The organism is Snodgrassella sp. W6238H11, from assembly GCF_016100525.1.
Taxonomy (GTDB): domain Bacteria; phylum Pseudomonadota; class Gammaproteobacteria; order Burkholderiales; family Neisseriaceae; genus Snodgrassella; species Snodgrassella alvi.
Genome location: NZ_JACFSH010000003.1, coordinates 218,066 through 379,820 on the forward strand (window position 1 = coordinate 218,066; position 161,755 = coordinate 379,820).

At 41.7% G+C, this 161,755-nt stretch carries 125 protein-coding genes, 2 tRNA genes and 1 riboswitch (1 of these 128 only partly in view); of the genes, 66 read left to right on the forward strand and 61 right to left on the reverse strand.

The features are described 5' to 3' along the window. Positions 1–358, forward strand: partial view of an MFS transporter gene (locus H3V00_RS07470; protein WP_198207355.1) — the 3' portion only. Its footprint begins 953 nt before the window's first position; 358 of the gene's 1,311 nt are visible here — the last part of the coding sequence; its start codon lies off the left edge, out of view; its stop codon occupies positions 356–358. A gap of 171 nt (positions 359–529) precedes the next feature. On the opposite strand, the gene H3V00_RS07475 is transcribed toward H3V00_RS07470, so the two are convergent. The 3 genes from H3V00_RS07475 to H3V00_RS07485 all read right to left on the reverse strand — a co-directional run bounded on the left by H3V00_RS07475 (position 530) and on the right by H3V00_RS07485 (position 4,711). Next, positions 530–1,666 (reverse strand): acyltransferase, encoded by a 1,137-nt coding sequence (locus H3V00_RS07475; protein ID WP_198207357.1) that lies wholly within the window; start codon positions 1,664–1,666, stop codon positions 530–532. Between the two features lie 90 nt (positions 1,667–1,756). Next, positions 1,757–3,541: an assimilatory sulfite reductase (NADPH) flavoprotein subunit gene (locus tag H3V00_RS07480; protein WP_198207359.1), complete on the reverse strand. Its 1,785-nt coding sequence runs from the start codon at positions 3,539–3,541 to the stop codon at positions 1,757–1,759. 192 nt (positions 3,542–3,733) lie between these two features. After that, positions 3,734–4,711, reverse strand: a complete 978-nt coding sequence (locus tag H3V00_RS07485) for an L-lactate dehydrogenase (RefSeq protein ID WP_198207361.1) — start codon at positions 4,709–4,711, stop codon at positions 3,734–3,736. Between the two features lie 682 nt (positions 4,712–5,393). Between H3V00_RS07485 and tehB the strand changes: the two genes are divergently transcribed. Next, positions 5,394–6,254, forward strand: coding sequence for an SAM-dependent methyltransferase TehB (gene tehB, locus H3V00_RS07490; RefSeq protein ID WP_232335958.1), 861 nt, complete (start codon positions 5,394–5,396; stop codon positions 6,252–6,254). Positions 6,255–6,485: 231 nt separating this feature from the next. Here tehB and H3V00_RS07495 read toward each other — a convergent pair whose 3' ends face one another. The 5 genes from H3V00_RS07495 to H3V00_RS07515 form a co-directional block, all read right to left on the reverse strand. Continuing rightward, on the reverse strand, positions 6,486–7,148 hold the full coding sequence (locus H3V00_RS07495; protein ID WP_025331751.1) for a S24 family peptidase: 663 nt from the start codon (positions 7,146–7,148) through the stop codon (positions 6,486–6,488). Between the two features lie 503 nt (positions 7,149–7,651). Then, positions 7,652–8,947, reverse strand: coding sequence for a sulfate adenylyltransferase subunit 1 (locus H3V00_RS07500; RefSeq protein WP_084551659.1), 1,296 nt, complete (start codon positions 8,945–8,947; stop codon positions 7,652–7,654). 7 nt (positions 8,948–8,954) lie between these two features. After that, positions 8,955–9,557, reverse strand: coding sequence for an alpha/beta hydrolase (locus H3V00_RS07505; RefSeq protein WP_084551660.1), 603 nt, complete (start codon positions 9,555–9,557; stop codon positions 8,955–8,957). Then, positions 9,557–10,471: a sulfate adenylyltransferase subunit CysD gene (gene cysD, locus H3V00_RS07510; RefSeq protein ID WP_025331754.1), complete on the reverse strand. Its 915-nt coding sequence runs from the start codon at positions 10,469–10,471 to the stop codon at positions 9,557–9,559. The genes H3V00_RS07505 and cysD overlap by 1 nt, the downstream gene beginning before the upstream one ends. Positions 10,472–10,527: 56 nt before the next feature. Continuing rightward, entirely contained in the window at positions 10,528–11,256 is a 729-nt protein-coding gene (locus tag H3V00_RS07515; protein WP_198207498.1) for a phosphoadenylyl-sulfate reductase, read from the reverse strand. Between the two features lie 253 nt (positions 11,257–11,509). On the opposite strand from H3V00_RS07515, the gene cysG reads away from it, so the two are divergent. Continuing rightward, on the forward strand, positions 11,510–12,922 hold the full coding sequence (cysG, locus tag H3V00_RS07520) for a siroheme synthase CysG (protein ID WP_198207363.1): 1,413 nt from the start codon (positions 11,510–11,512) through the stop codon (positions 12,920–12,922). A gap of 70 nt (positions 12,923–12,992) precedes the next feature. On the opposite strand, the gene bfr (H3V00_RS07525) is transcribed toward cysG, so the two are convergent. The 4 genes from bfr (H3V00_RS07525) to H3V00_RS07540 form a co-directional block, all read right to left on the reverse strand. After that, positions 12,993–13,466, reverse strand: a complete 474-nt coding sequence (bfr, locus tag H3V00_RS07525) for a bacterioferritin (RefSeq protein ID WP_025331757.1) — start codon at positions 13,464–13,466, stop codon at positions 12,993–12,995. A gap of 10 nt (positions 13,467–13,476) precedes the next feature. Next, a complete protein-coding gene (gene bfr, locus H3V00_RS07530) occupies positions 13,477–13,941 on the reverse strand; it encodes a bacterioferritin (RefSeq protein WP_025331758.1) in 465 nt (154 codons plus the stop codon). 1,014 nt (positions 13,942–14,955) lie between these two features. Then, positions 14,956–15,849 (reverse strand): SDR family oxidoreductase, encoded by an 894-nt coding sequence (locus H3V00_RS07535; protein WP_084551662.1) that lies wholly within the window; start codon positions 15,847–15,849, stop codon positions 14,956–14,958. A 187-nt stretch (positions 15,850–16,036) separates the two neighbouring features. Next, complete coding sequence (locus H3V00_RS07540) at positions 16,037–17,437, reverse strand: OmpP1/FadL family transporter (protein ID WP_172396997.1); 1,401 nt, start codon at positions 17,435–17,437, stop codon at positions 16,037–16,039. 670 nt (positions 17,438–18,107) lie between these two features. On the opposite strand from H3V00_RS07540, the gene H3V00_RS07545 reads away from it, so the two are divergent. The 10 genes from H3V00_RS07545 (at position 18,108) to H3V00_RS07590 (ending at position 29,298) form a co-directional block, all read left to right on the forward strand. Next, positions 18,108–18,632, forward strand: coding sequence for a hypothetical protein (locus H3V00_RS07545; RefSeq protein ID WP_025331761.1), 525 nt, complete (start codon positions 18,108–18,110; stop codon positions 18,630–18,632). An 87-nt stretch (positions 18,633–18,719) separates the two neighbouring features. Then, positions 18,720–19,799 carry an iron-sulfur cluster carrier protein ApbC gene (gene apbC, locus H3V00_RS07550; protein WP_037393749.1) on the forward strand — a complete coding sequence of 360 codons (1,080 nt, stop codon included), beginning with the start codon at positions 18,720–18,722 and terminating at the stop codon, positions 19,797–19,799. Positions 19,800–19,961: 162 nt separating this feature from the next. After that, entirely contained in the window at positions 19,962–21,689 is a 1,728-nt protein-coding gene (locus tag H3V00_RS07555; protein ID WP_198207365.1) for a biotin--[acetyl-CoA-carboxylase] ligase, read from the forward strand. Beyond that, the gene (locus H3V00_RS07560; protein WP_198207367.1) at positions 21,686–22,495 is read left to right on the forward strand and encodes a hypothetical protein; all 810 of its coding nucleotides are present in this window, start codon (positions 21,686–21,688) and stop codon (positions 22,493–22,495) included. Before H3V00_RS07555 ends, H3V00_RS07560 begins: the two co-directional genes overlap by 4 nt. Positions 22,496–22,521: 26 nt before the next feature. Then, on the forward strand, positions 22,522–23,997 hold the full coding sequence (locus H3V00_RS07565) for a lipopolysaccharide biosynthesis protein (RefSeq protein ID WP_198207369.1): 1,476 nt from the start codon (positions 22,522–22,524) through the stop codon (positions 23,995–23,997). Beyond that, a complete protein-coding gene (locus H3V00_RS07570; RefSeq protein WP_084551670.1) occupies positions 23,994–24,749 on the forward strand; it encodes a glycosyltransferase family 32 protein in 756 nt (251 codons plus the stop codon). Before H3V00_RS07565 ends, H3V00_RS07570 begins: the two co-directional genes overlap by 4 nt. Then, positions 24,746–25,837 (forward strand): stealth family protein, encoded by a 1,092-nt coding sequence (locus tag H3V00_RS07575; protein ID WP_198207371.1) that lies wholly within the window; start codon positions 24,746–24,748, stop codon positions 25,835–25,837. Before H3V00_RS07570 ends, H3V00_RS07575 begins: the two co-directional genes overlap by 4 nt. Positions 25,838–25,981: 144 nt before the next feature. Beyond that, entirely contained in the window at positions 25,982–26,803 is an 822-nt protein-coding gene (locus H3V00_RS07580; protein WP_198207373.1) for a glycosyltransferase, read from the forward strand. A gap of 9 nt (positions 26,804–26,812) precedes the next feature. Beyond that, positions 26,813–28,051 (forward strand): sugar transferase, encoded by a 1,239-nt coding sequence (locus tag H3V00_RS07585; RefSeq protein WP_051506515.1) that lies wholly within the window; start codon positions 26,813–26,815, stop codon positions 28,049–28,051. Between the two features lie 380 nt (positions 28,052–28,431). Then, positions 28,432–29,298, forward strand: a complete 867-nt coding sequence (locus H3V00_RS07590; protein WP_198207375.1) for a permease — start codon at positions 28,432–28,434, stop codon at positions 29,296–29,298. 230 nt (positions 29,299–29,528) lie between these two features. Here the strand turns inward: H3V00_RS07590 and H3V00_RS07595 are convergent, their stop codons facing one another. The 6 genes from H3V00_RS07595 to H3V00_RS07620 form a co-directional block, all read right to left on the reverse strand. Next, a complete protein-coding gene (locus tag H3V00_RS07595) occupies positions 29,529–32,393 on the reverse strand; it encodes a hypothetical protein (protein ID WP_198207377.1) in 2,865 nt (954 codons plus the stop codon). Positions 32,394–32,791: 398 nt separating this feature from the next. Further along, positions 32,792–33,400 carry a YdcF family protein gene (locus H3V00_RS07600; RefSeq protein WP_084548570.1) on the reverse strand — a complete coding sequence of 203 codons (609 nt, stop codon included), beginning with the start codon at positions 33,398–33,400 and terminating at the stop codon, positions 32,792–32,794. A gap of 208 nt (positions 33,401–33,608) precedes the next feature. Beyond that, positions 33,609–35,435: a hypothetical protein gene (locus tag H3V00_RS07605; RefSeq protein WP_198207379.1), complete on the reverse strand. Its 1,827-nt coding sequence runs from the start codon at positions 35,433–35,435 to the stop codon at positions 33,609–33,611. 187 nt (positions 35,436–35,622) lie between these two features. Beyond that, a complete protein-coding gene (locus H3V00_RS07610) occupies positions 35,623–37,335 on the reverse strand; it encodes a hypothetical protein (protein WP_198207381.1) in 1,713 nt (570 codons plus the stop codon). 202 nt (positions 37,336–37,537) lie between these two features. After that, positions 37,538–39,316 (reverse strand): hypothetical protein, encoded by a 1,779-nt coding sequence (locus H3V00_RS07615; RefSeq protein ID WP_198207383.1) that lies wholly within the window; start codon positions 39,314–39,316, stop codon positions 37,538–37,540. 418 nt (positions 39,317–39,734) lie between these two features. Then, entirely contained in the window at positions 39,735–41,201 is a 1,467-nt protein-coding gene (locus H3V00_RS07620) for a hypothetical protein (protein WP_198207385.1), read from the reverse strand. A gap of 1,047 nt (positions 41,202–42,248) precedes the next feature. Between H3V00_RS07620 and galE the strand changes: the two genes are divergently transcribed. From galE to H3V00_RS07635, 3 genes are all read left to right on the forward strand, one after another. After that, on the forward strand, positions 42,249–43,277 hold the full coding sequence (galE, locus tag H3V00_RS07625) for a UDP-glucose 4-epimerase GalE (protein ID WP_198207387.1): 1,029 nt from the start codon (positions 42,249–42,251) through the stop codon (positions 43,275–43,277). A 400-nt stretch (positions 43,278–43,677) separates the two neighbouring features. After that, positions 43,678–45,129: a metalloprotease TldD gene (gene tldD / locus H3V00_RS07630; RefSeq protein ID WP_084554522.1), complete on the forward strand. Its 1,452-nt coding sequence runs from the start codon at positions 43,678–43,680 to the stop codon at positions 45,127–45,129. 469 nt (positions 45,130–45,598) lie between these two features. Then, positions 45,599–46,195, forward strand: coding sequence for a hypothetical protein (locus tag H3V00_RS07635; RefSeq protein ID WP_084554519.1), 597 nt, complete (start codon positions 45,599–45,601; stop codon positions 46,193–46,195). 685 nt (positions 46,196–46,880) lie between these two features. On the opposite strand, the gene H3V00_RS11560 is transcribed toward H3V00_RS07635, so the two are convergent. The 3 genes from H3V00_RS11560 to H3V00_RS07640 form a co-directional block, all read right to left on the reverse strand. Next, positions 46,881–47,006, reverse strand: a complete 126-nt coding sequence (locus tag H3V00_RS11560; RefSeq protein WP_255454304.1) for a hypothetical protein — start codon at positions 47,004–47,006, stop codon at positions 46,881–46,883. A 185-nt stretch (positions 47,007–47,191) separates the two neighbouring features. Next, positions 47,192–47,326 (reverse strand): hypothetical protein, encoded by a 135-nt coding sequence (locus tag H3V00_RS11565; protein ID WP_255516815.1) that lies wholly within the window; start codon positions 47,324–47,326, stop codon positions 47,192–47,194. Positions 47,327–47,368: 42 nt separating this feature from the next. Then, positions 47,369–47,896, reverse strand: coding sequence for a gamma carbonic anhydrase family protein (locus H3V00_RS07640; protein ID WP_198207389.1), 528 nt, complete (start codon positions 47,894–47,896; stop codon positions 47,369–47,371). A gap of 129 nt (positions 47,897–48,025) precedes the next feature. On the opposite strand from H3V00_RS07640, the gene H3V00_RS07645 reads away from it, so the two are divergent. From H3V00_RS07645 to H3V00_RS07655, 3 genes are all read left to right on the forward strand, one after another. After that, positions 48,026–50,125 carry a M3 family metallopeptidase gene (locus H3V00_RS07645; RefSeq protein ID WP_198207391.1) on the forward strand — a complete coding sequence of 700 codons (2,100 nt, stop codon included), beginning with the start codon at positions 48,026–48,028 and terminating at the stop codon, positions 50,123–50,125. A 306-nt stretch (positions 50,126–50,431) separates the two neighbouring features. Then, positions 50,432–52,132 carry an AAA family ATPase gene (locus H3V00_RS07650; RefSeq protein ID WP_198207392.1) on the forward strand — a complete coding sequence of 567 codons (1,701 nt, stop codon included), beginning with the start codon at positions 50,432–50,434 and terminating at the stop codon, positions 52,130–52,132. Between the two features lie 15 nt (positions 52,133–52,147). Continuing rightward, positions 52,148–53,263 (forward strand): hypothetical protein, encoded by a 1,116-nt coding sequence (locus tag H3V00_RS07655; RefSeq protein ID WP_198207394.1) that lies wholly within the window; start codon positions 52,148–52,150, stop codon positions 53,261–53,263. A 34-nt stretch (positions 53,264–53,297) separates the two neighbouring features. On the opposite strand, the gene H3V00_RS07660 is transcribed toward H3V00_RS07655, so the two are convergent. From H3V00_RS07660 to H3V00_RS11435, 7 genes are all read right to left on the reverse strand, one after another. Beyond that, positions 53,298–53,831 carry a hypothetical protein gene (locus H3V00_RS07660; RefSeq protein ID WP_198207396.1) on the reverse strand — a complete coding sequence of 178 codons (534 nt, stop codon included), beginning with the start codon at positions 53,829–53,831 and terminating at the stop codon, positions 53,298–53,300. A gap of 220 nt (positions 53,832–54,051) precedes the next feature. Beyond that, a complete protein-coding gene (ftsY, locus tag H3V00_RS07665; RefSeq protein WP_198207398.1) occupies positions 54,052–55,347 on the reverse strand; it encodes a signal recognition particle-docking protein FtsY in 1,296 nt (431 codons plus the stop codon). Between the two features lie 215 nt (positions 55,348–55,562). Further along, positions 55,563–56,177 carry a Type 1 glutamine amidotransferase-like domain-containing protein gene (locus H3V00_RS07670; RefSeq protein ID WP_198190362.1) on the reverse strand — a complete coding sequence of 205 codons (615 nt, stop codon included), beginning with the start codon at positions 56,175–56,177 and terminating at the stop codon, positions 55,563–55,565. A gap of 44 nt (positions 56,178–56,221) precedes the next feature. Next, a complete protein-coding gene (locus H3V00_RS07675) occupies positions 56,222–56,773 on the reverse strand; it encodes a 5'-3'-deoxyribonucleotidase (protein WP_198207400.1) in 552 nt (183 codons plus the stop codon). Between the two features lie 43 nt (positions 56,774–56,816). Beyond that, positions 56,817–57,398 (reverse strand): Holliday junction branch migration protein RuvA, encoded by a 582-nt coding sequence (gene ruvA, locus H3V00_RS07680; RefSeq protein WP_025331789.1) that lies wholly within the window; start codon positions 57,396–57,398, stop codon positions 56,817–56,819. 77 nt (positions 57,399–57,475) lie between these two features. Continuing rightward, positions 57,476–58,225 (reverse strand): septal ring lytic transglycosylase RlpA family protein, encoded by a 750-nt coding sequence (locus H3V00_RS07685; protein ID WP_269146745.1) that lies wholly within the window; start codon positions 58,223–58,225, stop codon positions 57,476–57,478. A gap of 327 nt (positions 58,226–58,552) precedes the next feature. Continuing rightward, positions 58,553–59,263: a ComF family protein gene (locus H3V00_RS11435; RefSeq protein ID WP_232335960.1), complete on the reverse strand. Its 711-nt coding sequence runs from the start codon at positions 59,261–59,263 to the stop codon at positions 58,553–58,555. On the opposite strand from H3V00_RS11435, the gene bioH reads away from it, so the two are divergent. The 3 genes from bioH to H3V00_RS07705 are packed head-to-tail and all read left to right on the forward strand — an operon-like array spanning position 59,262 to position 61,725. After that, positions 59,262–60,014: a pimeloyl-ACP methyl ester esterase BioH gene (gene bioH, locus H3V00_RS07695; protein WP_025331791.1), complete on the forward strand. Its 753-nt coding sequence runs from the start codon at positions 59,262–59,264 to the stop codon at positions 60,012–60,014. The two genes, H3V00_RS11435 and bioH, sit on opposite strands and share 2 nt — an antisense overlap. Further along, positions 60,011–60,811, forward strand: a complete 801-nt coding sequence (locus H3V00_RS07700; protein WP_174832507.1) for a methyltransferase domain-containing protein — start codon at positions 60,011–60,013, stop codon at positions 60,809–60,811. The genes bioH and H3V00_RS07700 overlap by 4 nt, the downstream gene beginning before the upstream one ends. A gap of 23 nt (positions 60,812–60,834) precedes the next feature. Then, complete coding sequence (locus tag H3V00_RS07705) at positions 60,835–61,725, forward strand: patatin-like phospholipase family protein (protein WP_078475239.1); 891 nt, start codon at positions 60,835–60,837, stop codon at positions 61,723–61,725. Positions 61,726–62,017: 292 nt separating this feature from the next. Here H3V00_RS07705 and H3V00_RS07710 read toward each other — a convergent pair whose 3' ends face one another. After that, positions 62,018–62,677: an NADPH-dependent F420 reductase gene (locus tag H3V00_RS07710; protein WP_198207402.1), complete on the reverse strand. Its 660-nt coding sequence runs from the start codon at positions 62,675–62,677 to the stop codon at positions 62,018–62,020. Positions 62,678–62,797: 120 nt separating this feature from the next. Between H3V00_RS07710 and H3V00_RS07715 the strand changes: the two genes are divergently transcribed. Continuing rightward, positions 62,798–63,670 carry a LysR family transcriptional regulator gene (locus H3V00_RS07715; protein ID WP_198207404.1) on the forward strand — a complete coding sequence of 291 codons (873 nt, stop codon included), beginning with the start codon at positions 62,798–62,800 and terminating at the stop codon, positions 63,668–63,670. 255 nt (positions 63,671–63,925) lie between these two features. On the opposite strand, the gene H3V00_RS07720 is transcribed toward H3V00_RS07715, so the two are convergent. The 9 genes from H3V00_RS07720 to metE form a co-directional block, all read right to left on the reverse strand. Continuing rightward, positions 63,926–64,333, reverse strand: coding sequence for a DUF6201 family protein (locus H3V00_RS07720; protein ID WP_025331796.1), 408 nt, complete (start codon positions 64,331–64,333; stop codon positions 63,926–63,928). Between the two features lie 67 nt (positions 64,334–64,400). Further along, complete coding sequence (locus H3V00_RS07725; RefSeq protein WP_025331797.1) at positions 64,401–64,814, reverse strand: DUF6201 family protein; 414 nt, start codon at positions 64,812–64,814, stop codon at positions 64,401–64,403. 324 nt (positions 64,815–65,138) lie between these two features. After that, a complete protein-coding gene (locus tag H3V00_RS07730) occupies positions 65,139–65,546 on the reverse strand; it encodes a DUF6201 family protein (protein WP_198231797.1) in 408 nt (135 codons plus the stop codon). 80 nt (positions 65,547–65,626) lie between these two features. After that, positions 65,627–66,031: a DUF6201 family protein gene (locus H3V00_RS07735; protein WP_255516790.1), complete on the reverse strand. Its 405-nt coding sequence runs from the start codon at positions 66,029–66,031 to the stop codon at positions 65,627–65,629. Positions 66,032–66,355: 324 nt separating this feature from the next. Beyond that, entirely contained in the window at positions 66,356–66,766 is a 411-nt protein-coding gene (locus tag H3V00_RS07740; protein ID WP_198207410.1) for a DUF6201 family protein, read from the reverse strand. A 42-nt stretch (positions 66,767–66,808) separates the two neighbouring features. Beyond that, complete coding sequence (locus H3V00_RS07745; RefSeq protein WP_255516791.1) at positions 66,809–67,252, reverse strand: DUF6201 family protein; 444 nt, start codon at positions 67,250–67,252, stop codon at positions 66,809–66,811. Positions 67,253–67,472: 220 nt separating this feature from the next. Next, positions 67,473–68,408, reverse strand: coding sequence for a DUF6402 family protein (locus H3V00_RS07750; protein ID WP_198207413.1), 936 nt, complete (start codon positions 68,406–68,408; stop codon positions 67,473–67,475). A 2-nt stretch (positions 68,409–68,410) separates the two neighbouring features. Further along, positions 68,411–68,905 (reverse strand): PAAR domain-containing protein, encoded by a 495-nt coding sequence (locus H3V00_RS07755; protein ID WP_198207415.1) that lies wholly within the window; start codon positions 68,903–68,905, stop codon positions 68,411–68,413. Positions 68,906–69,310: 405 nt separating this feature from the next. Beyond that, positions 69,311–71,584, reverse strand: coding sequence for a 5-methyltetrahydropteroyltriglutamate--homocysteine S-methyltransferase (gene metE / locus H3V00_RS07760; RefSeq protein WP_198207417.1), 2,274 nt, complete (start codon positions 71,582–71,584; stop codon positions 69,311–69,313). Between the two features lie 300 nt (positions 71,585–71,884). On the opposite strand from metE, the gene H3V00_RS07765 reads away from it, so the two are divergent. From H3V00_RS07765 to H3V00_RS07775, 3 genes are all read left to right on the forward strand, one after another. Beyond that, complete coding sequence (locus H3V00_RS07765) at positions 71,885–72,817, forward strand: LysR family transcriptional regulator (RefSeq protein WP_084585708.1); 933 nt, start codon at positions 71,885–71,887, stop codon at positions 72,815–72,817. A gap of 242 nt (positions 72,818–73,059) precedes the next feature. Then, entirely contained in the window at positions 73,060–75,279 is a 2,220-nt protein-coding gene (locus H3V00_RS07770; protein WP_198207419.1) for a UvrD-helicase domain-containing protein, read from the forward strand. A gap of 50 nt (positions 75,280–75,329) precedes the next feature. Beyond that, a complete protein-coding gene (locus tag H3V00_RS07775) occupies positions 75,330–75,749 on the forward strand; it encodes an HIT family protein (RefSeq protein ID WP_025331807.1) in 420 nt (139 codons plus the stop codon). Positions 75,750–76,285: 536 nt separating this feature from the next. On the opposite strand, the gene dnaJ is transcribed toward H3V00_RS07775, so the two are convergent. Both dnaJ and H3V00_RS07785 read right to left on the reverse strand, forming a co-directional pair. Further along, positions 76,286–77,398, reverse strand: a complete 1,113-nt coding sequence (gene dnaJ / locus H3V00_RS07780; RefSeq protein WP_037392221.1) for a molecular chaperone DnaJ — start codon at positions 77,396–77,398, stop codon at positions 76,286–76,288. A 280-nt stretch (positions 77,399–77,678) separates the two neighbouring features. Then, the gene (locus tag H3V00_RS07785; RefSeq protein WP_198207421.1) at positions 77,679–79,568 is read right to left on the reverse strand and encodes a ribonuclease catalytic domain-containing protein; all 1,890 of its coding nucleotides are present in this window, start codon (positions 79,566–79,568) and stop codon (positions 77,679–77,681) included. 906 nt (positions 79,569–80,474) lie between these two features. Between H3V00_RS07785 and H3V00_RS07790 the strand changes: the two genes are divergently transcribed. Together H3V00_RS07790 and H3V00_RS07795 are read left to right on the forward strand one after the other, a co-directional pair. After that, positions 80,475–80,702, forward strand: coding sequence for an exodeoxyribonuclease VII small subunit (locus H3V00_RS07790; RefSeq protein WP_025331809.1), 228 nt, complete (start codon positions 80,475–80,477; stop codon positions 80,700–80,702). Next, positions 80,686–81,582, forward strand: a complete 897-nt coding sequence (locus tag H3V00_RS07795; protein WP_232335961.1) for a polyprenyl synthetase family protein — start codon at positions 80,686–80,688, stop codon at positions 81,580–81,582. Before H3V00_RS07790 ends, H3V00_RS07795 begins: the two co-directional genes overlap by 17 nt. 107 nt (positions 81,583–81,689) lie before the next feature. Here the strand turns inward: H3V00_RS07795 and H3V00_RS07800 are convergent, their stop codons facing one another. Then, positions 81,690–82,259: an L-threonylcarbamoyladenylate synthase gene (locus H3V00_RS07800; RefSeq protein WP_037392227.1), complete on the reverse strand. Its 570-nt coding sequence runs from the start codon at positions 82,257–82,259 to the stop codon at positions 81,690–81,692. A 100-nt stretch (positions 82,260–82,359) separates the two neighbouring features. Here H3V00_RS07800 and H3V00_RS07805 point away from each other — a divergent pair, with 100 nt between their 5' ends. Continuing rightward, positions 82,360–83,133 (forward strand): HesA/MoeB/ThiF family protein, encoded by a 774-nt coding sequence (locus H3V00_RS07805; protein ID WP_198207423.1) that lies wholly within the window; start codon positions 82,360–82,362, stop codon positions 83,131–83,133. A 14-nt stretch (positions 83,134–83,147) separates the two neighbouring features. Here the strand turns inward: H3V00_RS07805 and H3V00_RS07810 are convergent, their stop codons facing one another. The 6 genes from H3V00_RS07810 to tsaA all read right to left on the reverse strand — a co-directional run bounded on the left by H3V00_RS07810 (position 83,148) and on the right by tsaA (position 99,804). Next, positions 83,148–84,353, reverse strand: coding sequence for an MFS transporter (locus H3V00_RS07810; protein WP_084548547.1), 1,206 nt, complete (start codon positions 84,351–84,353; stop codon positions 83,148–83,150). Positions 84,354–84,395: 42 nt separating this feature from the next. Next, the gene (locus tag H3V00_RS07815) at positions 84,396–85,262 is read right to left on the reverse strand and encodes a patatin family protein (protein ID WP_084562205.1); all 867 of its coding nucleotides are present in this window, start codon (positions 85,260–85,262) and stop codon (positions 84,396–84,398) included. A gap of 730 nt (positions 85,263–85,992) precedes the next feature. Then, on the reverse strand, positions 85,993–96,636 hold the full coding sequence (locus H3V00_RS07820) for an ESPR-type extended signal peptide-containing protein (protein ID WP_198207425.1): 10,644 nt from the start codon (positions 96,634–96,636) through the stop codon (positions 85,993–85,995). 766 nt (positions 96,637–97,402) lie between these two features. Then, positions 97,403–97,762, reverse strand: coding sequence for a hypothetical protein (locus tag H3V00_RS07825; RefSeq protein ID WP_025331816.1), 360 nt, complete (start codon positions 97,760–97,762; stop codon positions 97,403–97,405). A gap of 102 nt (positions 97,763–97,864) precedes the next feature. Further along, positions 97,865–98,782, reverse strand: a complete 918-nt coding sequence (lpxC, locus tag H3V00_RS07830) for a UDP-3-O-acyl-N-acetylglucosamine deacetylase (RefSeq protein WP_198207427.1) — start codon at positions 98,780–98,782, stop codon at positions 97,865–97,867. A 302-nt stretch (positions 98,783–99,084) separates the two neighbouring features. Continuing rightward, positions 99,085–99,804, reverse strand: a complete 720-nt coding sequence (gene tsaA, locus H3V00_RS07835; protein ID WP_084586830.1) for a tRNA (N6-threonylcarbamoyladenosine(37)-N6)-methyltransferase TrmO — start codon at positions 99,802–99,804, stop codon at positions 99,085–99,087. 908 nt (positions 99,805–100,712) lie between these two features. Between tsaA and H3V00_RS07840 the strand changes: the two genes are divergently transcribed. From H3V00_RS07840 to H3V00_RS07885, 10 genes are all read left to right on the forward strand, one after another. Then, the gene (locus H3V00_RS07840; protein ID WP_025329661.1) at positions 100,713–101,462 is read left to right on the forward strand and encodes an electron transfer flavoprotein subunit beta/FixA family protein; all 750 of its coding nucleotides are present in this window, start codon (positions 100,713–100,715) and stop codon (positions 101,460–101,462) included. Positions 101,463–101,473: 11 nt separating this feature from the next. Continuing rightward, positions 101,474–102,418 (forward strand): electron transfer flavoprotein subunit alpha/FixB family protein, encoded by a 945-nt coding sequence (locus tag H3V00_RS07845; protein ID WP_198207429.1) that lies wholly within the window; start codon positions 101,474–101,476, stop codon positions 102,416–102,418. Between the two features lie 177 nt (positions 102,419–102,595). Beyond that, positions 102,596–103,648, forward strand: a complete 1,053-nt coding sequence (locus H3V00_RS07850; protein ID WP_198207431.1) for a low specificity L-threonine aldolase — start codon at positions 102,596–102,598, stop codon at positions 103,646–103,648. Then, positions 103,645–104,253: a YigZ family protein gene (locus tag H3V00_RS07855; protein ID WP_084548537.1), complete on the forward strand. Its 609-nt coding sequence runs from the start codon at positions 103,645–103,647 to the stop codon at positions 104,251–104,253. Before H3V00_RS07850 ends, H3V00_RS07855 begins: the two co-directional genes overlap by 4 nt. Positions 104,254–104,323: 70 nt before the next feature. Continuing rightward, positions 104,324–105,604 (forward strand): phosphoribosylamine--glycine ligase, encoded by a 1,281-nt coding sequence (purD, locus tag H3V00_RS07860; RefSeq protein WP_198207433.1) that lies wholly within the window; start codon positions 104,324–104,326, stop codon positions 105,602–105,604. 877 nt (positions 105,605–106,481) lie between these two features. After that, positions 106,482–106,555, forward strand: a tRNA-Gly gene (locus tag H3V00_RS07865). A gap of 951 nt (positions 106,556–107,506) precedes the next feature. Beyond that, positions 107,507–118,288, forward strand: coding sequence for an ESPR-type extended signal peptide-containing protein (locus H3V00_RS07870; RefSeq protein WP_198207435.1), 10,782 nt, complete (start codon positions 107,507–107,509; stop codon positions 118,286–118,288). 96 nt (positions 118,289–118,384) lie between these two features. Next, positions 118,385–119,530: a DUF2827 domain-containing protein gene (locus tag H3V00_RS07875; protein WP_084562375.1), complete on the forward strand. Its 1,146-nt coding sequence runs from the start codon at positions 118,385–118,387 to the stop codon at positions 119,528–119,530. Positions 119,531–119,533: 3 nt separating this feature from the next. Beyond that, the gene (locus H3V00_RS07880) at positions 119,534–120,664 is read left to right on the forward strand and encodes a DUF2827 domain-containing protein (RefSeq protein ID WP_096766006.1); all 1,131 of its coding nucleotides are present in this window, start codon (positions 119,534–119,536) and stop codon (positions 120,662–120,664) included. Between the two features lie 77 nt (positions 120,665–120,741). After that, positions 120,742–121,929: a DUF2827 domain-containing protein gene (locus tag H3V00_RS07885; RefSeq protein WP_025329669.1), complete on the forward strand. Its 1,188-nt coding sequence runs from the start codon at positions 120,742–120,744 to the stop codon at positions 121,927–121,929. 3 nt (positions 121,930–121,932) lie between these two features. On the opposite strand, the gene H3V00_RS07890 is transcribed toward H3V00_RS07885, so the two are convergent. Beyond that, the gene (locus tag H3V00_RS07890) at positions 121,933–122,871 is read right to left on the reverse strand and encodes a D-2-hydroxyacid dehydrogenase (RefSeq protein WP_198207437.1); all 939 of its coding nucleotides are present in this window, start codon (positions 122,869–122,871) and stop codon (positions 121,933–121,935) included. A 103-nt stretch (positions 122,872–122,974) separates the two neighbouring features. Between H3V00_RS07890 and H3V00_RS07895 the strand changes: the two genes are divergently transcribed. Further along, entirely contained in the window at positions 122,975–123,301 is a 327-nt protein-coding gene (locus H3V00_RS07895) for an FKBP-type peptidyl-prolyl cis-trans isomerase (protein ID WP_198207439.1), read from the forward strand. A 72-nt stretch (positions 123,302–123,373) separates the two neighbouring features. After that, positions 123,374–124,750 (forward strand): tRNA uridine-5-carboxymethylaminomethyl(34) synthesis GTPase MnmE, encoded by a 1,377-nt coding sequence (mnmE, locus tag H3V00_RS07900; protein ID WP_037392421.1) that lies wholly within the window; start codon positions 123,374–123,376, stop codon positions 124,748–124,750. 80 nt (positions 124,751–124,830) lie between these two features. Here mnmE and H3V00_RS07905 read toward each other — a convergent pair whose 3' ends face one another. Then, positions 124,831–125,040, reverse strand: coding sequence for a DUF1653 domain-containing protein (locus H3V00_RS07905; RefSeq protein ID WP_370524714.1), 210 nt, complete (start codon positions 125,038–125,040; stop codon positions 124,831–124,833). Between the two features lie 166 nt (positions 125,041–125,206). Between H3V00_RS07905 and cysI the strand changes: the two genes are divergently transcribed. Next, positions 125,207–126,976, forward strand: coding sequence for an assimilatory sulfite reductase (NADPH) hemoprotein subunit (cysI, locus tag H3V00_RS07910; protein ID WP_198207450.1), 1,770 nt, complete (start codon positions 125,207–125,209; stop codon positions 126,974–126,976). A gap of 94 nt (positions 126,977–127,070) precedes the next feature. Here cysI and H3V00_RS07915 read toward each other — a convergent pair whose 3' ends face one another. Then, positions 127,071–128,090, reverse strand: a complete 1,020-nt coding sequence (locus tag H3V00_RS07915) for a sulfate ABC transporter substrate-binding protein (RefSeq protein ID WP_198207452.1) — start codon at positions 128,088–128,090, stop codon at positions 127,071–127,073. Positions 128,091–128,301: 211 nt separating this feature from the next. Here H3V00_RS07915 and H3V00_RS07920 point away from each other — a divergent pair, with 211 nt between their 5' ends. After that, on the forward strand, positions 128,302–129,594 hold the full coding sequence (locus tag H3V00_RS07920; RefSeq protein WP_025329676.1) for an MFS transporter: 1,293 nt from the start codon (positions 128,302–128,304) through the stop codon (positions 129,592–129,594). A gap of 95 nt (positions 129,595–129,689) precedes the next feature. Here the strand turns inward: H3V00_RS07920 and secB are convergent, their stop codons facing one another. Together secB and grxC are read right to left on the reverse strand one after the other, a co-directional pair. After that, positions 129,690–130,154, reverse strand: a complete 465-nt coding sequence (gene secB / locus H3V00_RS07925) for a protein-export chaperone SecB (protein WP_025329677.1) — start codon at positions 130,152–130,154, stop codon at positions 129,690–129,692. Positions 130,155–130,240: 86 nt separating this feature from the next. After that, positions 130,241–130,498, reverse strand: coding sequence for a glutaredoxin 3 (grxC, locus tag H3V00_RS07930; protein ID WP_025329678.1), 258 nt, complete (start codon positions 130,496–130,498; stop codon positions 130,241–130,243). Positions 130,499–130,641: 143 nt separating this feature from the next. Here grxC and ftsE point away from each other — a divergent pair, with 143 nt between their 5' ends. Beyond that, positions 130,642–131,295 carry a cell division ATP-binding protein FtsE gene (ftsE, locus tag H3V00_RS07935; RefSeq protein ID WP_198207454.1) on the forward strand — a complete coding sequence of 218 codons (654 nt, stop codon included), beginning with the start codon at positions 130,642–130,644 and terminating at the stop codon, positions 131,293–131,295. Beyond that, positions 131,286–132,203 (forward strand): permease-like cell division protein FtsX, encoded by a 918-nt coding sequence (ftsX, locus tag H3V00_RS07940; RefSeq protein ID WP_025329680.1) that lies wholly within the window; start codon positions 131,286–131,288, stop codon positions 132,201–132,203. Before ftsE ends, ftsX begins: the two co-directional genes overlap by 10 nt. A 62-nt stretch (positions 132,204–132,265) precedes the next feature. Here the strand turns inward: ftsX and aroG are convergent, their stop codons facing one another. Then, complete coding sequence (gene aroG, locus H3V00_RS07945; protein ID WP_084563994.1) at positions 132,266–133,321, reverse strand: 3-deoxy-7-phosphoheptulonate synthase AroG; 1,056 nt, start codon at positions 133,319–133,321, stop codon at positions 132,266–132,268. Positions 133,322–133,591: 270 nt separating this feature from the next. Then, positions 133,592–133,636: riboswitch (PreQ1 riboswitch) on the forward strand. Between the two features lie 6 nt (positions 133,637–133,642). Between aroG and queF the strand changes: the two genes are divergently transcribed. The 5 genes from queF (at position 133,643) to purB (ending at position 138,419) form a co-directional block, all read left to right on the forward strand. Next, a complete protein-coding gene (queF, locus tag H3V00_RS07950) occupies positions 133,643–134,113 on the forward strand; it encodes a preQ(1) synthase (protein WP_025329682.1) in 471 nt (156 codons plus the stop codon). A gap of 100 nt (positions 134,114–134,213) precedes the next feature. Next, positions 134,214–134,873: a 7-cyano-7-deazaguanine/7-aminomethyl-7-deazaguanine transporter gene (locus H3V00_RS07955; protein WP_025329683.1), complete on the forward strand. Its 660-nt coding sequence runs from the start codon at positions 134,214–134,216 to the stop codon at positions 134,871–134,873. Positions 134,874–135,003: 130 nt separating this feature from the next. Next, a protein-coding gene (prfB, locus tag H3V00_RS07960) for a peptide chain release factor 2 (protein ID WP_198207456.1) occupies positions 135,004–136,108 on the forward strand; the annotation gives its coding sequence in 2 pieces (ribosomal slippage) (positions 135,004–135,084 and positions 135,086–136,108; 1,104 coding nt in all). A gap of 59 nt (positions 136,109–136,167) precedes the next feature. After that, positions 136,168–136,989: a glycosyltransferase family A protein gene (locus H3V00_RS07965; protein ID WP_198207458.1), complete on the forward strand. Its 822-nt coding sequence runs from the start codon at positions 136,168–136,170 to the stop codon at positions 136,987–136,989. Positions 136,990–137,048: 59 nt separating this feature from the next. After that, positions 137,049–138,419 carry an adenylosuccinate lyase gene (purB, locus tag H3V00_RS07970; protein ID WP_198207460.1) on the forward strand — a complete coding sequence of 457 codons (1,371 nt, stop codon included), beginning with the start codon at positions 137,049–137,051 and terminating at the stop codon, positions 138,417–138,419. A gap of 513 nt (positions 138,420–138,932) precedes the next feature. Here purB and H3V00_RS07975 read toward each other — a convergent pair. The 6 genes from H3V00_RS07975 to H3V00_RS08000 all read right to left on the reverse strand — a co-directional run bounded on the left by H3V00_RS07975 (position 138,933) and on the right by H3V00_RS08000 (position 144,393). Further along, the gene (locus H3V00_RS07975) at positions 138,933–139,103 is read right to left on the reverse strand and encodes a hypothetical protein (RefSeq protein ID WP_198207462.1); all 171 of its coding nucleotides are present in this window, start codon (positions 139,101–139,103) and stop codon (positions 138,933–138,935) included. A gap of 260 nt (positions 139,104–139,363) precedes the next feature. Then, a complete protein-coding gene (locus H3V00_RS07980) occupies positions 139,364–139,750 on the reverse strand; it encodes a VOC family protein (protein WP_198207464.1) in 387 nt (128 codons plus the stop codon). 378 nt (positions 139,751–140,128) lie between these two features. Then, complete coding sequence (hisD, locus tag H3V00_RS07985; protein ID WP_198207466.1) at positions 140,129–141,418, reverse strand: histidinol dehydrogenase; 1,290 nt, start codon at positions 141,416–141,418, stop codon at positions 140,129–140,131. A 48-nt stretch (positions 141,419–141,466) separates the two neighbouring features. Further along, a complete protein-coding gene (locus H3V00_RS11665) occupies positions 141,467–142,954 on the reverse strand; it encodes an NYN domain-containing protein (RefSeq protein WP_198207468.1) in 1,488 nt (495 codons plus the stop codon). A 25-nt stretch (positions 142,955–142,979) separates the two neighbouring features. Continuing rightward, positions 142,980–143,633, reverse strand: a complete 654-nt coding sequence (hisG, locus tag H3V00_RS07995; protein ID WP_025329689.1) for an ATP phosphoribosyltransferase — start codon at positions 143,631–143,633, stop codon at positions 142,980–142,982. A 109-nt stretch (positions 143,634–143,742) separates the two neighbouring features. Next, positions 143,743–144,393 carry an SCO family protein gene (locus H3V00_RS08000; protein ID WP_037391812.1) on the reverse strand — a complete coding sequence of 217 codons (651 nt, stop codon included), beginning with the start codon at positions 144,391–144,393 and terminating at the stop codon, positions 143,743–143,745. A gap of 201 nt (positions 144,394–144,594) precedes the next feature. Here H3V00_RS08000 and H3V00_RS08005 point away from each other — a divergent pair. The 3 genes from H3V00_RS08005 (at position 144,595) to nfsB (ending at position 146,849) form a co-directional block, all read left to right on the forward strand. After that, a tRNA-Leu gene (locus tag H3V00_RS08005) sits at positions 144,595–144,679 on the forward strand. Positions 144,680–144,958: 279 nt separating this feature from the next. Beyond that, positions 144,959–145,885 carry a nuclease-related domain-containing protein gene (locus H3V00_RS08010; protein WP_198207470.1) on the forward strand — a complete coding sequence of 309 codons (927 nt, stop codon included), beginning with the start codon at positions 144,959–144,961 and terminating at the stop codon, positions 145,883–145,885. Positions 145,886–146,204: 319 nt separating this feature from the next. After that, positions 146,205–146,849: an oxygen-insensitive NAD(P)H nitroreductase gene (gene nfsB, locus H3V00_RS08015; RefSeq protein WP_198207472.1), complete on the forward strand. Its 645-nt coding sequence runs from the start codon at positions 146,205–146,207 to the stop codon at positions 146,847–146,849. Between the two features lie 850 nt (positions 146,850–147,699). Here the strand turns inward: nfsB and H3V00_RS08020 are convergent. After that, positions 147,700–148,329, reverse strand: a complete 630-nt coding sequence (locus H3V00_RS08020; RefSeq protein ID WP_174830830.1) for a 5-formyltetrahydrofolate cyclo-ligase — start codon at positions 148,327–148,329, stop codon at positions 147,700–147,702. A gap of 193 nt (positions 148,330–148,522) precedes the next feature. Here H3V00_RS08020 and rpsB point away from each other — a divergent pair, with 193 nt between their 5' ends. The 13 genes from rpsB to lpxA all read left to right on the forward strand — a co-directional run bounded on the left by rpsB (position 148,523) and on the right by lpxA (position 161,274). Next, complete coding sequence (rpsB, locus tag H3V00_RS08025) at positions 148,523–149,272, forward strand: 30S ribosomal protein S2 (protein WP_025329694.1); 750 nt, start codon at positions 148,523–148,525, stop codon at positions 149,270–149,272. A gap of 113 nt (positions 149,273–149,385) precedes the next feature. Beyond that, a complete protein-coding gene (gene tsf, locus H3V00_RS08030; protein ID WP_025329695.1) occupies positions 149,386–150,258 on the forward strand; it encodes a translation elongation factor Ts in 873 nt (290 codons plus the stop codon). A 167-nt stretch (positions 150,259–150,425) separates the two neighbouring features. Further along, positions 150,426–151,145 carry a UMP kinase gene (gene pyrH, locus H3V00_RS08035; RefSeq protein WP_198186737.1) on the forward strand — a complete coding sequence of 240 codons (720 nt, stop codon included), beginning with the start codon at positions 150,426–150,428 and terminating at the stop codon, positions 151,143–151,145. Positions 151,146–151,272: 127 nt separating this feature from the next. Further along, positions 151,273–151,830: a ribosome recycling factor gene (frr, locus tag H3V00_RS08040; RefSeq protein WP_025329697.1), complete on the forward strand. Its 558-nt coding sequence runs from the start codon at positions 151,273–151,275 to the stop codon at positions 151,828–151,830. Between the two features lie 28 nt (positions 151,831–151,858). Continuing rightward, positions 151,859–152,608: an isoprenyl transferase gene (locus tag H3V00_RS08045; protein WP_143555308.1), complete on the forward strand. Its 750-nt coding sequence runs from the start codon at positions 151,859–151,861 to the stop codon at positions 152,606–152,608. An 8-nt stretch (positions 152,609–152,616) separates the two neighbouring features. Further along, positions 152,617–153,426 (forward strand): phosphatidate cytidylyltransferase, encoded by an 810-nt coding sequence (locus H3V00_RS08050; protein WP_198207474.1) that lies wholly within the window; start codon positions 152,617–152,619, stop codon positions 153,424–153,426. A 7-nt stretch (positions 153,427–153,433) separates the two neighbouring features. Further along, on the forward strand, positions 153,434–154,636 hold the full coding sequence (gene ispC / locus H3V00_RS08055; RefSeq protein WP_198207476.1) for a 1-deoxy-D-xylulose-5-phosphate reductoisomerase: 1,203 nt from the start codon (positions 153,434–153,436) through the stop codon (positions 154,634–154,636). 14 nt (positions 154,637–154,650) lie between these two features. Next, positions 154,651–155,991: an RIP metalloprotease RseP gene (rseP, locus tag H3V00_RS08060; RefSeq protein ID WP_198207478.1), complete on the forward strand. Its 1,341-nt coding sequence runs from the start codon at positions 154,651–154,653 to the stop codon at positions 155,989–155,991. A 3-nt stretch (positions 155,992–155,994) separates the two neighbouring features. Further along, entirely contained in the window at positions 155,995–158,370 is a 2,376-nt protein-coding gene (gene bamA, locus H3V00_RS08065; protein WP_198207500.1) for an outer membrane protein assembly factor BamA, read from the forward strand. A gap of 24 nt (positions 158,371–158,394) precedes the next feature. After that, the gene (locus tag H3V00_RS08070) at positions 158,395–158,892 is read left to right on the forward strand and encodes an OmpH family outer membrane protein (protein ID WP_025329703.1); all 498 of its coding nucleotides are present in this window, start codon (positions 158,395–158,397) and stop codon (positions 158,890–158,892) included. A 9-nt stretch (positions 158,893–158,901) separates the two neighbouring features. Further along, entirely contained in the window at positions 158,902–159,963 is a 1,062-nt protein-coding gene (gene lpxD / locus H3V00_RS08075; protein ID WP_198207480.1) for a UDP-3-O-(3-hydroxymyristoyl)glucosamine N-acyltransferase, read from the forward strand. 4 nt (positions 159,964–159,967) lie between these two features. After that, positions 159,968–160,426, forward strand: a complete 459-nt coding sequence (gene fabZ / locus H3V00_RS08080) for a 3-hydroxyacyl-ACP dehydratase FabZ (RefSeq protein ID WP_025329705.1) — start codon at positions 159,968–159,970, stop codon at positions 160,424–160,426. Between the two features lie 71 nt (positions 160,427–160,497). Further along, positions 160,498–161,274: an acyl-ACP--UDP-N-acetylglucosamine O-acyltransferase gene (lpxA, locus tag H3V00_RS08085; RefSeq protein ID WP_198207482.1), complete on the forward strand. Its 777-nt coding sequence runs from the start codon at positions 160,498–160,500 to the stop codon at positions 161,272–161,274. 362 nt (positions 161,275–161,636) lie between these two features. Here the strand turns inward: lpxA and H3V00_RS08090 are convergent. Beyond that, positions 161,637–161,755: integrase core domain-containing protein (locus tag H3V00_RS08090; protein ID WP_144340592.1), on the reverse strand; the 119-nt coding region annotated here is incomplete at its 5' end.

A 161,755-nucleotide genomic window follows, 5' to 3' on the forward strand; every position in this document is an offset into this window, starting at 1 on the left:
TGCCAATATGAATACAGTGGAAGTAAATCGCTGTCTGCTGTTTGTTTATGGTTTGGGCTCACTGGTGGCACCACTGATTCTGGGTTCAGTTATGCAGCTGTTCAATCATTTCGGCTTCTATAGTGTATATGCGATTATCGCAACCATTCTGGCAGTATATGCGTATATGCAGCCGGCTGTCCCTGTTTCAGAACGCAGTGTTTATGTACCGGTATCCGGTAATGTTGGACAGATGACTGCCGAGCTTGACCCGCGCAACAATAATGCTACTGATACTCCGTATGATGCCCAAAGTGCAGAACAGCATATTCATGAAACTTTGCAGAATACTGATACTCAGGATCAGCTGGATAAATAACTATTTGCAAAGCAAGCAATATATTGCAAACCATACTGTCCGGATCACTGAATTGTTCCGGGCAGAATTATGGTGGTATTAAATCCTGAATTATCTGTATCTGTACTAAGCATTAGTTTTCTGAACGTGATACAACCATTTGCCGCACTCTAGAAAAATTTGTTTGAACGTTTATTCTTTCAGCCATGAAAATTTACGCCGGCCTAAAGCAATAAATGGTTTTTCAATATACTGAAAAGTCAGGGTACAGATAGTCAGTAAAATCAACAATACTGCTGTAGATACTAATGTGTATTGTGTGCAGTTCAAAATTAAATGATGGGAAACTATATATTTATTCATACAGAACCAGCCAATACCATGTAATAAATAAATACTGTAGCTGGCATCACCGAGCCGTATAAAAGCTTTGAGCCGTAACAGCCCGAATATATCGCCACCGAGCGCAATCAGACCAAACAGCATTGCAAACAGTGGTAAAAAATTAATGTCATAGTTACCATTAGTAATACAAAAAATCAGTACCAGTAACAGCACGATACCGATATCACAGAATTTTTTAGATATCTGTACAGTTTCTGACAATATTCTGGCCAGTGCGCCTATGGCAAAACAGGCAATAAAGTAAGCTTTTTGCTGATTAAATGGGGCAATCAGATAAACGGCAATAAATATTACGATTATTGCCAGAGGCAGTAAACCGGTTTTCGGGCGCAGAATACATATCAGTGGCAGGGAAAAATAAAATGCCCATTCCCAGTATAGCGTCCAATATACACCTGCATTAATCAATCGGGCGTCCTGCATACCGAATAATCCTGGTTTAATGCCAGTAATACCGGCATCAAACCAGTAATACAGATTAAGCAGCATATCACGTGTAACCAGTGTATGTCTTTGAAAATACAGTGCAAGTAATATACAGCAGGCAGAAGATAAACAAAATACCGGTGCAATGCGCAGCAGACGCTTCTGATAAAACTGTATCCACGAAACGGGGCCAGAATGCGCAAACAGATAACCTGAAAGCATGAAAAACAAAGTAACAGCGAATGCACCAAGACGCAGATTGAGCAGATTATGGACAAATACGGCCGGTGTCCATGGCTGACCGTGCAAATAATAATAGCTGTAAACATAATGATGCATGGCTACACTGAAAGCTAATATAAAGCGCAGACCATCCAGTCGCTCTATCCGCCGGCTACCGGGATTATCCATAAATGCAAACAGTCTGGTTCGAAATACTGCCCAGCACAGTATTAATAATCCCAGCATCCAGCCAAACATTTGATATGAAAAAAGCATAAAAATATTAACAATCAGTAGTAAACACAACCTGATATTAATGTTTTTTTACGGTATCTGTGAATCCGGTTTTAAGAATCAGGCCTGCTGTTAGTATACGTCACGCTGATAGCGTTGCTGCTGACGCAGTTCACTCAGATATTCATCAGCATCTTCAGAGCTGAGTTTACCCTGCTCAGTAACAATATCCAGCAGTGCCTGCTCAACGTCACGAGCCATTTTGCCGGCATCGCCGCAAACATAAATATGCGCTCCGCGCTGTAACCATTCCCAGATATCCTGTGCACGCTCCCGCAATTTATGCTGTACATAAACCTTTTCGTTTTCCTGACGGCTCCAGGCAAAATCGTAACGTGTTAGTAAACCGCTTTTGCGGTATTGCAGCCATTCGGCCTGATAAAGAAAATCATCAGTAAATTTCTGATTACCGAAAAACAGCCAGTTTTCACCTGCGTCACCATTGGCATCACGCTGTTGCATGAATGCGCGAAACGGTGCAATACCTGTACCGGCACCAATCATGATAATGGGGGTATTACCATCTTCAGGTAAGCGGAAACGGTGATTTTCTTCAATAAATACGCGTACTGCTTCCCCTTCCGGCAAACGTTCACCGAGAAAACCGGACGCACCCCCTGTATATTGCCGTTCACGCTGAATAAAACGCACCACACCCACGGTCAGATGAACTTCCTCGCCAACTTCATCCTGACTTGAAGCAATTGAATACAGGCGCGGTGTAAGCGGACGAAATAAATCATGTAATGCCTGTGCATCAATTAAATGCGGATAGGCTGCCAGCACACTGACTGGCGCAGTGGTGGCAATAAACTGTTTCAAGGCTGTACTGTCAGCTACGATTTCATCCAGTTCGGCATTTTGTATCTGCCGGGCATAGTTTTGCACCAGAGCAGGTGTATTCTGAGTAATATCCAGCTCATTCTGTAAAGCTTCTCCGATGCTTATTTCACGTCCGTCAGCCAGTCGAACCAGTGCATCCCGGTCTACCTGAGTATGCTGCAAAATTTCTTCTACCAATGTGGCTGCATTCTGATAAAACACACCCAGTGCATCCCCGGGCTGATAACGGATACCAGAACCGGTTAAATCGATTTCGATGTGTTCGACATCTTTGTTGGCTTCAGGTGTGGTGATCCGCTGGCGCAAACTTAAGGTAGCGCTGAATGGTGCTGCTTTGGTAAATACCGCAGTTTGTGCAGCGACTACACTTTGCTGAACCTCATTACTTATGTTTGCGCTATTAGTGTTATTCAGCTCACTGATAAGAGCAATAATTTTATCTTGCCATGCTGCGGCACTGCTCTGATAGTCGACATCACAGTCTGTTCGTTCAGCAAGGCGCTGCGCCCCCAGATGAGCCAGTTGATTATCAAAATCCTTAGCACACTGACAAAATTGCGGATAACTGCTGTCTCCCAGTCCCAGTACCGCAAAGTGAAGCTGATTAAGAGCCGGTGCTTTTTTACCAAACAGATATTTATATAGTGGTAAAGCTTCTTCCGGGGGTTCGCCTTCGCCCTGCGTTGAAGTTACCAGCAAAAGAATATCTTCACTGGAGAGCTGCTTGATTTTATAGTCGCCGCTGGCGATTAAAGCTGCATTAATACCGGCAGCTTCAAGTTTCAGTTGCAGACTTTCTGCCACACGACGTGCGTTACCGGTTTGTGAAGCAGATAAAACCAGTACCTTGCGTGCTGCAACCGGTTCTGCAACACCAGATACCGGCAACGCTGCCGGAGAAACCGTATTTTGCTGCTGACTGTTTGCCCATGCATAGCCGGACAGCCAGGCCAGTTGTGTTGGTGAAAGGCTGGCAAGCGATTGCAGCAATTCATGGGAAATGGGTATGCTCATGGCTTGTGCTCGATAAAGTTATGATTAATGTAATTTTCAGACTGAAATAGATAGTCAGCCATACTAGCAAGCACAAAGTTTTTTGAGAAAGAAATGACGCTTATTTAGATAGAAGCAGTAAGAATATATAAAAAGGCAACCCTTCGGATTGCCTTGAATCGGATGGTCTGGCTTGCCTCCAGACTGTCCGGATTAGCGTTTAATACCGATTTCCGGAAAAGATTTACGCATTACTTCATCCAGATGGCGGGCTGAAGCACGCATTAAACCCTGCTCTTTTTCATTCAGCGGAATTTCAATTACCTGACGTATACCATGCCGGTCTAACACTGCCGGTGTACCAATATACATATCATTAACACCATACTGACCGTTCAAATAAGCAGAAACCGGTAAAATGGTATTTTCATCATCCAATAATGCGCGGCAGATACGTGCCAGAGCAGCACCGACACCATAGTAAGTAGCACCTTTAAGGCGAATAATATCGTAAGCGGCATTGACCACACGATCAGCAATAATATCCAGATCTGCTTCGGTAAAGCGCGGGTCACCTTTAATCCATTCTTCTATGGTCAGCCCGCCTACACTCAGGTGAGACCAGGCCGGAAACTCGGTGTCTCCGTGTTCACCCAGAATATATCCGCTTACTGTGCGCGGATCGACATTCAGTAAATACCCTACATATTTACACAAACGGGCGGAATCCAAAGATGTACCGGAACCGATTACCCGTTCTGCCGGAAAACCGGAAATTTTCCATGTAGCATAAGTCAGAATGTCAACCGGATTCGAAGCCACCAGAAAGATACCGTTAAAGCCAGACTCTACTATATGAGTGACAATGCTTTTAATGATATGCAGATTACGATTAACCAAATCCAGACGTGATTCACCGGGTTTTTGAGCAGCACCGGCAGTAATGACTACGATATCAGCATCAGCAGCGTCACTGTAATCACCGGCGTAAATGTTTTTCGGATAAGTAAACAGTAATGCATCAGCAATATCTTTAGCATCACCATGTGCTTTATCACGGGCAACATCGACGATAACCAGTTCCTGACCGATACCTTGCAGGGTAGCAGCATAGGCAAAAGTGGAACCAACTGCACCGGCGCCGACCAGAACAATTTTCTGGTGATTTTTGGCATTAGTAGGCTGTAACATAAATCAACCTCGTTTCTATGGATAAATACAAAACTATATGAATTTATGCATAAATTGTAACAGATTATCATATACCATTTTTTTTATTTATTTATATTCATTATTCATTACAAATTTTGGTATATTAGACCTATAAATATAATTTTATGTATATTTTTTGCCAGTTATATTGATATTTTCGTGAATTTAACATAATTATATTTAATTTTGAATAATATCTTTACGCTGGCAAATTCTATTTTATACCTGACTAAAAACCAAAATATTGATCTTTATTTATAGACTTTATTGATTATTGATATAGTTAGTTATAAAAAGTGGTTTCGAATTACTACTCGTAAGAACTATGTCAAATATTCATTTATTGTATTTATAATCTGCCTTTTTCTCTTAATGTTATCGCCATTCTAAAATAGAATAAATTATGGCCTTGCGAATACCAGGCTAGAGGCATCATAAAATTTTGCATTAAAGGTAAATTGAATAAATATCTATTTTTATGATCAAAGGAAGATTTATTCTTGATATTCGGAATATAAATACGGGTTATTTTAAAGATAAAGATGCTATGTTATCTGTAAGGTAACAATAGCAAATTAAATTAATTTTGAGTCATCTCTTTAACTAATAAAAAAAGCCATATACTATGGTATCAATAAGTTATTTTATTAATAGTGATGTGATGAAAAATTTAATTTGCTATAAAACGTTGCCAGTCTGGAATGCACAAACCTTACCGAAACAGTTTCGTGAACAGCATAATACACAAACAGGTACCTGGGCAAAATTAAATATTATTAAAGGTTATGTGAATTTCGATATATTAACTGAACAGGGAGACATCATTTCTGAGCATGTTTTCAATACTCAGCAGCAACCACCGTTGATTTTACCGCAGCAATGGCACCGGATAGCTCAGATATCGGATGATTTGCAATGCCAGCTGGCTTTTTATTGTCTGCCGGAAGACTACACTCAGAAAAAATATCAAATGACCAAAACGCACTCTGAAGTACTGGCAGTTAGTCAGCTCATTTCAGCAGGGAAAGTTTTGGATTTAGGTTGTGGTTCCGGTCGTAACTCACTCTATTTACAGCAACTGGGTTTTGATGTTGATTCCGTTGATAAATCAGAGGTGAGTATTAATAATTTACAAAGCATTATTGCTAATGAACATTTATCCCATATTAATGCATCTGTTTATGATATAAATCAGGCTGATTTAACAGGTAATTACGATTTAATTATTTCAACAGTGGTAATGATGTTTCTACAGGCAGACAGAATTCCCGATATCATTCGCAATATGCAAATGATAACAAAACCGGGGGGATATAATTTAATTGTCAGTGCAATGTCCACTGACGATTTCCCTTGTACAGTCGGGTTTTCGTTTACTTTTAAAGAGAATGAATTGCGTAATTATTATCAGGACTGGAATATTCTGAAATACAATGAAGATGTTGGTGAACTGCATAAAACCGATAGTGATGGTAATCGAATAAAACTGCGATTTGCCACTTTACTGGCACAAAAAAAGTAATATCTCAGGATGTAGTTTAGTACAATTGAAAACATGCAATGATTAAATAGAAAATTCAATAATAACTATATAAGATTAAAAAACGATAATGCCAGTTTCAGACTAAGTAACACTTATTTGGAAACAGTCAGATCTGCTTCCCTGGAACCAGCAGAGCATTAGTAAACAATTTACTGAATTAAAAGTAAAAGTATCCGGCTTAATTAAAAAATAACATGATAATGACACCAATTACAACTCTACAGCGTAATAAAATATCCGGCCAATGATAATAATGTGATTAGCTGGTATACAGACATCACTATATTCCTTTGTATTAAAGGCATGCAAACGTATTTCTTCGTAGGGCATTGAATATAGTTTCCTGATGCGATACTGGTGATTTTGTTTAATCAGATATAAATTACCATCAATAATATTGGTGCGGTTTAAATCTACTGCAAAAATAGTCCCGTAAGGAATAATAGGTTCCATACTATTATCATTTACCGAAAAGCACACCACCATTTGCGGATTGATTTTTTTACGCTCCAGAAGCTCAGTTCTTAAACTGATTCTTTTACCGTGCTGAATATGCAGTTGTTTTGACTGCACACTGCCGGCCTGTTCTATTGAAGAATAAAATGGAACGAGTGTTTGATCCTGATTTTCTGCAATAATATTTACTTCCGCAGCCAATGTTGTGGTTGTAGCCGGAAAAGGACTACCACGGCCTTCACGTAACCAGGATAAACTGACACCCAGTATATTGGCCAGTATATCCAGATTTTTCGGTTCGTAATGACCATTCTCCCATTTAAATACGGCAGTTTTAGAAACCCCCATTCTATCAGCCACCTGTTGCTGTGACAGAGCCACATGCTTGCGCGCCTGTTTAATCCGATCGCTTAACATCAGTTATCTCCTGACTCAAATACAGAATGATGTTAACGTAAATCGTGTTATGTTTTGTTTATACGAATAATCATTTTTAATATATAAAATATGGAAATTTATCCAAAAAAAGTTAATATTATTTACCCTATATAAATTATCCAATAATATTAATATGATAATTCATCATAAACTTTAATTAATATCATATTACATTAACAATTTGACTTTTTAAACTTTCAGTTTAACGTCATTTTTACATATTTTTTACACAAAAGTTTGATATAAATCTTATTCTGACATTGTATGTTTGCATTCAAAGCATCAGATATTTACCTATTAGATATTAAATATATCTGAATTTTGCCGGATAAATAATTTGAAACGACGAATAAATTTAATAAATATTATCTACAAGTTAATATATGCCAAAACAATACCAGCCTGAGTATCAGGCTGGTACCAGACAGAATATTAATTCTGTCTGCTTATTTTCAATAGATTAACTATTATTGAATGCGGTTTTAAGCAACAGAAACAATCATACCGGCTGCAACAGTATGGTTGGTGGCTTCATCAATCAGAATAAAGGCTCCGGCAGCGGGATTATCCTCATAAGTCGTTGCTACCACGGGTTTCTGAATACTAAGCTGTACACGGCCAATATCGTTTAGCTGCAGGCTGTCGCTGTCTTCGCGATGGTTCAGGCTTTGTACATCCAGCAGATAATCAACCTGTTTGATTTTGGCGTATACCGTCTGAGTAGTATGCTTGAACCAGTAGCGGCGGGCTGAGTTTAAGGGTTTGCTGTCGAACCAGCACACGGAAGCACTGATGGTTTTTACTGGCTGTAATGCACTATCTGCTGCCACCAAACTGTCGCCCCGGGAAACATCAACATCATCTGCTAGTACCACAGTCAGCACAGCTCCTGACTGTGCCTGCTCCACCTGACCATCAGGCGTATAAATGGCCGCTATGGTACTGGTCTGCCCTGCCGGTTCAATGCGTATACGGTCGCCCACTTTCAGGGTACCTTGTTCCAGACGCCCCTGATAACCGCGAAAATCATCTGCGCTGCTGCCATCCAGCCGGGCAACCCGCTGAACAGGGAATAATGCAGGAGCAGACAGTAACTGGCTGCTGCGGTTGGCAGCGGGCAGGCTTTCCAGCAAAGGCAACAGAGGCTGCCCCTGATACCATGGCATATGCGCGCTGGCAGTCACTATATTGTCACCATTCAAAGCTGATATGGGTACGTAGCTGATATTGTGCAAATCCAGAGCAACAGCCAGTTCAGCATAGGCACGCTTAATGGCATTAAATTTTTCTTCACTGTAATCCAGTAAATCCAGTTTGTTTACTGCCACAATAATATGCGGCGTACCCAGCAGTTTCAGTATTGCGCTATGGCGGCGGGTTTGCGGCAGTAAGGCTGGTGTATGTTCAGTGTAATCCAGCCGGGTGGCATCTATGAGAATAATGGCAGCATCAGCAGTAGATGCACCTGTAACCATATTGCGTGTGTACTGCTCATGTCCCGGCGTGTCAGCAATAATAAATTTACGCGCCGGCGTGGCAAAATAACGATAGGCTACATCTATAGTAATACCCTGCTCACGCTCAGCGGCAAGTCCGTCAGTTAGCTGAGCAAAATCAGGAATGCCGTCGGCGGTACGCTTGTGCTTGCCGTGATACAGCGAAGCAACCTGATCAGCCAGTAAGGACTGACTGTCAAACAGCAGTCGTCCTATCAGCGTGGATTTACCATCATCTACGCTGCCGGCAGTAATAAAACGCAATACAGAATCAGTACTCATCGGTGTCTCACTTTTTTAAGGTTGCCGCCTGTGCCAGCATCTGTTGCAGGCTGTCCCGGGCAGGTTCCAGTTTTCTGAAGCCGTCTTCTGCCATCAGATGGCCGCCATCAGGGATATACTGAATACTGCTATGCAAGGCATGGGCAATATGGTTACTGGCTGCTTCGGGAACATATTGGTCATTAGTTGAAATAATGCTGTGAACCGGCATACTGATTTGCTGCAATACTGCAAAATCCGGCTGACTGGCATCGATATAACCATCCAGTATTTGTAGCCTGGGCAGGTGTGCGGCAAAGCCAGCAACCAGAATCAGACCGCCCAGCCGTGCAGGTTTATGCCGGCTGAGAAATTGCAGCAATGTAATAACGCCAAGACTATGACCAATCAGAAAAGTCTGTTCATCCGGCTGCCCGATAAGCTTATCCAGTGTCTGCTGCCATTGCGCTGCCTGCGGATAATCCGGCTGAGGCATAAGCGGTACGGTTACTTCTGCACCGGTTGGCCGGATCTGTGCAGCCAGCCAGTCGAACCAGTTATCCTGCGGACTGCTCTGAAAACCATGCACAATAAATATTCTGGCCGGTAATACCGTTTGTTTTTCTGTCATCAGAAATAACCTGCTTTCTTGCGCTCTTCCATCGCTGCTTCCGATACCTGATCATCCATACGGGTAGCATTACGTTCGGAAATCGTGGTTTGTGCAGTTTCAGCAATAATTTCTGCTGCTGTACTGGCTGTGCTGGCTACCGGACAGGTGCAGGAAATATCACCAACAGTCCGGAAACGCACACTGCGCACAATACTGACTTCACCTTCTTTTTTCGGTGTCAGCTCTGTTACCGGTACCAGCATAGCGTTGCGCTCAACGACTTCTCGCTGATGTGCATAGTAAATCTCCGGCAAAGCAAGCTGTTCACGCGCGATATATTGCCAGATATCCAGTTCTGTCCAGTTGGAAATCGGAAAAACCCGCATATTTTCACCCGGATGCAGACGTGTATTGTACAAATCCCATAATTCGGGACGCTGGTTTTTCGGATCCCACTGACCAAATTCATCCCGAAAAGAAAAAATCCGTTCTTTAGCCCGGGCTTTTTCCTCATCCCGTCTGGCACCGCCCATTAATGCATCAAAGCCATTGGCTTCAATTGTTTCCAGCAGAGTGACAGCCTGTGCGGCATTCCGTGAATCTGTAGCCCGGCGCAGAGTCACACTGCCGCGGCGGATCGACTCTTCTACACTGCCAACGACCAGACGTGCACCAAGGCGACGTACGACTTCATCACGAAAAGCAATAACCTCCGGGTAGTTGTGTCCGGTATCTATATGCACCAGTGTCAATGGCAGTTGCAGGCTGTGTCCCGGAATCTGAAAAGCCTTTACGGCCAGAGACAGCAGCACCACTGAATCCTTGCCGCCGGAAAACAGTAATGCCGGATTGCGTGCTTCGGCCACTACTTCGCGGATAATATAAATAGATTCAGCTTCCAGCCAGTCCAGATGTTTGTCTTGAATACTCATGATATTCCCGTTACGGGCACAGACCATTCTGTCTGCAACCCTGAGTTGATTTCAGCTTATTTATGTAAACCACATTCTTTACTGTCCTGACTTTCCCACCACCAGCGTCCGGCACGAATGTCTTCGCCTGCTTTCACAGGGCGGGTACAGGGCTCACAGCCGATACTGGGATAACCTTGCTGATAAAGGGCATTAACCGGTAACTGCTGCTGCCGGGCATATGCCCATATTTCAGTTTCCAGCCATTCAGCCAGAGGATTATATTTAGCCATGCCGTGCACCTGATCCTGCTCTGCCAGAGCCAGAGCAGTACGTGTTGCCGACTGCTCACGCCTTTGTCCGGTTATCCATGCATCGGCCTGACTCAGGGCACGGCCAAGCGGTTCGATTTTGCGGATATGACAGCACTCACGTCTCAGTGCAACACTGTCATAAAAAGCCAGCTTGCCGTGAGCGGCGATATATGCATTAATAGCGTGTTCATCCGGCCGGTATTCCGCAATACAAATACCCCAGTGCTGCCGCACAGCCCCCAGCAAGCTCAGTGTTTCACTGTTCAATGCACCAGTATTAAGCGTAAATACTTCAATAGGCAGCTGTTCGCGGGCAATCACATCAGTAATGACCATGTCTTCAACCGCCAGACTGGAAGCAAATTTAACATGGTGATGCTGCTGTGCAATCTGCTGCAAGCGTGTTGTCAGCTCGGCTGTCAGAGCCGACAGGCGGCCGGTGGCAGCCGCATCATGCGGAGGAGTCCACAAACGGGGACGCAACATGGTTATCACTATCCTGAATGCACAAATTATTAATGACAGTAATTGTTTAACCGGATTACTGTCTGAATAGCACAAATAGTAACAAGTGCAGCCGGCATGGCGGAAAGAATAAAAATTTCTTTCTTTATAACCAAACTTCCGGTCACTGATGCTGCTGTTACAGATATAACTGCCAACGCTTTGGTTAGAAAAATTGCTTCTTTTTCATCCGGGCACCGGCGCTTATAAGATAGCGTATAAACAACAACGACAAGTCAGCATGAATCACTACCCGATTTTTACCCAACTACACCAGCGTAAGGTATTACTGGTGGGTGGCGGCCACGTAGCCGAACGCAAAGCCGGTGCTTTGTTAGAGGCTGGTGCGCATCTGCTGGTGGTCGCACAGCAGACTACAGCCAGATTTAAAGAATGGTTTGACCGGCAACAGGCTGAGCATATCGGTACCGAATTCAGCCCTGATTTATTAAACGGTATTTTTCTGGTGATTGCCGCAACCAGCGATCATGCGCTTAACCGGCGTATTTTTCAGGCAGCCGAAGCAGCTGCCACTTTCTGCAACTGCGTAGACCAGCCAGATTGCTGCTCATTTATTGTCCCGGCACTGATTGACCGCAATCCGATACAGGTAGCGGTAAGCAGCGGCGGTCATGCACCTGTGCTGGCACGGCTGATTCGTAAGCAAATTGAATTATTACTGCCCTTTTCTATCGGACGGGCAGCGGCGATAGCCGGACGCTGGCGTAAACGAGTCAAAGCCACACTGCACAACATGAGCGAACGCAGGCGTTTCTGGGAATATCTGTTTGAACACAGCCGTTTTAACCAGTATATTGCCCGTGGCAATGAATCAGCAGCAGAAACACTGCTGCAACAACAACTGACGCAGCATCAGCCTTTGCCACAGGGCGAAGTTACTCTGGTCGGAGCCGGCCCGGGCGATGCCGGTCTGCTGACCCTGCATGCTTTACAGGCGATACAGGCAGCAGATGTGGTGTTATATGATGCACTGGTTTCAGCAGAAGTACTGGATTTGGTCAGGCGTGATGCATTAAAAATCAGTGTAGGCAAACGTTGCGGACACCATCAGGTACAGCAACAGCAAACCAATGAATTACTGGTACAGTGGGCGCAGCAGGGAAAACGCGTTGTGCGTCTGAAAGGCGGTGATCCGTTTATATTCGGTCGTGGTGGAGAAGAATGTGCCATATTGCAGGCTGCTGAGATTCCGTTTCGGATTATTCCGGGTATCAGTGCCGGTCTGGGAGCAACTGCCTATGCCGGTATTCCGCTAACCCATCGTGATTATGCTCAGAGTGTATTATTTATTACCGGCCATCAGCAGCTGGCCGACCAGCCTTATGGCTGGCAGACACTCGCCCGTAACCGGCAGACACTGGTCATTTACATGGGTACGCTGAAAGCGGCTGAAATCAGCAGACAACTCATTAACCACGGACGTGCCGCCGATACACCGGTTGCGATTATCTCTCATGGTACGCTGTCCAGCCAGAGTGTCTTAACCGGCAGGCTGCATCAGCTGGCCGATCTGGCTCAACAGGCTGATACACCGGCTCTGATGGTTATCGGTGAAGTAGTACAGTTACGGGAGCAACTGGCATGGTTTAACCAGACGGATAACCAACCTGTTGTCAGTGAAGCTGCTGCTTAGAAATTAATCATTTCTCCGGCTGAAAAAACAACACGTTTGCAAACGTGTTGTTTTTTCATTCAGGCAAGTATCAGTCTGCCTGCGCTGCGGTCTGGGCATAATTAGCCAGACCAACTTCTTCAATCAGGTCTAGCTGTGTTCCCAGCCAGTCCAGATATTCTTCATTTACTGCTTTTTGCTGTTCAAGCAAATCACGGGAGACAAAATCCAGCTGGCTTTCACATACTGCAATGGCATCAGCCAGTGCCACATGTTTTGCCTGTTCTGCCTGCTGGTCACATTGCAGAATTTCGATGATATTTTCGCCAACCAGAATTTTGCCGTATTCCTGTAAATTAGGCAGTCCCTCCAGCAGCAGAATGCGTTCAATCAGTGCATCCGCACTTTTCATATCGCGAATCGAATGTTTGTATAATGCCTCACCCAGTTCGGCAAAACCCCAGTTACGTAATATCCGTGCATGTAAAAAATACTGATTGATGGATACCAGCAACAGACCCAGATTTTTATTCAATGCCTGTAAGGCCAGACGATCACCCTGCATATCATTCTCCTTACAGCTGGCTTTGCAGATAATTCGGCAAACCCATTATTTCAATCTGGCGTAACTGTTGCTCCAGCCAGTGAGCATGGTCTTCTTCAGTATCTTTCAGCTGTGTCACCAGAAACTGCCGGGTGACATAGTCCTGTTCCTGCTCACACAGCTTAATTGCATCTTTCAGATTCTGGCGTACACAAAGCTCTGTTGCCAGATCATTTTCAAGCATACTAATCACATCAGTACCGACATTAATTGCATCCGGTACCATTTCCGGTTTGCCATTGAGCATCAGAATACGGTGAATAAACTGGTGAGCATGATCGGTTTCTTCCTGCATCTCATGGTCTATACGCTGAAAAAGCTTCATATAGCCCATATCTTCATACATGCGTGAATGCGCAAAATACTGGTCACGTGCGGCCAGCTCTCCTGCCAGTAACCGGTTTAAACAATCCAGTACAACTTTTTTGCCTTCCATGTCTGTTTCCTTTTTACTCAAAACTCTTCTGCTAATTCGTCCAGACAGGCATGCTCAATCACTAAACAGTCGTCAACAAACCGCCCTGACTCATTTGCCGTCATAGCCTGAACGTCATTCATAGAATTTTATTTATTAATTTATCGTTGCCGGTATCATCAGCAGATTAGGCGATGCACTGACATCGCGCAGTCATTTATACGGGGAAAAATATTCTAAAATAATATCTTTACAGTCTTGGGTTGCAGACTATCACTAGCCCGCAACCCGACTCCCCTCTAAATAGTTGTATTAACAAAGCAATAAATTCTGCATAATCATCAATACAACCATTCAGGGTTATCATAACATTAAATTAAATAACTATTTTTAATCTAAATAAAACTAATTTTCATAATAATTTGATAAAATATTCTCAATTTAACAAAATATTAAATAAAAACATAGCTTTATAACAATAATAGTTATCACCATCTATTAAGCTGTTGTAAACAACCTGAAATAGCCATTTAATTTATAAAATATTTATAAAATTTAACTTATTTTCACTATTTATTTTTATTTTTACAGCTACATACCCATAATTTTATCAGTTAGTTATCCATGTAAAACATAACTATTCGCATTTATTATCGGAGCAGAATATACCAATAAAATAAATACTGCTTAGTATCAAAATTTATGAAAATAAAATAGTTTACCTGAAAGATAGGCAATGTCCGGAACTTCAATATTGAAGCAATTTGTTTAATACAAGGCTAATACAGTCAATTAGTAGTTATTTACAGATACAGGGTAATACTCCTGACCAGAATACAAGAATCATACCGGATGACTTTTGAAAATGATGACTACAGCCTGTCAAATAAATACTGGCTGGTCAGAAGAAAGCAGAAAATCCGTCTGTAATTAACAAAAATCCGTACCGGAATTTAAGCTCTCCGGCTGATAAACAATCAGAGCGGAAAAAAATTTCGGTACGGATTAATACAGATTACAGTTTAAAGTACTGGCTTACAGCACAATACCACCAGTTACTCCGTATACCTGTGCTGTCACATAGCTGGATTCTTCAGACATTAAGAAAACATAGGTAGATGCAAGTTCGGCAGGCTGTCCGGCACGACCAAGTACTGATTCACTCTGACCGAATTTCGGAATAGCTTCAGGAGGCTGACCACCGGTAATTTCCAGTGCAGTCCAGATTGGACCCGGAGCCACAGAATTAACCCGGATACCTTTGGCGGCAACCTGTTTAGCCAACGCCTGAGTAAAAGCCACAATTCCGGCTTTAGTAGTGGCATAGTCGACCAGATTCGGGCTAGGCTGATATGCCTGTACAGAGCTGGTCGTCACAATAGTGGCACCGGCTGGCAAGTGCGGCATAGCAGCCTGAATCACCCAGAACAGGGAAAAAATATTCACTTCAAAAGTCTTTTTCAACTGTTCAGTGCTGATATCACAGAAACGCTCTACCGCAGTCTGCTTACCAGCCACTAAAGTCAAACCATCAAGGCCGCCCAGCTCAGTATGAGCTTTTTCAACCAGCTGTTTGCAAAAATGCTCGTCACTCAAATCACCGGGTATGCACACCACCTTACGGCCGGCTTCCTGTGCCAGAGCAGCAACCTGTTTGGCATCCTCTTCTTCAGCTGGCAAATAATTAATGGCCAGATCGGCACCTTCGCGTGCATAAGCGATAGCAGCAGCACGACCAATACCTGAATCGGCACCAGTTACCAGAATTTTACGGCCGTGCAAACGACCATGACCTTCATAGCTTCTTTCACCGCAATCCGGCACCGGATCCATTCTGCTCTGCAAGCCCGGTGCAGGCTGATGCTGTTTAGAAAAATCCTGATGGTAGTACTTGGTTCTTGGATCTTGTAAACCTTCTTGATGCTTCATAATACATCTCCTTGTTTAACAATGCTTTATCCAAAATGGAACAGCTGAACCATCATACGACAGATTAGTACACAACAAAGAAAAGTATCTGTAATTTATGTCAATATTCTAGTTAAAGTTTATTAATCTCAATGGCTTAAAAAAACAATAATCAAACAATGACATCAAGCAGCCATCCGGACAGATTTCAGAACCGGTAAGTATACGAAACACCGGCAATATGCGCATTCGAACGATAATCGGCTTCACCGCGCACATTGCTTGATACATGTGTTCCTTCATCCTGCTGATTCATATGTGTATGCTGAATATGCAGATAAGCATACGATACCGCTACCGTATTCTTTTTATCCACATCATACTTAAATCCGGCACCAAACAGCCAGCGGTTACCATCAGGAATAGTAGACAGACGCGAAGAAGCACTGCGTACTGGCGACTGGTCATAATTCACGCCGAAACGCCACTGCAAATGCGGATTCTGCTGATAGGAAGCACCCACGCCAACCGCATAAGTATCACGCCAGTTTGTGGCAATATGAGTGGTATTCGAAGTAGCACCATGTACCGGATCAATTGCCTTATCATTCTCAAATTTAATATCCAGAGCATGCAGACGTGAAGAACGCGTCCAGCTCACATTACTGAAAACATTCCACTGCGGATTGACCTTCCACATACCGTGTACAGATACTACTTCCGGCGTAGTAATCTGTACCTGTGCACCTTCCAGAGCCTTAAAGCCAAACTGCTCAAACAGCGGAGCATAGTTTTCTGCAAATTTGCCCATAGGTTTCCAGCGCGCAGTACCGTGCAAATGCTGATTAATCTTCGAACGATAGCTCACACCTACCCGGACATCATCATTAATGTCCCATAACCAGCCGGCATTAAAACCATAGCCCCAGTCATTACCCTTGACTGTTGCGCGTGCATCAAATGCGCCCGGAGCTTTCTGATGTAATACAGATTGCGGTATTCCCGACTGTGCACTGCCTACCGGCGTAAAATCCGCATATTTCTGTACTTCTGCATGCAGGTATTGCGCAATCAGCCCCACACCCAGTGAATGTCTGTCATTAATTTTATAGGCAACAGCCGGATTAATATTCAATGCCTTTACGTTGGTTTTATTCACGTTATAGCGCAATACTGAATCAGAACTGTCATTGGTTCTGGCCGCATACGGAATATATACCCCAAGTCCCATACCCCATCTGTCGTTCAGGCGATGGGAAAAATACAGCTGCGGCACCAGTTGCGCAGTATTGGCAATATTGCCATGCTCAGGTCCCTGTACAGCCGCACCGTCTGAAAATGTCCCACGGGCATTACTGTATTTAATATCGGGCTTAATCACAAACAGATTAGTATCAAGCTGGGTGCCATCCAGATACGTCAATCCGGCAGGATTATTGACAATTGTTGCCGCATCGGCCGCTTCAGCAGCAGCTGCATTACCGGTTCCAACAGCTGTTACCGACTGTAATCCCAAATGATATCCTGAAGCATATACAGGAGAAACAACTACCGCAGTACTGATTAACACCGCACTTATTTTCATCACAACTGGCAAATGTCTTGTCATTGTGTTTTTTCTCAAACGCATAAAATAAAAAAGACCTTAATTAAAGGTCAGAAAATAAATAAAAATATTCAGTAAAATTTCAAATTAGCAAAATTTGAGTGTTTATTCTAACTTAAAAAGATAAATAATGCTGATAGATAATCTTTACAATTATTCAAATAGATTAAATTTTTTTATAATTGAATACAATTAATCTTCATCCAAATTGCATAAAAAATGCAAATAAAAATTATTATTTTTCAAAGATATAATATTACCGATATCAGAGATATGCACTGATAAAAACCGGACAGACAAACAAGAGAACTAAACGCATAATAAATTAAATAACAACAAAATTGTATTATTCAGAATGAATTTGAAACATGTTTGCCCGATATCATGTTCAGTTTGCTTATACATGACTGACCATTATTTCTGGCTGGTAAGCAAACCACAGATAAACAGATAACTAATGATTACCTGAAAATGAATACCATCCATTCCGCTGTGCCTCACACCAGCGTTTCATTATTCTGCCGTCAAAATTTGCCCGATTTTGCAATTATTAATTATTTTTTATATAGCAGATTCAGCATTTATTAGCAAAAATATCCGGCTGCCAGCCATTTACAGTAACCAGTGCCAGTGGTTACACTGTCGTATTATTGATTTCCACGGCAGCATAACAATGTTTCAACGTTTGAAACGTACCTGGCCACTATTACTGTTATGGCTGGATCTGATTTACAGTTTCATACTGAATATTGTTGCCAGTATTTCAATGGAACAGACGCCAGTACCGCGCAACAGTTTACCGGTATCACCGGATATTGCCTTTAGCTGGTTACAGGTAATCGCCAACGGCGGTATGGTATTCATTCTCAGTCTGGCTTTCCGTACCCTGCTACAGTTAAACCGCGCAGTACAGCAACAGCAGATATGGCCTCTGACATTGCTCAGAACAGCTGCGCTGCTGATTGTACTGGCATTTAGTTTACCTGCATGGTGGCAATGGTCATGGGCATTATGGTCACTTGCACACGGACAGCTGGTTATAGACTGGCATAATCTGCATTATCTCATCGTTTCCATACTGTTACTTTATCCTGCTCCGCTGTGTCTGCGTTTACTCTGGATCCGCAGCAGGCAGCAGCACAGCAAAGCTGACTCCGGCAGCTCTGCTGAATCTGAAAACACCCAGCCGCCAACCTGATTATTCACTACCGTCTTAAGCAAATACTGGCTGCAGACCAAATAGGGTAAAATATGCGCCGGAAATACAGTTGCGGACTTAATTTGCATGAACACACAATCCATTACCGCCTTACTTAACACAATATCCATTCCGGACAGTAACCGTACACTGGGCAGTGAAAAAGCCCTGAGTAATGTTACCGTCGCCAGTGACGGCATTCATCTGGATCTTACTTTTCCCTATCCGGTTGCCCATCTGATTGACGAACTGCAACAGCGTATTGATCAGGCCATTACCACTGAATTCGGTGACACACCATTATTTGTTCAGGTACAACTGGCGATAGGCAAACATAAAGTGCAGCCCGGTGTGCAAACCATTGCCGGCGTCAAAAATATTATTGCGGTTGCCTCAGGTAAAGGCGGTGTGGGCAAATCGACTACCAGTGCTAATCTGGCAATTGCCCTGAGCCGCATGGGTGCCCGTGTCGGCGTCCTTGATGCTGATATTTACGGCCCCAGCCAGCCTACCATGCTCGGTGTCGCCGGCCTTGAACCACGTCAGCATCAAGATAAACTGATTCCGGTCATGGCTGCCGGTGAAATTCAAGTGATGTCCGTTGGTTTTCTGGTTGATACTGATCAGGCAGTTATCTGGCGCGGCCCGATGGTTAGTCAGGCTTTACAGCAGCTTCTGTTTCAGAGCCAGTGGGATGATGTCGATTATCTGATTATCGACTTACCCCCCGGTACAGGCGATATCCAGCTGACACTGGCACAGAAAATTCCGGTTACCGGTGCGGTTGTAGTGACCACACCGCAGGATATAGCACTGATTGATGCGCGCAAAGCAGTCAATATGTTCCAGAAAGTCAATATTCCCATTTTCGGCGTACTTGAAAACATGTCGGTGCATATCTGCTCTAACTGCGGCCATACCGAATCTATTTTCGGACAGAATGGCGGTAAACAGCTTGCTGATAAACTCGGTGTTCCCCTGCTGGGTCAGCTACCGTTAACAATGGCTGTACGTGAGGCCATGGATAACGGTACCGCCGGCATACTGGCAGAGCAGCAGCCGCAAATAGCCGGCTTGTATGAACAGGCTGCATGGCAGCTGGTGCAGGCACTGGCAGATCAGGGTAAAGACTATAGCCGGCGTTTCCCCAAAATTGTGGTCGAATAAACCTGCACAGCCAAATACATTTACCGAACCATGCGATAATATTCACAACGGTTGTGACTGCACGGCCGTTTTAACAGCCTGTCTGCATCCGGCGCAGCCGTCAGACACAGCAAATTGAATTTAACCTGTTGTAACCAATGACACCCTTGGTGATGCCATTTTATGAACACACCGTTTTGGCCGTTACTGGCCTTGCTTGCCGATGGTCTGGCACATGAAGTCCAGACACTGGCAGGCATTCTGAATAAAAAAATACCGCAGCTCAATGCAGCATGGCAGGATATGCCTGCCCATATCCAGAATCTGCTGCGTCAGCGCAATGGTGTCTGGCAGCTAACTAAAACTCTGGCATTAATACCGGAACACATCTTCAATACCAGTGCCCGTCAGTACGGGTTTAATCCGCAGCTGCTGGAGCAGACCACATCGACCAATAGCGTCCTGCTGGAGCAATTGCGCTATGCACCGGTAAATACAGTGCCGCAAATCTGTCTGGCTTATGAGCAGACTGCCGGACGCGGACGTCAGGGCAAATCATGGCAAAACCGTATCGGTGACTGCCTTATGTTCAGCCTGAGCTGGTCATTTAAGCGGCCTCAGGCAGAGCTTGGCGGTCTGGCGCTGGTAGTAGCGCTGGCTGTCGCACAAACTTTACGCGAACTCGGTGTAGCGGCACAAATTAAATGGCCGAATGATCTGATGCTGGATAAAAACAAACTTGGCGGCATCCTGATTGAAACCATAGCGCAACAGAATCAGACCACTGCTGTTATCGGTATCGGCATCAATTTCAGCCTGCCCGATCAGGTAGGCACAGCCGCAGCTATTCTGTCTCTTCTGCCACATGCACAGGTAACACAGATTTTTCAGGGTGTTCTGGCCAAACTGGCACAATATCTGCCTCTGTTTGACCAGACCGGGCTAGATCCGTTTCTTAATGATTACAACCAGCTGCATCGGGATCAGGGTCAAATAGTCCATCTCTTGGCCAACGGCAAGACCATTGCCGAAGGTACCGTTAACGGGATTGCAGCATCGGGGGCTTTATTGCTGCAAACTGCCGACGGAGAACGCAGTTTTGTCACCGGTGAAATCAGCCTGCGCCCGGGGACTGCACAGAATCAGGTACAAGCCAATAATAGAAAACGTTACCTGTTGCTGGATGCCGGCAACAGCAAACTCAAATGGGCATGGGTAGAAAACGGCTGCATACTGGGTTATGGCAAAGCAGCCTACTACGACCTGAAGCCCCTGATACAGGACTGGACCAGACAAGGAGCCGGCGTACAGCGCATTATCGGCTGTGCTGTCTGCGGAGAAGCCCGCCAGCAGCAAATCGCTGGTATTCTGCCTCTGCCAGTACAGTGGCTGCCTTCCATGCCGGAAGCACTCGGCATCTCCAATCATTACCGCAATCCGGCCGAACATGGTGCCGACCGCTGGTTTAACCTCATTGGCAGCCGGCGCTACAGCCGTCAGGCCTGTGTCGTAGTCAGCTGTGGTACAGCCGTCACAGTAGATGCCCTTACCGACACCAACCATTATCTTGGTGGCAGTATCCTGCCGGGTTTTTATTTAATGAAAGAGGCATTATCCCGGCGCACTGCTAACCTTAACCGGCCGCTGGGCAAACCATACGCTTTTGCCACCACCACCCCGAATGCCATGGCCAGCGGCATTATGGACGCAGTCTGCGGGGCTATTGTGCTGATGCATGCGCGCCTGCAACAGAAAATCGGTGCCGGCAAACCTGTCGACATTATTATTACCGGCGGTGGTGCCAATAAAGTGGCTCAGGCACTCCCTAATACATTTGTCTTAGACAACCGCATTGAAATTGTGGATAATTTAGTGATTTACGGTTTACTAAACTGGGTTGAATACGCATGAAATGGCTGTTTGCAATTTTGGTAGCGCTCAATATCATTGTTTTTGGCAGCATGATAGCAGGGAAACTGGTACATAGTAATTCTGGTGCACCTGCTGCAGCCAGTGCGGCCAGCCCTGAAACAGAAGCTGTTGCACCAGCCAGTCCGGACATCAGTGTACGGCAGGCAACAGAAACTGAAACTGTTGCCAGCAGCAATACAACAGCGGCTAAAGCTGCCAGCAAAACAGAAACCACTGCTGCGCCCAAAACAACTACTGCCGCTACTACTAATGCTTCCGACAACACTGACAAACAGCCTGCTGCTCCGGCCAATACCTGTACTGCCACTGTTACCCTGCCGGAAGACGATTTTCATCGTATCAAAGGCCTGCTTACTCACTGGCCGTTTACCACCAGCCGCTTTATAGAACAGGTCAGCGCTCCGGTCAAAACCCGTCAGACAGCTGCTCCTACCCGCTACATGGTTGCCCTCTCTTCCGGTAATGACAGCAGTATACGTGCCCGTCTGCAGGAACAGGGATTTGACTACGGTGTTAATCAGGGTAAAGTCAGCCTTGGCGTATTTAACCGCCGGGAAGATGCAGAAGGCCTGATGGCACGTGCCAAAATGCAGGGATTCAGTGACGCCTTTATCACCACATTGGGCGGTAGCAGCGACAGTGACAGCCAGTCATCCGGCAGTTCCGCTACCAGCATTGCCAAAATGCGCGTTGTATTCAGTGGTGTAGACAACTCAGCTATGCAGGACATCAACGCCATTACCGGTCGTTACGGCCGGATGCAGCGTAGTGGTAAATGTCATTAAGCCGGCACCTATCCGCTTAAATATTCATGAGTACCCGTGCAGTTATCCTGAAAAACATATCCGCTAATCTGCTGCTGCAACTGATAACTGCACTGGGCGGATTTATCCTGCCGCCGTTAATTGTTGTAACCTATGGTTCAGCAACCAACGGTATGCTGGCCTCTATCAAACAGTTTATTGCCTACCTGACTTTACTGGAGGCTGGCATCGGTGCAGCTGCCGTCGTAGCCCTTTATCAGGCGCTGACTGCACAGGATAACCAGCTGCGTAACCGCATTCTTGCAGCCGCCCATCACTTTTACCGCATCTCCGGCTGGCTGTTTGCCGTCGCATTACTGATACTGGCTATCCTGTTTGCCTGGCTTACCCACACCGAAATCAGTGCCAGCCTTACCTTTTACATGGTACTGATAATGGGTGCCGTGAATATTCTGGATTTTTTCTTTTTCGGCAGCTACCGTGCCTTACTTACTGCCGACCAGAAAACCTATATCATCTCCGCCATTCAGGCAGGCAGCATCTTCGTTAACATCGTCGTATGCTACTGGCTGATTCGTAACGGCTATAGTATTCTGACTGTTCAGTTTATCTCTACCCTGATACAGGCGAGTAAATTTCTGTTGTACCGTCACTATGTAAAACACTACTATCACAATCTGAACCAGCATTACGACAAACATAACGCGTATAAGCTGCAACAAACATGGGATGCCCTTACCCATCAGCTAACCGGTCTGCTGATATTCAGCTCACCGCTGGTACTGATTACTTTTTTCCTGTCCCTGAAAGACGCCAGCATCTATGCCGTTTATGCGTTGATTTTCGGCGCCATCAAAATGGCCTTGCAATCACTGTCACAAGGCATGCAGGCTATTTTCGGTCATAGCCTTACTACAGATATCCAGCGTACCCGTCAGAATTTCTGCCGCTATAATCGTCTCTTTATGTGCTTTCTGGGCTGGGTCTATACATGCACCGGCCTGTTGCTGGCACCCTTTATTCAGCTTTATACCCGTAATATGACCGATGCCAACTACCATCAGCCCGTGCTGGCTGCCCTGTTTTTACTGGTGGGCATTATTGAAAACAGCCGTATTCCGAGTATGACCATGATCATGGCAGCCGGTCGCTACAAAGACACCAAACCACAGGCACTGATCGAAGCTGCTCTGAACATTACCTGCTCAGTATGCTTTATACAGATATGGGGCAGTGCCGGCATTTTACTTGCAGCACTGATATCATTTCTTTACCGCAGCAGTGAAATGGTGCATTACACCAGCAAACACATTCTGTCCCTGCCCTGCACCCGTACCTATCTGCTGTGGCTGACAGTTTTTGCTACCATCGCCATTATCCTCACTATTGGCTGGCATCCGGTAAATAGTATCAGTGTACATACCTTTATCGATTGGATTAAACTTGGCTTTATTACCGGTCTGAGCACCGCCATACCCTTTGGCATCCTGTTAATTCTGATTTATCGCCGGCCTGCCCAATGATACCCAAACTGATTCACTATTGCTGGTTCGGACCTCAGCCACTGCCTGCCGCCACCCAACAATATATTGCCAGCTGGCGCCAGTTTCTGCCCGATTACCAAATTCAGCTGTGGAACGAACACAATTTTGACTATCAGGCTAACGCTTACACCCGTTCAGCCTATGCTGCCGGTAAATATGCCTTTGTAGCCGATGTCTGCCGTATTCAGGCACTTTATCAGCATGGCGGCATCTATCTGGATACCGATGTACAGATGATTGCCTCATTCGACCCGTTTCTGCACCATCACTGCTTCACCGGTTTCGAACAGGGTATGAATCCCTATACCCGCGAGCTTACCTGTAACCCTCAGGCCGGCGTAATGGGTTGTGAAGCCGGAAGCATTCTTATGCATGATATCTGGCAACAGTATCAGAATCTTGAATTCAACCCGCAGCAGCTTATTACCATCAACCAGTTATTTAAACAAATATACCAAAAGCATGGAATTATCCTTAACGATCAGCGGCAGGAAATTCCCGGCTATGTCTGCGTTTATCCAAGTGATTACTTTATGGCCAAAAATGCCTATACCCATGAACTGAACCGTACTGCTAATACTGTCTGCATTCATCACTACGACGGTACATGGCTTAATGACAGTAAAGGCGTCAACCGACTCAAACGCAGAATCCTGAATACTCTGCGTACTACACTTGGCGCCCGTAACAGTCAGAAACTGATAGCGCTGCTCAAACGGAAAAACCGATGAACACCAGTACTGACAATACCCCGATTGATTTTGTTCTGCCATGGGTAGACAACAGCGATCCGGACTGGCTGGCTGCAAAAAACCACTATCAGCCACAACATCAGGGACACAGTGACGCGACCAGTAATAACCGTTATCAGGATTTCGGCACCCTGCGTTATGTACTGCGCTCCATTGAAAAAAACTGCCCGTGGTATCACAAAATTTACCTGATAACCGCCGATCAGCATCCGCCATGGCTGAAAACCAGTAATCCGAAAATAGAAATTGTCAGCCACCGGCAACTGTTTATCCACCCGCAGAATCTGCCAGTATTCAATTCCTCAGCTATCGAAATGAATTTGGTTAACCTTAAAGGCCTGAGTGAACAATTTGTTTATCTTAACGACGACACCGTTATTCTGCGTCCTGTCCTGCGTGAGCGGCTGTTTCAGCACGGGCTACCGGTAGACTTTCTCTGTCATGGCTGGCTAAAGCGCGGCAGCCTGTTTCGCCGTCTGCGCGGCCGCAACAGCTGGGTAGATGCACTGAATAACAATATTGCCCTGATTAACCGCCTGTATCAGCCGGCCTCACTGAATAAACAGCAATTATTTGCCCATAGCTACAGTGTGCGTGAAAAATTCAGCAATTTCCTGCTCAAATACCTTTACCGCCATTATTTCTGGTTTGCTCACTGGCATCTGCCCCAGCCTTACACCCGCAGTACCCTGCAACAGGTTTATCAGCACTTCGAACCGGAAATACTTGCCAGCACCGCAAACCGCTTCCGCGCCAGTAACGATCTCACCATCTACCTCAATCGCTACTGGCAACTCGCCAGCGGTGCATTCATACCCCAAAAACACAACGACGGCTTCGTGCGCAACATCAGCAACATCACCGAGCTGAATAACGCTATCCATTATCTGCATCACCACCCGGAAATCCGTTTTGTCTGTCTCAACGATACCTGCACCAGCAACAACAGCACCGAACTGGCACAACTGCACGCTGCTCAAAGTGCATTTTACGAGCACTACCTGCCCGATCCGGCCTCATTTGAGCAAAACAGCCAGCAGCCATCATCACAGTATAAATCGATATAAATGTAAAAAAATCAGCAACTATCTTTGATGTAACAGCATAAACCTGCACCCGCTGTCATCCGGGAGGCACCTGCCTGCATTGTTGCGATATAATAAACAAATCTTGACAAACTATTAGCATAGGCATCCATCACTGCCACAACCATGAAAACGCGCCCTTTTTCCGTTCTGCTTTCCTTATATGCACAGGAACATCCCGACTGGCTCAGCGCCTGTCTGGAAAGCCTGTGTACGCATAGCATACAGGCCGACGAAATCATCATGGTACTGGATGGTGCCGTAGGTACTGAACTGCATAGCGTACTGAACAGCTATCAGACCCGGCTGCCTCTGAAAATCGTCCCCCTGCCGCAGCACGTCGGTCTCGGACATGCCCTTAATGCCGGACTGGAACACTGCCGGCATGAATGGATATTGCGCATGGATACTGACGACATCTGCGCACCCGGCCGGTTTGAATACCAGTGGGCATATATCCTGGAAAACCCCGATATCGCCCTGTTCAGCGGGCAGATAGCTGAATTCAGCACAACCCCTGAACTAAGCGGCACAGTCAGGCAGGTACCTCTTACAGACACTGCTATCCGCCATTATGCTCAGTGGCGCAACCCGATTAATCACATGGCTGCGGCCTACCGTAAAAGTGCGGTACAGGCAGTAGGCGGCTATCAGCATCACCAGTGGATGGAAGATTACAACCTGTGGCTGCGACTGCTGGCGGCCGGCTATCAGGCAGCAAACCTACCGGAAACCCTCGTATATGCCCGTGCCGGTCACAACATGCATGCCCGCCGGCGCGGGCTGCGCTACCTTCGCAGCGAATGGCAGCTGCTGCGTCTTAAACACCGCCTCAAAAGCCAACCATTACTGCCGGCACTAAGCTGTTTTGCCCTGCGCGGCAGCAGCCGTCTGCTGCCCACCAGCCTACTGGGCAACCTCTACCAACATTTGCGCCTGAACAAATAAAAAACAATTATGCGAAGTTTACTGTCCTATAAAAGCCGTCTTTTCTTTGGAACCCTGCTGGTAATGCTACTGCCACTGGCCATCATGGAGCCTATTAAAGGCTTTGCCCAGGGACGTGCTGCTTTCATCACCAGCATAATTCTTGCCGGTATTGCCCATATTCTGACAACCAAATCTTTATCCGTATTCAGCAACTTTCCCGGCAGAAAATCCGCAGTGATTGCTCTGCCGCATGCTTTCTTCTGGTTTTTTGGTATGTGGATGACGGCCAAATTCTTTAACCTGCCCTATACCGTATGGTTTTTATTCATGGCAGGCTGTCTGTCCCTGTTTCTGTGTATTTCTTATATCTATTACCGCAACAAATTCATAACAACCTACGCATACCTACCCTACGGACGTGCCAGCAACGCCGACCAGCTTCCCAATGTCAACTGGATAAAATTAACCAGCCCATGCCTGCCTGAGACCTCTGTCATTAACGGCATTGTTGCCGACCTGCACGAACCTGAGCTCGACAACCACTGGCAGAAATTTCTTGCCCGGCAAACCCTCAATGGCATGCCTGTCTACAATATTCGTCAGGTAGAAGAATTTCTTACCGGACGGGTTAAAATTCATCACCTATATGAAAATGATCTTGGTTCTTTGCTGCCTTCACCAACCTATGTATTGATTAAACGCGTATTCGACATCGTTCTTATCCTGCTATCCGCCCCTGTTACCCTGCCTGTAATGCTTATTACTGCCATTGCCATCAAACTTGAAAGCCCGGGTAACATCCTGTTCCGGCAAAACCGTGTAGGACGCAGCGGCAAAGAATTCTGTATTTATAAATTTCGCAGCATGTGCAGCGATTCAGAGAAAAACGGTGCCCGCATGGCGCAACTTGGGGATGCCCGCGTCACCCGTATCGGACACATCATCCGCAAAACCCGCATCGACGAACTGCCGCAGTTCTGGAACATCCTGAAAGGTGACATGAGCCTGATTGGTCCCCGCCCCGAGCAAAAAGTATTTGTCGACCAGTTTATTCAGGAAATTCCCTTTTATGACTACCGCCACATTGTCAAACCCGGTATTTCCGGCTGGGCACAAGTTACTCAGGGCTACGCTGCCGACACCGAACAAACCCAGATAAAAATCGAACATGATTTTTACTACATCAAACATTTTTCCTTCTCACTCGATATACTCATATTCTTCAAAACCCTCAAAACCATGCTCACCGGCTTCGGCGCACGCTAACCCAGCCATCCCCATACAAAACGCTACCAGTAAAATCTTACCGGTAGCGTTGCAAAACACTAACAAAAACCACATAGCACAACTGCCGATAAACAGAAATCTTTACACCTGACCAAAAGCAATAAAACACATAACAGATATCAAAATAGTGATAAATGATTGCTGAATTTATCTCCCCATTCCACGGCTGCACCAGTAACGCTGATTATCTGGCTCTAGAAAAAACTCAAATACCAAAATTTATCAGACACGGATAAAAATGATTAAACGTATTGTAAATATATAAATACCTTATCGAATAAATGCAGATGACTAATGATCTGAAAAAAGATAAGCTACAATGAACTATCACAAACCGATGCAATGCTCAGGGAGCCGGCATGACCCTGTTTCTACCCTTGATTTACCTGCTCTGTGGTCTGATCGCCGGCAAATTAACCCGGGATACAAAACCTGTTTTGTCTCTGCTACTGACAAAATTTATTATCCCTGTCGTAATTATCTATAATATAGCGACCAATTTCAGCAATATGGGCGCGGTATTAATTACCACTATTGTCGTTATGAGCATAATGCTGCTTGCCGGTAAATTTCTCCGGATCAATCCGGTAAGCACCCTGTGTTTCAGCTATCTGAATATTGGCTGGCTCGGTCTTCCCATAGCAGCTTCACTCTTTGGTAATCAGGCTGCCGCAATATTTATATCTGCCTATATCGGCAGTTCTATTGTCGGTAACTCACTTGGGGCATGGCTGCTTACCGGCATCCGGTTCAATATCAGAAAACTGATTCAGATGCCTCCCGTCATTGCCCTTATTATTGGCTGCTTACTATTACCACTGGGTAAACAAATCCGCGAGCTGGATATAATTTATTCCCTCGCCAAATTTTTGATGAGCTTTCTTGGCATGGCTATTCTTGGTATGTGGCTGGCTAAAAGCAGAATTACACTGACCGACATCAGAAACACCATTCAGACCTTCCTGAAAAAAGCTGCGGCTTATTTCTGTATCCTATCCGCCCTGCTTGGCCTTGCCTGTCTGTGCCGGCAGAACCTTATTCTGGAAAATAGTGCCGCACTTTACTTATTTTGCCTACTTCCTCCGGCAGCCAATATCATTGTTCTTGAAACCCACTATCTGGGTACCGGTTACTCCGTTAAACCCATTTCCTGTGGTACTTGTATCAGCATTATAGCTATCGGCATCTATGCTACAGGTATTATGGCAATAAAATTAACTAATTAGTTTGAAATTGTTCAACCAACATACTTTCAGCCATTTCTTTTAGTAATTTGATAATATTTCTTTGTATTTATTATCATTTATTTTTTGATTCTTTATTATTACATCAAAGAGTTCACCTTTATATCTTTGTGTTTGTCATTAGAAACTCTTTTAAATCTTTAAATCTAACAGTTTTTCATTACTATGAATAGATTTAATCAGATACTCATTTATAGATTCATCCGTTTCTTTTATATGTCGTTATTTAGCAATTGACTAGAAAGCTGAATTCTCATCCGTATATAATTACTCTCAACCTTATCTAAATCTAAGTTAGTAATAGGGAATTGTAAATATCTTATATACTCATCCTTATGAGCATCAGAAATATCGTCATGATTTAACAAACACAGCACTTCTTTTTCGTTATCAGTTATTTTTTTATCACAACTGGCCAAGATTTGATGCAGGTAAACATTTATATCTCGTGCAATATAATTTGCCAAGGGAGAGTTACGTTCACCTTGAACACAAGTATAATTTTTATGAATAATATCCTGCTCATCTAAGGGAGGGTATTGTGTCGTTAACATCAGTTTAATGTTAGCAAAATTCAGCTGATATAATGATTTTTTATAAACTTCATTGAACAAGTCTTTATTTGCAGTTTCATAATTGATTTCTATAAATTTAATATCAAGAAATTTAAATTGTTCTATTAATTGTTCTACATCAGGGTCTACTATATTTAAATAATTACTGTTATTAGCAATATAATTATTGAGACAATTATCATATTCATTTATTTTTTTAATAGCTTCCTGAGATAAGCAATATAAAATCTTTAAAGACAAATCATAGAGTATATAATTAGGAACTAATTGACTAAATAACGCAATCTTAAAAAAATTTGGTGAATATTTACTTAAAAAATTTACAAATTTTTGTAAATTTTTTTCACTTAATTCGGGCCACAATACATTAATGAATTTTATATTACTTTTCATCGAGAATTGACATAAGATAGCTTTTAATTCTTCTGTATAGTTTTCTGAATAAGTTAATAGATAGTTAACTAAATCAACATTCATTATCTCCGGCTGTGAAAAATAATTTATCTGATGCTGAAGTTTTTCAATAATTAATTCAGGATTATTCAGTTTATATTCATACTCCTTCGCGCTTTCATCAGTAATACTACGCAGATAAGTTTTATCAGCTTTAGTCAAACTATTAGGATAAAAGTAAGATATATAATCAGCATAAGTTTCATCAATGTAGCCATTGCGAATTAGATATTTTAATAGTGAAAAATATAAACTATTTTTTATTTCTAAAGCTGTTTTATTATTTTCTATATTATTAGAATTACTCAAATATTTAAATGTTTTGTCAATATTGTTCTCCTTAAGGATATATTTAGCCTTTCTGCTTGTTAGTTTTAAGATTTCTTTCTGAATATTTTCTTTTTCTTTGTTTATTAATTCTATTTTCTTTTCATATTCTGATTGACAACCATTAAGTTCTAATTGCTCCTGCTTATCTAATTCTTCAACTTTTTCATTTGTTTTTTCTGAATCAGGAAAGTTAGATCTATCTTCTCGTTTCCTTCTATATTCATCTTTTATTTTTTTTGTAGATTTATGATAGTTATCCTGAACATTTTTAAGCTCTGATTTTTTCTTTATTTTATTTTCTAATAACTCATTTTTTGTTTTCTCAATCATTGAAAAAAAATTAGTAATAAATGAGCTATGATTAAATAAATAAAACACAAATCCCTGATTCTTCTGCAATAATGTAAAATCTAAAGGAAATATATTTTTATAAACAATCATTGCAAACATTTTATTAGCATTTAGCTCAGTATTGTTTATATTTGAATAATACATATGAAACTCATTACAGATGTTTTTTAGCAATCTCATATCATCAATATATAAAGATACTCCTTCTAAAAAACCATTTTCTATTTTATTACCATCAATATAGTTTTTTAAAAATGTTGTCAGTTTATTGTAGGAATTGAAACCATCTATAACAGGAACAACGGGAATCATAAAATCAAAAAATTTTGTTCTGTCTTTGGTGCAAAATATATCATCACGTAACAAATAGAAAAACCTTAATATTTTTGTTTCCTTTTTTTGATACTGTTTTAATTGATTATTCGTTAGCTTATTGATTTCCTGTAATCGTTCAAAAATAAGCACGTTATCAAACCGGTCAATATCCTCAAAAACAATTACATCTACATTAGCATTAACAAAAATATAGACAACCTCACTTAGATATTTATCAAAAAAAGACTCACTGGACTCTGTAAAAATTTCTATTTCATTACCCTGAAATTTCAGTTTTCTGAATATATTTTTATATTTTTGAATCTTAATAATATAGTAAAGGAATATTGCAAACAGACCCAGATTCCAGATAGCACTGCCCAGAAGAAATATCTTAGTTGTAAATCCCAGTAATAAATCTTTTAAGCCACTATACTCCAGGGACAAAACAAATTCTTTCCATGTTGCAGAAAATATAATATCCAGCATAAAGAGCAAGAAAATAATACTGCTTACTGTAATTGCCAATAAATCTCTTTTACTAGTAATTCTTTTAACAGCAAAATTGCTTTGTGGTATTTGTTCTGACGAAATCTGATAAATCAGCTGATTCAGAATTTTAGCTTCGAGGATTGATAATTCATTATTTTCATTTTTGGAATTTGCTTCTTTGTTCAAAACTTCAGATAAATGATTATTTTCTGTACGAAAATGAGCCAGTGATATATGCAGAAATTTTCTAACTGGTTTTCTATTCGTATTTGTAGTTTGAATAGAATTTTTATATGATTCAATCAGGCTGCTTTTACCTGAACCATATGCACCTGAAATTGCAATATTTCTAACATCATCATGTTGAAAAACATAATCAAAAGCTTTTTCACTTTCCTTTAAATCAATCTCGGTGTAGGGTGTTAACTTTTGATACTCATATTCTGCTTTTTCATTTTGTTCTGGCGATGACTTTGACTCATTACTTTTATTTTTATATTTAGCCTTGGGCAACCATCCATATATCTTTTTACACCATAATTTATACTTAACGTCAGACATATTGAATTATTTATACAGTTATACATTAATTTACATTTTAACAATTTAATACTGAAAATCAATATACTAAAAGATTTTTTTTACATACAATCCCATTTTGACAAAGAATCAATTCCGATATATTTCCAGTTAAGCTACGAAATTTTAAATTTAATATATATCAGCTACTGATTCTAATTCGAAAATTACTAAAAAGTAATTATGTCAAACTGCATAAATAGATTCACTTTCATAGACACAAGTTTCTTGCACGGAATACTTCAACAGTATTTCCGTTTATATTATCCCTAAGACAGCTGATGGTTATACCGGTTAATAATAACCGTATCTATTCTAATTCAATACTATAAACTGACTATCATCCACCCAGTATTCTCAATATTTTAATTATCTGTATTCTAATTATCATTATTCAGGGGATGATCAAACAACCATGAATTAATCAGAGCTAATGGTTCTCTAATAAGAGAAATATAGTTCCTGTAATTTCTGAAACTTAAAGGTGCGGATAACCCAGATACATCTTTTATTCCTGATCTTTTAGCCAACATAATAGAACGCAATAAATGAAAATCATTGGTAACTACCACAGTCTTACCTAATGGTAATACTTTATTCGCATAAACAAACTGCTGAGCAGTACGTGTTGATTTATCTTCAAGATAAACCCTTGAGGCATCAATCCCGTTATCAATTAAATAACCAGCCATAACACTTGCTTCTGTTGCCGGTTCCCCTTCTCCTTGTCCTCCGCAAACAACTACTTTGGTATTAGGGTTATTTTTCAAATAAACCAGAGCTTTATCTAAACGCCCTTTTAAAACAGGATGAGGTACTGCAGGATTACCCATTACCTGAGCACCTAAGATAACCATAGTATCAGCATTGTCTGCTGCTTTTTGCCGGGCGTAGAGATGAATAATGACATTACAGATAATAAAATAAGCTAAAACAATTATTACAAACCAATGAACCAATTTATAAATATTCATAATGCTTTTATTCATAACTATCCGTAAAATAATTGTTAATCAGTTCTATAAATTGAAAACAAATAACGCTATAACGTAAAATATGCCAGGAACTATAGCAACTAATCAGCATTTTATCCACAATAACAGCTACGATTTTATTACTCAAAATTTTGCAATGAATATCCAAACATAATTCCTGTCTTCCGCTATTAATTGATAACCGCTGATAAAACTGCCATGATTATTCAAGAGACAGCTTTTGCTTCAATTGCGCTGCGCAATCTCTGGCCATCTGTTTAAACTCATCAGCTTCAGCTTTTAAAAATAGTTTATTTGTAAATTGTTCAAATTCTTCCAAATTACCTATCAGACTCCCATTGTAAACAAGTTTTATTTCTCCCTGTAAATAAACTGTAAAAATAAAGGCTTTTATTGAATGGCATTTTTTATAAACTATATTTTTTATTTTTTTTATATCCAGTTCAATTGAGCCAAACATTAAATCTTCCGGCAATACACTGATTTTAGTATTCCTGATAGATAACTGCCTTTTTACAAATAAATTTTTTGGTAATTGCTTAATATTAGTGTCTTGCAAGTATAAATCGCCATTTAATTTTAAATTGTCTGGCAATTTTTTAATTGAGGAAGAACTCAGCCAGAGATCTCCTTCTACTTTTAAACCAGAAGGTAATGTTTTAACTCTGGTATTACTCAAAAACAACTCATTTTTTACAAATAAATTTTTTGGAAGCTTCTTAATCTTCGTTCTGAATAAATCTAAAGTTCCATTCACATTTAAATTATCCGGAATTTTTTTAATCTTTGTATTATGTAAGTCTAAATCACCGCCAATATGTAAATTTTTCGGTAATTTTTTTAGTTTTGAAGAACTTAAATTAAGGTTACCGGCAACTTTTAAATTCTCAGGCAATGTTTCGATTCTGGTACAGCTCAGATCAAGATATCCGCCAACAGTCAAATTATCCGGCAACTTTTTTATAGGGACATAACGTAAAGTCAGATCACCTTTTAATTCAAGATTATCCGGTAGCTGTTTTATTTCGGTATAACTCAAATATAAACTGTTTTTTACTTCTATATTGGCAGGCAGTTGCTTTATCTTGGCACCATCTAAACCCAGACTTGTGCATTGTACATTTGAATGCTTTAATAATTTTTTGACTTTAATAGCGCGCAATCCCAGATATCCGTTTACAATCAGATTATCCGGCAACTTTTTGATTTTTGTAAAACCCAAATCCAAATAATCGTTAACAGTTAAATTATCGGGTAACTTTCTAATTTTAGAGCCTCCTAAAGCAATGCCACCAGTTACTGTTAAATCTTTTGGTATTTTCTTTATTCTGGTACCGTATAAATCCAACTTACCCCCAACCTTTAAATTTACAGGCAATTTTTTAATCCGTGTATCACTTAAATCTAAATCACCCGTAACGTCAAGATTATCTGGTAATATTTTAACTTTTGTTCTGCTTAAATGGAGATCTCCGCTTACAGATAAATTTTCAGGTAATTTTTTAATTTTGGTACGGGCAATGTTCAGATCACCCTGTATATTCAGATTATCAGGTAATCTGTCAATTTTCGTATCTGACAAATTTAAAGAACCAGCTACATCGAATCTTTCCGGTATATTGCAAAAATGCGACCCCCGCAAAGCCAAATTTCCTTTTACTTTCAGATTAGCAGGTAATGATTTAACAGGTGTTTGTTCTAAATTCAAATCTCCATTTACTGTTAAATTATCTGGTAATGATGCAATTCTGGTACGTAATAAATCTATAGAACCTTTTACATTTAAATTTTTCGGCCACGCTTTAATCTTAGTTGCGCGCGCACATAAATCACCATTTACGGTTAAATTATCCGGCAATTTTTTTATTGTTGTTAATCGCAAATTGAGATCACCGTTAATAATAAGATTATCCGGTAAATGTTTGATTCTTACTTCAGCCAGATTAAGAGATTCCAATATTGTGATTGAATTATCCCCAATACTGTATTTAATCTGTTGTGTATTTAAATATATGATAAATTGTTCCATAACTTATTTCTCTGTGTTTTTAGCTTAAGTCACTTAATACAAATCAATTGGATGGAGTTGAATTAAAAACAGTACAAAATATGTTTATGCTATTTTTAATAAATTACTGCCGGCCAAATATATCTGAGTCACGTACTGGCAAATTCAGCATTTTTTGCAGCTGTCGGCCAGTACTTTGTACATTAAGTTAATTAATTCTGATTTTTTTCTGCAATTCCTCTACGCAATCTCTGGCTGCCTGTTTAAGCTTACCTGCCTGCGGGTCAATGAATCTCTGGTTAACAAATCGCTCATACTCTTTCAGATTACCAATCAGGGATTTATCCTGAAAAATTTTATATTCACCATTCAAATAAGCTGCAAAGATAGTTTCTCTTTTAGCTGTACAATTTTTCCGGTAAGCAATATTTTTAATCCTTTTAAGATCAAGACTTAACCATTTGAGCTCCAGATTTTCCGGCAGATATCTGATTTGAGTTTTTTTCAGGTTGATGCCTTCTTCAAGTTTCAGATTTTCGGGTAATTTTTTAATTTTGGTATCATTTAACAGCAGTTTTTTACCGACCTGCAAATTTTTGGGTAACTTTTTAATTTTGCTGCTACACAATACGAGATTCTCCCAAACATGGAGATTATCAGGCAAGCGAGAAATTTTTGTTATGTTAATATATAAATTTTTTATCTCAGTAAAATTCGAGGGTAGCTTTTTTACTGGTGTACAGGCTAAATTTATTCCATTCGCTATATTAAAATGACTGGAAATTTTTTTAATTTTGGTACCCGATAAGTTTAGCTCACCTCCCACTGAAAGATTTTTAGGTAATTGTTTAATTGACGCCCCTTCAATAGATAATTGTCCGCCAACAGTCAGCTTTGCAGGCAATTTTTTGATTTTTGCGTCCTCCAGATTCAGATTTTCATTTACAGTCAGCTTTGCAGGCAGTTTTTTGATTTTTGCTTCCAATAAATCCAGATTCCCTTTTACAGTCAGCTCTGCAGGAAATTTTTTGATTTTACAGCTATTCAGGTCCAGACTGGATTGTATTTTTAAATTCTCTGGTACTTTCTTAATTTTATTACAACTTAGATCCAGACTAATGCAAGTAGCTTTAAAATTTTTAAGTAACTGATTGATTGTACTGCACCCTCTCAATGCTAAACATCCATTGACTCTTAGATTAGCAGGTAATTTTTTGATTTTTGTTCCAGACAAATCCAGATTACCGTTCACCGTCAGATTATCCGGTAATTTTCTGATTTCCGTATAGCGTAAATCCAGATCAGCTTTTACCTGTACATCCTTTGGAAATTTCTTAATTTTGGAGGAAGCCAGAATCAGACTACCATCTACTTTCAGATTTTCAGGTAACTTTGTGATATCAGTACGACCCAAATTAAGACTACCCTTGATAGTAAACTTTTCCGGTAGTCGGGTAATTCTGGTTGAAGAAATATCTAAGTCTCCGGCAACTATCAAAGTTTCCGGTAATTCCAGTATATAAGTATTTTGTAAAGATAAATTGCCGTTTATTGTCAAATTTTCTGGTAGCGACTGCACATAGCTGAAGGATAAATCTAATGCACCGCCTATTATAAGCTTTTCCGGCAACGTAATTATTTTGGTATAAGAGGCGTTTAGTTCTCCATGAACCACCAGATTGTCCGGTAATATACTGATTTCTGTACCGGATAGATTCAGATTCCCATAGACAATGAGATTATCCGGTAAATTTCTGATTTTTGTTTGAGAAATATCCAGATTGCCTTTAATAATTAAATTGTCAGGCAGTGATTTTAGACAGGGTTGATAAAAGCACAGATTATCCAGTACCCGGATAACATCATTCTTAACCTTATATTTAATGTTTTTTTGATTTAATATTTCGATAAATTTTTTCATTGATTTAGTATGTTAGCATACTGGTAAAATTTAAGGGAAGGTAACTTAGTTGCATACATTTCCAGAAAGCTGGTATTAATATCATGCAGTTTCAGTATATATTTTCAGTATAAATATCTATTTCTAATTAAAAAGTTACAAAGTTGAATAAGTACTTTGACTTTATCCGGTCTGGTTTTATTGTCAGCCAGTATTCAATATATTAAGTTTTATGAGTACTGAGTTTTCTCTGCAATTGCTCTACGCAATCCTTGGCTGCCTGTTTAAGCTTACCAGCCTGCGGATCAATAAATCTCTGGTTAACAAATTGCTCATACTCTTGCAGGTTACCAACCAGGTATTCATTCTGAAAAATTTTATATTCGCCATTCAAATAAGCTGCAAAGATAGTTTTTCTTTTAGCTGTACAATTTTTCCGGTAAGCAATATTTTTAATCTTTTTAAGATCAAGACTTAACCATTTGAGCTCCAGATTTTCCGGCAAATATCTGATTGAAGTTTTTTTCAGGTTTATACCATGATTAAGTTTCAGGTTATTCGGTAGCTTTTTTATCCGGGTATTACTTAACAGCAATGTACTACCAACCTGTATTTTTTTAGGTAATTTTTTAATTCGGCTATTTCTCAGATCCAGATAATCCTCAACATTGAGCTTATCTGGCAAACGGTTAATTTTAGTTTCCTCTATTGCCAGTTTTTTTATCTTGGTAAGATTCTGAGGTAATTTTTTTACTTTAGTCAAAGTTAAGTCCAGCCCATTGACTACATTAACATGACTGGGAATTTTTTTAACTCGGCAACCCCATAAATACAGCTCACCTCCTACTGAAAGTTTTTTAGGTAGTTTTTTAATCGGTACCAGCAAAAGAGATAAATCGCCACCAACATGCAAAATTTCAGGCAATTTTTTTATTTTTGCGTCATCCAGGTTCAACTTTCCGTTTATATTCATTTTTTTGGGAAATTTTTTGATTTTGCATTCATTCAAATACAGATTGGATTGGATTTTTAAATTCTCTGGTATTTTTTTGATTTTATTAAAGCACAAATCCAGACTAGTGCATATAGCCCTAAAATTTTTAAGTAATTTATTGATTTTTCGACAGCTTTCCAGACCTAAACATCCATTGACTCTTAGATTAGCAGGTAATTTTTTAATTTTTGTTCCTGATAAATCCAGATCACCGTTCACCGTCAGATTATCCGGTAATTTTCTGATTTCTGTAAAACGTAAGTTTAAATTATTTTTTACCTGAATATTCTTTGGTAATTTCTTAATTTTGGAGGCAGCCAGAATCAGGCTACCATCTACTTTCAGATTTTCAGGTAACTTTGTGATACGGGTATTACTCAAATCAAGATCGTCGGTTATATGCAGATTAGCAGGCAGAGTATTGATACCGCTTTTTTCCAGACAAAGACTGCCTTTTATCGTAAATTTTTCCGGTAATCGGGTTATTCTGGTTGAAGAGGCATCCAGGTCTCCGGCAACAACCAAATTCTCCGGTAATTCCAGTATATAACTATTCTGTAAATATAAATTACCGTTTATTGTCAGATTTTCTGGTAGCGACTGAATATAGCTATAGGATAAATCCAGCGAACCACCAACAATTAGCGTTTCCGGTAAAACTTGTATTTTGGTACGAGAGGCAATAAGTTTGCCCTGAACCACCAAATTTTCCGGTAGCACTCTGATTTGTGTACCGGATATATTCAGCCCCCCGCGAAAAATCATATTTTCCGGCAGTTTACTGATTTTAGTATAGGACATATTCAGATTACCGCAGACAATCAGGTTATCCGGTAACTGGCTGATTTTTGTTTGAGAGATATCCAGATCACCTTCAATAATTAAATTATCCGGCAGTGATTTAAGTGGATTTTGATAAAAGCGCAGATTATCCGCTATGCGGATAATCTCATTTTCAACTGTATATTTAATATCTTTTTGGTTTAATATTTCGATAAAATTTTTCATTGATTTAGTATGTTAATCATACTGGTAAGGTTTATTGAACATAACTTAGCGGCAAATATTCAGATTCAATTTATTTAGATCAGCATCATCTGATAAATAATTGAAATTAACATTACATACAGTTTCAGTATACATTGTTTTAATGATTTTTTCAGCACATATGTTTTTTAATAAAAATTAATAAAACGAATACAAATATTCTGACCGGAACCAGAGCTGTTTTTGTGGTTAAAATAAAAGTAATAAAAAATTAAATAAGACTATATTATAAAATTAATTAATCATCTCCAGTAGGGTAAGTAATTTACTAATATATTAATTTATCAGCCTAATCAAACTGTAACCTGAATCGTAATATTCATTAAATTTTGATGAAATACCCATATATTTACTTTATTTGTATTAATATGCAGCTATATTAGCGTTGTTTCGAGTTTTCTTTATTGATGATTTTTTTGTATTGCTCAAATTCTTGCATTAAATCTTCTTTTGGCATTGTCATCAATCTTTTCATATGATCTATTTCCTTCATACATGCTTGTGCTAAGTCTTGATTTTCAAGTATGAGTTGATCACGAAATTCTTTATCCGAATTTTTATAAAATACAGGAATTTGTCTCAAGCTATAGTCAAAGGATTCTTTTTTTCGCTGCTTTGTTTTTTCAAAGAAGTTCAAATTTTCTTGTGATATATAAGTTTTATTAGAAAATATTGTAAACTTTTTATTATTTGATTCAGACCTTTTATATGAGTGTAAAATATATCTTCTAGGTTGATTATCTTTTTCAAAAACTATTCGATAATCAAATTCACAACCTTTTTTATCCACATGAGAACCATATTTTTGGTCAATATATACCATATCCCCTTTTTGCTTAACCCATTTTCCACGTCGTCCGTCGTAATAACCCTTTTTTGAATACTTTGAAAGTTGTCCCTTAAGTTGTAAAACTTCAAATGTTTTGCCTTTAACATAAGAACCATATATATCTTCAGCATCAGACCAACTTAATTTTGAGTCAGGAATAACTATATGTTCATATTTTTGCCCATCCATGGAGATAGTCATTTCATCAAATAAATCACCTTTTTCTTCATTACTTAATACTTTCTTTTTAATTGGTTTATCATTTGAAAACCAAACACTGGTATTTAAGACAATATTTCTGGCTAAATAGTCTTTATTAGTTAACTGTGTTCTATCATAATCATAAGTAAAGTCAAAAAACTTATCGGTTATTATATCAAGATTTAATAGTTCCACGTTCATAAATCTATTTACAGAACCTTTCAATTTATTGATATCGATTTGATTTTTAAAAATCGGTAAATAATAATCTGATCCGTTTCGAAAATAATAAGGTTTAGGATTTTTGGAAAATTGAAAATCTGGATAATAAAGATAAATACCTTCAAGAACATATTCATGCTTGTTATTCTTAGTAGGTTTAGGAATATCAAAGTTTATAATTTGATTATCTTTATTAACTTTTAAATTTGTCGCAAATGCATATTGATTTATTTTGTTATACACAATCTCTATATCATCAATTCCCAAAATATCCTTTAACGATAAAAATTGTGGTGGACTATTTTTTGTCGTTTTTTTGATGATGGAGCCTGTTTTATCAGTTATAGGCTCATAATTTGCTATTATTTTAATATTCTTTTTCGGAAATTTTTGTTTAATATCTTCATTTTCTGCATGAGTTAAATAAGGATTATAAAAATCATCAATTTGTAAACTGACATGTAAAGATTCCTTGGCGTCAGAACTATTTATTAACTGGTAGTCAGCTGTACTTACCCTTTTGTAGTGTTTAGCACAAGAACTTAGTAAAAAAGTCATCAACAACGAGATTATTAAAAATATTATTCTTTTCATATACATCTGCATAATTAAATACTCCATATTATTAAGTAGATGACTAAATACAAAATGCTAATTTAATAATCACAAGCTGATATTTGGTTTTCATAATATTTGCATACTATACTGTTAAACTAGTTTAAATACAACATTGATATAAAAATCGGTCAAATAATATAGACCGATCCTGCTATTTACAAATTGCTTAATTTATCCGAAGTGTATAAATGGTGCCGAATCTGGTTTAAAGCTATCTTTAAATTCATCTAATACAACAGACGCAGGCGGGCTATAATCGCCTTGTACCACAATTTCTGTATATCTTTAAAAGCACTAGTGTTGATTTCGCAAGCTGTAATCTAAAAAACTGATTCTGCAGATTTAAATTGAGACAGACATTTTGCCGGTCTTTAAATAAAGGCTGTTTACAATCATAGTTATTTTCACTTTGTGTATCTTTTTCAGAATAATGATGAGTATTAAGAGTTAACCGATAGAAAAATGACTTATCCTTAACTTGCTTATTAACAGCCGCAATATCATGCACAAATATTAAAGTCTCAATCTTCCGATTATGAAGAACATTGTTAAAATCAAAAAAGTTATTTTAGTTTTTAAAATGTATATTATTAAATAATAAATATAAACTTTCAATTTATTAATTAGTTATATATTTATCAGTAGCCGGTTTTCAGCAAATATTCAATCTGATTTTTTATCTGCTATATCTGCATAATGGTTTATATGGTTTTATTTGCCGCTGTATTTCAAGTCATATTTCTATCAGATTTCTGTTTTATCACTCCTGTCCAGTTCAGTTATTGCCGTTTGAACAGAAATAACTTTTGTCAGAGGTACCGAATATTTTTTGTTGTGTCACCTCATCTGAGCGGCTCAGCACTTTACTGTTGTAAAGATACAGCAGATACCGGTTCTTTTAGTGTATCTTCTACCCCGCATCAACTTAACTATGATTATAAACAAGATATACTTATGGATTTCTGGTTATTTACATACCGGTTATTTGTTGTATTTCGATGAAAAAATTATTACGGATAATTTATGGCTATTCTGGTAACAGGTGGTGCCGGCTTTATTGGCTCTCACACGACTGTACAATTACTTAATGCCGGCTACAATGTAATTATTATTGATAATCTGTGTAATGCATCGCCAGTGGTACTCAAGCGTTTAAAACAGATTACCGGTAAAGAGGTAACTTTTTATCAGGGCGATATTCGCGACCGTACGCTGCTGCAACAGGTATTTAAACAGCACAGTATTGAGCATGTGCTGCATTTTGCCGGCTTAAAAGCAGTCGGTGAAAGTGTACGGGAGCCGCTGAAATATTATGATAATAATGTTAGTGGCAGCCTGATTCTGGTTGAAGAAATGGCCAAAGCAGGTATTTTCAATCTGGTTTTCAGTTCTTCAGCTACAGTTTACGGTACACCGGCTTCGGTTCCGATTGATGAAAACGCGGCTACCGGCGGAACCACCAATCCGTACGGAACATCCAAATATATGGTAGAGCGGATGTTAACGGATATACAGGCAGCAGATGCGCGCTGGAGTATGACATTACTGCGTTATTTCAATCCGGTGGGCGCGCATGAATCCGGATTGATTGGTGAAGATCCGAATGGCATTCCGAATAATTTATTACCGTATATCTGTCAGGTAGCTGTTGGCAAGCTGGTACAGCTATCGGTATTTGGTAACGATTATCCTACTACTGATGGTACCGGTGTCCGTGATTATATTCATGTAATGGATCTGGCTGACGGCCACTTAAGTGCCATGCGCATTACAAATAATCAACCCGGTGTACATATTTATAATCTGGGTACAGGGCGGGGTTATTCGGTACTGGAAATCATACATGCCTTTGAACAGGCCAGCGGCAAAAAAATTCCTTATCAGATTGTCCCGCGCCGGGCAGGAGATATTGCTGTGTGCTATGCCAATCCTGAACGCGCAGCCGAACAACTGGGCTGGACAGCTCAGCGCAGTCTGACCAGTATGATGACCGATGCATGGCACTGGCAACAGCTCAATCCGCAGGGCTACAACAGCCACAATGAAATCTGATTACTGAATATCAGCTTATTATAAACACTTAACCCACTGATGTTTCAGTGGGTTAAGTGTTTTCGGTTTTTGAGTTTTGATGCAAAAATTTAACGCTAATCGTTACGCCGCTCCTGAAAGTAGATTTAGATAAAAGATGTTTGAGGTCATTACCGGTTAACTATCTCTAACTAACTGGTGAGTCACATTATAATATAATGAGAATTATTATCAATAACAATTTGGTAATTTTTACAATTTGTTTTTCCGGTCTCTATTCCTACACCTGATCTGCGTATAATAAGTATTCCTGCATTCGCGCGGACAAAGCTTGTTTTCGGTATAATTGCCCACAATTTGCTTTTCTGATTAAATCTTTCTCTGTCTGTGCTTTTTGTCACAACCTAATTTTTGACAGCTCATGCCTATCTCAACTCAAACCGCGCAACTTGTTCATCAACAGCTACTGGCCGACAACGAACTGGCTGTAGCCGATTTTACCCGTGCACTCTCCCTGATGGGAGCACACCATATTGATTATGCTGATATTTACTGCCAGCGCAGTACCTATGAAAGCTGGCATCTGGAAGAAGGCATGGTCAAATCAGGCAGCTTTCAGATTGAGCAGGGCGTCGGTGTCCGAGCGGTAAGTGGTGAAAAAACAGCATTTGCTTACGCCGACAATCTGAATGTGCAGGCATTAACAGATGCAGCACAGGCTGTACGGGCAATTGGTCAGGCCGGTCAGCAGCGCTCAGTGGGACTGACTTCTCTGCCGTCAGTCAAACCGCTGTATGCAATGGCTAATCCGATGCTCAGTCTGGATGCCGGAGAGAAAGTGGCTTTATTACAGCGTGTGGAGGCACTGGCAAAAGCTGCTGATCCGCGTATTGTGCAGGTAATGGCCGGGCTAGTCTGCGAGCATGAACTGATTTATCTGGCGCGACTGGACGGCCGGATACACACTGATGTCCGCCCGCTTGTCCGTTTATCTGTTACTGTGATTGCTAAACAGGGAGAAAGGCGTGAGCAAGGCAGCAGTGGCGGTGGCGGCCGCTTTGATCTGGGTTATTTTGATGAAGCCATGCTCAAATCATATGTAGATACAGCCGTTGCTCAGGCACTGACCAATCTGGAAGCCCGTCCGGCACCTGCCGGTCAGATGACGGTGGTACTGGGCAATGGCTGGCCGGGTGTATTGTTACATGAAGCTGTAGGTCATGGTCTGGAAGGTGATTTTAACCGCAAAGGAACCAGTGCGTTTGCCGGCCGTTTAGGTGAACGCGTAGCGGCTAAAGGTGTGACTGTTGTTGATCAGGGTAATATTGCAGAACGCCGTGGTTCGCTGAACATTGATGATGAGGGCAATGCTACACAGCGTACGGTACTGATTGAAGATGGTATTTTATGCGGCTATTTGCAGGATGAAACCAATGCACGTTTAATGGGCGTCCCTGTGACCGGTAATGGCCGGCGTGAAAATTATGCCTCAGCACCGATGCCGCGCATGACCAATACTTATATGGAAAACGGCCGGCTTAATCCGGAAGAGATTATTGCTTCTGTCGATAAGGGCTTGTATGCGGTTAATTTTGGCGGCGGACAGGTCGATATTACCAGTGGTAAATTTGTATTCAGTGCTTCGGAAGCCTGGTGGGTTGAAAACGGTAAGCTACAATATCCGGTAAAAGGAGCCACCATTATTGGCAGTGGTCCGGAAGTATTAAAACACGTTAGTATGATAGGCAATAACAGTAGTCTGGACAGTGGTGTAGGTATCTGCGGTAAAGATGGGCAAAGCGTGCCGGTAGGTGTGGGACAGCCTACGCTGCGTATTGATGCCGGTCTGACTGTGGGCGGCAGCCAGACATAATTCACCTGAACAGCAAACAGCATAACGGGCACAAATTACTGTGCCCGTTATGCTGTTTATTTATACGGATAAATATGTATTTATTATAAATTACATCTGAATTTCCCGATATTAATATGCATATTCTCTTTGCACTTATTGAAATCAAATCTGCTTTTTTCAGGTATCAGTTATTGATTACAATGATCCGCCAGTGCTGCGCAGCAAATAACCGGAAAACAGCAATCCGGTTGGTATCAGATTTATATTATTATGCTATTGGTATTAATACCAATCTGCATTATAATTTATTACACATTTCATAACACTAATCTGAATCACACTTTCAGGCTGAGCCGTTTCAGCTATAAAAAAATTATGCAGATAAATAATATTTATTTATGTGAATATAGAGTAATATCAGTTAATTATTCTGATACATCACTTTATTATTAACTTTTCTACCCTCATTTATTTAGAAAGTACTCATATGTTTTTTATCAAAAAAAACAAATCCAGACTCAGCCTGAAAAAATTCCTGATAATCAGTTTTTTCTTAAGTTTCAATGTTAATTTGGCCATGGCACAGGATGCTTCAGATGATAGTGCACAACAGGCACGGATACGCATCTTCGGGCAGAATGGCAAACCGACTAATATGAAATACAGTTTTCAGGGACATGAGGTAAAAGAATCAACCGGTGGTACCTTAGGTGGGGCATTTGCTTCATCATTAGGTCTGGCTCGTAACAGCACCATTGGTATACCGGCAACGGCTACTTTGGATACAATGAAACGACATAATCATAATTTGTCTAAGCTGTACTACCGTGAATTCACCATTCCAGCTAATGTACCGATTACCATATCCAATGCCATTATTGGTCTGACCAATGTTAATAATACTCATAACGATGGCAAAATCATTTCCTATCAGCCCTCCTGCCAGAGTAACAAACTTACTTTTGTAGCCGAACCGGGTAAAGATTACGAGGCCATCGCGGCATCTGCATCAGCCCAATGCGGGGTTATTCTGCAAGAAGTGCATCCGGACGGCACAACTACATCACTCATTAAGGGTGATTAAGCGATCTGCTAAAATCGCCAATCAGTATAAAAGGCAGTCTGACTGCCTTTTATCAGTTCCGGAATACAACAGGCTAATCATGCTCTGCTCCAGCCTTGCAAGCATTTTGCTTAAAGCTGGAAAAATTTTTATTTGCTGATATTAAATTCAACATTATTCAAGTAATTTAATTGTCTGTATCAGTACAACCAATAGAGTATTGGGATATTTTTCTGTTTACTATCAGATTATTGATGAGACCAATATCAAAAATTCTGTTGATTAAACTGCGTATGTTTATCAGCCTATGTTTTGAAAGTTAAAGGTGATAGTCTGAATTGATATACGCTGTAGATCTTCCGCCAATATGAATAATATATTTATTGCATTCAGGCTATTTCTGAACAGCTTATATTTAGCCAAATCAGGCCGGCAAAAATCATTAACTTTAAAATAAAAAATTATTTCTGAACAGATTTTGAGTGTCGCAGACACTCAAACATGCAAATCTATAATATGCCTCATTTAGAGCTAACCGGCACTACTCTGAGTGCCGATATCTCTTTATTCAATCCTATTTCGTTTCTAATGATATCTGTCAATTTTTTTATACCGGCATTTGTCCGCTTACTTTATACAAAAAAGTGGCTGGATTTGCTGGAATTATTTATCCAGCGAATCCAACCACTTATTTAATCACTACTGCTTAGTTAGATTCTACGGCAGCCTGTACATCACTGTACGGAGCAGCTTTAGTATCAGAATTTGTAGTAGCGCAGGCAGTTAGTAACAGAGCAGCCAGTACGGCACCAATTCCCAATAGCTTTTTCATCATTGTGTCCTTTAACGGTTGGTTTGAAAAACTATTTTCACAATCTAGCTTAACTTCATTAATATAACAATTGTTCCGTGCAAATTTTGCATTTTCCAACTGCATATAATACCCATTTTACGACACTCATCTATTTTAGTATTACTCTGCTACTCATTTACATCAAATTAACTTGACCAAATAAATTAATGACTGGTATGTGACGTTTCCACACCGGTGGTGACCTCTCCGTACACCTGGGTTTGCCCTTTCCCTTTAGCTGCGCCATCGCTGACACAGCCTGTCAACGCCAGCAGGCTGCATAATAAACCTAAAGACAAGAATTTTTTCATTTTTTATAGTCCTTTAATTAGAGGGTTAACTTAATAACTCTTCATGAGTCTAACATAATGCGATGCTGAATATAATAAAAATTTTCGCTCCTTTTCCGTTAACGGGCGGATTTGCTGTACCGGAGCACCCAGATACAGATAACCGCTCGCCAGACGTTTGCGCGGGGGTACCAGACTGCCGGCACCAATCATCACATCATCCTCAATAATCGCATCATCCAGAACAATCGAATTAATCCCCACCAGCACCCGGTTACCAATCGTACAGCCATGCAGATTAACATGATGACCTACAGTAACATCCTCACCAATCACCAATGGTGAGCCATCCGGTTTGGCTGCTGTTTTGTGGCTGACATGCAGCATACAGTGATCCTGAATATTGCTTCTGGCACCAATACGCATACTGTTCACATCTGCGCGAATCACCGCAAACGGCCACACAGATACTTCTTCCTGCAAAATTACATCCCCGATAACCACAGCCATATCATCTATATAACAACTATCGGCAATTTGTGGTTGCGTATCTAAATAAGAACGAATATTGTTTTTCATGTTTTTGACCTTATCCTGTTACATTATGCAATATTATTTATAGCAGAAGATAAATATAAGCTCCTGCTCTTTCCACCCGATTTACCTGAAAAACCGCAAATTTACAGGTATTTTTCTGTTGAGAATACTATGTCTGAAAATGTTTTGTTGAATCTGGATAGTGAACCCAGTTTCGATGCCATTAAGGCTGCAGATATTGAGCCGGCAATGACCGAAGCGATGCAGCAGGCTGCTGCCGCTATCACCGCCTTGAAAGCTGAGCCTGATGCCAGCTGGAATAACACCGTAGAAGCTTTAACCAGTATTACTGAACGTGTCGGTCGTATCTGGAGTGTTGTTGCCCATCTAAACAGCGTGGCAGATACACCTGAATTACGTGCGGCCTATAATGCACTGATGCCTAAAGTAAGCGAATTCTTTACTGCGATCAGTCAGGATATTGCCTTATATGAGCGCTTTAAAAGCATCAAAGCCAGTGCAGAATATGCACAGTTGAGCCCGGCACAGCAAACCAAACTGAACCATGATTTAAGAGATTTTGTTCTCAGCGGTGCCGAGCTGCCGGAACAGGAACAGGCGGAGTTTGCAGCCTTACAGGCAGAAGGTGCGCAGCTTTCCGCAGCCTTTAGTCAGAATGTTCTGGACGCCACTGATGCATTTGCATTGTATTTTGCTAATGGCGCAGAACTGGCTGGTCAGGAAAATACATCCGGTCAGACCAGCACAGATGCCGACTTTGCACGGGATAGCGAAATCAGCGGATTAACAGAAGAGGCACTGGCCATGTTTGCCGCAGCGGCACAGGCAGAAGGTAAAACCGGCTATAAAATCGGGCTGCAAATGCCGCATTATCTGGCAGTAATGCAATATGCCCACAATCGCGAACTGCGCCGGCAGCTGTATCATGCCTATTCAACCCGGGCCAGTGAGCTTGGCGAGGCTAAATGGAATAATACCGCCAATATCAACCGGATTCTGCAGATTGCCGCACGTGAAGCTCAGTTACTGGGTTTCCAAAACTATGCAGAATTATCGCTGGCAACCAAAATGGCTGATACACCCCAACAGGTGATGACCTTTCTTCAGGATCTGGCGAGCAGAGCCAAACCTTTTGCTGAAAAAGATCTGGCTGAAGTTAAAACATACGCACGAGTACATCTCAGTCTGGATGATTTACAGCCATGGGATATGACCTATGCCAGTGAAAAACTGCGTCAGGCTAAATATGCATTCAGCCAGACTGAAGTAAAAAAATATTTTCCGGCTGATCGCGTTCTCGCAGGTCTGTTTGCCCAGATTGATAAATTGTATGGCGTTCATTTCATCGAAAAACAGGTACCGGTATGGCATCCTGATGTTCGCTATTATGAGCTTGAACAGGGCGGGGCCATCATCGGTGGCGTCTACATGGATCTGTATGCACGAGCCGGTAAGCGCGGCGGTGCATGGATGAATGATTACCGCGGCCGCCGTCGTTTTATAACAGGCGATCATGCCGGCCAGCTGCAAACACCTATTGCGTATCTGGTGTGTAATTTCACGCCGCCTGTAGCCGGCAATACCGCACGCCTGAGCCACGAAGAAATCCTGACTCTGTTCCACGAAACCGGTCATGGTCTGCATCATCTGCTGACTCAGGTAGATGAACTGGGAGTTTCCGGTATCAATGGCGTGGAATGGGATGCAGTGGAAATGCCCAGCCAGTTTATGGAAAACTTTGTCTGGGAATATGATGTGCTTGCCGGCATGAGCTGCCATCAGGATACCGGCGCGGTACTGCCTGAGGAGCTTTATAAGAAAATGCTGGCTGCAAAAAACTTCCAGAGCGGGCTTTGGATGCTGCGCCAGATGGAGTTTGCTCAGTTTGATATGGAAATCTACAGCCATCCGGGTTGTGACTGGCAGCAAACCTTGCAGGAAGTACGCCGTCGGGTAGCCGTGATGCCTCAGCCAGATTTTAACCGCTTTGCTCATTCTTTCAGCCATATCTTTGCCGGTGGTTATTCTGCCGGTTATTACAGCTATAGCTGGGCAGAAGTGCTTTCTGCGGATATTTATGCCGCTTTTGAAGAAGAAGCGGATGCAGCGGCAACAGGCAAACGTTTCTGGCATGAAGTACTTGCTGTCGGCGGCTCCCGGCCGGCTATGGAATCCTTTAAAGCATTCCGCGGCCGTGAACCGCAAATCGATGCACTGTTACGTCACTGCGGCTTTCATGAGGCTGCCTGAGTTTCAGTAAAGAATAAAAAACGCGATGATTACATCGCGTTTTTTATGGCAATTTCTTGAACTAAAATATAATAAAACATTCAGATTAAAAGATAACTTATCGGCATCTGCGTATATCACAGCTAATTATTTTATCGGCAGCTGTTTGTTATTGTCTATAAATGTTATTTTCAAAAAAGTTTGTATTTAAACTTTATTGTGATTAACATTAATCATATCTAATGTCATTTAAAGTTAATATTAATTAATTTAATTGCTGTGCTATGATTCATCAGCAACCGGTAATCATTTACAAAGATGGGGAAAATGAATAATACAAAGCAAAACTACTGGTTTTTAGAGGCAAATAATAACCGGAGTGATATTTTTATTCGTAATAATGAATGGATATATGCTGGCAATAATAAGAAGGATATTGAGCAAATTCATTTGATAGCTGCCGGCGATCAGGTAGCAATGAAATCCGTCTCACCTCAGATATCTGATCTGCCTTTCGAAAACAAAGGCTATCCTGTACCGGTAACACAAATTAAAGCCATCGGTACTGTTATTGAAAATCCGGGTGATGGTAAATCTCTGAAAGTCAGCTGGCAAAGATCTACTCCTGAAAAAAAATGGTATTTTTATACCAGTCTGAAAACCATCTGGCCGGTAAATAAAGATACCAACTGGCAATCGGAGCAATTGATTAATTTCACCTTTGATGATCAGCCTCAGGATATTGATCAATTTTGTCAGATGCCTTATTGGCAGGAACGTTTTAATAATACAAATTATGACTCAGATATGAATAATCAAAGTCAGCAGAAGCTTAATAATAATGCCAGATGGCAAACAACAGTACATTATTTGATTCAGGAATTATGTGAAAAAAATAATAGTAGTATTTTTACCCGTCAACAATTCCTGCAAGAGTATGAACAACTACTGCAAGAACGATTTCCGAAAAATAACACAATAAAATACAGTATCAGTCGCACTTTTCAAGAGTTACGTGATGAAGATATTTTGATTTTTTTGAATAATAATGGTCAATATAAATTAGCAAGTTATGATTCAGATATATCAAATAAAAATAATATTAGTAGTGAGGAAAATCCAGACCAAAAAAATATAGCCAGAAAACCTTATCTTCTGGATGATTTAATAGAAGAAGGCTGTTTCATCAGCAAAGATGAATTGGAAAGTATTCAGACAAAATTAAAAGAAAAGAAAAATATAATTTTACAAGGACCGCCCGGTACCGGTAAAACCTGGCTGGCAAAACGATTGGCCAGTGTAATCGTTGGCTATCGTAATTCTGACAATATTAAAGCAATCCAGTTTCATCCGAATACATCCTATGAGGATTTCATCCGGGGCTATCGCCCTTCCAGCGACGGCAAACTTGAATTAGTTGACGGCCCTTTTCTTAATATAGCCAATCAGGCAAAAAATGATCCTGACGCAAACTATGTGATTGTTATTGAAGAAATCAATCGCGGAAATCCGGCACAGATTTTTGGAGAAATGTTAACACTGCTCGAAGCCAGTAAACGTAATCCTCAGGAAGCATTGGAGTTAACCTATGGAAATGAAAAAGGCTTTTATATTCCGGATAATCTGTATGTCATTGGCACCATGAATATCGCTGACCGCTCTCTGGCTATGGTTGACTTTGCATTGCGGCGCCGCTTTGCATTTTTTGATCTAAAACCAAATTTTGATGATGAGTGGCTGGAATATATGAAAGACAAATCAGGAATTTCAGAGGAAAAATTACAGAAATGGCAAAATTGTATGATTAAACTGAATAAAAAAATTAGCGATGACCAAACACTTGGTCCTGCATTTACCATTGGACACAGCTACCTGACCACCAGTCAAAGCATAAAAGATGATCAAGCTGATAAATGGTTTACTACTATCGTAAAAACTGAAATTATGCCTTTATTGAAAGAATACTGGTTTGATAAACCCAATCAATTTGAGAAAGCTGAGAAAATATTATTATTGCAAAACAACTAACTAAAAAAAATATATATGTCTAATAAACAGGAAACCAGTACTACAGTAGCCAAGATACCGATTAAAAATATTTGGTTACTGTTACTTTATGCTTCTGATTTATACCAGACTTTGGGTAAACAGCAACGAGTTCAATTGGAAAATAATCCTGAAGATCTGATTAAGCTGGCTGCCGAATTGTATTGTAAGGCTACCGAAAAACTCATGCGATCATTATCCTGCGGATATACACAACAGACGCAAATACTGAATCGTGTCAGAGGAAAAATAGATATTCTTGCTACAGTACGACAGCATTTACTGGAAAAGGGCAGAATACAATGTCAGTTTGAGGTTTTAACTATTGATACACCAAAAAACCGCTATATTCATGCAGCCGCTCACACTTTATTGCCTCTGATAGAGGATGAAAAATTAAAAATCCGATGTCAGAAAATTATCAGTCACTTTAATACACTGAAAATAGGCCAGTCAACTCACTATGATTTCAGAGCCGACTATTTTGATCGGTCCGGCACACAAGATAGATATTTACTCACCTTATGCCGTCTTATTTTTAAGCTGGCTATTCCGACAGAACAGGCCGGCGTGCAATCGGCCGAACAAATTAATAAAACTGATACTTGGTTACGGCAATTATTTGAAAAGGCTACAATAGGCTTTGCCCGGGTTAATCTGCCAGCCAGCAGATGGAAAATCAGTTCCGGTGAAAAGTTATTCTGGCAGCAGAAGTCTGCAAGTAACAATATAAATAAATTTCTGCCCCAAATGCGAACAGATTTAATTATTGAACACTCAGCCTGCCAGCATCGTATGATTATCGATACAAAATGTACCTCTATTGTTCGGCAATCAGGTTCTAATAATAGCAAAAAGTTTAAAAGTGCACATATTTATCAGCTTTATGCCTACCTGAGAAGTCAGGAAAACACTACTGATGCCCCATCTTGTCATGCAACCGGGATGTTACTGTATCCGGCTATTGATGAGAACATAAATGAACATGTCATTATTCAAAACCACACAATCAGATTTTCTACCATCAATTTACAGGAAGATTCCAGACTAATCAGAAAAAATCTTCTGCGTTTATTAAGCCAGTGTAATTGTATACCTACCAATAATAAATAATTTAGATTATCTACCCTGATTACCTATCCGCCAATCACGTATTTTTTGGATATACCTGAATAAGAGCAGCCAGTTTTTCTACTAATTCTTTCCAGTTACTATCTTTTACCAGTAAAAAACCTTCTTTATTAACCTTTTCACCTTGTTTCAACATTTTTTTCTGATTAATTACCCATGCTCTATAATCAGAAGGAATCTGTACCAAGTCCAGATGTGCTGCTAACACTTCTCTTGACTCAGGATTAACCGGCTTGGCCAGATACCAGGTAAATCTGTCTTCAATACAAACCAGTCTGGTTAAGTCCAACTCTAAAATATAATCACCGCGTGAGTTAAATAAAATAACGTAAAACGGCTGTCCATTATTCCAGGAAGTATAACGAATAGAAGACTGATCAGGAAAAGTTAGTTGCTGATAACAACCATCTACACTGTCTACGGCCTGCTCATCAACTTCTTCTAACTCCGCTTTTTCAAAAAAATCAGCCAGATACTCCATGATATCGAAACCAAACTTCTGATGTTGTTTGAATAAGTTGCTGTTTAATCTAGTTTCATTTTCGGCCATTTGTATCTCCACTTTAATAATTAGCTTCTTTATTAATTTATTTTACTATCAATAAATTTGTATGGTAAGACTAATTGAGTCTTATAGTATTTTTGATGCATTCTGCTCAATGTTCCGGCTGCTATTTCTATAATTATACTTTCTCGAAAACATCAGTTTATACTGAAACAGTGAAAAGCCGTCTATTCATTTTTATAGCCGGCTTTTATCTGACATTTTATTATTCATCCTCAATTAATGCATCTACAAATGCCCGGGCATCAAACGGGCGTAAATCATCAATACCTTCGCCCACACCGATAAAGCGTACCGGAACCGGTCGCTTGGCTGCCAGCGCCGCGAGAATACCGCCTTTGGCCGTACCATCCAGTTTGGAAACAATCAGACCGGTTAATCCGAGCGCATCATCAAAGGCTACAACCTGATTGATAGCATTCTGACCCACATTGGCATCCAGTACCAGCATGACTTCATGCGGAGCGTCAGGCAAGGATTTTTGCAGGACGCGTTTTACTTTTTTGATTTCTTCCATCAGATGCAGCTGAGTAGGCAGGCGACCGGCAGTGTCTGCCAGTACCACATCAATACCGCGTGCTTTGGCCGCCTCCAGAGCATCATAACAGACTGCTGCTGAGTCGCCGGAAGCCTGAGCAATCACGGTGACATTATTGCGTTCACCCCATTGCTGCAATTGTTCGCGGGCTGCTGCACGAAAGGTATCGCCGGCAGCCAGCAGCACGCTTTTACCCTGACTTTGAAAATATTTCGCCAGTTTACCGATACTGGTAGTTTTACCGGCACCATTCACACCGGCCATCATAATCACAAAGGGCTTTTTATCATCCGGTAAAATCAGTGGCTGATCCAGCGGCAACAGTAATTCATACAGAGCATCTTTCAGAGCACTGCGCAGCTCATCTCCGTTTTTCAGCCCTTTCAGGGTAACCCGCTGGCGCACCTGCGCCAGCAGTTTTTCTGTGGCTTCAATTCCCATATCACTGGTAAGCAATACGGTTTCCAGTTCTTCATACAAATCTTCGTCGATTTTACCGCCGCCAAATACAGAAGCCAGAGATTTGGCCATTTGATTGCGGGATTTGCTCAGCCCCTGTTTTAGCCGTGCAGTCCAGCTCAGTTTAGCCGGTTTTTCTGTCTGCTCACTCACTGTATCCGGCTCAGCAGCTATCACAACTGTGTTTTCACTAGCGACAGGTGTCTGAACTGGTGAAGCAGTATCGTCTGTTACAGCAATGGCTGCCGGTTCATCTACTGCTGTGGGTACAATAATATCTTTTTCCGTTTCGGCCTGTGGTTGAACGGAAGCGGTGTCTGCCTGCTCAGGTTTTTCTGCAACAGGATCACTGATAGCCGGTTCAGGCTGCGGTATTACTTCAGTCTGAGCAGAATCATCAGCTATATTCTGTAATTGTTCTGAGTTTTCCTGCTGGTGAGGGGCCGGTACGGGCTTTTCAGCAACTGGCTCAGTATTTTTTTTTCGTTTAAAAAATCCAAACATGGGCTTTCCTGAATACGATATGAGGCCAAAGCTGAATCACAACCGATCTTTGGCATTGGAATAATTGTGCTATTGTAGCTTACAGAGGTTTATTTGATAATGTGCTGCGATACTATTATTTATTTTATTCAGATAGTTTTGCCTTAAAATACTTCTGTACAGGTTAAAAATCAGACAGAACAAACTGGGTTGGCTGCGTATTTACAGCTCTGAATTTACACCACCACATAGTTATGATTAATAACAACAATAGCCTGAGAGTTATTAAAAGTTACCAAATTCAAACGTTTACTATATTCTGCATAGGTTTGCCGGGCTGACTGGACAAAAGGTTCATCAATATAATGCGGCAGAGGATAAAAATCGATGCAATTTAAACCTGTATAATTGTTTAGTTCCGGAGCCAGGCTGCTGTCATCCATTATTTTATTATATTCTATGTCTGCTGCCAGAATAATTGCACCGGCAGATTCGCCAATATAAACGCAGCCTCCAGCAATTCTTTGAGCAAGCAGCCGGTCAAGATTTTTTCTTTTCAGTTCCTGCAATAAATAAAATGTATTACCGCCGGTTATGCAAATGATTTCTGCTGCCGAAAAAGCAGTATGGCTCTGGCGGATATCCGCTGTGGCAATATCCAGTAAATCAAGTTTCAATCCAAGCTGTGTTAATACTGATTTACCTTCATCTATATATTTTGTGTAGCCTTCAACATTACCGGCTGTAGGGATAAACAGGACACGTTTGCTGTTAATTTTATTGTTCTGCATAAAATCGGCAAGCTTCTGACCGGTTCCGGCAATGTAAGATGTTAAAAAAATCGTTTGCATTGTAGTTTCCAGCCTCTCTGTTTTATATAGTCAGGTCACCGAACTTAATTATTTAGTAATTCAGACCATGTTTCCGGTTGTTCCCAGTTTATCCGATACAATTCAGTCTGATGCCGATTATAGGGCTGATCATAAATCCAGTGTTGCCATTGCGGCACCAGACTGCCGCTTATCTGAGGTTTATCATCAATCAGAATATCGCCGCGCACCCAGGTTTTATCTTTGGTCAGAATTATGCGCTGCATCCAGTCTTCACCCAGATGCTGGCATACCCAATCAAATTTTTCGGATACACAATAGTGATAATCCTGTATAGGCGAGGTACAAATACGCACATCATGGCCGGCCTCCAGCAGGCACTTAGCTGCTGAAATACCATGCTGCATAGGCGGTAATGAAGCAAAAAAACCTTTACTGCTATAAATTTGCGCCAGTTGGCGGTGAAACTCGGAAGCCATATCATCACGCAGGTAAAAATGTCTGCGTTCTTTCAGAGGCAGCGGTTGCTGATAGGTTTGCTGCCATAGTTGTCTTACTCCCTGCTCAAAGTCGGCCAGAACACCATCCTGATCCAGCAAAATCAATTTAGATGCCATACAAATTCCCGTGGTGGCGTATATGATTATAAAGCAAATTAATTTATAGCATGTTTTTTAAAGCCAGCCGTACACCTTCACTGACGTCTGTACCTGCCGGTATATTTTTACAGGCAGTACGGGCTTCTTTATCGGTATAGCCTAAAGCAAGCAATGTATTAATAATATCTTCGTTATTGCCGGCTGTATTCTGTGTAAATAAACCGGTAGCATCATCACTGGCGGCGGCAAGTTTGCCACGCAATTCCAGTACCATGCGTTCTGCGGTTTTTTTACCGATGCCTGGTGCAGCTGTCAGGCGTTTAATATCTTCAGTAGCAATAGCGGCAGCCAGCTCCTCACTGGTCAGTGCGGATAAAATACCCAGAGCACTTTTGGCTCCGATACCGCTTACCTTTACTAATGCACGGAATGTTTCCCGTTCTTCGCGGGAACCGAAACCAAATAGCAGATGAGCGTCTTCACGCACGACCAGCTGCGTATACAGTGCAGTTTCTTCACCTGCGGCCGGTAAAGTATAAAAGGTTTGCATGGAAACCTGAGCTTCATAGCCTACGCCATGAACATCCAGTACCACTACCGGCGGATTTTTTTCCAATATGATTCCGCGTAAACGGCTAATCATGATATTCCCTTCCCAACAGCCAGATATATAAAAGCCCGTGCATCATATCACGGGCTTTTTTCTGAGCTTGAGCAATTTTACAATACAGTCAGCATTGATTTTTTGGCCTCATCGGCACGCTGCTGCTGTTTAAACGGACCCATGCGGACAACATAGCTGTTCTGAACTTTCACAAGCTTAGCCTGCTGTTCGCTTCCTGCACTCTGTAAATGACGTGAAGTGGTTTTCAGATATTTCTGAGCCTGCTCCTTACTGTCAAATTTCTGCAGATCCACGTAAATATTACCACTGGTACCTGCCGGTTGCAGACGCTCTCCGGGCAGAATCTGCTCTACCCGTACCTGAGCAGTACCGGCACGTACAAACCCTAACTGCTGTGCGGCAGCATAGGATACATCCATTACCCGGTTAGCATGAAAGGGACCGCGATCATTAATACGTACAACCACTGTCTTTCCATTGGACAGATTGGTTACCCGTGCATAACTGGGGATAGGTAAAGTCGGATGGGCGGCGGTCAGCATCTGGCTGTCAAAGCGCTCACCTGATGAAGTTTTACGGCCATGAAAATTTTTGCCATAGTAGGAAGCTTTACCTACCTGACTGAAACTGGCCACTTTTTGTAGCGGATAATAACGTTTGCCCGCTACCTGATAGCTAAGATTAGCTGTTTTATGCAGATGCTCTGCAGGTACTACTGTAAGATTAGATACTGATTTTTTGGGATGATAAACTGGTGCAGACAAATTACCTGATGGTCCGGCATATGCCGCACTCAATCCAAGTACCATGGCAACACTAATAAATAACAATTTAATTCTGATCAAACCGTATTTCCGTTTCTTTGAGTAAAAGACGCAAAAACCAGACACGCAATTACCATTTGCGGGTAAACAATACATAGTCCGGTAAAGACTGAATTTCTACTAAGACAGCAAAAAACAGTGGCAGCCACTTTAAAATGTGGCAGAAGAGGCTGGTGCCTCAATTGGCAAGAACAAACACCGGCTGTGATTAAAACAGCACACTGGCGGGTTCTGAAAATCGCTTACTAACCGGCAAAATCGCCTTGGTTGTAATGCAGTTAACAATTGAATCAGGTATTTAACTGGGCGACACTATGCCAAACAGACTTCAGTCTGTCAAAGATTTTTTCATTCCGGATGTGCGAGTGTCCAGACATAAACCTGCGCAACACCTGATTTCTTAAGGGTCTGAGCCAATTCAAAAATTGTTGCGCCGGTGGTCACAACATCATCTATTAACAACAAGTTACGTTTTTTAACTGCGCTATTAAGGCGAAATACACCGCGTACATTATGCAAACGTGCTGATTTTTTTAAAGTTGATTGCGGTGGCCGGTGACAACGCTCTATCCAGTCTGGTGTCACTACCGGCAAGGTATAGTGTCTGGCAATGATTGCAGCCAGTAACTGGCTCTGATTGAAACCACGCTCAAACAGGCGCCTGCGGCTCAGCGGCATAGCCAGTACAGCATCTATTTTTACCTTCTCCAGCCACTGCGGCGGCTGTGCCAGCATCAGTGCTGCCAGCGTATCCAGTAAAGCAAGCTGCCGCTGATGCTTAAATGCACGCAGCATTTGCTGTAATGGTGCAGCATAACGGTAACTGGCATATAAAGTTGTAAAAGGCCACTTCTGGCCGCACTGTTCACACACTCCGGCTGTCAGCCCGCCGGCACGGCAACGCAGACAGATATCAGTATCAGAACGCCGCAAAGCAGCCATATCCTGCCTGCATGACCGGCACAAACCTGAGACATCCGCACAATCGTGGCATAATAAACAGTGCGGTGCGCCGATGCAGGCGTGCCAGAATGAAGTAAGCAATGAAGTTATACTCATGATCACACCTTCGCAAACGTTATTGATACATGGCTGGGGCGCTAACCACCATATATTCGACCTTTTACAAGCATATCTGCCAGCCCCATGGCAACAAAACTGGTATACCCCGGACCTGCCCGGGCATGGCTGTGCACCGTTTAACGGCAATTTCAGTATAGACAGTATTGCAGACCAGCTGGCCGCACAGCTTATGGCTCCTGCACATCTGCTTGGCTGGTCACTGGGCGGGATGGTGGCACTGACTCTGGCTGCCCGCTATCCGGAGAAAGTAGCCACACTGTGTCTGACTGCCAGTCTGGTCAGACTATTGGCCGACAGCGATTATCCGCAAGGGCTGAAACGTACCAGCCTCAATATTATGGCCGATAAATTTCGTGAAGATTATCCCAAATACATGCAGCAGTTTCTACAATTACAGATGCTGTATGCAGACACTTCAGCACAAGCCAGTGTTAACAGCCTGATACCGGCTATCTGTCAGTATGGACCGCCTGCTGCTCTTAACGCGGCTTTGCATGCGTTAGAACAGGCTGATTTACGCCCTTTACTCAGTAGCATAAACTGTCCGGTATTACTGGTTTATGGTGATCGCGATGCCATTACCCCGCCACGTATGGGTGAATACATTCATCAGCGGCTGCCGCAAAGCGAATGGTGCCTCCTGCCACAGGCTGCACATACACCGTTTTTAAGCCATCCTGATCAATTTGCCCGTGCACTGTGCCAATTTTGGGAGCGACACACATGACAACTCTGCCACACAAGCCAGACTGGTTTCTCCATGCACATCTGGCCGCTACGCTGGATGAACGTCTGTGTATTCTGAAACAACCGCCGGAACAGATTATCCTCGCAGCAGCAGACGGTGATGAAAGTTACCGTTTGCTCAGCATGCGTTATCCGCATGCGCATTTTCAGGAGTATGACAGTCGTGAGGCTTATTTACAGGCAGCACAGATTATTCGCAAAGCCAAGCAAAACTGGTGGCAAAAACTCCACAGCAATCTGCCAGCACAAACCGTTTCCGACCGGCTTCCCGGTAACCAGTCTGCTGATATGGTCTGGAGTAACCTTGGTCTGATTCACCAGAATGATCCCGTGGCTGTTATCAGAAACTGGGCCGGAGCTTTAAAACCGGATGGTTTGCTTTTTTTCAGCCACTTTGGTCCGGATACCCTGAAAGAAGTCATGACACTTTGGCGTACAGAGGGTATAGTAGTGAAAACACCGAATCTGATCGATATGCACGATCTTGGGGACATGTTGTTTCAGCACGGTTTTTATGATCCGGTAACAGACATGGATATGCTGACTCTGCAATACACCAATGCAGAGCGCTTTATTGATGACATGCGCACAGCCGGACTATGGCAAAGTCTGCAATTTAACAGTGAAATCGATGCAGTTCGTATTCTGGCTAATGCATGGCAGAGCAATGATATTCAAAATGTTACACTTGAGCTGGTGTACGGACACGGTGTTAAAAAACAGGTACTGCCCGACAATACAGCACCAGTACAATTTTATCCCTCATCTACAATTTAGAATCCGAACATTATTAATATAATATGAAATTCTCGGCATTATTGCGTAATAGCATTCTTATTATTACTACATTCGTTACCATCACTGCCTGTAAAAACACCACACCGGTTACCCCTCCTGCTCCGGCCAAACCACGCGCTGTTATCGGGCTGGCACTTGGTGGCGGAGTTTCTAAAGGCTTTGCGCATATAGGGGTAATTAAAGTCTTACAGGAAAACCATATTCCGGTAAGGGTTGTTACCGGTACCAGTGCCGGTGCACTGGTTGGCAGCATGTATGCTTCCGGTATGAGCCCGGACAGGCTGGAGCTTGAGGCTGAAATACTGAATAAAACCGATTTAGTTGATCCGGTACTGTCTACATCCGGCTTTATCAAAGGACAAAAACTGCAGGATTACATCAACAACAAAGTTCGCAATAAACCGATTCAGCAGTTTCCTATCCGTTTCGGCGCAGTGGCTACTGAATTCGGTACCGGCCGCATGGCTGTTTTCAACAGTGGTAATGCCGGACAGGCAGTACGTGCATCAGCCAGTATACCCAATGTTTTTCAGCCCACAGTAATCGGCAATAAAAGTTTTGTCGATGGCGGTCTGGTTGCTCCGGTACCGGTCACAGCAGCCAAACAGCTGGGTGCCAATGTAGTTATCGCGGTAGATATATCTGCTAAACCGGCACGTCTGACCAGTCAGGGATTCTTTTCGTATCTTGACCAGAGCCTGAATATCATGAGCGCATCAGCCCTGAACAGCGAACTGAGCAAAGCTCAGGTCGTAATCCGTCCTCAGGTACAGAAACTGGGTACAGTAGGCGGTTTTGACCAGAAAACTCAGGCTATCCGGCTGGGTGAACAGGCTGCCAGAGCAGCCTTACCGCAAATTCGTGCGGCACTGGCGAAATATCAGGTTAACTAAACCATATAAAACAGCGAACAACCTGTGCAGACTGCCTGTGTGGCAGTCTGCGTTTTTATTCTGGTTAATACTAATTAAAATATTGCAAACTGAATAACCGCTGATTTAATGAATTTTAACCATAGAACAGATTACTGGCTGATAGCAAAAAGCTTACCGAATACTATTTCTGAATTAAATATAACTTATAAAAAGCCCGATGATTACGGTTTTTTTAATTTGTTTAATTACCAAATTCAATCAGAATAGCAGAATAATGAAACCTGTTTATATCTTAGTAACATTCAGTTTTTTATTTCCATGAATTTTCAGGTAAATCAATATTTCTTTGGGCTTGCTCCAGTGCCTCTTGTAATTGCCGGATATTTAACGGAACACAATAAGCAGGTTTAGCCCGCTCAAATCGCCAGCTATCAGACAGCAGACCGGCATCAACAAAATCATAACCAACCTGATCCAATATTTTAAATACAGTTTGTTTAGCAGTTAAATCATTGCCTGCCACAGGAATGGCTCTTCTGTTTAATTTATCGTTCGGTCTGGCATCTTTAATAACATCGCTTGCCAGAATCGCATTAAAAACTTTAACCACTTTGGATTTCGAAAAATGCTGAGCAACCAATTCACTGGTTGTGAGTTCACGCTTATCTAATTGCGGCCAGTGCCCGTCGCGATCGGGATAATAGTTCATGGTATCTAATACTATTTTATTACTCATTGATTCAGCAGGTAGTTGCAGATAATTATTAAATGGAATAGCAATCAGAATAATTTCTGCAAACTCAATAGCTTCTTCCTGGCTTCCAGTTTCACAGCCTATGCTGCTGGCCACACTGAACAATGTATTTTTCCCTCTGGAATTACTCACCATCACTTGATAGCCTGCCTGCATAAATAGCTTTGCCCAGGCCTGACCGATAAATCCTGCTCCGATAATGCCAATCTTTTTCATCGTAATATTTCCTTTTCTAAATAGTGCGCTGTATTATCAGTACAAATTAAAAGGCAATAAATACAAATAAAATTGATTGATTAACAACTGAGAGTTGGCAATATGAATTTATTCCGATGTATGCAAGCATTTATTCTGACCGTAAAAACCGGTTCTTTTGCCGCAGCGTCCGTTTCATTAAATACATCACCGCAAATGATTGCTAAATACATAGCATTTTTAGAAAATTATTTAGGATTAAAACTGCTTAACCGAACCACACGATCACAGAATCTGACTGAATTCGGCAAACAATATTACCCGAAATGCTTATTTATTTTAGCGGAAATCCAGGCAACTAAAGTACTTGCACAACAATTCAGTGAAGAGCCAAAAGGCAATTTAAGAATTAGTGCTCCCGTAAGCTATGGTTATTACAATTTAATACCGGTAATCAGCGATTTTATGAAACGCTATCCAAAAGTAGAAGTTGATATTCAATTAAGTGATCGCTATGTAGATTTGGTTCAGGACAATTTTGATGTTGTGTTCCGTATTGGCCAGTTAGCTGATTCAGGTTTAATTGCGCGAAAATTAAAACCCTATCAACTCACTTTTGCCGCTTCTCCCAGTTATCTGGTTCAGCATGGTGTTCCTTCTGTACCAAAGGATTTAGAGAAGCACAATTGTCTTATTTATCAGTACATGAATCCAAATAAAAATGATTACCTTTGGCCATTTATGATAAATGGAAAAAAAGTTAACGTTTCTATATCAGGTTCATTACAAAGCAATGAGACTCTGGTATTAGCAAAAGCCGCAATTGAAGGACTGGGTATTACTATGTTGCCCGAATCCATGCTTAGCGATGCCATCAGACAAAATAAATTACTCCCCATATTACAAGATTTTTTACCACCGGCAAAAGAAGTACATTTGCTTTATACAGCCGACAGACAACGGCCGTCAAAACACAATATTTTTATTGAATTTGTGATTAATGCTATGTCTTAGTTGCTGCTATTTGTTATATCAGTGATATCAAAATGAATATATCTAACTTCACAATTTACAAATTGGTTTTATCGGTATTTTAATGATTGATTCATCTGGTATTGCTTTATTGATACCTGTATATCTTCTATATCAGTTAAACCAGATTTTTATATTTATTGCCCTGCATTTAAGAAATTTCTTAAGCTAAGATGATTTTTTATAAGTGAAACAAAAATAAATAATCATCCAAGAATCTTGCTAATCCAGTTTAAATTACTTGATTGACACTACTTTATGATTACGTATGGTTGTAGAAAAATCGTGTCCTTCTAAACCATGATTTGTCGCACAAATAAAATCATTATTTGTTTTATCAGGAAAAGATATCATTTCATACATTACTTGTTCACTAATATATTCAAAATAAGATACTCTCCATAACTCTTCTCCCTTTTTATTATATAGGACAATAAAATATTTATTACCGCCTAATATTTGCATAATTGAAATTGGTGAAGTGGGCAGATGTTTGTATATATTGGCATAGTACTCACCATCTTCACTTTTTATGGTTGTATAAAGATTAAAATTTCCGTAAAAACTGGATGACGAAAACAGACACAGCCAATAGAAAAAAGCAAATAAACCTATTATTTTTATCCATTTTATACTTTTTTTCATAATCCGTCGCTCCATACTTTTATTATATCCATTTTTAATGCTGATTGTGCACTATACTACCGTATACTTAATTTATTTTATTTGTTATATCAACTATTTTTCTGCCTTCATCAAAATATTTTAATAAATTACTTTTTTTAGTCGGTAGCATAAAAGAATGTATACCACCATCGCTTAGATAAGCATAATGAGGTGAACGCCATATTTTCTTACCCTGTTTGTTATATAAAACATAAAAATATCGCTTCCCCTGTATCAATTCATAGACTGCCAGCGGGGTTGTTGGCAGATGCTGATACATATTTATGTAATACTCACCATCCACTCCTTCTACTGTGTCGGACAAATTAAAATCACCATAAAAACTGGAGGACGAGAAAAACCACCACCACATCACCATAATTAGCACTAATATAATTTTTATAAATACAGCATTTTTGCGTAGTATATTTTTAAAAAATATATGGATATTATGTTTCATAATATTTCCTATGGTTTTGTTTAATTTGATATTGATATTAATACCATCATAACCATCACTTTTTCTAACAGCTAAATATTTTTCATTACTCCCGGAAGATTTAAATCCGGTATCAATATCTATTCAGGAAAAAGCCAAACTGAATAACTTCCAACTACCTACAAATATTTATCGTATAAAATAAATTTTTGTCATTTGTTATGATATGAAATATGCAAGCAAAAAAGGGGGCTTTTATTATTCAATATTTTATTTCGTTTGATTTTTGAGTTAAATCGACTTAATCCTATCCTGCATCCAAATATTTTGCTAACCCGGTTTAAATTACTTGATTGACACTACTTTATGATTACGTATGGTTGTAGAAAAATCGTGTCCGTCGAAACCATGATTTGTCGGGCAAATAAAATCATTATTTGTTTTATCAGGAAAAGACATCATATTATACAATGCTTCTTCACTAATATATTCAAAATAAGATACTCTCCATAGCTCTTCTCCCTTTTTATTATATAGGACAATGAAATATTTATCACCGCCTAATATTTGCATAATTGAAATTGGTGAAGTGGGCAGATGTTTGTATATATTGGCATAGTACTCACCATCTTCACTTTTTACTGTTGAATCAAGATTAAAATTTCCGTAAAAACTGGATGACGAAAACAGACACAGCCAATAGAAAAATGCAAAATAACCTATCATTTTTATCCATTTTATGATTTTTTTCATAATCCGTCGCTCCATACTTTTATTATAGACTGGCTTCCATCTTTAATACTGTTTGTGTTCTATATTACTGTATACTTAATTTATTTTATTGTTATATTAACTGTTTTCCATTCTTTATCATAATATTCGAATGAATTACTTTTTTTAGTCGGTATCGAAAAACTATCTACATTATCGTATAGATAAGCATAATGGGGTGAACGCCAAATTTTTTTACCTTGTTTGTTATATAAAACATAAAAATATCGATCCCCCTGTATCAATTCATAGACCGCCAGCGGGGTTGTTGGCAGATGCTCATATACATTTATGTAATACTCACGATCCTCTCCGTTTATTGTCTCGCACAGATTAAAATCACCATAAAAACTGGAGGACGAGAAAAACCACCACCACATCACCATAATTAACACTAATATAATTTTTATAAATACAGCATTTTTGCGTAGTATATTTTTAAAAAATATATGGATATTATGTTTCATTTAATTTCCTATGGTTTTGTTTAATTTTATATTGATATTAATATCATCATAACCATCACTTTTTCTAAAAGCTAAATATTTTTCATTACATCCGGAAGATTTAAATCCGACATCGATATCTATTCAGGAAACAGCCAAACTGAATAACTTCCAACTACCTACAAATATTTATCGTATAAAATAAATTTTTGTCATTTGTTATGATATGAAATATGCAAGCAAAAAAGGGGGCTTTTATTATTTAATATTTTATCTCGTTTAATTTTTGAGTTAAATTAACTTAATTCTATCCTGCATCCAAAAATTTTGCTAACCCGGTTTAAATTACTTGATTGGTACTACTTTATGATTACGTATGATTGTAGAAAAATCGTGTCCCTCTATACCATGATCTGTAAAAAATAGAAAATTATTTCCTGTTTTATTAGGAAAAAAAATTTCTTGATATAATATCGTCTCTTTACTAAGATATTCAAAAAAAGAGCATCTCCATAGTTCTTCTCCCTTTTTATTGTATAAAACGACGAAGTATTTATTACCGCCTAATATTTGCACAATTGAAATTGGTGAAGTGGGCAGATGTTTGTATATATTGACATAGTACTCACCATCTTCACTTTTTATAGTTGTATAAAGATTAAAATTTCCGTAAAAACTGGATGACGAAAACAGACACAGCCAATAGAAAAAAGCAAAATAACCTATTATTTTTATCATTTTTATGCTTTTTTTCATAATCCGTCGCTCCATACTTTTATTATAGACTGGTTTTCATCTTTAAGGCTGATTATGCTCTATATCACCGTATACTTCCTTGATTTTATTCCTTATATCAGCATCGCTCCAGTCTTCTTCTGAATATCTTAATAATTTACTGTCTTTAGTAGGAATAAACAAAGGATTTACATTGTCATATAAATAAGCATAATAAGGTGAATGCCATATTTTCTTACCCTGTTTGTTATATAAAACATAAAAATACCGATCCCCCTTTATCAATTCATAGACTGCCAGCGGGGTTGTTGGCAGATGCTCATACATATTTATGTAATACTCACCATCCACTCCTTCTACTGTACCGTACAGATTAAAATCACCATAAAAACTGGAGGACGAGAAAAACCACCACCACATCACCATAATTAGCACTAATATAATTTTTATAAATACAGCATTTTTGCGTAGTATATTTTTAAAAAATATATGGATATTATGTTTCATTTAATTTCCTATGGTTTTGTTTAATTTTATATTGATATTAATATCATCATAACCATCACTTTTTCTAAAAGCTAAATATTTTTCATTACGCCCGGAAAATTTTAATCCGGCATCAATATCTATTCAGGAAATAGTCAAACCAAATAATTTCCAACTTTGCGGAAATGGTTATAAATAATCAATAGAAATCAAACCAGACAAAGCTGAAAAAATTTCTAAATTATTTTATAGCATCTAATTGAGTTACTCTATGATCATCTAAAGGGTCATCCCAGTAAACATCCGAAAAAACTACAAAATCAATACCGGTATTTTTCACTTGCTGCCATTTTCTGAAATCACTATTCCAAACCATTGCATAATTTTGCATAGCCAAATCATATATTCGCTTCCAACTTTTCGATTCAAAAAGGTTTAGATATTCTTTTGCCTTTGCAGCACCAAGCATTTCATTTTTATTCCAGACACCCAGAAATTGCGTACCGAGAAAATCATAGGTATCTTTTATATAAAAACCGATTTTTTCAGTGATAAAGACATTTTTTCCGTCACGTACCGTTTGATAACCACATGGCACAATTTTTAATGTTGACAAGCCTATCGCGCCCATAAAATCATTAATGGACATTCCAGATCCGTAGTAACTATAGTAGCTGTAGCCAGAGCCGGAGGCACCGGAAATACCGGAAAAACTGTAAGAGCCGAAAGGGTCATAATCAGCTTTTCCAATTGTAGTTTTATTTACATATAAATATGTATCAAGCATTTTAACATCATTTAGTTTTTTAAGCTCACCTTTATTTTTAATAAGCCTTTCTTTTAGCAGTTTTAATCCCTGGTAACTTTGCCAGTCTTTCTTTAATTGTTTAATCGCTTTCTGTACAGGTTCAAATTTCATTGCCCATTGCATTTTTACAATAGAATCATTTACATGTTCTGGCGGTATATTTATTGCCGGTCCTGTTACATAAAGATTTTTTGTCTTGTCATTGAAAGGTTTAGCTGGCTTTCCGTTAAACCAGTGCCGCATCAGCTGTGCTGCAACTACCCAGCCCATTTTATCCATAGCAGCAGGAATCTGGTCTAAGGTAAAAATATCTGCATTCAGAGTAGTCTTGGGTGCTGATTTCATAGTGTGGGTTTTTAATTCTGCCATAATTACATCCCTATCTCAGTTTGAACTAAATAGCTTACTTCTATCTGCTCAGGCTGCGAAGTTTGTACGGTATGCATATGTCCATCGCGGTTTGATTCTCCCGTTATGATACCTGAAGCCGTTTTGATAGCATAAGCCACACCATAAGTATTAACGTTTTCCGGGGTTTTAATATGAAAGCTGCGGGAATACGGCATACTGCTAACAGATTTAGATAGTCTGTCTTCAATATAGCTGTCAGTTATGGAAGGAATTAAGCGTGCTTTACATGGACAAGTACTGATACTGCTGATTGAACCAGCTAATTTTTTTGATGGATTAAACATATTGCCGACTCCTCCGGTAATACGGTAGGTTCCGCTATGTCTTCCACAGGTAACCCAATCGCCCTCCCATGCGGCAGCACTACCATGCCATAAGATCATACTGTCACCACTGATAATTTTACCGCCACAAGTCGTACGATCCCCAACTCTTAAAAAATATCCTTTAGCCAACTTTATCTCCCAAGTAATTAAAAAATTTTCATTAGATAAATGACAATTAAAATTCTATTAATAAATAAAATTTACAACAATAGTAAACTATTATTATTTTATATTAATTGAGTTAGATTAATTTTTTTTTTACCCATTGTAAATAATAATGAATAGGGTTTGTCTGATATTGGATAAATATTTTATCGGATATCAGTAATATTTAATTATATATGCATATATTATGTATTTATATAATGAACTGAGTATTTACTCAGATATATTCCAATTTATAAGCACATACAGATGCCTGATTATCTTGTTTGATTAAAAGTAAAATTAACTTAATATTATTGGTATATTCTACCAATCGAGCATACAAAACCGCCCCGGCAAACCGGGGCGGTGTGTTAAGCTAAATCTGAATTATGCAGTTAATTCTGCACGCAGTTTTTTGGTTACATTAACCATAACTTCCAGCGCTGCTTTGGTTTCCGGCCATCCGCGTGTTTTCAGTCCGCAATCTGGATTTACCCACAACCGACGCTGATCAATGACTTTCAGTGCTTTACGCAACAGATGTTCGACTTCGGCTTCAGTAGGCACACGCGGGCTGTGGATATCATATACGCCGGGGCCGATATCATTCGGATAGCTGAATTTAACAAAAGCATCCAGTAATTCCATATCAGAACGGGAAGTTTCAATGGTAATTACATCAGCATCCATGCTGGCAATAGCCGGCAGAATATCATTAAATTCAGAATAGCACATATGTGTATGAATCTGAGTGCTGTCATCCGCATCAGTGGAAGTGAGGCGGAATGATTCACATGCCCAGACCAGATATTCATCCCATTGCGCACGTTTCAGCGGCAAGGCTTCACGAATGGCCGGCTCATCAATCTGAATAACGCGAATACCGGCTTTTTCCAGATCCAGTACTTCGTCGTTCAGTGCCAGCGCAATCTGTTTGCACACCAGACTTAATGGTACATCGTTGCGTACAAAACTCCATTTCATCATGGTTACCGGTCCGGTAAGCATACCTTTCATCGGACGTTTGGTCAGAGATTGTGCATAAGAAGACCAGGCAACAGTCATGGCTTTCGGGCGTGCCACATCACCAAAAATAATCGGTGGTTTAACACAGCGGGAACCATAGCTCTGTACCCAGCCATACTGAGTAAAGCAGTAACCATCCAGCTGTTCACCAAAGTATTCAACCATATCATTGCGCTCAGCTTCACCATGTACCAGTACATCGATATCCAGCTGTTCCTGCTGCTCAACACAGTAGGCAATGTCTTTTTTCATAGCCGCTTCGTAATCGGCAGCGCTCAGTTCACCCTTTTTAAAGGCGGCGCGTGCCTGACGAATTTCCTGTGTCTGTGGAAATGAACCGATAGTGGTGGTTGGTAGCAGAGGCAGATTCATCCATTGCTGTTGTTTTTCAATCCGTTGTGCAAACGGGCTATGGCGTTGGTCGGCATGTTCGCGCAGGCTGGCTACGCGCTGTGCAACCTTATCATTATGAATCAGTTTACTGGTTTTGCGTCCGGCAGCCGCAGCATCAGAAGCCGCAAGAGCCTCCTGTACGGAATCTTTACCGTGTGCCAGTGCCTGTTTGATGATACCCAGTTCCTGTAGTTTCTGGGCAGCAAAGGCAAGCCAGTTTTTGATTTCAGGGTTAAGTTTCTCCTCTGCACTTAAATCCTGCGGACTGTGCAACAGTGAACAGCTCGGCGCAATCCATAAATTATTACCCAGCTGAGTAGCTACCGGCGCCAGCAGTTCTATCACTTCACGCAGATTGGCGCGCCATACGTTACGTCCGTCGATCAGACCAACCGACAATACTTTATTTTCCGGCCATGCATTGGCAAATTCAGCCAGTTGCTCAGGTGCCCGCACACAATCAATATGTACGCCGTTAACCGGCAGGTTTTTGAGCAGATTAATATGTTCGGCAACGCTGCCAAAATAGGTGCCGATAATAATACGGGTACCGGTAATCGCCAGCTCCTGATAAGTGGGAGCAAAGGCATCCAGCCACTCACGGGCAATATCTACGGCAAGAATCGGTTCGTCAATCTGTATCCAGTCAACACCGACATTGGCCAGTTCACGTAACAGTTTCTGATATTCAGGCAGCAGACGCGGCAATAATTCCAGACGATTATGACCGGCATCTTTTTCTTTACCCAGCCACAACAGAGTAAGCGGACCCACCAGTGTAGGTTTAATATCATGTCTGGTGGCTTTGGCTTCTTCTATCTGGGCAATCAGACTGGCTGCATTGGCCTTAAAACTGGTGTTCTGATGCCATTCAGGTACGATATAGTGGTAGTTGGTATCAAACCATTTGGTCATTTCCATTGCTACCTGACTGGCATTACCGCGTGCCAGTTCAAAATACTGAGACAGGGTCAGTTTATCTGCGTCAAAACCAAAACGTGCCGGAATGGCGCCCAGTGCACACAGCGTATCCAGTACGTGGTCGTAATATGAAAAATCACCTACCGGCAGCAGATCGGCACCAGCGGCAATCTGGGTTGCCCAGTTTTTCTGGCGGATATCTGCCGCTGTCTGGCGCAGCTCGGCTTCGCTTTTTGCGCCTTTCCAGAATGCTTCAACGGCAAATTTTAATTCACGCTTAGCACCAACACGCGGATAACCAGACAGATGGAATGTATTCATATTTGTTTCTCCCTATTACGAATGATGGATTTCAATAACGGCCAGTGTGCGTGAGTTATGACATTACGACAAGCGATAAATTTTGCAGTTCTGTATGAATTTTTTTAATACTATATTTCAGACTAGTGTAATCCAAGAGTATGATATGGTATACAGGTGTTAAGTTTGTAAATAGATAACTGGCTATCAGTAAGGTAATTATTGTTCTATTCATATAAATGATATTTATAAGCAGTCTGGCTGTTTATGAATTTTTTAACTTGAATTTGTAGTTAAAAATACTCATCAAAGGCGGAATACATGGAGTCGATTATTGAACTGCGCCATCTGCGCACTTTGCTGGCTCTGGAAGAAACCGGCAGCGTATCGATGGCGGCAAAAAGGGTTTTTCTGACCCAGTCTGCTCTGTCACACCAGATTCGTGTTCTGGAACATTTCTATGGTACCCCCCTGTTTGAACGTAAATCCAACCCGATTCACTTTACTCCGGTAGGTATGCGGCTGTTACAGCTGGCACGAGAAATCACGCCGCTGGTCACAGTAGCAGAGCTGGATATGGCGCAGATAATTGAAGGTGAGGCAGGGGAGCTGAGGGTAGCGGTAGAGTGCCATACCTGCTTTGACTGGCTGATGCCGGCCATGGATGCTTTCCGGGCGCTGTGGCCTAAAGTAGAGCTGGATATTGTTTCCGGCTTTCAGGCCGATCCGGTTGGGTTATTGCTGACTCACCGTGCTGATCTGGCAATCGTATCCGAATATGCTCCGCAGCCGGGGATTATTTTTCAGCCATTGTTTGCCTATGAAATGGTCGGCATTTGCGCGAAGGATCACCCGCTGGCGGCTAAAAGTGTGTGGCAGGCTCAGGATTTTGAGAATGAAACACTGATCACCTATCCGGTACCGGATGATATGCTGGATTTACTGCGTAAGGTTTTAAAACCGGCCGGGGTACAGCCGGCACGGCGTAACAGTGAACTGACGATAGCCATTATTCAGCTGGTTTCCAGCCGGCGCGGCATTGCTGCTTTGCCTTACTGGACGGTTATGCCGTATCTGGAAAAAGGCTATGTAGTAGCACGGCAGATTGGCGATATACCGCTGCAAAGTGAATTGTATGCCGCCATGCGCGAAACAGACAGTAATAAAAGCTATCTGGATAATTTCTGCCAGATTGTGCGCGAACGCAGCTTTGCCGACTTACCCGGACTCAGCCCGCTCAGCACGCCGGACTAGTCTGCAACCGGCAATCTGATTTATTAAAGGAGCAGGGCAGATATTCGGCAAAGCGCTGATATTTTGCTCTGCTCTTGTTTGGTATCGTCAGCCAGAATTTTACGCAACATCCATTGTCCTGCTTAAGCTCAGTTTGTGCAGATGTCAGATAAATCTTCTTGTGCTGCATAAATACCATAAAATAATCCATAAGCATATTTTTCAAAGCGATTTTTCAGGCTTAATCAGCTACAATAAGCACTATGGAAATTTTATCTTCTGCCGGTCTGCTGACCGGTCTTAATAGTGAACAATTAGCCGCCGTTACCTGGCCTGCGCAACCGGCACTGGTACTGGCGGGTGCAGGAAGTGGTAAAACCAGAGTACTGACCACACGTATTGCCTGGTTATTGCAGACTGGTCAGGCCAGTGTACACAGCATTCTGGCCGTTACCTTTACCAATAAGGCGGCTAAAGAAATGCAATTGCGCCTGAGCACGCTGTTACCGGTTTCGGTACGGGCGATGTGGCTGGGGACATTTCACGGGCTGTGCCATCGGTTTTTACGACTGCACCATCAGGAAGCAGCACTGCCCAAGACATTTCAGATTCTGGATATGGGTGATCAGCTTTCCGTAGTCAAGCGCTTGCTCAAACAACTGAATATTGCTGAAGAAATTATCTCACCGCGCAGTCTGCAAGGATTCATTAATGCACAAAAAGAAAACGGATTGCGTGCTTCGCGTTTATCGGCCCGCGACCCGCATGAACGGCAAATGATTGAATGTTATGCCGCCTATGACAGTTTGTGCCGGAATGAAGGGGTAGTGGATTTTGCGGAATTAATGTTACGCAGTTATGAAATTCTGCAGAGTAATGAAATATTGCGCAATCATTACCAGAACCGTTTTAATCATGTGCTGATTGATGAATTTCAGGATACAAATAAATTACAGTATGCATGGCTAAAATTACTGGCCGGAGAGCATGCAGCGGTTTTCGCCGTGGGAGATGACGACCAGAGTATTTATCGCTTTCGCGGTGCCGAAGTAGCCAATATGACCCGCTTTCTGAATGAATTTCATGTTGGCGAACCCATCCGGCTGGAACAAAATTACCGTTCGGTAGGCAATATTCTGACTGCAGCCAATGCGGTGATTGCACACAACGCCAGCCGTCTGGGTAAAAATCTGCGCACTCAGGCCGGCGATGGCGAAAAAATCCGTGTGCTTCAGGCAATTAATGATCTTGAAGAAGCGCAGTTTGTGGTTGATGAAGTTAAGGCTTTACACCGCGAAGGGCTGAATTATATGCAGATGGCTGTACTGTATCGCAGTAATGCCCAGTCGCGGGTTCTGGAACAGGCTCTGTTCCGCGCCGGTATACCTTACAAAATTTATGGCGGCCTGCGCTTTTATGAGCGTCAGGAAATCAAACATGCACTGGCTTACCTGCGTCTGGCGGTTAACCCCAATGATGATAATGCATTATTACGGGTAATCAATGTACCGGCACGCGGCATCGGCGCGCGGAGTGTTGAAAACATTCAGGCGGCAGCCAATGAAGCTCATACTTCGTTATGGCAGGCGGCCATCAGTTTATCAGAGAAAAACAGTAAAATTGCTGCTTTTATCCGCCTGATTGAAAATTTACAGCAACAGGCTGCGCAAGTTTCTCTGCAGGAACTGATGGCTGCTGCCATCTATGATAGCGGTCTGATGGAACACTACCGTACCCAGAAAGGTGAACAGCAGGAACGCATCAACAACCTGGAAGAATTACTGAATGCGGCAGTGGCATTTAAACCGCAGGAATCCGGTTTTGATATGGAACCTGAGTATGATGAAAACGATCCTTTATTTCCGGTACTGTCTTTTTTAAGTACTGCCTCGCTGGAAGCAGGAGAGCATCAGGCCGGTCAGGGTGAAGATGCCTTGCAGTTAATGACTGTGCATGCAGCCAAGGGGTTGGAATTTGATGGTGTATTTCTGACAGGGCTGGAAGAAGGTTTATTCCCCAGTGAATACAGCATGGCCGAACGCGACGGGCTGGAAGAAGAGCGGCGCCTGATGTATGTAGCCATCACCAGAGCACGAAAACGCCTGTATTTAACAATGGCAGAACAACGCCTGTTACACGGACAAACGCATTTTGCCCTGCCATCACGCTTTGTGGATGAAATACCGGAAGAGGTATTGCAATATCTGTCTGCTCACAGAAACTCTCTGATAGCCCGGCAACAGTCCACGCAGAGAACCAATCCGTTTCACAGCCGCAGCAAACTGGCAGAAACACAGGAGAGCTCGGATTTTGACGGCTTTCAGCTAGGACAGAATGTTTATCATGAACGTTTCGGCACAGGTGTCATCATAGATGCTACCCGGAAAGCTGAAGGGGCACGCCTGACCATCAATTTCGGTAAACAGGGGATTAAAGAGCTGGATACCGTATTTGCCAAAAGCAAGCTAAGTATTATTTCTTAAACAATTGCTCAGGTAACGGCTAGTAAGCAAAAGCCTGAGAGGAGACAGTCATGCAACAATACGACAGTAACAATATCTTTGCCCGAATTATCCGTGGTGAAATTCCTTGCCATAAAGTTTATGAGGATGAGCAGACACTGGCTTTTATGGATGTGATGCCACAGGCACGCGGCCATGTACTGGTGATTCCTAAATGTGAAGCAATAGAGTTAACTGACATGCCGCAAGATTACCTTGCTGCCGTATTCAGTGCAGCCAAAAAGATTATTAATGCGCAACGTAAAGTGTTACATCGTAATGGCGTTGTGCAATTACAGTTGTCCGGCGAACAGGCCGGTCAGTCTGTATTTCATTATCACATTCATCTGATTCCCGGACATATCCATGAACTGGGTAAACATGAAAGTGTGGCTGCTGATCAGGCAGAACTGGCGCAACTGGCTGCACAATTACGTGCAGAACTGGCCTGACCATTTTTTGATTCAATAATTATCCACAGAATTATCCACAGATAATCAGTAAAATAAATAGTATTTATTATGCTATAACCCTTGTTTTATAAGGAATTAAGCATAAAGACTGATTTTTATCCAGTTAAATACTACAAATTTGTCCACAATCATTCAGTTGTTGTACCAAATCTCCCTGTCGCTCCTGCACCTTTCGGTAAACGGAGCGATAATTTATTTCCTGGTCAATACAGATTAAATTGTTCAGTCAGTTTCAGCTTAAACGCCTTTGTGATTACAGACTAGCCATATCCTGCATATTTAGCGGAACTTAATTCACTAAAACGCCTGCTTACGCTTTTCATCAACAGGAAATGCGACAAATCATTTTTTTCTGCCGGTTTCAGCAGAAGCAAGCCTTAACCGGCCTGTATCTTTTCTTCTGATAACAAAAGCCCGCAGAAAAATTATGCTCTGCGGGCTTTTACACAGTATAACCAGTATTAATTATTCATACATCCGGAATAAACACTTCTGAACTGTGGTAGTTTCGTATTTTATTCAAATAAATCGCGCAGTTTGTCCATGAATGATTTTTGCCGCGGCGTCTGAGCCCGGTCCATACCGGTAGAGATTTTTTCAAACTCTTCCAGTAATTCACGCTGACGATCGGTCAGATTTACCGGTGTCTCTACCACGATATGACAATATAAATCACCCACAGCAGCCGAACGTACAGATTTAATTCCTTTACCACGTACCCGCATGCGACGACCGGTTTGTGTTTCTTTCGGAATATTCAGTTTAACTTTACCATCCAGCGTAGGCACCTCAACCTCCCCGCCAAGCGCTGCTATCGTAAAACTGATAGGCAATTCACAGTGCAGATCCATGCCGTCACGCTCAAAGACCGGATGCGGGCGCACGTTCACCATCACATATAAATCACCGGCAGGCGCACCATGCTTACCAGGTTCACCTTCACCGCTCAGGCGGATACGCTGACCGTCATCAATACCGGCCGGAATGGAAACCTCAACAGTCTTGCGGGTTTTTACCAGTCCGTCGCCATGACATTTAACACACGGATCCTTAATCTGTTTACCACTGCCGTGACAGGTCGGGCAGGTCTGCTGTAACTGGAAAATGGCCTGCCGTACCTGAACGACACCACTGCCGCCACACATGCTGCAGGTAGTGGCTGAAGTCCCGACTTTAGCACCACTGCCGTGACAGACATCACATTCTTCATGAGTAGGAATAGTGATTTTTTTCTTAATACCGCGCGCAGCCTCTTCCAGACTGATTTCAATATTATATTGTAAATCAGCGCCCTGATTATTCTGCTGCGACCGTCCGCCGGCTCCGCCGCCAAACATCTGGCTGAAAATATCACCAAAATCAAAACCGCCGGAAAAGCCGCCGGCTCCGGCACCCATATTGCCGTCTACACCGGCATGTCCAAACTGGTCATAGGCAGCACGTTTTTGAGAATCAGACAATACTTCATAAGCACGCTGTACTTCTTTAAATTTTTCTTCGGCGTTTTTATCGCCCTGATTACGGTCAGGATGGTATTTCATGGCCAGCTTACGATAAGCTTTTTTGATTTCCTCATCCCCTGCAGTACGGCTTATGCCCAGTACTTCATAAAAATCTACTTCAGTCATAATTTTATTCCAAAGGTTTGCAGGCAACCTGCTCTTAAACAGCAGGATGCCTGAACAGCAAAACCGGATAGATAATAGAAATGCAACCCATATATGGGCTGCATGTATAAAAACAAGGTTTTAAGTAAAAGTTATTTCTAACCGAAGCACAATATACGGCCTGAAAACAATCAGACAGACAAAGAATCAACGGTCACACCCGTATATTTATACTGTCAGCAAAGTAGCCAATCAAATCGTGTGCCATCCATCAGGTAACCTTCAAAGCACTTTAAATAATTCAGCCGGATATTTGGCTGGCATTATCTGCCGGCAACAAAACATTAATATAGTTTAGTCCGACACTTACCTGTATCGGATCGATTCCGGTTATCGATACCTTCATCCGGCATTTTGGCATGGCATCAACCGGTACACCGTTGACACGGCTTACCAGCGGCAGGCCTTCAATACGCACTAAATCATCACGTATTAACTGAGCAGTCAGCTCCTGCAACTGTTCCTGCTGAATATATATCAGACTCCAGTATGCTTCCATATGGCGCTGAAAATCATTGTAGGCTGCATAAGCCGACTCAAAATCACGCAATACCGCAAACAGCATGGCATCCTGCGGTTCAAAACGTGGCTCTGCGTCCGGATCCAGTAAACTAATTAGCTGCTTCTGGTTAATATAATCAGTAGCACGGCGCAGTGGTGAAGTAAACCAGGCATAATGTTTCAGCCCCAGACCAATATGCGGTTCAGACTGAGTACTCATCCGTACTCTGCCGGTAGGCTGTACACGGAATAATCCAGCCATTTCAGCCTCATCCAGCATCTGCGCCCAGGTGCTGTTGGCAAAAATCATCAGCTCACTGACCAGCGTATCAATTGGTGCTCCGCGTTCACGCACACTGATATGTACAGTATTATCTGTCCCAAGCTTAATTCCATAATCGTACTGCGGTAAACGTTCCGGATCATATTTACCCCGCGCCTGCATTCTGGCCACAGCAAAATCATATAACCAGTTCATTTCATGCTGATGTGCAAAAGCTTCAGTATCGCTGCGCGGCTGCAAAGGCTGAAATGCCTGCTCAATATTTTCAATACGTAAATTACAGTCTATATACACCGATTCAATTCGTGATTCATAACGTATCACCTCAAACTGCGGATTGATTTCAGCATACAGACTGACTGCCGGTCGTGCTGCTCCTTCATCCAGACTGAAAGCAGCTATCCAGTTATCCGGCAGCATAGTAATTTTACCGCCGGGATAATACACAGTACTTAAACGTTCAAATATCAGCTTTTCCAGCAAAGACTCAGCATCTATTGCCAGAGCCGGGGCAGCAATATGAATTCCGACCAGTTTGTTGCCATTGGGCAGGTCACGCACACTGAATGCATCATCTACCTCACTGGTTTCAATATCATCAATGGAAAATGCACGTACTGAGGTATCGGCATCTGGCAGATTGTGCATAACCGGTACAGGATAATGACCACAATCCGCACCTTTGGGAAACTGAGTAAGTAAAAAACCATCCAGAAAATATTCAGGCAGAGGCGGTACTGCACCAACACTCTGGAGCAGGGCAAACAGTGAGGTTTTTTTCTGATCAGCAGCTTTGACCACTGCTTTGTATTTCAGACTTTGTTTATCAGGTGCATGCAGAATCATTTTGGCTTCAGCAGCAATCTCATCCGGCAGGCGACCGGCCAGCAATTCCTGTATCCAGCTATTGACTTGTTCTTCCTGCTGTTTGCGCCGTTCAATGGCTGCCAGCGCCTGCTGTAATGTTTCTGCCGGCGCAGCTTTGAATACACCTTTATTTTTTTTGTAAAAATACATAGGCGCTGCATACAGAGCCATCAGTGTGGCTGCCAGCTCAATATTCCCGCTGCTATCGCCAAAATATTCACTGGCTGCACTGGCTGCGGTAAATTCATTTTCATTGCCTACCGCTTCCCAGAGCAGACTGATATCAATACCGGCAGCTGCTTCAGCAGCCTGTTGTAAAAATTGCGCAGCATCACCATCAAACACCAGAAAAACGTGGCTGGCCTTGATTTTTGCCCGCTTACCATGTTGTGTATTAACCAGAAAAGTAGCATCATTTTCCTGAACTATTTCCGCTACTTTAAACTGACCTGACTCCTCATAAAAAATTTGTTTACCCATAACGCCTACTTAAAACAAAGAAACTACTCAAGTAATCTGTAAAACAGATTCAGAAACCACTATTTATTCGATTATAAACGACAGTACTCAATCTTCGCTTCTATGCCTGCTCTGCTACTCTGTTCCAGACAACCGTATCTGTATAAATAGTTCACCATTATTCCTCCTCAGGCTTCCCTGTTTTGCATATATCCGATTGTCAAATCATACAAATTAAATAATTCTATGTTTTAATTTTCCATTAAAACAATTACTTAAAGTTAGCACAATATAATTATGCTTTGAACAACATTATGCTTTAAAACCAGATAAATAAACAGCAAAAAAATACCTGCTGACAAATAAAATCCATAACAATGAACTAATTTTAAAAAATTCCAAACGCATATTATGCTGAAAATATTTCGATATATAAAAAGTTATACACCGTACAACCGGCAACAGTAGTAAGTATTACCGAAAATTAAAACATATGCTAAAAAAATAATACAAAAAATCAAAATTTATTTGATTTTTTTACATAAAACTGTTTTCCGCCTGCTATTTCAAACATCAGCATCAGATAACAAGTTATATAATTAATATATAAATATATTAATTTTTACAAATAACTTTTTATTCTTACGGTTAAAAAACAATTTTTATATTTAGAGAGGCAGATATTGATTTAAATTTGCCCTTATCTGAATAAAATATCTGTATTATTATTCATTACATGAATAAATTCTGTTGCATATAAAAATATTATTACTGATTATATAAGCACATTACTTTTAATAACACAAACTGAAATATACTTCATCCGGTTATCAGCTAATTCTGACTAATTGTATGATACAGATATCCGCAGCAATAGCCATAGTGCGAGTGTTACAATAGCCATAAATTCATGTAAAGACCTATAATATGAAGAAAATAACCCCCAAAAGCTATGAAGAAGCTATCCAGCAACTGGAAAAAATAACTGAATCCATGCAAAACAATGATCTTCCGCTGGAAGAATCACTGGCTGCATATGAATATGGTCAGGAACTGGTGCAATACTGCCAGCAGAAGCTGGCTGAGGTAGAACAAAAACTACAGGTACTGGACAATGGTGAATTAAAGGAGCTGAAGCTTGAAACAGGGGAGTAACTTTGCCGGCTGGCAAAAACAGGTACAGACACATACAGAAGAGACATTAACCCGATTACTTCCCACGGCCGGACAACTTCCCGCACCACTGATTGAAGCCATGCGCTATGCGGCGCTGGATGGCGGTAAACGGTTGCGGCCGATGCTGGTTCTGGCGGCGGCGGAGCTGGGTAATGCGGTTACAGAAGCCGCAGATTATGCTCTGGCTGCAATCGAATGCATACATATCTATTCGCTTGTGCACGACGATATGCCGGAGATGGATAACGACAGTCTGCGTCACGGAAAACCTGCCTGTCACATACAATATACACCGGCAACAGCCTTACTGGTTGGTGATGCCCTGCAAAGTATGGCATTCAGCCTGCTGAGCCGGCCAACCGGTCTGGACGCTGCGCGTCAGCTGCAAATGATACAGACTCTGGCACAGGCTGCCGGCTGTCATGGCATGGCCGGCGGACAGGCTATCGATTTAGCCTGCGTAGGGGTAGGTCTGAATCAGGCCGAACTGGAACACATGCACCAGTTGAAAACCGGTGCGCTGATCAGAGCAGCAGTTACACTGGGCGGACTTTGCTGTCAGGATATCAGCCAGCAGGCATTAACCGCACTCGACCATTATGCCGCTCATCTGGGTCTGGCTTTTCAGGTTATTGATGATGTACTGGATTACGAGCAGGATAGCAGCACACTGGGTAAAACCGCCGGAAAAGATGCCCGGACTAATAAACCTACCTACGTTAGTCTGATGGGGCTGACTACAGCACGCCAGTATGCAGAAAATCTGGTACAACAGGCTATTGATGCTTTAAGCGATTTTGACCAGCGTGCATCTCATCTTCGCGCACTGGCGCAATTTGTCGTTGCCCGCAATCATTAAAAATGTGCTAAGCAACAGCAAACTACAAATATATAAACATTGTCTGCGCAGTAATTCAGTTAATGACAGATATAACTTATTTACAGATCAGCTTATTCATAAAATAACTAACGCAGCCGCTTACCGGAAGCCCAGTCAATAATCTGGCTGGGTTGCTTTCTTCCGCCGGTGCGCCCGCCCAGAATCATCACCTGTTTTCCAAACTGGCGTCTGACTTCACGCTCTGTACAACAAGCTTTTTTTCCTGCCCGGTTACAAGAAGTAGATACCAGCGCTGTACCTGCTGCTCTGCATAAAAACCGGGCAGTTGCCAGGTCTGGAACTCGTACGGCCAAAGTTTGCCGACCACGCCCGCGTAACACAGATGAAACCTGTTTGCGTACCGGTAACAGTAAAGTTCTGGGTGCCGGCCACTGCCGGCTGACAGCCGCTATATCGGTTGCGGACAAAGGTGCGAGCAAAGGCTGTAATTGAGTGAAATCAGCAGCAATAACAATCAGCCCTTTATGTTGCGGTCGCTTTTTCAATGCAATGACTTTACGCACCGCCGGCACACAATCTGGCAGACAACCCAGCCCATAACTGCCTTCTGCAGGATAGGCAATCAAACCGCCACGATGCAGATGGCTGCGCAGACGATATAAAAACCGACCGGACGGACGGGCAGGATGGCGCATAAATATTCTGAGAAACTAGACTAAACTATTATAATAGCAGGGCAGAATAAACCAGACTACACCTGTACCGGTCACAGCCACCCAACCACCAGAGACAATCATGATTACTGATGAACAACTATTGCGTTACAGCCGTCATATATTACTGGATAAGCTGGATATTGCCGGACAGGAAGCTATTCTTGCTGCCCGTGTTCTGGTAATCGGTGCCGGCGGTCTGGCACATCCGGCTCTGACTTATCTGGCTTCCAGCGGAATAGGGCATATTACCGTTGTGGATAACGACACTATCGAAATCAGTAATCTGCAACGCCAGTTCTGGTTTAATGATCAAGATATCGGACAGGCAAAAGCCGCGATATTGTGCCGGCAGCTACAGACACAATATCCGCAAACCGGATTAAAGCCCATTGTAGCCAGAGCAGATGCCAGCCTGTTAGAGCAACTGGTTCAGCATACCGATATCATTCTGGATTGTACCGACAATTTTCCCAGCCGCCGGCTGATTAATCAGGTCTGTTTCCGTGCACGCAAACCATTGGTTTCAGCCTCTGCACTGGTATTTGCCGGTCAGCTGGCAGTATATGATTTTCGTGATGGTCGCGGCCCCTGCTATCAATGCCTGTTTGAAGGAGAAATGAATGATGAAGGTGCCAGTTGTGCCAAAAACGGAGTTTTTGCACCTTTACTCGGTATTATGGGCGCGGCACAGGCCAGTGAAGCATTGCAGATAATTGCCGGTATTCACCCTGACGGCTGCTGGCTACACTGTTTTGACGCCTGTTCTTTTCAATGGCAGCGCCTGCAGCTGGCTGCCAATCCAGATTGTCCGGTATGCGGGCAGGCAGTTTTATCCACAGAAATTTGTGGATAAAACTGTGGATATTTTTACTCCTGAAAATCAGATAACTTGCGATCTTTACCGGCATTCCAGCCAGACACAGTAATAACGACCGCGGCAATAAACATCAGACACAATGCCGGAAACCAGGAATGCATCATGTCATGCAGAGCGCCCATCAGGACTGGACCCACAGCTGCAAACAGATAGCCACAGGTTTGTGCCATTCCGGATAACAGCACTCCTTCAGTAACACTGCTGCTGCGTAAACTGAAAAACATCATGCTCAGACAGAAAGCCCCACTGATACCCAGCCCCAGCAACAGCACTGCCGGAAAATAACAGCTGCGCCATGGCGACATCAGCAATAATACCGACAAGATTAAAGCCACGCCGCACATCGACCCTATCCAGTGCTGCTGCTTTAATCTGGCTGCATAAATCGGTATCAGCAAATTGGTTGGTATCATCACCAGCTGCATCAGCCCGAGCCAGCCACCGGCTTCCGTTGCTGATACACCGGCTTTGGCTACAATCTGCGGCAGCCAGCTAACTGTAGAATAAAACAGAAACGACTGAAATCCCATAAACAGCGTTACCTGCCAGGCCAGCGGATTACGCCACAGGTGTATCTTTACCTGACGTGCACGTACAGCCGCCTTGGGCACAGCATTGGCTGCTTTAAAAGGCAGCCACCAGATAACCATAGCCACCAGCGCCGGTAGTACCCAGATTACCAGAGCACCGCGCCAGCCCCATAGATTACTGTGAGCAAGCGGGGCACTTAAAGCAGAACCGGCCGCACCGCCCATATTCATCACCAGTGCATATAATGCGGTAACCAGTCCCATTTTAAACGGAAAATACTGCTTTACCATACTGGGAATCAGTACATTGCCAACAGCAATGGCACAGCTGAGCAAAGCCGTACCTGTCAGCAGCAGAAACAGCCCGGAACCACAGCGCAGCACCAGCCCCAGCGTTAATATCCACAAAGCAAAAAAGACCATCTGCTCCGAGCCCAGACGTGCTGCAAGCCTGGGGATAAAAATCGAAAACAGACCAAATGTCAGCAATGGTACCGTAGTCAGCATGCCGGCCAGCGTACTGCTTATCTGCAGCTGCGTCTGAATATTCTGTAACAGGGGACCCACACCAGTCAGCGGGCCGCGTAAAACAAATGCCAAAGCCAGAATAGCAACAAAAAGACTAAGCCGGTGCTGTGTTTTCGATACAGTCGAATCCGTTTTCATTACTTCACCAAATTACTCGTTTACCTTTAAGGCAAAAAACTATTAATTTACCGGCCATTGCTGCAATAATGCACGGCCGCATTCCAGACCGGCTGCATAACTGTAGCGTAAACGGCCGGCATCCCGGCACAGACGTCCGGCCATTTTGCCATCATCCGGAGGATTAATTTCAATAATATACCGGCAGTTTTCAGGCTGCCGCATCCATGTCAGGGTAGTATTATAATGCTTTACTCGCTGCCGTAATGCCTGAGCAAACCCGCTGACAGGCAAACGCCTTGCCAGCAGACTGTCACCCAGACTACCTTTCTTCACATAATTGTGCGCTCTGGTACGAATTACTATCACACAACCGATGCCCGGCTGAGACAGAGTCCACTGTACCGGCAAGGCATCAGCAACTCCGCCGTCAAAATAAAATCCTCCGCCAATTGCTACCGGTTTACGAATCATAAACGGAATTGAGCTGGAAGCACGCAGTACTTCCAGAAAAGAATCGGGCTGAGCCACAACATACTCCGGCTCACCGCTAACAGCATTACTTAAAACAACCCTGAAATCACGCTGTCGGGCAAACATACGTTCACAGTCCAGCGGATTTTCCTGTTGTACAACCTGCCATAACCAGTCAATATCCATCAGGTCGCCGCCACGGATAAAGCGTGACCAGCTGATAAATTCCGGCCGGCAGGACTGATCAAGCAGTATATCCAGATTACGCCCTTCCTGTCCGGCCAGATAACTGGCAATAGTACTGGCTCCGGAAGATACTCCGACTAGTAAACTAAACGGGTTAAAATCTGCCTGTAAGAAGGCATCAGTAACACCACTGCTGAATGCAGCACGCATTCCACCGCCTTCTACAACCAGTGCAGTTTGCTTTCCGGCTGTCTGCTGATCAGCATGCATGCTAGCATTCCTATGTTTATGTAATAATATTTTAATGTTATTAAATATATAATACTGACTATAGTAAATCAATAAAATTACTGGCAGGTAATACCTATTATTAATATCTTCTGCACTTGCAAACCAGTTTGCCAGTAAGCAGTACGACAACAGCTCACGAATATTCAATGGCCAGAGATATACCTGCAGAATTTATTAATTTTTAAATTACTGGATTAATCGGCAAATTTTTTGTACCAAATTAGTTTCAGGCAGTTACTTCGTATACCGCGAATGCGCACACAGACATAATTCATCACAAAAAAGCATTTACAGCAGCATCTGTGCCGCATCAAAGACCGGCATACTATGTAAAATCCAGTATTCTCAACCCGGAATACAATTTTTTTCAACCTGAACAGTACAGTAAAACGTTCTGATTACTTTTATAACCGGAAACTGCTTTGCCAGAATTAATATATTGAGCAAAACGTATTCCATTATCAACCGGAGCAATAGCTTATTCCGCAGTAGTGTACCTGAGTAAATGAACTGCTTATCAATTTATATTCTTGCAATCATCTGCAAAGATTAAATTTTATAATTGCCGGTCTGTAGCTCAATATCCGTACTCATCAGCCCAAATATTTCACAACAGTAATACTTCATACCTGTACATTTTTCAAACCATAAAAAAACTTCCGGATTTAGATAAATCCGGAAGTTAGTCTAGCTATTCAGCAAAGATAGTTTAGTTGTTGCTCCATTTGAAGCCGACACCAGCATTAAAGCCAACTTCCTTGCCTGTAGTAGAAACACCAGCACCCCAGCCGATATTACCGCTGTTACTGATGGCTTTATAGTTAGCACCGACTGCGGTATAGCCACGATAAGTACCTACACCCACACCGACAGCCTGTTCACCGGCATTCAGAGAAGGCAGATAAGCGCCGGATAAGGCCATGGCCAATGCAGTACCTGAATATGCACGGCGTTCTGTACGCTGAACACGTTCATTTACTTTGTTTACATACTTATTGACGTTAGTAATCTGATTATTAACACCTTTAAGCTGAGCCACGTTTACTGCATCAGTATCAGCCGTACCTGCTGCAACTCCGGTTATCTGACGATATACACCTTTCGATGCATCACCTACAGATACCGCACCTTCCGTACTCTTCGTTGCCCGGATCGCTGCTGCCTGCTGTGACGTTGCCGTTACCGGAATATAGCCTTCTTTTCCGGCTGCCGTATTCGCTACTGAACCCGCACCAAGTGCTACGCCTCCGGTCTGTGTTACCTTAGCCTGACTACCCAGTGCCACAGCATTGGCTGATGGAGCACTTGCAGAATCACCGATTGCAACTGCCGATGTTCCGCTGGCCATAGCTGCTCCGCCTACTGCGATAGAATCAGTACCCTGTGCAACTGAGGCAGCTTTTGCAGAATTGATCTTCGCAAACTTAGTACCATAATTCTGAACATTTTGCAGGGCATCAGCCACATTATCAGCAGATGCAATACCTCCTGTCGGAGTAGTGCTATCATATTTGGGTTTACTGAGACCTGTATTCGGGTCATATGAACTACCCAGACCGGCTGCTATGGAAGCAAGCTGGCTGGCTGTTCTGGCACTGATTGCTGTTGACAGGCTAGTCAATGCGTCACTAGAAATATTTCCGGTCGGCAGAGTATCTACTTTAGTTGACAGAGTACTCAGGCTGCTTTGTACCGTCCACAACTGACCGGCATTAACCGCATCAAGAGAACCTTGAGCTATATTACCGGCTGCAATATTGGTAATCCGCTGTGCAGTACCATTATGACTGGCATCATAAAAGCCTGTATTGTGACCTGTACCATCATCTTTCCATTGCAATGCATTTTTGGTCAGATTAGTGATATTAGTAATAATATTACTTGTCGAGATACCATTCACTTTTTCGTCTAATGAACTCAGTGATGATGATGTAGATGTTGCCAGAGCAGACAGATCGGATTTTATGTCGTAAAGCTGTCCACCGGTTACTGCTTCATGCGAACCCGCTGCAATCTCACCATCTTCCACGTTAAAGATCTTACCTAAACCTAGATCACGGGTCAGATTGTTTGGTCTTCCTGCATCAAATCCGCCTTTATCATCATTCCATTTCAGTGCTTTCTCTTTCAGATCTGACACATCTTTCTGAGTTGTACTTGTAACAGTTGATAAGCTGCTCAGACTGCTGCTGGTACTGTTTGTCAGCTGTTGCAGATTGTCTGTTGCCGTACTCAGGCTGTGTGACAGACTTTCATAGCCGGTAGACAGGGAGCTGCTTATACTGTTGATTCCATTAATAACAGTGGATGAAACTACTGTCGACAGACTGCTCAGCCCTGTTGATGTTGAGCCGGACAGGCTGAATAGCTGACCACCGTTTACTGCATCTGTAGAATCAGCTGCTATTCTGCCTGCTGCTACATTGGTAATCCGCTGCGCTATACCATTATGGCCGGCATCATAAGCAGTCAGTGTGCTGTTCCACTGCAATGCATTCTGCTGCAAGGTAGTCAGATTCTGATTCGCACTGCTCAGACTGGCTGACAGATTGTTCAGACCGGTAGTCGTAGACTGTGACAAACTGCTCAGACCGGTGCTGACACTGTTCAGTCCTGTATGAGTTTCTGTGGACAGTGACTCCAGACTTCTATTTACATTATTCAGAGCAGATGAGGTAACGCTGCTCAGGCTGCTCAGACCAGTACTGCTGCTGCTCAGACCTGTCTGAGTCAGCGTTGACAGACTGTACATCTGCGCACCGTTAACCGCATCACTTGATGTATCGCTGATGTCCCCGCCGGCAATTCCGGTCAGTGTCTGCGCACGACCGCCACGGGTTGCATCATAGGCACTAATTGTACTGTTCCATTGCAATGCATCTTTCTGCAGATTGCCTACATTAGTATTAGTATCATTCAGACTGGATGACAGACTGGACACGTTTTGATTCACAGTGTTCAGATTATCACCAATAATAGTAGACAGACTGCCTAACTGATTGTCGGTTACTTTACTCAGGTTGGTTGACAGACTGCTCAGTCCTGTTGATGTTGAGCTGGACAGACTGAATAGCTGACCACCGTTTACTGCATCTGTAGAATCCAATGCTATATTGCCTGCTGCTACATTGGTAATCCGCTGCGCTGTACCATTATGGCCGGCATCATAAGCAGTCAGTGTGCTGTTCCACTGCAATGCATTCTGCTGCAAGGTAGTCAGATTCTGATTCGCACTGCTCAGACTGGCTGACAAATTGTTCAGACCGGTAGTCGCAGACTCTGATAAACTGCTCAGACCGGTGCTGACACTGTTCAGTCCTGTATGAGTTTCTGTGGACAGTGACTCCAGACTTCTATTTACATTATCCAGAGAAGATGAGGTAACACTGCTCAGGCTGCTCAGACCAGTACTGATGCTGCCCAGACCTGTCTGAGTCAGCGTTGACAGACTGTACATCTGCGCACCGTTAACCGCATCACTTGATGTAGGGCTGATGTCCCCGCCGGCAATTCCGGTCAGTTTCTGCGCACGACCGCTACGAGTTGCATCATAGGCACTGCTTACACCATTCCACTGCAAAGCATTTTGCCGTAATTCAGCTACATTAGTATTAGTATCATTCAGACTGGATGACAGAGTGGACACGTTTTGATTCACAGTGCTCAGACTATTACTAATAATAGAAGATAGACTGCCTAACTGATTGTCGGTTACTTTACTCAGGTTGGTTGACAGACTGCTCAGCCCTGTTGATGTTGAGCCGGACAGACTGAATAGCTGGTCACCGTTTACTGCATCTGTAGAACCCAATGCTATATTGCCTGCTGCTACATTGGTAATCCGCTGCGCCGTACCATTATGGCCGGCATCATAGGCACTGCCTTTCCATTGCAATGTATTTGCCTGCAATGTAGTCAGAGTCTGATTTGTGCTGTTCAGGCTATTTGTCAGATTGTTCAGGCCGGTAGTTGTAGACTCTGACAAACTGCTCAGACCGGTGCTGATACTGTTCAGTCCTGCTACAGTTACCGTAGACAGACTGTGCAGCTGTCCGCCGTTAACCGCTTCTGTGGATTCTGCACTCACTGCTCCTGCTGCCACACCACTCAGAACTTTGGCACTGCCGTCTCGGCTGGCATCATAAACACCTTTGCCTGCGTTCCACTGCAAGGTATTAGCCTGCAATGTGGATACGCTGCTGCTGGTATCTTTCAGACCTTTGTCCAGAGCCTGCAGGCTGTTAGCTGTAGAAGTAGTCAGTGTGTCCAGACTGGTGCTAATGCTCTGTATACTGCCTGAAGTACTGGATGACAGCTGAGTTAGTCCATCGTTGGTGCTCTTCAAACTGTCTTTCAGATTTTTCAGGTCTGTGTTTGTTGCTGTGGACAGTGAACCTAAACCTAAATCGGTTTTATTCAGATTTTCAGTCAGTTTATTGACACTGTCAGCAGTACCGGTTGACAAACTGTACATCTGTGCACCGTTAACTGCATCGGTAGAATCTGCCATTATCGAGCCTGCTGCTACCTGTGTAATCTTCTGAGCCTTACCACCATGCTCAGCCTTGTAATTACCGGTTACTTTATCCCATTGCAGTGCATCAGCCTGCAATGCAGTAACCTTTTCAGTAACAGTATTCAGTCCGCTTGTCAGACTGGATACGTTTTGATTCACAGTGTTCAGATTATTATCAACAATAGTAGACAGACTGCCTAACTGATTATTGGTAATTGCACTCAGGTTGGTTGACAGACTGCTCAGCCCTGTTGATGTTGAGCTGGACAATTGGAAGAACTGGCTGCCATTAATAGCATCGCTTGATTCCGGTGCTACATTACCGGCAGCTACGTTGGTAATTTTTTGTGCCTTACCAGTTCCATGATTTGCACTATACGCACCGGCTTCTTCACTCCATTGCAGTGCATCTTTCTGTAATCCGGCAACATTACTGGCAGCAGTACTTACTGTATTGCCTAATTTCCCCAGTACTGTTGAAGTACTCGCAGACAGATTATTTAATCCTGAAGAAGTACTAGTAGACAAACTGGCAATTTGGTTTGAAGCACTGACAGATAAACTGCTCAACCCCGTAGAGGTACTGGTAGACAGACTGGCTACACTGCCTGAAGTACTTACAGACAGGCTGCTGATAGAAGTTGATACTATCGTAGACAGATTGCCTAATCCGGTAGAAGCACTATTAGACAGGCTATTAAATTTTTCCGGCCAGTCATTAGATAAACTGTTTAGTTTATCCTGAACAGAAGTTAAACCAGTAGATACTGATTTTGATACACTGTTCAAACCGGCAGAATATTCTGTATTAACTGCATACAGCTGCGAACCGGTAATGACATCACTTGAAGTATCGCTGATATTACCTTCAGCAACCCGGGTAATTTTTTGCGGTTTGCCAGTTGCTCGGCTGGCATCATAACCTCCCACTCCCGGTTCATTATTATATTGCAATGCATTTTGTTGCAACTGAGTTACCTTACTACTTACAGTTTCCGTAACAGTAGACAGGCTAGTGATACCGCCGGCTTTAGCAATAGTACTCAAAGATGTCGAAAGGTTATCAAAGCCGGAACTAACATTGGTGGAAAGACTGCTAATCGCGGTGTTGGTAGTATACAGCTGACCGGCAGTAGCTACATCACTGGAACCTTCTTTGATTAGTCCATCAGCTACATTGGTAATTTTACCAGGCATATTTGCTATGCCATGGCCGGCATTATACGCATCAATATCATCATTCCATAGCAATGCATTCTGCTGTAATGATTTTATTTTAGAACCAGTTACTTTCAGACTGCTGGACGTTGACTCAGACAGATCAGTCAGTCTGTTACGGGTTTCATTCAAACCAGTTGAAAGACTGGACAGATTATTATTACTGATTTCTGTCAACGATGAAGAAAGACTGCTTAGGCCATTTACAACACTATTAGAAACTGAGCCTATAGTATTGGAGAGGTTGCTGACTTTAGCATTGGTCGTAGACAATTGTCCGCCAGTAACTGCATCACTGGAACCTGGTGACAGATCAGCATCAGCAACATTGGTAATACGCTGGTAAATACCGTTGTGACTAGCATCATAGGCACCTTTACCATTATTCAGTTCATTATTCCATAATAGAGCATTTTGCTGCAATAAACCAAGATTGGTATTAGTACTTTTCAAAGAATCCGATGTTGTTGTACTCAGCTTACGAAGCTCATCATTAGTACTTTGCAGCTTTCCTGACAATTCAGTCAGCTTGTCGTTGTTTATATCACTCAGTGAATTTGATAAAGAACTGAATGTAGTACTTACACTACCAGACAAAGTACCGAGATTACTGTTGGTCGTAAATAACTGATCACCGGTAACCACATCACTGGAGCTGGCTTGTACACTTCCATTGAGTACATTTGTGATGCGCTGAGCCTGCCCGTTATGAGTGGCATCATAGGCACCTTTACCATTATTTAAATCATTATTCCACAACAGTGCATTTTGCTGCAGTGATGTAACACTGGCTTTAGCAACAGTCAATTGCTGATCAAAACTTGTAGACAGACTATTTATTTGTTTACCGGCAGCTTCATACAGAGCAGTAGAAAGACTGCTCACACCAGTTGATGTCGATAAAGAAAGCGAGTTTATACTACGGTCAACAGTTCCGGATAAATCACTCAACTGACTATTAGTACTAAACAGCTGACCGCCGGTTACCACATCGCTTGAATTTGATGACAAATCGGCATCAGCAACATTAGTAATTACTTCCTGTCCGCCCGTTACACCATGACTGGCATCATAAGCTTTACCATTCCATTGCAGAGCATTTTTCTGCAGTAATCTTATACTGGTATCTGCCTGATTAAGACCGTTATCTAAAGTCGATGAAAGTTCATTTATCTTTGATGACAGTGATTTATTCAGATTATCAGACAAAGCAGTTAAACGGGTATCAGTGCTTGTGGATATACTTTTTATCCCTCTATCCAGTGTGGTAGATAAGCTGCTGACAGTAGTATTGGTATTGTACAGCTGACCACCTGTTACCACATCAGAGGAACCTTCAAGCAATACAGCATCATCAACATTGGTAATTCTTTCTTTTCCGCCCTCTACACCATGACTGGCATCATAAGCTTTACCATTCCATTGCAGAGCATTTTTCTGTAATGTATTTAAGCTGGCATTAGTAGAAGTCAGACGGTTATCAACAGCAGAAGAAAGAGAGCCCAGACCGGAGTTCAGTGATTTATTTAAATCAGTTGAAAGTGCGTCCAGACTGCTGGAGGTTGAACTAGTCAAACTTTGCAATTTAGTAGTAAGACTGGAAGACAGATTGCTGACATCATTATTGGTATCGTATAACTGTTTACCGGTTACTACATCGCTGGAAGTAGCACTCAAATCGCCATCTTTAACATTGGTAATACGCTGCGTGCCATTTATAACACCGTGGCTCGCATCATATGCACCATCTTTCCATTGTAAAGCATCCTGTTTTAAACCACCGATGCTAGATCCGACACTACTTAAACCATTGCTGAGAGTTGTAGACAATTTATTCAGACCTGTTGCAGAGAGACCATCCAGCGAACTGGACAGGCTCTGCAGACTTAATTCTGTAGAGCTGGAAATACTATACAACTGTTTACCGGTTACTACATCAGTTGAGCTTTCTCCGAGATCTCCGTCTTTTACATTGGTAATACGCTGATTTTTAGCATCGTATGCATTAACATTGCTATTCCATTGCAGAGCATTATTTTTCAGTGCCGTAATATCATTTTGACTGCTTTGCACATCGCTATTAAACTTATCAAGCATTGATTTGGAAGTGCTGTCTAAAGCAGTACTAAGACTGTTCATATTGCCTAAAGTAGATGAAGAAAGTGAATTCAGAACAGAATTAGTTGTGTATAACTGCGCGCCGATAACCACATCAGAAGAGTTGGGTGCTGATATATCACCAGCTGCAACACCGGTAATTTTCTGTTCAGTACCATTTTGCTGGTTGCTGGCATCATAAGCTGTCTTACTTTGATTCCATAGCAATGCCTGTTTTCTTACGTCTTCTATTTGACTTTTACTGTTAGTCAGACCGGTATTAAGGCTATTCGTCACATCTTGCAGTTTGGTTTCAGTGGCTGTAGAAAGACTAAATAACTGACCACCGGTAATTACATCAGTTGATCCCTGAGCAATACTACCAGATAGTACATTGGTAATTCTTCCCGGATTACCACCATGAGAAGCATCATATGCACCTGTACTGTCATTCCACAGCAGTGCATTGTTTTGCAGACTGGTAACCTGAGTATTTATAGCTTTAGCCATATCAGACAGCTTACCAATTTCGTCAGAAGATGAAGCATTGATTTTATCTGACAGTTTACCCAATTCAGTATTAAAAGTAGTGGATAAATTAGTCAGATTTGAATTAGTAGTATATAGCTGGGAGCCATTAACTGCATCAGTAGAAGCACTGGATGTAATATCACCAGCCGCTACCTGAGTAATTTTTTGCGGGGTATTGCCACGTGAAGCACTAAAAGCGTTGTTTTCCCATTGCAGAGCATTACTTCTCAGATCTTTAATAGATGTTGAAGCAGAATTCTGCAAACTGGTCAGGTTTGTACTAACTGTATTCAGTTTGGCAGTAGTATCAGTTACTGTAGTATTGATATTGTCAGTAAGCTGTTTAGACACAGTCTTAATATTAGAGTCAATACCTGTTGATATGTTTGTTAACTCAGAACCCGCCTTTGATAATTGCTCTGCTGTTGTTGATGTTAAATTATCAAGATTTTTATTAGTTGTATATAACTGCCCACCAATAACCAGATCACTGGATGTAGCCTTACTTATATCAGCAGCCGCAACATTAGTTACTTTACGGTTCGTGCCAGCATAACTGGCATCATAAACATCGCCTTTCAGCTGTAAAGTTACGTCGCTGAGATGTGCAATAGAGTCACTGGTTGATATAGCCAGTGATGAAATAGCTTTATTAGTAATACCAATAGCATTTGATACAGACTGAGAAACAGCTATTCTCTTATTATCTGCGTCTTTCAGACTAGTACTAGTCATAGTAGACAGGCTGTTGATATCGGATTTAGTATTAAACAGTTGTCCGCCGTTAACCACATCCGTAGATGTGGCTGAACTAGTATCACCAGCAGCTATATTGGTAATTTTCTGCGCTTGTCCATCTCGGCTGGCATCATAGATACCATTTTTCAACTGCAATGCATCACGGTTTAACTGAGTAATGCTGGAAGCAGTAGCGGTAGACAACTGACTGAATTTTTCTGTCGTAGAAGACAGTACTGAGCTGACAGATCCGGAAACTGTTTCAAATTTTAAGATTGCACTACTAATAGAACCTATTGATGTACTAGATAAAGAACTTAATAACGAATTTGTAGTATATAACTGTCCGCCGTTAACAGCATCAGTTGATCCCGGCGCACTATCATCACCGGCCATAACATTTAGAATTTTTGCAGGTCCTTTTCCTAAATGAGATGCATCATAAGCCTGTGCCTTTGAATTCCACTGTAATGCATCTTCCTGCAAAATTGAAATATTAGTAGCAGTTGTCGTACTTAAATTATTGTAATTAGTATCAGCTATGGAAAACCGATTATCCACAGAAGTAGATAAAGTTTGGTAATTCTGTTCTGTGTTATTAATATATGTACTGGTAGAATTAGATAACTCTGTTAAACTGCTATTAAGGTTAAATATTGATTTGGATGTTGAGTCTGTCAGAGTAGATAAACTGCTTGATACAAAACTCTGCGCACTTTTTAACTGAGCCACATTAACTGCATCAGTATCTAAAGTACCGGCCGCCAGACCTGTAATTTGTCTAGTTACAGTTGAACCATTACCAACAGCGACAGAACCCGCTTTACTATTCCAAGCAGATGAAGTGACATCCTTTGCTTGTGTACCAGTAACAGGATCATATCCGGTTACTCCTTTTTTAGTAGAGGCAACAGAATCTTTACCTAAAGCTACACCATCATCAATACTGGCGTTGGCATTATAACCAATAGCTACACCATTGGCTCCGCTAATCTGGGTACTATTACCAAGTGCCAAGGCATTTGCAGCACTAACTTTAGCAGCATTACCCACTATCATAGCACCTGTACCATTTGCGGAAACAGTATTATTGTTACCCAGTATTCTTATATCATTGGCTTTATCAGAACCGGCAGGATCTGTCTCAATTGTATTCTGATTACCAAATATACCTGTATTATCAGCAGTAATCGTTCCATTCTGATTACCAAAAGAGTAGGTATTATCACCGGATACTATAGTAGCACCGCTAGCTGCTTTTGTCTGAGTACCATCTTTACTATTATACAAAGTAGTTGCTGCAGAACCGCCAATGGCACCTGAGGCTTTCCCGGTTACATTATTGGCTGAACCAATACTTATACCCTGTTGACCAGTTGCCTGAGCAGAATTACCAATAGCAATGGCAGAATGTCCTTTAGCCTGTGTCTGTACACCCAATGCTACAGTTCCGTCTGCACTGGCCTGAGACATCAGACCGGCAGCCACACTGCCTACTCCTTCAGATGAAGCTACTGAACCCAAAGCCACACTGGATACACCGGTAGCCTGTGCACTGACACCAAAAGCAATTGATGCGCGTCCCGAAGCCAGTGCTGCTGTGCCGATAGCCATCGCACCACCAGCTGTAGCTGTAGCATTAGTACCAAAAGCCGTTGAGTAGTTACCAGTTGTATATGAACCACAACCTGAAGCAAAAGAATAAACACCATAAGCAACAGGCAATTTATTTGGATTACCTCCTGTACTGGTACCTTGCTGTGCAGCCGCAGTTTGAGAAACACTGCCATTGGTTGTTCCGTAAGGATTTTTACCACTAAAAGGTTGATCTGTAGCAAAGCGCAAGTATTCTTCTAAAGCACTTACTTCCTCTCCGACTATAGTTCGACCAGGTTTCCCTCTGCCTGTAACTTCATCAGCTCCGCAAGCATCAGCTGAACCAGTAAAAATGACTGTACCATGGCTTGCTTCGCCAGGATAATTCGGTTGATCTGCGCCACCACTACCAACATTTTTACCACCAACCAAACCTGAATTCGAAGCATAAGAATTAGGTATTAATAAAGACATATTTAAAACTGAAGCTATAAGACTCAGTTTAAAAATAGAACTAAATCTGGATTTTCTGCTTACTATACCTTTAGCAGGTAAAGAAGAGACTGCATCAGACTTGGTTTTGCTTTTAGCTAGTTCGGAAGCTGCCACCCAAGTCTGGGTCGTTTCATTCCATATAGCACGATATATTTTATTCAATTGGTTACTCCTGATTTAGAAATCATGCCGTAAAACAAATTTTGGATAACTTAATAAAGTTAAGTTAAAAATTAAGATAAATCTTTAAGTAATATAACATAAATATTTGTTTGCATGTAGTAAACAACATAGAAAAACACTTAACAAAACTGTTGGCTTATGATTTTTTTTTATGAGTAAGCAATTGAATTTTTATCAGATTATTTTTTTTAATTTTATATATGTATGTTTATTAAATACTTTGTTTAGATATTATTATTGTCTTATTAACACCACAACAATAATAGTTGCAGTTTGTCTGAAAGAGCAAATATGAATTATTTTAAATAAAATTTTCTGAACAAAGAATAAATTTAATTAGAATAATACAAAAATTAGCATTTCATGTTTGAAACTTAAGTTAATAGTTATATTTTCTTTATCTGGTATCAGTTACTTTTTTATATTACTGAAACAGAAATTTTATTTACAATTATATGCAATGTACTTAAAAAATGATTTCATTTTTTATTTATCAAGTACACATTATTTTTTTGCTTATACTGGAAGTAAATAAAATATAGATTTTATTAACAACGTTCAGTTTGGCAAATGTATTTACTCTAAAAACAAAATGCAGTGTTAATATATTTGTAATTATAAACAATATAATAATTCTCAGCATAATGATATATCTGAGTTACAAAAAACACGCCATCAATAGTAAATAAACTAACAATTTTAATTATAATATTTTGATTTTCTAATTAAAATTATTAAAATAATTCTATTGTTCCATTTGTTTTTCAACATCAATCAGAGCCCGGCGGGATAAAGCCAGATTAGCCCTGCTGTTATCAAGTACAGAATACAAAAACAGGCTGCCAAGTTTTTTCAGCGGCCGGATCAGATGATACTGCTGCCCGAGCGTAATCAGTATATCCTCAATTTCGTCATTCAGCTCCAGCATCTGCATAGTTTTGATTTTAGAGCGGATAACTTCGGTACTGCTGGCAGCAGCAATTTCCAGATCAATTTTATTGATGGCATTGCCCGCCATCAGCATACCATTATCGTAATCAACCACTGCCGCCGCCAGTGCACCTTCTACGTTAAGTAATTGCGCTACAACAGCTTGATAGTCCATTCTTTTACATCCCGGAATAGTTAATTAAACCGGAGAATAATTGTCCGGTCGGTTAATCTGATAGTTTTGTCAAAATAGTATAACATAATCTGTACATAAATATCAGGCAGCCTGAGGCAGATGATGGAAGGCAGAGGGCAGCTGCCGGTCATGCGGAAATGTTACCCATTCATACGTTTCGGGCTGTGCCAGTAATTGCCGCAATAATGCATTATTAATCGCATGACCGGATTTATGACCTTCAAAAGCGCCGATAATCGGATGTCCGAGTGTATAAAGATCACCAATTGCATCCAGAATTTTATGGCGGACAAATTCATCAGGATAACGTAAGCCTTCAGGATTAAGCACATCTGTATCATCAATTACAATTGCATTGCTCAGATTTCCGCCCAGCCCCAGATTATGGCTGCGCATCAGTTCTACTTCCTGCATAAAACCAAATGTCCGTGCGCGGGAAATTTCATCAACATACGACTGTCCGGCAAAATCTATCGTGAAAGTCTGATTACTGCGATTGAATACCGGATGATCAAAATCTATGGTTAAAGTAACCTGAAACCCCTCATACGGAGTAAATTTTACCCATTTATCTTCTTGCGACAGCATTACCGGCTGTTTAATACGTAAGAATTTTTTTTCAGCAGGCTGATCAATAACACCCGCATCCTGCAAAAGATAAATAAAAGGCAGGCTGGAACCATCCATAATGGGGATTTCCGGAGCATTGAGCTCAACAATGATATTGTCGATTCCATAGGCAGCGAATGCCGACATAATATGCTCAATGGTGCCGATACGAATACCGTCCGGAGTAACAACTGTAGAAGATAAACGGGTATCGTTAATCAGTTCAGGAATCAGCGGCACAATACGGCCAAGTTCTCCGTTCAGATCAGTGCGGCGAAAACGGATACCGCTGTCAGATGCAGCCGGATGCAAACTCAGTCTTACCCGCTCTCCGGAATGCAAACCTACTCCGGTAACACTGATACTTTTTGCTAATGTGCGCTGCAGCATATTCTGTTCCTGATCAATCTGATAATCCAATAGTAACGAATTTAACCGGTAAAAGTAATGAATTTTGCCAAACAGTGGATAAATTATTGCTATCAGAATTTATTTCTGCCAATTATCCACAGAAAGTATTATCAGCAGAAAAGTTATCCACATAATCCACAAATCATACTCATCCGCAAATAATAAGTTATCTACAATTAAATAGGTGATTTTTTAATACTATTTTTACTTTTCCACAGGATGTATGGCTTCGTCTTTGTCTTCATCAATTTATTATTTATATTTTTATTTGAATAATAATTTTAAATTCCGACATGTTCACGTAATCCGGTTACTTCAACAGTTTTATCTCTGAATTGAAATAAAACATCAAAATTACCCAGATGCATAACAAAAACTTTGTCTGTATGGTGCTGATGCACCGGTCGCGGATCCTGGGCCAGACTTTGATTAACTAATTGAAAATATTCAGAATCTAATGAAAAAAATTGCATTTGATTTAATGCATGCTGTGACCAGTGAACTGTCAGTAATTCGCGTTCATGTGCAAAACTGCTATGTGCATAAGGTTTAGCCTCAACAAACGGAATATAGGGTTTGATATCAATTACCGGTGTCTGATCGAGAAAATCCACACCGCTTACATACAATCGAATCTGTTTATTACATTCAATTCGCTCTAGTTTTACCAGTGATAAACCTAAATGATTAGGTCGGTGCGGACTACGGGTTGCAAAAACCCCTTTTTTTTCTTTACCTCCTAATTTTGGCGGTCTGATCAGAGGTTGCCAGCCGTCTTTAATGGTGGCATGAAAAATAAACTGAACCCATATATATTCATAATCACTTAAACCGCGTACACATTCAGCAGTAAATTCTGTGGATAAATCGATATATGCCTGAGCTGCCGGTACCAGTCCGGGCTGCCGGGCAACTCCGAATTTTTGTTTATAGGGAGAATTAATGTAACCAATCGGGCGAATTGTCCAGTGCGGACCGGAATTTTCAGAAGATGCGGGCATAAAACGTACAAAATATGATTAATCAGAACAGGTATATTGTACGGTAATTAGTATATTTCTCTGTATATAAATTGTGGATAAAATAATTAATTTATTGTTTTTATTATGCTTAAATTAATCATTAAATGAGTTTCATTTGATATCCGATTACTTAAGTTATGCACGGAATCATAATATTCTCGTTTAAATTTTTGATAAATATATTTTTATTATTTACTGTTTTATACTGATTTCCGTATAAATTCGAAACAGCTTGTTTATCTGGCAGTATTACTGATTTATTAGCTGTTTAAAAGTATATTTTCTAATTAAAAATATTATTAATAACGATAAACAGACCATTATGATTGTGGATAATTTAATTTTTAGTGATAAGTGAATTTCTGTGGATTTTAATCTTGTATGGAAATGTCTGATTCATGATTTCAACCAGAATAAATTATTAACCCGGTATTCCGGACTCGTAGCCTGAAGACCTGCCTGTGGATAAATATAACAGAGTAGGGGAGTGGTTAACTATATGATTTTAATATTATAAAAAATAATTGTGTTGAATTGCGGATTTTAAGTTGCAATGGTTTTATTTCATACCGGAAATTAGACTGAATTGATCTGTTTATAGCTGTTGATTATTTTTTACAGAATTAAAAATTATTGTACACAGTGATTTTAAAACCGGCCGGATAAAGTTATCCACAAATCATATTTGAACAGTAAAATGATATTTCCAACTGAGTGTCGGCAGTTTATCTGTATTTCTGTTACTATATCCGGTTAAGTATAAATTGATAGTAGCAATTAAATTACACTGATTAGCTGATTTATCTGTATTGCGGTGGTTAATCTGCAATCAGAATACCGGTAATCACTGATGATTGCCGGTTATGATTAATCTAAGGGTGGTTCAGATGAAAATATTGGTAGCGGTAAAGCGTGTTGTCGATTACAACGTGAAAGTACGTGTTAAACCTGATGAATCAGATGTGGATATTGGCAATGTGAAAATGTCGATGAATCCGTTTGATGAAATAGCTGTGGAAGAAGCTGTACGTTTAAAGGAGGCCGGTAAAGCCACTGAGGTGGTGGTGGTATCTTTAGGTGTAAAACAGTGTGAAGAAACCTTGCGTACAGCTCTGGCAATGGGTGCTGATCGTGCCATTCATGTTGAAACAGATGAAAAGCTCGAGCCGCTGGCCGTGGCTAAGTTATTAAAAGCCGTGGCCGAAACCGAGCAGCCGCAGTTATTGTTGCTGGGTAAGCAGGCAATTGATGATGATGCCAATCAGACGGCACAAATGCTTGCCGCTTTAATGCAGTTTGCTCAGGGTACTTTTGCCAGCAAAATAGAGCTTAAAGCAGATGAAGTGCTGGTTACCCGTGAAATTGACGGCGGACAGGAACAGCTGGCGCTGAAATTACCAGCTGTAATCAGTACTGATTTGCGGCTGAATGAACCTCGTTATATCAAGCTGCCGAATATTATGCAGGCAAAAAAGAAACCGCTTGAGAAAAAAACAGTAGCTGAGCTGGGTGTGGATATCAGCCCGCGGTTAGTACAGTTAAAGGTAACTGAACCTGCTGAGCGGGCTGCCGGCATCCGAGTTGGAAATGTGGCCGAGCTGGTAGACAGATTGCATCACGAAGCAAAAGTCATTTAAAGGAGATATTAATGTCTGTATTGATTATTGCTGAGTATCAGCAATCCTGTCTGGATGAGGCCACTTTGCATGCTGTATCTGCGGCACAGCAACTGGGGGAAATTGATATTCTGATAGCCGGGCACAATGTAGCCGGTATCGCTGCCCAGGCACAGCAAATTAGCGGGGTACGAAAAGTATTACTGGCTGATGCTCCTGACTATGCTCAGGTATTGGCGGAAGCAGTAGCTCCACTGGTAGTGCAACTTGCTGATTCATATGATCATATTATTGCAGCAGCTACTTGTTTCGGTAAAAATTTGTTACCGCGTGTTGCGGCTTTACTTGATTGTGCTCCTGTTTCTGATGTTGTTGCCATTATCGACAGTCAGACATTTGTTCACCCGATTTATGCCGGAAATGCTTTGCAAACAGTGCGTAGTGAACAATCGAAACAGTTGCTGACAATCCGGACTACCGCATTTGCTCTGGCAGAATCTGCTGGCGGGCAAGCGGCAATTGAATCTGTTGCCGCTGTTCCTGTGCCTGAATTAAGCCGTTTTATTGAACGTAAACTGACCAAATCAGATCATCCTGAGCTGACTACTGCTAAAGTGGTAGTCAGTGGCGGACGTGGTTTGGGCAGTGCTGAAAATTTTGCTGCACTTCTCAACCCGCTTGCCGATACCCTGAATGCAGCTATCGGTGCTTCACGCGCGGCTGTGGATGCCGGTTATGCTCCGAACGATTATCAGGTAGGGCAGACAGGGAAGGTAGTCGCACCGGAGTTATATATTGCTATTGGTATTTCAGGAGCCATTCAGCATCTGGCCGGAATGAAAGACAGTAAAGTTATTGTGGCTATTAATAAAGATGCTGATGCTCCGATTTTTAACGTAGCTGATTATGCGCTGGTTGCTGATTTAAATACTGCTGTTCCAGAACTGCTTGAACAGTTGAAGGCTCTCGGACATTAAATTGCTGATGGTTGTTGAATAATGTTTCACGTGAAACATTATTCAACAGTTTAGCCTTGAAACAAACGGGTAGAAAGTATCCGGTTTGCTGTAACTGATTGCCGGTAAACTGCCTGAATATATCCAGTATTCAGGCAATTTTTATGATATCTTTTATAAAAAATTCAGCTTAAAACGATGAACCGATTACATGATAATCAGAGTTATGCTTTTGCATCAGATAATTATTCAGGTGTTCACCCGAAAATCATCGAGGCACTGACAATTGCTAATGGCGGACATCAGCCTGCTTATGGTGCTGATGTGTATACGTTTGCTCTGCAACAGAAAATCAAACAGTTATTTGGTGAGCAGGCTGAAGCTTTTCCGGTATTTAACGGAACCGGAGCCAATGTTACCGCTTTACAAGCATTGTTGCCGCGCTGGGGTGCGGTGATTTGTGCGGAGAGCGCACATATTCAGTGTGATGAAGGAGTGGCGCCTGAACATCTGGCCGGAGTAAAGCTCCTGACGGTTGCTACTGATGATGGTAAATTAACCCCACAGCTGGTAGCCCGGCAAGCCTGGGGTTTTGGAATGGAACATCGTGCTCAGCCGGCAGTTGTGTATATCAGCCAGACTACTGAGCTGGGCACTTGTTATAGTGTGGCTGAAATCCGTGATCTGGCCGAATATTGTCATAAACATAATATGCAGCTTTATCTGGATGGAGCACGGCTGGCGAATGCACTGGTAGCGGAAAATACTGATGCCAGAACCATGATTACCGATACGGGTGTGGATATGCTTAATCTGGGCGGTACTAAAAATGGTATGCTGCAGGGCGAATGTATCATCAGTATGCGCGCAGATACTCATGCTGCTATGCCGTATCTGCGTAAAATTAATGCTCAGCTTGGCGCAAAAATGCGTTTTATTTCAGCACAATTTCTGGCATGGCTGGAAGACGATCTGTGGCTGGATCTGGCCGCCGGCAGTAATCTGATGGCAAAGCGGCTGGCTGCATCACTGGCCGCAATTGAGCAGGTATCGGTTACTCAAAAAGTTCAGGCAAATGCTATATTTGCAATATTACCTGCTAATGCTCGTGCCCGTTTGCATCAGCAGTTTCATTTTTATGACTGGGATGAAAGCAAAGGAGAGGTACGCTGGATGACCAGTTTTGATACCACAACTGAACAAGTTGATGCATTTGCGGCCGCTATCAGGCAGGCTGTTGCAGAAAAATGAGTACAATTTATCAATACACAACGCTGGCAGCACCGGCGCAGGCTGAATTTAAAGATAAGGGCAGCCGTTTTCTGGCCTTTGCCTATCCGGTGCAGGATGAATCAGAAATTCGCCAGTATGTGCAAACTTTGCGGGAACAGCATCACAAGGCACGTCATTGCTGTTTTGCATGGCGTCTGGGCGTAGATGGTAACCGTTATCGTGCCAATGATGATGGAGAACCTGCCGGGAGTGCCGGCCGGCCGATTCTCGGACAGATTGATTCTGCGAATATCACTGACGTTGTAGTGATAGTGATACGTTATTTTGGTGGTACTTTGCTGGGAGTGCCCGGGCTGATCCATGCTTATAAATCTGCTACTGCGGCAGCGATAGAAGCTGCTGATAAAATTTGTCTGGATGTATGCCGGCAATTATGGCTTTATTGTGATTATGCTCATTTGAGTGAAGCAATGCGCTGGTGCCGGCAGCAGCAGGCACAGATAATACAGCAGGATCTGCAGCAGCAGTGCTGTCTGTCTGTCCGCCTGCCGCTTGCTCAGCTGGAAAGCGGGCTGTCATCTTTACGCAAGCTGCGGATGATTGATGTTAAACTGGATAACTGAATATTACTGGTTAATGCTATAAAACGCAGCCGGCTGGCTGCATACACACCTTATTTTGGAGAAGGGGTATATGAAATTACTGGTTATCGGCAGCGGCGGACGAGAACATGCTCTGGCCTGGCGTCTGGCACAGTCTCCCAAAGTAAATACGGTTTATGTTGCTCCGGGTAATGCCGGTACTGCAACAGAACCAAAGCTGCTCAACCTTGCTGTAACTGATCATCAGCAGTTGATTGCCTTCTGTCGTGAACAGCAAATAGCATTTACAGTAGTCGGACCGGAAGCACCACTGGCAGCCGGTATTGTGGATGATTTTACTGCCGCTGGTCTGGCTGTTTTTGGTCCGAGCCAATATTGTGCTCAGCTGGAAAGCTCAAAAGATTTTGCTAAGGCGTTTATGGCCAGAACGGGTATCCCCACAGCTGCCTATCAGACTTTTACTGATGCTGAAGCTGCTCATCAGTATATTAGTCAGAAAGGCGCACCAATTGTTATCAAGGCTGATGGTCTGGCAGCCGGTAAGGGAGTGATTGTTGCCATGACACTGGCCGAAGCTCATCAGGCTGTAGATGATATGTTGCGGGACAATACTATGGGTGCTGCCGGTAGCCGGGTGGTAATCGAAGATTTTTTACAGGGAGAAGAAGCCAGCTTTATTGTTATGGTGGATGGTGAGCATGTTTTACCCATGGCTACCAGTCAGGATCACAAACGCCTGCTTGATTTCGATAAAGGCCCGAATACCGGCGGAATGGGTGCTTATTCTCCTGCACCGGTAGTGACTGAAGCTATACATCAGCGGGTAATGGATGAAATTATTCTTCCTGTAGTAAAGGGAATGCAGGCTGACGGCCATCCTTATCGCGGCTTTCTGTATGCCGGTTTGATGATAGATGATAGCGGAGCACCGTATACCATAGAATTTAACTGCCGGTTTGGTGATCCGGAAACTCAGCCGATTATGTGCCGGTTACAAAGTGATCTGGTGGAGCTGATAGAAGCTGCTCTGGACAGCCGGCTTGATACGGTGACCGCTGAATGGCGAGATCAGGCTGCTGTTGGTGTGGTACTGGCGGCGGCTGGTTATCCACAGGATCCGCGTAAGGGAGATGTAATTTCCGGGATTACTGAGGCTAATCAAACTGGAAAAGTTTTCCATGCCGGTACAGCGTTTAATTCCCAGCATGAACTGGTTACCCATGGCGGCCGGGTATTATGTGTAGTCGGATTAGGAGCAGATATCAAAACTGCACAAACCAAAGCTTATACTGCTCTGGCATCGATAAAATTTGCCGGTATGCAATACCGGCATGATATTGGTGCAAAAGCATTGAAAGCTATGGATAACTAAGTCTGATTTTTATATTTTATCCTGTTTATCAACAGATATTTTAATTATGTATTCTGTTTAGTTTAGCCGAACAGAATACATAATTTTTTGGCTAAACCAGATAATTAGTATGTACTATCAAATAATTAAGATAAATTTTGATTATGGTGATATTCAAATTTAGCTTAGCACCGGCAAATGATAAGAATATAAAACTGTAACTGAATCGATTCTGTGGATAAATATAAAAATGATGCTATGGATAAGGCTGTTTGTAGATTGATTACATCCTCAACAGTTAAAATAAATCGGCATATTCATTAATGATTTTGAGGAATCAGTATAAAACTGTTTTATGCCGAAAATTTGAACTGGTTTCAATAAGAGGATTTAAGTATCAGAATATTCTTTATTAACTGTGTATTATCAGCAATTATAATCAAAATTGAATATGACTTATTCAGATATCGATTATTGATAACAGACATTATATAAAATGATGGTTGTCATCAATACTGGATTGTCTGCACATAGTCATTTATCCAGTATTTATCCACAGTCACCGGGTTTCCGGCTAAAAATAACTGTTTTTGTATTCCGGCTTGTTTATCATCTATTTTATTTAAAAATATGCTGAAATTTTTCCCGACAAAGATATTAACTATCTGTAATTAGTAAATTTTAAATCAGGCAAAAATTTAACAGCCAGAGAAAATAATTTGTTGCAATTCTCAGTAAATTAACCAGATATTGAATATGCAGTGCTAAGTATAGCTGTACTTAATCCTGAATTTCTAAACCGGATAGAAGTGATATCTGGTTGTTTGGGACTAATAAGATTATAATAAATAAAATAACTTCTCGGTAACATTACCTACTTACAATAAGCGTTTTTTGAGCGGATATGATGTAGTGGTAGCATAACTGCTTCCCAAGCAGTTCGGGCGGGTTCGAATCCCGTTATCCGCTCCAGTAGACTAACTGTTATTTTAACTAATTAAGATAAATAAAATACTTATTAACAGTTTAGTTTTTAAAGCTTATAGTTTGAAAAACTGAATTTTTTAATTACTTTTTTTTGTTCGGGATATTATTTTTGTTTGATTTGTAATAGTCATGCTTCCATAATCAGTTTCGATTTACAAAATGGCAATTTTTGTAACTGATATTTATTTTATCTGTTAAATGATATCCACAGACTTATACACAATTTATAAAATTGACACTTTTATTTGTCTGCATTTATAGTTTTTTATGCCTATAGAGATACGAACAAATTGGATATATAATTTAAACTTCTAAACTACTGCTATTAATACTTACTGATTTATTATTCATAATTTTAATGTAAATTTTTATTATTTTTAATAAATTTGATTCTTACTATTACAGAAAATATAAACGGAATATTTAAAATTCAGATATACCGCTATAATTCTACATTATGTAGTTAAATAATTTCATAAAATACCAATAGAATATTCAGTATCTGCAAAAATACTGATAAATGATACAAAATCTGTCAAAATTTAATTTAAGCTTTTTATCTTATTTTTCTAAACAAATTAAGCAATAATGCTCCAATCTTATTTACAAGAATTATCAATAAGTAAAATTTATTTTAATATCCTGTTGTGGCTTTTATAATACATTTAATAATAGGTAAATAAATAGTATTTATCCCTTATAATCGCAAAATTTTATAAAAAGATTATATATAATCTACTGTTTTTATAAAAAAAATTTTTAAAAATATTTTATTCAGCTTCAAATAATCTTCTTTGAAACGCCTGTTTGTTTTACCACATTTATACAAATATTTATGTTATATTACTTAATAATTTAACTTTAATTTTAACGTTTTTTAAATTTTTTTTGGTTTTTTGATAAACGCATGATTTTAAAAAATTAGGAGTTAACCAATTGAATAAAATATATCGTGCGATATGGAATGAATCCACGCAGACATGGGTGGCTGCTTCTGAATTAGCTAAAAGTAAAACTAAGGCAAATACTGTTTCCTGTGGAAATAATGAATCGCCTGTATTGGGTAAAATTTGTAGTAATGCGTTCAAAGCTGGTTTACTGACATCTCTAGTTAATTTTGCTTTACTGGCACCTAATAGCTATGCAGGCTCAGGGACTCACTCTTTAATGGGGGGAGCTACCATTAACTCTGCCTATGATGGTTATCAAAATGTCAACACTACAGCTATTGAGGGTGATGACTTTGACTATTGCGGTGCTGATAATGTAAGCGGCCGGGGTAGTACTCAGGGTAATTCAGCGGCTGCATCAAAATCTATTTCTGCTTTAGAAGAGTATTTACGCTTTGCAAAGAATACAGCGTTTTCAGATAATAAAACTTCTTACAACCCTTATGGTACAACCGAACGGGTTGAAAGCTGGACACAAGCTAGTGGTACAGGGCAAGTAACACAGGGTAAAGATCAGGATGGTAAGCTTACACCTGGTTCTGGATACCAGAACCGACTTACTGGTGGCTACACGATCACATATATAAAGGCTTTTGGTATAGGTTCTTTTGCTTATGGCTGTAATGCTTATACTACAGGAAATCAATCCTTAGCATTTAATGCTAATGCTACTGCTACGGCCGGTGGAGCTCAGGCATTTGGCGTAGCAGCATATGCTTCGGGTCGGGCATCTAACGCTATAGGTGTTTCTTCTCAGGCTGCAGGAGTATCCGGTGTCGCATTAGGTTCTGTAGCTAACTCTGCAGGAGTTGGAAGTGTTGCTTTCGGTTTACAGTCAAATGCTGTAGCCGATGGTACTGTTGCTGTAGGGGTTAATGCTCAGGCTTCTGTGGATTCTGCAGTTGCTATTGGTAATGACAGCTTTGCAGACGGGAAAGAAAGTATCAGTATTGGTTCAGGTAATAAAGTTTCAGGTGAAGGGTCAATTGCTATAGGCAATTCTGAAACCGCCTCTACTTATGCCGCTGTAGACGGTACTCAGAGTGGTAAGTCCGGCGGTAATACCATAATCACCGGTAACCGCACACTTTCTATAGGTAATAAAAATACCGGTACAACAGATACTGGTGGTATTTCTGCCGCCAATACATCATTATTTGGTAACAAAAATAAAATTTATGAAGCCCTTGATGGTGTTCATGTAATTGGTAATAGTAATCAGATTGGTGTTGCCAATGCAACTAAACCGCTTCCCGGTAACGGCGCTACGGTAATTGGTAATAATACTATTGTTACTGCTGATAATGCTATTGCTCTGGGTAACAGTACCTATGTCAGTGGTGAAAGTGCGATTGCTATTGGTAACAGTGCCAAAGCTACAGAAGCCGGAGCTGTTGCTCTGGGTAAAGATTCTTTTGCAAATACTGCAGGAAATGTTGCCGGTTACAATCCGAATGAAAATGCATCTGCTGATAGCGCATGGCAAAGCAAGGTTACTGGTGCAAATACATGGAAAAGCACTACCGGTGCAGTAGCAGTAGGAAATACCTCTAATACCTCTGATGATAAGAACATTACCCGGCAGATAACAGGTGTAGCCGCCGGTTCTGACTATACTGATGCAGTCAATGTTGCTCAGTTGAAGAGTTTACATTCTTATGCCTTAAGCAGTTTGAATACCGAATCAGAAACTTTTAATAATAATCTGGTTTCTGTTGGCAATTCAATCGATACCCTTTCAACTTCAGTAGATAGTAAACTAACGGATCTGAATTCAAAGATCAATTCTCTCTCGGTGACGGCATTAGGAGAGAATGGACAACTCAACAGACTGGATAAAAATATTGCTGATTTAAGTCTGTCAACTTCTGACGGTATCAAGTTATTACAGCAGAATACTTTACAGTATAAGAAAGATGATAATCTCGGAGGTTTTTATAATGTTGGTTCTGATGATGGGAGAACTCAAAATAAAATAATCAATGTGGAAGCAGATGATTCTGTAGTTACTGACGGATCTACATATTTGATTAATGGTGGTCTTTTAAACAAAACTAATTCTCAGATCAGTCTGTTATCGTCAAGTATAAGCGATGGTGTTACTAAACTTAACTCCGGAGCTGATGAAGTTTCATCGACTACAAGTGATAAAGCACCGAAAATAGATGCTCAGATGACTGTTTTTAATCAGTCTCTTTCTAAAGATATCAGCAATTTAAGATCGGTTATACTTGAGTGGACTGAAGAACCTGATAAAAGTAAAACTTTTAAATCTAAAGATGAAACAAAAATAACCGGTGTTGCCAGAGGTGATGCAGACAGTGCAAGTTCCTCAGATGCTGTAACCGGCGGACAATTAAGTGAAGTTAACTCATTAGTTACTAAAGTAACTAATGATGTGAAGGATAGTACTACCAATAATAATATTCAGGTTGACAAACTGGCATTAGATACAGATTTGGCAATATCGGACACTAATACTAAGCTGGATACTCTGACTACTTCTATTTCTACAGGTTTGAGCCGCATAACACGTAATGCTCTTTTGTTTAATGAGACCGCAGGTAAATATCAGGAAGATACTAACAAGACTCCGCAAAAAATCAGTAATGCAGAAGCAGGTGATATAAGTGAAAATTCTGACGATGCAATAACCGGAGGACAACTATATACTACAAATACTAAACTGATAAATCTGTCTTCATCTATTTCTGCCGGATGGAATACTCTTTCTGAACAGCGCAGCAGTATTTCGACTTCAGCCAGCAGTAGTCTTAGTACTTTATCCGGTATAATAAATGGAAAACTGGAATCATTATCAACAGTCACTACTAATAGTTTACAAACTTTAAGTAATAATCTGCAGGTATTATCTTCTTCTGCCTCTACTGCAATCAGTAATTTGCAGGAAAGTACAATATTATACGGCGCAGATGGTATGTACCATGCCACGCGTGATAATCTGGCTCAAAAAATAACCGGTGTTGCTCCGGCGGACCTGAGTCAGAAGAATTCAATGGATATGGTTAATGGTGGTCAGTTATATACCACCAATTCCAGGATTGACAGTCTGTCCACTGATGTTAACACTAATTTCAGCAGCTTATCCGGTTCAATATCTGTGTCAGTTAGTTCGAGCCTGAGTGACTTATCAGCAAGTCTTAATGTAAACAGAGATAAAGTTTCTTCTCTGCAGGCTAATGCACTGCAATGGGACGATATTGCTAAAGCTTACAGTGCAAAGCATGGTAATACAGATAGTACTACAGATGGCAGGCAGAAAATTACTAATGTTCTTGAAGGCAATATTACCAGTCCGGATTCAACCGATGCGGTAACCGGCGGACAGTATTATAATCTGGATACTGCTATAACTGACAAAGTAAGTACACTTTCGACAAATGCGCTGAGTTCTGTTGATGGGATTAATAAGAGTATCTCATTATTACAGCAACAGATGTTGACGCTTGACGGAAACAAATTTAATGCTGAACGTGCTGAAATAAAACAGAAAATTACCGGTGTGGCTGAAGCTGCGCTGAATAGCGCCTCAACAGATGCTGTTGTTGGAAAGCAGCTGTCTTCAACGAATTTTTCTCTGAGTAGCTTAATTACTTCAACTAATGCCGGATTTAAAGCATTTTCCAACTCGTTAGATCAGTACTCTGAAAATACCGAAAAAACAAGGACGGACTTGGTAAATGGTATTAATACAAGTATCAGTTCTTTGCAGAGTAATGCTTTACTGTGGGACAAAGATAATGGATACAGTGCTACCCATGATATTAAAGGAAATCAGAAAATTACCAACGTTTCTGCTCTTGATGGTAATCTTGCCCCGGGTTCAACTGATGCATTAACAGGTAGTCAGGTCAGCCGTTTCATTACTTCCAGAGATAAAAGTATTAATAAAGTATATGCAGACTTACAAGGCTTATCTGCAGATTCAATCAAAAAACTGGAAAGTGAAATTACGAATGGTCTGAATGGAGTTAATCAGGAAATAGCGGGATTAAAACAGAATCTGTTACTATGGAATGACAAAGCCGGAGCTTATGATGCCAGTCATAATACGTCTGCTGGAGCGGAAAAAATTACCAATGTTGCTGAGGGCAGATTGGTTTCCGGTTCAACGGATGCTGTAACCGGTAAACAGTTATTTACAACTAAATCTAATATCGCAACGCTGAGTACATCATCAGTTAATGATCTGGATAAGAAATCCAATAGCATTAACGATAATCTGAATAATCAAAAGACTATTCTGGGCAATTCTATTGCTACAGGTATCAATAAACTGGGCAGTGATATAAATTCTAATATACAGTCAGTAGATTCTGGTATTGAAGACTTGAAACAGACTGCGCTGCAATGGAACGGTAGTTCTTATGATGCCAGTCATGGTCAGGTAGGCGGTAAAAACAAAATCACCAATGTGGATCAGGGTAACTTATATGATAAATCAACCGATGCAGTAATAGGTGATCAGTTAGCCAGAACCAATACCAGTATTAAAACTTTATCTGACGGTCTTAGTACCAGTCTGCAGAAATTATCCGGTTCCATTTCTTCTATCGTGGATCAATATTCATCTGACTGGGAAAAAGACCTGATTACCCGGAAAGATTCTTTCTCTACAAGTATTAATTCCGGTTTAAATAATATTAATACCAGTCTTTCAAAGATAAAGCAAAATGCATTACTATGGAACGGTAGTGCTTATGATGCCTCTGTTGAAAATAGTAAAGGAGCCATTACTAATGTAGCAAAAGGTGATTTGCAGAAAAATTCACATGATGCAGTAGTTGGTGCTCAGTTGTTTACTACTAATACGAAGCTAAATTCGCTTTCTACATCATTTGACGATAAAGTAAAAGATTATCAAAGTGCAACTCAAAACAGTTTAAACAGCTTATCTACAGCTCTGGGCAATTCTTCTTTTTCCGGTCTTGAAAGTCTGTCTTCATCAGCTGCACTAGCTCTGGGTAATATAAATGATGGTATTTCAGATCTGAAACAGAATGCATTGCAGTGGAAAGGCAATGCCTATAATGCCGGCTATGGTGCTGAAAGTGAAAAGAAAAATATTACCAATGTTGCCGATGGTCTGCTTGCAAAAGGATCAAAAGATGCAGTCACAGGTAATCAGCTCTATAATACTAATGTAGCTATCAGTGATCTGAAAAAAGAAGTAGATGACGGTGTAACCCGTTTAACCAGTTCCCATGATATTTTTGATAAAAATATAGCTGCTTTAACTGAAAAACTTGAAAAAACTGCTGGCAGTCTGTCAAGTTTGTCTACAACTACTGAAACCGATCTGAACAGTATTAATACTGGTATTTCCAATTTGCAGGATAATGCTTTGCAATGGAAAGATAGTGCTTATAATGCCCATCATGGTACAAAAGATGATAAAAACATCATTACTCATGTGGCAGCAGGTAGTCTGAAAGAAGATTCATCAGACGCGGTAACGGGTGCACAGCTATTCGGTACCCAAAGTAATATTACCGTTCTGGAAAGCAAACTGACAGGTGTATCTGATAGTTTGAGTTCTGGTATCAGTAGTTTATCTGACTCACTGAATAATTTAACCACTTCCAATTTGTCTGCTCTGGAGCAGAGCAGAGACCGCATTGAAAGTGATATTACAAGTCTCTCTTCAATTACCTCTTCAGTACTAAGCTCGGCTGACAGTGATCTCGCTGTTCTCAGTGAAAATGCATTACAGTGGAAAGATGGTTCATATGATGCCAGCCATGGCAAAGAAAATGATAAAAATTTTATCAAGAATGCTGGTAAAGGTGATGTATATGCCGGTTCAACCGATGCCATTACCGGCGATCAGTTATATACAACCGGCAGCCATTTGGATGCACTGAGTTATAGTTTCAGTACTAGTTTTGATAGTTTTTCAACTACATTAAACAGTTTAATTGATAAAGGTGTTGGAAGCCTTTCTAGCAGTGTTGCCAGTATTGATGGAGAAGTAAGTAAATTACAACAGAATGCGTTACAATGGAACAAGAGTATTTCTGCATATGATGCAAGTTCTGTAACTGGCAAACCGGCAAAAATTACTCAGGTTGCCGATGGTCGGGTAGAATTAAATTCGTCAGATGCTATTACTGGTGCTCAACTGTTTAGCCTGTCCACGGTGTCTAAAGATAACCTGGTCAACGTAGCCTCCTCAATGAATTTAAGTTTAAGTACAATACAAGATTCAGTAGATAGTTCCTCTGCTTCACTTTCTAGTCAATATGATACGTTATCAAAAGATATTTCGAACAATTTCAATGAATTTTCCACTAGTACTTCGATAAGTTTAGACAGCTTGTCCACTGGTAATTCAACTACTGTGTCGAATCTGGCTGACGGTATAAATACAAGCCTGAGCGCTCAGTCTGACAGTATAGACAATAGTATCAATAAGCTGTCTACAGAATTTGATAATAATCTGAATAACCTGACTTCAAATATTGCAGAATCTGCTGAAGAATTAACTAATTCATTAAATACTGTTAACAAGGGTGTAAATACACTCAAGCAGAATGCACTGCAATGGAATGAAGAAGCCGGTGCGTATAGTGCAAATCATGGAACTGGTAATGCACAAAGAATTACCAACGTAGCTGCCGGTAATGTAGCGCCGGATTCAAGCGATGCTATTAATGGCAGCCAGTTCTTCCAACTGTCCGGCTCAGCATCAACAGGGCTGAACAATCTGTCAACCAGTCTGAGCACAGTAACCAACAATCAGTTAAACAGTCTGTCTACTATTATTAGTAATAGTCTGAGCACGGTGAATCAAAACGTATCCAGTTTGTCAACCGGACTGAATACTGTTACTGAAAAGGTTACTGCATTGCAGACTGATGCACTGCAATGGGATAAAGTAAACGGTAATTACAAGGCTGATCATGGTACCGGTAATGCTCAGAAGATTACACAGGTAGCAGCAGGTTCGATAGCGGCAAATTCTACAGATGCAGTTAACGGTGCGCAGATGTACAGTTTGTCAACCGGTACTGCTGACAGTGTCAATAAACTGACTGAAAACCTGAATAAAACCAATTTAGGTTTAGGTTCATTGTCCACAGCAACAAACACAGACCTGAAAAATCTGAAAGACAGCCTGAACAGCACCAGCGATAAACTGACTCAGCTAACATCCAGTACTTCAGGCAGTATACAGAGCATTAGCACCAGTCTGGACACACTGACTACTTCTACAGCTAACAGCCTGCAGTCTCTGGACAAAGGTCTGAAAGATACCAGCAGCAGCGTATCCGCATTGCAGACTAATGCCTTGCAGTGGAACGCAGACAAAGGTGTTTATGATGCCAGCCGAAACGGCAGTGCCAAAGTTCTGAGTGGTGTGGCAGCAGGAGCAGTGAGTGCAGTATCCACAGAAGCGGTTAACGGCGGACAGCTGTATAGTCTGTCTACGGTAACTGTAGCAGGACTGAACAGTGTCAGCACCGGTCTGAGCAGTTTGTCAGAGTCTGCGACTACCGGTCTGAACAATCTGTCAGCCAGTCTGAGCAGTGCGAATCAGAATCTGATTACCTTGCAGCAGAATGCATTGCAGTGGAACAGCACACTGACTGCTTATGATGCCGGTCATAATGGTACGGCGCAGCGGATTACCAATGTAGCAGCAGGCAATATAGCATTGGATTCTACAGATGCAGTAAACGGTGGTCAGCTATTCAGTCTGTCCAGCTCAGCATCAACAGGACTGAGCAGTCTGTCAACCAATCTGAGTAAAGTAACCGACAATCAGTTAGGCAGTCTGTCTACTATTATTGGTGATAATCTGAACACTGTGAATCAAAACGTGTCCAGTCTGTCATCCAGTCTGAATGATACTAATACTAATGTAGGCAATCTGCAGAAAGATGCATTGCAATGGAACAGTACAATTAGTGCCTATGATGCAACCCGTGGCGGTCGTGCGCAGACACTGACCGGAATTGCCGGCGGGGACATCAGCGATACATCAAGTGATGCGGTTAACGGTGCGCAGATGTACAGTCTGTCAACGCTGACTCAGACAGGTCTGAGCAGCAGCAGTACTGGTCTGAGCAGCCTGAGCAGTGTTACCTCATCTGCTCTGAATAATGTAAATAGAAGTCTGGAGTCACTGTCCACAGAAACTCATACAGGACTGAGCAGTGTCAGCACCGGTCTGAGCAGTTTGTCACAGTCTACGACTACCGGCCTGAACAATCTGACAGCCAGTCTGAGCAGTACGAATCAGAATCTGACTACCTTGCAGCAGAATGCATTGCAGTGGAATGGCACTGCGTATGATGCCGGTAGAAGTAATACTGTACAGAAAATTACTAACGTTGCGGCAGGCAGAATAGCAGTTGATTCTACTGATGCAGTGAACGGCAGCCAGTTCTTTAACCTGTCAGGTTCAACATCAACAGGGCTGAACAGTCTGTCAACCAGTCTGAGCACAGTAACCAACGATCAGTTAAGCAGTTTGTCTACTATTACTGGTGATAATCTGAACACTGTGAATAAAAATGTGACTAGTCTGTCAACCAGTCTGGATAAAACTAATATTAATGTAGGCAATCTGCAGAAAGATGCATTGCAAAGAAACCGGGTAAGCGGTGATTTTGATGCAAGACGCGAAGATAAAGAGCAGAAACTGACTGGTATAGCTGCTGGAGATATCAGTGCAACTTCATCTGATGTTATTAACGGTACGCAGATGTTCAGACTGTCAACGCTGACTCAGACAGGTCTGGGCAGCATCAGTACTGGTCTGAGCAGCCTGAGCAGTGTTACCTCATCTTCTCTGGATAATGTAAATAGAAGTCTGGAGTCACTGTCCACAGAAACTCAAACAGGACTGAACAGTATCAGCACCGGTCTGAGCAGTTTGTCAGAGTCTACGACTACCGGTCTGAACAATCTGACAGCCAGTCTGAACAGTACGAATCAGAATCTGACTACCTTGCAGCAGAATGCATTGCAGTGGAACAGCACACTGAACGCTTATGATGCCGTCCGTAATGGTACAGCGCAGCGGATTACCAATGTAGCAGCAGGCAGAATAGCAGCTGATTCTACAGAGGCAGTGAACGGCAGCCAGTTCTTTAACCTGTCCAGCTCAACATCAACAGGGCTGAGCAGTCTGTCGACAGTAGTTTCATCCACTGTTATTAATGGAATCAGCACTATAAGCAGCTCCCTGTCTACCGGCTATGAAAGTCTGTCACACAGCCTGAGTACGGCAACAGACAATCTGCAACAGCTGACAAACATCACCAGCAGCAGTCTGAGCAGCTTATCAACTGTTGCAAGTACAACTCAGAACGATGTGACAGATCTGAAAGAGAAAGTACTGAAATGGAATGATGATAAAGGCGGATTTGATGCAGGAAGACCAAACAATCTGACCCGTGATCCAGGTTTAGGTAAGATCTATAACGTGAAAGATGGTGAGATTGCAGCGGGTTCGCATGAAGCAGTAACCGGCGGACAGCTTTACACAGTGCAAACCGATCTGTCTGCTCTGTCAACATCTACATCGGATATAGTGAATTCATTAAACAAAACTCTGGATGAATTATCAACAAGTAATGTTATTACTAACGTAGCTAATCTGACCAAAAATGCATTGCAATGGAAAGATGATGGTACAGGTAACAATACAGGGTTTTATGATGCTGGTTATAATGGTACTGCACAGCGGATTACCAATATTGCAGCCGGTAATATAGCTCAAGGTTCTCTTGATGCGGTTAATGCCGGTCAGTTGTGGACGGTACAAAGCAGCCTGAGTACTCTGTCAACTAAAGTAGATGCTCTGCCGACGGGGAATGTTTCAGATGCTGAACTGGCCAGTCTGTCAACGGCAATCAGTACAGGTATAGCCAATCAGATTTCTACCGCAGCGTCTAGTCTGGGTACTTCCTACCAGCCGAGTGCAAACAGTATTGAGCCGCCAAAATACGATAGTATTACACCGACAGGAGGTGTGGTATCGGCAGATAATGTAGATGATGCACTGGCAAATTTGAGGAATTACGGTACTAAGTTTGTGAAAAGTAATTCTGCAAAAGCAACCTCAGTTGCACAGGGTGCTGATTCTATCGCAGTAGGCGGAGCAGCTATGGCCAGCGGAACATCGGCAGTTGCAATCGGTGATTCTGCAAGTGCTCCGTCAGCCAATGCTGTGGCACTGGGTAGTCAGGCTAAGGTAACACAGACCGGAGGCGTAGCACTTGGTGCGGGTTCAGTAGCGAATACGGCAGCCGGAATAGAAAGCTATATTCCGGTAACGGCAACGTCACAGCAGGCAGCAGCGATCCGGGCAACGAAGAGTACGGAGGGTGCGGTATCTGTAGGTGATGCATCGAAAGGTGTATATCGTCAGATAACCGGAGTTGCGGCAGGTACGGCTGATACTGATGCAGTAAACGTGGCTCAGCTTAAAGGTGTTGATAATCAGGTTAGCAGAATAAATGAATATGTTAACCAGATAAATGATAATGTTCACCGTGTTGAGCGCCGTGCATATTCAGGAACGGCAATGGCCATGGCCTTGTCCGGTGCTTATCTGCCTTCCCTGAATGGTGGTGAACAGACCGTTGGTGTTGGTGTCGGTGCATATCGTGGCTATGGTGCTATTGGTGTAAACTATAAGGCAGCAAGTAAAAACGGCAAAATAACATGGGGTGCAGGTGTTTCCACAACAGGTAAAGAGGTCGCAGTTAATTCTGTACTTGGCTTTAAGTGGTAAGAAAACCTGATTAAGCAGACTTCTGGTCTTCCCGTGGAAGTCCGGAAGTCTTATTTGTTTATCAGTAATTACATTTTTACTAAAATACGGATTAATATGCGCATCGGTATCTCTGTTATTACTCATGCCAACCAGAATATCTGGGAAAATGGTATGAGTCAGAATATTATATTTTTGGTTCAGAGCCTGAAGGCTATCCCGTTTGTTAAATCAGTCGATCTGATTAATGTGGGTGGGCAGCCGGGAATGGCCGAACAAATTGATTTAAGTCTGTTTGACTTGCGACTGTTGTCGGAACAGGAAGCTGAAGATGCTTTTGATGTCATTATAGAACTGGCCGGTGCATTAAATCCGCAATGGCTGGCTTTGCAGCGGGCACGTGGTAAAAAAGTGGTATTTTATTGTGTTGGTCAGCCTTATGTAGGTCTGGCAGAATTCAATGTTTTTGAAAAACCAACCAGTTTTCCGCCAGTAGACCGTTCTGATGAAGTATGGGTTTTACCTAAAGATAAGGACTATATTCCGATGTTGCGGACAATGTATCGTTGTCCGGTACATGTTACGCCCTATCTGTGGGATCCGATGTTTATATCCCGCCGCAAACAGGAAATTAGTGAGCACGGTTTCTATTTTGGCTGGCGCGGCAATCTGCAGGATGGTGTTAAAACACCGTTGAATGTGGCTATTTTCGAGCCCAATATTTCAGTTGTGAAAACTTCATCCATCCCGATGCTGGCCTGTGATGAGGCCTACCGGGCAGAGCCACAGTCAATAGGTATGATGCATGTGCTCAATACGCTGCACATGAAAGATCATCTGACGATGCTGTATCTGGCCAACTCACTGAATCTGGTAAAAGATCATAAAGCCTGTTTTTACGGCCGCCATGATATTGCCGGTTTTATGTCACAGCATGCTAATGCAGTGGTTTCGCATCAATGGTGCAATGATCAGAATTATTTGTATCTGGATGCACTGTATGGTGATTATCCATTGATTCATAATTCACCATGGTTAAAAGAGTTTGGTGCCGGCTATTATTATCCGGATTTTAATGCCGCAGAGGCGGGCAGACAGTTAATTTTTGCCTGGCAGCATCATGAAGAAAATCTGGGCAATCAGCGTCAGGCTTCTCAGGCATTATTTAAAGCTACTTCACCTCTCACTGAAGCCAATATCGCCGCTCATGTACAGTTGTTGTCTAATCTGTGTGCTGATCGTCCAGAATTATTAAGGAATTAACTCATGTCGTCGGTGTCTTCACTTCGTGTAGGTGTTTCGATTTATGTGCGTAAAGGAGCACAGTCGCTTTGGGAAAACGGCATATTTCAGAATTGTCTGTTTCTGGCAATGCTGTTACAGAAATCACCGGTTGTCAGTAATGTAGTACTGGTTGCCGGTTCCGGTGACGGTGATATGCAGGATGCGATGAATTTTCTGAAGGATTCACCAGTACCGGTAATTGACATGGCCAGTGCTCTGAACGAGCTGGACGTCATGATTGAAATGAGTGCTCAGCTGGCCAAGGAATGGATGATAAGTTTCAAGGCTCAGGGCGGCAGAGTAGTCAGTATGCGGGTAGGTAATGACTATGTAATTGATATTGAACGCATGCTGTTTGATAAGCCATCTGCATTACTGATTACAGGTGCCCCGTATGATGAGGTATGGACATTACCTGAGTACGAGAAAACCTGTATGCCCTATTTTGCCAGTACTTTCCGTACTCCGGTAAGAATTATGCCGCATTTGTGGAGTCCGGTTATTCTGAATAAGGCTTGTGAAAAACTGCCGGAAGGTGAGAAATTTGAGTATCAGCCCGGCCGCAGACGCTGGCGTATTGGTTTGTTTGAGCCAAATATGTGTATGGTAAAAACCAGTTATATACCTATGCTGGTCTGCGAAAATGCACATCGGCTGAATCCAGATTTTATTGAGCATATCTATGCCTGTAATACCATGAATCTGAAAGAGCAGAATGCTTTTAATCTGTTTGCCCAGAGTCTGAATATTATTCGTCACGGTCTGACATCGTTTGAAGGCCGTTATCCGATCTGGCAGGTTGTATCGCGCTATTGTGACGCAATTGTCTGCCATCAGTGGGAAAATGCACAGAACTATCTTTATTATGAAGCTTTGTATGGTGGTTACCCGCTAATCCACAATTCGCATCTGATTGGCGATTGCGGATACCGTTATCATGATTTTGATTGCGAAGAAGGCGGGCAGAAACTGGCAGAAGCATATAAAATGCATGATGAAATTCTTGTCGGTTACCGTGAACGTGCAAAAGCCTTTTTGGCAACACTTGATCCGGAAGCAGAAAACAATGTGCGCTGTTATACAGAGGCATTGGAATCTTTATTTAAGGCATAGATTACACTAAATTTGCTAACTCTTTAGTATAATGTATACATAAAACCAGCCAGCAATAAAACATTTCGATTGAAATTATGAACTTATCTAATAATCCAAATTTAATTACCAGCCATGGTCAGGATGCTGCACCCACACGCTTGCGTATCGGGATTACTATTGGTCTGAGTCATCCTAAGGAGACTCTGTGGAATAATGGTATTAAACAGAATGCTGTTTTTCTTGCTGATGCATTGAAGAATTGTCCTAATGTAGATTCTGTAGTACTGGTAAACACAACTGACGTACCGGTTACATCAAGCTTGCCATGGGATTTGGAGATATGGCCGACCAAAAGCTTTCTTGAGGCCAAGGATCAGATAGATGTATTGATCGAGCTGGGCGGGCAGATTAGCGCGGAGCAAACAGCCTATATCAAAGACCGGGGTGTGCGCCTGATTTCTTATTGCTGTGGTTTTGAATATATCCATATGATGGAATCGATTTTGTTTTCCCGTAATATGGGTGGCGCCAATCTGTTTATTAATCAGCGCTATGATGATATCTGGATGATTCCGCAGGTTGCAAACTGCAGTCAGGCATATTTTGAAGTATTCCGTCGCCATGACGCGCGTGTTGTACCCTTTGTGTGGAGTCCGGTATTTCTGATTCAGAAAACCGCCGCTATGCCTTTTCAGGGTTTATGGCAGGTTCCGACATCCCGTAAGGGCTGGCGTTTGTCGATAATGGAACCGAATATAGATGTGGTTAAATTCTGCCTGTATCCGATTCTGATTGCTGAAATGGCCTATCGTACTGAACCTGAAGCCATTAATATTCTTCAGGTTTGTAATACTTTACCGATGGCTCAGAAATCCATGGAATTCATTGCGCTGATGAATCAGCTGGATATTGTGAAAAATCGCAAGTCAGTATTTCTGGGTCGTTATGATACGCCGACATTTCTGGCAACCAATACGGATGCAGTGATATCGCACCAGTGGGAAAATCCGCTTAATTACTTCTATCTTGAAGTGTGCTGGCAGGGCTACCCTTTGATTCATAATGCTGAACTGATTTCAGATCTGGGCTATTATTATCAGGGTAATAACGTGGAAGAAGGTGCTAAACAGTTGTTTGCCGCCATGAGTGACCATGCCTATAATGCTGCTCATTACGTATATGACCAGCGACAGCAGATTGCCCGTTTCCTGCCGAATAATACTGATTTGGTGGCCAGCTATTCTGCCTTGCTGACAGAACTGATGGCCAGACCAATTCGCTAATACCTATGCATTTTCCTGCATAAACGTATTGATATTATCCTCCAGCATGCTACAGATACGCTGTATGGCTTCTTCGCTGCCCCATGCTATATGCGGGGTAATAATCAGGTTAGGCAGGTGAGCACGTAGTAACGGATTGCCATGTACCGGTGGTTCTTCGCTAAGTACATCTACGCCTGCTCCGCCTAACTGACCATATTTCAAAGCCGCAACCAGTGGCTGTTCTGCAACCAGACCACCTCGTCCGACATTAATCAGTACGGCTTGTGGCTTCATCATTTTTAATTCTGCTTCATCAATCATATTGCGGGTTTGTTCATTCAGCGGGCAATGCAGGGAAACTACATCAGCTTGTTGTAATAGCTGGGTAAATGGGGTATAGCCATCCCGGCAACTGCTGGCGTTTTTGTGTTCTCCCCAGAGAACATGCATTCCGAATGCCTGCGCCCGTGCAGCTAAAGCCTGTCCGATACCGCCCTTCCCGAAAATTCCCAGTGTTTTGCCGTTCAAATCATGTATAGGTGCACCGAAATGGCAGAAAAAAGGGCTGTTTTCCCATAAGCCGGCAGCGACATCGCGCTGATAAGCAGGTAACTGGCGCATCAGTGCCAGAATCAGCATCATGGCATGTTCGGCAACCGTATCGTTTCCATAACCGCGAACATTACGAATACCGACATTGTGTTGTTGTGCTGTCTGCCGGTCAATGTGATCCAGACCGGTAGCCGGAACCGCAATTAATTGTAATTGTGGACTATTGCGAATAGCTTCAGCATTAATTCGCACTTTATTGGATATAACAATATTTGCCTGAGCAATCCGGCCGGCTACTTCATCCGGGTTGGTATGGCTATAGCTGGTAATGTGATGAGGAAATTTGAAGTTAAACGGATATTCAGGCAGGGTTGCACGGTCCAGAAAAACGATTTCGCTGGTAGTCATATTATCTCCTGTTAATTGAAAAGCCTGCTATGGACAATAACATGCATGGGTTGAATGTCTGTGTTACAGTGTACGCTAATTTATTAATCAAGGATGAATGAATATGGATCTGGTGATTGAAGATTTGCAGCAGGGTACGGGTACGGAAGCTCAAAAGGGTAAGGAAATTACTGTACATTATACTGGTATGCTGGAAGACGGTACGGTGTTTGATTCCAGTGTTACCCGTCAGCAGCCGTTAACATTTACTCTGGGTGCGGGTATGGTTATTGCCGGCTGGGATGAAGGATTTAATGGTATGAAGGTAGGCGGTAAACGCAAGCTGACTATTCCGCCGCATATGGCTTATGGCGGCCGGGGTGCGGGTGGTGTGATTCCGCCTGATGCCACACTGATTTTTGATGTGGAATTGTTGCAGGTTGATGATTAAGCTGTTGCACGCTGATTTTGCTCAGGCAGCTGTTTCAGGCTGCCTGAACTGTTTTAATAAGCAGGGATTCTGATGATGGAAACTAATCCGACTATTGCTGCTATTGCGACTGCTCCGGGACGTGGTGGCGTAGGCGTAGTACGTTTATCCGGTAAAAATCTGTTGTCTCTGGCACAAAAATTAAGTGGTGGAAAAACACCGGTGCCGCGCAAAGTGATGTATACCGATTTTGTTGATGAGCAGAATACGGTTATTGATAATGGTCTGTTGTTGTATTTTGCAGAGCCGGCCAGCTTTACCGGTGAAGATGTAATTGAGTTGCAGGGGCATGGCGGACCAGTGGTGTTGCAGATGCTATTGCAGCGCTGTTTGCAACTGGGTGCGCGGCTGGCAGAGCCAGGTGAATTTACTAAACGTGCCTTTTTAAATAATAAGCTGGATCTGGCACAGGCTGAAAGTGTGGCTGATTTGATTGATGCTTCCAGTCAGTCGGCTGCACGGATGGCGGTACGCAGTTTGAAGGGTGCTTTTTCTGAAGAAATTCACCGGCTGGTTGATGATCTGATTACTTTGCGTATGCTGGTGGAGGCAACTCTGGATTTTCCGGAGGAGGACATCGATTTTCTTCAGGCCGCAGATGCAAGCGGCAAGCTTAAGCAGTTACGTGACCGTCTGGACAAGGTATTACAGCATGCACAGCAGGGCGCACTGCTGCGTGAAGGAATGAACGTGGTACTGGTGGGTGCGCCTAATGTAGGTAAATCAAGTCTGCTTAATGCACTGGCTGGCGACGATATAGCCATTGTTACTGATATCGCCGGTACAACCAGGGATACAGTAAGGGAACAGATTACTCTGGACGGGGTACCTGTCCATATTATTGATACAGCCGGTCTGCGTGAAACAGAAGATGTGGTTGAACGTATTGGTATTGAGCGCAGTCAGCAGGCTGTACAGCAGGCAGATGTAGCGCTGATATTGATTGACCAGCGTGAAGGACTCAATGCCACTACTGCGGCAATTCTGGCGCAGTTACCGGCCAGTTTGCACAAAATCGAAGTACACAACAAGATTGATTTAACAGGAGAAGCAGCCAGCTGTGTTTCACGTGAAACGGGAAAATTGCGGGCATTCACGGATGCCGGTCAGGTCATTGCTTTGTCGGCCAGAACCGGTGAAGGGCTGGACTTATTGCGTCAGGCTTTATTGCAGCAGGTAGGCTGGCAGGGTGAAAGTGAAGGGCTTTTTCTGGCACGAACACGCCACATTCAGGCGCTTGAACAGGCTAAAGAGGAGCTGTTAAATGCCAGTATGTGTCAGGAAAATCAGATTGAATTGTTTGCAGAGCATTTGCGTCTGGCGCAGAATGCATTGAATGAGATTACTGGTGAATTCAGTGCCGATGATTTGCTGGGCGTTATATTCAGCCGTTTTTGTATCGGTAAATAAATTTTACACAGTTATTACTACTAAATGAAAGCACTAACTATCACTTTTAACGGATAGTTAGTGCTTTTTTGTTTTAGTGGTTAAAGAGGCTGTATTAAAGCAAATCTTGGCACTGGTTGTCCGTCAATGCTTATGGTTTCATTAAACATGCTTTTGGGACGCACCCAGGTTGAATAATCGCCGTACAGGCACTGGTAAATAACCAGTTCTTCTTCGGTTTCACTGTGGCGTGCTGTACCGGTAACCTGATAAAGCCTGCCTTTATAGTGCTGATAAATGCCTCGTTGCATAGGTATTTCCTGCATAGTCAGATACAGCCGGAGAGCGCCGGCTGTCAGAGGTGTTATAACTAAAATCTCTTTAATTACAACTCGGTATTCTTTTGGCTGAAAGCCAATTAATTATACAATGGTTTGAATGAATTATAACAAGATGCCATATTAAGGAATACTGTAAATGAATAATGACCCGCGAGCCAAAATGCCAGATGCACCATTGGCCGACAATGAACGGCTGAAAGGTGAAAGTAATTATTTATACGGGCAGATTGCTGCCGATTTACATGACGGGATTACCGGCGGGTTTAATGGTGATGATTTTCAGCTGATTCGTTTTCATGGTATGTACGAGCAGGATGACCGCGATGTCCGTGCCCAGCGACAGGCAGCCAGACTGGAACCGCTGAAAAATGTAATGATGCGCTGCCGTCTGCCCGGCGGAATTATTACCCCGAAACAATGGCTGGGAATTGATGAATTTGCTACTGCACATACACTTTATGGCAGTATTCGTCTGACTACACGCCAGACCTTTCAGTTTCATGGCGTGCTGAAACCTGATATTAAACCGATGCATCAGTGGCTGCATCAGCTCGGTCTGGATTCAATTGCTACCGCCGGTGATATTAATCGTAATGTGCTGTGCACCAGTAACCCGATTGAAAGCAGCTTGCATCGTGAAGCCTATGAGTGGGCGTGTAAGATTTCTGAGCATTTACTGCCGCGAACACATGCTTATGCTGATATCTGGCTGGATGGTGAAAAGGTGCTTAGTTCAGAACCGGCTGCACCATTGTCAGATGGTGTGAGTAATGATGCGGTCGAACCGATCAACGGTAAGACTTATTTGCCACGTAAATTTAAAACTGCTCTGGTTATTCCGCCACTGAATGATGTGGATTTACATGCCAATGATTTGAATTTTGTCGCTATTGGTGAGGGCGGTCATCTTGTTGGTTTTAATGTACTGGTAGGCGGCGGGCTGTCTATTGATCATGGTAATCAGCGTACGTTCCCGAATACCGCTAAGGATTTTGGTTTTATTCCGGTTGAGCAGGCTGTACGCTGTGCTGAGGCTGTGGTTACTACCCAGCGCGACTGGGGTAATCGCAGTGATCGCAAAAATGCACGTACACGTTACACTTTGCAGCGTGTAGGCGCAGAAGTATTTAAAGAGGAGGTTGAGCGCCGGCAGGGTTTTAAATTTGCTGCCAGCCGCCCTTATGAACTCACTGAACGCGGTGATCGCATTGGCTGGGTACAAGGGGAAGACGAACGCTGGCATCTGACCTTATTTATTGAAAACGGCCGTTTACTTGACTATCCTGACCGGCCGCTGAAAACCGGTATGCGTGAATTAGCCAGAATTCATAAAGGCGATTTCCGCCTGACAGCCAATCAGAATGTGATTATTGCCGGTGTGCATGCTGAAGATAAGGATGAAATTGAACGGATTGCCCGTAAATATAAACTCATTGACGATGAAATCACGGAACAGCGTAAAAACAGTATGGCCTGTGTGGCTTTTCCAACCTGTCCGCTGGCGATGGCTGAATCTGAACGGTTTTTATCCGGTTTCATTGATCAGGTCGATGCACTTATGGCGCAATATGGTTTGTCTAAGGAGCATATTATTCTGCGGGTAACCGGTTGTCCGAATAACTGCGGCCGTGCGTTACTGGCCGAAATCGGGCTGATAGGCAAAGCAGTCGGCCGTTATAATCTGTACGTTGGCGGTAACCGAGCTGGTACGCGTATTCCGCGTTTGTTCCGCGAGAATATTACAGTTGATGAAGTGCTGGCTATCTTGCAGGATTGGATTGCGCGCTGGGCACAGGAGCGTAATAATGCTGAGGATTTCGGTGATTTTGCTATTCGTACCGGTATTGTTAAACCGGTGGTAGATGCCGCAGTAGATTTCTGGGATGCAGATAAAGTTTTAGTGTAAATGATTAATCAGAAAAGAGAAATTTCTGTGATTTAAGTAAATAGTCCGGATACCTGATAACAGGTCTGGACTATTTTATATCTATGGTATCAGATTACGGCTGCTGATTGGCATAAATCTGATCAAATATACCGCCATCGCTGAAAAAGCGTTGTTGAGCTTCTTTCCAGCCACCAAATTCTTTATCAATGGTCACCAGTTGCAGGCTGGGAAACTGGTGCCGGTATTCTGCCATGATTTTTGGATTCACCGGTCTGAAATAACTTTGTGCTATCAGACGCTGGGCACTGTCGCTATACAGATATTGCAGATAGGCAGTGGCCAGCCGGCGTTTATCTGGGGTAAGAACATTACCGTCAACAACGGCTACCGGTGGTTCACATAAAATTGAAAGTGACGGTGTGACGATTTCAAATTCGTCAGGAGACTGCTTGAGTGCCAGTCTGGCTTCATTTTCCCATGCCAGTAATACATCGCCGAGCTGGCGGTGGGTAAAGGTGATGGTAGCGGCACGTGCTCCGGTGTCCATCATGGGTACATGCCGGAGTAAAGCCTGCAGATATGCCTGAGCACTGGTATCACTACCGTTTGGCTGATGCTTCGCCCAAGCCCATGCAGCCAGAAAATTCCAGCGTGCACCACCGGATGTTTTAGGATTAGGTGTGATAATCTGAACATTGTTATGAATCAGATCCCCCCAGTCACGGATATGTTTGGGATTGCCCTTACGCACCAGAAAAACAATAGTAGAGGTATAGGGGGTGCTGTTATGGGGTAAACGCTGCTGCCAGTCCGGTTGCAGTAATGTTTTTTTGCCACGGTTCAGAGCATTGATGTCTCCGGCCAGTGCCAGTGTGACCACATCGGCTTTAAGACCATTCTGTACAGCAATAGCCTGTTTACCGGAACCTCCGTTGGACTGGCGGATATGCACTTTCTGACCGGTTTGCTGATACCAGTAGTTTTCAAAATCGGTATTATAGTGCTGATACAATTCACGTGTAGCATCGTAAGAAGCGTTCAGCAGAGTTGCTCTGCTGCCGGAGTTGTTATCGCAAGATGTCAGACCTGCAATTATTGCTGTCAGCAGACCGTAGCGCCAGAATATATTCATGCCGGAAAATAGGTTTTAGACGATGTTTTAATGTAGCAATGCTGGTGCGGGTACGGAAATACTGTTTTTTTGTTTCTTTATAACCAAAAGCAAGATAGCAGTCTGATAATCAGATGGAATGTAAGTAGTGAGGGCTGTGAATTTGAAAAAGTTGGCTTAGGCTGTTATAAACCGCTTTTAATTTTTTTATCTGTTTAATTGAGAAAGTTACATGAAGAGCCGGAATGCGGATGTTGCAGCTGAACAAAAGCTGTTAACACGGGAAGATGTGCGTACGCTGATGCTGTCATCCTTTGGTGGGGCGCTGGAATTTTATGATTTTGTCATTTATGTTTTTTATGCCAAAGTGCTGTCTGAACTGTTTTTTCCGGCAGGTTTAAATCCATTCTGGGCGCTGCTGAATACTTACGGAATTTTTGCTGCCGGTTATCTGTTTCGTCCGCTGGGCGGTATTGTAATGGCGCATTTTGGTGATTTATTCGGGCGCAAACGTTTGTTTGCATTGTCTATTATGATGATGGCTTTACCTACGTTATGTCTGGGTCTGATGCCTACTTTTGCTACTATCGGCTATGCAGCTCCTATATTGCTATTAGTATTACGCATGATACAGGGTGTGGCTATTGGCGGAGAAATTCCAGCAGCCTGGACTTTTGTGTCTGAGCATGTACCTGAAAAACGTATTGGTATGGCAAATGGTTTTCTCACAGGCGGGCTGTCGCTGGGAATATTACTGGGCTCTCTGATTGCGCTGGGTATGGCAAAACTTTTCAGTAGTGAAGCTATTTTGAACGGAGCATGGCGCATACCTTTTATTATTGGCGGGCTGTTTGGGCTGCTGACTCTATATTTACGCAGCTATCTGCATGAAACGCCGGTTTTCAAAGCAATGCAGCAACGCAAGGAGCTGGTAACGGAAATGCCAGTTAAAGTTCTGGTTTCTAAACATAAAACTGCTGTATCTATTGGCATGCTGCTTACCTGGTTTCTGACTGGCTGTATTGTGGTGATTTTGCTGGCTATGCCGCAGTTATTAACCGGTAGTTTCGGATTTTCCAGTACGCAAGCATTTGAAATGCAGAGTATGGCTATTGTGATGCAAATGCTGGGCTGTGTGATTTATGGTTTGCTGGCTGATCGGCTGGGTACCGGACGGGTACTAATAGGCGGAATTGTGTTTACAGGTGTAATGACAGCGTTATTTTATCCGGCACTGGGCAAATACAGTGATAGCCTGATTTTTATTCTGTACCTGTTGCTGGGACTGGCTGCTGGTGTGGCCGGTATTGTTTCAGCTGCCATGATACGAATGTTTCCGCCGGCTATACGGTTTACAGGGATTTCTTTTTCCTACAATGTGGCTTACGCTATTGTCGGCGGTTTAACCTTGCCTCTGGTGCAGTGGTTAAGCCGTTTTAGTCCGATTGGCGCAATGTATTATATTCTGCCTTTATGTGTAGTAGGTATACTGGCTGCCGGAGTATTTCAAAGTCGTTACCGGTGATGCTGTAGCTGCATCGTAACAGATATAAAAAAGCTGCTTTATCCGCAAGTATATATTGCATCGGGATAAAGCAGCTTTTTGTCTATAATTCTATATCAGGCATTGCCGGCGTTAGCCTGTTCAGCCTGATACATAGCTTCGAAATTGATCGGAGCCAGCATTACCGGTGGGAAGCCGGAACGTGTAATGGTATTAGATACAGTTTCACGTGCATAAGGGAATAGAATATTCGGAGCAGCTACAGCCAGCAGCAGTTCTACATCCTCATCCGGGATGTTGGCAATGCGGAAGATACCGCTTTGTGCCACTTCATTCAGAAACAATACACGTTCTTCAGTCATTTTTGCAGTAACAGTAACAGTTACTGTTACATTATAAAATTCATCTTCCAGTTTTTCAGAAGCAGAAGTAACACGCATTTCAATTTGAGGTTCTCCGCTTTCCAAAAAGATCTGTGGCGCATGCGGTACTTCCAGTGATAAATCTTTCAGATAAATTTTTTCAATACTGAATACCGGTTGTTGTGAGGTTTGTTCTGGTGTTTTTTCTTTTTTGCTCATGCTTTTCTTTCAACAAGGGAATAAAATTAATATTGCGGATTTCATCTGGTTGTACCGGATGAAAAGTGAAAAAAGATAGTACGTGCTTAACCTGCGAGCAGAGCGTCTAGTTTACCTGCTTGATTCAAAGCATTCAAATCATCAAAGCCGCCGACATGTACCTCACCGATATAAATCTGCGGAACAGTCCGGCGGCCAGTACGCTGCATCATCTGCTCTCGGATTTGCGCATCCGTATCAATCCGGATCTCATTGATATCGGTTACACCTTTTTGTTTGAGTAATGCTTTGGCCATCTGGCAATAAGGGCATACCCCGGTGGTATACATGGTAATCGGTTGCATTGCAGTTTCCTTGGTTGCATACAGATATAGTTAGAAAAGGGTAGCATACCGCGAACTGGAGATACTGAACAGGTGCAGGCTTTCTTTGGCAGTATGCTGCGGTATAATTGATCAATATTCATATAACAAACGGACATGTAGAGATGATTCGTTTTGAGCAGGTTTCAAAAACGTATCCCGGCGGTTTTACTGCCCTGAAAAACCTGAGTTTTTCTATCAGCAAAGGTGAAATGATTTTTATTGCAGGCCATTCCGGTGCGGGTAAGTCAACGATTCTTAAACTGATCAGCGGTATCGTTAAACCTACTAAGGGCAAGGTCTGGCTGAATAATCAGGATTTGGGGCGATTAAACGATAACCAGCTCGGTTATTTGCGTCAGCATATTGGTATTGTTTTTCAGGATCATAAATTATTATTTGACCGCAATGTGTTGCAAAATGTGATGTTACCTCTGCGTATCACCGGTTATGAGCGTAAACAGGCTGAGCGGCGGGCGTGGATAGCGATTGAAAAAGTTGGTCTGAGCGGACGTGAACTGGCTGATCCGATTACTTTGTCCGGCGGCGAGCAGCAGCGGTTGTGTATTGCGCGTGCTGTGGTACATCAGCCCAGCCTGCTGATTGCAGATGAACCGTCTGCCAATCTGGACAGAGCCTATGCACTGGATATTATGGAATTGTTTAAAACATTTCATGAGGCCGGTACTACGATTATGGTGGCAGCACATGATGAAACATTAATGGCAGACTACGGACACCGTATTATCCGCTTACAGGAAGGCAGGTTATACGCATGATCCAGTTTATTTCTCTGCATAAAGAAGCAGCATGCAAGGCATTACGTCAATTACTGCGTCAGCCGGTAGCAACCCTGCTGATTTTACTTATGCTGGCCATTGCCATGACTTTACCGCTGGCTCTGTATCTGGGTGTACAGAGCGGTCAGCAGGTACTGGGGCAGATGAATGAAGTGCCCACCATGACACTTTATATGCAGATTAATGCCACAGCCAATGATAATCATACCGTTGAAAAAGCCTTAAAGGCCAATAAACAACTTGAAAAAGTAGTATTTGTGAGTAAACAGCAAGGGCTGGAAGAGTTGCAGCGCAGCATGGGTAATCAGGATTTGGTTTCAATGCTTGACAGTAACCCTCTGCCGGATGCATTCACGGTTACACCGCAGGCAGGTTCGCCGGAAGAACTGACTGCCTTACAGACTCAGCTTGAACAATTACCTATGGTTGAAAGCGTAAAAATGGATGCTGAGTGGATGCAGACGCTGTATCAGATTAATCAGTTTATCCATCAGTTGTTGTGGTTTCTGGCCATTACACTGGGTCTGGCTTTTGCTCTGGTTGCTTACAATACTATCCGGTTACAAATTCTCAGTCATCGGGAAGAAATCGAAATTACCAAACTGCTGGGCGCTCCGGCATCATTTATCCGCCGGCCATTTCTGTATCTGGCTATCTGGCAGAGCCTGCTGGCTGCGGCAATCAGCATTGGTTTGTGTTACTGGCTTAATTATCAGACCCAGCCTTTACTCAGTGCGATTTTGCAGCCGTATGGCGTGCATGTTGTCTGGCGTTTTTTCAATCTATGGGAAATACTGGCTATTATGCTGGTAGTCTGCGGATTGGGTATGCTGGGCGCATGGCTGGCTACGCGTCAGCATTTGCTTAGCTTTAAATCAGTACGGTAAAAAATTATCCCCGCAAATAGCGGGGATAATTTTAAGGTATCACACATTAGTGTCGATACTGTTTACTTTTGCTGACGTGCCTGTGCAGCCTGTGCCAGTAAGGCAAGCATAGTTTCTGTTTCTTCCCAGCCAATACAGGCATCGGTAATACTCTGACCGTAATTTTCCGGGTTATCCTGTCGTCCGGCCATCAGATTACTTTCTACCATTACACCCATAATGTGCTGTTCACCTGCCTGAATCTGTGCGGCAATATCCTGTGCTACCTCCATTTGTCGGCGGTAATCTTTGCGGCTGTTGGCATGGCTACAATCGATCATCAGATTAGGAGTAACCTGATTTTTGTTCAGTTCATTTACCGCCGCCTGTACATATTCATGGCTGTAATTAGGCTCTTTACCGCCACGCAGAATGATGTGGCAGTCAGGATTGCCGCTGGTGCGTACAATGGCTGAATGGCCGGCCTTGGTCACTGAAAGAAAATGATGCGGATGGCTGGAAGCACCAATGGCATCAATAGCAATTTTCAGATTGCCGTCAGTACCATTTTTGAAACCTACAGGACAGCTTAAACCTGAGGCCAGCTCGCGGTGTACCTGACTTTCGGTTGTACGGGCACCGATTGCTCCCCATGAAATCAGGTCGGCAAAATATTGCGGAGTAATCATGTCCAGAAATTCAGTAGCTGCCGGCATCCCCATATTGTTTAATTCCAGCAGCAGTTTACGTGCCAGACGCAAACCATAGTTAATATCATAGGAACCATCAATATGCGGATCGTTAATAAATCCTTTCCAGCCTACCGTAGTACGCGGTTTTTCAAAGTAAACCCGCATAACAATCAGTAATTCTTGCGCATATTTTTCACGTAATACATTCAGACGCTGAGCATATTCAATTGCAGCTGCCGGATCATGGATAGAACACGGACCGATAATCACCAGTAGACGTTTATCTCTGCCATGTACCAGATCAGCAATAGCATGGCGTGTATTGTGTACTACCTCAGAGGCCTGTTCTGTAATGGGCAATTCGTATAAATGAGCAATGGGTGGCAACAGTTCCTTAATTTCTTTAATTCTGACATCATCAATTGGGCGGGATGCTACCTGATTCATAGTAATTCCTGTCTGACTCTATTATTTTAAACTTTTCGTGATTTATCCATCAGGCTATAATGAATATGCTTAAAAAGCAAGGACAAAACTTTGGTAAAGATATATTATTGCTTAAATTCGGATTTAAATAACATTTAATTATTTTTTATGATGATTTTTTATAAATTATCGGAATAATATACCAATAATAACCATTATATTGTCTTTACGTAATAGAGCGGATTTTACTGATATAGTTTTGATTTCAGACAAATTTCAGGTACAATCGCCCACCCTGTGGTTCGTAAACCTCCCACATAAAAAAACTAGGAAATCAAATATATGCGTGCGCAAAATAATCTGGGCACGGTGAGCCTGCTGGGTAATCAGCATACGGAATATCGTAGTGATTATGCCCCGGAGCTGCTGGAAGCCTTCGACAATCAACACCCTGATAACGATTATTTCGTTAAATTTATCTGTCCTGAATTCACCAGTCTGTGCCCGAAAACCGGCCAGCCGGACTTTGCTACCATTTATATCAATTATTTACCGCGTTTGCGTATGGTAGAAAGCAAATCATTAAAACTGTATCTGTTCAGTTTCCGCAATCATGGTGATTTTCATGAAGATTGTGTCAATATCATCATGAAAGACCTGATTGCCCTGATGCAGCCCAAATACATTGAGGTATATGGTGAATTTACACCGCGTGGCGGTATCGCCATCCATCCGTATGCCAATTATGGTGAGCCTGATACACGTTATAGCGATATGGCTGCACAGCGATTACTTCAGTTTCAGGTGAAATAAGTCTTCTTAAAATGACACAAGTATCTCAGGCTGCCGGTTTACATCATCCGGGCAGTTTTACTGCCTGGCGCAGTTACCGATACAACTGATAGGAATAAATATGTATGAATTTTCTGATGCGCAACGCTATAAGGCATTGCGCTGGCTGACGTTCTGGCACATGCTGGTAATCGTAGCCAGTAATTATCTGGTACAGTTTCCCTTTACTTTATTTGGATTACACAATACCTGGGGTGCTTTTACCTTTCCGTTTATTTTTCTTACCACTGATTTAACGGTAAGAATTTTTGGTTCAGGTCTGGCGCGCCGAATCATTTTCTGGGTAATGCTGCCATCATTACTGTTTTCTTATGCCATTTCTGTCCTGTTTCAGGACGGGCACTGGATGGGCTGGGCGGCATTAAGCCATTTTGATTTATTTGTTGCCCGCATTGCCCTGGCCAGTTTTACAGCCTATGTGGTCGGTCAGCTGATGGATATTCTGGTATTTAACCGGCTGCGGCAGTGCCGGCGCTGGTGGCCTGCTCCCAGTGCTTCTGCTGTTTTAGGCAGTGCTGTAGATACATTGCTGTTTTTTGCTGTTGCGTTTTACCATTCGCCGGATGCATTTATGGCCGAGAACTGGTTACAGATTTCCCTGACCGATTATGCGTTCAAAATCAGCGTTGCCGCTCTGTTTTTCCTGCCTACTTATGGTATCGTACTGCGCTATTTATTATACAAACTAACTGCTTTGGCGCCACGTACCGTAAACGGGTAAAAAGAATTATCAATCAACATCTGATTACAATTTATTCTTTATCATCAGGCCGCTTAAAAGCGGCCTGATTGACACACCGGCTTCTGTTATAATACGCGCCTATTTTCAAATACATGGCTAAGAGAACATCATGGAAGCGGAGCAGATTAATCAATTGAATAATATTCTGGATGATATGGCATCCCGTAGTCACGATTTACGGAGGTATCTTTGACTACGCTGGCAAAAAAGACCGCCTCGAAGAAGTAATTGGTCTGTCAGAAGATCCTGAGTTGTGGAACGATCCGAAAAAAGCTCAGGAAGTCGGTAAAGAACGCAAAGTGCTGGAGGGCATCGTACTCACACTGGATCATCTGCACAGCGGTATCGAAGATAACCGGATGCTGCTGCAGATGGCTGTGGAGGAAAATGATACAGACGGTTTTGACGCCGTTCAGGCAGATATTACCGCCTTACAGGATGAACTGGTACAGCTGGAATTCAAACGTATGTTTAATCAGCCTGCCGATGTCAATAACTGCTTCATAGATATTGTTGCCGGTGCCGGCGGTACAGAGGCGGAAGACTGGGCTGGGATGCTGTTGCGCATGTATGTGCGCTATGGCGAACGCAAAGGCTTCAAAGTAGAAGTACTTGAAGAAGATGAAGGCGAAATTGCCGGTGTGAATCGTGCTACCATCAAACTGGACGGAGAGTACGCCTACGGATTGCTGCGTACTGAAACCGGTATTCACCGTCTGGTACGGTATTCACCTTTTGATTCAAATAACAAACGGCATACTTCATTTGCATCGGTATTTGTCTATCCTGAAGTTGATGACAGCTTTGAAATTGAAATTAATCCGGCTGATTTGCGTATTGATACCTATCGTGCTTCTGGAGCTGGTGGTCAGCACATTAATAAAACTGATTCAGCTGTACGTATTACCCATGAACCAACCGGTATTGTGGTGCAGTGCCAGAATGACCGTTCTCAGCACCGTAACCGCGAAGAAGCAATGAATATGCTTAAGGCAAAATTGTTCGAGCTGGAAATGCGCCGGCGTAATGAAGAAAAGCAGAATCTGGAAGCCAGTAAAGATGATGTGGGCTGGGGACATCAGATTCGTTCTTATGTATTCGACTCTTCGCGAATCAAGGATTTACGTACCGGCTATGAAGTCGGCAATATCAAGGCAGTTATGGATGGCGACCTTGATGGCTTTATTGAAGCCAGTCTGAAACAGGGTGTTTAAGAAACAGTCACGAGGCTGTCTGATGCATTTAGGCAGCCTTATTTTTTAAGGTATGTAGCATGAGTTGTATTGATGTCATTATTCCCTGCTACAACGCAGAAAACACACTGGCGCGGGCTGTAGAAAGTGTACTGGCACAGCCGGAGCTGGGTTGTCTGTGGCTGATTGATGATGCCTCTACCGATAATACCGCCATCCTGATTCAGCAGTGGCAGCAGCGTTATCCGCAAAAAATTCGTGCAGAATATCTGGTATCTAATCGCGGACCTGCGCTGGCGCGTAACTGGGGGGCATTATTGTCCGCCAGCAGCCATATTGCTTTTCTGGATGCCGATGATGCCTATCAGCCTCATGCCTTACAGGCAGCATGTGCCGTATTTCACTTTCGCCCGCAGAGTGGTTTATTGCGCCTGCCGGTAACCGGATACAATATTCCGGAAGAATACCGCGAGCATGAACAGTTTGATCTGATCTGGCGTACTTTTGAAATGATTACCGCCACCAATACCGTTTTTAACCGTGCCTATTTTCTCGCCTGTGGTGGTTTTCCGGCTGACTCACTGTTTCGGCAGCTGGGCGGGGAAGATGGTGCTCTTGGTCTGGCTACAATAGAAAGCTGCATGGTTGCTACTCTTTTTGATAAAGCCGGCATGACCGACATCGGTGTCAATTTTTATGGTCATGACAGTATGTATGTACGTAAACTGTTTGATTCGATGCTGTCAGGGCAAGCTCATCCTGATTGTGATGAGCTTGCGATGCAGCAGGCCAATACCGTTACTCAGACTATTGTGCATCGCTTACTCGATTTGCGTCAGATACTGAATCATCCGAAACCGGGAAAGCAGGCATTACAGCTTTTTACTGATTTAACCGGTTAATGCTGTCGCATCGGATTAACTGAAAATTGTCTTTTGATAACTCTGGAAGTAGAAGAAACATGATAAATCCGTTATATGCGCTGTCTCCGCTGGATGGGCGCTATGCATCGTCTGTGGCTGATTTGCGCCCGATTTTTTCTGAATATGGTCTGATGCATGCTCGCGTACAGGTTGAGCTTGGCTGGCTGAAAGCACTGGCAGCCGAAGCTGGAATTAGTGAAGTTCCGCCATTTAGTCCGGCCACCATTGCAGAAATTGATCGTGTTATTGCTGAATTTTCAATAGCAGATGCCGAAGCAGTTAAAGCTATAGAAGCCACAACCAATCATGATGTGAAAGCTATTGAATACTGGCTGAAACAGCGTTTTGCCAATGTACCTGAAGTTATGGCAGTCAGTGAATTCATTCATTTTTCCTGTACCAGTGAGGATATCAATAATCTTTCACATGCTCTGATGCTGAAACAGGCACGTGATGAAGTACTGCTGCCTAAACTTAATGAACTGATAACTGTATTGCGCAATCTGGCGCATACTCATGCTGCTTTGCCTATGATGTGCCGCACCCATGGGCAGCCGGCCACTCCCAGTACACTGGGTAAAGAAATTGCCAATGTCGTGGCTCGTCTGCAAAGACAAATGGACTCAGTCCGGCAACAGCAGTTTCTGGGTAAAATCAATGGTGCTGTGGGTAATTACAACGCGCATCTGGTTGCCTATCCCGATATAGACTGGGAAGGACATTGCCGCCGTTTTGTCGAATATAATCTGGGGCTGACCTTTAACCCCTATACTATTCAGATTGAACCACATGATTATATGGCGGAATTTTTCCAGACAATTAGCCGTATAAACACCATTCTGATCGATTTTAACCGTGATATCTGGGGCTATATCTCTATTGGCTATTTCCGGCAGAAAGTTAAAGCCGGAGAAGTTGGTTCTTCTACTATGCCACACAAAGTCAATCCGATTGATTTTGAAAATTCAGAAGGTAATCTGGGTATGGCCAATGCTGTGCTGGGTTTCCTTGCTGAAAAACTGCCGGTATCCCGCTGGCAGCGCGATTTAACTGATAGTACTGTATTGCGTAATATGGGGACAGGCTTCGGTTACACTATATTGGGACTGACAGCGCATTTGCGTGGTCTGAATAAGCTGGAAATCAATTCTGCTGCGTTTGCCGCAGATCTGGATGCAACATGGGAGCTGCTGGCTGAGCCGATTCAGACAGTAATGCGTCGCTACGGAGTTGCTAATCCGTATGAACAGCTTAAAGAACTTACCCGTGGTAAGCATGGAATTACCCCTGAAAGTTTGCAGACATTTATAAATCAGCTGGCTATTCCAGACACGGCAAAAGCACAGTTACTGGCGCTTACTCCTGCATTATATGTAGGTAAGGCTCAGGAGCTGGCAGAACGAATCTGAATATAATGATTAACAGGGGAAAGCAGTGAAACTCTTTCCCCTTATCTTAAAGTAATTCAATAAACTGACTTTTAAATATTATTGTAAAAATGCAAGATATATTATGGCATAGCTCAGAAAATATAATCACAGACAGCTTAGCCCGCTCAGTGAGATTAATGCAAATAACTTTTAACGAATAGAATTATAATCGCTTGGATATTATAATAATTTAAGATTGCTTCGTATTTAGAAATTGAGCTTATTCTAGGTAGAATATATTATTATGTAGACAATCGCATTGCACGTTAGTTATTACATTTTGATTTGTTTGATAAGAGTAAATAAATTTCAAAAATTGTAGTTAGTTTAATTCAGCTTTTGCTCAAGGTATTTAACAGTTGTTATAGTGGATTGTTAGTATTTAGTAAAATTTTTAACTATAAACATATAAACTGAGTAATTGAACATATTATTGAATAATTATTAAACAGTATAAAAAAGCCTAAATCTTTAGATTTAGGCTTTTTTATACTAAGCGTACATAATTAATACCCAAGTAACAGCTTTGCCACGATAGGGTGGGAATGTATTACCTTCGGCAATAGGAGCGGTTGTTGATGGTTCTTCTTGGACTTTCCAAACACCACTTTCAGGACATTTTTCACCCGTCTTACAAGTCGTTCCTAAAGGTTTTTTTTGCATATAAAATCTCCAAATATAGAAATAAACATCGAATTGATGCAATAAAAATATATGAATAGATTTTACAATTTCAATACCATATATAAAATATTTTTATAAAAATTTTATATTAGTTAATATAATAAAATTTGGAAAATATATGTCTAGATATTATTTAAATTTATTATGATTAACTGATTTATTTTAAGCAATAAATAATCATTAGGTATTTAGTTATCATGTTCGAATGTTTTTGTTAGTAATAAATTATCTGGGTAAATTTATTGATTTGGATAATTCGATAATTCAATAAGATTATTATCCGGATCACGAATATAAATCGAAGTAATTTTTCCACAAGCTCCGGTACGAGAAGTTGGCTCTAGTTCTAATGGAATATTATGCTGATGTAAAACAGCCATTACTTCATCCAGAGTCTGCTCTACAATAAAGCACAAGTCAGCAGAACCGGGAGTAGGGTGTTTCGCTTTAGGTTTAAATTCATGTCCTTGTTGATGTAAATTAATCTTCATCTGACCAAAATGCAAAGCAGTACGATTATCTGCAAATGTACTTACCTGCATGCCAAGTACATCAGCATAAAAAGCGCAGGAGGCCTGAATATCTTTAACAGTTAATACCAGATGATCCAGTCTTTTAATCTGCATTATTAACTCCTTACTATAAAATTAGAATAGTAGTGTATTCACAACTCAGTATAAGCCCGGCCCCATTGAGTGTGTCAATAGAGAAAAAATGACGCTTACAAATAATTGTTTAAATTGACGTTTAGTATTGTAGTCTGGAAACATTCAGCATATAAAAATACAAAATATTTTTAGGTTTTTATTAGCAAAGTGTTTAATTTTATGATATTTGATTTAAATTATTATCGTATTATTATTAGAGTTCGTATTTTCAATTGTCTGGGTTCAGATTAAACACAGATTCCAGAAATAGATTAAAATCTGCATGAAGTAGTTAGTCACACAGCATAAATAAAAATGCCAATGCTATTGAAGCATTGGCACGTGTGAATAAAATCTTTATTCCATACGCAGTTCAGCAGACCTTGCGTGTGCAGTCAGGCCTTCACCATGTGCCAGAATGCTGGCAATTTGTCCTAACTGTCGGGCACCCTCAGCAGAAACCTGAATCAGACTGCTGCGTTTTTGAAAATCGTATACACCCAGCGGGGAAGCAAACCGAGCAGTACGGCTGGTTGGTAATACGTGATTAGGGCCGGCACAATAATCTCCCAGACTCTCACTGGTATATTGCCCCATGAAAATAGCACCGGCATGCCGGATTTTCGGTGCCCATTTTTGTGGGTCAGCTACCGAAAGCTCCAGATGTTCAGGTGCCAGATAATTGGCAATATCACATGCTTCATCCAGATTCTGAGCCTGAATAATGGCTCCGCGATTAGTCAGTGAAGCTTCAATGATATCCTTGCGTGGCATCTGTGCTATTAACTCATCCATCTGGGCTTCTACTTCCTGAGCATAATCTGCATTGGTTGTGATCAGTATAGCCTGTGCAATTTCATCATGCTCTGCCTGACTGAATAGATCCATAGCCACCCATTTGGCCGGAGTAGTACCATCGGCAATCACCAGAATCTCACTAGGGCCGGCAACCATATCAATACCAACAACACCAAATACCCGCCTTTTGGCTGCAGCAACATAAGCATTGCCGGGTCCGGTAATTTTATCAACCTGAGCAATACTTTGTGTTCCATAAGCTAAAGCTGCTATGGCCTGAGCGCCACCTATAGTAAAGACTTGAGTAACTCCGGCTACATAAGCTGCCGCCAGAACAATATCATTTCTATCTCCATATGGCATCGGTACAACCATCACAATTTCAGCGACACCGGCTACATGTGCCGGCATGGCATTCATCATCACTGAGCTTGGATAAGCCGCTTTACCGCCAGGTACATAAATGCCTACTCTGTCCAGAGCAGTAATTTGCTGCCCCAGTAAAGTACCATTTTCATCTTCATATTGCCATGATTGCTGTTTCTGGTGTTGGTGATAGCTTTCAATCCGTTTAGCAGCAGTTTGTAAAGCTGTCTGCACATCTGCCGGCAGACGGGCAAATGCTGCGGCCAGATCTGTCTGACTTAATGTCAGATCAGCCATAGACTGAGCCTGTGTGTGATCAAAACGATTAGTATATTCAATTACAGCTGCATCACCGCGTTGCTGCACATCTGTACAAATAGCGGCCACAGCTGCATCCACTTGTGGATCCTGTGCAGTTTCGAATGCCTGTAATGCAGTTAGCTGGGCTTTAAAATCAGCATCCAGCGTAGAAATATATTTCATGCCTATGTATAACGGGCAGCCTGAGCTGCCCGATCCTGATATCATTAATTAAAAATTATTGCCGAAATTATCATCATCTTCATCGATAACCGGTGTTTTTGATTTAGCGGCCAGTTCATGAGCCGGAATAGTATTACCATCTACTTCAATATCATAAGGTTTTACTACCCGTACCCGTAAGCCACGGCCGGCCTTACGGCTGTCTACCCACTCACTGCTAATTGCTGAAATAGCATTATTGGCATTGTCAAAACCATAGTCTTTAGCATTAAAGCCGCCATCGCTAGTTACCAGCTCGCGAGCAACTGAGCTTACTGTCGCCCAGCCTTCAATATCACAGGTTCTTTCAATGGCCTTTTGTACCATCGGCACCAGACGGTTCCAGTGGTGCTGGCTGGATGTTTCACCGGAAGAACGACCAGATTTGGATGAGCGGTTATTGAAACCGGATTTTGCTGGACGACCACGACCACGGCTACTTTCCGCAGGAGTTACCGTCGTTTCGAATACCGTCTTACGGGGACGGCCACGGCCGCGTTTAGTCTGATCATCCCGGCCCTTTTCATAACTGGTGAATTCTGGAGCTCTGGTTTCAATCTGTACCAGCACTGGTTCTTTAGCTTTGCTTTTTTCTTCCGGCTCAATGGTTACACTTACTTTTTCTGCAGGCATGGCTGTGCTGACTGCCGGAATGGTAATAACCAGTGGCGCATCATTATTCTGCTGGAAAGCTGTCGGCTCACTAACCGATGTGTAAGGTTTGCTTTCTGTTTTAGGCGCAAGGCTACTATTGCGTTTTTTCAGACGCAGCCATAAATGATTGCCGTGCATCTGAGTTTCGAAAATATCGATGGCACTGATCAGATAAGAGAGTTTGGTATAACCATAATTACGTGCATCGAAATCGGAATTAACCTTGTTGATATACTGACCAATAACGCCCAGTGATGTCCAGCCATCATCATCTGCATGCTCCTTCACTGCATTGCGGAACAGATTCATCAGTGCAGTATCCTGTTTCAGCTCAGCCGGAGTTTTGCGTTTATTGCGGAAAATCGGTGTCTGGACTTTATCTTCACCGATATCTACTGTGGTATGGCTAAGTAGATTCTCAGTATAAATAAATTTATCACATGCTTTACGGAAAGATTCGGGTGTTTTTTTCTGCCCGAAACCATAAACAGTCAGACCATTTTCACGAATACGGGAAGCCAGACGGGTAAAATCACTGTCACTGGATACAATACAGAAGCCGTCAAAAGTATTACTGTATAATAAATCCATGGCATCAATTACCATAGCCATATCAGTGGCATTTTTTCCCTTAGTATAGGCAAATTGCTGTACAGGGGTAATAGCGTGTGGTAACAGTGCATCTTTCCATTTGGACAGGCCGCTGCTCCAGTCGCCATAAATGCGTTTAACGCTGGCAATACCGTATTTGGCAATCTCTTCCAGTAAAGATTCAACAATACTGGCTGAAGCATTATCAGCATCAATAAGTACTGCCAGTTTGGCCGAATTTTCCGTAGTCATTTATAGAATTCCTGTTAATAAAAATTTAAATTTCGTGATTTCGTGCACTAGTAAATACATTAATAATTGGTTGTATAGCTGCATATTTCAGCTTTAAGGCCGCCTTATTTACGACCAGCCGGCTGGAAATATCTACAACATGCTCTACAGCCTCTAGGTTATTTGCCTTTAACGTATTACCCGTCGAAACCAAATCAACAATTGCATCAGCCAACCCTACCAGAGGTGCCAGCTCCATTGAACCATATAATTTAATTAAATCAATGTGTACGCCTTTGCCGGCAAAATGTTCAGCAGCAATATTAGGGTATTTACTGGCTACGCGTAAGCGGCAGCCGGGTTGTGAAGCTGCTGCGTAGTCAAACCCTTTGCGTACGGCTACCATCATTCTGCAACGGGCAATATTCAAATCCAAAGGTTGATATAACCCGTCGCCATCATGTTCAATTAAAACATCTTTTCCAGCAATTCCAAAATCAGCTGCTCCGTATTGCACATATGTAGGTACATCTGTTGCCCGAACAATGATTAAACGGATATTGTCATGGTTAGTATTAATAATCAGTTTACGTGACTCTTCCGGGTCTTCAATAGCATTAATTCCTGCCGCAGCGAGTAATGGCAAGGTTTCTTCATAAATTCGACCTTTAGATAACGCTATGGTTAATTGTACAGTCATTTTTTTGTCAGTGTTGAATAATATACATAAAAGCAAACTTATTAAGCGATAAATTATTTTTGCAGAAAAATAAGTTTGCAGAAATTATAAAAATAATAATTAAATAATTTTAATCCAGTAATTGTTTTATGTCATGAGCCAATTGTGCCGCTGTCTGGCTGTGTGGTTCATAAACTACGGTACGGCCTTGTTTATCAATTAAATATGTTCCTGTGCTGTGATCCATTAAATATTCACTGGAACTACTGCCTGCTACTTTATGTACAGCAATTTTATACTGATTAATAACGTTATTAAGCTCTTGCTGATGTTGTTTATCTACAGTTAAACCAATAAAGTCAGGGTTAAATGCCGGAGCATAAGCCTCCATAACCTGTGGTGTATCACGCAGCGGATCAACCGTAATAAACAATACCTGTACCTGTTTTCCCTGCTCACCTAGCTGATTTATTGCATCTGCATAAGCAAGCAGATTAGTCGGGCAAACATCCGGACAATGGGTATAACCGAACACTAATACTACTATTTTACCCTGAAAATCACGCAGATGTACTGTTTTACCGTCAGAACCAAGCAAGGAAAAATCTTTACCACCCAAGCCGGCATCGCGTACATCACTGCCTTCAAAATTATACTGATGCAGTGGTTTGGCTGAATCAGCACTTGCTGGCTGAGCATTGTTAACTGCCGACTGAGGCTGGCAGGCACCCAATAAAATCGCGGATGTTAATACAGCCAGAAAATTTTGTATGTTAAGCATAAAGTTAATAATAATACAAAAATGAACTTTAAATAAATATTTAAAATTCAGAAATTTTTTAATTTTAAAATTAATAAGTAAAATATAAAAAAATCCAAAAATAAAATCAATATTTTATTCAGAATCAGTTAAAAAAATTTTTTACCATAAAAAAATTCTTTACAGCCATGGAAAATCCGTTATAATGCGTCTTCTTCGCTAGCCCAGGTGGCGAAATTGGTAGACGCAGGGGACTCAAAATCCCCCGCCGCAAGGTGTGACGGTTCGAGTCCGTCCCTGGGCACCAGATTCTGAAAACCGCTGATAACAGCGGTTTTTTTATTTTCGCAGTTAACAGCCTGTCAGACTAATGATATGCAGAAATTTATCAAACTTGATAGCTAAATCATGAGAAAAACATAATAGCTTATTTGGCATAATCATTATAGCTAGTGAGTCGTATTATTAAATATAATACGACTCTTTTGGTTTCCGGTGGTTTTATCATTTACCGGACAATCATAGAAAACCCCATATCAGACCCAGACAGACATCTATCACTAATTATTGCAATTGAATTCTAAAAATGATTTTTAAGCAGGCTGACAGTAAAGTAAAAGACATAGAAATACTCCACCAGCTATTGCAACGGTCTGATCTAACACAGCAGACGCGTCAGCATATTGAACATCATCTGCGGTTAATCCGTTCGGGAATCAAAGGTGAAGCAGAATCTGCTTATCAGCTGCAGTTTCATTTTGGCAATCATTCCGAATGGGTAATTATTAATGATTTAAGATTAAAGTATCAGGGAAAAGTGGCACAAATCGACCATTTGCTGATTAACCGCTATCTACAAATATTTGTATGTGAAAGTAAAAGAATAACTGGCAGCCTGATTATTAATGAGCAGGGTGAGTTTTCACGTATATATGAAGGTAATGAACAGGGAATGTCTTCTCCTCTTGAACAAAACCGACGTCATATCAGCCTGCTGAATAATTTATTACTTTCAGATAAGATTCAGCTGCCCATCCGTTTTGGCAGAAAATTGCGTCCGTCATTATATAGCCTGATACTCGTCTCTAACGATGCCTGTATCCGGCGTCCCCGAAATCCAGTTTCTGGATTGGACAGCGTAATAAAAAATGAGCAATTGCAAACAAAAGTACAGCAGTTAAGCAAACCCGCGGGTATCTTAAGTTTTATCCGTACAGCACCAATTGCCAGTATACAAAAATTTGCCCGTCAGCTGGTGCAGTTGCATCAACCAGCACGATATGACTGGCCAAGTTATTTTGGTTTGAATAAGTCATCTGATCAATTGATAACTAAATCAGCTCATATAGCTCATCCACAAAATGAAAATTTGAGTTCAGCAACTTATTATTTTTGCTCCATGTGTCATAAAAATATTTCATCAGGCGTAGTTGATTATTGCCGGAATCATAAAAATATATTTGGCGGTAAAATATATTGTTATCAGTGTCAGCAAAAAATTAAACAACAATGAATAGTGATGATTTCAGTATGTTATTGAGAAGTTAGATACACTAAATATACTGGTTTAAAAGTAATGTATACCATGAACATTATTATTTTACTGAACAATTTTTTACATAAAATACTATTGGTAAAATTTTTCAGAAGTACCATATTCAAATATATATTAATGTAAGCTAATTGATTTATATAGCCGGTATATTATATATAGTGGTTATATATATTTTATGAGTATCCTTACCTATTTAATCAATATGATTATTATTTTTGAATTAAAATAATCAATTGAATTATTTAATAATTATTGAGAAACAACAGGAATCCAGACAATGAATATTACTGATATATCCAAACAGCGTTATACGACCAAACATTACGATAAAACAAAAAAAATTCCGGAAGAACAATTGGCGCAACTATTTGAAGTTATCAGGAATAGCCCTTCATCAGTAAATTCACAGCCTTGGCATTTTTTTGTAGTGGATAATGACGATGCTCGTGCCAAAATCATGCCGGCACTTGTAGAAATGAATCATCCACGGGTAGCTGATTCATCACATACCTTAATATTCTGTGCTAAAACTCCTCTGGATGAGCAGCATTTACAGAATGTACTGGCTCAGGAAGAAAAGGATGGTCGTTTCGAAGAAGGTGAAATCAAGGAAATGATGGATAAAGGTCGCCATTTTTATGTTAATAAAAATAGCGCGACACCACATAGCCAGCTTGAGTGGGAAAGCAGACAGTTATATATTGTATTGGGGCAGTTATTATTTGCAGCAGCTGCTATTGGTATCGATTCAACAGCAATTGAAGGCTTTGATGATCAGAAAATGGATGAAATTCTTGGTCTGCAACAGCAGGGGTTGAAAAGCGTACTGGTAGTCAGTCTTGGCTATCGTGCCGCTAATGACAGTAATGCTACCCGGCCAAAATCACGCCTGCCTGAAGAGCAGATATTTACTCGCTTGTAATTATTAGTTCCAGACTATTACCGATTATCGGGCAAAACAATAAATATACTGATATCCGTATTTTATTGTTTTGCCTTCTAAGAAAATTGTACTTATGTGCTGAATTATATATTTGTCGGTAGCACCTTCGAATATAAGACTTAGCTAACCTTATAATTGATTTGATTTAGTTTAAAATGAGATCTATTCAGAAATAACGGGACAGCTAAATTCCTGATTACTAAATGATAACAACGAAGAGAAAACTTGCTGAATAATACAATTTAATAATGCTAAAGCTTAAAGAAAATAATCATTTAATTTTTATCTTTTTCTTTTAAATTACTGCGGAATAATAGTCAAAACTTTCGCTTGAATCTAAATGGTATATTTTGCATCAGCAGATAAAGTGTATTGTATTAACCAAGGTGATACTGATAGTTTACAGTTTCTAATTCTTACTCTGAATTGTGTTGATATTATTAATAATTAATACAGTTATCCTGTCTGGTTTAAGCATAATAAAATCATCTTTAAAATAAAAAATCATAGAATAAATTATCTTGAAAAATAAAATTTGATAAGACTGGTTTATATTCAGATAAATAACCGTTTATTCCAGCCAAACCGTATTTTCTATTCTTTCGAGCAAAAATTTTCTATCTTTAGATAGTTTAATTAGCATATCATCAGGAAATCATAAGCCAAGCTCTAATAAATAAATGTATCCCGCAATATCTTCATTTAAAAATATTACTTTTGCATAATATTTTATTTTTACAATCTATTTAAGATTTTTGAAATTAAATTTATCGCTTATTTATACTTTTAAAAGTATCTTAAATACTAAAACCATTTTCTGTATAAATATTCAAGCAGATAATTTATTTATACCCAGCTTAAAGTGCACAATACCTTGTTCACAGACAAAATAAGGTATTTTGATATCATGTTTTTCAGTTTGAATTTCTTGTAACCGCTGGCAGGCAAAACCAGCCCCTATTAATTTCGGTTGCCAGGATTGTAATGCAGAAAGTGTGGCATCGTAATAACCGCCGCCTTGTCCCAAACGATTACCTCTTTGATCGATTCCCAGCAACGGTACAATCAGAGTATGTAAATAGCGAGCCCGAATGCGCTGACCATGAAATTGAGGAATTAAACCGCGCTTTTGTTTTAAACCGTACTGAGCCATAAAACGGGCTGTGGCTTGCTTACGAGAGAAGATAGGGCAAGGAGTAAACCATAATTGTCGTTGTCTAGCTGCAATATAAGGCAAATAAACTGTTGCTCCGCGTTTCTGAGCAGTAATAATAAATGACCACAGTGATAATTCACTGCCTACTGCCCAGTATACGGCTATCCGTTTATCACGTCGGATCAGAGGATAGAGTAGACGGTTAATTCGGGTAGTAGCATGCTGACGTATATCATCCTTTAACTGCTGACGCTGCCGGCGCAAATAACCACGCTGTTGTCTTTTATCTGTATGTATCTGCATAATTTAGCCTGTTAATACTCAGGCAGGATACCGTAAAGCCGCATACTTGCCGTAACTGCTTTTTTTCTGTATCATCTGAGTGTTTTACCTCGGTAAAAATAAACAACGCTCGCACTGTACGCGAAAGGGTGCTCTGTTACAGAGTTCTATGTGTGGCAGTGTCAGGCTTTAACCCTTTTAAGGATAGATTATTATGTCACAAATTACTATGCGCCAGATGCTGGAAGCGGGCGTACACTTTGGTCATCAGACACGTTACTGGAATCCGAAAATGGCTGAGTACATTTTTGGTGCGCGTAACAAAATCCATATCATCAATCTGGAAAAAACCCTGCCGATGTTTGTAGAGGCTCAGGATGTAGTACGTCGTCTGGCTGCCAATAAAGGAACTGTACTGTTCGTAGGTACTAAACGTCAGGCACGTGATATCGTTAAGGAAGAAGCTACCCGCGCCGGTGCTCCTTATGTTGATCATCGCTGGTTGGGCGGTATGCTGACTAACTACAAAACCGTAAAACAGTCTATTAAACGTCTGGAAGAAAAAACTGTTGCGCTGGAAAATGCTACTGAAGCCGGTTACGGTAAAAAAGAAGTATTGGAAATGCAGCGTGAAGTTGCTAAGCTGGAACGTTCTCTGGGTGGTATCAAAGATATGAAAGGCCTGCCTGATGCAATTTTCGTTATCGATACCGGTTATCAGAAAGGTACTTTGGTAGAGGCAGCTAAACTGGGTATTCCGGTTATCGCTGTGGTTGATACCAATAACAGCCCTGATGATGTTAAATATGTAATTCCGGGTAATGACGACTCAGCTAAGGCAATTCGTTTGTACTGCCGTGGTATTGCTGATGCCATTCTGGAAGGTAAAGCTCAGTCTTTACAGGAAGTGGTTCAGGCTGCTCAGGCCGCAGAAGAAAAACAGGCTGCAACTGCTGCTGAATAATTAGTTATCTCATATCTTTGTAAAAGAAGGGGACGTTAGTGCCCCTTTTTTTAAAACAATTTTTCAGCCTGATATCTGTTTGGCTGAGCATAATTAAGTTTAAGGAGTAAAACATGGCTGCAATTACTGCAAAAATGGTAGGTGATTTGCGTGCTGCTACCGGTTTGGGCATGATGGAATGCAAAAAAGCTTTGGTAGAAGCCGAAGGTAATATGGAAAAAGCCGAAGAAATTCTGCGCATTAAATCCGGTGCCAAAGCTGGTAAGCTGGCTGGCCGTACTGCAGCAGAAGGTGTAGTTGCTGAATACGTGGATGGCAAAGTAGGTGCAGTTGCTGAAATTAACTGTGAAACAGATTTCGTTGCCAAAGATGCCAGCTTTATGGCATTTGCTCAGGCTGTGGCTAAAGCTGTTGCCGTGCACAACCCTGCTACACTGGAAGCATTGGCTGAAGCCAAAACAGATGATGGCGTTACTGTTGAAGAAGCTCGTAAAGCTGTCATTGCTAAGCTGGGTGAAAATATCACTGTACGACGGTTTGAACGGATTGAAACTGATAACAGTTTGGTAACCTATATGCACGGTACCAAAATCGGTGTACTGGTAGAACACAAAGGTGGCGATACACAGGCTATCCGTCAGGTAGCCATGCACATTGCTGCATCCAAACCACAATGCGTTTCTGCTGCTGAAGTGAACCCGGAAATTGTGGCAAAAGAACGCCACATATATGAAGAGCAGGCTGCAGCTTCCGGTAAACCGGCAAATATCATTGAAAAAATGGTTGAAGGCCGGGTACAGAAATTCCTGGCTGAAGTAACTCTGCTGGGTCAGCAGTTCGTTATTAATCCTGACCAGACTGTGGAAAAATTCCTGAAAGAACAAAATGCTGAAGTAAGTCGTTTTGTTGCATTCCATGTTGGTGAAGGTATTGAGAAAAAAGAAGTGGATTATGCTGCTGAAGTAGCCGCTGCTTCTAAAGTATAAGGCTGTTTATGCCACGGGCACTCTGGATTCAGGCTCCTGAATCAGGGTGCTTTTTTTTGAGTTATCTGTTTACTCAGGTTGAGATAGCTGAAATAAAAGTTCCCATTTTTTTAAAATTTATCGATCGCTGTTAAACATCTAATAGCAAACTGACAGAAAGAATGATCATGACCAAACCAGCAAAATACAAACGTGTATTATTGAAATTATCCGGAGAGTCCCTGATGGGGCCGGATGCTTTTGGTATCAATCGCGATACTATTATGCAAATCACTGCACAGGTTAAAGAAGTGGTCGATATGGGTGTAGAAGTGGCTATTGTTATTGGCGGCGGTAACATCTTTCGCGGAATGGCGCAATCAGCCAAAGGCATGGAACGTGCTACTGCCGATTACATGGGCATGATGGCAACGGTGATGAATGCACTGGCTCTGAAAGAAGCATTTGAAAGTCAGCAGGTTAAAGCCAGAGTGCAGTCAGCACTAAGTATGCAGCAGGTAGCAGAAACTTATGCACGCCCGAAAGCCATCCAGTATCTGGAAGAAGGTAAGGTGGTGATTTTTGCGGCAGGAACCGGCAATCCGTTTTTTACTACAGATACCGCAGCAAGTTTGCGTGGAGTAGAAATGAATTGTGATATTATGTTAAAGGCAACCAATGTTGATGGGGTTTATACTGCTGATCCTAAAACCAATCCTGAAGCCAAACGTTATCAGCGAATTACTTTTGATGAGGCGATTAGCCAGAATCTAAAAGTAATGGATGCCACAGCATTTGCTTTATGTCGTGAACAGAAACTGAATATTGTGGTATTCGGCATCTTCAAACCGGGAGCACTTAAACGGGTTATCTGGGGTGAAGATGAAGGTACATTAGTCCATGTATAAACATCAGACAGCTTAACTAAACTTGTGGTGACGCGTATAACTGCGTTAGTATGCGCGTTTGCCATTTTCTGACAGCAAAAATTTGAGAAAATTGAAATAAATGCTGTCAGGCCAGACAGGAATATTCATGATTAACGAAATTCAACGCACTGCTGAAACCAAAATGCAGAAATCACTGGATGTATTGCGCGATAATCTGTCTAAAGTTCGTACAGGACGCGCTCATACCGGTTTACTAGATCAGGTTGAGGTAGAATATTACGGAAGCATGGTGTCTGTTAGTCAGGTTGCCAGTGTAACCTTGCTGGATGCCCGCACCATCGGGGTGAAACCCTATGAAAGTAAAATGGCTGCTGTTATCGAAAAGGCTATTCGTAACTCAAATCTTGGTCTGAATCCGGCTGCAATGGGTGATCTGATTCGGGTACCCATGCCAATGCTTACCGAAGAGCGACGTAAAGATCTGATTAAAGTAGTCCGTGGTGAAGCTGAAGATGGCCGAGTAGTCGTGCGTAATATACGACGTGATGCCAATAATGACCTCAAACGTCTGCATAAAGACAAAGAAATCAGTGAAGACGAAGTTCGTCGCGGTGAAGAAGGTATTCAGAAGCTTACTGATAAATACATTGCTGAAATTGATAAGATGCTGGCAACTAAAGAAGCCGATCTGATGGCAATCTGAACTATATAATTGCAGTAAAGGATGTATTTTGGTTACTAGTAGTACTCAGAGTGTGCCCGAACATACCGAAATCCCGAGGCATATTGCCGTTATTATGGACGGTAATGGACGTTGGGCTAAAAAACGTCTGATGCCACGGATTATGGGGCATAAAAAAGGGCTGGAAATGCTGGAAGAAATGACAGCAAACTGCGCACGTATGGGTGTGGAGTATCTGACAGTCTTTGCTTTTTCTACTGAAAACTGGCGTCGTCCTCTGGACGAAGTTAATTTTCTGATGGGACTGTTTTTGCAGTCATTGCAAAAACGGGTACAAAAATTGCATAAAAATAATCTGCGTCTGCGTGTCATTGGTGATCGCAGCCGTTTTGCAGCAGAAATCGTACACGGGATTGAAGAAGCAGAAGCATTGACAGCAGCCAATACCGGGCTAACTCTGACTATAGCTGCTGATTATGGTGGTCGCTGGGATATTTTGCAGGCGGTTAATCAGGCTATTCAGGCCGGAGATACCAAACTGACTGAAACCAGCATCCTGCCATATCTGTCACTTGGTTATGCTCCCGAACCGGATTTATTTATCCGTACAGGCGGCGAAACTCGTATCAGTAATTTTCTTCTATGGCAACTGGCTTATACCGAGTTATATTTTACGCCAGTTCTGTGGCCGGATTTTGATGAATCTCAGCTGGCTAATGCTGTACGTTCCTATCAGGAACGGGAGAGACGGTTTGGCAGAACCTCGGAGCAGTTGCCACTTACCCAACAGCGACTCTAAATTTATTTATGCTCAAACAACGTATTCTTACTGCTCTGGTTTTACTGCCCTTAATGATAGGTATGTTGTTCGGGGCTAACAACAGTTTATGGGCTGCATTTAGCGGTCTGATTGCCTTACTGGCTTTATGGGAATATGCCCGTATTGCCCATTTCACTAACATACAGAATGCCCTCTATCTGCTGGTCAGCGCAGTAGGCGGCGGATGTCTTTATTTTTATTATCAGCAGACGGCATTACCACTCTGGGCACAGATAATGGTTTTGCTGTTCTGGCTGATTATCGTACCAGTTTGGTTAAAATTTAAATGGAAGATCAGAGCCAACTTGTCTGGTGTCATGATTGGCTGGCTATTAATGGTTCCTTTCTGGCAGGCATTAATTTCCTTGCGGTCGGATACTAAAGCTGCCGGTGCTCTTTTATCGATCATGGCGTTAGTGTGGATTGCCGATATTGCTGCCTATTTTGTCGGAAGGGCTGTGGGTAAACGTAAACTGGCTCCAACTATCAGTCCGAATAAAAGCTGGGAAGGTGCTATTGGTGCGGTTATTTGCGTTGCTATCTATACAATTGTCCTGCAACAGCAAGGCTGGTTACCCTTTATTCTGCCTTGGTGGCAAACCCTGTGTCTGGCTTTTGTTCTAACTGCAGTCAGTATCTGCGGTGATTTGCTGGAAAGCTGGTTAAAGCGTGCCGGTGGTGTAAAAGACAGTAGCCAGCTTTTACCCGGACATGGTGGTGTGTTTGATCGGATAGATTCCCTGATTGCTGTACTGAGTGTTTATGCCGCCTTGATAGCCTGTTTTAGTGTAAAGTGATTTTTTGATGAGTGGTTATAATCCTACATCTATAACTATTCTGGGAGCGACTGGCAGCATTGGTCAGAGTACTCTTGATGTTATTGGGCGCCATCCTGAACGGTTTTCTGTTTTTGCGTTGACCGCACACCAGAAAATTGATCGTCTGGCAGAACTGTGTATCCGGTATCATCCAGTTTACGCTGTGGTTGCTACCGCTGCGCAGGCGGATGTTCTGCGAGTACAATTACAGACGGCTGCTGTTACTACAGAGGTTTTATTTGGAGAGCAGGCCCTGTGTGATGTTGCACAGGATAGTGAAACTGATGCTGTCATGGCTGCTATTGTGGGTGCCGCCGGCTTAAGACCTACGTTAGCAGCAGCGAAAGCCGGTAAGACTATTTATCTGGCAAATAAAGAAACTCTGGTAGTCGCCGGTGCCTTATTTATGCAGACTGTTCAGCAGTACGGTGCACGGCTGTTACCTGTAGATAGTGAGCATAATGCTATTTTTCAGGCATTACCTGATAATTATCAGGGAAATTTGGAGCATGCTGGTGTAGCATCACTGGTTTTAACGGCATCAGGTGGTCCTTTTCTGCATACTGCACTGGCAGATTTTGCGGCTATTACCCCTGAGGCTGCAATATGCCATCCAAACTGGCAGATGGGTCGCAAAATTTCTGTTGATTCAGCTAGTATGATGAATAAGGGTCTTGAGTTAATAGAGGCTCATTGGTTATTTAATGCTGCTGCTGAACAGCTGGAAGTGATTATTCATCCGCAAAGCGTGATACACAGCATGGTTCGTTACCGAGATGGTTCTGTTCTGGCTCAAATGGGTAAACCGGATATGCGTATTCCGATTGCACATTGTCTGGGCTTACCAGACAGAATTGATTCAGGGGTTGAACAGCTGGATTTTACCAGTTTAAGTGGTTTACACTTTTTGGCACCGGATTTCGTGCGTTTTCCATGCCTGAAACTGGCTTATGATGTATTACACAGCAATCATCCGGCCAGTTCATGTGTGCTGAATGCAGCTAATGAAGTTGCCGTAGCTGCCTTTCTGGACAGAAACATTCAGTTTGTTGATATAGCGTCAGTTGTTGATAACTGTCTGCAATATTTTAGCGGGCAAACTGCGTCTTCTATAGAAGAACTCTTGCAACTTGATACACGGGTGCGTAGTGTAGCTAGTGCATGGATAGCTGGCCGGTCTGCCGGATGAGAACAGGATAAACCATGTTATTAACCATATTTGCTTTTATTGTAGCAATTTTACTGCTGGTAAGTTTGCACGAATTAGGCCATCTGGTTGTGGCTCGCTGGTGTGGTGTTAAAGTACTGCGTTTTAGTATTGGTTTTGGTAAACCATTTTTTTGTTTAAAACGCGGCAATATCGAATGGTGTCTGGCACCCATCCCTCTCGGGGGTTATGTCAAAATGGTTGATACCCGTGAAGGAGATGTCAGTGAAGCTGATTTACCTTATGCTTTTGATAAGCAGCATCCTCTTAAACGTATTGCAATCGTTGTTGCCGGCCCGTTGACCAACTTGATATTAGCAGTACTGCTGTATGCAGCAAGTTTCAGTATAGGCGGTATTACTCAAATTCGCCCCTGGGTGGGTATGATTGAGCCAGCTACAGTAGCTGCTGATGCAGGTTTTCAGCAAGGCGACCGTATCAATAGTGTTAACGGACAGGCTGTCACAGACTGGACGGATGCTCAGGCTAAAATTATGCTTAATCTGGATAGCGGCAAAGTTCAGGTTGATGTTATCAATGCAGCCGGACAACCGCAGCAGCGGCAACTGAATATTGCCGGTACCGATGCTGCTGCTAATGTTGCCAAAACCGGTTATCTGGGTATTGCACCTTTCAAAGTCGTTAATCAGATAGGTATGGTTATACCGGATAGTGTCGCAGCTAAAGCTGGTCTGCGTACAGGTGATATTTTATTGACCATTAACGGACGCAAACTTACTGGCTGGCAGGATTGGGTAGACAGTATCCGGGCCAGTGCTGGTGCAAAACTTGACATTAGTTATCAGCGAAACGGACAGATTCTACAAACTAGCCTGCGACCGGAATCAGTGCTTGAAAAAGGAGCAATAATTGGTCAGGTTGGTGTAGGTGCCATGCGTGATAAAACATGGGATGCCCAGATTCGCCAGCATTATCAGCCCGGTTTTTTTGAATCCGCACGATTGGCTATGCAACGTACGTGGGATTACATTACACTTACTCTTTCCATGTTTGCTAAATTACTTACTGGTCAGGCATCGCTGCATTATCTTTCCGGTCCATTGACTATTGCAGATGTGGCTGGCAAAACTGCTGCTATGGGCTGGCAAAGTTATACAGAATTTCTAGCTCTGGTTAGCGTAAGTCTTGGCGTACTCAATTTATTACCCGTTCCCGTATTAGACGGGGGGCATTTACTGTATTATGCCATCGAGTGGATTCGTGGCAGACCCCTGAGTTTGCGTATACAGGAAATGGGGTTGCGTTTTGGTATTGCTGCCATGTTAATGTTAATGCTGGTGGCTTTCTTCAATGATATTACCCGTTTGTTTGGATGAATGATGAAATTAAAACAGATTACTGTCAGTTTAATGGCTCTGGGCCTGTCTTCACTGGCTTTAGCAGTAGAACCGTTTACCATAAAAGACATTCGGGTAGAGGGTTTACAGCGTACAGCTCCCACAACTGTTTTCAGTTACCTTCCGGTTAAAATCGGTGATACTTTTACCGATACGGAGGGTGAAGAGATTATCAAAAAATTGTATGCGACAGGTTTTTTTGATGATGTACGGGTTGAAACTATGGGTAATCAGGTCCTGTTAACTGTAGTGGAACGGCCAATTATCAGCAGCTTTGATGTTACTGGCGGTAAATCCATCAATAATAATGATATTAAGAAAAATCTGAGTGGTTTTGGTCTGGGGCAATCACGTGTATTTAATCCGGCTACATTGGAGCAGGCAATAGTAGGTTTGCAGGATGCCTATCGCCAGCGTGGTAAAAATGCGGTAAAAATTACTCCCAAGGTTACCCGGCTGGAACGTAATCGTGTTGCACTTGAGCTGAAAATAGATGAAGGTGCAACAACAACTATCAAATCAATTAATTTTAGTGGTAATAAACACTATTCTGCCCATACTTTACGCAAACAGATGTCATTAAGCCAGAAAAGCTGGACAAGCTGGTTAACCAGGGATGATCGTTATTCAGATACCCAGTTACAGCAGGATCTGGATAAAATCAATAATTATTATCAGGATCATGGGTATCTGAATTTCCGTATTGCTGATGTTAAAGTAAACAGCAGTGAAGATAAAACTGCTCAGATGATTAACATCACAGTAAATGAAGGCGAACGCTATCGCTGGGGTAATGTAACTGTTGGCGGTGATACCCGTGAAGTACCAGCAGAATCATTACAGCAACTGGTTAAAATCAAACCGGGAAGATGGTATAACCGCTCACAGATGATTAATATCATCAGAGCAATTCAGGACAAAATGGGTAGCTCAGGTTATGCTTTCTGTCAGGTAGATGTTCGTTCTGTAACTAATGAAAATACACATGTTGTCGATTTTGTACTGAATGTTGTTCCTGATCGTAAAGTCTATGTTAATCAGATCAATATTACAGGTAACAACAAAACCCGTGATGAGGTACTACGGCGAGAATTGCGGCAAATGGAACGCGCTCCCTATGATGTATCGAAAATTAATCGTTCCAAAGAGCGTGTTCAGCAATTAGGCTATTTTGATAATGCTCAGGTAGATGTTAAGCCTGTAGCAGGTACACCAGATCAGGTTGATCTGGATATGAGTGTCAAAGAGAGATCAACCGGTTCTATTAATGTTGGTGCCGGCTGGGCGCAGGATGACGGTTTGCTGCTGTCAGCAGGTATTGCACAGGATAATTTGTTTGGTACCGGTAAATCGGCCAGTCTGCAACTATCCCGCTCCAAGGTTAATCAGGTTGCGGCTCTTTCCTTTACTGATCCGTATTTCACTCCTGATGGTGTCAGTCTGGGGTATAACCTGTACTATCGTGGTTATAACCCCAGCAAATCAGACAGTAACTCAATGGATTATAAAACCACGACCATTGGCGCAGCAATGACCATGGGCGTACCGATTACCGAGTATGATCGGGTTAATTTTAGTCTTGGTGCAGAGCATCTGGCCGTTAACTTATATGGCGAATATGCGCCGCAGCGTTATGCTGAATTTGTTCAGAAATATGGTAAAGATAACTGGATATTAAAAGGTACTGTCGGCTGGGGTCGTAACACTACAGACAGTTCATTATGGCCTACTCGCGGCTACATAATGAATGCTAATATTAACAGTGGTTTACCCGGCGGCGATTTACAATATTACAGCATTAGTCATGACCAGCGCTGGTATTTCCCGATAAATAAAAACTTTACCCTTATGCTATACGGACAGCTTGGTTATGCGGATGGCTATGGAAAAACCAAGGATTTGCCATTTATGTATGCTTTTAATGGCGGTGGTTTAGGTTCAGTACGGGGTTATGAGTCTGGTACACTTGGTCCGAAATACTTTAACCGATACAGTGACGGTTCATATAGTAGTGATTCCAGCAGTTATGGTGGTAATTATATTGCTACTGCAACTGCAGAACTGTTGTTCCCGTTTCCGGGAATTAAAGATCAGCATACTGTCCGCCTCAGCATGTTTGCAGATGCCGGTAGTGTGTGGGATAACAAAACTTATAACTATTATGATGAAAAAAATCCTTATGGCGGCTCCAAAACACATAAATCAAGTATTGGTAACGAAGTACGCTATTCTGCTGGTTTAGCTGTTACCTGGTTGTCACCTATGGGACCACTGAAATTCAGTTATGCTTATCCAATTCATAAGAAATCGGAAGATCAGATACAACGCTTCCAGTTCCAGTTGGGAACTACGTTCTAATCGCAGCTAGATAAGGACAAATTTATGTTTAAAAAAATTGTTTTAACATTTGCTGCTGTGCTTTCCTGCTCTTTTGCATGGGCAGAAAGTATACAAAAGCTCGGCTTTATTGATACCAGCCGTGTTTATCAGCAATCTGTTCAGGCTCAGTCTATTCAGAAAGATCTTGATAAAGAATTTGCGCCGTTGCAGAAAAAACTGCAAGTCATGCAAGCTGAAGGGCTGAAATTAAAAGAAGCAATTGAATCAGGGAAAGTTCCGGCGGCCGAACGAGAAGCAAAAATAAAACAAATGCTGCAAATGGATGAACAATATAAAGAAGCAGCTGCAAAACTGGCAGAAGATTACAACCTGCGTCGTAATGAAGAGTTTGCCTCACTTCAGCAAAATGCCAATAAAGTTATTATCGAAATGGCACGAAAAGAAGGATATGATTTAATCATACAGGATGCCATATTTGTCAACAGTAAATTTGATATCACTGATGCTGTTATTAAAGCATTAAATGCACAAAAACAGTAAGGCAGAAATATGGCTGTAAACCAGATAACCACTACCGCTTTAGTTGAACAGCTGGGCGGACAATTGCGTGGCAGTGATGTCATTATTACCAGAATTACTTCATTACAACAGGCGCAAGCAAACGATATCAGCTTTCTCAGTAATCCGCGTTTGCGTGCAGAAGCATTGGCTAGTAAGGCTGGGGTACTGATTGTTACCGAAAAATCTGCCGAAGTTTTAACTGATCGTACACTGATTGTTACTGATGATCCTTATCTCTACTTTGCCCAAGTTGCCCGTTTGTTTCATCCTCGCATTCAGGCTAAAGCATCTATCCATCCCAGTGCAGTAGTTGCACCATCTGCAAAAATTGCAGCCAGTTGCGAAATTGGTGCTCATGTTGTTATTGGTGAGCGCTGTATCATTGGTGAAAACACACGCATTCTGGCTGGCGCTGTTATTGAAGATGATTGTACGGTGGGTAATGACTGTGTTATTCATGCTAATGTAACCATTTATCATGGTTGTATACTGGGTAACCGGGTAGAACTGCATTCAGGATGTGTTATTGGTGCTGATGGGTTCGGTTTTGCATGGGACAAACAGAAAAATGAATGGTTTAAAATTGTTCAGACCGGTTGCGTGATTCTTGGCGATGATGTCGAAATTGGAGCCAACACCACAATTGACCGCGGAGCAATTGAAAACACCATCATAGAAAATGATGCCAAAATTGATAATCAGGTGATGATTGGCCATAACGGCAAAATCGGTGCTCATGTAGCTATTGTAGCCTGTACAGGCATTGCCGGTAGTACAGAAGTTGGTGCTTATTCAGTTATCGGCGGTGCAGCAATGATTGGTGGTCATTTACACATTCCGCCGAAAACAACTATTGGTGCTGCTACAGCTGTCAGTCACAGTATTAAGGAAAGCGGATACTATGCTTCTATTTTTCCGTTACAAAAACATAGTGACTGGGTAAAAAATGCTGCCCATATTCGTCATTTACATGAAATGAGTCAAAAAATAAAAGCCTTGGAACATCAATTAGCCGAATTAAACGGCAATTCATCAAACCAACAGGATTAAAGCAATGGATTGGTCTTTACCTTTAGATATTCGTACCCTGCAGAAATTATTACCTCATCGTTATCCGTTTTTACTGATTGATCGTGTTATCGCTTACGACAGTGAAGCCATGACTTTGAGTGCAATTAAAAATGTCACAGCTAATGAACCTTTTTTTCTTGGTCATTTTCCTGATTTTCCGGTTATGCCTGGTGTGTTGATTATTGAAGCTATGGCACAGGCATGTGGAACACTGGCTATTTTAAGTCATGGTGGTCGTGACGATGATGAAATTTATTTTTTTGTAGGCATCGATAATGCCCGTTTCAAGCGTCAGGTTGTTCCCGGCGATCAGCTGAAATTCGAAGTTAAATTATTGGCAAACAAACGTGATATCGGTAAATTCAAGGCTGTTGCTTTAGTAGATAATCAGGTTGCGGCAGAAGCTGAAATCATGTGTGCCAAACGCAAGGTAGAAAAATAAAAAATACATCACTAAAAATATTAATCATCTATGATTAAACTAGTCGTTAACCACGACAGCAGGAAATATACATGACGCAGATTCATCCCACAGCCATTATTGATCCCAAAGCAGAACTCGATAGTAGCGTATCTGTGGGAGCCTATACCATAATCGGTGCAAACGTGCAGATTGGAGCTAATACCGATATCGGACCGCATGTTGTTATTGACGGGCACACTACTATTGGTGAAGGCAATCGAATTTTTCAGTTTGCTTCACTGGGAGCAATCCCACAAGATAAAAAATACCATGGGGAACCAACAAGACTTATTATTGGTAACCATAACACCATCCGTGAATTTACCACCTTCAATACGGGTACCGTTACCGGCATTGGTGAAACTCGTATAGGTGATGATAATTGGATAATGGCTTATGTTCATTTGGCTCATGACTGTGTTGTCGGCAATCATACAGTTTTTGCCAACAATGCATCGCTTGCAGGACACGTTGTTATCGGTGACTACGTAATACTGGGCGGCTTCTCACTTGTACATCAATTTTGTCAAATTGGCGATTATGCTATGACAGCTTTTGCTGCCGGTGTGCATAAAGATGTACCTCCGTATATTATGGCTGCCGGTTATCGTGCCGAGCCAGCCGGACTTAACACTGAAGGTTTACGCCGGCACCAATTTACATCAGAACAAATTGCCAACATCAAACGTCTGTATAAAATTCTTTACCGCCAGGGATTGGCTTATGCTGATGCTAAAGCCAGAATTATTGCTGAAGCAGATTCAGCACCTGAGTTACATGTGTTTAAAGAATTTTTTGCACAATCAACACGTGGCATTATTCGTTAGATCAGGCGAAATACAACAGGTAGATAATCAACAATTAATCTACCTGTTTTACATTTAAAGATAGAAATCCAGATACAGATATTTAATAGATGGATTATTTAATAATCTAGAAAATTTTTACATGAAATTTACTACATAACAATATCTAAATTTTACAAGTTATTTTAATAAGTACCTCAGAAAAATCTGCTGAATAATAAACTCTGTTATTCCATAACTCTGGAAAGCAATATTGATATATTGCTTTTATTAATACTTATATCGTGAAAATTTCATTATAAATATAAAAGGGAGAATCAATCGTTTGAATGGTTATAAATATTGTAAATACCCCATTGTTAGCACACAAACCAAGTAGAAAATCATGCTATTTGTTTCATGTTTCTATATTCAATTGGTGTCATATTATTTAATGCTTCATGCGGTCTTTCTGTGTTATATATTTCTAACCATTCTTCCGTTATTTTTCTTGCTTGTTCCA

Bases quoted from the DNA above. Each gene is read 5' to 3' on its own strand.
- H3V00_RS07640 (WP_198207389.1), bottom strand. From the start codon at position 47,896: ATGAAAAACAATATTCGTTCTTATTTAGATACGCAACCACAAATTGCC.
- H3V00_RS07655 (WP_198207394.1), top strand. From the start codon at position 52,148: ATGTCTAATAAACAGGAAACCAGTACTACAGTAGCCAAGATACCGATT.
- H3V00_RS07955 (WP_025329683.1), top strand. From the start codon at position 134,214: ATGTATGAATTTTCTGATGCGCAACGCTATAAGGCATTGCGCTGGCTG.
- H3V00_RS07770 (WP_198207419.1), top strand. From the start codon at position 73,060: ATGGAAATTTTATCTTCTGCCGGTCTGCTGACCGGTCTTAATAGTGAA.
- H3V00_RS07535 (WP_084551662.1), bottom strand. From the start codon at position 15,849: ATGAAGCATCAAGAAGGTTTACAAGATCCAAGAACCAAGTACTACCAT.
- H3V00_RS07710 (WP_198207402.1), bottom strand. From the start codon at position 62,677: ATGAAAAAGATTGGCATTATCGGAGCAGGATTTATCGGTCAGGCCTGG.
- hisG (WP_025329689.1), bottom strand. From the start codon at position 143,633: ATGACTGTACAATTAACCATAGCGTTATCTAAAGGTCGAATTTATGAA.
- H3V00_RS07475 (WP_198207357.1), bottom strand. From the start codon at position 1,666: ATGCTTTTTTCATATCAAATGTTTGGCTGGATGCTGGGATTATTAATA.
- H3V00_RS07800 (WP_037392227.1), bottom strand. From the start codon at position 82,259: ATGCGCCATCCTGCCCGTCCGTCCGGTCGGTTTTTATATCGTCTGCGC.
- H3V00_RS07875 (WP_084562375.1), top strand. From the start codon at position 118,385: ATGCGCATCGGTATCTCTGTTATTACTCATGCCAACCAGAATATCTGG.
- nfsB (WP_198207472.1), top strand. From the start codon at position 146,205: ATGAATATTACTGATATATCCAAACAGCGTTATACGACCAAACATTAC.
- H3V00_RS08020 (WP_174830830.1), bottom strand. From the start codon at position 148,329: ATGCAGATACATACAGATAAAAGACAACAGCGTGGTTATTTGCGCCGG.
- H3V00_RS07560 (WP_198207367.1), top strand. From the start codon at position 21,686: ATGAAATGGCTGTTTGCAATTTTGGTAGCGCTCAATATCATTGTTTTT.
- H3V00_RS07725 (WP_025331797.1), bottom strand. From the start codon at position 64,814: ATGAAACATAATATCCATATATTTTTTAAAAATATACTACGCAAAAAT.
- frr (WP_025329697.1), top strand. From the start codon at position 151,273: ATGATTAACGAAATTCAACGCACTGCTGAAACCAAAATGCAGAAATCA.
- H3V00_RS07975 (WP_198207462.1), bottom strand. From the start codon at position 139,103: ATGCAAAAAAAACCTTTAGGAACGACTTGTAAGACGGGTGAAAAATGT.
- H3V00_RS07675 (WP_198207400.1), bottom strand. From the start codon at position 56,773: ATGGCATCTAAATTGATTTTGCTGGATCAGGATGGTGTTCTGGCCGAC.
- H3V00_RS07485 (WP_198207361.1), bottom strand. From the start codon at position 4,711: ATGTTACAGCCTACTAATGCCAAAAATCACCAGAAAATTGTTCTGGTC.
- mnmE (WP_037392421.1), top strand. From the start codon at position 123,374: ATGATGGAAACTAATCCGACTATTGCTGCTATTGCGACTGCTCCGGGA.
- H3V00_RS07670 (WP_198190362.1), bottom strand. From the start codon at position 56,177: ATGCAAACGATTTTTTTAACATCTTACATTGCCGGAACCGGTCAGAAG.
- H3V00_RS07825 (WP_025331816.1), bottom strand. From the start codon at position 97,762: ATGGACTATCAAGCTGTTGTAGCGCAATTACTTAACGTAGAAGGTGCA.
- queF (WP_025329682.1), top strand. From the start codon at position 133,643: ATGCGTGCGCAAAATAATCTGGGCACGGTGAGCCTGCTGGGTAATCAG.
- lpxD (WP_198207480.1), top strand. From the start codon at position 158,902: ATGGCTGTAAACCAGATAACCACTACCGCTTTAGTTGAACAGCTGGGC.
- H3V00_RS07635 (WP_084554519.1), top strand. From the start codon at position 45,599: ATGTTTTTTATCAAAAAAAACAAATCCAGACTCAGCCTGAAAAAATTC.
- H3V00_RS07965 (WP_198207458.1), top strand. From the start codon at position 136,168: ATGAGTTGTATTGATGTCATTATTCCCTGCTACAACGCAGAAAACACA.
- H3V00_RS07750 (WP_198207413.1), bottom strand. From the start codon at position 68,408: ATGGCAGAATTAAAAACCCACACTATGAAATCAGCACCCAAGACTACT.
- H3V00_RS07505 (WP_084551660.1), bottom strand. From the start codon at position 9,557: ATGACAGAAAAACAAACGGTATTACCGGCCAGAATATTTATTGTGCAT.
- H3V00_RS07730 (WP_198231797.1), bottom strand. From the start codon at position 65,546: ATGAAAAAAATCATAAAATGGATAAAAATGATAGGTTATTTTGCATTT.
- H3V00_RS07590 (WP_198207375.1), top strand. From the start codon at position 28,432: ATGACCCTGTTTCTACCCTTGATTTACCTGCTCTGTGGTCTGATCGCC.
- tsf (WP_025329695.1), top strand. From the start codon at position 149,386: ATGGCTGCAATTACTGCAAAAATGGTAGGTGATTTGCGTGCTGCTACC.
- H3V00_RS07585 (WP_051506515.1), top strand. From the start codon at position 26,813: ATGCGAAGTTTACTGTCCTATAAAAGCCGTCTTTTCTTTGGAACCCTG.
- H3V00_RS07735 (WP_255516790.1), bottom strand. From the start codon at position 66,031: ATGAAACATAATATCCATATATTTTTTAAAAATATACTACGCAAAAAT.
- metE (WP_198207417.1), bottom strand. From the start codon at position 71,584: ATGAATACATTCCATCTGTCTGGTTATCCGCGTGTTGGTGCTAAGCGT.
- galE (WP_198207387.1), top strand. From the start codon at position 42,249: ATGGCTATTCTGGTAACAGGTGGTGCCGGCTTTATTGGCTCTCACACG.
- H3V00_RS07615 (WP_198207383.1), bottom strand. From the start codon at position 39,316: ATGAAAAATTTTATCGAAATATTAAACCAAAAAGATATTAAATATACA.
- ftsY (WP_198207398.1), bottom strand. From the start codon at position 55,347: ATGTTTGGATTTTTTAAACGAAAAAAAAATACTGAGCCAGTTGCTGAA.
- H3V00_RS07600 (WP_084548570.1), bottom strand. From the start codon at position 33,400: ATGAATAAAAGCATTATGAATATTTATAAATTGGTTCATTGGTTTGTA.
- H3V00_RS07620 (WP_198207385.1), bottom strand. From the start codon at position 41,201: ATGAAAAGAATAATATTTTTAATAATCTCGTTGTTGATGACTTTTTTA.
- H3V00_RS07815 (WP_084562205.1), bottom strand. From the start codon at position 85,262: ATGCATGCTGATCAGCAGACAGCCGGAAAGCAAACTGCACTGGTTGTA.
- bfr (WP_025331757.1), bottom strand. From the start codon at position 13,466: ATGCAGGGTGATCGTCTGGCCTTACAGGCATTGAATAAAAATCTGGGT.
- H3V00_RS07720 (WP_025331796.1), bottom strand. From the start codon at position 64,333: ATGAAAAAAAGTATAAAATGGATAAAAATAATAGGTTTATTTGCTTTT.
- H3V00_RS07480 (WP_198207359.1), bottom strand. From the start codon at position 3,541: ATGAGCATACCCATTTCCCATGAATTGCTGCAATCGCTTGCCAGCCTT.
- ftsE (WP_198207454.1), top strand. From the start codon at position 130,642: ATGATTCGTTTTGAGCAGGTTTCAAAAACGTATCCCGGCGGTTTTACT.
- ispC (WP_198207476.1), top strand. From the start codon at position 153,434: ATGAGTGGTTATAATCCTACATCTATAACTATTCTGGGAGCGACTGGC.
- H3V00_RS07785 (WP_198207421.1), bottom strand. From the start codon at position 79,568: ATGGGTAAACAAATTTTTTATGAGGAGTCAGGTCAGTTTAAAGTAGCG.
- purD (WP_198207433.1), top strand. From the start codon at position 104,324: ATGAAATTACTGGTTATCGGCAGCGGCGGACGAGAACATGCTCTGGCC.
- hisD (WP_198207466.1), bottom strand. From the start codon at position 141,418: ATGAAATATATTTCTACGCTGGATGCTGATTTTAAAGCCCAGCTAACT.
- purB (WP_198207460.1), top strand. From the start codon at position 137,049: ATGATAAATCCGTTATATGCGCTGTCTCCGCTGGATGGGCGCTATGCA.
- H3V00_RS07790 (WP_025331809.1), top strand. From the start codon at position 80,475: ATGAAGAAAATAACCCCCAAAAGCTATGAAGAAGCTATCCAGCAACTG.
- H3V00_RS07495 (WP_025331751.1), bottom strand. From the start codon at position 7,148: ATGTTAAGCGATCGGATTAAACAGGCGCGCAAGCATGTGGCTCTGTCA.
- H3V00_RS11435 (WP_232335960.1), bottom strand. From the start codon at position 59,263: ATGAGTATAACTTCATTGCTTACTTCATTCTGGCACGCCTGCATCGGC.
- H3V00_RS07555 (WP_198207365.1), top strand. From the start codon at position 19,962: ATGAACACACCGTTTTGGCCGTTACTGGCCTTGCTTGCCGATGGTCTG.
- rpsB (WP_025329694.1), top strand. From the start codon at position 148,523: ATGTCACAAATTACTATGCGCCAGATGCTGGAAGCGGGCGTACACTTT.
- H3V00_RS07650 (WP_198207392.1), top strand. From the start codon at position 50,432: ATGAATAATACAAAGCAAAACTACTGGTTTTTAGAGGCAAATAATAAC.
- H3V00_RS07705 (WP_078475239.1), top strand. From the start codon at position 60,835: ATGAAATTCTCGGCATTATTGCGTAATAGCATTCTTATTATTACTACA.
- ruvA (WP_025331789.1), bottom strand. From the start codon at position 57,398: ATGATTAGCCGTTTACGCGGAATCATATTGGAAAAAAATCCGCCGGTA.
- H3V00_RS07850 (WP_198207431.1), top strand. From the start codon at position 102,596: ATGAACCGATTACATGATAATCAGAGTTATGCTTTTGCATCAGATAAT.
- H3V00_RS07885 (WP_025329669.1), top strand. From the start codon at position 120,742: ATGAACTTATCTAATAATCCAAATTTAATTACCAGCCATGGTCAGGAT.
- H3V00_RS07905 (WP_370524714.1), bottom strand. From the start codon at position 125,040: ATGCAACGAGGCATTTATCAGCACTATAAAGGCAGGCTTTATCAGGTT.
- H3V00_RS07500 (WP_084551659.1), bottom strand. From the start codon at position 8,947: ATGAGTACTGATTCTGTATTGCGTTTTATTACTGCCGGCAGCGTAGAT.
- H3V00_RS07580 (WP_198207373.1), top strand. From the start codon at position 25,982: ATGAAAACGCGCCCTTTTTCCGTTCTGCTTTCCTTATATGCACAGGAA.
- H3V00_RS07895 (WP_198207439.1), top strand. From the start codon at position 122,975: ATGGATCTGGTGATTGAAGATTTGCAGCAGGGTACGGGTACGGAAGCT.
- H3V00_RS11560 (WP_255454304.1), bottom strand. From the start codon at position 47,006: ATGAAAAAGCTATTGGGAATTGGTGCCGTACTGGCTGCTCTGTTACTA.
- cysG (WP_198207363.1), top strand. From the start codon at position 11,510: ATGAATCACTACCCGATTTTTACCCAACTACACCAGCGTAAGGTATTA.
- H3V00_RS07840 (WP_025329661.1), top strand. From the start codon at position 100,713: ATGAAAATATTGGTAGCGGTAAAGCGTGTTGTCGATTACAACGTGAAA.
- H3V00_RS07765 (WP_084585708.1), top strand. From the start codon at position 71,885: ATGGAGTCGATTATTGAACTGCGCCATCTGCGCACTTTGCTGGCTCTG.
- bioH (WP_025331791.1), top strand. From the start codon at position 59,262: ATGATCACACCTTCGCAAACGTTATTGATACATGGCTGGGGCGCTAAC.
- cysD (WP_025331754.1), bottom strand. From the start codon at position 10,471: ATGAGTATTCAAGACAAACATCTGGACTGGCTGGAAGCTGAATCTATT.
- tehB (WP_232335958.1), top strand. From the start codon at position 5,394: ATGAAAAATTTAATTTGCTATAAAACGTTGCCAGTCTGGAATGCACAA.
- H3V00_RS07605 (WP_198207379.1), bottom strand. From the start codon at position 35,435: ATGGAACAATTTATCATATATTTAAATACACAACAGATTAAATACAGT.
- H3V00_RS07610 (WP_198207381.1), bottom strand. From the start codon at position 37,335: ATGAAAAAATTTATCGAAATATTAAATCAAAAAAACATTAAATATAAG.
- H3V00_RS11665 (WP_198207468.1), bottom strand. From the start codon at position 142,954: ATGACTACGGAAAATTCGGCCAAACTGGCAGTACTTATTGATGCTGAT.
- H3V00_RS07915 (WP_198207452.1), bottom strand. From the start codon at position 128,090: ATGAATATATTCTGGCGCTACGGTCTGCTGACAGCAATAATTGCAGGT.
- tsaA (WP_084586830.1), bottom strand. From the start codon at position 99,804: ATGCCCGCATCTTCTGAAAATTCCGGTCCGCACTGGACAATTCGCCCG.
- H3V00_RS07645 (WP_198207391.1), top strand. From the start codon at position 48,026: ATGTCTGAAAATGTTTTGTTGAATCTGGATAGTGAACCCAGTTTCGAT.
- H3V00_RS07845 (WP_198207429.1), top strand. From the start codon at position 101,474: ATGTCTGTATTGATTATTGCTGAGTATCAGCAATCCTGTCTGGATGAG.
- cysI (WP_198207450.1), top strand. From the start codon at position 125,207: ATGAATAATGACCCGCGAGCCAAAATGCCAGATGCACCATTGGCCGAC.
- apbC (WP_037393749.1), top strand. From the start codon at position 18,720: ATGAACACACAATCCATTACCGCCTTACTTAACACAATATCCATTCCG.
- H3V00_RS08050 (WP_198207474.1), top strand. From the start codon at position 152,617: ATGCTCAAACAACGTATTCTTACTGCTCTGGTTTTACTGCCCTTAATG.
- bamA (WP_198207500.1), top strand. From the start codon at position 155,995: ATGAAATTAAAACAGATTACTGTCAGTTTAATGGCTCTGGGCCTGTCT.
- fabZ (WP_025329705.1), top strand. From the start codon at position 159,968: ATGGATTGGTCTTTACCTTTAGATATTCGTACCCTGCAGAAATTATTA.
- bfr (WP_025331758.1), bottom strand. From the start codon at position 13,941: ATGGAAGGCAAAAAAGTTGTACTGGATTGTTTAAACCGGTTACTGGCA.
- tldD (WP_084554522.1), top strand. From the start codon at position 43,678: ATGCCTATCTCAACTCAAACCGCGCAACTTGTTCATCAACAGCTACTG.
- pyrH (WP_198186737.1), top strand. From the start codon at position 150,426: ATGACCAAACCAGCAAAATACAAACGTGTATTATTGAAATTATCCGGA.
- H3V00_RS07920 (WP_025329676.1), top strand. From the start codon at position 128,302: ATGAAGAGCCGGAATGCGGATGTTGCAGCTGAACAAAAGCTGTTAACA.
- H3V00_RS07775 (WP_025331807.1), top strand. From the start codon at position 75,330: ATGCAACAATACGACAGTAACAATATCTTTGCCCGAATTATCCGTGGT.
- H3V00_RS07880 (WP_096766006.1), top strand. From the start codon at position 119,534: ATGTCGTCGGTGTCTTCACTTCGTGTAGGTGTTTCGATTTATGTGCGT.
- lpxA (WP_198207482.1), top strand. From the start codon at position 160,498: ATGACGCAGATTCATCCCACAGCCATTATTGATCCCAAAGCAGAACTC.
- H3V00_RS07575 (WP_198207371.1), top strand. From the start codon at position 24,746: ATGAACACCAGTACTGACAATACCCCGATTGATTTTGTTCTGCCATGG.
- H3V00_RS07545 (WP_025331761.1), top strand. From the start codon at position 18,108: ATGTTTCAACGTTTGAAACGTACCTGGCCACTATTACTGTTATGGCTG.
- rseP (WP_198207478.1), top strand. From the start codon at position 154,651: ATGTTATTAACCATATTTGCTTTTATTGTAGCAATTTTACTGCTGGTA.
- grxC (WP_025329678.1), bottom strand. From the start codon at position 130,498: ATGCAACCGATTACCATGTATACCACCGGGGTATGCCCTTATTGCCAG.
- H3V00_RS07745 (WP_255516791.1), bottom strand. From the start codon at position 67,252: ATGAAACATAATATCCATATATTTTTTAAAAATATACTACGCAAAAAT.
- H3V00_RS07805 (WP_198207423.1), top strand. From the start codon at position 82,360: ATGATTACTGATGAACAACTATTGCGTTACAGCCGTCATATATTACTG.
- H3V00_RS07715 (WP_198207404.1), top strand. From the start codon at position 62,798: ATGCAAGCATTTATTCTGACCGTAAAAACCGGTTCTTTTGCCGCAGCG.
- H3V00_RS08010 (WP_198207470.1), top strand. From the start codon at position 144,959: ATGATTTTTAAGCAGGCTGACAGTAAAGTAAAAGACATAGAAATACTC.
- H3V00_RS07660 (WP_198207396.1), bottom strand. From the start codon at position 53,831: ATGGCCGAAAATGAAACTAGATTAAACAGCAACTTATTCAAACAACAT.
- H3V00_RS07700 (WP_174832507.1), top strand. From the start codon at position 60,011: ATGACAACTCTGCCACACAAGCCAGACTGGTTTCTCCATGCACATCTG.
- H3V00_RS07810 (WP_084548547.1), bottom strand. From the start codon at position 84,353: ATGAAAACGGATTCGACTGTATCGAAAACACAGCACCGGCTTAGTCTT.
- aroG (WP_084563994.1), bottom strand. From the start codon at position 133,321: ATGAATCAGGTAGCATCCCGCCCAATTGATGATGTCAGAATTAAAGAA.
- H3V00_RS07980 (WP_198207464.1), bottom strand. From the start codon at position 139,750: ATGCAGATTAAAAGACTGGATCATCTGGTATTAACTGTTAAAGATATT.
- H3V00_RS08000 (WP_037391812.1), bottom strand. From the start codon at position 144,393: ATGCTTAACATACAAAATTTTCTGGCTGTATTAACATCCGCGATTTTA.
- secB (WP_025329677.1), bottom strand. From the start codon at position 130,154: ATGAGCAAAAAAGAAAAAACACCAGAACAAACCTCACAACAACCGGTA.
- H3V00_RS08070 (WP_025329703.1), top strand. From the start codon at position 158,395: ATGTTTAAAAAAATTGTTTTAACATTTGCTGCTGTGCTTTCCTGCTCT.
- H3V00_RS07855 (WP_084548537.1), top strand. From the start codon at position 103,645: ATGAGTACAATTTATCAATACACAACGCTGGCAGCACCGGCGCAGGCT.
- lpxC (WP_198207427.1), bottom strand. From the start codon at position 98,782: ATGCTGCAGCGCACATTAGCAAAAAGTATCAGTGTTACCGGAGTAGGT.
- H3V00_RS07740 (WP_198207410.1), bottom strand. From the start codon at position 66,766: ATGAAAAAAAGCATAAAAATGATAAAAATAATAGGTTATTTTGCTTTT.
- H3V00_RS07570 (WP_084551670.1), top strand. From the start codon at position 23,994: ATGATACCCAAACTGATTCACTATTGCTGGTTCGGACCTCAGCCACTG.
- dnaJ (WP_037392221.1), bottom strand. From the start codon at position 77,398: ATGACTGAAGTAGATTTTTATGAAGTACTGGGCATAAGCCGTACTGCA.
- H3V00_RS07540 (WP_172396997.1), bottom strand. From the start codon at position 17,437: ATGACAAGACATTTGCCAGTTGTGATGAAAATAAGTGCGGTGTTAATC.
- H3V00_RS07595 (WP_198207377.1), bottom strand. From the start codon at position 32,393: ATGTCTGACGTTAAGTATAAATTATGGTGTAAAAAGATATATGGATGG.
- H3V00_RS07565 (WP_198207369.1), top strand. From the start codon at position 22,522: ATGAGTACCCGTGCAGTTATCCTGAAAAACATATCCGCTAATCTGCTG.
- H3V00_RS07890 (WP_198207437.1), bottom strand. From the start codon at position 122,871: ATGACTACCAGCGAAATCGTTTTTCTGGACCGTGCAACCCTGCCTGAA.